This window comes from Burkholderia sp. THE68 (genome assembly GCF_009938265.1).
In the GTDB taxonomy this organism is placed as follows: Bacteria; Pseudomonadota; Gammaproteobacteria; order Burkholderiales; family Burkholderiaceae; genus Caballeronia.
This window is the reverse complement of record NZ_AP022316.1, coordinates 114287-344972: the sequence shown is the minus strand read 5'-3', so window position 1 is coordinate 344972 and position 230686 is coordinate 114287. Positions and strand designations below refer to the sequence as shown.

The following is a 230686-nucleotide window of genomic DNA, read 5'->3' as shown; positions in this document are numbered from 1 at the left end:
GTCTCGATCCGGACGCGTCCGAAGCGCGCGCCCCGTGGTCAGGCATCAAACTCGGTATGGCTTACGTGCGGCTCGACGTCCCGGCCGGATGCGCCGCCGCGATTTCCGCGTTCTACAAGGAAATGTTCAATGCGTCCGTCGAAATCCGCGAAGAACACGACGCCCGACAGGCGGTCATCGGCATCGGCAGACATCAGCAGCTCATCTATGCCGAAACGCCCTCCGCCAGCCCGGACTACGACGGGCATCACATCCAGATTTACGTCGCCGATTTTTCCGGGCCCTACGCGCGACTCGCCGCGCACGGACTGACTTATGGCGAGGAGGCTCATCAATATCGGTTCCGGCGGCTGATCGATCTTGCAGGCGATGCGCCATGCTTCGAACTGGAGCATGAGGTGCGCAGCCTGCGCCATCCGCTTTACGCGAGACCGCTGGTGAACCGGAATCCGGAGAACAGCAACCGGAACTTCAAGGCGACCGAGGAGACGCGACGCGGCGCCTTTTAGCTCGCGCACTCAAGCCAGTTTGCCGCGAACGAACTGCAGGGAGCGGCGAGCGCGCTCGTCCATCTGCTCGTCCGTCGCGCCATTCGACATATCGCGCCAGACGCCCACGGCCCGGCTCACGGAGCCGCCCTTGCGCATGAAGGGCTCCATGACGATGGTCCCGCCGTAGTCGATTTCCTTCAGCGCGCCGAAGATTTCGTCCCACGGCAGACGGCCCTCTCCAGGCGGCAGGCGGTTCGCTTCACCGAGATGGAAGTGCCCGAGCTTACCCTTGCACGCGAGGATCGCATCGCGGAAGGAACTCTCCTCGATGTTCATGTGAAACGTGTCGAGTTGCACCTTGCAAGCCGGGCTGTCCACCGCATCGGCGAACGCAAGCGCTTCCTTGGCGTCGTTGCATAGCCATTGCTCGAAGCGGTTCACCACTTCCAGCGCATAGATGATGCCGTAGCCCTCGGCCACCTTGATGACGCGGCGCACGCTGTCGATCGCGCGGTCGACATACGGACGCTTGTCCTTCATGTCGAGCGGCGGCGACTGCGGCCATGCGCAGAACGTGAGGCCGGCGAACACCGGTGCGCCGAGCATGTGGCAATCATCGAGCAGACGCTTCACGTACTCGGTGCCGGCGTCGCGCACGCTCTGTTCCGGCGACGCGAAGTCATACTCGGATTTCAGCCCGATGCAGCACATCACCGTGAGGCCCAGATCGTCGGCGACCGTTTTCAGCTCGCGCTTCTTTGCATCCGGAAGATTGTGGAACTCGCCTAGCGAGATTTCCATCATGTCGAAGCCGAGTCCCGCGATGCGCTTCGCCGTCGCCGGAAAGTCGACCATCCATTCAGTCGACCAGTAGGTGTAGAACATGCCAACTTTATTCACGGTGAAGTTCCTTTACGAGACCATCACGAAGTTAGTTCAGGAAACGAATCCAGTCGGCTTGACTTCCGGATGAGCCGGGTCGGCATGTTCGAGCGCGGCCAGCGACATGATTCGCTCCTCCGATGCTTCGTCGAAGCCAACCTCGCCGACCAGTTGCCCCGCTCGCATGACCAGAATACGGTCCGAGATGGTAAGAATCTCAGGCAGGTCGCTCGAGATGACGAGAATCGCCAGTCCGTCGTGCGCGAGTTCTCGCATCAGCGCGTAGATTTCTGCTTTCGTCGTGACGTCGACGCCTCGTGTCGGCTCATCCACGATGAGCACGCGCGGTTTCGACGCCAGCCATTTCGCCAGCACGACCTTTTGCTGATTGCCGCCGCTCAAGAGCCGCACCAACTGTTCGACTGTCGGCGTTTTGATCTTGAACCGCCCGACGTAGGTGTCGATCAGGCGTGTCTCCTGCATGGGCCGCACGACAGGTCCTTTCGACAGGCGTCCGAGTCCGAGGGCAGCGAGAGAAAGATTGCTGCCGACCGACATGCCCAAGACCAGCCCCTGGTCCTTGCGGTCTTCGGGCGCGAGCGCAATGCCGAGCCTCATCGCATCGCGCGGTCTGGCAATCTTCACGGGCTTGCCTTCGACGGAGACGGTCCCGTGCTTCGGCGGCGGAGCCCCGAAGATCCCCATCGCCACTTCCGAGCGGCCCGCTCCGATCAGACCCGCGAGCCCGACGATTTCGCCCTGGCGAAGCGAGAACGAGACGTCGCGATAGCGATGGTCATCGCCCAGGCCTTGCACCGATAGCACGACAGGCTTGCCGGCGTGCTCTGGCCGTACGCGCTTCACCTCCGCGAGATCGCGGCCAACCATGAGGCGGACCACTTCATCCGGCGACGTATCGGCAAGCCGCGCGGTTCGCACGTGCTTGCCGTCCCGCAGGACGGTTACGGCGTCACAGTTGTCGAACACCTCACGCATCCGGTGCGAGATGTACAGAATGGTCACGCCGCGGTCCCGCAACTCGTGAACCACCTTGAAGAGCGTCAGAGAGTCGGCTTCGGACAGGCTCGATGTCGGCTCGTCCAGAATGAGCAGGCGCGGCTCATGAATCAGCGCCTTGCAGATTTCGATGAGCTGTTGCTGTGCGATGGTCAAATCGCCCAGACGCGTATCGGGGTCGAGCGAGATGCCCAGCCGCTTCATGGCAGCCCGCGCCTTGTCCAGCAACGTGCCGCGGTCGACCAGCACGCGGGCCATGCGCGGCTCGGTGCCGAGGAATATGTTCTCGGCAATCGTCATGTTCGAAGCCAGCATCAGCTCCTGGAAGACGATGGAAATACCTTTCTTCGCTGCGTCGCGCGTATTGGTGAACTCGACTTCCTGTCCGTCGAAGATGAGCCGGCCCGAAGTCGGCGAATGGGCCCCGGCGATGACCTGCATCAACGTCGACTTCCCGGCTCCGTTCTCGCCCATGATGGCGTGCACGGTCCCTGCCTCGACGCTGAAGGAGACCTCTTGCAGCGCCTTGACACCCGGATAGGTCTTGGTGATCTGCTCAACGCTCAATAGAACGGTCATGGCGGCACTCTTCACAAGGAAAGCATGGGACCGGGAACATCCCGGTCCCGCACGGACGGATTACTTGCCGCCGACGAACTTGTCCACGTTGGACGAATTCACGATATCGACACCGGTATCCGTGACCGGCGGAATCTTTCCGCCCTTTGAAAGCTCATCGAGCTGTTTCACCGACTCGATGCCCATCGCCAGCGGCCGCTGGCCGATCAGCGTGGTCGCGTAACCTTCCTTGAGCAGCTTGACCTGCGATGGCAACGTGTCGAACGAGACGATCACGAACTTGCCCGCCTTGATATCGGCTGCCTTGTTCTTGACGGCGCGAATGTAGGCCTCAGGCGCGAACATCGGCCAGCCGCCTGCGAAGAAGATACCGTCGAGCTTGGGGTTCTTCGCGAGAATGTCCTGAATCAACTGCACCGCCGTGCTGGAGTCGTCGTTGCATGCGAAGGGCGAACCCGAAACCTCCTTGAAGTTGCCGTCGAGCTTGGACTTGAAGCCCTTGATGCGCTCATTCAGATTTGCGGCGGACAGGCCGCCGGTCAGGATCGCGTAAGTGCCGCCCTTCGGAAGCGCCTTCGCGAATGCTTCGCCGGCGGCCACTCCGCCCGCCTCGTTGTTCGTGCCGATGAACGCGGCCCGCTTGGACTTCGGCGCATCGGAATCGAATGTGACGATCGGGATGTTCTTCGCCACGGCCGCGCTGATGACGTTACTGATGGAGTCGGCGTTATTCGGCGCAATCGCGATACCCGCAACCTTCTTGGTAATCAGGTCTCTGACGATCCGGCCTTGCTCGGCGTCATCGAGTTGCGCGGGGCCCGTGAACAGGCACTCCGCGCCGAGTTTCGCGGCCTCCTCCTTGCAGCCTTTCTCCGCGTCGGCGTAGAAAGCGACGCCGAGCGCCTTCGGCACGACGGCGAAAACCTTCTTGTCGGCTGCGTGCGCTTGCGTGATGCCGAGCCCGAACAGGACGGCGGCGGCTACTGCACTGATCATGGTGCGTGTCATGGTCTTCTCCAAGGATTGTTATGGCTACAGCGCTCATCGACGTCGCCAGACGCCTTTTCTGAGTTGATCGATAAAGACGGCAAGCACGATGACAGAACCGACGAACACCCCTTGCCAATAAGCGTCCGTTCCCAGCAAGACGAGACCATTGCGCAGCACTTCGAGAATCACCGTGCCGACGAACACGCCGATCACGGTGCCTTCGCCGCCGGACAGGGCCGTGCCGCCGATCACCGCCGCCGCGATGACGCTCAGCTCTTTACCCAGCCCCTGATTGGAAATCGCGGACGAAAGGTAGCTCACTTCGATGATGCCCGCGACACCCGCGAGGACAGAGGACATGATGTAGACGCTCATCTTCAGCCGGTCCACGTTCAGGCCAGTGAGCATCGCGGCGCGTTCGTTACCGCCGACCGCATAGAGCTGGCGGCCGTAGACCGTTCTCTTGAGCACGATCGCCGCGATGATTGCCAGCACCACGAAGATGATGAAGGGAACCGGCAAGTCGAGGAAGTCGCCGCCGCCGAGTGCGAAGAACGCGTCACCGTCGGGGCGGAAGCCGTCGATTGCCTTGCCGCGCGTGATGATGAGCGCGAGCGCACGTGCGATGCTCATGGTGGCGAGCGTCGGAACGAACGGCAGCATGCGCAGCTTGGTCACGCAGAAGCCATTGAAGAAGCCAACGGCGGCGCAAATGAGCAGCGTGAGCGCGCACGCCGGAACCACACCCATGCCCGCTTGCATCATCGCGGCGGACGCCACCGCCGCAAGCCCCCACACGCTGCCGACCGAAAGGTCGATCCCGCCAGTAATCATTACCGCAGCCTGACCCAGCACGACGATGCCGATGAATGACAGATTGCGCGCGTCATTGAGCAGATTGCCTTTACTGGCGAAGTCCGGCGCGAAAATCGATAGCAGCACCACCATGATGACCAGCGCACCAACGATGCCGGTCTCACGCGAGTGCATGAGCTGAGTCGCGAAACCCTTGCGGGGCCTCGGCTGCTCACTTTTGTCCACGGTCACTTTGCTCATGTCGCCTCCAAGTAAGCCTCTGAGCTCGCCATGGGGAGGGCAAGCCTCTTTTACCGTGAAAAATTCTAGTGACGAGTCGAAAGCCCAACAAAGCGGGTTTTCCCTGCACAGGTATGAAGGACGCCAAAAAGTGGGATTACCATGACGCCGTTCATCGAATGCGATGCTTACGTTCTGCAGGCGGCCGCATACATGCCGATGACCTCCCGGACCTTGCTGAAGATCAGGCTCATCGGCGAACCATCGATCAATCCGCAGCGGAGTTGCCAGTACTGGTTCGGAAGATATCGACTGATGAGGTTTTCGCGTATGTCGACGCGTTCAAGATTGGACACCAGCTTTTGCGTTGCGTCCGCAACTTCCGCATCGGTCCAGTAGTAGCGAATTCGGTCGCTGTAGCTGAAAGTGCGCAAGAGCCGCTTTTCCTGTTCGCTGCCGTGATAGTACTTCTCCCAATTTCTGGGTTTCTCCTGCATCACGCGCTCGACCACTGCTCTCAGATTGGAGCGTGCATCCGCTGCGACCAGTTCGTCTTCGATGTCCGCAAGTGCGTAGAGCGCTTCTCGCAATGCGAACGTCGCGCCTGGCCCGACTTTCAGAATGGCGAAGCCGTCACGCACCAGCGCCGAAAGAGCCTCAGGCTTCTGATAGTCCGTGGAATGCGCTTCGAAGACCATGCCGGGCAAGTCATCGAGGATATGCGACAGCTCGCCGGCGGATGACGCGTCATAGTCCACCACCTTCGTGTGATCGAACTCCACACCCGGCTGGACCACGAGACCGACGACGCGCTCCCACGCCGTATCCAGGCCACGGGCCTGCCATGCCGCACGATGCACCGCGACGGTATCGAGCGCCGCGCGCGGGTTCGTCACCTCGACCGCGGCAAGCGCTTCCGATGCCCCGCCGGGCACCGGGACTTCCGTACCGACTATGTAGACCGGGCGTTCGCGCAGCCCTGCGCGTTCGGCTGCTTGCTCCGCGGCCGCGCACAATCGGGCCGCACGCCCGGCGACCACTTCGTCGGAAAGACGCGACGGGTCATCGGCGCAGCTCATGCTCGTGTCGAGGTGAATCTTTTTGAATCCTGCCGCGGCGTAGGCTTCGATCAGTGCCTCAGCGTGTTCCATCGCTTCATCGGCTGGAAGATTTCGCCAGGCGTTCGGGCCGAGATGGTCGCCGCCGAGAAGCAGGGCTTCTCGGCGGAAACCCACCCTGTTGGCGATTTCGTGAACGAACCGCACGAAGTCCGCTGGCCGCATGCCGGTGTAGCCGCCATACTGGTCCACCTGGTTCGAGGTGGATTCGAGCAGCAATGGCGTGCCGTCATCGAGCGCCTGCCTCATGCTTGCTTCGATCACCCATGGGTGTGCCGAGCAGACCGAGTAGATTCCCTTCAGTCGCGACCCAAATCGTGCGTCGCCTGTGAGCCGTGTGACGATTTCAGTCATGGCTCACCTCGGATCTCTCCTTGATGAACGCATCCAGTTCCGCGAGGGTTGCAGTTCCTTCCATCGGACCGCGATACGTGACAGCGCGCGCACCTGCAGCGCCGGCATATTCCAGCGCCCGCCCGACAGCAAGCCCTTGTGCACGACAGGCGATGTATGTGCCGCCGAAGCAGTCCCCGGCGCCCGTCGGGTCGACTTCAGTCACCGGCAAGGCTTGCACATGCCACTCGTCTTTTCCATCGTAGAAGCTGCATCCGTCTTTGCCGCGTTTCACCACGACCTCGCGCACTCCTCTGCCCAGCAATTCATCGATCGCTGCCTTTTCGGTGTTCGCGCTCGCGAGCAACATCACTTCGTGCCCGCTCGGCAGGAAAACGTCGGTGTAGTCGAGAATGAAGTCGAGCGCCTCACGCATTTCCGGAATGCGCAACATCTCCTTGCGGATGTTCGGATCGAAGCTGACCGTGCCACCGTTCGCCTTCACCGTTTCGATGACGCTCTTCATCGCCTCGATGATGCGAAACGAGAAGAGCGAGGACCCCATCACATGAAAATGCCTGCAATCCTTCAGCAAGTGTTCGCGAATCTCGCTGACAGAAAGATGTCCCGAGGCGCTGTTGGTGATGTTGTAGATGAAGTCCCTGTCGCCATCCTTGCGATACGTGACGAACGCGCTGCCGGTGGTGGCAGCCTTGATGACGGATATGCCGGAGACATCCACGCCGTCCTCGCGCAGGCGCTCGACATTGAGCGCGCCGAAGTCGTCATCGCCCACGCATCCGATGATCGCGCACGGGCTGCCGCACTTCGCGACCTGATCGATAAAAATTGCCGGTGCGCCGCTCGCGAACGGCCCAATCAGTGTCCCTGCCTGCCGAAACGACTGCCCGATTTCCGTGGCGAGAATCTCGACGAGAATCTCGCCCATCGTGAGAATGCAGCCGGGACGATGGTCCGGTTTCGCTTCGGTTTTAGCCATGGCGGTTTTCGTTAGGATTACGATACACGAAATGCAATACAGGACGTGCTTAGCGCAATCGTCCTGTCAGGAAGCGCGAAACTCCAGAATGCCTGTGTCGCGCCTTTGCAGCTGAAGGCCCTTGCGCATCACCGTCTCCATCGTGGGCGGATCGATTCCATCGTCGATGAGCAACGTGTCGATCTCTTGCGCGCTCGCGAACGCCACGCCGCTACGTTCGTCGAGTACCGGCTGAAACGCAACGACGATCGTTCGCCTCGCGGCCCGCCGCGCTGCCTGCGCCACGCGCGCCAGGGCGGAATCCGCCGTCAAAAGTTTGCCATCGCGGTCGACACCGGATGCTTGCAGCACGCACAGATCAATCGGGCGCCGGCTCACAGCGGCTTCCGCGTCAGGGCCGGTCATCACAGTCGAGCCGTGCTCCAGTTGGCCGCCGGTCAGCAACACCTCGCAGTGCAGAAACCGCTGAACCGTCTGGGCAACCGAAACGTCCTGAACCAGCAATGAAAGGTTCGCCCGGTCTGCAAGGAAGGGAATCATCTTGTGAACGATCTCTCCCGCGCCCAACATGACCGCTTCGCTATCCATCACCTGTTCGGCCGCAAAACGGGCCAGAGCCGTCTCGGAGGCCTTGCGCATGGCGGCGTCCGACGCCGGCACGAGAATGTCGTCTCCGGACTTCTGTGCGAGATAGCGGGCCTTTCCGAACGAACGCAGAAGGTAGCGCTGCTGCTCCAGATAAGTCAGGTCGCTACGGATGGTCACGCTCGAAACATCGAAAACCTGACTGAGTTCATCGACGGAAACTTCCCCGCGCTTGCGAACAAGTTCGACGATTTGAAGGCGTCGCTTCAATGAACTCTTGTTGTTCAGCATCAGGTTCGCTTCCGCGCGATCTTTCGTTACGGAAGAGTCTAGTTTCGAAACGAAAGAAGATCAAAGCGAATCTCGTCATGGTTTTCCCGTGAGAGACGGCATATCGCGGCGCGGGAGCGCCCGGAATGCAAAGCACATGAATGCCGTGCAACTGCCCCCGGCGCGCGCGGTCTGGTACGCTCCCCGGTTTCACCGGCCGTAACAAGAACTGCAAAACCCTATGGATACTCCTTTCAACGAACGCGGCGTCACGCTCTCGCGCGCCGGCCTGTCGGCATCGGGGCAGATGATTCCGCTGCGTGATCTGCGCACCGCGCGCGTCGTGATGATTCCGCGCCAGAAGCCGATGCCAGTCATCATCGCGCTGATCGGGCTCGTCGCGTTCGGCGCGGGCATTATCACCGGCTCGGGCGCGGCGCTCGTGCTCGGCGTGATGACCATCGTGGTGGGCTACCTGACCTGGATCACGCAGGACGTGATCTATCAATTGATGGTCGCGACGCCCGATGGCGAGCGCGAAGTGCTCATCACGAAAGATCAGGAATTTGCGGACAAAGTGGCCGCGCTCGTCGGCGATGCGGTCGCGAAACACGCGGCCAGCGCAGCCACCAAACCGCAGGCGTGATTTTGATACGGCGTTAATATCGTCGCGCGCGACTTTATCGCCGCCTTTAGGCGCGCGGCGCTAGAGTGAACGCGTTGCCACTTCGAGCCGCCATCGGGCGGCTGTCATCGATGTATCGCACTTCCGACCTGCCCTTTCTTCCCCAGGCATCCAACGGCGGCTCGCCGCGCCGCCGCGAAACGCGTCACTGCCTCGCCTTCGATCTGACCGTTCCCGGACTGAACTCCGCACCCGCGCGTGAATTGCTCACGCACGCTTTCGGTGCGAACGTGCGCGCGCACGTCGTCGCGACGAGCCGTCGTCACGACTGTACGACCCTCTATGTCGAAACGGACGGCGTGGACGCGAACGTGGTCATCGGCAAGATCACGCGATGGTTTCCCAACGCGACGCTAGGCCGCGTGATTCGCATCACGCGGCGCTGACGCCGAAACGCGCGCGCTTCAGGTCACCTGCAACGGCTCGACATGCCAGATGTCGCGCGCATATTCCGCGATCGTGCGATCCGACGAGAAGATGCCCATGCCCGCGACGTTCTCGATCGCGCTCTTGGTCCACGCGTCCTTGTCGCGGAACTTGAGATCGACTTCGGTCTGCGTCTTGTCGAAGCTGTCGAAGTCGGCGAGCACCATGTAGTGATCGCCCCAGTCCACCAGCGTGTGGAAGATGTCGTAGAAGCGATGCGGCTCTTCCGGCGAGAAATGCCCGAGGCGAATCTGATCGAGCGCGAGCTTCAGCTCCGGGTTCTCTTCGTAGATCTGCCGCGGCCGATACCCCGCCGCCCGCAGCGATTCGATCTCGTCGGTCGTATTGCCGAAGATGAAGATGTTCTCGCGCCCCACGGCATCGCAGATTTCGATGTTCGCGCCATCCAGCGTGCCGATGGTCAGCGCGCCGTTCAGCGCGAGCTTCATGTTGCCGGTGCCCGATGCCTCGGTGCCGGCCATCGAAATCTGTTCCGACAGGTCCGCCGCCGGAATGATGAGTTCGGCCACCGAGACGCCGTAGTTCGGAATGAAGCCGACCTTCAACCGGTCGCCGACGAGCGGGTCCGCGTTGATCCGCTTCGCGACATCGTTGATGAGCTTGATGATGTTCTTCGCCATCTTGTACGCCGATGCCGCCTTGCCCGCGAACATCACCACGCGCGGCGTCCAGTCCTGCTCCGGATTCTCGCGGATGCGGTTGTAGCGCACGATCACGTACAGGATGTTGAGCAACTGCCGCTTGTACTCGTGGATGCGCTTGACCTGCAGATCGAACAGCGCTTCCGGATTGATGATCGCATTGGCGTCGCGCTTGGCGCGCTCGACGAGCCTGAGCTTGTTGGCGAACTTCGCTTCGTGGAAAGCCTTGCAGAACTCCGGATCGTCGCGCCATTCGCGCAGGCGGCCGAGTTCGAAGAGATCGGTGCGCCAGCGCGGCCCGAGGCGCTTGTCGATCAGCGACGAAAGCGACGGACTCGCCTGCGCGAGCCAGCGGCGCGGCGTAATGCCGTTGGTCACGTTGGTGAAGCGCTCCGGATACATGCGCGCGAAATCGGAGAAGATGTTCTGCACCATCAGTTGCGAATGCAGCTTCGATACGCCATTCACCTTGTGGCTCGCGACGATCGCGAGATGCGCCATCCGCACGCGCCGCTGACCGTATTCGTCGACGAGCGAGATGCGGCGGATCAGCTCGACGTCGCGGCCGAACTTCTCGGTCACCTGCTTCAGGAATTGCGCGTTGATCTCGAAGATGATCTCGAGGTGCCGCGGCAGCAGTCGCGCGAGCATCTCGACGTCCCACGTTTCGAGTGCCTCGGGCATCAGCGTGTGGTTCGTGTACGAGAACATCTGCTGGATGAGCTTCCACGCCTTGTCCCACGGCACGCGATGCTTGTCGACCAGGAGACGCATCAGCTCCGGAATCGCGAGCACGGGGTGCGTATCGTTCAGATGCACCGCGACCTTCTCCGCGAGCCGCCCGAAATGCGTATGCGTGCGCTGATAGCGGCGGATCAGATCCTGCATCGTCGCGGAGACGAAGAAGTACTCCTGACGCAGACGCAACTCGCGGCCAGCCTGCGTCGAATCGTCGGGATAGAGCAGACGCGAGACATGTTCCGAGGTGTTCTTCGCCTCCACCGCGCGGCGATAGTCGCCCTGATTGAATGCGGAGAGATCGAACTCGTCGGTCGCGCGCGCGGACCACAGGCGCAGCGTGTTGGTCGCCGTCGTGGCGAAGCCGGGGATGACCGTGTCGTAGGCCATCGCGTTGACGTGCTCGGTGTCGATCCAGTCGGTGCGGTCCTCGTGCTGCACGGTGCGGCCGCCGAAATGCACGGTGTACACGACCTCGGGACGCGGGAACTCCCACGGATTGCCCGCGCGCAGCCAGTAATCGGGCATTTCGACCTGATTGCCGTCGACCACCGTCTGGCGGAACATGCCGTATTCGTAACGGATGCCGTAGCCGAAGCCCGGCACGCCGACGGTCGCCATCGAATCGAGGAAGCAGGCGGCAAGCCGCCCGAGGCCGCCATTGCCGAGCGCGGCGTCCGGCTCCAGTTCCTCCAGCGCCGCGAGATCGACGCCGAGGCCGGCCAGCGCGTCGCGCACCTCGTCATAGATGCCGAGCGCGAGTAGCGCGTTGCTGAAGGTTCTGCCGATGAGAAACTCCATCGACAGGTAGTAGACGCGCTTCACGTCCTGTTCGTATTGCAGCCGCGTGGTGCGCATCCAGCGTGCGACGAGGCGATCGCGCACCGCCAGTTCAGCGGCGTGCAGCCAGTCGCGCGGCTGCGCCGTGACGGCGTCCTTGCCGACGCCGTACATCAGGCGGTTCGAGATGGAGCGCCTGAGCGCATCGACGGTGCTGTTGAGCTGGTCGAATTCCAGGTCGACGGATGTCATCGGAACCTCCGGTGTTTGCAACATATGCAACGACCGCGAAAGCGCGACGGGAGTTCACTCGGACGCCCCAAAATGGCGCCCTGCCCTGATTGTTCCCGAGGGAAAATTCCTCCGGTCATGCGGGTGCGGCCGTGCCTGAAAGTGCAGGTTACGCCAGTTTTATTTTTTTTGGTATGACATGGCCAAAACGCGAACGCGGCCCGGGAATTGCTCGCGGCCGCATTCCGGGCCCAATTCCGGCCCGGAATTTTAGTTCGGATTCCCGATGTTCAGCGTGCGATTCCGCTGCGCGGAGCACGCGCGGCGATCATCAGTAGCGCGGCGAGCGAGACCGCCAGCAGGATCAGCGACAGCGCCGATGCGGGCAGATAGTAACCGCGATTGACCTGCCCCACGACGACGATCGGCACGGTCGCGAAGCCCGGCGGATAGACGGTCAGCGTCGCGCCCAGTTCGCCGAGCGACAGCGCGAAACCGAGCGCGAGACTCGCGCGGATTGCCGGCACGAGTTGCGGCAATACCACGCGCGCGAGCACCATGCGCGGCGGCGCGCCGAGACTCGCGGCGGCCTCGCGCAAGGTCATCAGTTCCGGGCGCAACGCGGCGGCCGCGCAGCGATAGCAGAACGGCAGCACGAGCGCGAGCTGCACGAGCACGACGATCGCGGCCGAGCCGGACAGATCCAGCGGACGCTTGTGATACGCGATCAGCACCGCGAGACCGAGCACCACGCTCGGCACGCCGCTGCCCATCATCGCGACGGCGTCGACGAGCGCGCCGAGGCCACGCCGGTCGCGCCCTTCCAGCGCGAGTGCGAGCCAGAGGCCCAACGCGGTGCCGAGCACCGCGACGCCCATGCCGACTTCGAGACTCGTCATGACGGCGTCGAGATCGCTCGAACCGAGGCGCGCGAACCAGCGCGTGCTGAAACCATCGGGCAGCATCGTTCCCGACCAGTGCGACGCGACGCTCGACAGCGCGACGACGATTACCGGCAGCACGAAGAGCCAGAAGCACAGCAACGCGACGAAGCCCGTGAACGCGATGCGCAGCAACGCGCCGGGCGTGAACCGCGAGGAAATTGAAAGCTGCATGTCAGCGGCCTCCCGCACGCCGGTCGACGCGCCGATACAACGCGTACAACGACAGCGACATCAGCAGCATCACGACCGAGCCGGCCGCCGCAGTGGGCAGATCCAGATCGACGGTCGCGGCGCTGTAGATGGCGATCGGCAGCGTGATCAGATGCGCGCTGCCGAGCACGAGCAGAATGCCGAACTCGTTCAGCGTCAGCAGGAAGCAAAGGATCGTTCCCGCCGCGATGCCCGGCCACGCGAGCGGCAACACGATCTTCATCGCGACCATCCAGCCATCGGCGCCGAGGCTTTTTGCCGCTTCGACCAGACGCATGTCGAGGGTCGCGTACGATGCGAGCGTCGGGCGCACGACGAACGGCGCATAGAACACCACTTCCGCGAGAATCACGCCGCCGATGCCGAAGAGAAAATCGAGCGGCGGCGCGTCGGGCGAAAAGAGCCGCTGCAAGCCGATGCTCACCGATCCTTGCGAGCCGTAAAGAAAGATCAGCGTGAACGCCACGAGGAACGACGGAAACGCAACGAACAATTCCAGAAAGCGCGTCAGCAGACGCGCGCCCGCGAACGGCCTGAAGAACAGCATCGACGCGAGCGCTACGCCCAGCAGCGACGCGATGCTCGCGCTCGCGACAAGAATGCCGAACGTCGTGCCGATCATGCCGCGCGTTTCGGGATTGCCGAAGAACGCGCTGTATGCGTGCAGCGTGAAGCCGTCGGAGCCGGTCACGCTCAGCATGATGAGCCGCGCGAGCGGATAGACGACGAGCGGCCCGAGCACGAACACGAGAATGAACAGCAGATGCCACTGGCCTTTGCGATGACGCCGCTGCGCCTGTGCGGCATGAGCGGCAAATTGCGCAGAGAGATCGGCGTCGCTGATGCGGCCTTCGTCGCGCGCGACGCTGTCAGGAACGAACAAGGACGACATCGTCAGCCTCGAAGCGAAGTGAAACGCGCGCGCCCTTCTCCGGCATGCGTGAATGGCCACGCTGCGTCGTCACGAGCACGGGCTCGCCGGGCAATGCATCGAGCGCGACGGAAATCGACAGCGCCGCGCCATACCAATCGACCGATGCGATCGTGCCATGCAATGGGCCATCGCCCAGCGGCACGATCGTGAAGCGCTCGGGACGAATGCACGCAAGACGTTCGCGCTCGTCGTGCCGCGCATCGCCGACGGGATACACCACGCGCGGCGGCAACAGATTCGCCGCACCGAGATAGCGCGCGACGAACGCATCGTTGGGTGCGTCGTACAACTCGCGCGGCGCGCCGAGCTGCGCGATGCGGCCATCGCGCATCAGAAGCGTGCGATCGGAGAGCACGAGCGCATCGTCCTGATCGTGCGTCACGCACACGATCGTCAGATTCGGCAGGCGCTCATGCAGCGCCTTCAGCTCGCTGCGAACGGAGGCGCGCAGATTGGCATCGAGCGCGGAGAGCGGTTCGTCGAGCAGCAACACATCCGGTTCGATGACGAGCGCGCGCGCCAGCGCGACGCGTTGCTGCATGCCGCCGGACAGTTGCGCGGGCATGACGTGACCGGCGTCGGAAAGCTGCACGAGCTTGAGCGCATCCGCGACGCGGCGGGTGATTTCGCCCGTACTCAGCTTGCGCGCGCGCAGTCCGAACGCGACGTTGTCGAACACCGACAGATGCGGAAAGAGCGCATAGCTCTGAAACAGCAAGCCGAGATTGCGTCGATGCGGCGGCATGTGCGTGAGATCGCGGCCCGCGATCGACAGCGTGCCGGCGAGCGCATCGGCCTGGACGAAGCCCGCGATGAAGCGCAGCAGCGTGGTCTTGCCGCAACCGCTGCGGCCGAGCACAGTGAGGAACTCGCCGCGATCGATGCGCAGCGTGAGATCGTCGAGCACGGTGCGCTGACCGAAGCGCACCGTCAGGCGATCGATGTGCACGCCCGGCGACTGCTCTGCGCCGAATGCTTCTTTGGGAACGGCGCTCACGTTACGACTTCGGCTTGGCGACTTCCGTCTGCTTGCCCGAGTTGCCGATCACTTCGGTCTTCCAGCGCTCGGTCCAGCCGGCCTTCTTCTGCATGACTTCGTTCCAGTCGACCGGAATCAGCTTCACGCCCGAGATCGCCTGTTTGACGGCTTCGCCATTCTTGCCCGCGAGCGGCACGTCGGTGCGGCCCGGAATGCCGTAGATGTCAGGCACTTTGGACTGCACATCCGACGACATCAGATAGTCGATCAGCTTCTTGCCGGCAGCCTGATTCGGTCCGCCCTTGATGAGGCCGATCGCGTACGGAAGCTGGAACGTGGTCGGCGCTTCGCCGGTCTTGTGCGAGAGGAACAGCGGCTTGATCGAGAGGCCGCCGTTCGCGGCGTCGTCGAGGTCCATTTGAAGGTCGCCGTTGGCGAAGGCGATCTCGTTGCGCGAGAGCAGCACGTCGAGGTAGCCCGTGCCTTTGGTGTGGAACTTCGCGCTTTGCTCGAGCGTCTTGAGGTAATCGAAGGCCTTGTCCTCGCCCATCAAGGCGGAGGTCAGGATGATGACGGCCATGCCGTCGCCCGCCGTCGCCGGATTCGAATACGCGATCTTGCCCGAGTAGTTCGGATGCAGCAGATCGGCGAATGTCTTCGGCGCGTTCTTCGTGACTTCGGGGTTGATCGCGAACGAGAAATAGTTGTTCACGAACGTGGCCCATGCGCCGTCCTGCGCTTTCGCGATCGCGGGCACGTTCTTGTAGTTCACGCTCTGATAGGGTTGCAGCAGGTTGCCTTGCTGCGCTTGCTGGATGAACGGCGGCAGCGTGACGAGCACGTCGGCTTTGGGCGAATCCTTTTCGATGGTCGCGCGATTGACCACTTCGCCGCTGCCCGCCGTGACGATATTGACCTTCACGCCTTCCTTCTTTTCGAAGGCGGGGAGCACGTCCTTGTAGAGGTTCTCGAGGCCGTCGGCAGTGTACAGGACCACGGCGTCGGCGGCGTGGGCGGGCATCGCGGCAAGCATCGTGAATGCGGCGGTGAACGCCGGCAGGATGTTGCGCGCGAGGCGGGAAGTGCGGGTCATTTTTGGGATGTCTCTTCGTCGGGGTGGATGGTCGGAGGCGACCTTTAGCCCTTAAGAATTGCAGAGGTCTGTGACATCGATGTGAATTGGGACTATTGTCAGCAGGCACCATCACCCCATCCGAAGCAACACATTCTTTCCGCAGCGTAGGCAATCCACGATAACCGGTCCGCTAGACTGGAGCGCTTTGCACGAGGCATGACGATGTACAAGAAAGGCGTGGTAATCGAAATCCAGTTCCCACCTGAGCGCTTGAACGACGCCGCCGGCGACCCTTACTGGATCGATCTCACGCTGGATGAAGCGAGGCGCCTGCACGCGCAACTATCGCGCCGCTTCGAGACCGACGCACGCGCCAATCAGCCACTCGACACCTTCACGATAGATTGAGTGCACGGTTAGACAAGACGAACGAGAACCATAGGCCCGATACTGCGGCATTCCGACTTGCCGCACGCCTCACATGGTTTCGATTCTCGCCGCGCCCGTATTCGTATTTCTCTGGTCGACGGGCTTCATCGTCGCGCGGGCGATCACGCCTTACGTCGACCCGAATCTGTATCTGCTCGCGCGCTTCGCCGGCACGACACTGCTGTTTCTCGCGATCGCCGCAATCACGCGCGCGCCCTGGCCGAAAGGCCGCGACATAGCCCGCCATCTGTTCGCCGGCGCGCTGCTGCAAGGCGTCTATCTCGGCGCGGGTTACTGGGCCGTCGCGCAGGGCCTCGGCGCGGGCATCATGGCGCTGCTCGGCGCGCTCCAGCCGCTTCTGACCGCCGCTGTCGCCGCGCGGCTCTTCGGCGAGCGGCTCTCGCCACGCGCGTGGGGTGGCCTCGTGCTCGGCCTCGTCGGCGTCGCGCTCGTGCTCGCGCCGAAAATCGCGGCGAGCGGCGCGCACGCCGGATCGGCATCGGCTGGACACGCGCCGCAATGGATCGTCGTGACGATCGCCGTGCTCGCGGTGTTCGCCATCACCGCGGGCACGCTGTATCAGAAGACCTCGCTCGCCCGCGCCGATATCCGCAGCGCCAGCGCGTTGCAGAACGCAGGCGCCGCGATCGTCGCACTCGTGCTCGTACTCGCGCTCGGCGAGCACCGCTTCATTGCGTCGACGACGACATGGCTCTCGCTCGCATGGGGCATCGTGATGCTCTCGGGCGTCGCGACGACGCTGCTCGTGTGGATGGTCAGGCGAGGCGACGCATCGCGCGCCACCGCCCTGCTCTTTCTCGCGCCGCCGCTCGCCGCACTCGAAAGCTATCTCGCGTTCGGCGAGACGCTCGACGCGGTGCAACTCGCGGGCTTCGGCGTGGCGCTCGCGGGCGTGCTGCTCGCGCGTTCGAAATAGCGCGTCGGCGGGCAAGGGTCAATCGACTGAATCGGCGCCGGCCGGAATATGCGCGCGCACCGCCTTGCCCGGGCCGGGCGACCACGCGGGCCGCGTTTTCCTGCCCGTATCGACGACGACGAGATAGTGCCCCGCCCACGGCGTCGTCTTGCGCGTGGCCTTCAGAATCCACATCGACTCGCCGTCGGCTGCGCGCGCCTCGTATTGCGCGTCGATGATGCCGTGGTGATCGAAGAACGCGTTGAGCGTCGACGGGATCCGTACGCAGCCCTTCGAATGCCGCATGCCGAGCAAGGGCTCCAGCTTCTCGGGATCGGTGGCGTGCATCTGGAAGCGCATCGGCGATTTGCCGCCCTTGCCCCAGCCACGCTCGCCATCGGCCCAGCCGAAATCGTAGATACGCATGTCGCGCGCGCCGTAGCCACGGATCTTGAACTCGTTCAAGGTGCCTTCCGCGCGGAAGTCCATGTTGCCGGGCACGTGCTGGAACACGCCGAGCGGCGTCACGAAGTGGTCGTAGGTGCCGGGACGGCCCGTCGATACCGGCGACGCGCCGATCATCGACCACGCATCGCCCGGCTTTGCGCGGAAGTACACGAAGATGGCCTGCGCGTTCGCATTGCGATCGACCAATACGACGAACTCATTGGCGAGATCGCCGTGACCGTCTTCATCGAGCGTCTGTTGCAGCAGACGGCCGTAGGCCTGCTGATCCGTGGCGGAAACGGCAAGCCGCCGGTCGACCTCCTGCGCGAAGGTCTGACGCATCGCATACGCGCCCGCCGGCGACATGCCGGTGCGCTGCGCGAGATTGGGCTCGGGCGGCTCCGGCGGCAAGGGCACTTCGGGCGCCTCCGTCTCCGATGCCGCGCTCGCCTCCGACGCCGCACTTGCCGCACTTGCCGCACTTGCCGCGCTCGCCGCCGATGCCGCAGAAGCCGTCGATGCTTCCGACGTCGGCTGCGCGGGCATCGGCACCGGCATCGCGGGCAACGCGCGTTCGGGCGCGACGGGCATCGCCGTCACGTGGCCCTGCGCGACAGTCGCCGCCTGCTGGGCGTACGCGGCCGCCGTGATCGAAAACAGCGCGCCCGCCGCCGCGCCCACGAGAAACCTTGCGCCAGACGGCGTCTTGTTGGTTCTGTTCTTTCCTGCCTGATGCATCGATTCGATTGATCCGCTTTTGCCTGGTGTCAGCGGACGATCCACCGGATCGCCCGGTTCGAACGGCCCGACGCGCACCTTGAATCAGGCGCGCATCGACAAAAAAGCCGGTGGCACGTGGCACCGGCTTCGCCGCTACATGACGTTCGTCAGGGGAGGATCAGCAAAGTTCGTTCCGGACGGCCGCGCAACACGGCGCGCGCACGCGGAAAACGTCAATGCAGACGGATGGACGCGTCGCCGGAAGCCGAGGCCCGGGCGCGCAAGGGTTCGTCGAGAAAGCGCTGATGGCACAGCTTCTGCGCGATCGCCTCGCCGATGTAAGGCACATCGATCGCAAGCTTCGCGGTGGCGTACGCGTCAGCGGTGCCCGCGCCGTACACCGCGATATCGCTCGCATACTGGCCTAGCTCGTGTTCCAGAAAACGCCGCACGTCGCGCGCGGCGCAGCGTTGGGGAAAGTTCCAGATGAGCAGGTTCATCGCCGTCACCTTCTTGCGCGCGCACGCACAGGCTGCGCACGCTGCTTCAGGATCAGGCGCGCCGCAACCGTGCCGACGACGAAAAGGGACACATAGGCGAACATCATGGCGGCTCCGGCTAATTTCGAGATAGCTCCATACTAATCCCGTAGACCGCGCAGGTGCTGCGACATTCCGTCTTTTTCAATAGATGTTCTAAATCGGACGGATGGGTTCAGGCAATCGTCAGAAGCCGCTGCACGACATGCTGGACAGATTCGGATACCGGTTGGACCAGTCGCCCGCCATCGCGGATTGCGCGTCCTTCAGCGTGATGTCGCCGGTGCAGACGCAGCGCTTCAGATAGACCGCGAGCCGTTCCTTGCGGCGCTGGCCCGCGCGCCCTTCCCAGCGGCGCAGATCGAGATTCGCGGGCGAGTTGGGCGAGCCGCCGAGCAACACCGGCATGCGGTGATCGAGCGCATATTCCGATGCGAACGATGCATCGATGCTGCGCTGCTTGAGCAGCCGCTCCTTCTGGCGCATCTGGATCTCGAACGACGGCAGCACGCGATCGACATAGCCCGGCACGCAGATGGTATCGACGATGGTCGTCTGCGTGACCCGCGAATCGAGCCATTCGGCGCGCTGCGCATACGGCGGCGTCCCCGGCACGAACGCGAGCGTCGCACAGCAATACGCCAGCATCGCGCGCGCGATCCGGCCGGGGCGGCCCGCGCCTGGCTTCGGTTTCTCGTCGAACCCGGTATCCCTTCGAGTCATGCCTCTGAGTGCCATCCATTGCGGCCGCGGATCGCCGCATGTTTTTGAGATGATCGGAGGTTCAATTAAAACACACGAAACGCGGGATGTACGCAAAGCCCTGCTAGCGAAGCCTGACACGCGTCATGACGACGCATCGGATGCGGGCGAAACGCACGCGAGCGGGCCGGCGAGCGCGGCATCGAGCGCTTCCGCCGCCGCGACGAATGCCGCGAACGAGGCCGTGATGCGGGCGTCGTCCTCGCCGTTGCGGTCTTCGTCGACGGCAAGCTCGCAGTCGTGCTGCAAGGTGACGCACGCGCGCATGAACGGCGTCGCGCCGATCACCGCCGCCGCGCCCTTCATGCGATGCGCGATATCGCGCAGGCGCGCGTGATCGCACGCGTCGAAGGCAGCGCGCGCGTCGGCCAGATCCTGCGTGTTGGCGGCCTTCAGCGTGTCGACGAGCGTGCCGGCCTGATCGCCGAAACCGGCCAGCAAGGCGCGGTCGAACACCGGCGCGTCCGGATCGGCTGCACGCGCGGGCGCGCGCGCAAACGCCTGCGCAGGCGCCGTCGATGCGCTCGACACGCGGCCGTCGCGCGTCGCTTCGAGCAAGGCGGCGCGCAGACCGTCCAGACCGAGCGGCTTCACGAGACACGCGTTCATGCCCGACGCGACCGCGCGCATCGCGGCGTCGGGTTGCGCGTTCGCCGTCAGGCCGACGATCGGCACGGCGCGTGGACTCGATGCGTCTTTCGCCTCGTCTTCCCGGATCGTGCGCGCCAGTTCCTCGCCGCTCATCTCGGGCATCGAGCAGTCGGTGAGAATCACGTCGAATGCGCGCGGCGCGGCGCGCCAGCGCGCAAGTGCGCTCTTGCCGTCGACGGCCATTTGCGCGCTGCCGCCGAGCAGCCTGATCTGCCCGTCGAGCACGATGCGATTGGCGGGATGATCATCGACGACGAGCACGCGCAGCCCCGCGAGCGACCCGGCGAGCGCGCCCGCCGGCGCGGACGGCGCATCGTCCGCCGACGCCAGCGCCTCCGTCTCCGGAAAATCGATGCGCACGGTAAAACGCGTGCCGCGCTCCGGCTCGCTCGACAACTCGATGGTGCCGCCCATCATCGTGGTGAGCCGCTTGCTGATGGTGAGGCCGAGCCCCGTGCCCCCGACATTGCGCGCGCGGCCATCGTGGGCCTGCACGAACGGCGTGAACAGCATCGCCTGCTTCTCGGGCGAGATGCCGATGCCCGTATCGCACACCGTGAGCGTCACCGCGCGCTTGCCGTCCTGAGGCGGCGCGACCTGGTATTCGAGTGTGACCGCGCCGACATCGGTGAATTTGATCGCGTTCGAAAGCAGATTGCCGACGATCTGGCGCAGGCGCTGGCCATCGGCGAGGAGCCAGGTCGGGCCATCGCCGAAGCGGCGCTTCACGATGAGCGCGAGTCCCTTCGCGCGCGCGGCCGGTTCGTAGATCGCCGCGACGCCCGCGACCCACGCTTCGATTTCGAGCGGCGCGGGCGCGAGCACGAGACGCTCGGCTTCGATCTTCGCGACATCCAGCAGATCGTCGATCATGCCGAGCAGATCGCGCGCGGCGCGATGCGCGATCGACAGCGCGCGCTCGGTCGCGACGCGCTCGCCCGGCGCGCGCAATTCCATTTCGAGCAGACCGAGCACGGCGTTCATCGGCGTGCGGATTTCGTGGCTCATCGTCGCGAGGAAGGTGGATTTTGCGCGGTTTGCCGTTTCCGCCTCTTCCTTCGCGGCGCGCATCGCCCTTTCGGCGGCGATCCGGCGCGTGACCTGCACGCGCATCGTCAGCGCCCAGCCCGCCAGCACGAGCACGAGCGCCGCGCCAAACAGCGCGCCGAGCGCGACTTGCGGACGATGACGTTCCCACAGCATCTCGGGATGCTCGGAGAGCTTCCAACGCGCGCGGATCGTCTCCAGCTCGGGCGGCGGAAGACTCTCGATCGCGCGATTGAGGATGCCGAGCAGCAGCGGCTCGTTCGCCGTGACGGTCAGGCCGTGCGGAACCGGTCGCGTCGAAAGCACGCCGCTCAACACGAGCGAGCCGCGATAAGCATTGCCCACCGCGTAGTTGGCGAGGGCCAGATCGGCGATGGTCGCATCGGCTTCGCCTCTTGCCACGGCCCGGAACTGACCGTCGAGCGGTCGCGTATGGACGATCCGCACACCCGACGCGCTCCGTTGCAAAAGCTTCTCCAGCAACGAAGAGGGCGGTAGCGCGACGCGCTTGCCCGCGAGCGCGTCGGCGTCGCGCAGCGGCGGCTGATTGGCCGACGTCACGATCACGAAGATGCCGTCGCCGGTCGGCGCGGAGAGCACGCCGCCGGGCAACGCAGAGGTTTCGCCCACGCCGTACGGCAGGATCGCGGAAGCGCCGCTGCGCATGTCGGCCGCGAGTTGCTCGGGCGTGTCGCGCACGCGGGCCTCGAAGCGCAGGCCGGTCACGCGCGCGACCGCATCGAGGATATCGACCGCGATGCCCGCCGGCTGGCCGCGCGAATCGCGGAAAGTCAGCGGCGCGGCTTGTGCGAGCATCGAATAATGCACCACGGGATGCGTACGTACCCACGCAAGCTCTTGCGCCGTGAGTTCGACCGGCCGTTCCAGCGTGACGGCGTTGGCGCCCGGATTCCAGCGTGCGCGCGCGACGAGAACGAAGGCCGGCGGCAGCGCCGCGAGCGCGCGGTCGACCCGCTGCCGCAGCGCATCCGCGCCGGGACGTTCCGCCGCGAAGGCGAAGCGGAAGCCGTCTTCATCGAAGGCCGCAAGGTCCGTGATGGTCAGATTCGGCAGGTAGTAATGGGTGATCGCGAAGGCGGAAGTCGTCATGTCGCCGATGAACGCGTCGGCGTCGCCGAGCGATACGGCGAGCAGCGCAGCGAGCAGGTCCGGATACACGACCGGCAGCATCGACGGATACGCCGACCGCAGGCGCGCCGGCGAAGTCTGCGCGTCGACGTACGCGAGCCGATGCGTCGATGGACGCTTCACAAGCGGCTCGATGTAGATCTGTTTGCTCGGCAGATACTGGCGGCTGTATATGAGCGCGCCGTTGCCGTCTTGCCTGTCCTCGCTGTCCGCACCGGTCGCGCCGGTCGCCATGTCGATATCGCCGCGCGCGAGCGCCGCCATCAGCGCGGCGCGGTTCGGATAGATACGCCATTGCGTGTCGAGGTCCAGCGCGCCGGCGACGGCATCCACGTAATCGACCGAGATACCGCGCGGCACGGTGTCACGCGGGTAAGCCATGTCTAGCGGCGGCGCGACGCCCGGCGTGGCGCCGACGACGATGCGCTCCTTCGCGCCAACTGCCGCCGCACACAGCGCCCAGATCAGAACGATGACGACGATGTCCATGCACGCGCGCCATTGCACGCGTGCGGCAAGCGCGCCGCCGCCACGATGTCTTGCATGATCGAACAAAGCCGCACCCCCGGAGTGAGCGGTACGACTAGTGTCTCAAGAAAGACGGGGGTGCGTACATCGCCGGTGGCGGCATGGTCGCGTGCATCGTTGCGAGGCACGAAACGCCGATTACGCGGATCAGGCCGGCACCGACTCCGCCTTGTGCGCGCGCGACCAGACGCGATGCTGGCTCATCGCCTCGATGAAGCTTTTCAGCACCGCCTTGGCGTCGCTGCCTACCGCGACGCCCTCCTCGCCGCCCGGCAGATGCGCGGCCGCGAGCACGTCCTCGCCGTCGCCGATCGCTCCGATCGCCTTCAGATGCTTGAAGGATTCGAGCACGAAGTGGCGCGCGTCGCCGGACTCGGAAAGCGCCTTCGCGCTCTCCTTGCCGCCCGCGACGATCACGCCGTCGAACATGATCGAGGGCATGGCGAGAATGGTCGCGTCGGCCTCGATGCCGGGCGCGGGCGAGCCGAGCGTCGGCGAAATGACCTTTGCGTGCGCGCCCTCGGCCTTGAGCGCGTCCTGCACGGCCTTGATGCTGGCGGCATCGGCGCCCGGTGCGGCGAGGATCGCGACCTTGCGCGTCTTGATCGAAGGCTTCGTCTTCGCGACGAGCGACAAGGCCGGCGACTCCGTCACCGACGATTTGCCGAGTTCCTCGGCGCTTGCGCTTTTCTTCGGCGCGGTCAGCCCGAGATTGGCAGCGACGCGCGCGGCGAGCGTTTCATCGATATTGGCAAGGATGCCGAGCTCTCGCTCGCGAATGTTCTTGCGCTCGACCTTGGAAAGCTCGAACGAGTACGCGCCGACGATGTGATCCTGCTCCGGCTCGGTCATGCTGTTCCAGAAGAGCGTCGCCTGCGAGTAGTGATCGGCGAAGGACGGGCTGCGCACGCGGATCTTCGCGCCGTCGACGCGCTGCGTGTAACTTTCGAAGCCGCCGCCCGCCGCAGCCGGCGCGGTTTCCTTCGGCCAGCCGCCGTCGATGGAATTTGGCTCGTAGGACGCCTGCCCTTTGTCGATCGTCTGGCGATGCATCGCGTCGCGCTGGCCGTTGTGCATCGGCGCGAGCGGACGGTTGATCGGAATCTCGTGGAAATTCGGGCCGCCGAGACGGCTGATCTGCGTATCGGTGTAGGAGAACAGACGGCCTTGCAGCAATGGATCGTTCGTGAAGTCGATGCCCGGCACGATATGTCCCGGACAGAACGCGACCTGCTCGGTTTCGGCGAAGAAGTTATCGGGATTGCGATTCAGCGTGAGCTTGCCGATCATCTTCAGCGGCACCAGTTCCTCGGGGATGATCTTGGTGGGGTCGAGCAGATCGAAGTCGAACTTGTGTTCGTCTTCTTCCTCGACAATCTGCACGCCGAGTTCCCACTCGGGATAGTCGCCGTTGTCGATCGCCTCCCACAGGTCACGTCGATGGAAATCCGCGTCCTTGCCCGCGAGCTTCTGCGCTTCGTCCCAGAGCAGGGATGCGGAGCCGATCGTCGGGCGCCAGTGGAACTTCACGAAGCGGCCTTTACCCTGCGCGTTGATGAAGCGGAAGGTATGGATGCCGAAGCCTTCCATCGTGCGCAGGCTCTTCGGGATGGCCCGGTCGGACATCGCCCATAGCACCATGTGCGCGGATTCGGGCACGAGCGAGACGAAATCCCAGAAGGTGTCGTGCGCGGAGCCGCCTTGCGGCATTTCGTTGTGCGGTTCCGGTTTGACGGCGTGGACGAAGTCGGGGAACTTGATCGCATCCTGAATGAAGAACACGGGCATGTTGTTGCCGACGAGATCGAAGTTGCCTTCATCCGTGTAGAACTTGACGGCGAAGCCGCGCACGTCGCGGACCGTATCGGCAGAGCCTCGCGAGCCTTGCACGGTCGAAAAGCGCACGTAAACAGGCGTTTCCTTCGACGGGTCCTGCAGGAACGCGGCCTTGGTCAGTTCTGCCTGCGATTCGTAGACCTGGAAGACGCCGTGGGCGGCTGAACCGCGCGCGTGGACGATGCGTTCCGGAATGCGCTCGTGGTCGAAGTGCGTGATTTTTTCACGCATGATGAAGTCTTCGAGCAGCGAGGGGCCGCGTTCGCCGGCGCGCAGGGTGTTCTGGTTATCCGCGATCTTGACGCCGTGGTTGGTCGTCAGCGCCTGGTTTGTCGAGTCGGTGCGGTAGGCTTCGAGGGCTTCGACTTTCTTGTTCGTGTTGCTCTGCGAGGGGGTGCGGGCGACGCCGCTCGGCGACGGTTGCTTCTTCGTTGGCATTGTGAGGCTCCGGGTGGGGTTGACTTTGCGGTCATTGCCGCAATCGATGTACCCGGAGGGAATTTGCTTGCGCCTGGGGTTGCCGCCGCCCAGGCACAAGCAAGATAAACCCTAAGCCCCATTCACCGGCGACAACGCCCCCAACTTGTCCGCAGTAACCTTCTGCAGCGCAATAATCCGCCCCATTGCCGCATGATTCGCCGTGGCATCGTCATACATCCTGGCAAGATCGGCCTTGAGCTGCGTCCTCGAGCCGCCGTCGAGATAAACCATATGCCCCGACGGATAAAACGTCGCCGACAGATTCTGCCGCACGGTCTTGTCGATCAGCGGCATCTGCTGCAAATCGATGATCGTCTGATAGAACGGCGTCACGAAGTCATACATCCCGTTCGCGGAAAGCACTCTCAGATCGACATTCAACGCCATCACGGCAGCAAGATCGCCCGCCGTATAAAGGATGATGTTGCCCTTCGAATCGACGCCCTTCTGCGCGCCCGTCGGGTCCGTGTGCTTGAAATCCCAGTTGAGAAACGCCTGATCGTTCAGATCGGTAAACGATGACGTCGACGTGAACTTCAACTGCTCGTTGAGATAGCTGTTCCACATCGTCGTGTAGACGCCGCTCACCGCCGTCATGGTCGGATCGTTGCCGCCCGAATTCGGATCGATCTTGCCCGCGATGCCCGTCGAAATCGCCGTGACGCGGCCGTCGTAGGAACCGAGCGATTCGCCCTTCGACTTCAGCAAGGTCGTGAGAAAGAGCGAATTGCCACGGCTGTCGTAAGCCGCGATGTCGAGGCTCCACGCGAGCAGCGTCGCGCGATCGATGCCCGTGTAGTCGGACAGCTTCTCGACAACTTCGTCGTCCGTCTGGGGAAACTTGCGCAGTGCGTTCAGATAGTCCGTGCGCGAAAATTCCGCCACTTCCTCCGCGAAGGTCAATAGATTGGTTGGCGTCGGATGCACGCCGAGCTTCTTGTGATACCACGCGTCCGCAGCCGCAGTCGGCAATGCACCGACCGGATTGCCCGCCTGCGCGTAATCGAGAATGGAGGACTGCAACGTGACGCCATTCAGATCGATGCCGTCCTCATGCAGCTTGTATGCGAGCACGCAACTGCGCGCCGTGCCGTACGATTCGCCGAACAGGAACTTCGGCGAATTCCAGCGGTTGTTCTTCGTCAGATAACGCTTGATGAACTGCGCGATCGAGCCCGCGTCCTGATCGACGCCCCAGAAATCCCGGTTCTTGTTCGGCGCGATCGCGGCGGAATAGCCCGTGCCGACCGGATTGATGAAGATCAGATCGCTGCGGTCGAGCAGGCTGTCCGGGTTGTCCTCCATCTGATACGGCGCGGGCGGCGTGAAGCTCGGCATTGCGGTCTTGATGCGGCGCGGCGCGAACGAGCCGAGCAACACGAACACCGACGACGATCCCGGCCCGCCGTTGTAGAAGAACGTGAGCGGGCGCGCTTCCTCCTTCGCGCCGTCCTTCGTGAACGCGACGTAGAACATCTTCGCGTCCGGCTTCGAACTGCTCGGATCGACCGTCACGAGATGGCCGACGGTCGCCGTATAGGCGATCTTCGCGCCGCCGATCGTCACGCTGTGATGCGTGATGGCCGCGTTCTCGTCGGCCTCGTTCGCGGCGACTGAGTCGTCGGGGCCGTTGCCGTAGGCGACCGGATCGAAGTACGGCTGATCCTTCTTCGCCGTCGTGGTCTTCTTCGGCGCTTTCTTCGCGGCGGCCGCCATCGCCGTCTCGTCCGCGTTCTCGGGTTTGCCGCTCGCTGCCAGTGGATCGGAGTTCATCGTCATCGCTCCAGAATCGTCGTCGTGGTTGTTGTTCACTGTTTTACGTCTTGCTGCATCGCTTCAACTCTTCGCGGGCTTGAGCGCGGCCGCGATCTTCGCGCCGTCCGGGCTGCCCATGCCGGTGCACGCATCCCAGCCGGCCGCCGCCGAGAAGCTGCCGTTGTTGCCCTCGGTGATGTCGCGAAACGACGCCTTCGCCGTATAAAGCTTCGGATTGACGAAGCCCGCCGGCGACGCGTTGATCGCGTTGATACGGGCGATCAGCGCGGCCCACAGCGGCGCGACCGCGCTCGTGCCGCCGACCACCGTATCCTCGCCGTCGATCAGCACTTCGTAACCGGTTTGCGGCGATGCGTCGCCCGCCACATCCGGCACGCCGCGCTTGGCGAGCGCCGCGGTCCTGCCGTTGCGCGTGACCGACAAGCCCTTCTGCCAGACCGGCAGCGCAAACGTGCCGGACACGCCGCCGCCGCCCGAGCCGCCCTGATCGCCGTCGTTCCACACGACTTCCTTCGCGATGCCCTGCGCCGATGCCGCCAGGCTCGTGCCGCCGCAGCCGAGCACATACGGACTCGACGCGGGGAAGTCGACATGGTCCGCGCCGTCGCCGACGCCATCTGACGAGCCGCTGTCGCCCGATGCGGCGCAGACCGTCACGCCGAGCGCGGCCGCGCTTTGCAGCACGTCGTTGAAAGCGCTCATCGACTGCGATGACCAGTTCGACTCGGGGCCGCCCCAGCTGATGGATATCACGGAAGGCTTATTGGTGGAATCGTGCAGCGCGCGATTGACGGCATCGACGAAACCGGCGTCGCTGTTCGGCGCGAAGTACACGGCGATGCGCGCGCCCGGCGCAATGGCGCCCGCGATCTCGATGTCGAGCGTCACCTCGCCGTCCGGCCCGTTCGGATTGCCCGTCGGCGCGTTCTTCGCGTTGTCGACGCCCACCGCCACGACTTGCGGCGCCTTCACGCCGAGCTTCGAGAAATACGCGGACAGATCACTGTCGCGATAGCCGCCGCCCAGCTCGATGATCGCGATGCATTGGCCGGCGCCGTCGCCATCGGGGAAATCGTAGAGGCGCGCGAGATCGACCGGCGTGAACGACGCGGGCGTCATGCCGCGCGCCGGCTTGAAAGGCGGACGAAAACGAAAATGCGGACGCGCCTGCGGCTTGCTGTCGAGGCCGAGCACGGCGGTGACGGCGTCGTGCATGTCGTCGGGCACGCTGACCGGCCCGGTGCGCCCACGATATTCGCCGATGTTGTGATGTTGAAAGCGCTCGAGCCTGACGTCGAAAGCTTTCTGGAATTGTTCGATGGTGCCTTTCAGCACGACACTGCGCGTCTCGGTTTCGGCGCGCACGACCGTCAGTCCGTACTGTGCGGCGAAGGCCTTGACCTTCGCGACGTCTTCGTCGGATGCGGTGTAGCGCTTGTCGAAGTCCTCGCGAGAGACGGCTTGCCCGGGCGCGTCACCCGCGTCGACGCGCGCCATCAGCTGTTTGAAGCCGGCTTCGTCCTTGCGCCGCAGCATCACGATCACTTCGATCTGTTCGGCGGGATCGCAGTCGCCGATGCATTGCGCGCCCTCGGGGTGAATCTTGTCGCTGCCGCTGACCGGTTGCTTCGTCATGGTATCGATGCTCCTCGCTGGCCGTGAAGTTCAAAGGTTCTCGATCCTGCCGCTCTCGCGCATCCGGCGCGCGCTCGTCTCGCAGTAGCGCACGCGCTTATCGTCTTATTTTCCGGGCGCGAATGCAATTGCTCGGACCGTTGACGCGAGGATGCAGTTCCGGCGAGACAAAAGCTGTCCCGGTCTTCAGGCGCTTTTCGATGGCGCGGCCTCGTGCGGGCGCTCTTCCTCGTACGACGGGCGCACGTCGTGCGGCAGCCACGGCTCACGATGTTTGACCCAGAGTTCGTAGTCCGGCTCGAAGAGACCGGTTTCGTCGAAGCCGCCGAGCGGCAGATCGACTTCATCGCGTGTCGTGAACTCCATGTACGCGACCGATCCGCACACGGGGCAGAAGTGCCGCCGCCCGTCGTCGGAGCTGCGCCAGGTCGAGAGGCTGCCGCTCATCATCACGTCGCCGCGCGCGTACATCGCATAAGCTCCAAAGGCGGAGCCATGCACTTGCCGGCATGTCATGCAATGACACATGCCGACGCGCTTCGGCTTGCCCGTCGCGCGAAAGCGGAACGCGCCGCAGGCGCATCCTCCTTCATGCACTGTCGTCGCCAGTTCATCTTTCGTTTGAACGTTCATCGATCTCTCCCGTAAATACGGCGGTTTGTTACGATAGCCCTTCACGATCGGAGATGGCACTCATGAGCACATCGAGCACGGCCGGCACCACCAGCACCACGAGTACCTTGTCCCTCCTGAAGCTGCTCCCCGGCGCCGGATCGGAGTTCGGTCCCGCCGCGTCCGACCTGCTCGCCCACGTGCTGTCGCACGATCGCTTCGATGCGGCGGCGAACGTGAGCGCGCCACGCGAAACCTTTCGCGGCGTCACCGTCGACGACGCCATGAACGACGAATACGTGTTCCCGCTCGGACGCACCGGCCAGTCGATCGTGCTGACGGGGTATCGCATCGCGGCGGGTTTCATCGCCGAGCGCGCTGCCGACGAGTGGCTCGAACTCGCGCACAAGGAACGTCTCGCAAGAGGCTTGCCCGCAGTTCCTCAGGGCAGCGAGCCGCACCTCGCCCCCGATCCCGCCGAAGCCGATCAGCTCCTCGACCGCGCCTACGAATGCGCCCAGCGCATCCTCGATCCAGCCGCGAGCGAGCCGGTGCTCTCGCTCTTCGAAACGCACTATCGCGGCGGCCGAGAATTCCTGCGTCTCACGTGGGAAGGTTTGCCAGAGGATCTCGTGCCCGAATCGCGCCGTCCGCTCGCGGCGCTCGCTGCCGCCGTGCAGAACGGCGCGCGGCGTGAGAAGCGCGATTACGATCCCTACGGCCTCGACGGCGTCGATGTGTACGACGTCGACCGGCCGCTCGCCTATCGCGAGAAGATCGGGCCGTTTCTGTTCACGATGACCTACCGCCACGAATATCCGCAGGTCGATGACGAACGTCTCGGCACCGCGTTCGCCGTGTTTCACGAGGCGGGCAGCGACATCGTCGCGGCGGCGGTGCGGCTGCAACTCGTCAAGGTCCCGCCGCTCACGAGCAGCGCCGATCTCGTCTATACGCTCGACACGTACTCGGGCGAGATGCTCTCGCTCGCGCTGGCGGCCACCGAGGCGCTCGGGCCCGAGCGGCTGTGCGAAGTCTTCAACGCGCATCGCGTGATCTATATCAGCCTGTGGGAAGTGCGCAAGCCGTGGCGCGGCGAAGGTCTGGGCGTCGCGCTGCTGCATCAGGCGCTGGAGCGTCTGCCGCTCGATGTCGATGGCCGGCCCAACGCGCTGTGCGTCGCGCCCGAGCCGTATCAGACGGACATGCGTCACTTCGAAAAACTGCCCGGCGTGCTGCGCGAGGAGCTGAAAACCCCGGCCAGGCGGCTCGGCGCGCATCTGACCAACTGGCTCGAGCGCTCGAAACTGCCGATCGCGACGCATTTCTTCGTGCCGATGGCCAAGCACGCGGGCATCGGCTCGGCAGGCGAGAACGCGCGTCTGATCGACCGGATCATGGAGAGCGAGGCTTAAGCGATGCTCGTCATCGTCGACATGCAGGCGCGGCTGCTGCCGCATCTCGACGGCGGCGAGCGCCTGGCTGCGCGCGTCGGCACGTTGCTGCGCGCGGCGAATCTGCTCGACGTGCCGGTGGTCGTCACGGAGCAGAATCCGCAAGGGCTCGGTGGGACCGTGGAGGCGTTGCTGGATGATCTTCGGTCGGCGAAGGTCATCGAGAAGCACACCTTCGATGCGACGCTCGCGCCCGCCTTCGTCGATGCACTGCCGCCCGCGCCCGCCACGCTGTGGGTGGCTGGCGCAGAAGCACATGTGTGCGTGCTGTTGACCGTGCTCGGGCTGCTGCGGCTCGGCTATCGCGTGGAGTATGTCGCGGACGCGGTCGCGTCGCGCCGCGCGGATGATCGCGCCGTCGCGCTCGAACGGGCGCAACAAGACGGCGCGCGGCTCACGACCGTGGAGACGGCGATCTTTGGCTGGCTCGGCAGTTTCAGGCATCCGCGGTTCAGGGACGTGCTCGCGCTCGTCAAATGAATGTGCGGTCGTCGCGATTAAAGACAGTTAGTTGCGGACTAAACACGACGCTTCATCCGTTTTCCATTCGAACGCGTATACGTCGATAGATGACTACGGGAGAGCGAGCATGAAAACGACAATCTGGCTGGCGGCGTGCGCGGCTTGCGTTCTGAGCGCGAACGCAGCGGCACAAATGAACGCGGGCGGCGCGCCCCAGCCGACGATGCAGCAGCCGATGCCCGCGCAAATGGCGATGACGTCGAATGCGCCGCGCACGCGCGCCGAAGTGCGCGCCGATCTCGCCCGCGCGCGCATCGACGGCACGATCCCGCGCTTCGGCAATCCCGATCCCTACGGTCCCGCAAATTCGGCGCGCAATCCACCGGCGATGTACCCGGGACGTTGAGCGTCGCGGGAATATGGCAATTTCGCCATGTTCCCTGTGACATGAAAGCGCAGGATTTACCTGTGCATGCAGCATTTACGCGCGACCGTCTCGCGCCGTTTCGGGCGAAGCACCGCAACGCCTGCCGATCGCGCGCATGGCATCGGACTTGCTGATTGCTCGCCGTCGCGGGGTCGAACGTTCGATCGGCTTGCAGATCGCCGTACGCGCGCGCCCGCGCATCCCACACACCGCACAGGACCCGAGCATCGGCGCTCGAGCACCGACGTCGCAGTCGGTCGCGAGCGGAAGCCCATGAAGATTCGAGCCAGCGCGGCGCCCTTCCGAACGAGCGAGGAGCAACCGATCGCCATGTCCCCAGCCGATACTCATCCCCACGACGCCAGCGACACGGCGCAAAAGCCGTCGCGCCGACGTTTCCTGCAATCGGCCGCAGCGGCCGCCGCCGTCAGCGCCGCGCCGCTCGCGCATGCGCAACAGCAAGCCGCGACGCCAGCAATCGCGCCGCCGCCCGCCGCCGCGCCGATGATGCCCGTAAAGCTCACCATCAACGGCCACCCGTACGAGTTGCAGGTGGAAGCGCGCACGACGCTGCTCGACGCCCTGCGCGAATACGCAAACCTCACCGGCACGAAGAAAGGCTGCGACCGCGGCCAGTGCGGCGCGTGCACGGTAATCGTGTCGGGCCGGCGCATCAACTCGTGTCTCACGCTTGCCGTGATGCACGACGGCGAAGCCGTCACGACCGTCGAAGGCCTCGCCCCCGACGGCGACACGCTCGCGCCGATCCAGCGCGCGTTCATCGAGAAGGACGCCTTTCAGTGCGGCTACTGTACGCCTGGGCAGTTGTGCTCGGCTACGGCGCTCATCGACGAATACCGCGCCGGCGATGCCAGCGCGGTCACCGCCGACGTGCGCTTTCGCCCGGCGCAACTGTCCGACGATGAAATCCGCGAGCGCATGAGCGGCAACATCTGCCGCTGCGGCGCGTATCCGAACATCGTCGCGGCGGTGAAAGCCGTCGCGTCGGGCAACGCCTGAAGGAGACGCACATGGACTCGATCTCCTATCAGCGCGCCGCCGACATCAACGCCGCGCTCGCCGCGGCGAGCCAGCCGGGCGCGATGTTCATCGGCGGCGGCACGAACCTGCTCGATCTCATGAAAGGCGGCGTGATGCGGCCGATGAAACTCGTCGACATCACGCACATCGATGCGCTCAACGGCATCACCGCCCTGCCCGACGGCGGCCTGCGCCTCGGCGCGCTCGTGCGCAACAGCGACGCGGCAAATCACGCGTGGGTGCGCGAGCGTTATCCGCTGCTGTCGCAGGCGCTGCTCGCGGGCGCATCGGCGCAATTGCGCAACATGGCGACCGTCGGCGGCAATCTGATGCAGCGCACGCGCTGCGCCTATTTCTACGATACCGGCTTTCCTCAATGCAACAAGCGCGCGCCAGGCAGCGGCTGCGCGGCGATCGACGGCCACAACCGCATGCACGCGATTCTCGGCGCGAGCCGTCAATGCATCGCGACGAATCCCTCCGACATGAGTGTCGCGCTCGCGGCGCTCGATGCCGTCGTGCGCGTGACCGGCCCGAACGGCGAACGGACGATCGCGTTCGCGGAGTTTCATCGGCTGCCGGGCGACCGGCCGGATCTCGATACGACCTTGCAGGCGGGCGAACTGATTACATCGGTCGATCTGCCGCCGCCGCTTTTCGCCGGGCATTCGAAATATCTGAAGGTGCGTGACCGGGCGAGCTATGCATTCGCGCTCGTATCGGTCGCGGCGGCCTTGCAGATGGATGGCAACACCGTTACTAACGCGCGCATCGCGCTCGGCGGCGTCGCGCACAAGCCGTGGCGCGCGAACGCGACGGAACGCGCGCTCATCGGCAAACCGCTCGACAGGCCGACGCTGCAAACCGCCGCCGCGCTCGCCGTGCAGGGCGCACAGCCGCAGCGTGACAACGCCTTCAAGGTCGCGCTCGCGCAGCGCGCCATCGTGCGGGCGGTTCAACAGGCCGGAGGTGTCGCATGACTTTCATCGGAAAACCGCTCGATCGCACCGATGGCGTGCTGAAGGTCACGGGCCAGGCGCGCTATTCGGCCGACAACACCGACGCCAAGCTTGCGCACGCGGTCATCGTGACGAGCACGGTCGCGAAAGGCCGCATCGCGTCGATCGACACGAGCCGCGCGCAGGCGCTGCCCGGCGTGCTGCTCGTGATGACGTATCAGAACGCGATGCGCCTGCCCAACAACGGCGTCCCCGATGCGCAGCCGCCCGCCGTGCGCAAGCTCACGCTTTTGCAGACCAGCGAGGTGCGCTACAGCAACGAGCCGGTCGCGGTGGTCGTTGCGGATTCGCTGGAACATGCGCAGGGCGCGGCGCGTTACGTCGACGTGCGCTACGAAGCCGCGATGCCCACCGCGGATTTCGAACGCGCGAAGGCGCAGGCCTATCAGCCGGAAAAGATGATGGGCCGCGCGATCACGACCAGGCGCGGCGATGTCGACGCCGGCTTGCGTCAGGGCCCGACGCGCCTCGACGCGGTCTACACGACGCCCTACGAGCATCACAATCCGATGGAGCCGCACGCGACGCTCGCCCGCTGGGACGGCCCCAACCTCACGCTCTACGACGCGACGCAAGGCGTGTCCGGCGCGCGCAGCGCGGTGGCGAAGTTCTTCGGCATTCCGGATGACAACGTGCGCGTGATTTGCCCGTTCGTCGGCGGCGGCTTCGGCTGCAAGGGCTCGGCGTGGTCGCACGTCGTGCTCGCGGCGATGGCGGCGAAGCAGACCGGCCGGCCCGTCAAGCTCGTGCTCGAACGCCCGCAGATGTTCGGCATGATCGGCAACCGTCCGTACACGGAGCAGCGCATCCAGGTGAGCGCGCGCGACGACGGCATCATGACCGGCATGCGTCACGACGTGATCTCGACGACCTCGACCTTCGAGGACTGGACCGAGAGTTCCGCGATCGTCACGCGCATGCTCTACGCGGTGCCGAATCAGTCGACATCGCACAAACTCGTGAAGCTCGATATCGGCACGCCGACTTTCATGCGCGCGCCCGGCGAGACGAGCGGCTCGTTCGCGCTCGAAACGGCGATGGACGAAATGGCGTATCAGTTGAAGATGGATCCGCTCGCGTTTCGCGTCCGCAATCACGCGAACATGGAGCCGCAGGAAAAGAAGCCGTGGTCGGAGAAATCGCTGCTCGAGTGTTACCAGCAGGGTGCGGAGAAATTCGGCTGGTCGCGCCGCAGCGCGGCGCCGAAGTCGATGCGCGAGGGCAACACGCTGATCGGCTGGGGCGTGGGCACGGCGACGTATCCGGCGAACCGCAGCGAGGCGTCGGCGCTCGCGCGCATCCTCCCCGACGGCACCGCGATGGTCGCCTCCGGCACGCAGGATCTCGGCACGGGCACCTACACGATCATGACGCAGATCGCCGCCGACGCGCTCGGCTTTCCGCTCGATTACGTGCGCTTCGCGCTCGGCGATTCGTCGCTGCCGAAGGCCCCGGTGTCGGGCGGCTCGCAATCGGCCGCGAGCGTGTCGCCGGCGGTGCGGGCGGCGTCGATGCAGGCGCGCGACCAGCTCATCGCGATGGCGCTCGCGGATCGCGGATCGCCCGTCACCGGTCTCGCGCGCGAGGACGTGACGGTGTCCAACGGCTGGGTCGTGAGCCTGTCGAATCCCGACAGACGCGATCCGGCCGCCGCGGTGATCGCGCGCAACGGCGGCCGCGCGATCGAAGCGGTCGCCACGACGCGTCCCGGCGACGAGAAAAAGCAGTACGCGTTCCACTCGTTCGGCGCGGTGTTCGCGGAAGTGCATGTCGATGCGGACCTCGGGATCGTTCGCGTGCCGCGCATCGTCGGGGTGTACGACGTCGGCACGCTGTTCAACGAGAAGACCGCGCACAGCCAGTTGATGGGCGGCATCGTGTGGGGCGTCGGCTCGGCGCTGTTCGAAAAGAGCGAACTCGATGTGCGCTACGGGCGCTACACCAACGCGAATCTCGCGGAGTATCACGTGCCGGTGAACGCGGATATCGGCATGCTGGATATCTCGTTCGTCGGCCGGCCCGATCCGCATATCAATCCGCACGGCGCGCGGGGAATCGGCGAGATCGGCATCACGGGCGTGGCGGGCGCGCTCGGCAACGCGGTGTATCACGCGACGGGCGTGCGCGTGCGCGACCTGCCGATCACGCTCGACAAGCTATTGCCGCCGATCGTGACGTAACGTGTCGTGAAACGACGCACGTGGCGGCCGCCGGGGCCGTCGCGTGCTTTTTTATGCTTGCGGCGCGCTTCGATGCGCCGCACAATTCCTGATTCAATCCCCAAGCGAGCAGCCGCGATGAGCTATTCGTCGAACGCGACCGGCATTCTGCTGGCGGCGGGTCTGGGCACTCGCTTCGATCCGTCCGGACGCCACAACAAGCTGCTCGCCACCCTGCCCGACGGCACGCCCGTCGTGTTTCAGTCGGCGCGCAGGCTGCTCGCGGTCGTCGCCGAAGTCGTCGCGGTCGTGCGTCCGGGCGCCGAAAAGCTCGCCGATGTGCTCAACGAAGCGGGCTGCAACGTCATCTTCAGCATCGACGCCGAGCGCGGCATGGGCGCGACGCTCGCCGCCGCCGTGCGGGCGACGTCCGAGGCCGATGGCTGGCTCGTCGCGTTGGGCGACATGCCCTGGATCGAGCCCGCGACGATCGAAGCCGTCGCGCGGCCGCTCGATCAGGGCGCCGGGCTGGTGGCGCCGTTCTATCGCGGTCAGCGTGGGCATCCGGCGGGGTTCGGCCTCGCGCATCGCGAGGCGCTTGCCGCGCTCGATGGCGATGCGGGCGCACGAGGGATCTTTTCGACGCATGCGCCGCTCGTCGTCGAAGTCGATGATGCGAACGTGTTGCGGGATGTCGATCTGCCGAGCGATCTGGCGCGGGGTTGAAGGGCGTACGCTCGCTCTCTGTGTGATTGTCTGAAAAGCGCCCTGGCCATTCGGCCGATTGATTCGGGTCATTAAGTAAATGGTAGGATCAATTCCACGCGATCGGCCCGGTCGCGCGGCGGACAAACTTTTCACGGGAGCATCACATGACATTCTGGAGCGAAATGCGGCGCGTTGCGGATGCGCTGGCGCGCACGTTTGCGATCAATCCGCCAACGGATTACCGGTCGGCTTATCCGCGCAGGTCCGCCGCCGAAATGGTGGACCGCGCGTGGGCGAGAACCATGTCGGAACTGAACGGCACGATCGAAGGGTATGGTCAGAATGAGCGACGCCGTTGAGGAGCGCACGATCCGGTACATTGCCGAACCCGTTCGAGGCGAAGTAGCAGAGCCTGCGATCGCGCCTGAAAGGGCGTCGGTCACAGTGGCGGTGCAGGCGCACTCGTTCCGCGGACCAATGCCGCCGCCCGACCATCTCGCGCAATACGACCGCATCGTGCCGGGCGCCGGGCGGCTGATCGTCGACGAGTTTCAGATGAACAGCGAGCACGCGCGGAAAATCGAAGCCCTGAGCCTGCGCGGGTCGATCCGCAAGGATATCCGCGCGCAGTTCATCGCTGGCTTTCTCGTATTGATCGGCTTCGGGCTCGTTTATGAACTCGCCGAACACGGTCACGACGGCGTCGCCATCGCGGTTGCCGTCACGCTGCTCGTCAGCGTGCTCACCGCGTTTCTGACCGGCACGGTAATGCGCGGAAAGAGCGACATCGGCATTCAAGAAGCGCTCGGCGATTGACCCGCTTCAAGCAGCAATCGCCACGTTATCGGCCGAATCGACGCCGCCGCCAATCGGCAGATAACGCCTGCTGACATCAAGCAACGTCGCACCGAATCCCTTTCTGGCCCGAAAATCCGTCCGCGCACTCGTCACCACGCGCGGCGACGCGCTCCACTCGATCCGCGCGCCGATCGCGACAAGCGCCTCGACGAGCGCCACATCCTCGCTCGACTCCAGCGGAGGAAAACCGCCCGCCTGCAAATACGCCTTCGCCGCCACGCCCAGATTCGCGCCATGAATATGCCGATGCCCGTCCGCGTCGGTATAGGTGCGTCCGAAGTGCTCCCGCACCGCGCCGATATGCGGCGACCAGTCGTGCACGCCGATCACGCCGCACACTGCGTCCGCGCAGCAGTCGAGCTGGCGCACGAGCCAGTCTTCCGCGACGGTCGTATCGGCATCGGTGAACGCGAGCCAGCGCGCGCCCAGCGCCAGCGCCCGCTGGGCGCCATGCGCCCGCGCGACGCCGACATTGCGCGCCTCGATGCACGCGACGTCCGCGCCGAGCGCCCGCGCGATGTCGCCGGTCTGGTCGGTGCAGGTGTCGGCCACGACGATCACGCGCGCCGCCTCGCCGAGCAGTTGATGATGATCCGCGGCGCGCCGCGCGGCCGCCACGCACGCGCCGATATGCGCGGCTTCGTTGTGAGCAGGAATAACGATCGCAAGCATGTCGGCTCCGGTTTCCGATGGGTCGGCCACCATCGACAAGCAATCGATAGCGGCGATGGATCGTTTTCAGCAATGGCCGTTCCCATGTTTCATCAACCGAAACGCCGCCCAAAAAGTTGCCGCAAAGCAGCGGATATCGATAGAATTACTGTATGGATATACAGTACTTTTCTGATTCCGCTCGCCGATGAAAAGCGTCACCATCGATCCATCGTTTGCAGCCTGGCGTACCGAAGCGCGCAATCTCCTGACAGAGGGCGTGCGGCCGGAGGACGTGCTGTGGCGCGAGTCGGATGCCTCGGCGACGGTGTTCGGCTGCATCGATCCGCCTGCGCCCGGTTCGGTGGACCCGAACGCGAAGAAGCCGGTCAGGGTCGCGCGCGAATTTCTCGCCATGCTGGGAACGGCGGCGTGCTATCGCGCGCCGGACCGCTGGCCGTTTCTGTACAAGGCGCTGTGGCGCTGGACGCAGGGCGACCGCGCGATCGCGTCGCCGGATGACGCGGACGGGCATCGGCTGCGCCAGATGATCGAAACGGTGGAGGCCGAGGAGCGCGAAATGCGCAAGGTGCTGCGTTTCAGGCATCGCGATTCGTCGCTCGGGCCGCCCGAGTTCATCAGCTGGTTCGAGCCGGTGCACGACCTGCTGGAGCACGCCGCGCTGCACTTCGCCACGCGCATGGGCAGCGCCACGTGGATGATCGCCACGCCGCACGGCGCCGCCTTCTGGGACGGCGCGCTGCTGCGCGTGGATCGCACGAGCGAGCCGGAGGAAAAGCCAATGGACTTCGGCGATACCGCAATGAGCGGCGAAGCGGTGAGCGGCGACGCCATCGAGGCGCTCTGGCTCGCGTATTACGAGAGCACGTTCGCGCCGGCGCAGGCGAACGCCGCCGAAATGGCGTCGCACATGCCGGTGCGCTACTGGAAAAGCCCGGAGAACGCGCGCACCGACCCTGCGCTCATTTCCCGCGCCGATCCCTATTCGCGGCGCGAGCGCCACCCGCGCAACGTGCCGCCCGAGATGGAAGTGGCCATCAACACGGATCTGGAGCCGATCAAGGGCACGCTGCTCACCGAACCGCCGTCGCTCGACGCGTGCCGGCGCTGCGCGCTCTGGCGCAACGCGACGCAGGCCGTGCCGGGCGTCGGTCCCGCCGATGCGCGCGTGATGCTCGTCGGCGAGCAGCCGGGCGATCAGGAAGACCGCGCGGGCCAGCCGTTCGTCGGCCCGGCGGGCAAGCTGCTCGACGATGCGCTCGCCGAAGCGCAGATCGCGCGCGCATCGCTGTATCTGACCAACGCGGTGAAGCACTTCAAGTGGGAAGCGCACGGCGAGGAACGCGCACATCTCGCACCCGCGCAGCGCGAGCGCGAAGCCTGCCGCTACTGGCTCGACGAAGAATTGAAACGCGTCGCGCCGAAAGTCGTCGTCGCGCTCGGAGCGACGGCGCTGAAGGCGCTCACGGGGCATCGCACGGCGCTGTCCGAGTATCTCGGCAAGACCATCGAGCACAAGGGACACATCATCGTGCCGACTTATCACCCGTCGTATCTGTTGCGTCTCGCCGACGACCACGTACGCGCGGAAGTCTTCGGAACGATCGTCGAGGCGCTGGTTTTCGCGCAGCAGATCGCGGACGGCACCGCGACCATCCGCACGCCCGTCCAGAATCGCGCGCGCTAAATGCAACAGGACGAAACGAGTCGCAACAAGACGAAAGCGCCGTCAACGTTCCTGTAAGCCGCGCGTTATACCGGTGTCGCGCCGCTTTGGCGCTCACCGAAGGTCCCGACCACACCTCCATGGCCGCTCTCCCGCTCGAAGAACTCCGCCGTCAACAATCCCTCGTTGCGCTCGTGCCGAAATCGGCGGGGCAGCTGAAGACCGAACGCGAGCGCATCGTCGCGCGTCTGCAAATCCTGCTCAACGCCACGATCGCGTTGGCGCTGGCGGGCGCGGCGGTCATCGCGTGGCTGCCGTTTTCGCCGGTGCCGCACGAATTTCGCTTCGGCTTGCAGGAAGTGCTCGCCGTTGCGGTGTTCGCGTCGTGCCTGTTCATCCTTCACGAGCGCGCCGAACTCGAACTCGGCCTCTACAATTTCGAGCCGGTCGAGCAGACGACGCAAGGCGAGCTGCGCGCGCTGCTGCATCGCGTGCCGGAAGGCATGTCCTACCAGCAGGCGCTCGCTGCCGACAGCCGCACCTTCGTGACCGGCGAAGTCGACGACATCCGCCGCCGCGCCGAAGCGTTCACGCCGAAGACGCTGCCCGCCGACGACGGCAACGGTGAAACCTGAGCGCCGCCGGCCGCGCACGAGCCGCACATCGAGCCGCCGCCTCGCCATCGCGAGGCGGCGGCTTTTTTCATCGGCGCTTCAAACCACACGGCTTGACGAGGGCCGCCGTGGCTCCTTCAATACGTGACAGATGCCGCATCGGGCGCTCAAACTGTCACGGTCCGGGATGCACTCTGTCCCTGCGGCACGCGCGCCGTCCGGCGTGACGCGCCGCAACCGTTCCGGGCATGGCGGGTGCTTGCCAAGCGCCCGAGCCTCCGCGAATGCGCGGACCATCGAAACCAGGCCACGTCACTTGCAGGAGCCAGGATGCGAGCCACTCCCCTTTCCACGTTGCGCGACGACCTCGCGACCGCGCTCGTTCCCGACGAGCCGTGCGCCCCGCCGCCATCCGCGGAAGCTGCCACGCCGTCCGATGCCGATTACACCGAACTTGCCGCATTCCACGGCATCGAGCGCGAGCGTCTGGTGCTGATTCATCCGGGCAGCCACCACGCGGCGCCCGCCTGGCCCGCCGAGCGTTACGCCGATGTCGCCGATCAGCTCGCCGCCGACGGCTGGCAGATCGCCATCGTCGGCGACGCGCCCGAACCCGAGCGCACCGCCGGCGTGCTCGGCGCGATGCAGACGGCCGCGCTCTTTCTCGCGGGCGCCGTCGCGCCGGCGATTTTGCCGCGCCTGATCGCGAACGCGCGCCTGCTCCTGTCCGACGATGCCGCCGCATCCTCGCCGGTCGCCGCGGCCCGCGCGCTCGGCACGCCGCATATCGTGCTCGCCGAGCATCCGCGCGACACCGGCAGCGACGCGATCGTCGCGCGCGCCCGCGCCGCGCTCTCGACCACCGGCGACGCGCATCCGGGCCAGCCGTTCACGCTGCACATGCCGGCGGCGCACGAATCCGCGTAGCATCGATCCACCCATCAGGGGGACACCATGAAATTCGACATGCAGACCAGTCCCGTTCCGGATCCCATCGCGGACCCGAACCGCGATCCGGAAGCCGATCCGCTCACGCCGCCTTCGCCGGGCCATCGCCCGGACGAGCCGCAGCACCCCGACGCGCCGCCCGACAAGGACCCGATCCGTCGTCTCTGAAAGCTACGGGTAATCCCCGCCCTACATTCCGCCGCAGCGCCTGCCGTAAAGCGGGCATGCGGCGGCATGCGCCGTCGCAACTGACAACGCAAAGAGGCGACGGGCGCAACATGAACAGAATGACGTTGAACAGAAAGCTCGGCTCGATGATCGCCGTGCTGTGGATCGGCTTGATCGCGATCGGGATCATCGGGGCCTGGCAAAACCGCACGTCGATGATCGACGACCGCAAGGAGCAGCTGAAGACCCTCGTCAACGAGGCGCACGCCATCACCGCGCACTACGCGGCCCTCGCGGCCAACAAGACGCTGACTGAAGAAGAAGCGAAGAAACGCGCGCTCGAAGTGGTCGGCGCGATCCGTTACGGCACGGACGGCTATCTCTCCATCAACGATTCGCATCCGACGATGGTGATGCACCCGATCAAGCCGGCCATGAACGGGAAGGATCTGTCGGCCTATACCGATCCGGCGGGCAATCGCCTGTTCGTCGATATCGTCAAGGCGGGCGATCAGCCGGGCGGCGGCTACATCAGCTATCTGTGGCCGAAGCCGGGCAGCGACAAGCCGGTTTCGAAGCTCTCCTACTCGCAGCGCTTCGGGCAGTGGGACTGGTATCTCGTCACGGGCATGTACATGGACGACGTGCAGAGCGCGTTCTACGCGAGCGCGTTGCGCTGGCTCGCGATCACGGCGCTGCTCGGCGGCATCGCGACGGCGGCGATGCTCGTCGTTCTGCGCAGCATCAGGCGCAATCTCGGCGGCGAACTGGAGCTTGCGGTCGGCGCGGCGCATCGCATCGCGCGCGGCGACCTGACGAGCGCCGTCGACGTCCATCCGAACGACACGACCAGCCTCCTGCACGCGCTCAGCGTGATGCAGCGCGGGCTCGTCGAGACCGTTTCGCGCGTGCGCAACGGCACCGAGAACATCAACGTGGGCGCGTCGGAAATCGCGGCGGGCAATACCGATCTGTCGCAGCGCACCGAGGAGCAGGCCGCCGCGCTCGTGCAGACCGCGTCGAGCATGGATCAGATGACCGCCAACGTGAAGAACAATGCCGACAGCGCCACGCAGGCCGCGCGGCTCGCCGAGCAGGCGGCGGACGTGGCGACGCGCGGAAGCGGCGTCGTCGACGACGTGATCGACACGATGACGCGCATCACCGCGAGTTCGCAGCAGATCGGCGACATCATCGGCGTGATCGACGGCATCGCGTTCCAGACCAACATCCTCGCGCTCAATGCGGCCGTCGAAGCGGCGCGCGCGGGCGAACAGGGACGCGGCTTCGCGGTCGTGGCGGCCGAAGTGCGCAGCCTCGCGCAGCGCTCGGCGACGGCGGCGAAGGAGATCAAGGCGCTCATCGAGACCTCGACGCAGACGGTGCAGCAAGGCGCGTCGCTCGTGACGAACGCGGGCTCGACCATGACCGAGATCGTGCAGTCGGTGCGCCGCGTGAACGAGATTCTCGACGAGATCAGCCACGCGTCGCGCGAGCAGAGCGCGGGCATCGAGCAGGTGAACCGCGCCGTTGTCGAGATGGATCAGGTGACGCAGCAGAACGCCGCGCTCGTCGAAGAGGCGGCCGCCGCTGCGCATTCGCTGAAGGATCAGGTGGATGTGCTGCGCGAGGCGATCGGGAGTTTCAGGCTGCCGGCGTAAGGCTTTCGATCAGGCGAGGAATCGTTCGACGAGCCTCGCCCAGTACGCCGCGCCGATCGGCAGATTTTTGTCGTTGAAATCGTAATGCGGGTTGTGGACCATGCAGCCGTCCTCGCCCGCACCGTTGCCGAGACGCAGGAACGAGCCCGGCCGCGCCTGCAGCATGAACGCGAAATCCTCGCTGCCCATCAGCAAATCCGCGTGCGCGACGACGTTCTGCTCGCCGACCAGCTCGCGCGCCACCCGAATCGCGAATTCCGTCTCCGCGTCCGAATTGACGACCACCGGATAGCCTTCCAGATACTTCACCGTCGCCGTCGCGCCGTAGCTCGCGGCCTGCGCTTCGACCAGTTCCTTGATGCGGCGCTTGAGCAGCTCGCGCACCTGCGGGTCGAACGAACGCACCGACAGTTCCAGCGTCGCGCGGTTCGGGATGACGTTATTGACCGTGCCCGCGTGCATCGAGCCGACCGTGACGACCGCCGGCTGCGCCGGATCGACATTGCGCGCGACGATCGTCTGCAGCGCCATCACGATGCTCGCCGTCACGACGACCGGATCGACCGAGAGATGCGGACGCGCCGCGTGCCCGCCGACGCCTTCGATCACGATCGACACCTGATCGCCCGCCGCCATGAACGGCCCCTTGCGGAACAGGAATGTGCCCGGCTGCGCGCCGGGATGGTTATGCACGCCGAACACGGCATCGCAATGAAAGCGTTCGAACAGGCCTTCCGCGATCATCTGCTGCGCGCCGCTCGGTACGCCGTGCTCTTCCGCCGGCTGAAAGTACAGATGCACCGTGCCGTTGAAACGCCGCGTGCGCGCGAGATGGCGCGCGGCGCCGAGCAGCATCGTCGTGTGACCGTCGTGGCCGCATGCGTGCATCTTGCCGTGCGTCTCGCTCGCGTAGGGCTTGCCGGTCTGCTCGATGATCGGCAGCGCGTCCATGTCGGCGCGCAGGCCGATGCTCTTCGCGCCATCGCCCGCTTTCAAGGTGCCGACGACGCCCGTGCCGCCGACCCCGCGCGTGACCTGCCAGCCCCACTCTTCCAGCCGCTCGGCGACGAGCGCGGCGGTGCGTGTCTCTTCGTAGGACAGTTCCGGATGACGGTGGATGTCGTGGCGGATCGCGCGCAGCGACGGGGCGTCGTCGGAGAGGTCGGCGATGACGGTGAAGTGTGCGTTGGACGGAGTCGTCATGGGGAGGCCCTTGCGGAGATGATGCGGATACGTGGAAAACGGCGCACATGATCCTCCAGATGGGCGGAGGTTTCCAGTTCTGTGTGGGATTTTTTTGGGTTCTCTGGAGAATTTCGGGGAGGACCGCTTGTGGTTAGGCCGTAGTCGGCTAGGAACGGACATTCGCACATGACCGGTTTCGGGTAGCCTTCATGTAGTGTCTGCCTGTCAGATATCGCTCATCGTCTGCATATGCAATCCGAGTATCTTGCCCGTCTTAGTAAGCCAGTCCAACAGCTCGTCCTTGAAGTGGAGGAAGGTGCGGGTGCGGAAATCAAAGTAATTCTCGACCCGACGCAGAATGACGGCGGAACTACTGGTCTGGGCAAACTCGCAGTCGTCATCAATGCCCAAAGCATTCAACTCTTTGCACCGACCAATGGATACTTTCCCGATGGGGCGGTTCGACATGAAGTGCTGCATGTGCGGCGGTTTCATGTTGACGGAGTTCCAAAGCTTGCTTTAGCCGATAGCGAAGAGTGGGACAAAGGTTTTTCGGATGCCCTGGGCGCTCTTGATAATGCCATCGAGCACGTAGTGATCGTTCCTGAGGAACTTCAATTTCATCCTGATCGCCGCAAACATTGGGAGACAGTGATGCACGATGTCTGTTTGGCGCTTCCCGATGTGCCTGAGGGCGAGCGGCGCCTCGCGGTCTGTCTTCACTGGACATTCTTGCGTCATGTCCTGCCTGACTCGCCTGCAGTTGAGATCGCAAGAAGCTTCGCGAAAAAGCATGCATTGTTAGAATTGACCGACCACTTTGCCGATCGGTTCAAAGCTGTAGCGGCCAGTAAGGAGGAACTTGTGCGTCTCCTTTTCCACACCTTCCCCGAAATCCCGAAGAACCGTGCGGCTTTGGAATATATAAACAGCACGACTGGTACTTGTCAGAAGCCAATTCCATAGATCGACACGGCAAGAGAATCGTTGCCGGAAGCTATGACCAACAACGACAAGCCGTCCCGTGAGTGGGTACGCCGCTAGCGCTCAATGAGGTCCTGTGGCCGGCCGCTATCCGACGCTAATTTTCGCTGGCTCCTGCGGCTGAAATGGGTCGATAAACGCCCTTCTCTGGAAATCCGTGGAGAACCATTTTTCTAGCTAAACCAAAGCCAATCGCGCACTTTCGACCGCTTCACCCTAAAAACCCATCAATCACCCCCGCAAGCTTCCCAAACGCCAACCCAATCTCCTCATCCGGCACACACGCATAGCCGATCAGCAAGCCCGAATCCGCATCCGGCCGATGCGCGTAATACCCCGACAGCGGCCGCACGACGATGTCCTGCGCCAGCGCAGCGGCAGCGAGCGCGCGATCGTCCACGCCCTTGGGCAACTTGAGCACAAGATGCAACCCCGCATCCCCCCCGGCGATCGCGAGCGTGTCGCCATAACGCGCCGCAATAGTCGCCAGCAACGTGTCGCGGCGCTGACCATAAAGCGCCCGCATGCGCCGGATATGCGACGTGAAATGCCCCTGCTCGATGAACTCCGCGAGCACCGCCTGCTGCAACAGTTGCCCTTCGCGATACAACTCAGCGCTCGCCGTGGCGAAACTCGCCGCGAGCGCCTCCGGCACGACGATATATCCGATGCGCAGCCCCGGAAACAGCGTCTTGCCGAAACTCCCGACGTAAATCACCTGCCCCGCCGTATCCATGCCCTGCAGCGACGCAAGCGGCCGGCTGCCATAGCGGAACTCGCTGTCGTAATCATCTTCAACGATCCAGCAGCGATGCTGACGCGCATATTCGAGCAGCATGCGGCGGCGCGCGAGACTCATCACCATGCCGAGCGGATATTGATGCGACGGCGTGACCAGCATCAGCTTCGGCGGCGATGCGAGATCGGCGGGCGTCGGCGCGATGCCTTCGGCGTCGGCAGGAATCGCCTTGAGATCGAGTCCCGACACCTGCAGCACGCTGCGCACGCCCCAGTAGCACGGGTCTTCGGTCCAGATCGTGTCGCCGGCATCCGCGAGCAGGCGCGCGGCGAGATCGATCGACTGATGGATGCCCGTCGTCACGATGATCTGTTCCGGCATGCAACGCACCGAACGCGACGTGCGCAAATAGTGCGCGAGCGCGTCGCGCAAGCCCGCGTGGCCGCCGCCGGGCGCGTAAGTGAGCAGATCGGGCAGCGGCCTGCGCCAGTATTTCGCGTGCAGGCGGTTCCACACGCGCGACGGAAAACGCGACACATCCGGCACGCCCGGCATAAACGCGCCGCCTTGGCGCTTCGAGACGCCCGCACCGGAAATCAGCCGCGCGCCGCGCACCGAAAGCGTCGATTGCGTGTCCGGTTGCGTAGCGGCAGCGAGCGGCGCGTCGTCGAACAGGATGTCGTCGGGCGTGCTGTCCGCGACGAAGGTGCCGCGCCCCGTCGCCGACGACACGTAGCCTTCGAGCGCGAGTTGCTCGTACACCTGCGTCACCGTGTTCCGCCCGACGCCGAGTTCCGCCGCCAGCAGCCGCGACGACGGCACTTTCGCGCCCGCCGCAAGCTCGCGCGTGAGGATCGCCTGCTGCAACAGCCGATGCAACTGACGGTAGATCGGCTGGCCGTTCGCGCGGTCGATGCGTTGCGCGAGCCAGTCGGAAAGCACGCTTGCGCGCGTGGTCATCGAATTGGCTCCTATAGATTTATTGAAATGGCTCTGAACCTGAGGGCCAAATCTTACTATAGTCATCTTTAAATTCAGTCGGCCGACATGGCCACCATCGACATGCGCTCTCGCGCGAAGGAGATTCCTGTGAGCATCCCCCTCAAGAACGCCGATCTGCACGCCCGCAAGAATGCCGCGACCCCGCGCGGCGTCGGCGTGATGTGCGACTTCTACGCGGCGCGCGCCGAAAACGCGGAACTGTGGGACGTCGAGGGCCGCCGCTTCATCGACTTCGCGGCGGGCATCGCGGTGTGCAACACGGGGCATCGTCATCCGAAGATCGTCGAGGCGATCCGCGCGCAACTCGACTGCTTCACGCACACCGCGTATCAGATCGTGCCGTACGAGTCGTATGTGTCGCTTGCCGAGAAGATCAGCGCCCGCGCGCCGGGCTCGCATGCGAAGAAGGCCGCGTTTTTCACGACCGGCGCGGAAGCCGTCGAGAACGCGGTGAAGATCGCGCGCGTGGCGACGGGCCGTCCGGGCGTGATCGCGTTCACGGGCGGATTCCACGGCCGCACGCTGATGGGCATGGCGCTCACCGGCAAGGTCGCGCCGTACAAGATCGGCTTCGGGCCGTTCCCGTCGGACGTCTATCACGCGCCGTTCCCGAATGCGCTGCATGGCGTGTCGGTGGACGATTCGCTGCGCGCGATCGAACATCTGTTCAAGGCGGATATCGAGGCGACGCGCGTCGCGGCGATCATCTTCGAGCCGGTTCAGGGCGAAGGCGGCTTCAATCCGGCGCCTGTCGAGTTCGTGCGCGGACTGCGCAAGATCTGCGACACGCACGGCATCCTGCTCATCGCCGATGAAGTGCAGACCGGCTTCGCGCGCACCGGCAAGCTCTTTGCCATGGAGCATTACGACGTCGTGCCCGATCTCATGACGATCGCCAAGTCGCTCGCGGGCGGCATGCCGCTGTCGGGCGTCGTCGGGCGCGCGGAGATAATGGACGCAGCCGCGCCGGGCGGTCTCGGCGGGACGTATGCGGGCAATCCGCTCGCGGTGGCGGCAGCGCATGCGGTGCTCGATATCATCGACGATGAAAAGCTCTGCGAGCGCGCGACGGTGTTCGGCGACAAGCTCAAGGCAAAGCTCGAAGCGCTCAAGGGCGAGGTGCCGCAGATCGCCGATGTGCGCGGGCCCGGCGCGATGATTGCTGTGGAGTTCTGCAAGCCCGGTTCGCATGATGCGGATGCGGCCTTCGCCAAACTCGTGCAGACGCGTGCGCTGGAGCGTGGGTTGTTGCTGCTCGTGTGCGGTGTCTATTCGAACGTCGTGCGGTTTCTGTTTCCGCTCACCATTCAGGAGCAGGTTTTCGAGGAAGCCGTCGGCATTCTGGAAGATGTGCTGACGGAAACCGTTGGGGTTGCGGTCTGATTTTTTCTTACCGACACAACCCAAAGGACACGAGCAAACATGAGCATAAAGAACCAACTGAAGGACCCGACGCTCCTGCGTCACGAAGCCTACATCGACGGTGAATGGCAACACGCCGACGACAAGGCGACCTTCCCCGTCGTGAACCCCGCAACCGGCGAAACCCTCGGCACCGTGCCGAAGATGGGCGCAACCGAAACCCGCCGCGCCATCGACGCCGCAAACGCCGCCTGGCCAGCATGGCGCAACAAGACCGCCAAAGACCGCGCGATCATCCTGCGCCGCTGGTTCGACCTGATGACGGCCAACGCCGACGATCTGGCGCTCATCCTCACGACCGAACAAGGCAAGCCGCTCGCCGAGGCAAAAGGCGAGATCGCCTACGCCGCCTCGTTCATCGAATGGTTCGCGGAAGAAGGCAAGCGCGTCGCCGGAGATACCCTCGCCTCCCCCGCCGCCGACAAGCGCATCGTCGTCACGAAGGAGCCGATCGGCGTGTGCGCCGCGATCACGCCGTGGAACTTCCCCGCCGCGATGATCACGCGCAAGGTCGGACCGGCGCTCGCCGCCGGTTGCCCGATCGTCGTGAAGCCCGCTGAAGCGACGCCGTTCTCCGCACTCGCGATGGCGGTCCTCGCCGAACGCGCTGGCGTGCCGAAAGGCGTGCTGTCGATCGTCACGGGCGATCCGAAAGCCATCGGCGCAGAGATGACGGGCAACCCGATCGTGCGCAAGCTGTCGTTCACCGGCTCGACCGCCGTGGGCCGTCTGCTGATGGCGCAGAGCGCACCGACCGTCAAGAAGGTATCGCTCGAACTCGGCGGCAACGCACCGTTCATCGTATTCGACGACGCCGATCTCGACGCGGCGGTCGAAGGCGCGATCGCATCGAAGTATCGCAACAGCGGACAAACCTGCGTCTGCACGAACCGCTTCTACGTGCACGAGCGCGTCTACGATGCGTTCGCGCAAAAGCTCGCCGCAGCGGTCGGCAAGATGAAGGTCGGACACGGCACGGAAAGCGGCGTGGCGCTCGGGCCGCTCATCAACGAAGCGGCCGTGAAGAAGGTCGAATCGCACATCGAGGATGCGCTCGCGAAAGGCGCGACGCTCGTCGCCGGCGGCAAGCGTCACGCGCTCGGTCACGGCTTCTTCGAGCCGACCGTGCTTGCCGACGTCACGCCCGCCATGAAAGTGGCGAAGGAAGAAACCTTCGGTCCGCTCGCGCCGATCTTCAAATTCTCGTCCGATGACGAAGTCGTGCGCCTCGCCAACGACACCGAGTTCGGCCTCGCCGCGTACTTCTATAGCCGCGACATCGGCCGCATCTGGCGCGTGGCCGAAGCGCTGGAGTACGGCATGGTCGGCATCAACACCGGGCTGATCTCCAACGAAGTCGCGCCGTTCGGCGGCGTGAAGCAGTCGGGCCTCGGCCGCGAAGGCTCGCACTACGGCATCGACGACTACGTCGTCATCAAGTATCTCTGCATGGCCGTCTGATCGCGCGATCAGGCATGTGAAAGTCAAAAAGCCTCGGCACGCGCGTGCCGAGGCTTTTCTTCGAGGTCTCGCCGACTCAGTTCGCAGCGCTTGCCGGGGTCACTTGCACTGCCGTCGCCGAGACGAAAACCGCGTGGATCGTGTCGCCCTTCTTCAGCTTCTCCGCTGCGATATCCGGCGTCAGATCAAACGTCTCGGTACGCCACGGGCCGCGCAACGCGATCGTGTGCTTCTTGTTGTTGACGCTCTCGACCGTCGCGATGACTTCGACCTGACGCGTCGCGTCGAAGCCCGTCGTGCCGTTCGCACCCGACGTCGGCTGATAGGTCGTCGTGTCCGTACGCGCGCGTGTGCCGTTGCTCTTCATCTTCTCTGCACTCACCAGCAACGCATTCTTGTAGAGCACGTCGACGCGATCGCCGATGTGCAGCTTGTCGAAGTTGGTGACTTCCTTATTCACGAGCACCAGCGCGTCGCCGCGCGGGCCACGCACGGTCAGCGTCCGGTTGGCGGCGTCGATGCCCACGATGGTCGCCTGGACGTGAATCGGCTCGGCCTGGCCGACGATCTCCTGAGCCGACTTCGCGAGCGGCGCGTTCTGGGCCATGGCGGAGCCCATCGACGCAACGATTGCCGATGCGCAGAGAATCGAAATCGCAGAGAGTTTCAGGTTCATTGCATCATTCCTCGAACTAAATTTGTTGTACAGATTATTTCATTCGCAAGACCTCGCGATCGTGGGCGAGGCCGGGATAGTTATACCGCGCGCCTCCCCGCGATTCCAACTCATCACACGATATGTTACGACTTGGCCTCCTGCCTGAAACGGTCGAAAGCGCGCCCGGCGTCTAACCGGTAAAATCAGCGCCATATCCGGCCCGGGCGCACACCGCTCCCTCTTCTCGCCGCTTCTTCGATCCTTCCAGGGGCGCTATGCGACGCTCGGCTTTCTTCCTCCGCTTCATCGGCATCGGCGTTCTGTTTCATCTCTATGTCGGCGTGCGGCTCATTCCGGACGCGCCGGTCGGCCTGCCGCTCAAAGTGCTGGCTGCCGTTCTGCTCGCGGCATCGGTCATCGTCATTCCGCTCGGCATGGCGGCACGCCAGATCGAACCGCAGTCGCTGGCGGACCGCCTCGCCTGGCTCGGGCTGACCGCGCTCGGGTTTTTCTCGTCGCTGCTGCTGTTGACCTTTGCGCGCGATGTGATGCTGTTCTTCGTGCATCTCGTCGACTGGCTGCGCGGCGTACCCGTAGGCTCGCCGGCGCTCGTCGCGTATAGCGCGCTCGCCGTGCCGCTCTTCGCCGTGCTGCTCTCCGCGATCGGCTTCTACAACGCGCGGCGGCGCGCGCCGGTCGTGAGCGTGGATGTGCCCATCGCCGATCTGCCGGCCGCGCTCGTCGGCTTCACGATCGTGCAGATCAGCGACATCCACGTCGGACCGACGATCAAACGCCACTATGTGGAACGCATCGTCGCGGCGGTGAACGGGCTCGAACCGGATCTGATCGCGGTGACGGGCGATGTCGTCGACGGCACCGTGCCGAATCTCGCCGACCACACGCGCCCGCTCGCGGGCCTCACCGCGCGGCATGGCGCGTTTCTCGTCACCGGCAATCACGAGTATTACTCGGGCGCGGACAAGTGGATCGCCGAATTCCGCCGTCTCGGCCTGACCGTGCTGCTCAATCAGCATGTCGTGCTGGATCACGACGGCGCGCGAGCCGTGATTGCGGGCGTCACGGATTTCAGCGCGGGCAGTTTCGATCCCGCGCATCGCAGCGATCCCGCCAAGGCGATCAGCGGCGCGCCCGACGACGCCACCGTGCGCGTGCTGCTCGCCCACCAGCCCCGCAGCGCCACGGCGGCAGCCGAGGCGGGCTTCACGTTGCAACTCTCGGGACACACGCACGGCGGCCAGTTCCTGCCGTGGAATTTCTTTGTGCGCCTGCAGCAGCCGTTCGTCGCAGGGCTGGAGAAGGTCGGCGGGCTGTGGGTCTATACGAGCCGGGGCACCGGCTACTGGGGACCGCCGAAACGGCTGGGCGCGCCGTCCGAGATCACGCGGGTTCGGCTGGTGGCTTCGACGCCGGCATGACGACGCCGTGACAGCATGGAAAAAGGGACGCGCGGCGCGGAGGCACCGCGCGTCCAGCGCTCGGGGATAAGCGCGGCGTCCGGACACGGGGATGAACGGACGCTCTCGGACTGGCAGGCGGGGTCCCGCCAGCGAGTCACTCAAAAATAGGGGATCGCCTGAGCCGGCACCACCAGATTTTTCCTAAACGATAAAACATTCGCTCGACTATCTCGGACTGCGAATCTTTCCTTACGCTTTCGCCGATACCGCCGCCGGCGTCGTCGCATAGACGCTCTTGTGCGGGGCCGTGCCTTCCCTCGGCCAGTCGGACCGCGCGTCGAAGAACCATTCCGCGCGCTCGCGCCCCTTGCGGATCAGCGCGTGGATCAGCGCCGGATTGCGATCCAGCTTAGATGCGTAATCGAGTGGCCCCGGATAATCCTTCGCATCGAGATGCATCTGCACGACGCGCACCTTGATCGGTTTGTAGCGCTTGGCGAGCGATTCGTCGGCCTTCAGCAGCTCGTTCACGCGCGTCGTGAAGTAAAGCTCCTGCCCGAGCGCAAGATTGCCGGACAGTTCGTTGCGCCGGTCGATGATCTCGTTCATCGATTCAGGCAACTCGCGTCGATATTGCGGATTGATCTGCACGACCCAGATTTCGTCGGGCCGCATGTCGATGGCGAAATCGGTGAATTCGCGCACCGGCGGATTGCTGCTGAAGAGGCCGTCCCAGCACATGCGGCCGTCGGCCGCGACCGCGCGATACAGCGGCGGCACCGCGGCCGATGCAACCAGCCGGTCCTGATCGAGCGTGTCTCCGGGGAAGATCACGCGGTCGCCGGTTTGCACGTCGGTCGCGCCGACGAGCAGCGTGGGCCGCGCGCGCCGCGCCGGCTCCGTCGGCAGCGACGCGAACGGCAGATGCTTGTCGAGCAGTTCGCGCAGGCGCTCCTCGGCGACCGGCGGATACAGATACGGGCTGATTTCGGCGTTGACAGGAAGCCGCGCGTACCACGTCCCGAGCGCATTGGCGAAGATATCCGGGCCGTCGCGCGCCTCCAGATCCTTCCAGAAACCGGCGAGGCGTCGCCGGGCGTCGGCGGGGCCGTCGAGCAGCAGGCCCGCCCACGCGAGCGCGCTGCACATCGCGCCGCCCGAGGTTCCGGACAGCGCCACGAGTTCGAAGCGGTTGAAGCACTCGTCGCTGAGCAGCCGTTCTAGCACGCCCGCGGCGAACGCCGCATGGCTGCCGCCGCCCTGGCACGCGATCGCTACTTTCGGAATTGCCGCCATCACCGCACCTCTCGCGTCCGTCGATATCGGACGTACGGTACAGGATAGGCGACGCGCGCCGCTATGCCAGCGCCGCCAGCACCTGCTCCGTCGAACGGATGCGCCCGATGCGCGGAAAGATGCTTCGGCAAGCCGATTCGTGCGTGTCGGCGTGCAGATCGCTCATCGCGTCCTCGACGAAGATTTGCTGATAACCGCGCTCGTGCGCCCCGCGCGCGGTCGAATCCACGCCGATGGCCGTCGCGATGCCGCCCAGCACGATCGTATCGATGCCGCGGCGGCGCAAGTGCGAGTCGAGGTCGGTGTTGTAGAACGCGCCCCATTGCCGCTTGGTGACGACGATATCCGACGCCTGCACGTCCAGTTCCGCGCACAGCTCACTCCAGCCCGAGGGCTCCGGCGCTTCCTGCGCCTGCCCCGCGTCGGTGATCGGGCGCAGTCCGCCGGGGCTGTTCGGGAACGCCACCTTGACGAGCACTACGGGCGCGCCGAGCGCACGGAAGCGATCGGCGAGCGCGCGCGCGTTGGCGAGCACGCTCGCGGCGTCGTGAGGTTGCACGGGCAAGGCGGCGATGCCCGCCTGCAGATCGATCAGCACGAGCGCCGTCTTCGCGCGATCGAGCTTGAGTTCGGGTGCGTTCATGAGAAAGTCGTGAGAAAAGTGGATGGATGCGCGATGTCAGGCTTCATCGTGAAGAAATTCGAGCGCCGCGCCGTTCATGCAGTAGCGCAGGCCCGTGGGCTTCGGCCCGTCGTCGAAGACATGGCCGAGATGCCCGCCGCAGCGCCGGCAATGCACCTCGTTGCGCATGTGGCCGGTCGCGTCGGCGTGCATCGCGACGGCGCCGTCGAGCGGTTTCCAGAAGCTCGGCCAGCCAGTGCCGCTGTCGAACTTCGCCGACGATGAGAATAGCGCGAGCCCGCACCCGGCGCATCCATACATGCCGTCACGGTGCTCCTTGAGCAGCGGACTCGCGAACGGCGGCTCGGTGCCGCCGCGCCTGAGCACGCGGAATTGCTCGGCGGACAGACGTCGACGCCAGTCGGCGCTGCTGTGATCGATCTCGTAGGATCTGGCGGGCGCGGAACGCGCGCCACCGCCCGCGAACGCGGCCGCCATCACACCGAGAAAACTCCGCTTCGTGCGTCTCATGATTTTCATCCGATGAACGCCCTCGTGCCGCGCCGTGCTAGGTTTTAAGCCGGTATCCCGTCTTGAAGATCCACGCGACGATCGCGATGAACACCGCAAGAAAGACCAGCGTCATGCCGAAACTCACGCCGACCTGAACATCGGCGAGTCCGTAAAAGCTCCAGCGAAAGCCGCTGATCAGATAGACGACCGGATTGAACAGCGCGACGGTCTTCCAGAACGGCGGCAGGATGTTGATCGAATAGAAGCTGCCGCCGAGAAAGGTGAGCGGCGTGACGATCAGGAGCGGAATGATCTGCAGCTTCTCGAAGCCGTCCGCCCATACGCCGATGATGAACCCGAGCAGGCTGAACGTCACCGACGTGAGCAGCAGAAACACGATCATCCAGACCGGATGGTCGATTCTGAGCGGCACGAATAATCGTGCGGTCAGAAGAATGATCAGGCCGAGGATCACGGATTTGGTCGCCGCCGCGCCCACGTAGCTCAGGACGAGCTCGAAGTACGACACCGGCGCGGACAACAGCTCGTAGATCGTCCCGGTGAACTTCGGAAAATAGATGCCGAAAGACGCGTTGGCGATGCTCTGCGTCAGCAGCGACAACATCACGAGGCCCGGCACGATGAACGCGCCATAGCTGATGCCATCGACTTCCGGAATGCGCGAGCCGATGGCCGCGCCGAAGACGACGAAGTAAAGCGAGGTGGAAATGACCGGCGACACGATGCTCTGCATCAGCGTGCGTCCGGCGCGCGCCATCTCGAAACGGTAGATCGCGCGAACGGCGTATAGATTCATTTGGTTTCCCTGACGAGGCTCACGAAAATGTCTTCGAGCGAGCTTTGCGTCGTTTGCAGATCCTTGAAACGCACGCCGGCTTCGTCGACGTGGCGCAGCAGCGCGATGATGCGGCCCGGCTCGTCATGCGCGTCATACGTGTACGTGAGCTCGGCGCCGTCCGCTGAACGCGTGAGGCCGTAGGGCTGAAGCGCGCCGGGGATTTCCGCGAGCGGATGTTCGAGTTGCAGCGTGAGCTTCTTCTGCCCGAGCTTGCGCATCAGTTCGCGCTTCTCCTCGACGAGCACGATCTCCCCGCGATTGATGACGCCGATGCGGTCCGCCATCTCCTCCGCTTCCTCGATGTAATGCGTCGTCAGGATGATGGTCACGCCGTTGCTCTGCAGCTCGCGCACGAGGCCCCACATGTCGCGGCGCAGTTCGACATCGACGCCCGCGGTAGGCTCGTCGAGAAAGAGGATTTCGGGTTCGTGCGCGAGCGCCTTCGCAATCAGGACGCGCCGCTTCATGCCGCCCGAAAGCGTCATGATCTTGTTGTCCTTCTTGCTCCAGAGCGAGAGCGACTTCAGCACCTTCTCGATATGCGCCGGATTCTTCGGCCGGCCGAACAGGCCGCGGCTGAACGACACGGTCGCCCAGACGGTTTCGAAGGCGTCGGTGGTGAGTTCTTGCGGCACGAGGCCGATCATCGCGCGCGCGGCGCGATAATCCGTGAGGATATCGTGCCCGGCGACGGTGACCTTGCCCGCGCTCGGATTCACGATGCCGCACACGGTGCTGATGAGCGTCGTCTTGCCCGCCCCGTTCGGGCCGAGCAGCGCGAAAATCTCGCCGCGCCGGATCTCCAGGTTCACGTCCTTGAGCGCGCGGAAGCCCGACCCGTAGGTCTTGGACAGATTGGATACGGTGATGATGGTTGGCATGGCGGGACGATAGCAGATACCGGACGATCCGGCTCGGACGAAGGGGTCGTCCGTTCGGCCGATGTTCGCCGGGCTCCGCACTGCCTACAATGCACTGCTGAATGCCAGGAGCCGACACCATGCTGTTCGAACAGATCCAGACCACTTGCCTCAACGACGCGGACCTGCCGTGGGTGCCGTTCACGCCGTACAGCGCGCGCGTGCTCGTCAAGTATTTCAAGCTCGACCCGATCCGCGGCGAGGTCATCGCGCTCATGAAGGCGCCTGCCAAAGGGCAGATGCCGCGGCATCGCCATACGGGAACGGTGATCGTCTATACGGTCGAGGGACGCTGGAAGTATCGCGAGCACGACTGGATCGCGGAGCCGGGAAGCGTCGTATACGAAACGGCCGGATCGAGCCACACGCCCGAAGCGCTGCCGGCGGTTTCGCGCAGCGCGGATATCGTCACGCTCAACATCATCCAGGGCGAACTGCTCTTCGTGAACGACGAAGGCCAGGTGCTCGCCGCCGAAAACTGGCGAAGCGGCTGGGACCGTTACGCTGCCTTCTGTCATGCAAACGGCATTGCGCCGCGAGATTTGACGGCTTTCGGGTAACGTCGCGGCCCGCGTCGCTGGTTAGAATCGTCCCTGGACGCGCCGTGCGCGCTTTCGACCATTTCCGTTTTGCCGGCCGCTCGCGCCGGCGCAGATCAAGGAGGAGCAGGACATGACCATTCAGACCGTCGGCATCGTCGGCGCGGGAACCATGGGCAACGGCATCGCGCAGGTCGCGGCCGTCGCGGGCTTCAAAGTGGTGCTGATCGACGTCACCGACGCCGCGCTCGCCAAGGGCGTCGCCGCGCTCACGGGCAGCCTGGAGCGGCTCGTATCGAAGGACAAGCTGGAGGCGCCGGCGCGCGATGCGGCGTTGAAGCGCATCGAGACCTCGACCGATTACGCGCGCCTTTCCGAAGCCGACATCGTGATCGAAGCCGCGACGGAGAACGTCGAGCTGAAGAATCGCATCCTGAAGCAGATCGAAGGCGCCGCGCGCGCCGATGCGATCATCGCGTCGAACACGTCGTCGATCTCGATCACCGCGCTAGCCGCGACGCTCGCCACGCCCGAGCGCTTCATCGGCATGCACTTCTTCAATCCGGTGCCGCTGCTGCAACTCGTCGAAGTGATTCGCGGCGTGCAGACGAGCGACGAAACCGCGTCCGCCGTGCGCGAACTCACCGAGAAGCTCGACAAATCGCCGATCGGCGTGCGCAACTCGCCGGGCTTCGTCGTCAACCGCATTCTCGTGCCGATGATCAACGAAGCGTTCTACGTGCTCTACGAGGGCGTCGCGAGCGCGGAGGAAATCGACGCGGGCATGAGGCTCGGCGCGAATCATCCGATCGGCCCGCTCGCGCTCGCCGACCTGATCGGCCTCGACGTGTGCCTCTCGGTGATGGACGTGTTCCTCAAGGACTTCGGCGATTCGAAATACCGCGCGTGCCCGCTGCTGCGCGAGCTCGTCTCGGCGGGACGCCTCGGCCGCAAGACGAAGCGCGGCGTGTACCGCTACGACTAAGCCGCGTCGAACCCGAGCACCGGTCCGGCGGGCACGATGCCCGTCGGATTGATCGTCCGATGGCTCTCGTAGTAATGCCGCTTGATATGCTCGAAGTTCACCGTCGCGGCGACGCCCGGCATCCGGTAGATCTCGCGCACGTACGCCGAAAGATGCGGATAATCCGCGATGCGCCGCAGGTTGCACTTGAAGTGGCCGACATACACCGCATCGAAACGCACGAGCGTCGTGAAGAGGCGGATGTCCGCTTCGGTGAAGCGCTCGCCCGTCAGATAGCGGCGCGTGCCCAGACGTTCTTCGAGGAAGTCGAGCGTCTCGAACAGCGGCATCACCGCTTCTTCGTAGGCGGCCTGCGTCGTCGCGAAGCCCGCCTTGTAGACGCCGTTGTTGACCGTGTCGTAGATGCGCGCGTTGAGCGCGTCGATCTCGCCGCGCAACTCGTGCGAATAATAATCGCCCGGTTTCGCGCCGATACCGTCGAACGCCGAATTCAGCATCCGAATGATCTCCGACGACTCGTTGTTGACGATCGTCCCGCGCGCCTTGTCCCAGAGAATCGGCACGGTCACGCGCCCGGAATAGTGCGGATCGGCGGCGGTGTAGACCTGATGCAGAAAGCGCGCAGCGTTGATCGGGTCGGGCACGACGCCCGGCGCGTGGTCGAAGGTCCAGCCGTTTTCCAGCATCAGCCAGTTTACGACCGAAACGTCGATCATCCCTTCCAGCCCCTTCAGCGCGCGCATGATGAGCGTGCGATGCGCCCACGGGCACGCGAGACTCACATAAAGGTGGTAACGCCCCGCCTCGGCCTTGAAGCCGGTATCGCCATCAGCCGTCACCCAGTTGCGGAACGCGGCGTCCTTTCGCACGAAGCGTCCGCCCGTGGACGACGTGTCGTACCACTTGTCCTGCCATCGCCCGTCGACGAGAAGGCCCATTTCGATGCTCCCTATTTGCCGTCGCACGACGCGTGCGACGGCATCGATAGATATCAGTTGGATGAAGGCGCGTCGATGAAGCGCACGAGTTGCGCCATCGTCGCATCCGGCGCTTCTTCCATCAGCCAGTGGCCCGCGCCCGGCACGACCACGCCCTGCACGTTCGTCGCGACGAGCTTCGCCTGATCGATCAGGAACGTGCCCGACGCGCGCTCGCCGGTAAGGACGAGCATCGGCATGGCGAGCGGCGTTTTCGCGAAGGCGGCGAAGTCCTCCGCGTCTTGCGGGAACGCGTGGAAGTATTCGAAGCCCGCGCGCATGCGGCCGTTGCGCGCATATTGCGCCGAATAATAACGGCGATCGGCTTCGCTCACAGAATGCGCGGGATCGGCGGCGAAGTCGTTCCAGAAATGCTCGAAGAAGGTGCGTTCGCGGCCCCGCACGAGCTTTTCCGGCGTGTCGCCGTAGAAGTTGAAGTGCCATTTGTCGCGCAGCAGCCAGACTTTCTGCCAGTCGCCAACGCCGGGCAAAAACGCGTCCATCAGCACGATGCTTTCCACTTCGTCGGGATACTGCGCCGCGTACGCATACGCGACCATCAGCCCGATGTCATGTCCGACGAGCTTCACCTTGCGAAATCCGAGCGCCTGCACCATAGCGTGGATGTCTTGCGCGAGCGTCTTCTTGTCGTAGCCGGAAGCGGGCATCGCCGAGCCGCCGGCGCCCGGCAGATCGGGCGCGATCACCACGCGCTCGCTCGCGAGACGCGTCATCAGCGGCTGCCACATGCGGCTCGTTTCCGTGTAGCCGTGCAGGAGCACGACGGGCGTCGCATCGCCCTGCCCGGCTTGCAGATAGTGCAGTTCGACGCCGTTCGCGTCGATCGTACGCGACTGGATCGCGCTCGCGGCGGCGGACGGTTGCGGCGCGCGCGGCGCGTTCCCGGCATGCGCGAGCGGTTGCAGGGCGGCGGCGGCCAGCAGCACGCCGGCGGCACGGCGCATCGTGTGAAGGAAGGCTTTCATCGTTCAGCTCCATCGAAGGTTGGTTGGTTCGATGAAGCTCATATTGGACCGCCGCGCCGGTTTTGCCGTACGATCCGGACGATGAACTCGTTCGATGGAGTCGAACATGTTGTCAGAGGACGAACTCTCGCTGCTCGACGCGATCCGCGAAACCGGCAGCCTGTCGCGCGCCGCGGCGCGGCTCGGCAGGGCGCCGTCGACGGTCTCGCATGCCGCGCGCCAGCTTGAAACGCGCTTCGACGCGTTGCTGTTCGACCGGCGCCGCTATCGTCTGCAGTTGACGCCCGCCGGTCATCTGCTCGCCGACGAAGCGTCGCGCCTGATGCTCGACGTGTCGCGGCTCGCGCAGCGCGTCAAACAGATCGCGAGCGGCTGGGAAGACCGGCTGTGGATCGTCTGCGATGAAATCCTCGAATTCGAGACACTGCTGCCGGTCGTGCAGGCCTTCGATGCGCTCGACTCCGGCGTCGCGCTGCGCATCACGCACGAAGTCCTGAGCGGCACCTGGGAAGCGTTGCGCGACGGCCGCGCCGATCTGATCGTCGGCGCGACCAACGAGCCGCCCGCGATTCCCGGCCTGCGCTGGTTCGAACTCGGCGTGATGCAGTGGGTGTTCGCGGTGTCTTCGCGGCATCCGCTCGCGCAAGTGGACGGGCCGCTCAGGCGCGAGCAGATCGCGGCGCATCGGGCGGTCGTCGTCGCGGATTCGTCGCGATCGGCGGGACGCGCGTACGGCTTGCTCGGCGGCCAGGCCGCGTTCGCCGTGCCGACGATGCGCGCGAAAATCCTCGCGCAGCGGCACGGACTGGGCACAGGCTGGGTGCCGCGGCATCGCGTGGCAACGCTGCTCGCGCGCGGCGAGCTCGTCGAAAAGGAAACCGCCGATCCGCGCGAGCCGAACGTTCTGTATGTCGCCTGGCGTGGAGATCACGAAGGCCGCGCGCTGCAATGGTGGACCGAGCAACTGCGTCAGCCGCGCCTCGCGAAACGTCTCGTCGACGGACTGGACGCGTTCGCGTAAAAACCGGTTACAAATTCGCCGCCGCAAGCGCGACGGAAATCGCCGCGCCACTGCGTTCAATGTCTCGTCGCAACCTGAAACGACGGGACACTTCATGAGAAAAACACCTTCGCCGCTGCGTGCGGCGCTTGCGGCCGCGATGCTCGCGCCGGTCATCGCGGTTTCATTCGCTGCCCTGCACAGCGAGCCCGCGCACGCGCAGGCCATCATCATCGCGCCGTCCGCGCCACCGCCGGCCCGCGTCGAAGCGCCTCCGCCGCCGCGCGCCGGTTACGCATGGGATCCGGGCCACTGGCGCTGGGCGCATGGCGGCTACGTCTGGGCGCCGGGACACTGGCGGCCGGTGCGCGCGGGTTATCGCTGGATTCCGGGACATTGGGTGCAGCACGGGCCGAACTGGCGCTGGGTCGAAGGGCACTGGGCGTGACACGATCGAATCGAGGTGGCTCATCATGCTGAAGGCATTGCTTGCGGCCGCGCTGGTCGCCGCGACGCTGACTGGCTGCGTCGTGTATCCGGCGCGGCCTGTCTACTATCGCGGGCCGGTCGTCGTTTACTGAGGATGCGGGCGAAGGCGTCGATTCGCCTCGCCCGCGAGCAGTCCGACATGCGCAACGAGACCCGACACCACATTGAACGAAGAAGAAGATCCGGATACCGCGCTCATTGCCCGCGTCGGCAATCGGGAAGCGGGAGCCGTCCGCGAGATGGTCGCGCGCAAGCTCCCGCGCATCGTCGCGCTCGCGGCGCGCATGCTCGGCGACCGTGACGAGGCCGACGACGTGGCTCAGGAAGCGTTCCTGCGCATCTGGAAGATCGCCCCGAAGTGGCGGTCCGGGTCCGCGCGCTTCGATACGTGGCTGCATCGCGTGACGCTCAATCTCTGCTATGACCGTCTGCGGCGTCATCGGGAGACGAGCGTGTCCGATGACTGGCCGGAGCAAGCCGATCTCGCGCCCTTGCCCGACGAACGTCTCGATACGGCGCACGCGAGCGCGCACATTCGACGGGCGCTCGCCACGCTGCCCGCGCGTCAGCGCGAAGCGCTCGTGCTGCAGTACTACCAGGAACTGTCGAACGCGGAAGCGGCGGCGGCGATGGGCGTGAGCGTCGAGGCGCTCGAAAGCCTGCTCGCCCGCGCGCGGCGCAACCTCAGGACCGCGCTTGCGGATCTCGCGAACACCGGCGACGACGCCCCGAAGGAACATCGATGACACCCGAACGATTCCGACAACTCACGGAGGCCTACGGCGCGTCGCCGGAACGCTGGCCTGCGGGCGAACGCGACGCGGCGCTCGCGCTCGTGCATGCGGGCGACGCGCAGACGCTCGCCGCGCTCGCCGAAGCGCACGCGCTCGACGGCATGCTCGATGCACACGCCGTCGCCGCGCCGAGCCCGGCGCTCGCGCGGCGCATCGTCGCGTCGGCGCCGGCGCAACCCGCGCGCGCCTTCTGGCGGCGTCCGCGCATCTGGTTCTCGGGCGTGGGGTTCGTCGGCGCGGGCGCGGCGGGCGTCGCGGCGGGCGCGCTGCTGGTTTCGCTGCTCGTGCCCGCACCTGCGCCGGGCGACAGCGCGCATGGCGGCTGGTTCGAGCAATCCTATTCGGGCACGGCCTTCGGCGGCGCCCCTTCCGACTGGAGCGATCAATGAGACCACGCACGCTGAAGACGCTCGCGGCGGTGTCGCTCGTGCTGAATGTGTTTCTGATCGGATCGATCGCGGGCGGCGCGTATCGATGGTTCGCGCAGCAGCGCACCGAGGCCGCGCAGCCGCGCGGCATCCGCTTCGCCGCCGCCGATCTCTCCGCCGAGCGCCAGCGCCAGTTGCGCGACGCGTTGCGCGAGACGCGCCGCGCGAGCCTGCCGCTGATCCGCGATGCGCGCGACGGGCGTATCGATCTCGCGCAAAGCCTCGCGGCGCGCGACTTCGATCGTCGTGCGCTCGACGATGCCCTCGCCCGCACGCGCCAGGCCGATGCCGCGTTGCGCGCGCGTATCGAAGGCACGGTCGCGGACTTCGCGTCGACGCTCACGCCCGACGAACGGCTGAAGCTCGTCGCGGCGATGGAACGTTACGGTCCGCTGCGCGCCCTTCCACCCGACGCGCGGCCCAAGCAATGAATCGCGCGACGGATTTTCCGCGCACCAGCGTTTAACCGGCATCGAGCACTTCGGAGCACGTCATGGCCATCGCGCCGTCACTCTCGCCTGCCGCCATCGCGGTGAACCGCTTCGGGCTCGGCGCGCGTCCGGGCGAGCCGCTGCCCGCCGATCCGCGCGGCTGGCTCATCGAACAGGCCGATCCACCCAAGAGCGCGTACCAACCGATGCCGTCCGCGCTGAGCAGCCAGCCATCGAGCGCCGCGCTCGCCGCGCGTTTCGCCGAGCGCCAGCGCGCGCTGCGCGACGCGAGCGACGCCGACAAGCCTGCCGTGCGCAAGCAGTACAGCGAACAGATTCGCGACGCCTACCGCGATGCCGTCGATGCGCGCATGACGAGCGCGCTCACGACGAACACGCCTTTCATCGAACGGCTGGTGCATTTCTGGGCGAACCATTTCGCCGTGTCGATCGAAAAGCCGCCCGTCGCGATGCTCGCCGGATCGTTCGAGAACGAAGCGATCCGCCCGCATGTGCTCGGGCGTTTCGAGGACATGCTCGTCGCGGCCGAGCGGCATCCGGCGATGCAGATCTTTCTGGATCAGGCGCGCTCGGTCGGACCCGACAGTCCCGCCGCCGCGCGCGCCGCGATGCGCAATCCCGACAACCAGCGCGGGCTCAACGAAAACCTCGCGCGCGAGATCATGGAGTTGCATACGCTCGGTGTGCGCAGCGGCTACACCCAGGCCGACGTGACCGAGTTCGCCCGCGCGCTCACCGGCTGGAGCCTCGGCGCGATGACGGCAGCCGCGAACAATCGCAACGATCCGACGCCGCCCGGACAGTTCGTGTTCCGTCCGCGTCTGCACGAGCCGGGCGTGCGTACCGTGATGAGCACGCAATACGCGCAGGTTGACGAAGCGCAGCCGCTTGCCGTGCTGCACGATCTGGCGAACGCGCGCGCGACCGCGCATCACATCGCGGAGAAGCTCGCGCGCCATTTCATCGCCGATACGCCGCCGCCCGCGCTCGTCGATCAGCTCGCGAACGTCTTCAGCGATACGGGCGGCGATCTGCCTTCGGTCTATCGCGCGCTGATCGACGCGCCGCAGGCGTGGCAGCCCGCGTCCGCCAAGTTCAAGACGCCGTGGGACTGGACCGTCTCATCGCTGCGCGGACTCGGCCGCACCGATCTGCAAGGCGTGCGCGCCGCGCCGCTGCTCACACAACTAGGCCAGCAGGTCTGGCGTCCCGGCTCGCCCGCCGGTTACGACGATATCGCCGCGAGCTGGGCCGCGCCCGATGCGCTCGTGCGCCGCGTCGAGCTTGCGCAGCGCTTCGCGGCGCGCGCGGGTGACCGGCTCGACGCCCGAACGCTCGGTCCGCAACTGCTTCCCGGTTCGCTGTCCGATGCGACCGCCAATGCCGTGTCACGCGCCGAAAGCGCGCCGACCGCGCTCGCGCTGCTGCTCGTGTCGCCAGACTTTCTGAGGAGATGAATCCATGCTGACGCGTCGCCAATTCCTCTGGTGCGCGGGCGCGAGCGCCGGCGCGATGCTCGTCGCGCCGCAGTTCGTGTTCGCTTCCGCCGACACCGAACGGCGCTTCGTGTTCGTGATCCAGCGCGGCGCGGCCGACGGGCTGAACATCGTCGTGCCTTACGGCGATCCGGCTTACGCGACGTTGCGCGGGCCGCTCGCGATCGACGCATCGGGCGCGACGAAGCTCGACGGCATGTTCGCGCTGCATCCGGCGCTTGCGCAGGTCGCGCAGATGTATCGCGACAGGCAGGCGCTGTTCGTGCACGCGGTCGCGTCGCCGTATCGCGAGCGCTCGCACTTCGACGGCCAGAACGTGCTCGAAACCGGCGGCAACGCGCCGTATCGGCTGAAGGACGGCTGGATGAACCGCCTTCTTTCGATGCTGCCCACGCCGCGCGCCGATGCCGTCGCGTTCGCGCCGACCGTGCCGCTCGCCTTGCGTGGCCGCGCGGACGTGACGTCGTACGCGCCGTCGTCGCTGCCGCAGGCGCCGGACGACCTCATCACGCGTGTTTCGCAACTCTATGCGGGCGATGCGCAGCTCCATCCGCTCTGGGATGCCGCAATGCAGGCGCGCGGCCTCGCCGCCGATGCGGGCGCGCGTCAGGACCCGGCGAGCCTCGGCAAGCTCGCGGCGGGCTTTCTGAGCAAGCCGGACGGCCCGCGCATCGCGATGATCGAAACCGGCGGCTGGGACACGCACAGCGCGCAGAACCCGCGCCTCGCCGCGCAACTGAAGGCGCTCGATACGATGCTCGCGGCTTTGCGCAATGGACTCGGCGAACATTGGGCGAACACGACGGTGGTCGTTGCGACGGAGTTCGGCCGCACTGCGGCGGCGAATGGCACGGGCGGCACGGATCACGGCACGGCGTCGGCGGCGATGATCGTCGGCGGCGCGGTGGCGGGCGGGCGCGTGATCGCGGATTGGCCGGGACTCGCGAATGCATCGCTCTATCAGGCGCGCGACCTCAAGCCGACGATCGGGCTCGATGCAGTCATCGCGAGTGCGGCGGGAGAGACCTTCGGGATCGAGCCGGAGCGCGTCGGCGCGATGCTGTTTCCCGATTCTGGCAGTCGGCGATTGGGACAACGAATTTTGATCGGCTGAGACTCGAGTTGGGGTTTTCGCCGGATCCCGTATTCGCGTCGGTTTATTGGCGTTGCCCCTGTGCGGGGCGGCAGTCACTTTCTTTGCTGCTGCAAAGAAAGTAACCAAAGAAAGCAGCCTGACACGCCCGCGGTCACACGCAATTTGGGTGTTCTTCTCGTTGTTCGTGGCCTCTGTAGCGAGTGCCCTCACAGGCCTAATCGGGCTTGGACCGCGCACGGTCTGACTAGCTAGTTGTTTAAGCGCGCTGGTTCAGCACGAAAGAGTTCCGGCACAGCGCTACGCGCTGCCGTCGGGTATGCAAGGGAAACCGACGAAAAAAAGGGAAACGCAGAAGCACACGCAGACCCGATTGACCCATCGGCCGCGAAGCAGGCTGGAGCCATTTGGTGCTGAACCAGCCACGCACGCGGCCCGATGTGGCAGACCGTGCGCGGTCCAAGCCCGGTCAGGCCTACGAGGGCACTCGCTACAGAGGCCACGGGCGAGGAGAAGAATACCCAAATTGCGTGTGACCGCGGGCGGCTCAAGCTGCTTTCTTTGGTTACTTTCTTTGCAGCAGCAAAGAAAGTGACTGCCGCCCCGCACAGGGGCAACGCCAATAAACCAACACGCTAACGGGATCCGGCGACAACAACCAAAGCTCCCCCACTCTCACCCTTTCGCCAACAACGCCGCAACATGCATCGATCCGGTCTGCTCCGCGATATCCTTCGCGGTCATCCCGCGATCATCGCGCAGATCACGTTGCGCACCACGCGCAAGCAGCATCGACGCGGTCTCTTCCTGATCATAGCCCGCCGCCCACATCAACACCGTGAGGTGATTGCGATAGGCCGCGTTCACATCGACGCCCGCATCGAGCAGGCGCTGCACGACAGCCGTATGCCCGCGCCCAGCCGCATACTCGATTGCGGTCTTGCCGACGCGATCCGTCGCGGCGGCATCGGCATGATGCGCGAGCAGCAGCGCGGCGATTTCGTCGTTGCCGGTGAAGGCCGCGGCCATCAGCGGCGTGATGCCCTGCACGTCCGCCTGACTCACCTTCGCGCCGCGCTCGATCAACATGCGCGCCATCGGCGCCAAGCCCTTCTTGCACGCGCTGATGAGCGGCGTGTCGCCGATGCGGTTGCGCGAATCGATCGCCGCGCCGTCATCGAGCAGACGCGTGACGGCCGCCTGATCACTCTCGCGCACGGCGGACAGCAGGCGTTCGTTGAGGGCGTACGCATCGGTCTGCGCGTGCGCGGTCGTCGAAAGCGCCAATGCCAGCAGCACGCAGCGGAGTCGTTTGACGCTCATTGCAGATTCGCGATGTAGTTCGCGAGATTTTCGATGTCCGCGTCGGTCAGATTCTTCGACACGCTCGTCATGTTGCCCGCGTCGTTGGTGCGCTTCCTGTCGCGGAAGTCCTGCAACTGCTTGACGATGTACGGATACTGCTGACCGGCCACGCGCGGAATTTCGTTTTGCCCCTTGAAGCCGCCGAGATGGCACATCGTGCAGAGAATCTCTTCGGACTTCTTCCTGCCCGCTTCGACTTTCACCGGATCGGCCTTGAAGTCGGTGGCGATGAGCTTCTGCGCGGCGAAGTAATCGGCGAGGTCGTGCATGTCGGCGGGCGTGAGGTTCTCGGCCATCGGCGACATGCGCGGATCGCTGCGGCGGCCCGCCTTGAAATCGCGCAATTGCAGATAGAGATAGCGCGATGTCTGTCCCGCAAGCGATGGATAATCGCCCGTCGTCGAGCTGCCGCCCAGGCCGTGGCAACTCGTGCAGATCGCCGCCTTCGCCGCAACCGCCTGCGAATCGGCGCGCGCGAAGGACGGCAGCGACAACAGCGCGCACGCGACGATCCACAGCACGTACACGAGCCAGACGCGCAGGCGTTTCGAGCGCACCGTCATCAGGGCAGCGCGAACACGAGCAGGCTGTTGCCGCGCTTGAAGTCGAGCTGCGTATTGCCGCCCGCCGCGACCGCGATGTACTGCTTGCCGTTCACCATGTACGACACCGCCGGCGCATTGACGCCCGCGCCACACTGGAACTCCCAGAGCTTGCGGCCGGTCGCGGCGTCGAAGGCGCGGAACAGCCCGTTGCCTTCGCCGTTGAACACGAGCCCGCCCGCGGTGGCGAGCACGCCGCCGATCAGCGGCTGGTCCGTCTTGAAGCCCCACGCGATCTTGCCGGTATCGACGTTGACCGCGACGAGCCTGCCCCATTGCTGCTCGGACGGAATCGTCTTGAACGCGCCGCCGAGCCACAGCTTGCCGCCGGGATACGCCGCTTCCTCGACCTGATACGTCATCGGCTGATGCAGGTTCGCGGCGTAGGCCATGCGCGTCTTCGGGCTGAAGGCCATCGGCGACCATTCGACGCCGCCGTTCGCGCCCGGCAGCATGCGCGCGCCGGTCGCTGTCGGCAGGGTCCAGACGCCTTCCTGCGGAATCATCGCGTCGGAGATGCGGATGATCTTGCCGTCACGCCGGTCATGCACATAGACGAAACCGGTCTTGCCGCCGTGGATGATGCCCGGGATCATCTGTCCGTTCTTGTCCTTCACGTCGATGAGAACCGGCGGGCTCACCGCGTCGAGATCCCACACGTCGTGCGCGATGTACTGGGAATGCCACTTGTACTTGCCGGTATCGAGCTCGATGGCGACGAGCGAATCCGTATAGAGATTGTCGCCGGGACGAATCGCGCCATAGAGGTCCGGCGACGGATTGCCGACCACGAAATACACCGTGCGCGTTTTGCGATCGACCGCGGGCGCCATCCACACGCCGCCGCCGAGCGTCTTGTTGAAGTCCGTGCCCTTGTCCGCGAGCGTCTTCTTTTCGGCGGCGATATCGCGTTTCATGTTGCGGCCGACGGCGTCGTTCTCGGCCCACACGCCTTCACTGCCCGTGTCGGGGATCGTGTAGAAGGTCCACAGCAGCTGGCCGGAATTCGCATCGAACGCCTTCACGAAGCCGCGTATGCCGTACTCGCCGCCGTTCGTGCCGATCAGCACCTTGTCGTCGACGACCACAGGCGCCATCGTCTCCGAATAGCCTTCTTCGGGATCGGCAATCTGCGTCGACCACAGCACGTTGCCGGTCTTCGCGTCTAGCGCGACGAGCTTCGCGTCGAGCGTGCCCATGAAGAGCCGGTCGCCCGAGATCGCTACGCCGCGATTGTTCGGGCCGCAGCAGAAGGTCGTGACCGGACCCATCTTGTGCTTGTAATGCCAGAACTCCTTGCCCGTCACCGCGTCGATCGCATAGACGTGGTTGTACGACGTGGTGAGAAACATCACGCCGTTCGAGACGATCGGCGCGGTTTCCATCGACTCCATCACCGCCGTCTGGAAGATGAACGCGGGCTTGAGCTTCGCCACATTCGATGTGTTGATCTGCGTCGCGGGCGCATAGCGCGTTTCGGCATACGATCCGTTCGAATGCAGCCATGACGCGCTGTCGCCCGCGGCGCCGTCGAGTTGCTGCTGCGAGATGGGTCGCAGTGAACTCGGGACCGGCGATGCTTGCGTCGTATTGGCGTTCTGGATTTCTTCGGCGGCTTCGATTCCGGGCGATGTCACGATCCCGAAAGCACCGATGGCAACAATGAGCGGGACAAGCGAAGTACGGGAAAAACCGGCCATGTCAGTCTCCCAAATCGTTCTTGTGTCGGCCTCGTGGTGCGCGGCGGAACATGCCTGCTCTCTTCTACGCCCGCAAAAAAGCATAGGCAATTTAAAAACGCATTTCCAGAAACATCGAAAGGCTGCGATGAAGGGTATGTCAGGGGCAGGCACGCGACGATTTTTAGTAGTATGGATTGGAGTGCCGTTATGATTGCGCCCGTCATGCCGGTAGCAGCTTGCCGTATCGCCGGCTTTCGCTTATCGCTTGTTCATCTTCCGTTGCGCGCCATGTCTTGACGTTTTCCTTTCGCGCCGCATCGATATTCACTTTCATCGGACGCACCATGCCAATCCCATCCAACGGGCAGCCGACACCGAATCCCCGCCAGCCGGTGGATATCGCGCGCATCCTGCTGATCATCACGATCCTGACCGCGCTCACGGTCGGCAGCCTCTACATCCTGCGCCCGTTCCTGCCGGGCCTCATCTGGGCGACGACGATCGTCGTCGCGACCTGGCCGCTGATGCGCGCGGTGCAGCGCCGCTGCGGCAACCGCCGCTGGATCGCGACGACTGTGATGCTGCTCCTGCTGCTGATCGTGATCGTGCTGCCGCTGTATCAGGCGATCTCGACGCTCGCCCTGCATGGCGGCGAGATCATGGCCGCCGTCAAGAGCCTGCCGAGCTACGCGTTGCCGCCGCCGCCGGGCTGGATACACGATATCCCGCTCGTCGGGCAGCGCATGTCGACGGAATGGCAGACGCTCTCGGATGCGGGCCCTGGCGGCATGCTCGCCAAGCTCGAACCTTACGTGACGATCGCCGCGCGCTGGATGCTCGCGCATGCCGCGGTCGTAGGCGTGTTCGTGATGCACATGGTCATCACCATCATCATCTCCGGCATTCTGTACATGAACGGCGAAGCGGCGGGACGCTTCGTCGTGCGCTTCGCGACGCGCATCGCCGCGCAGCGTGGCGCGGAAGCCGTCAAGCTCGCCGGCCTCGCAATCCGCGCGGTGGCGCTCGGGATCGTCGTGACGGCGGTGACGCAGTCGGCCTTGGGCGGCATCGGGCTCGCGCTCGCGGGCGTGCCGGCGGCGGGCATCATCACGGCCATCATGCTGATGCTGTGCCTCGCGCAGATCGGCCCGCTGCTGCCGCTGCTCGGCGGCGTCGCATGGCTGTTCTGGCACGGCGCGCATATCACCGGGTCGCTGCTGCTCGTGTGGTCGATCATGATCGCGATGCTCGACAACTTCCTGCGGCCCATTCTCATCAAACGCGGCGTGAATCTCTCGATGTTGCTGATTCTTTCCGGCGTACTCGGCGGCATGTTCGCGTTCGGAATAGTCGGATTGTTCATCGGCCCCGTGATTCTCGCGGTGACGTCGACGATTTTGAATGCCTGGATCAACGAACAGCCGCCGTTGCCGCAAGTCGAAGCGATGACCAACGACGAATCTGCGAAAGCCGCGCCCACACAGGCTCTCGCGGATGCATCGCGGCCGCGGACTTAACTGATAAATATATTCATGCTTTGTCGCATTTGATTGAAACAATCAGATTAGGCCTAAATCAAGAATTAAGACTCTTACGAAAATGAGATTTTCTCCGAGTAAATGCGGTGTTTCAAAGAAATTCGAAGGTAGCTATCCGTTACAATGCAATCCTTTGTTATTTGCCCGATTGAGGGCGTAGGGGATTGACCATGTCTCTGCGCGACGTGGGCGCCATCGATTACATCGGAGTGAACATTCTCTTCAGGCGCGTATATGTCGGGCTCTTCGACGAGCTCGACTGGCGCGATGAAAGAGAACATCAGGATTTGCTCACGAAGAAAATCGACCGCTACATCCGTTATATCCGTTCGGGTAAATTGCTCTTGAATTACCCGAAAGTCCGCGGCTATGAGATCGTGGTCGAATACGTCTCGCACCATCCCATGACGCCCTCGGCGGTCGAATTCTGGAAGTCGCGCGAGCGCCTGCTGCATGAAGCCGGCTACGCGGTGCACATTCGCGGCGTGGATGTGCGCCATGCGCTCGGCATCAGCGTCGACGAACCGGAGCACGTCAATGCCGAGCCGGTCGAGCCGCCCGCGCTCGAAGTGCTCGATCCGGACCCGCTCACGCAGCAACTGGCGGATGTCTCCGATATCTCGTACCTTCCGCCCTTGACGCCCGAGCGCCGGCCGCACGCGCTGCCCGTGCTCAGGCGTCTTGCGATGCGGCATGCGACCGGATAGCGGACGGAATCGCTTCTACAAAAAAGCGGCGAGGCTCATGTGAGCCTCGCCGCTTTTTCTTTGCGCGTCACATCACTTCACGCCGCTCAACGCCGATGTCGCGATGGACGGCACCGAGATGCCGTTGGCGTTCGCATACTGCACCGCTTGCGTGAGCGTCTGCACGAGCGACTGCAACTGTCCCGGCGCCGATTGCGCGATATAAGTCGCCGCCTGCGCCGTCGCCGGATTCGAGCCGGCCTGCAGGAGCGAGGACATGTTCATCGAATTCGCCACCGAGCCGAGATTCGATTGCAGGCCGGCGTACTGCTTCACGCCCTGGCCCAGCGACGCGAGGCCATCGCTGAAGGTCTGCTTGCTCGCGGCAGTCGGCGGCGTCGCGGAGCCGCTCGACAATGCCTGCAACAGCGATTGCGACACGCTTTGCTGCGTGCCTCCGAGTTGCGACAGCACGCTCGTGCTCGGCACGCCGCTGCCGCCCGACGCGCCCGACAACAGCCCCGCCGCCGATTGCGCCTGACTCGCGACGCCCGACATGCCCATCGCCGAAGCGAGGTTCGATTGTCCCGACAGCACCTGCTGATTCGCGCCGAGATAGCTCTGCACGAGCGAATTCATGGCCGAAGGCTGCGCCGCGCCGTTTGCGCCAGCCGCCACGTCGGACTTGCCGCTGCCGAAGCCGAATTGCTGAAGATTGATCTGTGCATACGATGCGGCCGGCGCGATCAGCGCGAATGCGATGCCGGCCGACAGAAGCGCGCGCCGTGACGTGCGGTTCGGCATGATGGGTTCCTCCTCTTGAATTGTCCGATGATCAGTGAGCCCTTTCGACCATCGGCCATTTCGACGGTTCGCCGCAGAAACATTTGCTTGCGAATTCCGTCAGGAGATTCAGGCGCCCAGCTCCGCGAGCGGATGCATTTCCCTGCGCCACGGCGACGAGAGAAAGTGCTGCACGCGCTCGGCGCGCACTTGCGAAAGCGTCGACGGCGCGAAACGCGGGCGCTCGTCCTTGTCGATGATGAGCGCGCGCACGCCTTCGACGAAATCGCCGTCGTCGATAGCGCGGTACACGATGCCCAGTTCCATGCGAAAGCAGTCCGCCAGCGTCATCTGACGGCCGCGCAGCAACGCGTGACAGGTCACTTCGAGCATCGTCGGCGAGTGGCTGGCGAGGGTGGCGAGCGTCGCGCGCGCCCACTCCGAATCGTCCGTCGCGAGCGAGGCCGCGATGCGCTCCGCGCCGCCCGTCGCGCACGCGGAGAAATGACGCCTGATCTGCGCGCGGATATCGTCGAGCGGCGCGTGGCGTTCGATATTCGCGCCCGGCACGAACACGCGCTTCAGTTGTGTCATTGCGTCTTGCGCATCATCCCAGCGCAGCGCTTCGAGACGCTCGACGAAGCCGCGCAGCCATGTCGACGGCACGCACTCGTCCGCGAGCCCGACGCGTTTCGCATCGGCGCCCGAAAGCCGCGCGCCCGTCAGTCCGACGTAAAGCGCGAGATCGCGCGGCAACACGCGCAGGAAGTGCGTCGCGCCGACGTCGGGCAACAGCCCGATGCGCGTTTCCGGCATCGCCATGCGCGTGCGCTCGGTCGCGATGCGCAGCGCCGCGCCTTGCGCGAGCCCCATGCCGCCGCCCATCACGATGCCGTCCATCAGCGCGATCACCGGCTTCGCAAAGCGATGCACGGTGTAATCGAGCCGATATTCGTCGATGAAGAATTTCAGCCACGGCGTTTCGTGATGCGGATCATTGCGCGCGGCGTGATAGAGCTTGCGCACGTCGCCGCCCGCGCAAAACGCCTTGTCGCCCGCGCCGCGCAGCACGACCGCGACGATCGAATCGTCCCCGGCACAGCGGGCGAAAATCTCCGTGAGGAGCGCGATCATGTCGTGCGACAGCGCGTTCAACGCGTGCGGACGGTCGAGCGTGACGATCGCCACCCGGTTGACGATCTCGACGCCGACTTCAGGCGCGGCTGTCGCATTGGCCGGCGTGCGGGCGAGACGAATCGCGACGGCCGCACCGTCGTGCATGACTTCGATCATCGTGGGGATTCCTGTTCAGTCGGCCTTGCCGGTCTGCCGCAGCTCCGGGAAATCCTCTTCCCAGAACTCGAACTCGCCGCGCGCGCCGTTCTGCGTGCGCGCGATTTCCTGTCGGCGCAGATCGACGCGGCGGATCTTGCCCGAAATCGTCTTCGGCAACTCCGCGAATTCGAGGCGGCGAATGCGCTTGTACGGCGCTAGCCGCTCGCGCGAGAACGCGAACACACTCTTCGCGAGTTCAGGACCGATCGAATAGCCGTGGCGCAGCGTGACGAACGCCTTCGGCACCGAAAGACGCAGCGAATCGGGGCTCGGCACCACGGCTGCTTCCGCGATCGCTTCGTGCTCGATCAGCACGCTCTCCAGCTCGAACGGGCTCAGCCGGTAATCCGACGACTTGAACACGTCGTCCGCGCGGCCGACGTAGACGAAATAGCCATCCGCGCCCCGCGCCGCCACATCCGACGTGCGATAGAAGCCGCCGCGCATCGCGTTCTCGGTGGCCTTCGGATTGTCGGCGTAACCGGTCATCAGGCCGAGCGGCGGCGGATCGAGCGCGAGCGCGATCTCGCCCTCCTCCGCCGGATTGCCGTCGGGATCGAGCAGCGCCACGCGATAACCCGGCAGCGGACGGCCCATCGAGCCGGGCACGAGCCGCTGGCCCGGCGTGTTGGCAATCTGCGCGGTGGTTTCGGTCTGGCCATAGCCATCGCGGATCGGCACGCCCCACGCGGCCTGCACGCGCTCGACGACTTCGGGATTGAGCGGCTCGCCCGCGCCGACGATCTCGCGCAGCTTCACCTTGTACGATGCGAGCGGCTCCTGCACGAGCATGCGCCACACGGTCGGCGGCGCGCAGAGCGTCGTGACGTCGTGCTTCACGAGCACATCGAGCGCGCGGGCGGCATCGAAACGGCTGAAGTTGTAGATGAACACGCATGCCTGCGCGTTCCACGGCGCGAAGAAACAGCTCCACGCGTGTTTCGCCCAGCCGGGCGAGCTGATGTTCCAGTGCACGTCGCCGGGTTGCAGGCCGATCCAGTACATCGTCGACAGATGGCCGACCGGATAGCTCTGATGCGTGTGCGCGACGAGCTTCGGCTTCGACGTCGTCCCCGACGTGAAGTAGAGCAGATACGGATCGTTCGCATTCGTTTCGGCATCCGAAACGAACTCGGGCGATGCATCGTAGGCGGCTTCATACGCGAGCCAGTCGCCTTGCGCGCCGCCCACGGCGATGCGCAATCCCGGCACGTCGATGCCATCGAACTTCCGTGTCTCCGCCGCATCGACGATCACGTGCTGCACACCGCCAAGCGCGATGCGATCGCGCAGGTCGGCGCTCGCGAGTTGCGTCGTCGCGGGCAGGACGATCGCGCCGAGCTTCATCGCGGCCAGCATCGTTTCCCATAGCTCGACGCGGTTCGGCAGCATCAGGAGGATGCGCTCGCCGCGCTTCACATTCAAACCGCGCAAATGATTCGCGACGCGCGCCGAGCGCTCGCTCATCTGCGCGAACGACAGGCGCGTCTCGCTGCCGCCTTCGTTGACGATATGCAGCGCGGGCGCATCGTTGCCGCGCGCCATCGGATCGAAATAATCGAGCGCCCAGTTGAAGCGGTCGAGCGACGGCCACTTGAACTCGCGATACGCGGTGTCGTAATCCGTGCGATGCGCAAACAGAAAGTCTCGCGCTTCGATGAAGCTGCTGGCGTCGTTCATTGCGTCTCCGTGTATTCTTTTAGCGCTGTCAAACGTTGCGTGCGATCACCATGCGCTGCACTTCGCTCGTGCCTTCATAGATCTGCGTGATGCGCGCATCGCGATAGTGACGCTCCACCGGATAATCCTGCAAGTAACCGTAGCCGCCGTGAATCTGGATCGCATCGGAACAGACGCGCTCGGCCATCTCCGACGCATACAGCTTCGCCTGCGACGCCTCCGACAAACACGCGATGCCTTCCGTACGCATGCGCGCCGCGTGATGAATCAGCAGACGCGCGGCATTGATCTGCGTCTGCATGTCGGCGAGCATGTTCGCGACCGACTGATGCTCGTGGATCGGCTTGCCGAACTGCACGCGCTCTTTCGCATACGCGCGTGCCGCATCGAAGGCCGCGCGCGCGATGCCGAGCGCCTGCGCTGCGATGCCGATGCGCCCGCCTTCCAGATTCGACAACGCGATCTTCAGACCCTCGCCGCGCTTGCCGAGCAGATTCGCGGCGGGAATCGCGCACTCGTCGAAGGTGATCGGGCAGGTATCGGAGGCGCGGATGCCGAGCTTGTGCTCCGGCGCGCCGACATTGAAGCCGGGCGTATCCGTCGGCACGATGAAGGCCGAAATGCCGCGCTTGCCGAGATCGGGATCGGTGACGGCGAACACGATCGCCACGCCCGCGCGCTTGCCGTTCGTCACGAACTGCTTGCTGCCGGAGAGAACCCACTGGCCGTTCTTTTCGACGGCGCGCACGCGCAGGTTGTTCGCCTCCGAGCCCGCCTGCGGCTCGGTCAGGCAGAACGCGCCGATGATCTCGCCGCTCGCGAGCTTCGGCAGCCATTCGGCTTTCTGCGCATCCGTGCCGTAGGCGAGAATCGGACCGCAGCCGACGGAGTTGTGCACGCTCATCAGCGTCGCGCACGAGGCGCAGCCGGCGGCGATCTCTTCCATCGCGAGCGCGTAGGCGGTGTAGTCGCTGAACGTGCCGCCGAGTTCGGCCGGCACGATCATGCCGAGCAGGCCGAGTTCGCCCAGTTGCCGCACGACGGCGTCGGGGATCGCGCCATCCTTGTCCCACTGACCGGCGTTCGGCGCGAGCACTTCGGTTGCGAACTGGCGAGCCGCGTCGCGGATCATGCGCTGCTCTTCGGTGAGGAATGCGTCGATCATGTTTCGATTTCGGTGATTGGGGCTGGGCGGCGAGCCTCGCGGCATCGATCGTGTAAACTTTCTGGCCGCCGCTCGCCCGGTCGATGAGGGGCGAAGGGGCCGGCTGAGCACGAGTCTAGGCAATCGCCGGACGTTAGCCTATGCCCAAAACGATCACGCTAACTGAGCGCTTTGGCCACCTAGTGACAACCCCAAGTCCGAAAAAGAAGATCGAGCGCGACTCGATTTCCGTCAGTCTCGTCGAAGCGGCGTTGCGTTGCGCCGAGGCGCGCGGGGTCGCGCGCGAGACCTTGCTGGCCGCGGCGGGCATCGCGCCGGCGACGCTCGATTCGCCGCGCGCGCGCGTGTCGCCCGTGCAGTACGGCAAGCTGTGGAACGCCACCGCCGATGCCCTCGACGACGAATTCTTTGGCCAGGACGCCCACCCGATGCGGCGCGGCAGCTTCGTGCTGCTGTGCCACGCGGCGCTGTCCTCGCGCGACGGCGCGCAGGCACTCGCACGCATCGCGGGCTTCATGCGGCTCGTGCTCGACGAACTGAGCTTCGAGCCCGACATCGACGAAAAGCGCGTGCGCGTCTGGCTCGACGACAAGGGCGCGGAGAAGTCCATGTTCGCCTACGCGACGGGTTTCATCCTCGTGTACGGGCTGCTGTGCTGGCTGGTCGGGCGGCGCATTCCGGTGCTCGCCGCGCATCTGCGCTGCGCCGAGCCCGCTGCCCGCGACGAATACCGGCTGATGTTCTGCGACGACCTGCGTTTCGACGCGCCCCGCTCGTTCGTCGACTTGTCGGCGGACTGCGCGGCGCTGCCGGTCGTGCAGACGCCCGCGACGCTCAAGCGCTTTCTGCGGGATGCGCCGGCAAATTTCATCGTGAAATATCGCAATCCGGACTCGCTGGCGGCGCGTATCCGGACGCGTCTGCGGCAGACCGCGCCGACCGACTGGCCCGAGGCCGAGAGCATCGCGGCGGCGCTGAACATGGCGGAAGCGACGCTGAGGCGGCGGCTGAAGCAGGAAGGGCTGACCTATCAGACGATCAAGGACGCGCTCAGACGCGATCTCGCGATCGCGCGCCTCGCCCACACACAGCAGACGATCCCGCAGATCGCCGATGCGCTCGGCTTCGCCGAACCGAGCGCGTTCCGGCGCGCGTTCCGGAAGTGGACGGGCGTGCGCCCCGCGGATTACCGCCGGGAGGGCTGACTGCGCGGGCGCATCGAGGCTGCTATATTGAATCGACCATGACTTCGCATCACGGAGCGCGCCATGACGAAAGCCAGCCGGGATGAACGTTCGAAACAGGAGCAGCCGAAACCGGACAGCGAAGAGGACTTGCTCGACGAAGCGCTGGAAGAAACCTTTCCCGCGAGCGATCCGATCGCGGTGCATCCGGAGCCGGATCTCCCGAAGGACGGCAAGAAGAAGTAGTTATTCGCCCGCCTCGGGCTCGTCCGGGCTCGACAGCAGCATCACCAGCTTCTCGACATGCTGATGTAAAAGTTTCACGTGCTTGTCGATCTGTTCGAGACGCCCGGTCAGGTCGGCCTTCGCCGCCTCGCTCATGCGATCCGAGGCGATCAGCTCGTCGACCTTCGGCTGCATCGCGTCGACCTGCAGCAGGCCGAGCTGGCGCTCCAGGCGGCGCAAATCCTGTGAAAGCAGTTCGCGATTCTTGCGAAAGAGCAGATCGCGGCGGTTGACCTCGGCCTGCTGCTGGGCAAGATCGGCGACGCGGCGCGTCGCTTCGGTCTGGGACAACAGCGGCTCCGGGCCGCGCAGCACCGAGCGCTTCGGCGCGGGATGCGCCGTGCCGCGAAACACCGCCATCGGCGTTTCTTCGTCGATGGCGCGCTGTACGTCGCGCGGAACCTCGCTCGCGGCGCGGCGTTCGTCCATCCAGTGCGGCGGCAGTCCGGTCACGAGTTCGATGCCGCGCACGAACTCCTCATTGAAATCGCGTTGGCCCGCGACGATCAGCTTCATGAACGTCGGCGAGAAATTCATCATGCGTGCGAGGCGTCCGGCGCCTCCCGGCGAACCGACCAGAACATTCAGGTTGGCTCGCCAGACAACGAACAGCGTTTCATCGAAATCTTCCATGAACAGGCTCCAGGCAGACCGGCGCGCCCGAAGGTGCGCGCCGGCGTTGCGCGCGCGAGATCCGCGCGCGTGCATATCCGGTTCCCGAATATCGCTGCGCACCTCGACCGGTGCGCCGTCCACATACCGCATAAAACACCATACTAACGTCGTCGGCAAGCCTGGCGGACAACAGCGTGTGCGCCGATGGCGCGCGCGCGACAGAACGCTTGCGTCAGCACGTTGCGCGCGCGGCCAGCCGGGTTACGGCTCGTTGCGCAGATACCCTTCCTTGCTGGGATCGAGCATCCGCCATGAAACGATGAGCGAGATCGCGCACATCGCCGTCACGTACCAGAAAAACGTCGACTCGCTGCCGAGCGACTTCAGCTTCAGCGCGACGAATTCCGCCGAGCCGCCGAATACCGCGTTGGCGACCGCATACGACAGGCCGACGCCCAGCGCGCGAACTTCCGGCGGAAACATTTCCGCCTTGATGAGACCGCTGATCGACGTATAGAAGCTCACGATCGCGAGCGCGATCACCACCAGCACGAACGCCATGACCGGGCTCGTCACGCTGGAGAGCGCGTGCAGCAGCGGCACCGTGCAGATGGTGGCGAGCGCGCCGAACCACAGCATCGAGGCACGGCGGCCGATGCGGTCCGACAGCGCGCCGAACAGCGGCTGCAGCAGCATGTAGACGAACAGCGCGGCGGTCATCACGTTGCTGGCGGTCTTCGCGTGCATGCCCGCCGTGTTGACCAGATACTTCTGCATGTAGGTCGTGAAGGTGTAGAAAATCAGCGAGCCGCCCGCCGTGAAGCCCACGACGGTCATGAACGCGCCCTTGTGCTGCATCAGGCCGGCGAGCGTGCCCGCTTCCTTGCGATCGCGCGTTGCGGCGGTCGACGTTTCCTCGAGCGAGCGTCGCAGATACAGCGAAACCAGCGCCGCGCACGCGCCGATGAAAAACGGAATGCGCCAGCCCCACGCCTTCAGCTCTTCCGTCGACAGGAACAGTTGCAGGACCACGAGCACGAGCAGCGCGGCGAGCTGGCCGCCGATCAGCGTCACGTACTGGAACGACGCGAAAAAGCCGCGCCGGCCGCGCAGCGCCACTTCACTCATGTAGGTGGCGCTGGTGCCGTACTCCCCGCCCACCGACAAGCCCTGGAACAGGCGCGCGATCAGCAGCAGGAACGGCGCCCACGCGCCGATCGTCGCGTAGGTCGGCAGGAAGGTGATGACGAGCGAGCCGCCGCACATCATCAGCACGGAGATCATCATCGCGTTGCGGCGGCCGTGCTTGTCGGCGATGCGGCCGAACAGCCAGCCGCCGATCGGGCGCATCAGGAAGCCCGCCGCGAACACGCCGGCGGTGTTCAGCAACTGAACCGTCGGGTCGCCGCCCGGGAAGAACGCCGCCGAGAAATACAGTGCGAGGAACGAGTAGATATAGAAATCGAACCACTCGACGAGATTGCCCGACGAGGCGCCGACGATCGCGAAAACGCGGCGCCGGGTGTCCTCGGGGGTATAAGCGGGAATGTCGGTCATTTTGTTTCTGAGCTCTTGGTCACTGGCTGGATGGCATGTGCCGGGGCTCGTGACCCCGGCTCGGGCGCTCTTGGCGGCGTTCGGGCGCAAGTTTATACGAGGGTTTGAGCGAAAGCGCGCGATCGTGGCGCGCGAAAGACGCACTGCTGTACTCGTGAAAAGCACCTTGGCGCGCACCCGCGCCGCCTGCGCCGATACGCACGGACGCGCGCTCAGGCTTGTCGCAAAAGCGTTCGCCGTGCTCGCGGCGGGTTGTGGACGCGCTCCGTCGATGAGTCCGTCCGCACTGCGTAAGTAATTACCCTTAATAAAGATTTTGACGACTATTTATCGATAAAGTCTCGGGATCACGATTCGTATCGACGAGGACTGCATGAATCCGCAACAATCGATCACGCTCGACGCCGGGCTAGCGTCGAAGTTCGCGCAAGTCGCGCTTGGCCACCTGACGCGCGAATATCCGAACAAGCTCGATCACGTCATGTCGGGCGAGGCCGATGTCCAAAGCCCGCGCGCGCTGCATCCGATCTTCTACGGCAGCTTCGACTGGCATTCGTGCGTGCACGGTTACTGGCTCATCGCGCGGCTCGTCGACCGCTTTCCCGATTTGCCGGAAGCGCCGCGCATTCGCGCCGTGATCGACGCGCATTTCACCGGTGCCAGCGTCGCGGCCGAAGTCGCCTACCTGCAGCGCCCCGCCGCGCGCGGCTTCGAACGCCCGTACGGCTGGGCATGGCTGCTCGCGCTCGCGGGTCAGTTGCACTCGATGCAATCCGACGACGGCGCGCGCTGGGCCCGCACGCTCCAGCCGCTCGCCGACGCGTTCGTCGCGCGCTTCGAGGAATTCCTGCCGAAATCGACCTATCCGCTGAGGGTCGGCACGCACTTCAACATGGCGTTCGCGCTGACGCTGACGACCGGCTACGCGCGCGTCGTGCGGAATGCGGCGTTCGAGCGCCTGCTGAGCGACACCGCGTTGCGCTGGTTCGAGAAGGACGAAGGCTGCCAGGCGTGGGAGCCCGCGGGCGACGAGTTCCTGTCGCCATCGCTGATGGAAGCCGTGCTGATGCGCCATGTGCTGCCGGGCGAGCGCTTCGTCGGCTGGTTCGACCGGTTTCTGCCGCGCATCGCCGCGCGCGAGCCGGCGACGCTCTTCACGCCCGCCACCGTCACTGACCGCAGCGACGGCAAGCTCGCGCACCTCGACGGCCTGAACCTGAGCCGCGCGTGGTGCCAGCGCTCGATCGCGCGGGCGCTGCCGGCGGGCGATGCGCGCATCGCCGTGCTCGAAGCCGCCGCGCACGAACATCTGGCGTCGGGCATCGCGCATGTCGCGGGCGATTACATGGGCGAGCACTGGCTCGCGACCTTCGCGTTGCTGGCGCTGGAAGCCTGACAGGTCTCACACGCGCGGCTGAAACGCGATCACGCTCATGCCGATGAGCGAGATCGCCGCGCCCGCGAGATCCCACGCCGTCGGCCTGATGCGGTCGACGGCCCATAGCCACGCGATCGCCACGCCGATATACACGCCGCCATACGCCGCATAGATACGCCCCGCTGCCGTATCGTGCAGCGTCAGCAGCCACGCGAACAGCGCGAGCGACAGCGCGCCCGGCACGACGAGCCACGGCGAGCCGCCCTCCCTGAGCCATCGATAGGGAAAATAACAGCCGGCGATCTCGGCGACAGCCGTGACGACGTAGAGCGCGAATGTTTTCATGAAGCGCATTATCGACGTTCGCCTGAAGTTGCGTGGACAATGACGCCCTTGTCACGAACCATCAGCCCGAACACTTTGCCGACGCCCCCACAAAACGACGCCACCGTGCTGCCCGTGCACTGGCACAAGCGCGTGCTGACCCTCGCCTTTCCGATTGTCCTCGCGAACCTCACGCAGCCGATTCTCGGCGCCGTCGACACGGCCGTCGCCGGGCATCTCGACGGACCGCAGTATCTCGGCGGCGTCGCGCTCGGCGGACTGGTGTTCAGCTTCGTGTTCTGGGGCTTCGGCTTCCTGCGCATGGGCACGACGGGCCTCGTCGCGCAGGCGTTCGGCGCGCATGACGACGAAGCCTTGCGCGCGAGCCTGCTGCGCGCGTTGCTGCTCGCGCTCGCGATCGGCGCGGCCGTGCTGGCGCTGCAAGTGCCGATCATCCGCTATGCGCTGCTCGCGCTGGGCGGCAGCGCCGCCGTGCAGGACACCGCGAGCGCGTACTGTCATGCGCGTATCTGGGCTGCCCCGTTCGCGCTCGGCAATTACGTCGTGCTTGGGTTTTTGCTCGGCTGCCAGCGCGTGCGGCTCGCGCTCGTCACGCAGATCGTCATCAATCTGGTGAACATTGTCGCGGTGCTGCTTTTTGTGTATCGCTTCGGCTGGGGTATCGCCGGGATTGGCGCGGCGACCGCGTTCGCGGACTTCTGCGGCTTCGTGCTCGGCCTCGCGATCCTGTGGCATCAGCGACCGCGCGGACTCGGGCCGCTCGCGCCGCGTTCGCTGCTCGATGCGCGCGCGCTCAGGCGGCTCGTCGCGATCAACCGCGACATCTTCATCCGCACGATCTGTCTGCTCGGCTCGTATGGCTGGTTCGCGCATCTCGGCGCGCGCGAGGGCGATGCGGTGCTCGCCGCGAACGCCGTGCTGCTGAACTTTCAGACCTTCATGGCGTTCGGGCTCGACGGCTTCGCGCACGCCGCCGAGGCGCTCGTGGGCGCGGCGGCCGGCGCGCGCGACCGTCACGCATTCCGTCAGGCCGTGAAGATCACGATGCTCTGGTCGGCGATCGGCGCGGCCGGCTTTTCGATCGTCTACTGGATCGGCGGCGAATGGATCATCGGCGGGCTGACGGATCAGCCCGTCGTGCACGCGACCGCGGCGCGCTATCTGCCGTGGGCCGCGATTCTGCCGCTGGCGTCCGTCGCGGGCTTTTTGCTCGATGGCGTGTTCATCGGCGCGACGCGCACGCACGAACTGATGAAAGCGATGGCCGTCTCGCTGGCGGTGTTCCTGCTTGCCGCATGGGCGCTTGCGGGATCGCTCGGCAATCACGGCTTGTGGCTAGCGTTGACCCTTTTCATGATCGCTCGCGGCATCACGCTGGCGGTGCAGGTGCCGGCGATCGAACGCGCGGCGTGCGCGTCCGACGCGCGCTGATTCACTGCGCGTTCGGTTTCAGGGCGGCGAGGCCATCGAGCAGCGCTTTGTGAAATGCCGCCGGGTCCTGCATCTGCGGCGCGTGCCCGAGTTCCGGAAACTCGACGAGCTTCGCGCCTTCGATACGCTCCTTAGCGAGTCTCGCGAGATCGGGATAGCGCCCGAGCATCGGACGAATCTCTGGCGGCGCGAAGTCCTTGCCGATCGCGGTGTTGTCCTTGTCGCCGATGAGCAGCAGCGTCGGCGTCTTCAGTTGATCGAACTCGTAGACGACCGGCTGCGTATAAATCATGTCGTACAGCAGCGCCGAGTTCCACGCGACGATGTCCTTGCCCGGCCCGCGATACATGCCCGCGAGCATCTGCACCCACGGTTCGTAGTCCGCGCGCCACTGGCCCGCGTAATACGTATTCGTTTCATAGCGGCGAATGCCGTCGGCGCTCGTTTTGAGTTCGCGTGCGTACCAGTCGTCGATCGATATCGACGGCACGCCCTTCGCCTTCCAGTCCTCCAGACCGATCGGATTGACGAGCACGAGTTGCTCCGTCTCGCGCGGGTACATCAGCGCATAGCGCACGGCGAGCATGCCGCCCGTCGAATGCGCGATGAGCGTCGCGCGCGATACGCCGAGCGCGGCGAGCAATGCATGCGTGTTGCGCGCGAGCTGCTGGAAACTGTACTGATAGCGCGCGGGCTTGGTCGACATGCAAAAGCCGATCTGATCCGGCGCGATCACGCGGTAGCCCGCATCGGTCAATGTCTCGATGGTCTGCTTCCAGGTCGCCGAACAGAAGTTCTTGCCGTGCATCAGCACCGCGGTGCGCCCGTTCGGATGCGGCGGATGCACATCCATATAAGCCATTCGCACCACCTGACGCTGCGACGTGAGCGCGAAGCGCGCGACCGGATACGGATACTCGAACCCCTGCAATTCGGGACCATAGGCGGGGCCGTCGCTGGCCAGTTGCGGGGCATCCTCGGCATGCGCGTGACAGGCGAAAAACATCGCGAACGACAACACAAGGGATCGAACGACGGACGGCTTGCTGCGCACTGAGTTCATGTGATATTTCGAGATGACGTCGGCCGACGCATTCTAGCGCGCCTGAAATTCACGCGTGTCCGCGCGCCCGCCCCGCGCGCCGCCCTCAGCGCTTATACTTTGCGCCCCGATCGTCTCGAGGACTTTCCACAGCATGTCATTTCGCATCAAGGCTTTCGCCGCCGCGCTCCTCGGTTTCGTGTGCATCAGCGCGTCCGCGAGCGACTGTCCGCAGTTCAGCCCGAACGGCCGCGCGCCCGTCGTCGTCAATTCGAAGATGCGCGCGGCGACGCAGGAAGTCTGCTACAGCGATTTCGCGCTGCTTCACTCCGGGCTCACCAAAGGGCCGCTCTGGTCGGCGGAACATCTGACGGCGCGCAGCGTCGAGGACGCGAAGGACAACACGCGCACGAATCGCTTCTTCGTCGAGAAACGTCTGCCGCCCGGCGAGAGCGCGCAGCTTTCCGATTACAAGAAGAGCGGCTATGACCGCGGCCACATGAGCCCCGCTGGCGATCGTGCGAGCAAGAAAGGCATGGCCGAATCGTTCTCGCTCGCGAACATCGTGCCGCAGGATCCGTCGAACAATCGGCGCATCTGGTCGCGTATCGAACAGTCCGTGCGCCGGCTGACGGAAGAGTCGGGCGAAGCGTATGTCGTCACCGGGCCACTCTTCTCCGGGCGGCAGTTGCAGACAATTGGCGAATCGCGCGTATTCGTGCCGACGCAGTTGTACAAGGTAGTCTATTTGCCGCAGCGTGATATCGCGTTCGCGGTGGTGGTCGAAAACACCCCGACGAACACGTACACGATGAAAACCGTGCGCGAGCTGGAAACGATGAGCGGTCTCGCGTTTCCCGGCATCCCGGACGGACTGAAGGACAAGCGACCTGGAGGATTACGAGGTGTTTAAGCCATTTGCGAACGATACTGATGTGCTGAATATCGCGGGCGACGCGATCAGCATCGAAAACGGCGTGAAGCGTCTGACGATCAGCGGCGATCTGACGATTGCCCGCGACAAGGCCGGGCTCGCGAACGCGCTTGCGCTGCACAAGGCGCTTGGCGCGATCGTCGAAGCCCTGCAGAGCGATGCGTCACTGCCCGCGAAGCTGCCCGATGAACCGAACGCACCGTCCGGCACCGCCGACAACCCGTTCATCTGAAGCGGCGGTCGTAACAGAGCCGCGCGGAGAAGCGAAGTGATCGAATGCCATGTGGGACCGAGTCCGCTCGGACACATTCTGTATCGCGCCGAGAATGACTGTCTGACGGGGCTCTTCTTCGTCGGACAGAAGCATTTTCCTGTCGGCCTGCCGGAACCGATGCTGTCCGACACGTCGCCCCGCGCGCGTGTGATCGCGCAGGCGCAAGAGCAGATCGGCGAATACTTCGCCGGCGCGCGCCAGGAATTTTCGATCGCGCTGCAGCTCGGCGGCACGACGTTTCAGCGCCAGGTCTGGGATGCGCTGCGGCGGATCCCTTTCGGCGACGCATGGACCTACGGCGATCTCGCGCGTCGGCTGGGTTTGCCCGCGGGCGCGTCGCGTGCGGTCGGCGGCGCGAACGGGCGCAATCCCGTCGCGATCATCGTGCCGTGTCATCGCGTGATCGGCGTCGATGGAGAACTGACCGGTTACGCGGGCGGCGTCGAGCGCAAGCGCCATTTGCTCACGCTGGAAGGCGGACCGGGGCGCGAGCAGCTCGCGCTCTTCTGACAGGCCTCGCGTTCAACGCGCATCCGACGTTTGAACCTTACTGATATTGAAAGCCGGTCCCGTGGTGACGCGTTCTCCCGGCGTATTTGTCCGCCCTATTTCTTCGGCGCGGGGAGATCGCCGTCAGACTGTTTTTGCAGCGCCTGCACGCGGATTTGCAACGCGCGAAGTCGTACCTGTGCTGCGGCCTGTTCCGTGCGCAATTCGCGAATCGTGTTCTGCTGCTCCAGTTGATAGGTCGTCACCTGGCTTTGCTGCGCGCGAGCAATCTCAAGGTCCGCTTGCAGCCGGTTGGCGCGTTCCTGTTGACCGGCAATTTGCCTGTCGGCATATGCCTTTCCGCTTCCAGCTTGATGCGACTAATTTCCGCATCGGCGAGGGTCATCGACTTCTTTGCGAAATCGGCATAGGCCGCTTCAGCGCGTACGTCATTACGTGTGTTGAATACGCGCCGAATATTGCGTTGCTGAAACCGCGCGACGTAATAAGTCATATGCTCGGTGTCCTACGAAAGACTCGCACCGTAACTGCCATTGGACGTCGTGCGCAATTCGGTGATTTCCCCCGCGGCAACCAGCGTTTCGAATTCCGCGACATCGCTATTCTTCGCGGCTGCCGTGTCCGGCATACTCGGCGACGAATCCACGCCCGTGGCGCAGGCCCGTATGAACGGAGCGAGTGCGTTCGCTGCAATCAGCACGATTTCCGCAATTGCCCAGACGCTTCATTACGATTCTTCCGTGACGGCGCAGCACGTCGCTCGGAAAAGATTATGGCGCTATAAAGTCGCCGGTTTCAGATGATCGAAACCGCTTATTCACGCGCAATAAAGCGCGTGGATTCAAATCATGGGCTTGCGCTTCGAACGGTCTTGCAACGGCAATTCACTCGCGCTGCGCATCGGGTCGATCGGCTTGAGGATGCGCGAGTCGCCGTGCTCGGCGGGCATGCGCGAGAAAATGTCGCGGTCGGCGCGGAATTCGAATGGAGCGGCCGACAGAATGCGCGCGTCGGGCAAACGCTCGAGCGCATGAACCGGCGCGGCAGCCGTGGCAAAAAAGACGTAAAAGCTGGCGGCGAGCGCGAGAGCGCCCGGCATCGAGTGCGAACGTTGCATGACTAGGAGAAGGCAAAGAGGGCGCGCGAGCGCCGGGATGGAACGGCCGGAAGAACACACGGCATCCGTGTACAGCATGAATCGTTATTTCAACAGCACTCGCGCCGCTTGCCCATGAGAGTGTTCTCAAAGATTTCCTGTTTGCGAGCAGCCACTCTCATTCGGCACGACGACCGGGCGTGAAAAATGCGTCGACCATACGTTCGCTAACGTGCGACGAGGGTCGCCATTCTCATGCAAGGACGCGCGCGAAGGCTCTGCGGCGGAGCCGACTGGCACGGCGGGCCGCCACAGCTTGCCAAGAGTCAGCCATAATGCGCGTTCGCAAAAATGCCCGAACGCACAAGTAAAAACGAAAATGCCATGAATCAAGACGATAACCACTCGACCGGTCAACCCAGGCAGCCCGCGGCCAACGACGGCAACGTCACGACCGGCGTCACGGGCCTGGACGAGATTCTGGGCGGCGGCCTGGTCGAAGGCGGCCTGTATCTGATCGAAGGGATGGCGGGCGCGGGCAAGACGATTCTCTCGTCGCAGATCGGCTTTCACCGCGTGGCGCAGGGCGACATGGTGCTGTACATCACGCTGATCGCCGAATCGCACACCAAGCTGCTTTCCCATCTGCGAGGACTTTCGTTCTACAACGCCGATGCCATTTCCGACCGGATGCTCTTCGTCTCCGGCTATCACGAATTGATGCGCGACGGCTTGTCCGGCTTTCTTGCGCTGATCGCGTCGACCATCAAGTCGAGCCGGCCGCGCTTCATGGTCATCGACGGCTTTCGCAGCGCGCGCGAATTCAGCTCGACGGAACTCGAACTCTCGCAGTTCATCCACGAGCTTTCGGCCTTCGTGAGCGCGGCGCGCTGCACGACGCTGATCCTCGCGCCGCTGTCCGGCAACGAACCGCATCCGGAACACACGCTCGTCGACGGGCTCATCGAACTGAACCGCTACAACACGGGCATGCGGCGCGCCCGCGAGATCGAAGTCCACAAGCTGCGCGCCCGCGATCATCTGCTCGGCAAGCACTTCTTCAAGATCACGGAAGCCGGCCTCGTGACGTTTCCGCGCATCGAGGCATCGCCTGCCAACGATCAGAGCCCGCCGCCCGATTTCAAGAGCAAGCTCGCCTTCGCGTTCCCCGATTTCGACCAGATGCTCGGCGGCGGTGTCGTGCGCGGCTCGACGACCACGCTCGTCGGGCCATCGGGGATCGGCAAAACGCTGCTGTCGCTCAAGTTTCTGCAGGCGGGCGCGGATCGCGGCGAGCGCTGCGTCTATTTCGGCCTCTATGAATCGCCCGAGCGGCTGCTCGCGAAGGCGCAGTCGGTCGGCATCGATCTCACGCCGGCCGTGCAGGACGGAAGGCTCACGATCCACTGGCATCCGGCCGTCGAACTGGCGATCGACGAACTCGCCGTCGAACTGGTGAACGCGGTCAAAAGTGCGCAGGCGTCGCGGCTCGTGGTCGACGGCATCGACGGACTGCTTCAGTCCGCGAACCGCACCGAGCGCGTCGGGCTCTTTCTCAACGCGCTCACGCACCGGCTGCGCGACGCGGGCGTGACCACGCTCCTGACCGAGGAACTGCCGCTCTGCGGCGATTCGACGTTGCCCGCGACGCTGCGCGCGTCCGCGATGACGGAGAACATCGTGCTGATGCGCTATGTGGAGGCGAACTCCGCGCTGTATCGCATGGTGTCGGTGGTCAAGCAGCGCGAAGGTCCGCACGATTCGGCCATCCGCCGCCTCACGATCGATTCGCGCGGCCTGCATCTCAGTGAAGGTTTCATCGGCCCGACGGGATTGTTGTCCGGACACCCGTCGCCGGCGCCCGCGCTCTCTGTGTCGGATCCCGGCGCGCGCGCATGAAAAAAATCCTCGTCGTCGACGATGAATTCGACATTCTGACCACCTGGCGGCTCGTGCTCGAAATGGAGGGCTACGAGGTTTCGACCGCGTCCAACGGACGCAGCGCGCTCGACTTCGTGCGCGCGAACCCGCCCGCGCTCGTCATCACCGACTGGATGATGCCGCACATGGACGGCGTCGAGCTGATCCGCAATCTGGCCGCCAGCGATGGGCTCGCGAACGTGCCCGTGATCCTCATGAGCGCTGCCGCCAATGCACCCGCGCTCGAGCATCCGCACGCGCAGTTTCGCCGCAAGCCGCTGTCGATCGACGATCTGATCGAGACGGTCAAAGGCCTGATCGGACCGGCGTAGCACGCGCTGGGCACGCGACGTGCTGTACTGGTGCGTTCCGGCGAAACCGGACTTACGAGAAACCGCTCAACCGAAAGGGAGGCACCATGGTGCAGGATCAAGTGGAAGGCGCGGCGCAAAAGGTCGTCGGCAAGGTGCAGGATGCGGTCGGCGCACTGACGGGCGATGAAGCCACGCAAGCCGAAGGCAAGGTACGGCAGGCGTATGGCACCTTTCAGCAGAGCTACGGGCAGACTGTCGACAACGTGCGCCTGGCGGTCGCGAGCCAGCCTATTCAGGGCGTGCTGATCGCGGCGGCGGTCGGGTTCGTGCTCGGCGCGTTGTGGAATCGCGATCGTTGAGGTCGATGCGCGGCTCGCCGCACGTATGACGAATCGACGCAAGGCCGGCCCGGGAAACCGCGCCGGCCTTGTCGTTTTCATGGCGTCTCGCGCGCGACGCCCAAAACAGCCGCGGTCCGCGCGCAGCCGATGGCGAGCGCGACGGCCGCCACCGCAAGCGCCCCATGCGTGCAATTGAACGCCGCCGTGGCCGCGAGGCCGCATGACGCCAGGCCGCTCAGCAGACTCGCGACGGGCACGCCGGCGCGGCCGCTCATTGCGAGCGACAAGTGCGCGCCGATGAGCGCGACCATCGCGATGACCGACACCACGGACAGCGCCCCCGACTGCGCGCCGAGCACATAGGCGAGCGCCGCGCACGCGCCGGCGCACACGAGATGCAGTGGCTGAAGGTTGACGCTTTCGCGACGACGCGCCCACGCACCAGCGAGATGGACCAGCGCGCCAACGGCGCCGCCCGCGAGCACCGCGTACGCGCTATTCGCGCTCGGCAACACCCACGCGGCGAACGCGATCGTTGCGAACAGCGCCTGCGTCGACGTGTTCGCCGCGCCCCGGCCGAAGCGAAAGCCGACGCATCCCGCGACGACTGCAAGCGACAAAGCCATCGCACCCGACGCGCCGCCCGCGCCGCACGCCACGATAAGCACCGCGCCGGCGGCCCACAACCCGCGCGAACGCGCCGCGTCCGCGCGCATCGAAGCGCCCGCCGACAGCGCCGCGAGCACGCAGAGCGCGCCGGCCAGAGCATCGGACATGTGTCGCTCCTTCAGGCGGCCAGGACGTTCGACAGCGTGCCGATGCCCGCGATCGACACATCCACGCGCGCGCCGTCCTTGATCGAGCCGACGCCGATCGAGGTGCCGCACGCGATCACGTCGCCGGGCACGAGCGTCATGTCCTGTGACAGCATGCTCACCTGTTCGGCGGGCGAGAAGATCATGTCGTCGAGTGGATAGTTCTGACGCTCGACGCCTTCGAGCGTCGTCACGACGTTCGATGTGCGCCAGTCGAACGCGGTCGCGATGGAAGGCCCGAGGCAGGTGAAGGTATCGAAGCCCTTCGAGCGGCACCATTGCGCGAAGTTGGGATCTTCCTGCAGCAGTTCGATCGCGGTGACGTCGTTCACGCAGGTATAGCCGAAGATCGCCGCTTCGGCCTCTTCCACCGACGCCCCGCTCACCGTCTTGCCGATCACGATGCCCAACTCGCCCTCATACGCGATCTTGCCTTGATAGCTCTTCGGCCGGCGGATCGACTCGTGCGGGCCGATCACCGACATCGGCGGCTTGATCAGGAAAAGCGGATGCTGCGGCGGCGCCTTGTCGAGCTTCTGCGACAGCGCGTAGTAGTTGTTCCATAGCGCGATGACCTTGCTCGGCTGGCACGGCGCGAGCAAGGTGAGATCGTCGGCGGCGTAGGAGATGTCGGTCGGACGCGGGTTGTCGAACATCGCGCCGTCGTGCTGCACGACGCGGCCCGAGTGTTGATCGAGCGTGCCGAAGCCGATGCTGCCGGCGCCATTGCGAAAGCGAATCCAGTGTGTCAAGTGTTGCTCCCTGTTTAAAGGAGCGCGGGCGTACATGGCCCGCGCTCTCGTCCCCTCCTCCTGAAACTCAGATCAGGCCCGCACCGCGCGCCCGCTTGTACTACGTTCCTGGGCAACCGTGCTGTTCATGCTGGCGTGTCTCCATTTAGGGCGCGTCCGCTTTTGGACGTGATGGTCCACGCCGCCCCCTTTCGAGGCGGCGGACGTGTGCGCGTTTCGGACAGCTTTCAGATAGCGCCGAGGCTTCTCAGCGTGGCGACCTGTTCGGGCGTGTAGCCAAGTTCGGCCATGACTTCGTCGGTATGCTCGCCGAGCAGCGGCGAGCGCTCGACTTCGGTCGGGCTGTCGGACAGCTTGATCGGGTTGCCGACCGTGAGGTATTTGCCGCGCACCGGATGATCCACTTCGACCACGGTGCCGGTCTTGCGCAGCGACGGCTCCTCGGCGATTTCCTTCATCGAGAGAATCGGGCCGCACGGAATGTCGTGCTTGTTGAGAATTTCCATTGCCTGGAACTTGGTCTTCGACATCGTCCAGCGCTCGATCTCGGCGAAGATGTCCTTCAGATGCGGCAGACGCGCATTCGGCGTCTTGTAGTCCGGATGATCGATCCATTCCTCCTTGCCGATCACTTTGCAGATTTCGCCCCACACCGGCGCCTGCGTGATGAAGTAGATGTACGCGTTCGGATCGGTTTCCCAGCCTTTGCACTTGAGAATCCAGCCCGGCTGACCGCCGCCCGATGCGTTGCCCGCGCGCGGCACCGCTTCGCTGAACGAGCCGTTCGGGTATTGCGGGTATTCCTTCATCACGCCGGTGCGTTCGAGCCGCTGCTGGTCGCGCAGCTTCACGCGGCAGAGGTTGAGCACGCCGTCCTGCATCGCGGCGAGCACTTTCTGGCCGCGCCCGCTCGTGTTGCGCTGATAGAGCGCCGTGACGATGCCGAGCGCCAGATGCAGGCCCGTGCCCGAATCGCCGATCTGCGCGCCGGAGACGACCGGCGGGCCGTCGTCGAAACCGGTCGTGGAGGCTGCGCCGCCCGCACATTGCGCGACGTTTTCGTAGACCTTGCAATCCTCGTACGGCCCCGGCCCGAAGCCCTTCACGGATGCGACGATCATGCGCGGATTCAACTCCTGGATGCGCTCCCACGTGAAGCCCATGCGATCGAGCGCACCCGGCGCAAAGTTCTCGACGAGCACGTCGCACTTCTTCACGAGCGTCTCGAGCACCTTCTTGCCCTCGGGATTCTTCGTGTCGATGGTGATGGAGCGCTTGTTGTGGTTCAGCATCGTGAAGTAGAGGCTGTCGGCGTCGGGAATGTCACGCAGCTGTTCGCGCGTGATGTCGCCCGAGCCCGCGCGCTCCACCTTGATGACGTCCGCGCCGAACCATGCGAGCAGTTGCGTGCAGGTCGGGCCGGACTGAACGTGCGTGAAATCCAGGATACGCACGCCGTCCAGCGCCTTGCCAGAAGTCTTCAGCGTCATGGTTTTGTCTCCCAAGTCTTACATTCAACGTTTATAGGTTCACATTTATTTGTACATCGTATGCGCGATCGCGCCAGGCGATCGTGTCGCTTCACGTGATATACAATATTCCAGACACAAAATTAGTCAACAGTGTCCCGCTCGTCGAAAACCCTGTGACGCACCGCACGATCGCCTGAAACGCCCGCTGCTAAACGATTTCAGCCTCTGTTACGCTGCGTCGCGTCAAATCCTGGCCCCTTCCGTCTCTAATTAAGTGCCCACCTAACGATCGCACGCGCGTGCATCGAAGTTTTTTGCACGCCGTGAAATGTGATATACAGTATTTCAGCGCGCCATCTACGCGTTTTTTTGTGTCGCGCGCATTCCCATCAGAGGACATAGGAGACGCAATGAACATCCACGAATATCAGGCGAAGGCGCTGCTGCGAAAGTACGGCGTCGCGGTACCAGAGGGCCGCGTCGCCTTTTCCGCGCAGGAAGCCGCCGATGCGGCGCGCGCGATCGGCGGTCCGGTCTGGGTCGTGAAATCGCAGATTCACGCGGGCGGCCGCGGCGCCGGCCGCTTCGCCAACGATCCGGACGGCAAGGGCGGCGTGCGGGTCGTGAAATCGGTGGACGACGTGCGCGAGAACGCGCAGAAAATGCTCTCGTCGGTGCTCGTGACCAAGCAGACCGGCGCGTCGGGCAAGGAAGTGAAGCGGCTCTATATCGAGGAAGGCTGCGACATCGCGCGCGAGCTTTATCTCGGCATGCTCGTTGATCGCGCCACGTCGCGCATCACGATCATGGCGTCGACCGAAGGCGGCATGGAAATCGAGGAAGTCGCGCATCGCACGCCGGAAAAGATTCTCAAGGTCGCGATCGATCCCGCCACCGGGCTACAGCCCTTTCACACGCGACAGATCGCGTTCGGGCTCGGCCTCGTTGGCAAGCAAGTCAGCGCCGCGTCGAAATTCATCAGCGCGCTGTATCAGGCCTTCGTCGATCTGGATGCGTCCATCGTCGAAGTGAATCCGCTCGTCGTGACCGGCTCCGGCGACGTCATGGCGCTCGACGCCAAGCTCAATTTCGACGACAACGCGCTCTATCGCCATCCGGATATCGAAAAGCTGCGCGACGAGGACGAGGAAGATCCCGCCGAAATTGAAGCGGCGAAGCACGGACTCAACTACGTGAAGCTCGACGGCAACATCGGCTGCATGGTGAACGGCGCCGGTCTCGCGATGGCCACGATGGACATCATCAAGCTCTACGGCGGCGAGCCCGCGAACTTTCTCGACGTCGGCGGCGGGGCGACGCAGGAGCGCGTCGCGACCGCTTTCAAGCTGATCCTGCGCGATCCGAAGGTGCAAGGGATTCTCGTCAATATCTTCGGCGGCATCATGCGTTGCGATGTGATCGCGCAAGGTGTGGTCGCGGCCGCGCGCGAAATCGATCTGAGCGTGCCGCTCGTCGTGCGCCTCGCCGGAACGAACGTCGATGCGGGCCGCGAGATTCTGCGCACCTCCGGCCTCACCATCATTGCCGCCGAAAATCTCGCCGACGCCGCCGACAAGATCGTCAGCGCCGTCCATCATTGAGAGGAAGCCCGACATGAGCGTCTTGATCAACAAGGATACGAAAGTGATTTGCCAGGGCTTCACTGGCGCGCAGGGCACGTTTCATTCGGAACAGGCAATCGCGTACGGCACGCGCATGGTCGGCGGCGTGACGCCCGGCAAGGGCGGCACGACGCATCTGGATCTGCCCGTGTTCGACACCGTCGCCGATGCGGTCGACAGAACCGGCGCCGATGCGTCCGTGATCTACGTGCCGCCGCCCTTCGCCGCCGACGCGATTCTCGAAGCCATCGATGCGCAAGTGCCGTTCATCGTCTGCATCACGGAAGGCATTCCGGTGCTCGACATGCTGCGCGTGAAGCGCGCCCTGAGCGGCTCGAACAGCCGGCTCGTCGGGCCGAACTGTCCAGGCGTCATCACGCCGGGACAATGCAAGATCGGCATCATGCCGGGGCATATCCATCAGCCGGGGAAGATCGGCGTGGTGTCGCGCTCGGGCACGCTCACCTATGAAGCCGTCGCGCAGACGACCGCGGCCGGACTCGGCCAGACGACGTGCATCGGCATTGGCGGCGATCCGGTGAACGGGACGAACTTCATCGACTGTCTCTCGCTCTTTCTGGAAGACGACGCGACCGAAGGCATCATCATGATCGGCGAGATCGGCGGTTCGGCGGAGGAAGAGGCCGCGCAGTTCCTGAAGGAGGCAAAGACGAAGAAGCCGGTCGTGGGTTTCATCGCCGGGACCACCGCGCCGCCGGGACGCCGCATGGGTCACGCGGGCGCGATCATCTCGGGCGGCTCGGGCACGGCAAGCGCGAAGATCGACGCGATGAAGTCCGCGGGCATTCACGTCGCGGATTCGCCCGCCACGCTCGGCGAAACGATGCTGCACGCAATACGGTAATCGTCACAAATGCGGCACGATTCAACGTGCCGCATCATTCTTTACATTTTCATTACGCGACTGAAGTAGAATCGCAGGTTGATCTCAACCTCGTTCGACGGAGTCGCCGTGATTCGTCTCTTCTACACTTCAGTCGCCGCGCTGTTGCTTGCCATGACGATCGAGCAAGCGTTGGCAATCCCGGTTCTGTAACTCAGAACGCAAAAAAGGCCGCCCGGCAAATGCCACGCGGCCTTTTTCAATGCTGGCGCTTCAATCCGGCATCAATCCAGAAAGTCGCAATTCGCCTCGACGAACGCCGCCAGATCGAGCGAGTGCTGCTTCACGAGCCGCTCGACCAGCTCCGTGTCACGCTTCTCCAGCGCCTCGATGATACGCATGTGATCGACGATCGAGCGCGATGCCCGGTCGCTCTGCGAGATCGTCATCTTACGGATCGCGCGCACGTGCACGAAGATGTTCTTGATCGTGTCGAAGATGATTTCCGACTTCGCCAGCCGCACGATCGCGGAATGGAACGAGATGTTCGCTTCCGAATACTCGTCGATATGCTCGGCCGGGGTCGAGTCGCGGAAGTTGTCGAACATGTGCCGCAACTGCGCGATTTCCGCGTCTGTCGCGCGCTGCGTCGCGAGGCGCGCCGCCATGCTCTCCAGCGCCGCCCACATATGAATCATCTCGACGATCTCGCGCTTGGTCTTGCGCAGGATATAGACGCCGCGCCGTGGCACCGTGCGCAGAAAGCCTTCCTGCTCGAGCAGCGTCATGGCCTCGCGGATAGGCGTGCGCGAGACGCCGAGCGCTTCGGTCAGCTCTTTTTCGTCGAGACGGATTTCTTCGCGCGAACGGTAGATGTCCGCGTCTGCGATCGCCTGCCGCAGTTTCGCGTACGCCTGGTCGCGCAGCGAAACCGTGGCATTGATCGGTTCCAGCGAAAGGGTGAGTCCCGTGGACCGAACGTCCGGCCTGTCTACCGATTGAGTATCAGATGGCATTGATGGCTTGATTTCCCAAGTGCGGACGGCGAGCGTCGACACGCTTGCCCGAACCGCCGTTCTGATCTTCCGCCGCGAGTCCGGCGAAGCGACCGTGATTCTGTGCGCGCTGCAGCATGCTCTGCGGCACCGACGACGCAATCATAAACGTAACACCCGCACCAACGGCAACCAGCGCGAATCCGACAACCACCAACAGGGCGATGCTCATTTCAGGCTCCAGTCAAATCACTCAAGAGCCCTCAGTATATGCTGCGTCGCAGCAGAACGCAACGTATTTTGCATCTTGTATATCAGAAACAACGCTGGCGCCTTCGTCTGCAGTTTAGGCGGCTTTTTGGGATTGCGGGAGCGGCAATGCCTTCGCCGTGCCCTGATTCACTCCCTCGCGCAGCTTGATCAATGCAAGAACCGCATCGAGCATCGGCGTCTCGACGTGCACCAGGCGGCCGATTTCCTGCACGACGGTCATCAAAGGATCGATTTCCATCGGCCGGCCGGCTTCGCAGTCCATCAGCATCGACGTCTTGTGTGCGCCGACCGCGCCCGCGCCGTTGATGCGCCGCTCCACGTCGACACGGAAGTTCACGCCGATCCTGTCGCCGACGGCCTTCGCCTCCAGCATCATCGCCTTCGAGAGCGCGCGCGTGCCGGGATCGCTCGTCAGAACGTCGAGCGTCGCGCCGGTCAGCGCGCTGATCGGGTTGAAGCACAGGTTGCCCCAGAGCTTCAGCCAGATCTCGTCGCGGATGTTGTCGCGCATCGGCGCTTCCATGTCCGCCTTGGCCATCATGTCGTGCAGCGCCTGCAACCGCGGCGTGATCTCCCCGCTCGGTTCGCCGATCGGAAACTTCTTGCCGTAGTGATGCTCGATGACGCCCGGCTCCGCGATCTCCGCCGCCGGCAGCAGCACGCAACCGATGGCCCGCTGCGGTCCGAACACGTCCCATTGCCGGCCGCCCGGATCGACGCTCTGCAGTTTCGTGCCTTCCAGCTCGCCGCCGTGCTTGTAGAAATACCAGTAAGGCAGTCCATTGACGGCCGTGACGATCGCCGTTTCCGGGCCGAGCAGCGGCGGAATCAGGTCGACGACCGCCGGTATCGAATGCGCCTTCAACGCGATGATCACGAAATCCTGCGGGCCCAGTTCGGCGGGGTTGTTCGTGCAGCGCACCTTGACGACGTGCTCTTCACCGTCGATCCGGAGCTTGACGCCGTTCGCCTGCATGGCCGCCAGATGCGGTCCGCGCGCGACGAAACTGACGTCCGCACCCGCGCGCGCCAGTTGCGCACCCATATAGCCGCCGATCGCGCCGGCGCCGTACACGCAGATTTTCATGGTTCGTCTCCTGAGGGTTTGTAGCTTTTTAGCCTTCTGATATACAAGATACTACATTCCGTATCGAGCGACGACAAGGCGAATCGTACATATGCGGACGAGCGAAAACCCGCATGCGCCAAGCGTGCCGCGGGTGTGCGATGTGGGAAGAAAACGCGTCGGTCAGGCCTCGACGGCCTGGCCCGTGATGAGAGTATGCGACGAGGATGCGATGAAGTGTGACCAGACATTCGCGGCGCTGGCCCGCAATGCGCGGTTCTTCCGCCGCACGAGCATGATGGTGCGCGAGGCGTCCGGAACGAGCGGGATGAAGCGCGACTGCACGCTGTCGCATGCGGCGCGCGCGTGCATCGGCAGAACGCCGATGCCCAGACCGGCTTCGGCCATGCGCGCAACCGCCGTCGCCTGCGTGAGTTTCTGACGCACCGCGCCGGTCACCCCGTGCAGCGCGAGCGCCGCTTCGATGGCGGCGAGGCTGCCGGTGTCGTCATCAAGAAGGAGAATCGGCGTTCCGCGCAGTTGCTGCCAGTCGATGCGCCCGGCCACGCTCAGCCGGTGCGACGCGCCGACGACGGCGGCAAAGCCATCGGCGAAAAGCGGCTCGGCGGCGAGTTCGTCGAGACTGTCCGGCGCGATGACCACGCCCATTTCCGCCTCGCCCGAGCGCACGAGCTGCAAGACCGCGTTCTGCGGACGATCCATCACGACGACCGTAATGTCCGGCAGGCGCTCGCGACATGAACCGAGCAGCGCGGGCAAGACGCTCGCCGTCAGACCGCAACTGCTCGCGAGATTCACCACGCCCGGCTCACCGCCTTCCTGCGGGCGCGGTCTGAGCGTCGCTTCCAGTTCCTCGACGAGCGGCGCGATGCGCGCGAGCAGGCGGCGGCCGGTATCCGTGAGCGCGACCTGCCGCGTGGTGCGATCGAAAAGCCGCAGCGCGATTTCGTCTTCGAGTTCGCGGATGCTGCGGCTGACCGCCGATTGCGTGATGCCGAATTCGTCGCCCGCGCGCGTGAAGCTGCGATGCCGCGCGAGCGTGACGAACAGCCTCAGTTGATGCAGCGAGACGCTGAGTGACGGAAGCTGTTCGCGCGCCATGCCCCGGGCGCCTTACTGAACCGTCTTCGATGCGTCCCAGCCCGTCTGGAACGACGCATTGACCGGCGATTCCGACGACGTCTCGGTGACCGTGTTCTCGATCCAGCGGCGGCGCATCGGCGCGAGCACGAACTTGGCGCACAGGCCCGCCGCGATCGACGTGATCGCGGTAGCGATGAACACCGCGTTCCACGAGCCGATCGACGCGAGCACCGAGGCGAGCGGCACCAGCATCGACGCCGTGCCTTTCGCCGTGTACAGCGTGCCCGCGTTGGCGGCGGCGTATTTGCTGCCGAAGGTATCGGCGCAGGTCGCGGGGAAGATCGAGAAGATTTCGCCCCAGCACAGGAACGTCATCGCCGCGAACAGCATGAACAGATACGGGTTGTGCCCGAACTCCATCAACCCGAGCAGCGCGACGCCTTCGCCAAGGAAAATGAAGAACATCGTGTTCTCGCGGCCGATCTTGTCGGAGATGAAGCCGCACAGCGGACGCGTGAAGCCGTTGCAGAGGTTATCGATGGAAAGCGTCATCGCGAGCAGCGGCAGCGTGACGCCGAGCAGGTTCACCGGCATCTTCGCGAAGCCGTATTCCTTCGCGATCGGCCCGAACTGCGCCGTGGCGATCACGCCGCCCGCCGCGACGAACACGAACATCAGATACAGCACCCAGAAGAGCGGCGTACGCACCATCTGTCCGGTCGTGTAGTCGATTTTCGTCGACACGACGCGTTTCGCCGGCACGATGCCCTTGGGCGGATTCGGACGCACCAGCATCAGCGCGAGCAGGAAGATGCACACGCCCTGAAAGATGCCGAAGAACATGAAGGCCTGCTCGTAGCCCGAGCTCTGGATCATGTTGGAGATCGGAATCACCGTGACGGCCGCGCCCGCGCCGAAGCCCGCCGCGGTCAGACCCGCCGCGAGACCGCGCTTGTCCGGGAACCACTTGAGCGCCGTGCCGACGCAGGTGCCGTACACGCATCCCGCGCCGATGCCCGCGACCACCGCGCCGATATACAGATGGATGAGACTGGTCGCGTTCGCGTCGATGATCCAGCCGAGCGCCGCGCAGATCGATCCGCCGATGACGACGGGTCGCGGCCCGAATTTATCGACGAGCCAGCCTTCGACTGGCACGAGCCAGGTTTCAGTGACGATGAAGATGGTGAAGGCGGTTTGAATCGCCGCTTGCCCCCAGTGATGCTTCGCATCCATGGGTACGACGAAGAGTGTCCACGCGTACTGAAGATTGGCGACCAGCCCCATGCATATGATGCCGATCGTTAGTTGAAACCATCTGTTGTGATGACGCCCGTGCGATTGCCCGGACACAATCGTGTCTGCGCTTGCCATGTCTGTCTCCGTTATCTGTCTCAGCGCTCGTGTGGCGCTTGATGTGCTGCGAGAAGCCGGCGCATTGCGTCGGCGGCGAGCGGTCGGTCAGGGGAAATGCTCGGTCCAGGCGGCGTGGGCGTGAGGCCGTCTGTCCCGTATGCTGCGCGTCGTGCGCTTGGTGAATTGGGCGATCGATTCGCACATCTGGCAGGCATCCGCGTCAGGCGATCGACAAATCATTTCAAGCGATTCCCAATAAAGTTCGGATAATTGATGTGGCCCTTTTCGGGCTTCGTGTGTTGCGGAGTGATGCTTTTTGACGCTGTGCAGCATGAAGGCCAACGCTCGGGGTTCAGCATGGCCGTTCGTGCTAACCACGACTGTCCGCCTTACAACGATCCAAGGCGTGAAAGCATCGTGGAGGAGAAAAACGATTAAGGAAAGTAAGAAAAAATTATTGTATAAATTAGGTATCGTTAATGGATGAAGGATTGCCGTGCTGCGCAACGCCACCCTGCGTCAATTGAAGATCTTCGAAACCGTCGCCCGACGACTCAGTTTTTCCCGTGCGGCTGAGGAGCTGTACCTCACGCAGCCCGCAGTATCGACGCAGGTCAAGCAGCTGGAGGAGCATGCCGGGTTGCCGCTGTTTGAGCAATTAGGGAAAAAAATCTACCTGACGCCAGCCGGGAATGAAATGCTTCATTACAGCCGGTCGATTCTGGAGCAGTTCCGCGAGGCCGACGACGCGATGGCGCGGCTCAAGGGAATTTCGGGCGGCACGCTCAACGTCGCGGTGATCAGCGCGGGCGACTATTTTTTCCCCCGATTACTGGCGGCTTTCACTCGCCGCAATACCGATGTCAGGCTCAATCTCGCAGTGCACAACCGCGAAGAATTGCTGCATCAGCTTTCCGATAACCTGACCGATCTCGCCGTGATGGTGCGCCCGCCGCGCGACATGGATACGGTCAACGTGTCGTTCGCGCCGCATCCGTATGTGATCGTCGCGCCGCCGGATCATCCGCTGGTCGGCCGCAGGAACGTCCCGCTCGAAGCGCTCGCCGATGAACCGTTCATCGTCCGGGAGCGCGGTTCGGATACCTGGAATTCGATGGAAGAAGGCTTTGCCGGCCGGCTTTCGAACCTGAATGTCGCGATGGAGATCACCAGCACCGAAACGATCAAGCAGGCCGTGATCGCGGGCATGGGCGTGAGTTTTCTGTCCGCGCACACGATCAGCATGGAATTGCAGGTCGGGAAGCTGGCGGTGCTCGATATCGAGGGTTTTCCCGTGATGCTCAACTGGTTCGTCGTGCATCGGAACAACAAGCGTCTGCCGCCGGTGGCGCTCGCCTTCAAGCAATTTTTGATCGAAGAAGGCGCTGCGCAGATCGAAGCGATTACGCAGATCGTCGCGAAGACGGGTAAACCCAACACATAACGCTTACTGAATATATAAACAAAAAAGGTTTAACTATCGTATATGGATCGTGTTCCCTATTCTCCATTCATGCCCCACGGCCATACAGGAGACGATCATGATCCACTCAACGCACCACGATGACCGCGAAGTCCAGGCGCAAGTCTGCGCGTTCAACACCGCTTTCGAAGAACTCGACCTGATGTTCCGTTGGGATGCACATACGTATCGCTCGCTCGCGTCGGCGGACAGCGATTACGGCAAGATCGCGCAGTTCGTCGAATCGCACTGTCCGCATCTGCTGAAGGCGTACAGCGCGGAGTTTCTCTGCCAGGCAATTGTCGAGCGCAAGAATTCGACTATCGAAGCGTGCCGGCAGAACACCGTGCAATATGAAGACAGCACGCAAAGGGCGCGGCTTTGGCGAGCACGCAACCAGGAAACGGCGCGCGTCTGACAGTTCACTGATATCGATGCGGGCGGTCCGGATTTTTCGGACCGCCGTTTTGCGTTCGGTCGCCGAAGGTGATGCGCCGCGGATGCCCGCGGCGGCTGCATAACCTGCGGCATCAGGGCGTCAGCGCGATCCAGACGGCTTTCGGCTCGGTGAAGTTTTCGATGGCGACATCGCCATGTTCGCGGCCGAAGCCCGAATCGCCGCCGCCGCCCCAGGGCAGGCGCACATCCGTGAAGCCGTATGTATTGACCCAGACCGTGCCTGCCTTCAGTTCGGCGGCCATCCGATGCACGCGGCCGATATCCGCGCTCCACACGCCTGCAGCGAGACTATAGGCGGTGCCGTTGGCGATGCGCAGCGCGTCGGCTTCGTCATCGAAGGGAATGACGCTCGCGACCGGCCCGAAGATCTCTTCCTGCGAAATTCGCATCTCGTGCTCGACGTTGGCGAACACGGTAGGCTCGACGAAATAGCCGCGCTCGCCCACGCGCTTGCCGCCCGCGACGAGCGATGCGCCCTCTTCCTTGCCGATATCCACATAGTCCAGCACGCTCTTCATCTGCTTGGCCGAAATGAGCGGGCCCATATTGGTTTCGCGTTTGGACGGATCGCCGAGCTTGATCGTCTGCGCGCGCTGGGCGAGGCGCTCGACGACTTCGTCGTAGACAGCGCGTTGGGCAAGAATGCGCGAGCCCGCCGAGCAGACTTGTCCGGCGTTGAAGAAGATGCCCGACGCGGCGGCGCGCACGGCGCTATCGATATTCCCGTCCGCGAAAATCACGTTGGCGGACTTGCCGCCGAGTTCCAGCGTGACGCGCTTGAAATTGCCCGCCGCGCCTTGCAGGATGCCACGCCCGACGGACGGCGAACCGGTGAACGTCACCTTGTCGACACCCGGATGCGCGACGAGCGAATCCCCGACGACCGAGCCCTTGCCCGTCACGATGTTGAGCACGCCAGGCGGCACGCCCGCTTCCAGCGCGAGCCGTCCGACCATCAGTGCGGAGAGCGGTGTGATTTCTGCCGGCTTCACGATCAACGTGCAGCCGCATGCGAGCGCGGGCGCGATTTTCCACATGCCGATCATCAGCGGAAAATTCCACGGGACGATCGCCGCGACCACCCCGACGGGCTCGCGCACGGTGTAGGTGAGCGCATCGGGGCGCGCGGGCACGACCTGTCCGTTGATCTTGTCGCACCAGCCGGCGTAGTAGGCGAGCGTATCGATGGCGGCGGGCACGTCCTGGCGCTGCACGCCGGCGATCGGCTTGCCTGCGTCGAGACTTTCGAGTGCCGCCAGTTCTTCCTGATTTTCGCGAAGCAGGTCAGCGAGCTTCATCAGGATGCGGCCGCGCTCGGCGGCGCGGATCGCGTTCCAGGGCTTGAGCGCGGCGCGCGCCGCCTGCACAGCGCGATCGACATCGGCCGATGTGCCTTGCGCCACGCGCGCGATGGGGTTTTCGGTCGCCGGGTCCAGGTTGGTCGAGTACTCGCCGCCACTCGGCGGGACGAATTCGCCGTTGATCAGCAATTCGTAGCGCTTCAAGTCCGCTGTGCTTTCCATGTCTCACTCCATGTGCTTTTAAGAACTAGTTTATGTTGGAGCAGAAATTCCATTCATGAAAGCAAAACATTTTTATCATTTGCATAGGGCGGGATGTATGGGGGAATATAGCGATGGGTCGGACCGTCTGTCGCGTCGTTTCGGCGTCGGGTGGCGCTATACTTCCCGCCTTCCATATCGCCGCGAGGCATCAAGCAATACGTATGAACGCACTACCTCCCTGTCCGCAATGCCACTCGGAATTCACATATGAAGACGCTGGCATGTACATCTGCCCCGAATGCGCGCACGAATGGTCCACGCAGATAAGCGCTGCGTCGGAGCCCACCGCAAAGGTTTATCGCGATTCCGCCGGGAACGTTCTTCATGATGGCGACACTGTGACTGTCATAAAGGATCTCAAACTCAAGGGCGGTGGTGGAGTGGTCAAGATGGGCACCAAAGTCAAGAACATTCGCCTCGTCGATGCCGATCATGACATCGACTGCAAGATCGAAGGGTTTGGTGCTATGAGTCTTAAGACGGAGTTTGTTAGAAAGGTTTGAGGTTTTTCGCGACGTGGCGCGCTTCGGCCAATGTGCGCGAGCGATCTCCGACTTTCCTGGTCCTATTTGACGCACGATTTTTGACAAAGTGCGGGGCGCCCTTGCATCAAGCTTGCGGGCGCGCTCGGCGCGACATGAATCAAAATCAATAGTCAAAGGAAAACCTTGAAAGCTTTATCTGCACTCCGAATCAGTATTTGGTCGATACTTTTAGCTTACCTTGCTCCTTGTGGCGGCGCAGGAAATGACGGAAGCTTGACCGCAGAAAAATCAGAAAGCGAATCGGCCCAGAACGGCTGTCTCCGCGGCAGCAAATCAAAGCTACCTGGCAACTGTGACATAACGCTCTCAACAAGCGCCGTCGACATAGCCAGGGATGACTGAATTTCTAACCGGAAAATACTGATCCATGCTCAAGCCCGTTCCTGTCTTGATCTCGTGTCTTTCTTTGTTGGCGGCATGCGCGCAACCGCATCCGCCGAGCGCAAATGCATCCGCGAATCAACCTGCTTCGCAGGCCGACGCGCGGATCGGCCTTGCAAATCCGGCATCCGTGAATTGCGCTCGCCAAGGTGGAACGCTGCAAATCGTCGATACCAGCAACGGCCAGCTCGGCATGTGCCGCTTTCCCGATGGCCAGTCATGCGAGGAATGGGCGCTACTTCGCGGCGAATGCTCAGTTGGTCCAAAGTAGTGGGTCTCTAACCAGGTCGCGGGACCGATATTTTTGAGACACGTCCGATGGAGACGCAACCCGGTTCATCTCAAAATTAATCCTGTCCGAAACGCAACCGAGGTGAAACAGTCATGAGCCCCTTCTTTCTGATCGATGTCGCAGCGCTGTCCCGCCAGGCTGCTCTGCCGCGCAATCCCCTGCAAGAAGCCGTTCCGACGACGATGATCGAAACGCTGGTCCGTCTGCTCACTTCACTGTTTCACTAATCGATGTGTGCGTAGGCGGTCGACTGGACGCAGGTCGTGCCGCTACGCGATCAGCCCGTTCTCGCGTATCGGCGCAGTACACGTTGACCATGCCGATATGCGTCTTCACTCGATTGCGGCTGTTCACTGACCATCCGCTGGCAGTCGGCGGCGAGCGCCTCTTGTCGGTGCCCGAAGCGGGACTATGACATGACAACAGGCAGATGCACCTGCGGATAAACGGGAGCACTGCGATACAAAGTGGCAGACGTTTAAGACTTGTCTGATGGGACCTCGATGCCATGTTGCTCAGAATTTTCAGCTCGATCGCGACTCGCGTACCGCGATGGCGTTGGCGCTGATCGTTTCGTAAAAATTCTCTGAGCCCATGTCCCGAACAACGGGAAGGAAGTATCGTGTTTCTGACACCCGCTCAACGCAAGTCCCTGATGGAATCAACCGTGCCGCATAAGGGCGCCGGCGGCCGAATTGCCGCCATCGATGCCGTCGTCGCACGGCTGCGTCACGAAAATCCCAACGCGTTTCATTCCACACAATCGCTCGAACAGCGGGTGTTCTTTCACGCGCCAGACAGCGACATTCCGCATCTCGCTGCCATCAAGCCCCAGTCTCACAGTTCACAGCATGAAGGCCGCTCCGCCGACTAAACCGCAGCCAGCGTCGCGTCCGGCATCAGCTTGAAACGCCGTGCGATCGCGTCTGGACTGTCGACCGCTGTGCAGTTGCGGCCCGGCCTTACGCCCTTATCCCAAATTTCTCTGATTCGTCCGATATGCGGAGATCTGACGCGCTCCTACCATCTCACAATTGGCAATTAGTTACAGGGGAGTAAGGGTGGCGACAGTCGTCTCGCGCTCGAAGAGCGATCTGTATATCGTGATGCGGCGCGGCGCGCTGCGTGCCATCGTTGGCACCGCCTGCGCGGCGGTCGCGCTCTCGTTGGCTGCCGGCCTTGCGCTGGGGCACTACAGCGCCGCGCCGCTGCGCGTCCGCCACGAGCCTGCGAGGTCTTCCTTCGCCCCGTCGTCCGTCGCATCTCCCTCCCCTTACGCGGCAGCCGAGTTCGCGCGCCTGCAGGCCGCGAATGCCTCGCTGGATGCGCGCGCCGAGCAGCTCGCCGCGCAACTGGACGCCCTCAGCGCGTTTGACCAGCGCCTGCGCGCGCGATCGTCGCTCGCGACCGCCACGAAGGCAGTCGCAGGGACGTCAGCGCGCGGGGCTTATAGCGATGCCGAGGGCGGCCCGGAACTGCCGCCGCGACCTTGCCAAGCGGCCGGCGCGCATCCAGATCCGCAAGTCGCCCGCGGCGAACTCGACTGCCTCGCGGCGACGCTCGCCACGCTCGAACAGGGCGTAGCCGAGCACGAGGCGGCACTGCGGGCGTTCCCGGGGCGCCGTCCGCTCATGCTCGGACGCACCGGTTCCCCGTTTGGAAACCGCCTCGACCCGTTCACGCACCATCCGAGTTTCCATCCGGGCGTGGATCTGGTCGCCCCGACGGGCACGCCGATCCTCGCGGCCGCCGGTGGCCGCGTGATCCACGCTGGGCCGATGCCCGGCTATGGCAATACGGTCGAGATCGATCACGGTAATGGCTTTATAACGCGCTACGCCCATGCCTCCAAGATCGAGGTTCGCGTCGGACAGCGTGTACAGCCGCGCGAAGCGATCGCCGAGGTTGGCTCGACCGGGCGCTCGACCGGTCCGCACCTGCACTTCGAAGTGCGCGTGGGCGGCCAACCGGTCAACCCGGCCGACTATCTCGCGCTTTTTGCGAACGATTCCGATGCGTGAAATTCGCCCGATGTTCGGGATGGAAGTAAGAAGGAATACAGAGTAACGTGGCGATAACACAGGCTTCGGACGCCCGAGGCGGTGTCATGACCCACTGACATCCTTGAACGGTCCCTGATGGTCTTATCAAGGACAGAAACCGCGCTTCTGCTGATCGTTTGATTCAACGAAGAAAGAATGGTGGGCCGGGTGGGGCTCGAACCCACTATCGGTCGATTATGAGTCGACAGCTTATACCAGTTAAGCTTCCGGCCCTTTTGCACGCAAAGGGCAAAAAGAAAGCGCCATTATCGGCGCTTTCTGTTACTTCCGAACATTGCGCAGCGCGGCTTTCGGAGGGTAGCGAGTTTGCCTCACAACGCCTCTCAAAACAAGTCCCTGTCAGTTCCCTTCCAGGAATGACTTCAACTTGTCCGACCGACTCGGATGCCGCAGCTTGCGCAGCGCCTTCGCTTCGATCTGGCGAATCCGCTCACGCGTGACATCGAACTGCTTGCCGACTTCCTCGAGCGTGTGATCCGTGCTCATCTCGATCCCGAAGCGCATGCGCAGCACCTTCGCTTCGCGCGGCGTCAGCGAGTCGAGCACATCCTTCACGACATCGCGCATCGACGCGTGCAGCGCCGCATCGGACGGAGCGACGGTATTCGTGTCCTCGATGAAATCGCCGAGGTGCGAATCGTCGTCGTCGCCGATCGGCGTTTCCATGGAGATCGGCTCCTTCGCGATCTTCATGATCTTGCGAATCTTGTCTTCCGGCATTTCCATCTTCTCGGCCAGCGTCGCCGGGTCCGGCTCGAGACCGGTCTCCTGCAGAATCTGACGCGAGATGCGGTTCATCTTGTTGATCGTCTCGATCATGTGAACCGGAATGCGGATCGTGCGCGCCTGGTCCGCAATCGAACGCGTGATGGCCTGACGGATCCACCACGTCGCGTAAGTCGAGAACTTGTAACCGCGCCGATATTCGAACTTGTCCACCGCCTTCATCAGGCCGATATTGCCTTCCTGGATCAGATCGAGGAACTGCAGCCCACGGTTCGTGTACTTCTTCGCGATCGAAATCACGAGACGCAGGTTCGCCTCCGTCATTTCGCGCTTCGCCTGACGCGCCTTCAGTTCGCCCGCGGCCATCTGACGGTTGGTTTCCTTCAGGTCCTTCAACGGCAGCACGACGCGCGCCTGCAGATCGAGCAGACGCTGCTGCTGTTCGCGGATCGCCGGAATATTGCGCTCCAGCACCGCGCTGTACTCGTGCCCTTCCGCCACGACCTTGTCGGACCATTCGAGATCGGTCTCGTTGCCGGGGAAGCGCGTGATGAACTCCGCGCGCGGCATGCCGCACTTGTCGACCACGGTATGCAGAATCTGCCGCTCGACCTGCCGCACCTCGTCCACTTGCGCACGCAACGTGTCGCACAGACGCTCGACGGTGCGCGCCGTGAAGCGGATGTTCATCAGCTCGGTCTGGATGGCTTCCTGCGCCTTCAGATACGCCTTCGACTTGTAGCCTTCCTTCTCGTAGGCGCGGCGCATCTTGTCGAACCATTCGCTGATCAGCGCGAACTTCTCGAGCGACTGGGCTTTCAGAGCTTCCAGCTGCGCGGCGTTGGCGCTGGCCTGCGCGCTGCCGTCGTCCTCTTCTTCCTCTTCCTCGTCGCTCTCTTCCTCGGTTTCCTCCTCCTCGGATTCGATCGCCTCCGCTTCCTGCTCGGAGAAACCGTCCGTGTCCTGCGCATTCGGATCGAGCAGGCCATCGACGAGTTCATCGACGCGCACTTCCTCGTTCTGGACGCGCTCGGCCATCGCCAGGATGTCCGCGATGGTGGTCGGGCAAGCGGAGATCGCCATGACCATGTGCTTGAGGCCGTCTTCGATCCGCTTGGCGATCTCGATTTCGCCTTCGCGCGTCAGCAGTTCGACCGTGCCCATCTCGCGCATGTACATACGCACCGGGTCGGTCGTGCGGCCGAATTCGGAATCGACCGTGGAGAGCGCGACTTCGGCTTCTTCCTCGACTTCGTCGTCGGAGGAGGCATTCGGCGCGTTGTCGTTCAGCAGCAGCGTTTCGGCGTCGGGCGCTTGCTCATACACCGCCACGCCCATGTCATTGAACGTGCTGATGATGCCTTCGATCGCCTCGGTTTCCGTGAAGTTGTCGGGCAGATGATCGTTGATCTCGCCGTACGTGAGGAAGCCGCGCTCCTTGCCGAGCTTGATGAGCGCGCGCAGCTTGCCGCGCCGCTCCTCGAGTTCCTCGACGGTGCCGGGCGCGCTCGACGAGAACGCGTCCTTCAGCAGTGCCTTTTCCTTCGCGCGGCGATCGCGAGCCCTGGCCTTCTCGACCTTCGCCGCGGGAGCGGCGCCAGACTCTGCGTTTTGCATTGCGTCGTCTTCGACGGATACATCGTTCAGCTTTTTCGTCATGGAGTTCGCCATACCGGCTTTAGTCTCGACTCGCGGCTGCTGGACAACAGCCGATGGAACCGTGAATACCCAATCTGCGCACGCTGCTTCGTCCTGCGTGCCCTGCCCGGGGCGCCATCGCGGATCGAACGAGTGTGAATCGTCTTCTCGCCCTACCCTCAATAGCAGCCGCTTCCCTTATGCCCGTCTGTTCGTCGGCGTGCTTACCGGCCCGTTTCGTGTGATTTATGCGGCGCGCACCACGTATGAGCACACCGCACCGCATCTCGAAACGCCGACTCAGCCCGCGCCTTCCTGCTTCTATCCCGCCCCTCTTCCTCTACCCGAAAACGCCTCAACAGTTGACAAAAAGCAATCCTTTTTGAACTTTCGATTATAGCATTCTCATTTTCCGGCATCCCGGCTCGCGCCCCGTCCAGCCTTGATCTGAGCGACTTTCGTCGACAGATCCGAGAACTCCGCGACCTCTTCCGCCGAGAGACTCGACTGCCGCGCCAGTTGATCCAGCCGCGCGCGATAGCTGTCGTGCCGTAGCTTCACCACCGTCGCCTGCAACTCCTCGGCGAGCAGGCGCTTCTGTTCCTCGACGCGCTGCGCCGCGTCCTCGTCCGACGGATCGCGCATCAGTAAATCGCGAACGTTTTCATCATAGGCGAGAATTTCCTGGAAGATATCTTCGTACGTGGGCGCATTTGCTGCATTTCTCAAGACGTCCGAGAGCATCTGGAATTCCGCCTCGCCGCCGAGTTCGCGCGCGTGACCGATCACCTCGCTGAAAATTTCGCCGTGCTCGGTCATGGTGACGAGGGTGCGCTCGCTGTCCTGATCGAGCGCCACCGCGATGCCCGGATACATCACCAGGTTGCGCAAGGCGCGTTGCTCCTGACCCGTCACGCGACGGCGTTCGCTCTTCGGCACGTTCGCGCGGGCGACCGCCGCGGCGCGCGAATCGATGTCGCACAGCGCGGCGATCTCCGTGAACGGCGTGTCGAGCCGGTCCGCGAGCATATGCAGGATCTGCACCCGCAGCGCGTTCGCGGGCAGTGCCTGCAGCAGCGGCTTCGCGTCGAAAAGTGCTTTCGCGCGGCCTTCGGGCTGCTCCAGTTCCTTGTCGTTCAGTACCTCATTCAGCAGGAATTGCGACATCGGCATCGCGCGATCGATCTGCTCGCCGAATCCGTCGGTGCCGAACTCGCGGACGTAGCTGTCCGGATCGTGCTCTTTCGGCAGGAACAGAAACTTGATCGTCCGATTGTCCGCCGCGTGCGGCAGCGCCGCCTCCAGCGCGCGGCGCGCAGCGCGCCGGCCGGCCGAATCACCGTCGAAACTGAACACCACGGTATCCGTCTGACGAAACAGCTTTTGCACGTGAATCGGCGTGCAGGCCGTGCCGAGCGTCGCCACGGCGTTCGCAAACCCGAGCTGCGCGAGCGCGACGACATCCATATAGCCTTCGACGACCAGCACGTAGCCCAGTTCGCGAATCGCCAGACGCGCCTCGAACAGCCCGTACAGCTCGCTGCCCTTGCTGAACAGCGGCGTCTCCGGCGAGTTCAGATATTTGGGCTCGCCGCCGTCGAGCACGCGCCCGCCGAAGCCGATCACGTTGCCTTTCACGTTGCGGATGGGAAACATCACGCGCTCGCGAAAGCGGTCGTAGCGCCGTGCCTGTCCTTGCGAATCGGTCTTCTCGCTGACGATCACGAGCCCCGATTCCACCAGGTTATCATTCCGATAATCGGGAAACGCGGTTTCGAGGTTCTGCCAGCCGTCCGGCGCATAGCCGAGGCCGAAACGCGCCGCGACCTCGCCCGTCAGACCGCGCTTCTTCAAATAAGCGATGGCGTTCGGCGCGCCGCGCAGTTGCTTGCGATAGAAATCGCAGGCGGTCTGCATGACTTCGGTCAACGCGACGCTGACCGCCTTGCTCGGCGCGCTTTCGCCGCCGCCGCTGCCGCCACGGAAGCCATTCGATGGCTCCTGCGGCACCGTCAGCCCCGCGCCTTGCGCGAGGTCCTTCACGGCCTCGGGGAAGGTCAGACCCGTGTGCTCCATCAGGAAGCCGATCGCGGTGCCGTGCGCGCCGCAGCCGAAGCAGTGATAGAACTGTTTGGTCGGGCTGACGGTGAACGACGGGCTCTTCTCGTTGTGGAACGGGCAGAGCCCCATGAAGTTCGCGCCGCCCTTCTTCAACTGGACGTAGCGGCCCACCACGTCGACGATGTCGACGCGGTTGAGCAAATCCTGCAGGAATGCGTGCGGAATCACCGATCGAATAAGCCGCGGCGGTTACTTGGCGAGTGCGGCCTTCACCTGCGCCGAAACCGCGGTCATGTCGGCCTTGCCGGCAAGTTTCGGCTTGAGCACGCCCATCACCTTGCCCATGTCCTGCGGACCGGCGGCGCCTGTCGCGGCGACGGCGGCCTGGACCTCGGCGGCGATCGCTTCGGCGGAGAGCTGTTCGGGCATGTACGCCGCGAGCACCACCAGTTCCGCTTTTTCCTTGTCGGCGAGATCGGTGCGGCCCGCGGCTTCGAACTGGCTGATCGAATCCTTGCGCTGCTTGATCATCTTGTCGATGACGGCGGTGATGCCCGCGTCGTCGAGCGTGACGCGATCGTCGACTTCGCGCTGCTTGATTCCCGCGAGCAGCAGGCGAATCGTGCCGAGGCGCTCGGTTTCCTTCGCGCGCATGGCCGTCTTCATGTCGTCGTTGATCTGGTCTTTGAGGCTCATCTTTCACCCGTTGCAATTGCGAAAATATGGATTCCGACCGGCGCCTGGGCTATCCCGCGAAAGCAAAAACCCGCTTGGGAACGCTTCCTCAAGCGGGACTTTTCGCGGGTCGTTCCAGCGCCTGCCAGAGCGGAGAGGACCCTCCTCCGATGACCGTCTGAGTATAGCAAACGGGTTCGCGTTTCGAGACTCGCCAAAACCCCCGGCCAGGCGCGCTCAGGCGGCGCTCGCCGCGTCTCGCGCGAGCTCGGCGGCGGCCTTTCCAGCCGCCACGCCCGACGCCCACGCCCACTGGAAGTTGTAGCCGCCGAGCCAGCCGGTGACATCCACCGCCTCGCCGATGAAATAGAGCCCGGGCATGCGTTCGCTCATCATCGTCGCCGACGAAAGCTCGCGCGTGTCGACGCCGCCGCGCGTGACTTCGGCCTTGCGATAGCCTTCGGTGCCGCTCGGCGTGAGCGTCCAGTCCGACAGCGACGCGCCGAGCGCCTTCAGGGTGCGGTCGGGCAGATCGGCGAGCCGCGCATCGACGGACACGCGCTGCGCCTCGAGCCACACATGCGCGAGACGCGCCGGCACATGCTCGCCCAGAAAATTGCCGATGTGCTTTTTCGAGCCCGCTTTCGCCTCGATCAGCATCTGGGTGGCGTCGACATCGGGAAGCAGATCGACGTGAATCGGCTCCGACGTATTCCAGTAGCTCGAAATCTGCAGCACGCCGGGCCCCGACACGCCGCGATGCGTGAGCAGCAAGTCCTCGTCGAACTCGCCGCGTGTCTTGCCCTTTCCCGCGCTGATGCGAACCGGCAACGAGAGTCCCGAGAGCGCGGCGAACGGCGCCCAGTCAGCCGACGTGAACGTGAGCGGCACGAGCGCCGGACGCGTCTCGACGAGCGTGTGGCCGAACTGCTTGGCGACGCGATAGCCGAAATCCGTCGCGCCGATTTTCGGAATCGACAGGCCGCCGGTCGCGATCACGAGCGCCGCCGCGCCGATCGCGCCCGCGGTCGTATCGAGCGCGAAACGCGCGCCGTCGTGCCGGATCTCGTGCACGGCGACCGGACGCCGCCACGCGACGCCGCCTGCATCGCACTCGCTTTTCAGCACATCGATGATGGTGTCGCTGGAGTCGTCGCAAAAGAGCTGGCCCTTATGCTTCTCGTGCCATTTGACGCGGTACTGCTTGAGCAGCGCGAGAAAATCGCGCGGCGTGTAGCGCGCGAGCGCGGAGCGGCAAAAATGCGGATTCGCCGACAGAAAATTGGCCGGCTGTGCATTGACGTTGGTGAAGTTGCAGCGTCCGCCGCCGGAGATGCGGATTTTCTCGGCGAGACGTTCGGCGTGGTCGATGAGCACGACGCGGCGCCCGGATTGAGCGGCCACGGCCGCGCACATCATGCCGGCCGCGCCCGCGCCGATGACGGCGATATCGAAGGATTCCATGGCGCGCATTTTACCTTCGGCACGCGCGTTGACGCCCGCTGCTATACTTTTCTGTTCCTCCAAGGCATTGAATCCATGCTCGTTCTCGGCATCGAAAGCTCCTGCGACGAAACCGGCCTCGCCCTCTACGACACCGGGCGCGGCCTGCTTTCGCACGCCCTTCACTCGCAGATCGCGATGCATCGCGATTACGGCGGCGTCGTGCCGGAACTGGCTTCGCGCGATCACATCCGGCGCGCGCTGCCGCTGCTGGAGGAAGTGCTCGAGCAATCGGGCGCGCAGCGTGGCGACATCGACGCCATCGCGTTCACGCAGGGACCGGGACTCGCGGGCGCGCTGCTGGTCGGCGCGAGCATCGCCAATGCGCTCGCGATGGCATGGGATAAACCGACCGTCGGCATCCATCATCTGGAAGGGCATCTGCTGTCGCCGCTGCTCGTCGATGCGCCGCCGCCGTTTCCGTTCGTCGCGCTGCTCGTGTCGGGCGGCCACACGCAACTGATGCGCGTAACCGACATCGGCGTGTACGAGACGCTCGGCGAAACCCTCGACGACGCCGCCGGCGAAGCCTTCGACAAAACCGCGAAGCTGCTCGGCCTCGGCTATCCGGGCGGGCCGGAAGTTTCGCGGCTCGCGGAGTTCGGCACGCCCGGCGCGGTGACGCTGCCCCGTCCGATGCTTCATTCCGGCGATCTCGATTTCAGTTTCAGCGGCCTGAAAACCGCCGTGCTCACGCAGAGCCGCAAGCTCGGCAACAACGTATGCGAGCAGGCGAAGGCCGATCTCGCGCGCGGTTTCGTCGATGCCGCCGTGGATGTGCTCGTGGCCAAGTCGCTCGCCGCGCTGAAGAAGACGGGATTGAAGCGGCTGGTCGTGGCGGGCGGCGTCGGCGCGAACCGGCAGTTGCGCGAAGCGCTGTCGGCGGCGGCGAAGAAGCGCCGCTTCGACGTGCATTACCCCGATCTCTCGCTGTGCACCGACAACGGCGCGATGATCGCGCTCGCCGGTGCGCTGAGGCTTTCGCGCTGGCCGGAGCAGGCCGTGCGCGACTACGCGTTCACCGTGAAGCCGCGCTGGGATCTCACCTCGCTCGCGCGCGCCTGAAGCTGTCTACTTCGGCGGATTGAACGGCTGCACGATCGCCCGGAACACGGGCAGCGTCTCGCATCGGTCGCTATGGCCGATGAGCGTCGGCCAGCGCGTCGAACTGAAGAGCTCCGGATGCGCCTCGCGCGCGAAGCGCAGCGCGCAGGCCACGGTGATGTCGGCATGCCCGATCGCATCGCCGAACCAGTAAGGCGTCGCACGCGCGGCGCGGTCCGCTTCCAGCGCGTTCAACACGCGCTCGACCTGCCCCGTGCAGCGATCGAGCCACTTCTGCGATCTTTCCTTGTGCAGCACCCGTTCATAGACGAGCGCGACGGCCTTGTCGGCGAGACCCGTCGCGAGCGCGCAGACCTTCAGTGCTTCACGCCGCTGCGGGCCGTCCGGCGCGATCATCGCGCGCGCGTCGCCGGCCTGTTCATCGAGGTAATCGAGGATCATCGTGCTCTCGATGAGCACGTCGCCGGAATCGAGCACAAGCGTCGGCACGCGGATCAGCGGATTGAAGGGCGCGATCTTGTCGGCATCGCCGAACACCGACCACGGGCGATGCTCATACGCGATGTCGTACAGCTTCAGCGCGATGGCGACGCGCCGCACGAACGGGGAATCGTATTGGCCGATCAGGATCAAGGTGCGCTCCGCAGGGTCGATTTCTCGGACGCACAGTTTAAGGTCGCGCGGGCTTCGGAAACAACAGCCACGCCAACGACGCGCACACGCCCGCCGCCAGCCATACGACAGGCCATGAACTGATCGCGAGCACCTGCGGAATGACGAGCGGCGTCACGAAAAACCCCGCGTACACCGCCGTGTTCGCCATGCCGAGCGCGGTGCCGGCGCGTGCGGTGCCGGCCAGCGTCGCCAGTTCCGTGTACGCGACGCCGTGCCACGCGGACACGCAGATGCCGGCGAACACGAGCATCGTCGAGAGCAGCAAGGGCGCACGCGCCGCGCCGCTCGCGATCGCCGCGGCCAGCACGACGAACGACATCGACGCCACGACTACCGACCCGCGCAAGTACGCGCGCCGATTGCCGCGCCGGTCCGTGTGACGGCCGCTCCACACGCGCATGGCCATCGCGCCGAGCTGGACCGCGCCCATCGTCGCGCTGATCGCCGTCACGCCGAAATGGCCGGCATCGTGCAGGAACACGGTCGCGAAGGTCAGCACCGCGAACTGCGGCACGCACAGGATGCCGATGCCAAGCACCACGCGCCAGACGAGCGCGTTCTTCAACGGCGCAGCGCCTTTGCTCGGCGCCGCGCGATGGACCGCGTCCGGCGGCTCATGCAGCCAGCGCCAGGCGAACGCGCCGGACACCGCGCACATCGCCGCCAGCGCGCCGTAGACCGCCGCGAAGCCATGCGACGAAGCCAGCCACGGCAGCAATGCCGCGCCGATCCCGCCACCGAGCGGCACCGCCGTCTGCCGGATGCTCATCGCGAGGCCGCGCTCGCCCTCGGCAAACCACGCCATCACCGCGCGCCCGCTCGATCCGTTGACGCTGCCGCCGAGGAGCCCCAGCGCGCACATCGCGAAGACGAGCCAGCCGAGCGTCGCCGATGACGGCACCGCGTACAGGCTCATCGCGACGAGCACCGCGGCCGTCGACAGCAAACCGGTCAGCAGCACGGGAAGATCGCCCCAGCGATCCGTCAGCACGCCCCACGGCAACTCGGAAAGCGCGACGCCCAGACCGAGCGCGCCGAGCGCGAGGCCCAGTTCGCCATTGCTCAGGTGATAGCCGCTGCGCATCCACACGGCGGTGGTCGGAATGCCGGCCGCCGCTGCCGAAAAGCTCGCGTTGGCCGCCACACCGACGCCGAGCACCTTCCAGCGATGCCCGCCGCCGAGCACGGGCGCATTTTTCGATTTCAGTACGAGAGGAGTGGCCATCACGCGGTCCATATCGGATTTGACTGCGACCAGTGTGCAGGCTTAGCATCGTCCTGAAAATCGCAAAGTTTTCAATCGATCATTCAGAAAATCAGGACGATAGTAAATGAGCCAGACGACCTTCGATCTCGCGGTGCTGCGCAGCTTCGTCGCCGGAATGGACTTGGGCAGCTTCGCGAAGGCAGCAGACCGCGTCGGACGTTCCACATCGGCAGTGAGCGCGCAGCTACGCAAGCTGGAGGAGCAGGCGGGCGCGCCGCTGTTTCGCAAGGCCGGACGCGGGCTGGCGCTCACCGACGCCGGCGAGGTGATGCTCGGTTACGCGCGGCGCCTGGTCGAACTGAACGACGAAGCCGCCGTGGCGATTCGCGGCGTCGATCTGGAAGGATGGATCCGGCTCGGCTTGCAGGAAGATTTCGGCGAAGTGGTATTGCCGGATGTGCTCGGCCGGTTTGCGCGGGCGCATCCGAAAGTGCGGATCGAAGCGCGGGTCGCGCGCAATACCGAATTGCTGGAGCGCATCGATTCCGGGCAACTCGATCTCGCGCTCGTGTGGGGCGCGAACGGCGTCACCGACGACAGCAACGCCGCGATGATCGCGGAACCGATCGCCGCGCCGCCGATGCGCTGGATCGCGTCATCGACGGTTCCGTGGCACTTCGACGCCGACGAACCCCTGCCGCTCATCGCGTTCGACCGGCCTTGCCTCTTTCACAGCGCTGCGGCGGCCGCGCTGGATCGCGCGGGCATCAAGTGGCGGGTCGCATTCACGAGCCCGAGCTTGTCAGGGCTGTGGGCAGCAGCAGCAGCGGGCTTGGGCGTCACCGTGCGTACGAGCTACGGATTGCCGTCGACGGTTCGCGCGCTCGACGCCGGCGAAGGCGGATTGCCCGCTCTGCCATCGATTCCGCTGGCGCTGCATCGCGCATCGGCAAGCGCGTCGCCGCCGGTCGAGCGGCTGGCTTCGCTCGTGATGGCATCGGTGCGGCAAGCGCACGTTCCATCGGAAACGGCGCTCGCCTGAGGCGAGCTCAGGCGTCGCGGCGCTTGTCCCGCTCGATCACCGCGTAGGCGCTGTGATTGTGGATCGACTCGAAGTTCTCCGCTTCGAGCACATACGCGACGATGCGCGCATCCGCGTTCAGGCGCGTCGCGATATCGCGCACGAGGTCTTCGACGAACTTGGGATTCTCATACGCGCGCTCGGTCACGAACTTCTCGTCCGGGCGCTTGAGCAAGCCCCACAGTTCGCACGACGCCTCTTCCTCCGCGATTCGAATCAGATCCTCGATCGCGATATCCTCGCTCAGCTCCGCCGTGATGGTGACGTGCGAGCGCTGGTTGTGCGCGCCATACTGCGAAATCTGCTTCGAACACGGGCACAGACTCGTCACGGGCACGAGCACCTTGATCGACATGCGCGTGTCGCCGTCGCGCCGCTCCGCGATGAACGTCACTTCGTAGTCCAGCAGGCTCTTCACGCCCGAGACCGGCGCGGTCTTCATCACGAAGTACGGCAACGTCACTTCGATACGGCCGGAATGCGCTTCGAGCTTCGCCAGCATCAGCGCGAGCAATCCGCGCAGCGCGTGCTGATCGAGCGGCAGGCGGTTTTCTTCCAGCAAAGCGACGAAACGCGACATATGCGTGCCCTTTTGCTCGGCAGGCAGATGAACGTCGAGATTCCATACGCCGACGGTCGGTTTAAGCCCGTCTTCCGTCAATACCGTCAGCGGGTAGCGCACGCCCTTTACGCCGACGCGCTGAATCGCGATCTGACGTGTGTCGGGGGTGCTCTGGACGTCGGGCATCACGAAGGCGGGATTCATCTGATTCATTTTGTTTTGTCCTTATGCGCCGCGCGTCGCGCAAGACGCGAGCGGTTCGAAACGTTCAAGCGCACACGGCGCGGGACGATGCCCGCGCCGTGTGCCAAAGCGTTGATACGCGGCGCGCCCCGAGCGCGCCGTCTTCAGCGACGCGTCAGGCGACGCGCTTGGTCAGCTTGCCTGCGTTGGCGCTTTCGATTGCATCGAGAAAGCGTTCGCGAATCGAGCGCGCGATGCCGGCCGCGTCTAGTCCGACGCTCGACAGCAGCTTGGCCGGATCGCCGTGGTCGATGAAAACGTCCGGCAGGCCGAGTTGCAGCACGGGTTTGATGATCGAGCTGGCGAGCAGCGCTTCGACGCACGCGGAACCCGCGCCGCCCATGATCGCGCCTTCCTCGATTGTCACGATGGCGTCGTGCGTCGCGGCGAGTTCGCGCAGCAGGTCGGCGTCGACCGGCTTCACGAAGCGCATGTTGGCGACGGTCAGATCGAGTTCTTCCGCCGCTGCGAGCGACGGCGCGACCATCGTGCCGAACGCGCAGATCGCGATGCGCTTGCCCGAGCCGAGCTTCTGCGACGACTCGCGGCGAATCTCGCCCCGGCCGAGGGGAATCGCGGTCATCTGCTTGACCGTCGCGACGCCGGTGCCCGCGCCGCGCGGATAGCGCACTGCCGTCGGGTTCGGCTGCTGCAAGGCCGTGTAGAGCATCTGGCGGCACTCGTTCTCATCCGATGCGGCCATCACGGTCATGTTCGGAATGCAGCGCAGGAAGGCGAGATCGTAGTTGCCAGCGTGCGTCGCGCCATCCGCGCCGACGAGACCCGCGCGATCGATCGCGAACACGACCGGCAGATTCTGCAGCGCGACGTCGTGGATCAGCTGGTCGTAGCCGCGTTGCAGGAAGGTCGAATAGATCGCGACGACGGGCTTCATGCCGTCCGCCGCGAGACCGCCCGCGAACGTGACCGCATGCTGCTCGGCGATGCCGACATCGAAATAACGATCCGGGAAGCGCTTCTCGAACTCGACCATGCCGGAGCCTTCGCGCATCGCCGGCGTGATGCCGACCACGCGCGAATCCTGCGCTGCGGCGTCGCACAGCCACTCGCCGAACACTTGCGTATAGGTCTTCTTCGAAGGCGCCGTCGACGGCTTGATGCCTTCAGCCGGATTGAATTTGCCCGGACCGTGATAAAGCACCGGATCGGCTTCGGCGAGCTTGTAGCCCTGGCCTTTCTTCGTGACGACGTGCAGGAATTGCGGGCCGCGCAGTTCCTTGATGTTTTGCAGCGTCGGGATCAGCGAATCGAGATCGTGACCGTCGATCGGCCCGATGTAGTTGAAGCCGAATTCCTCGAACAGCGTGGCCGGCACGATCATGCCCTTCGCGTGCTCTTCGAGCTTGCGGGCGAGGTCGAGCACCGGCGGCGCGTGACGCAGCACGCGTTCCACGCCCGCGCGCGCGGCGGCGTAGAAGCGGCCCGACATCAGGCGCGCGAGATGGCGATTCAACGCGCCGACCGGCGGCGAGATCGACATGTCGTTGTCGTTGAGGATGACGAGCAGCGGGACGTCGTCGGCGACGCCTGCGTTGTTCATCGCCTCGAAAGCCATGCCGGCGGTCATCGCGCCGTCGCCGATCACGGCGATCGAGAAGCGGTTGTCGCCCTGCAGCTTGTTGGCGATCGCCATGCCGAGCGCCGCCGAAATCGACGTGCTGGAGTGCGCGGTGCCGAAGGTGTCGAATTCGGACTCGGAGCGTCGCGGGAAGCCGGAAATGCCGCCCAGTTGACGCAGGCCCGGCATCTGATCGCGACGGCCCGTCAGGATCTTGTGCGGATACGTCTGATGGCCGACATCCCATACGATGCGGTCATTAGGCGTATCGAACACATAGTGCAACGCGATCGTCAGCTCGACCGTGCCCAGATTGGACGACAGATGGCCGCCCGTCTGGGACACGCTGTCGAGCACGTAGGCCCGCAGCTCGTCGGCCAGCGGTTGCAGTTGGCGGCGATCGAGGGCCCGCAAATCGGCCGGATCGTCGATGGTTTTCAGCAAGTCGTACATCGTCGTCCCATTTTAGGAAAACTGGCGTGATTCGTTCGGCGCGATTATGTCTCTTCTCGCCGTGGGGTTCGTCACGCGTTCAACAATCAATTCACCCGGTTCACGACCAGATCGGCGAGTTCGGCCAGACGCTGGCCGCGTGCGCCGAACGGCTGGACCGCGGCATGCGCGTCGCGACCGAGTTGCGCGGCGAGTTCGCGCGATGCATCGAGCCCGATGATCGACACGTAAGTGGGTTTGTCGTGCTGCGCGTCCTTGCCGGCGGTCTTGCCGAGCGTGGCGGAGTCGGCGGTGACGTCCAGGATATCGTCGACGACCTGGAAAGCGAGGCCGACGGCGGCGGCGTAATCGTCCAGCGACGCGAGCGCTTCCGCGTCCGGAAGCGCGCCCGCGAGCGCGCCCATACGCACCGACGCGCGCAACAGCGCACCCGTTTTCTTGCGATGCATCGTCTCGAGCTCGGGGCGCGTCAGCTTGCGCCCGACGCTTTCGAGGTCGATCGCCTGACCGCCCGCCATGCCGAGCGAGCCGCTCGCGAGCGCCAGTTCGCGCACGAGCGCGGCTTGCTGAGCATCGTTCAGACCATTGCCCGCGGCCGTCAATGCGACGAACGCCTGCGATTGCAGCGCGTCGCCGACCAGCAGTGCCGTCGCTTCGTCATATTGGATGTGTACCGTGGGCTTACCCCGGCGCAGTGCGTCGTCGTCCATGGCGGGCATGTCATCATGCACCAGCGAATAGACGTGAATCATCTCGAGCGCGGCGCTCGCCGCTTCCACCGCGTGCGTGCTCGCGCCGGTCAGCTCGCCCGCCGCGTGGACCAGGAGCGGCCGCACGCGCTTGCCGCCGCCCAGCACGGCATAGCGCATCGCTTCGTGCAGGCGCGCGGGCGCGACGTCCGTGCCCGGAAGATAGTGTTCGAGTGCCGTCTCGACGCGATCGAGCGTCGCGCGCATCCATTGTTCGAAGGTCATAGGTCGTCGTCCCCGTTGTCGTTTGTCGCTCCGGCACCCTGGGTGGCGCGCTGTACCTCGGCGGGCAGCGGCTTGAGCGTCTCGCCGTCGAGCACGCGTACCTGCTGCTCGACTTTCTCGAGCTGCTGTTGGCAAAAGCCCACAAGCGCCGCGCCGCGGCGATACGCCGCGAGCGATTCCTCGAGACTCAGCGCGCCCTCTTCCATGCGCGCGACGAGCGATTCGAGTTCTGCCAGCGCTGCCTCGTAGTTTTCCGGAAGCTGCGCGGCGTCCGCGCTCTGTGCGTCGGCGCCGGTTTTGTCGCCTGTTTCCTGGACAGCGGTCTTCGCCATGAATCGTGGATGTGCAATTGAATTTTTGGAACCAAGTCGCACATTCTACGGCAAAAGCCAAATTTTCGACCCGCATCCCGTCCGCATCGAACGCTGGCGTTCGGATTGCGGCATTTTCTCCCGATCCTTGCACGATGCGCCACAGGCACGCGCTCTTGCTGCGATTGCGAGGAACTCTCGCGACAATTTATACCCAAATCAAGACCTTAAGCACCCCAAGGAGGGGGATTTCGGTATAATCGCGGGCTCCCTAAATCGAATCTTCGATGGTTGGGTTGTTCACTGCTTTCACGTTTTCATCGGGAGTGGGAATGTCCAATCTGAGCAATGCATTGCAGCTGAACGCCATTCACAGTCAGCTGCCAGTCACGGCTTACTTTGACGAAGCGCTTCTTGCGCGCGAACTCGACACACTTTTCAAGCAGGGTCCTCGCTACATCGGGCACGAACTCATGGTGCCCGAAGCGGGAAACTATTTCGCGCTTCCGGGCGAGGGCGAAGGGCGTGTGCTCGTTCGTAATCAGCAGAACAATATCGAACTGCTGTCGAACGTGTGCCGCCATCGCCAGGCGATCATGCTCAATGGCCGCGGCAGCGCGGACAACATCGTCTGCCCGCTGCACCGCTGGACCTACAATCTCGACGGTCAACTGCTCGGCGCGCCGCATTTCGCGGACAAGCCCTGCCTGAACCTCGGCAAGACGCCGCTGCAGAACTGGCAAGGCCTGCTCTTCGAGTCGGAGGGCCGCAACGTCGCGGCCGATCTCGCGAAGCTGGGTACCGCGAAACATTTCGACTTTTCGGGCTTCATGTTCGATCACGTCGAGGTTCACGAGTGCAACTACAACTGGAAGACCTTCATCGAGGTCTATCTGGAGGACTATCACGTCGCGCCGTTCCATCCGGGCCTCGGCAGCTTCGTGTCGTGCGACAACCTCGAGTGGGAATTCGGCGACTGGTACAGCGTGCAGACCGTCGGCGTCCACAAGAATCTGGAGAAACCGGGCAGCCCGACGTACCGCAAGTGGCACGACGAAGTCCTGCGTTTCCGCAACGGCACGCCGCCCGAATTCGGCGCGATCTGGATGGTGTATTACCCCGGTCTGATGATCGAGTGGTATCCGCACGTGCTGGTCGTGTCGTGGCTCATTCCGCAGGGCACGCAGAAAACAACGAACATCGTCGAGTTCTATTACCCCGAGGAAATCGCGCTCTTCGAGCGTGAGTTCATCGAGGCGGAGCGCGCCGCGTACATGGAAACCGCGCGCGAGGACGACGAAATCGCAGAGCGCATGGACGCCGGCCGGCGCGCGCTGATGGCGCGCGGCGAGAATCAGGTCGGGCCGTACCAGAGCCCGATGGAATCCGGCATGCAGCATTTCCACGAGTTCCTGCGGCATCGACTCGGGTCTATCTGACGGCAGTCGAGTGATCGGGAAAAGACGGGCTTTCGAGCCCGTTTTTTCTTTTAGACTATTGGCTCATCCCCGCATCACACGCGCCGATTCAGGAGCCGTCATGCCGCACACTCACTACACCACGCTCATCTCGGCGACCAATCTCGCCGAACGGCTCGCCGCCGCGCCCGGCAGCGTGCTCGTCTTCGATTGCCGCTTCGATCTCGCCGCGCCCGAATCGGGCGAAGCCGCTTACGCGCAAGGGCACATTCCCGGCGCGCACTATCTCCATCTGGATCGCGATCTGTCCGGCGTCAAGACCGGCACGAACGGGCGTCATCCGTTGCCCGAGCGCGCCGCGCTCGTCGCGAAGCTGGCGAGCTTCGGCCTGAAGGAAGGCCAGCAAGTGGCCGCCTACGACGCCCACGGCGGCATGTACGCGGCGCGCGTCTGGTGGCTGCTGCGCTGGCTCGGGCACGATTCCGTCGCGCTGCTCGACGGCGGCCTGCAGGCATGGGAAGCCGCGGGCAAGCCGCTCGACACGGCCGTGCCGCCGAAGACGCAAGGCACGTTCAAGGCCGGCGCGCCGCTTCAGGTGACGATCGACGCCCAGGCGATCGAGCGCAGCATCGGCACGCGCGATCATCTGCTGATCGATGCCCGCGCCGCCGACCGCTATCGCGGCGAGAACGAGACGATCGATCCCGTCGGCGGGCATATTCCCGGCGCGCTCAATCACTTCTTCAAGAACAACCTGACGCCCGAAGGCCGCTTCAAGACCGCTCACGAGTTGCGCGAGGCGTTCGGCTCGCTGGTCGGCACGGTGCCGGCGGACCGCATCGTCCTGCAATGCGGCTCGGGCGTGACGGCCTGCCATAACGCGCTCGCGATGGAAATCGCCGGCCTGCACGGCGCGGCGCTTTATCCGGGCTCGTGGAGCGAATGGAGCGCCGATCCGGGACGGCCCGTCGCGACCGGCCCGACGCCCTGAAGCGCGTTATTTGACGCCGTGCTCGCGGAACCACGCGAGCGCGCGCTTCCAGCCGTCCTCGGCGTCGGCCTTGCGATAACTCGGACGATAATCCGCGAAGAACGCGTGCGGCGCGTCGTCGTAGACGACGAACTGCGAGTTCTTCGCGGGCGGCGGGTCGTTCGCGAGCGCCTGCTTCATCTGCTCGATGCTGTCCTGCGGAATGCTCTGATCCTGCCGACCATACAGCCCGAGCACCGGCACTTTGAGCTGGCTCGCGAGGTCGATGGGATTGCTCGGCGTGTTCTCGGTCTTGTTGCCGACGAGCCGCCCGTACCACGCCACCGCCGCCTTCAGATTGGGATTGTGCTCGGCGTAGAGCCACGCGATGCGCCCGCCCCAGCAGAACCCCGTAATGCCGACGCGCTTCGGATCGCCGCCGTGCTCGCCCGCCCATTTGACGGTCTGATCGATGTCGGAGATCACCTGCGCATCGGGCACTTTCGACACGAGCTGCTCGTTGAGCTGCTGCATCGACTTGTACGCCGTGGCATCGCCCTGACGCGTATAGAGATCCGGCGCAATCGCCAGATAGCCCTGCTTCGCGAAGCGCCGGCACACATCGGCGATATGCTCGTGCACGCCGAAAATCTCGTGAATCACGATGACTACCGGCAGATGCGTCTTGCCCTTCGGCTGCGCGCGATAAGCCGGCACGAGCGTACCGTCCGCGCCGCGAATGCCGATGGCGCCGGCCTCCAGCCCATCGGTATCGGTATGAATGGTCTGCGCGGACACCGGCAGCACCGCAGCCGCAAAACCGGTGCCGAAGGTTGCCTTGATGAAGGTGCGCCGATTGAACGGCACGTGCGGAATGAGGCTGTCGACTTCAGGGTCTAGCATGGAGAAACTCCCGCGGCAGGGCCGTCGCGGCGCGTGCTCGATCGCGCGACGGCGTGAATCGTTGAAATCCGCACGACATGGACAAGGCATCATGACGCACGGTGCTGCACGACGATGAAGGCGCGTTATGCATTAAGCGCGCCGCCCATTCTAAACAGCATTCAACGAATCGCGCAGGCGTTCTATTCCGCGTCAGTGCAACTTCACGCGCGGCGCGGTGGAGCGGCGCAGCCAGTGCGCGACGGTATCGAGCACCATGCGCGCATAGCCGTGCAGCGCGGCGATGTGCAGCCGGTAGAGCGACATGTACATGAAGCGCGCGAAGAGCCCCTCGATCAGCATGTTGCCGCCGATCAGCCCGCCCATCAGACTGCCGACCGCGCTGTAATGCCCGAGCGACACCAGCGAGCCGAAGTCGCGATAGGTGTATTCGGGAAGCGGTTTGCCCTGCAACATCCGCTCGAACGACTTGAACAGAAAGCTGGCTTGCTGATGCGCGGCCTGCGCGCGCGGCGGCACATTGCGCTCATTGCCGGGCCACGGACACGCCGCGCAATCGCCGAGCGCGAAGACGTTGTCGTCAGTTTCGGTTTGCAGCGTGCGGCGCACGACGAGCTGGCCGAGGCGGTTGGTCGGCAAGCCTTCGAGATTGGTGAGGATCGCGGGGGCCTTGATGCCCGCCGCCCAGACCGTGAGATCCGCGCGTATCGCCTTGCCGCTCGCCGTGTGGATGGTATCGCGCGAGACCTGCGCGACCGTCTCGCCCGTCATCAGCTTCACGCCGAGCTTGGTGAGCAGCTCCGCCGTCGCGCTCGACACGCGCTCCTGTAGCGCGGGCAAAATGCGCGGCCCCGCCTCGATCAGCACGATGCCGATATCGTGTTTCGGATCGAGCTTGTGCAAGCCGTACGCGGACAGCACTTGCGCCGTGTTGCGCAGTTCGGCCGACAATTCGACGCCCGTGGCGCCCGCGCCGACGATCGCCACCTGGATACGCGGCAGCGGATCCACACCCGGTTCGTCCTCGCCCTCCTCGACGCCCGCCGCGACAGGCTCCGGCGCGAAATGCTCCGCGCGCATGCACGCCGCGATCAGGCGCTTGCGAAAGAGCTCGGCCTGACCGACTGTATCGAGCGCGATCGAGTTCTGCTGCGCGCCTTCGACGCCGAAGAAATGCGTCGTACTGCCGATGGCGATGACGAGCGTGTCGTACTCCAGTTCGCGCTCGGGCAGGAGTTCACCCGCTTCTTCATCGCGCAACGCGCCGATCGTAATGCGCTTCGTCGCGCGATTCAGCCCGACGAGTTCGCCCTGCTGAAATTCGAAGCCGTGCCACAGCGCCTGCGCCGCGTATTCGAGTTCCTGCGTGAACGGGTCCATGCTGCCCGCCGCGACTTCATGCAGAAGCGGCTTCCAGATATGGGTCGGATTGCGGTCGACGAGCGTGACTTGCGCTTTTGGCGGAGTCTTGCCGTCCGTCGAGCCGAAACGGTCGCCGAGACGCGTCGCGAGTTCGAGGCCGCCGGCCCCTCCGCCGACGATGATGAAGCGATGCATGGCACTCTCCCTGTCCTTTTATATTCGACCGACTATCGTTGTTGCTTTCCTCTATTGACTTATTGTGCGTGAGCTTCGATGACAGTCACAAGCGTGTCACCGAGATGTCGGGCATACGCGACATCCGCCGCGCATGCCTTGCGCAAAGTATTTCAGTGCGCTTCTTCCCAATTGTTGCCGACACCCACTTCCGCGACGAGCGGCACCTTCAGCTTCGCGACGCTGCACATCAATTCAGGTAAGCGCTTCCTGACATCGGGCAGCGCTTCCTCCGGCACTTCGAGCACGAGTTCATCGTGAACCTGCATGATCATCTTCGCGCCGATGCCCGAGCTTTCGAGCCAGTCCTGCACGGCGATCATCGACAGCTTGATGAGGTCCGCCGCGGTGCCCTGCATCGGCGCATTGATCGCGGCGCGCTCGGCCGCCTGACGACGCGGCCCGCTGCCGCCGTTGATCTCGGGCAGCCACAGGCGACGGCCGAATACGGTTTCGACGAAGCCGTTGGCCTTCGCGCTCATGCGCGTGTTCTCCATATACGCCGCAACGCCCGGATAACGCGCGAAATAGCGGTCGATATACAGCTTCGCGGCATCGCGCGTGATGCCGAGATTCGATGCGAGCCCGAACGAACTCATGCCGTAGATCAAACCGAAGTTGATGACCTTCGCGATGCGCCGCTGATCGTTGTCGACTTCGAGCGGCGTGACGCTGAACACTTCCGATGCCGTCGCGCGATGCACGTCCTCGCCTTCCTTGAACGCACGCATCAGCGATGCGTCGCCAGAGATATGCGCCATGATGCGCAACTCGATCTGCGAGTAATCGGCCGATACGATCTTGCTGCCCGGCGGCGCGATGAACGCCTCGCGAATGCGCCGCCCTTCGCCCGTACGCACCGGAATGTTCTGCAGGTTCGGTTCGTTCGACGACAGGCGTCCCGTCACCGCGACGGCCTGCGCATAGTTCGTATGCACACGCCCCGTCGAGGCATTCACCATGCGCGGCAGCTTGTCCGTATAGGTGGATTTGAGCTTCGACAGGCCGCGATGCTCGAGCAGCACCTTCGGCAGCGGATAGTCGTCGGCGAGCTTTTGCAGCACTTCTTCATCGGTGGAAGGCGCGCCGCTCGGCGTCTTCTTCACGACCGGCAATTGCAGCTTCTCGAAGAAGATCTGGCCGATCTGTTTCGGCGAGCCGAGATTGAATTCGCCGCCCGCGAGTTCATACGCCTGCGCCTGCAGTTCGATGAGACGCTTCGCGATCTCGTTGCTTTGCGTATCGAGTCTCTGGCGATCGATCAGTACTCCGTTACGCTCCATCTTGCGCAGCACGCGCGAGGTCGGCAACTCGATGTCGCGATAGACGCGCAGCAAGCCTTCCTCTTGCGCCACTTGCGGATACAGCGCGTGATGCAGACGCAGCGTGATATCGGCATCTTCCGCTGCGTAGGCCGATGCCTTGTCGAGCGGCACTTCATCGAAGCCGATCTGCGACGCGCCCTTGCCCGCGACGTCTTCGTACTTGATCGTCTTCACGCCGAGATGGCGCAACGCGAGGTTGTCCATGTCGTGCGGGCGATGCGATTCGAGCACATACGACTGCAACAGCGTGTCGTGCTCGACGCCGCGCAATTCGATGCCGTAATTGGCAAGCACATGCTCGTCGTACTTCAGATGCTGACCGACCTTTTTCTTCGAGGCATCTTCGAGCCACGGCTTGAGCTTCGCGAGCACATCATCGCGCGGCAATTGCTCGGGCGCGTCCGGCCCGCGATGCGCGACCGGAATGTAGGCCGCGTGTCCCGGCTCGGTCGAAATCGACACGCCGACGATCTGCGCGGTCATCGGGTCGAGCGAGGTCGTCTCGCTGTCGAACGACGTGATCTCCGCCTCATTGATGCGCGCGAGCCACGCGTCGAACTGCTCCCACGTCTGCACCGTCTCGTAGTGATGCACAATCTCGGTCACTTCGGCGGGCGGCGTGTCCGTCGGGCCTTCCACGGCGTCGGCGATTTCGACTTCGCGCAGCCAGGTCTTGAAGCCATGACGCATGAACACATCGCGCAACTCGTCGCGCGACTCGGGACGCGTCGCGAGCGTGCCGTCGATCGACTCGATCTGCGAAGCGAGGTCGCATTCCGTGTGCACGGTGACGAGCTTTCTGGCCATCGGCAGGAAGCCGAGAGCCTTGCGCAGATTGTCTCCTACCGCACCTTTGATCTCGTTCGCATGTTCTACGATGCCATCAAGGGTGTCGTATTGCGTGAGCCACTTGAGCGCCGTTTTGGGACCGCATTTCTCGACGCCCGGCACGTTGTCGACGGTATCGCCGATGAGCGACAGATAGTCGACGATACGCTCCGGCGGCACGCCGAACTTGGCGAGCACGCCTGCGCGATCGAGCGTTTCGTTGGTCATCGTATTGATGAGGGTGACATGATCCGTCACGAGCTGAGCCAGATCCTTGTCGCCCGTCGACACGATCACCTTCATGCCGCGCTTCTCGGCCTCCACGGCGAGCGTGCCGATGACGTCGTCGGCCTCGACGCCCTCGATCATCACGAGGGGCCAGCCGAGCGCGCGCACGGCGACGTGAATGGGTTCGATCTGTCTGGAGAGGTCTTCTGGCATCGAAGGACGGTTGGCCTTGTAGTCGGCGTACCAGTCGTCGCGGAAAGTCTTGCCTTTGGCATCAAATACGCACGCGCTATACTCTGCATTGATTTCGCGCCGCAAGCGCCGCAGCATGTTGATCATTCCGTACAGAGCGCCGGTGGGGCCGCCGTCGGGGCCACGCAGGTCCGGCATCGCATGGTAGGCCCGGTACAAGTAACTAGAACCGTCGACCAATAGCAGGGTCTTACCTTCAAGACTTAGTTCTTCAGGCATTATGAACAAGAGAAAAGTGATTCCGAGTCTGCGATCGCTCGCAGATCAAGAGCGCGCGACGGCCAAGAAGGCTCGCGCATCGTGGCAGATGTTCACGATTATGGCAGAGTTTATCGAGGCGACCGAGTACCTCTCGGAGATCCGCCCTGCCATCAGCATCTATGGTTCGGCGCGGCTGAAACCCGAGTCGCCGTACTATCAGCGCACGATCGAAATCGCGCAGAAATTCTCCGACGCGGGCTTCGCCGTCATTTCGGGCGGCGGGCCGGGCATCATGGAAGCCGCGAACAAGGGTGCGCACGCGGGCAAGTCGCCTTCGGTTGGCCTCAACATCGAACTGCCGCACGAGCAGTCGGGCAACCAGTGGCAGGACATCTCGCTGCGCTTCCGTCACTTCTTCACGCGCAAGGTCACCTTCGTAAAGAACTCGGACGCGGTCGTGGTGATGCCGGGCGGCTTCGGCACGCTGGATGAACTCGCCGAAGTATTGACGCTCATTCAGACCAAGAAGTCGCGTCACGTGCCGATCGTGCTGGTCGGCTCGGAGTTCTGGGCTGGCTTGCTCGACTGGTTCAAGACCACGCTCCTGACCAATGGCGTGATCAGCCCGAAGGATCTGGATCTGATGCAGGTGATCGACGATCCCGATCAGGTGCTCGATGCCGTGCTGCGCTTCTATGAAGACCGCGAGGATTCGGTCGAGCAGCCGGCGGAAGGCAAGTCGGATGAGGATCGGATGTTCTATCTGTGACGCTGTGGAAGCGAGCGGATCTCGAACCCGCTCGCTTCGCTTCAGGATCTGCTGATCACTGAAACGCCACCTCCGCGAAGCTTCGCAACTTCCGCGAATGCAGCTTCGACAAACCATTCATCCTCAGCAACTCCATCGCCTTCACGCCGATCTGCAAGTGCTGATCCACCTGCGCGCGATAGAACTGATCCGCCATGCCGGGCAGCTTGAGTTCGCCATGGAGCGGCTTGTCCGACACGCATAGCAGCGTCCCGTACGGCACGCGAAAGCGGAACCCATTGGCCGCGATCGTCGCGCTTTCCATATCCAGCGCCACCGCGCGGCTCTGCGACAGCCGGCGCACCGGCTCGCGATGATCCCTTAATTCCCAGTTGCGGTTATCGACGCTCGCGACCGTGCCCGTACGCATCACGCGCTTCAGTTCCACGCCTTCCAGTTGCGTCACCTGCGCAACCGCGCGCTCGAGCGCGACCTGCACTTCCGCGAGCGCGGGGACGGGCACCCACAGCGGCAGATCGTCATCGAGAACGTGATCTTCACGCACATAACCGTGAGCGAGCACGTAGTCGCCCAGACGCTGCGTATTGCGCAGACCCGCGCAGTGCCCGAGCATGATCCACGCATGCGGCCGCAGCACCGCGATGTGATCCGTGATCGTCTTCGCGTTCGACGGCCCCACGCCGATGTTCACCATCGTGATGCCGCTGCCGTCCGCGCGCTTCAGGTGATATGCGGGCATCTGCGGCAGGCGCGCGATCGGCGCGCCTTCCTCCGGCTGCTCGCCGAGGTTCGCGTTGTACGTGACGACATCGCCCGGTTCGACGAACGACGAATACTCGCTGCGATACGCGCGCGTTTCCTCGTCGTCGGCGCGCGACATCATCGTGCGGCCGAGCTTCACGAATTCATCGATATAGAACTGGTAGTTCGTGTACAGGACGTAGTTCTGAAAATGCGTCGGCGACGTGGCCGTGTAGTGCCTCAGCCGATGCAGCGAGAAATCGACGCGCGCCGCCGTGAACAGCGCGAGCGGATGCGGCTCGCCCGGACCCGGCTCGTACGTGCCGTTGACGATGCGGTCGTCGAGCAGCGCGAGGTCCGGCGTATCGAAGATGTTGCGCATCGCGAGCAGGCGGTCGCGATCGAGATCGCCTTCGAGATGGATGCCCTCGGCAAACGCAAAGTGAATCGGAATGGGCTGCGCGGACACGCCTACTTCGAGACCCACGTGATGGTTCTTCGTAAGCAGTCGCAATTGCTCGCGATAATAATCGCCGAAGAGATCGGGACGCGTGAGCGTCGTTTCATAGATGCCCGGGCCCGCCACGAAGCCATACGAACGCCGCGAGTCGATCTGCGTGTTGAGCTCCGAGCGCACGCGCACGAACGGATAACACGCGCGCACGCGGTGCGTGAACTGCTCGTTGCGGCGATAACGCGCGAAGGCATCGCGCAGAAATGCGGTATTCGCTTCATAGATCGCCGAAAGACGCGTGACGGCGGCAGCCGGGTCCTCGAAGGATTCGGTCGGGAAGTCGTTGGCGGGTGTGCCCTGTGTGCTTTGAGTCCGGTCGTTTGTCATGATCTTGTGTCTTTCTTCAATGCCCTCGTGGTGAATCGACATTAACACGGAAGAATGCGCGAACCATGAAGTCCCTCTTCGTGTGAGTGCGTGCGATCACACCGTGCAACACCTTTTTGGCGCGCCCGGTCAAATTTCGCGAAAGCAGCGCAAAATAAGGCGTTCGACCCGAGTGAGCCACTGCGTCAGCAACCGTTTTGTTAGAATCCGGCCATCGCCTGGAGAACCATCATGAAGCCGCACCTTTGCGCCGCCGCCGCGGCAGTCCTCGCCGCAGCAAGCCTCGGCGCATTTGCGCAACCGGCGCAGCCAGCCGCCAACGCAGCACCGCAACCCGCGGCGCAGAAAATGTCGCCGGAAGAAGCCGCGGGCCTTCCGGACCTGAAAGCCATCAACCGTCCGCCCGCCAATGTCAGCTCGAAAGTCGAGATTTCGCCACCGCGCGTGCCGAGCTATCACGAACTGAGCACCAATGGCACCGAAATCACCGAATTCCGCGACAAAGGCAAGCCCGTCGAAATCGACGTGCGTTCGAATCTCGGCACGCGCTACCAGATGAGTTCGCCCGCCGATACATCGCCGCAAGTGCGCGACAACGGCAAGGCAAGCACGCGCCTGCCCTCGGTCAACCTGCGTTACTGATCGCCGATCCCGTAAGATTGCTTCGGACCCGCTCCTTCCGAGCGGGTCGCGGCACTGTGGCTTCCTGCCCGGCGCCATCGTTCACAGGCCCGCTCCTGGCCGTCCAACCTGACCGACGTTTTCCTGCATGGCTGTCTTCACTCCCGTCACCAACGCCGAACTCGGCGACTGGCTGCAAGACTACGATCTCGGCGATGTCGTCGAATTTCGTGGCATCCAGTCGGGCATCGAGAACAGCAACTTCTTTCTCACGACGACGCACGGCGAGTTCGTCCTGACGATCTTCGAGAATCTCACGGCGACGCAACTGCCGTTCTATCTCGATCTGATGCGTCATCTGGCGTCGCATCGCGTGCCGGTGCCCGATCCGATGCCGCGCCGCGACGGCTCGCTGTTCGGCCTGCTGCACGGCAAGCCCGCGAGCATCGTGACGAAGCTCGAAGGCGCGCCCGAGCTTGCGCCCACGCCCGCGCACTGCATCGAAGTCGGGCAGATGCTCGCGCGCATGCATCTCGCAGGTCGCGACTTCCCGCAGCATCAGCCGAATCTGCGCAGCCTTTCGTGGTGGCAGGAGAAGGCGCCGTCGATCGTCGGATTTCTGAGCCCGGAGCAACGCGCGTTGTTCGAGAACGAACTCGCGCATCAGACGGCGTTCTTCGGCTCGGCGGACTACGCGTCGCTGCCGGACGGCCCGTGCCACTGCGATCTGTTTCGCGATAACGTGCTGTTCGCGCCCGGCCGCGAGCACGCGCGTCTGGGTGGCTTCTTCGATTTCTACTTCGCGGGCGTCGACACATGGCTCTTCGACGTCGCCGTGACCGTGAACGACTGGTGCATCGATCTCGCGACGGGCGCGCTCGATCCGGCGCGCGTCGATGCGATGCTGCGCGCCTATCAGACGGTGCGTCCGTTCACGCCCGCCGAGGAGCGTCACTGGAACGACATGCTGCGCGCCGGCGCGATGCGTTTCTGGGTCTCGCGCCTGTTCGACTTTTACCGCCCGCGCGAAGCACAGATGCTGAAGGCGCACGATCCCGGCCATTTCGAACGCATTCTGCGCGAACGCGTCAAAGCCGCTTCCCCCCTCAACCGATAACCCTGCGACATGCGACTGATCGAAGTTCCCGCCAAGACCGGCTACGTGTGGTTCCGTCAGGGCATCTGGCTGTTCCGCCGCAACCCGTTTGCGTTTCTCACGGTGTTCTTCGCCTATCTGTTCGTGATGACGCTGATCTCGCGCGTGCCGCTCGTCGGCCCGATTCTGCCGCTCCTGTTCATCCCGGGCGTCGCGGTCGGCTTCATGGCGGCGTGCCGCAACACGATCGCGGGCAAGCCGGTCTGGCCGACGGTTCTCGTCGACGGCTTCCGCTCGTACGGAGGCATCGTCGCGCGCCGGCTGCTCGCGCTGGGCGCGCTGTATATCGTTGCGATGGCCGCGATTTTCGCGGCATCCGCGCTCGTCGACGGCGGCACGCTGCTCAGCCTCATGATGGGCGACGCCCCGACCGGGGATCCGGAAACGGTCGCCGCGAGCTTCAGTCCGCTCGCGGTGCTCGTCGCGATGGCGTGCTATCTCCCTGTCGCGATGCTGTTCTGGTTCGCGCCGATCCTCGTCGCGTGGCATGACGTGCCGCCCGCGAAGGCGCTGTTCTTCAGCCTCGTTTCTTGCTGGCGCAACCGTGGTGCGTTCGTTTACTACGGCGTGCTGTGGATCGTCATCGCGCTCGCGGTGTCGTTCGGCCTTACCGCGCTGATGCAGGCGCTCGGCGCGGGTCAGGAAATGGCGCTCGCGGTGCTGATGCCAGCATCGATCATCGTGACGACCGCGCTGTATTGCTCGTTCTACGCGACCTATCGCGGCTGCTTCGGCGTGCAATCGCCCGATTCGCCGGACATTCCCGACGCGCCCGGCACACCGAACGCCTGACCGAAACGCCGCGCGCGGCGAACGCGCGCGGCGATCCTTCGTGCGCGAAGCATTGCACGTACACTAGCGCCATCGGCCGCCCCGGCCTTTCTGCCGCGCCCCTCCATGACTTCGCCCGACGCCTCGCCCGACTTCCCGCTCGAACTCGATCAGCAGTTGTGCTTCGCGCTCTACTCGACATCGCTCGCGATGACGAAGGCGTACAAGCCGCTTCTGGAGAAGCTCGAGCTGACGTATCCGCAATATCTGACGATGCTCGTGCTCTGGGAAGCCGACGATCTGACCGTGAAGGACATCGCCGCGCGCCTTGCGCTGGATTCCGCGACGATGACGCCGCTGCTCAAGCGCCTCGAAGCGCAGGGATATGTCGAGCGCGTGCGTGGAGTCGAGGACGAGCGGCAGGTTCATGTCCGGCTGACTGACGTCGGTCGCGATCTCAAACGCGCCGCCCGGGCGATTCCACCGGAAATCTACTGCGCATCGGGTTCCGATGCGGACGCCATGCTTCGCTTGCGCGACGACCTCGTACGCTTGCGCGCTTCGCTCAACGAATACCTCGACGCGTGACCGCAGCCCGATAGCGAATCCCCAACGAATCGATTGGTAATTTTTAATTTGCACGCTAATTATTATCGCGATATATTTCGTCCGTGGTTCACGCAGTACCCAACCGACAACCGAAACCGACGGAGAGAAACGATGAGCATTCTGTACAAGGCAACCGCGACGAGCACGGGCGGACGTGATGGCCGCGCAGTGTCTTCGGACGAGCAACTGAACGTGAAATTGAGCGCGCCGAAGGAACTCGGCGGATCGGGCGCGCCGGGCACGAACCCTGAGCAGCTTTTCGCGGCGGGCTATTCGGCCTGCTTCCTGTCGGCGATGAAGTTCGTCGGCGGCCAGCAAAAGCGCGCGGTGCCGGCCGATACGACGGTCACGGCAGACGTGGGCGTCGGCCCGAACGATGCGGGCGGTTTCAAGCTCGACATCGAATTGCGCGTTTCGTTGCCGGGCCTCGATGCCGCCGAAGCGCAGGCATTGGTGGATGCCGCGCACAAGGTCTGTCCTTACTCGAACGCCACGCGCAACAACGTCGACGTGCGCGTGAAGGTCATCTGAGATAGCGGGAACGAAAAAAGCCGACCCACTGGGCCGGCTTTTTCGAGCTGCTGAAGCAGAAACTTAGTTCGACATCCACGACGGATGACGCGCCGTCACGCGCTGGTCCAGCTTCTTCATACGATATTCGAGATCGTAAATATCCGTCGCTTCAGCGAGATACGCGTCGTCGCGCTCGCGATCGCGTTGGTCGGCGGATTTGGTCAGGAACAGGAAAATACGGCTGAGCAGGAACATGGTGGGCCTCGCTTGAATACTGGGGTAACTACCTATGAAACCGATTATAGGGTAATCCCTGATCCAACGCCAGCCCTGTTTGCTAGAACGCTGATACTAAAGACTAAATTGCAACACTCGAAACGCTGTCTGCCCGCCCTCAGGCGACGTACACATCGCGCGCAGCCACGCTGGGCCGCCGCTGGTGCTTGAAAAACTCCCACATCAGCGCCGACGAGTCCGGACCCTTGGACGAGTGGAATGCCACGGTATCGTCGCCGCCGGCCCATGAGTGGCCGAGGCCGCGCACGATCGCTGTCTTCACCACACGCCTGCCGTTCTTGACGTAATCCGTCACGACGCCGTCCGACTGCGTTTCCTCGCGCGACTCGCCCGCGCGGCGATTGCCCGCCGCATCGACGAAGCCGTTCAGCCGAAGAAACTGTTTCGCCAGTTGTCCGGCGTTCGCGGACGTGACGACCGAGTCCAGTTCGCCATGCACGATGATCGCCGGCATGCCCGGATACTCGCGAACATCGACAGCCGCGTCGATCAGCGTGACGGGATCGGTGCGGCTGCCGCGGCGCATCACGTCCATCGCGCCGATGGCCGAGCGCGCCTCGCCGAAGACCACGCCCGAATGCAGGCCGACCGCCGCAAACAGATACGGATAACGCACGGCCAGAAGCGCCGCAAGCCCCGCACCCGCCGACATGCCGGCGACATATACGCGCTCCGGATCCAGATTGTGCTGCTCGACCATCGCGCCCACGAGGGACACGACCGAAGCCGCCTCGCCACCGCCGCCCGCGCCCGAATCGTCGTACCAGCGCCAACAGCGATGCGCGTGATCATGCTTCGACTGCTCCGGATAGAGCACCGCGAAGCCGTACCGGTCCGCGAGCAGGTTGATGCGCGTACCTTGCGCGAACTCGTCGGCGTTCTGCTTGCAGCCGTGCAGCATCACGACGAGCGGCATCGGCTCCAGACTGTCTTTCGGCGGAAGGTAAAGCGCGTACGACATGTGATTCACGAAACGGCCGGCCGTGGGCGGCGCTGAATGATACGAGCGCGCCCATTTCCCGCGCGCCCACGCCGATGCGCGGGGCCGCACGCGTGACTCGCGCATGGCCGGGCGCGCACCGGCGCGAGGCGCGCCAGTCGCCTTGGCGGTTGCGGTCGCTTTAGTGGCCGCGCCCGACTTCAGCTTTGACTTGACGGTCTTCGCGCGCGCGGGCTTGGCCGCCGGGCGGGGCTTCGGTGCGCGAAACGATTCCACTTGGCCGGCGACCAGGCGTCTCAAGCCGCGCAACCAGAGCTTGGTAAGGCTTTTCGACATTCGGCTGGGTCCTCCACAAACATGCAAGTCGACCGGCGCGACGAAAGATCGCCCCGGATTGTGCATTGCACAATAACACCAAACACGGGGAAATGTCGCGCGCCCGCTACTCACATATCGAGATGAAATAACGGAAATTCAACACCAAAGGCAAAATTAAACGAAAGTTACGCGATGTAACGGTCAGCTTGGTTTAAGCAATGTCGCATAATTCAGCATCTTCCCAAGCGTTATACTTGTGTTCTTCTGCGGCGGCGCACACTAACCGCCCAGCAGGAGCATCATTCGTTCCCAAGCATCCAAGAATACTAATGACCGTAGATTTGCCCACTTCCATCTGGATCTCCATCACCGCGCTCGGCAGCGTCGGCGTCATGGGTCCTGCGGCGCTCATCGTCGCCGCATGGCTCGCACTCGGCTATCGCTGGAAATATGCGCTTGCATGGCTCGCATTGCTCGGCGCGGCGAGCGGCCTGGTCGCGTTGAGCAAGATCGCGTTCATCGGCTGGGGCATCGGCGTGCGTCATCTCGATTTCACCGGCATCAGCGGACACGCGCTTATGTCGACGGCGGTTATGCCCGTCGCGATTTTCGTCGCGCTGTTGCCCGCGCGCAGCGCAATGCGCGCGGCCGGCGCCGCGATCGGCCTGCTGCTGGGCGTGTGGGTCGGGGTATCGCGCGTCGTGCTCGACGCGCATTCGGTGTCGGAAGTGGTGGCGGGCTGCGCGCTCGGCGCGGTGGTCGCGCTGGCGTTCGTGTGGATCGCGTGGCGAGCCGAGTCCGGCAAGCTTGCGCCGACGCCCGTCGCCGCGAGTCTCGCGGCAGTCGTCGTGGCCCTGCATGGCGTGCCGGTGCCGACTCAGCACTGGATCACCGAAATCGCGCTCGGGCTGTCGGGCCACGAGCGCCCTTACGTGCGGGCGAGCTGGAAAGCGAAAACCTATCGCGCCCCTGAGCGCCGCACCGAAGTTCCATCCAAGGAACGCGCGGCCGCCTGACGCGGTCCGCGCCTACGCGGCGTGACGCTCAGTCGTTCACGCCGATGATCACGCTCGATGCCTTGATCACCGCCACAGCCTTCTGACCTTGCGCGAGGCCGAGCGAGTCGGCGCTCTGATTCGTGATGATCGCGGTGACGGTGGTGCCGCCGTCGAGCGAAAGCGTCACTTCGGCGTTCACCGCGCCCTTCGTCACGCTGGCAACCGTGCCGCGCAACTGATTGCGCGCCGAAAGTTTCGCGTTCGTGTCTTCCATCAGCATGACCCACGACGCCTTGATGAGCGCAAACGCGTCGCTGCCTTCCTTCAGCCCCAGCGACTGAGTGCTTTCATGCGTGACGACCGCGACGATCGTCTGGCCGCCTGGCAAACCGAGTTCGATTTCATCGTTCACCGCACCGCGCGTGACCTTCGTCACCTTGCCGGCCAGTTGATTGCGTGCGCTTGTTTTCATTCCTAGTCTCCCGATCAGTTGCCAGTCATGGGCGAAGCCTTCGATGGCCGCGCCCGCTCTTTCCAGAAATCTTCGATGCTCGCGTTCGACCGCGCGGTACGTGTCGATGAGGCGCAGCGCCGCCGGCGTCAGCGTCGTTCCGCCGCCGCCCCGGCCGCCCGCCGCGGTCGTCACGAGCGGTTCGCCGGCCAGGTTGTTCATGGTATCGACTGCATCCCACGCGGCCTTGTAGCTCATGCCGACGGCCTTCGCTGCGCCCGTGATCGATCCCGCATCGCGAATCGCGGCCAGAAGGCCGATGCGCGCGGCGCCGCCGAGCGTCTCCGTGCCGCTGCTCAGCCACACGGCGCCACCGAGTTTCAGCGAGTCGCGCACCTTTGGCAGTGCTGTTTTGGTCATCTGTTGCCTCTGCGGACGTGCCGAAACGATGGAACGCGAACCGCATTATATCGACGGCCTCACACGCGGACGATGCATCGAGCGAAGCAGCCGCTCGCCTTCCTGCGCGTCCTTTCTCGCCGACGCCGCGCCCCACGCCCGCGCGAAACCGCGCTGGTAGTCGCTGGCCTCGGGAATGGCCGCGAGCCGGTCGGCGGCGACGGCCGCATCGTTTGCTTCGCCGAGCACTGTCTGCAATTCGCCGAGCCGCTGCGCCGTTTGCTTGCGCGTGCGCCGCGACGTGACCGAGCGGAAGAATTCGAGCGCATAGCGCAGCCGCTTCGCGTGAATACGCACGCGATGCCGCTCGCGCGCTTCCAGCGATGCGAGATCGCGCGCGCGCGCGATGCGCCGGTAGTCCTTGCGAATGCGCTCCGCGGCATAGCTGACCAGCCGTACCGGCTCTGCCTCTTCCTGCGACGCGAAGCGCGCAAGCCATTCGACGAACGCGAGCGTCAGACGCGCGTAACGCTTCGACGCGAGCGCGTCGCGCACCGCGTCCCGCGCGACGCGCCGCTTGATGTCGGCGGCGGCTATGAGCGTCTGCCAGCGTTCGGCGCTGTCGTCTGCTTCGGCGTAGGCGGGCAGCGTTTGATCGGTAAAGACGTCCCAGTCGCGCGCATTGGCGAGCAGCTCGCCGAACCACTCGAGATCGGGCGCGATGCGCGTATTCCAGGCGTCGTCGACATAACTTTTGAAGAGTTTCAACAGCGTCTTCAGGCGCCGCTGCGCGACGCGCAACTGATGCACATGCTCATCGCCGAGACTTGCATGCGATGCAGCCGCGTTGCCGAACCAGTGTTGCGCCACCGACGCCGCGATCGCGACGAACGCCTCGTGGCGCGTCGCGGTGCGCGGCAGATCGAGCCGTGCCGCATGCACGGGCGCCGTCTCCGATTCCTGCGCTTCATCCGGCGCGACGAAAAACGACGCTGCGTCGATGACCTCGCCCGCGAGTCGGAACACCGCATCGAACGCGCCGACCACCGACGCCGCCGCGAGCCGCAAAATCGGCGGCCCGTTGCTGGAGGCTTCGAGCGTGGCGAGGACATCCGCGCCGCCCGCGTCGATACGCCATTCGATGCGCTCGATCTCACGCTCCAGATCGGTATCCGGCAGCGGCACGTCGAGCGGTTCGCGCAACGCATCGTCGGCCTGGGCGAATTCCGTAAGCGATGCCGCCAGATCGTCGCTCGCAGGCCGCGCGAAGGTCCGATAACGCGTGAAGCCGGAAATCGGCGTGCCTTCCTCCTGCACGGCGCACAGCGTGCGCGCGCCGTCCAGCGTGTCGATCGACAGCCGCCAACCCGGCGCCTTCAGCGGAATCTCCCGTGTCGTGAAGCGCGCACGCACGGGCGTCACGTCCGCGAAGGCGGCAATGCGCTGCAACGCGTCGGCAAGCGCGCCGACGGAACCTGCGCTGGAACGATGCGATTGCAGCGCAACTTCGACCCACACCGTCATGAAGCCTCCCGAAGCGGTCTCGCGCCGCTATCAAGTCATACGAAAAGCCAGTTTTTCCGAAGTCATGAAATCGACACACGGCACGGGAAACATGGCCATTTGTGCTTCTGAACGCTGCTCGTCTGCCTTTCAACTCCTCACACGACCTCGCGCAAGGCCGGCCCCAAGGACGCGACATGAACCAGATTGCCTTCCCTTCCCAGAACGGCCGCACGCCCGGACAGCGAATCGCGCTGCTGGTGTTCCTGCTCGCGATCTTCGCGGGCGCCGTGTACTGCATCATGCATCTGCTCGACGATCTCGCGCCGGTGCGCGAATCGTCGGCGTTTCCGTACATCATGCTTGCCATCGCGCTGCTGATCGCGCTTGGCTTCGAGTTCGTCAACGGCTTTCATGACACGGCCAATGCCGTCGCAACCGTAATTTACACGCACTCGCTGACGCCGAACCTGGCTGTCGTCTGGTCGGGCGCATGGAATTTCATCGGCGTGCTGGTGTCGAGCGGCGCGGTGGCGTTCGGCATCCTGCAACTGCTGCCGGTCGAGCTGATCATCGGCGTGGGCAGCTCGCAAGGCTTCGCGATGGTGTTCGCACTGCTGATCGCGGCGATCATCTGGAATCTCGGCACCTGGGCGCTCGGTCTTCCTTCTTCGAGTTCGCATACGCTGATCGGTTCGGTGATCGGCGTCGGCCTGATGAACCAGATGCTGCACGGGACCAACGGCACGTCGGGCGTCGACTGGAGCCAGGCGGCGTCGGTGGGCAAATCGCTGCTGTTCTCGCCGATCGTCGGCTTCGTCGCCGCCGGTTTCCTGCTGTATGTGCTGAAGCTCGTCGTGCGCGTGCCGGCGCTCTACAAGGAGCCGAAGAAAAACACGCCGCCGCCGTTCTGGATTCGCTGCCTGCTGATTCTCACCTGCACGGGCGTGTCGTTCGCGCACGGCTCCAACGATGGCCAGAAAGGCATGGGCCTCATCATGCTGATCCTGATCGGCACGGTGCCGACCGCCTACGCGCTGAACAAGGCCGTGACGGCGAGCGAGACGCAGAACTTCGTCGCGGTGAGCCACAGCGCATCGGAAGTGCTGCAGCGCTACGTCAACGGCGCGGCGCCCGCCGCCGATGCGCGCGGCCAGGTCGAGAAGTTCGTGCAGACGAAGACGCTCGCGCCGGACACGGTCGCGTCGCTGAAGAGCGTGGTCGATTCGATCGAAACGCAGGTCCGCCCGAGCCAGACGATCGCCGCCGTGCCGCAAGACAACGTCCGCAACGTGCGCAACCAGATGTACATCGCGTCCGAAGCGCTGCGCATCATGGAAAAGCAGAAAACGCCCGCGTTCTCCGCCGATGACACCGCCGTACTCGACAACTACAAGAAGCAGCTCGACCACGCGACCAAGTTCATCCCGACGTGGGTGAAAGTCGCCGTCGCGGTGGCGCTCGGCCTCGGCACGATGGTCGGCTGGAAGCGCATCGTCGTGACGGTCGGCGAGCGCATCGGCAAGTCGCATCTGACGTATGGACAAGGCGCGTCGGCGGAACTCGTCGCGATGCTGACCATCGGCGCCGCCGATGTCTACGGCCTGCCGGTCAGCACGACACATGTGTTGTCATCGGGCGTCGCGGGCACGATGGCCGCGAACGGCTCGGGCCTGCAATGGCGCACCGTGCGCAGCCTCGCGCTCGCGTGGATCCTCACGCTGCCGGTATCGATCGCGCTCGCGGGTTTGCTGTTCTGGGCCTTCCGCGGCTTGTTCTGACCGCACTTCGGCGTTTCAGGAACGGCGCGAAGAATCCCGTCGACGGGCTCTTCACGCCGTGCAACTTTTGCCCGCCCCACCGCATTTCCCCTCTCCTTTTCGACAATCGTATGCTCACGCGCGCGCTCACCAGAACTGCGAGCGCCTTGTTCCACGGGCTTTCACGCGCGCTGGCATGACCGTTGCTCTATTGCTCTCGTCGATCGCACAACGGATCTGCCGGCGGCATGAGCCGCCGATCCCCTGGCGTATGACTGTCGATGACAGTTGGGAGGCCGCGCCGGGCGCCGATTCGCCCACGCGGTCTATTTGAACAAGGAGAAGTCGAATGACGATCGGAACCATACTGCTGATCATCCTGATCCTGATTCTGATCGGCGCCATACCTTCGTGGCCGCACAGCCGCAGTTGGGGCTACGGACCGAGCGGGATCGTCGGCGTCGTGCTGATCGTGGTGATCGTCCTGCTGCTGATGGGTCGCCTATGACGCATTGCGGCTGCCAGCCGGGTCGGGCCGCAAAGAAAAAGGGGCGCTCCGTCGGGGCGCCCCTTTTGTCGTCTACGCTTTGTGAGGTCTTTCTAGACCCGCATCACCTGGCCGTTCGGCTCGATCTTGCGCGGGATGACCGGTTCGGTCTGTTTCGGCGATGATGCCTTCGGCCGCGGCGTCACCGGCGGCTGTTCGATGGCGGTCTTGTCGGCGACCTGCTTCACCGTGGTTGCGCTCTTGCGCTTCTTTTTGGCCGAGGCCTGCGCGGTCGCGTGCGCTTTGCTCTTGCCCTTGACGCTCTGTGCTTCGGGAGGATTCCAGACTTCCGTGTAGCGCTCGGCCGCAAAAAGCGTCGACGAGCCGATCAGAAGAACGACGATCAGGAATACGCGCTTCAAGTGATTCGCTCCAACGATTAGTGACCCGCTCTGCGCGAGAGGATGGCGTCGAGCGACTGCTCGGATGTTTGCAGCTCGCGCAACGCGGCGTCGAGACGCGCAAGCGCACGTGCGACGAAGCGCCCGTCCTGACCGGAATCGGGCTCGCCTCGCGTGGCGTCGAACGCTGCGTGGACCGCGCGCGTCGCGCGCATGAACCGTTCGAGCGCGGCGGCTTCGAGCGGATCGTTGCGTGGATTCATCGGCAACCTCCCTGTCGCGGACAACCTGTACGAATATACAGTAAGCGGTCACCGCGGCAAACAGGCGGCGCGCGCCGTGGTGAAAATGCCGAAGCGCCTCTTGACCGGCCCGCCAGCCCGACGTCCGTGGCGTGCGGCGGCATTTCGCCGCGCCTCCCGGCCGCGCCCTCGCGCATTAAGTCCCCCTTAATTCTCTGCCGACACACTCGACTCACGATCCGGCTCCATCGCCCCCGTCCGCATCGGACGGCCGAGCCACTACCGTGAGGAATGTTGCCATGCCCGCCAATACCGCCGCGCGCCGACGCCCCGCCAACCTCGCACCGACGTTGCGCAAGCAGTATGCGCTCACCCTGCGCGAATGCCGTCTGTCCCTGCCCGTCGAACCGCCCTGGGGCCCGGCTTATCGCATGGTCGAGTGGGCGCTGAAGAACGATCCGCGCGTCCAGCGCCGTGTGGTTCCCGCCGATTGCACGCCTTCCCAGATCGCCGATGCGCTCAAGTCCCATGTACCCGGCCGCCGCTACGGCCCATCCGACGACGAGGACTGATCCGGCGCTGCAAGCAGAAACACTCATGGCATGCTTGTATTAATCCAAATATGGACTAATATTCGTTGAAAGTTCCTTTGGAGACTCAACGACATGCCCAACGCCGCACACGCCGCCGCGTCGGCCGGCCATCCGGTGCCGCGTCCGGCGCTTGATTCAAGCGATCTTTCCGCCGCCGGGCTGCGCGCGTTCTTCAATATTGCGCGCGACTGGGCGCTTTCCGCCGAAGAGCAGATCACGCTGCTCGGCTCGCCCGGGCGCTCCACGTACTTCAAATGGAAGCATGACCCCGAGTCCGCGCGGCTCGCGCGCGATACGCTGGAGCGCCTGTCGCTGATTCTCGGCATCTACAAGGCGCTGCAAATCCTTCTGCCCGACCCGAAAGCCGCCGATACCTGGATCCGTCGTCCCAACGCCGCGCCGCCCTTCGGCGGTCATCCGGCGCTCGATCGTCTGCTGGCGGGCAACATCAGCGATCTCGTCGCCGTGCGCCAGTATCTCGACGCAATGCGAGGCGGCTGGGCGTGATGGGGATCGCATTCAGCAAGGACACATCGAACTGGCGCGAACGATGGCCGCACGGTCTGCTCGACTGGACGCCCGCGTACCGCGTGATTCCGACGCGTTTTCCGGCCGTGAATCTGTTCGACCGGGTCGCCTCGCCGCAGGATTTCGAGGCGCTCTACGCGCTCGAAGCGATGACCAACGACCGCCTGCGCACGGAAGTCGGCGAACTGGATCTCGTGCCGCCCGAGGAACGCTGCTTCGGGCCGGGATGCGGGCCGATCATGGCGACGTTCACGCATCTGAACCCGAACGGCAGCCGCTTTTCCGACGGCAGCTACGGCGTGTTCTACTGCGGCCGCGAGCGGCAGACGGCGATCGCGGAGACGCGCTATCACTCGGGTCTCTTTCTCGCAGCCACAAACGAAGCGCCGCTGCGTCAGCAGATGCGTCTCTACACGGTGCGGGCGCACGGCGAAGTCGTCGATCTGCGCGGCGATGCGATCGCTGAGGCGGGACTGGATCCGAGCATTCTCGCGCCGGATGATTACGGCCCGGGCAAGGCGCTCGGCCGCGCGGTGCGTGCGGCGGGCGCGCGGGGAATCGCGTATCCGTCGGTGCGCGATCCGGAAGGCGAATGCCTCGCCGCCCTGCGCACGACGATGCTGCGCGACTGCCGTCACGCGGCCTATCTCGAATACAACTGGAACGGCGAGACGGTCGACTATGTGTTCGAACTAAACCAGATCGGCTGACCGGGCAAACGTTTCACGCGCCTGAACCGATCGCCACCGCGGTTTCCGTGCGCGTGCGCGCGAGTTTCTTCGACGCCGGCCGCGCGGCCTTTTTCGCCGGCTTCCGGACGACCTGCTCCAGTGCCTGGCTCGCCGCATTCTTGCCGCTCGCCTTCAGCGCACCGGCGCGCGCCTTGCGGCTCGATTCGGTGAGCAGCTTCGTGATGCGCGTGTCGCTCGGCGCGGCGCCCTTGCGGTTCTTGCGCGCCGCCTCGCGCGTGCGGCGCTTCGCTTCCTTTTCGAGGAAGATCGCGAGCGCGGCTTCATCGGTCTTCAATCCGTGGCGGCGCGACGCGGGCAGCGTTTCCGCCAGTTCGCCCGCCTCGAATGCGTCGATGACTGCAGGATGCACGTAGCACTTGCGGCACACGGCAGGCGTGTTGCGCAGCAATTGCGCAACTTCCTTAATCGTGCCGACGACATGCTTGCGCGCCTCCGTCACCGTCTCCCATTTGAGCCTTCTGAGCGCCGCGAGCGCGAACACACTGCCGGCCCACGTCCGATAGTCCTTCGCGGTGAAATCCGCGCCGGTGATCTCGTGCAGATACTCGTTGATGTCCGATGAACTGACCGAATGACGCGTGCCGTCCGCATCGAGATACTGGAAAAGATCCTGACCCGGCAGATCCATGCAGCGTTTGACGATGCGCGCGACCCGTGTATCGCTCACCGCGACATCGTGCTCGATGCCGCTCTTGCCGCGAAACCTGAACCTCAGCATCCCCGCCGATACTTTCAGATGACGCTTTCGCAACGTCGTCAGCCCATACGAGCGATTTTCGCGCGCGTACTCCTCGCTGCCGACGCGGATCAGCGTCGTGTCGAGCAGGCGCACGACGGTCGCGAGCACCTTGTTGCGCGGCATGCCGTCGAGCGTCAGATCGCGCGCGACGCGTGAGCGCAGCTTCGGCAGCACACCGGAGAACGCGAGCATGCGCTCGTACTTGGTGGCGTCGCGGGTTTCGCGCCATTGCGGGTGATAGCGATATTGCTTGCGCCCGCGCGCATCGCGCCCGGTCGCCTGGAGATGGCCGCGCGCGTCGGGGCAGATCCAGACATCGGTGTAAGCGGGCGGAATGGCGAGCGCATTGATGCGGCGAATCTCCGCTTCATCGTCGATACGCCTGCTCTGCGTGTTGAAGTACGCGAATGCGCCGTCGGTCCATTCGCGCGTATAGCCGCGCCGCGAATCGTCCATGTAGCGCAAGCCCGGCGGCAGATCCTCGGGGCAGCCCTGCACGCCTCCCGTCTCGATGTCGTTTCCGATTCGTGCCACCTTGCGCCTCGCCACTATGCGTTCGATTGATGGCGAAACATCGAGCAACGCGCGTGCCGGACTACCTGGGTTCAGGGCAGTGCGAGCGCGCCAGCGCCTTCCGCCGTGGCCCAGCGCTCCTTGACGGACCAGCGCTCGTCGGTGCCGGGCTGAACGATCGTGAGCCGCCCTTCCGACGCGAACGCGCCGGTATCGATGAAGATCTGCGCGCCTATCTGCTTCACCGTGCGCGTCGGCGTGTGGCCGCAGTACGTGGGCGAAAGCCCATATTGCTGACCCGGGTCCGCGTGACCGAGCGCGAGGCCGCGGCCCCACAAAATCTGGTTGCGCACGTCGTCAGGAAATTCGGCGACGTCGAGTTCGGCGTCGCAGCCGAAAAACTCCGCGTGCAGCACATTGAAACGCTGCGCGCCCTCGCCGACGATACGCACCAGTGGCAGCTTCGCGAGCCGCGCCGCGAGCACGGCAAGCTGCTCGTCGCTGACCGATTCCGCCCAGTCGCCGCCGATCGCATACCACGACTGGCGCCGCATCGTGCCGGTCGCGACGGAGATCAGCGAATCCTCGTGATTGCCGCGCACCGCGTAAAACCACGGCTTGTCGATGAGATCGATCGCCGCGAGCGAATCCGCGCCGCGATCGACGAGGTCACCGACGGAGAACAGCCGGTCCCGCGCACCATCGAAGCCGATTTCGTGCAGCAGATAGCGCAGCGCATCGACGCAGCCATGCAGATCGCCGACCACGAAATCGCGGCCGCTCTCGTTGGCGGAATGCCTGCAGACGATAGGATAGGTAGGACCATTCATGCGTCGATGATAGCGCTGCTCAATGACACCGTGTGAGGGTTGGATCGCTTTTGCAAGCAATCTGGAAGCTGGCTCGACAACCGTTACATCGCCGTTACGTGCGCGCTCATCATCGACGTAAAAGCTGCCGCCCAGATTATCCGAATCCGCATTTATTGCGCCCGCTTGCGAGCGCTCACCTTGCTGAAAGGCAGACGGGCAATAATCGCAGCCATCGAGCGAAGCCTGGCTCCCATGCGGATCGACACGCGATGAAGCAGATTCTCCCGTCTGTACTGCGCAACCGGCCGCGCGCCCTGATCGGCCTGCTGATCGGTGGCGTCGTGGCCGCCCTCATTCCGGCGCACGTGCGTCCGACTGCGCGCGCACTGCTCGGCTGGGACACGGCGGTGTGGCTCTATCTCGTGCTGATCTGGCTGAAGATGGCGACCGCGCGCCAGAGCGACCTGCAGGAACTCGCCGAGCGCGAGGACGAGAACGCCGCGACTGTGCTGATGATCGTGAGCGTCGCGGCGATTGCAAGCATCGTCGCGATCGTCGTGGAGTTGTCGACCGCAAAAAACATGGGCGCCGGCGCGGTGCTGCATTACCTGCTGACCGGCGCGACGATGCTCGGCGCCTGGTTCCTGATCCCGACGATGTTCACGCTGCACTACGCGCGGCACTACTATCAGTCGCCGGACAACGACCCCGCGCTCAAGTTTCCCGACCAGCATCTGAAGCCCGACTACTGGGACTTCCTCTACTTCTCCTTCACCATCGCCGTGGCCTCGCAGACCGCCGATGTCGCGCTCGCCTCGACCTCCGCGCGCCGCACGGCGCTCGGGCAAGCGGTGCTGTCGTTCTTCTTCAATCTCGCGGTGCTCGGGCTCTCCATCAACATCGCCGCGAGCATGGTCGGCGGCTGAAACGACGTTGTCACGCGCGCGCCATAAGCTCATCTCATCCGCCGTGTAAAAACGCGGCGCGCGCCGCTGTCAGTTTTACACGCGGCACGTTCGTGCCGTTTCGCGCATGGCCGGAGCGCACGTCGCCATCGTTTCGGCGCCGACGCGAACGTGCTGCACTGCACACATATCGGCGCGTGGCACACCGATTGCTGCAATGCGCCAGCCATTCCGAATCCCATCCCGATCAGCACTTGCATGCGCGGCCGTTCATCCGCGCGTTCCGCTTGCACAGGAGCCCACTTTGCCCTTGAACGTTCTGCTGGTCGCCTCCGAAGCCGTCCCGCTCGCCAAGACCGGCGGACTCGGCGATATGGTCAGCGCCTACGCCGCCGCACTGCGCGAAGCCGGCGTCGACGCCACCATCCTGCTTCCCGCTTACCCGAATGCGATCGCCCAGGCGCAAGGCCTGAGCAAGGTCGGTACGCTCAGAGGCCTGCCCGGCGGCGATGCGACGCTGTTGCGCGCGCGCATGCCCGACACCGGCGTGCCCGTGCTGCTGCTGCGCTGCGACGCGCTCTACGCGCGCACCGGCCTGTATCAGGACGCGCAGGGCCGCGATTACCCGGACAATGCAATCCGCTTCGCGATGCTCTCGGCCGCGGCGGTCAGGATCGCGGAGGGCGTGCGCGGCGTGAAGAAACCCGACATCGTGCACGCGCACGACTGGCATACCGGCCTCACGCCGCTCCTGATGAAGCATGCGGGCGTGCACGCAAAGAGCGTATTCACGATCCACAATCTCGCATTCCAGGGCAACTACGCGCGCTCGCTTGGTGCGTCGCTCGGCGTGCCCGAGAAATGGCTCGTGCATGCGCTCAGCGATCCGAAGAGCATCGAGTTCTACGGCGCGCTGAGTCTGATGAAAGCGGGCATCGTGCATGCCGATCGCGTCACGACCGTCTCCGAAACCTACGCGCGCGAAATTCTCACGCCGCGTTTCGGGCACCTGATGGAAGGCGTGCTGCAAAGCTGCGCCGACAAGTTGTGCGGCGTCGTCAACGGCATCGACGAACAGGCGTGGAATCCCGCTACCGATGCGCTCATCGAACGCAACTATTCGTTCGACGATATGCGCGGCAAGCACGCCTGCAAGCGCGCGCTGCAACGCAAGTTCGGCTTGCCCGTCGATCCGTTCGCGCCGCTGATGGCGATCGGCAGCCGCATGACCGGTCAGAAACTGGCCGATGTCGTGCTCGAAGCGCTGCCGCGTCTGCTGGAGAAGCATCCGCGTCTGCAACTGGCGGTGATCGGCAAGGGCGAAGCGTATATCGAAGCGGGCTTCCGAAAGCTCGCGCAGGAATGGCCGGACCGGGTCGGCGTGTATATCGGATATGACGAGCGGCGCGCGCATGCATTGCACGCGGGCGCGGACATCCTGCTGCATGGCAGCCGTTTCGAGCCCTGCGGCCTCACGCAGATGTACGCGATGCGCTATGGCACGCTGCCGGTCGCATCGCGCGTGGGCGGCCTCGCCGACACGATCGTCGATGCGGCGCAAAACGCGGATCACGCGGCCTACTCCGCGCTGCGTCCGTCGATCGTGCTGCGCGACGGCACGCACGACATGCCGATCGCGGCGATGTCCGCGCCGCGCGCCTCGCACGCGCCCACCGGCTTTCTCTTCGATGGCGGACGCGCGGGCGATGTCATCGACGCCGCGAGCCGCGCGCTCGATGCCTACATGCGCCCGCAAGTGTGGCGCGCGCTGCAGCGCAACGCGATGTCCCGCGATTTCGGATGGAACGAAGCCGTCACGAAGATGGTCGCACTGTACGTCGGCGTGAGCGACGCGCGCCCGAGCCGCACGGCACTGCGCCCGCGCCGCGATGCCGACATCATGCAGGCGCCCGCGCACATGCCCGCGCAGGCGCACGACGCGCATTCGCTTGCGCGCACTGCCTGAGCATGTCCGCTGCAGTTGTTCCATAGTAGTGCCCTGAAGTTGCACTGAGCCGGACACGCCGGGCGCGGCACGCTACGTGCTGCCTCGCCGTGCGTTGACGATCACTTGGGGACCGTGGCGCCCACCGTGCGCGCGAAGAGCGCTCGATACACGGTGCATCGCGGAGCGCGGCCAGGCAGGCGTCGATTCGAACGGCGCCAGGGTGTAATCTGAGTTCCGCCTGAGAGCCCGCGCGATCCGCGACACCGGGACGGCTCTTCAGCCAGTTTGGCCCGTGAGCGTGATCGCGATCGATGCCCGCATCCCCGCCACCGCAGGACGACTCTGGAAAAGACTAACGATGGAAAACCATCAAGCTCATCATGCGTACGCGCCGCGTATCTACTTCATCGATCCCCTGCTCGTCGGCCCGCTCGCGAACTGGCCCGCCCAGTTCGAGCACGCGGCCGGGCTCGGCTTCGACCATGTCCTGATCGGCTCGCCGTTCGTGCCCGGCAGCAACGGGCATCGCGAAGCGGTGGCGGATCATCATCGGCTGCACCCCGTCTTCGAATCCGATGCGAGCGCAGCCGAGGTTCTGCGCCAGCTTGCCGACGCCGCGAAGAAGCACGATCTCACCCTGCTCGTCGATATCGTGATCGATCGCGTGAGCGCCGAGGGCGGCCTCTATCAGGAGAACAAACACTGGTTCCAGCCGTTCGAAAGCGCGGACGCGCGGCTCGATCCGCGCAAGCCGCCGCGTCAGCGCGATGTCGCCTGGGCGAACTTCGCCGACGGCGAGTCCGCGCATCATCTGACCGAATGGTGGGCGCGGGAGCTGAACGTGCTGGCCGCGGCGGGCGTCGGCGGCTTTCGCTTCGATTCGCCTTACGCGGTGCCCGCGCACGTTTGGCGCAGGCTCGGCGCGGCCGTGCGCGAAAAGCATCCGGACACGCGCTGGCTCGCGTGGACCGTCGGCGCGACGCGTCATGATCTGCATGGTCTCGTCGATGCCGCATTCGACGCCGTGTTCGCCTCCACGCGCTGGTGGGACTTCAAAAGCGCATGGCTCTTCGACGAGCACGCCGCGCTCACGCGCATCGCCTCGCCTATAACGTTCCCCGAAGATCCGTTCGGCGCGCGTCTCATCAGCGATCTCTCCGATACGAGCGACACCGCGATCGTCGAACGCGCCTACACGCGCGTGCTCGACACCGCCGCCGCGCTCGGCACCGGCATCATGGTGCCGATGGGCTTCGAATACGGCGTCGGCCTGCCGATGTCGCCGCAATACGGCGTCGCCGCGGAATACCAGCGCGCGAAGAGCGAGAAGCGCATCGATCTCACGGCGCGCGTGCGGCGCGCGAACGAACTGCAGCGCAATGTCGGCACGCTGTCGAGCGTCGGCGAACTGCGCTCGCTGACGGGCTCGGGCACGCCGTACGCCGCGCTGATTCGCGCCGATGGCGGCGATCTGCGTCACAGCGAAGGCGCCGTGCTCGCGATCATCAATCCCGATCTCGTCGCGCCCGTGCATGTCGATACGCTGCATCTGCTCGAATCGGTGCCGGGCAACTACACGCGCTTCGCGCTCATCGACGATGCCATGGAGAAGGCCGAACGCCTCGCGCCGTTCACGCTGAAGGCGGGCGAAGTGCGCCTGTTCCGCGCGGAAGCCGAGCCGTTCATCCTGCTTGCGCAACCGCAGGTGAAGCGCGGCGCGAAAACCGCCGACAAGAAATCCGTGACCGAGGCGATCGCCGCGCCACGCGTGTCGATCGAAAGCGTCACGCCGTCCATCGATCACGGGCGCTTTCCGGCGAAGCGCATCGTCGGCGAGGCGCTGGAGATTCAGGCCGCGATCTTCGCGGAAGGTCACGACAAGATCGCCGCCTCCGTGCAATGGCGCGCCGCCGACGAGACCGACTGGCACGAAGCGCCGATGACCGCCGTGCAGCCCGCCGGCCTCGATCTGTGGTCGACTCGCATTCCGCTCGAACGCGTGGGCCGTCATGAATTCGTCGTGATGGCATGGCGCGACGATTACGCGTCGCTCGTCGATCACATGCAGAAGAAGCTGAAGGCCGGACAGACCGTCGAACTCGAAGTCGAGGAAGCGAAGCATCTGTTCGCGCTGATTCTCGCGGAAGTCAAGACCGCCGACGATGCCGACAGCGACAGCGCCCCGCTCGACGCGATCGTCAAGGAGTTCACCAAAGCCCATGACGCGCGCAAGCTCGAACTCGTGCTCGCGCCCGCGACCGCGAAGGCGGTTGCGGCGGCAAGGCATCGGCCGTTCCTGTCGCGCGATCCGGTGGTCTATCGCGTCGACGCCGAACGCGCCGCCGCGCGCTTCGCGAGCTGGTACGAGATCTTCCCGCGCTCGATGAGCGACGACGTGAATCGTCACGGCACTTTCATCGACGTGATCGGCAAGATGCCGCGCATCCGCGAAATGGGCTTCGACGTGCTCTATTTCCCGCCGATCCATCCGATCGGCATTGCCAACCGCAAGGGCAAGAACAACACGCTCACGGCCGAGCCGGGCGATGTCGGCAGCCCGTATGCGATCGGCGGCAAGGAAGGCGGCCACACGGCCGTGCATCCCGAACTCGGCAATCTCGACGACTTCAAGCGCATGCTCGAAGCCGCGCATGAACATGGTCTCGAGATCGCGCTCGACTTCGCGGTGCAGTGCTCGCCGGATCATCCGTGGCTGAAGGAACATCCGACATGGTTCGCGTGGCGTCCCGACGGCACGCTGCGCTATGCAGAGAATCCGCCGAAGAAGTATCAGGACATCGTGAATCCGGACTTCTATGCGCAGGACGCGAAGCCCGAACTATGGATCGCCCTGCGCGATGTCTTCCTGCACTGGGTCGCGGCGGGCGTTCGCATCTTTCGCGTCGACAACCCGCATACGAAGCCGTTTCCGTTCTGGGAATGGGTCATCGGCGACGTGCGCGCGCGTCATCCCGACGTGATCTTCCTCGCCGAAGCCTTCACGCGGCCGCGCGTGATGAATCGCCTCGCCAAACTCGGCTTCTCGCAGTCGTACACGTACTTCACGTGGCGCGAAAGCAAGCGCGATTTCATCGAGTACATGCACGATCTCACGCAGACCGACGCGAAGGATTACTTCCGCCCGAACTTCTTCGTCAACACGCCGGACATCAATCCGCGCTTCCTGCAAAGCTCGGGGCGGCCGGGCTTCGTGATCCGAGCGGCGCTGGCGGCGACCCTGTCGGGCCTGTGGGGCGTCTATAGCGGCTTCGAGTTGTGCGAGTCCGCGGCGCTGCCCAACAGCGAGGAATATCTGCACTCCGAGAAGTACGAGCTGAAGGCGTGGGACTGGAACCGGCCCGGCAACATCGTGACCGAGATCACCGCGCTCAACCGCATCCGCCGTGCGAATCCCGCGTTGCAGACGCATCTCGGCGTGAACTTCCTGCCCGCGCATAACGATCACATCCTGTTCTTCGAGAAGGCGAACGCATCGCGCGATAACGTCGTGCTGGTCGCGATCAATCTCGATCCGTTCAACGAGCAGGGCGCAGATATCGACCTGCCGTGGCAGACGCTCGAACGCTGGGGCGTGCACGACTGGGACGCCGTCGCGGTCGAAGATCAGGTGACGGGCGAACAATTCGAATGGCGTGGACGGCGTCAGCACGTGCGGCTCAATCCGCATTCGCTGCCGTTCGCGATATGGCGCATTTCGCCGACCTGGGGCTTGCCGAAGCCTCAACCGAACGAGGAAGGATGAATCACCGGCGGCGAACGAGAGCACACCAATAACAAGGGCGGCAGCTAGCCCGCACGAAACATTGGAGCGAAACGTGGATACAAGGGTGAAGCGCAACAAGAAGGCGTCGAGTCTCAGCGATGATCCGCTCTGGTACAAGGACGCGATCATCTATCAGGTTCACATCAAGTCTTTCTTCGATGCGAACAACGACGGCATCGGCGATTTCCCCGGCCTGCTCGCGAAACTCGACTACATCGCGGAGCTGGGCGTCGATGCGATCTGGCTGCTGCCGTTCTATCCGTCGCCGCGCCGCGACGACGGCTACGACATCGCCGACTACCGCAACGTGCATCCGGACTACGGCACCATCGCGGACGTCAAGCGCTTCATTCAGGAAGCGCACGCGCGCGGCATACGCGTGATCACCGAGCTCGTCATCAATCACACGTCGGATCAGCATCCGTGGTTTCAGCGCGCGCGGCATGCGAAGCCGGGCTCGAATCATCGCAACTATTACGTGTGGTCCGATACGGACAAGAAGTATGAGGAGACGCGCATCATCTTCATCGACACGGAGCCGTCCAACTGGACCCACGATCCGGTCGCGGGCCAGTATTACTGGCATCGCTTCTACGCGCACCAGCCGGATCTGAACTTCGACAACCCCGCGGTCCTCAAGGAAGTGCTTTCGGTGATGCGCTTCTGGCTCGACATGGGCATCGACGGGCTGCGGCTGGATGCGGTGCCTTACCTCGTCGAGCGCGAAGGCACCAACAACGAGAATCTGCCGGAAACGCACGACATTTTGAAGAAGATTCGCGCGACCATCGACGCGGAGTATCCGAACCGCATGCTGCTCGCGGAAGCGAATCAGTGGCCGGAAGACGTGAAGGAATACTTCGGCGACGAAGACGAATGCCACATGGCGTTCCATTTTCCGCTGATGCCGCGCATCTACATGTCGATCGCGAGCGAGGACCGCTTTCCGATCACCGACATCATGCGGCAGACGCCCGATCTCGGCACGACCAATCAATGGGCGATCTTCCTGCGCAACCACGACGAGCTCACGCTCGAAATGGTCACGGACTCCGAGCGCGACTATCTGTGGAACACGTATGCGAGCGATCGCCGCGCGCGTCTGAACCTCGGCATCCGGCGGCGTCTCGCGCCGCTCATGGAGCGCGACAGAAGACGCATCGAACTGATCAATTCGCTGCTGCTGTCGATGCCGGGCACGCCTGTCATCTATTACGGCGATGAACTCGGCATGGGCGACAACATCCACCTCGGCGATCGCGACGGCGTACGCACGCCGATGCAGTGGTCGTCCGACCGCAACGGCGGCTTCTCGCGCGCCGATCCGGAACAGCTCGTGTTGCCGCCCGTGATGGGCTCGCTCTACGGCTATGACGCGGTGAATGTCGAATCGCAGAGCCGCGATCCGCATTCGCTGCTGAACTGGACGCGCAAAATGCTGGCGGTGCGCCGCTCGAAGCATGCGTTCGGACGCGGCACGATCCGCTTCCTGCGGCCCGCGAACCGCAAGATCCTCGCATATCTGCGCGAGCTCGAAGGCGAACCGCCGATTCTGTGCGTCGCGAATCTTTCGCGCGCGCCGCAGGCGGTGGAACTCGACCTGTCGGAGTTCGATGGATCGGTGCCGCTGGAAATGACCGCCGATTCGCCGTTTCCGGCGATCGGCAAGCTCACGTATCTGCTGACCTTTCCGCCTTACGGTTTCCTGTGGTTCCAGCTGTGCCCCGGGAACATGCGGCCAGCGTGGGCGCAGGCGCCCTCGGAGCAATTGCCCGAATTCGTGACGATGGTGATACGCGCGGGACAGACCGGCCCGACGCCGGAGAACGTGCGCCTGCTCGAATCGGAAGTGCTCCCGAATTACCTGAGCAAGCGCCGCTGGTTCGCGTCGAAGGATCAGAAGCTGCATGGCGTGCGTCTCGCCGCGCTGACGACGATCGAAGGCGCCGGCTTCGCGTTCACCGAAATCGAAGCCGATGTCGGCGATCATTGCGAGCGCTATGTGCTGCCGCTGTCGATCGCGTGGGGCACGGAAACCACCTCGCCGCTCTATATGCAGCTCGCGCTGGCGCGCGTGCGGCGCAACCGCAATATCGGGCATCTCACCGATGCGTTCTCGGTGCCGCAGTTCACCTACGGCGTCATGCGCAAGCTGAAGGAACGCGCGGTCGTGCCGACGGTGCAAAAGAGCGAGATCCGCTTCATTCCGACCGAGCGGCTCAACGAACTCAACTACTATCCCGCCGATCTGCCGGAGATTCGCTGGCTCGCGGCCGAACAGAGCAACAGCTCGCTCGTGATCGGCGACAAGGTCGTGTTGAAGCTGGTGCGGCGCATCGTCGGCGGCATTCATCCCGAAGCGGAGATGAGCCGCTATCTGACGAAGCTCGGCTATGCGAACACCGGCCCGCTCTACGGCGAAGTCGTGCGTGTCGATCCGCAGGGCGTGCCGCATACGCTCATCATCCTGCAGGGCTATATCGACAATCAGGGCGATGCGTGGAACTACGCGCTCGACTATCTGCGCCGCACGGTCGATGAACTCGCCGTCGCGGTGGAAGCGGAGGAGCATACGCAGGAACGCGATGCGCAGCTCGAAGGTTTCGCGGGCTACGGCACGATCGCGGGCGTGATCGGCAAGCGGCTGGGCGAGTTGCATGTCGCGCTCGCCACGCCCACCGACGATGAAGCCTTCGCGCCACAGCGCGCGAGCGCCGAAGACGCGCAAGGATGGATCGACGGCACGCTGAAGCTGCTCGATTCGGCGCTCGATATCCTCGCGCAGAAGATCGGCGAGTTCAACGAGCAAGACCGTTTCCTCGCGCAGAGCCTGCTCGATCGACGCGACCTTCTGGTCGATGCAGTGAAGAAACTCATCGTGCCCGGCGCCGATGCGCTGTGCATCCGCATCCACGGCGATTTCCATCTGGGCCAGGTGCTGATGGCCCAGGGCGATGCCTATCTGATCGATTTCGAGGGCGAGCCCGCGCGTGCGCTCGAAGAGCGCCGCAGAAAGACGAGCCCGCTGCGCGACGTCGCGGGCCTGATGCGATCGCTGTCGTATGCGAGCGCCGCGGCGCAATCGACGACGGAAAACGCGCCCGCGCAGACGGCGGATCGCAAGCGCGCGCTGTTCGAGCGGATGCGCGCGTTCGCCGAGGAGAGCTTCTTGCGTGAGTACATGGCGGCGATTGCATCGTCGCCTGAAACGATCGCGGCCGAAGACGTGTTTCAACCGTTGCTCGATCTCTTCCTGATCGAGAAGGCCGCTTACGAAATCCGCTACGAAGCAGCGAACCGGCCGACCTGGATCGGCCTTCCGTTGCGGGGTCTCGCGTCTCTCGCCAGCCGTTTGCTGGGAGATACGGGCGAGCCGCCCGCTCCGGGCACGCGACCCGTGTTCGGAGCAACCAAGGACAATCCGGATGGAACCCACCATGAACACTCGTAGCGATCCGGCGGATACCAGGAATCCGGCGCACGGCCTCAATCCGCTCGACATCGACGCACTCGTCGAGGCCCGGCATCCCGATCCGTTCTCGATGCTCGGCCTGCATCAAACCGATCTGGGGCATGTCGTGCGCGTGTTCCTGCCGGGCGCATCGTCCGTGGGCGTGACGGATGCGGGCAACGGCGAGCACATCGGCTCGCTCGCGCGCATTCACGATGCGGGGCTCTATGCGGGCTTCGTCGAGCGGCCAACGGCGTATCGTCTGCAGATCGACTGGCACGGCACGCCGCAGGAAACGCACGATACTTATTCCTTCGGCCCCGCTTTGCCCGATGAATGGCTGACGCGTCTATCGCAAGCGGACCCGTATGCAGTGCTCGAATGTCTCGGCTCGCGCCCGGTCACGCATGGCAATGTCGCGGGCGTGCGTTTCGCGGTGTGGGCGCCGAATGCGCGCCGCGTGTCGGTGGTCGGCGACTTCAACACGTGGGATGGCCGGCGCCACCCGATGCGTCTGCGCCACGATGCGGGCGTCTGGGAGCTGTTCATTCCGGGCATCGGCGCGGGCACGCGCTACAAGTACGAGATCGTCGCACGCGACGGCCACGCGCTGCCGCTGAAGGCCGATCCTTGCGCGATGCAGAGCGAGAAGCCGCCTTCGACGGCATCGGTGGTCGCGGATGCGGACGCCATCGATCACTACGCATGGACCGATGCCGAATGGATGGCCACGCGCGGCGGCAAGCAGACGGCGCAATCGCCGATCACGATTTACGAGGCGCATGCCGAATCGTGGCTGCGCGTGCCGGAGGAAGCCAATCGCGGCATGAACTGGCACGAGCTTGCCGAACGTCTGATTCCGTATGCGAAGGGCATGGGCTTCACGCATCTGGAGTTCATGCCGATCGCCGAGCATCCGTTCGGCGGTTCGTGGGGTTATCAGCCGCTCGGGCAGTTCGCGCCGTCCGCGCGCTTCGGCACGCCGGAGCAGTTCGCGGAGTTCGTGAACCGCGCGCACGAGGCGGGGCTGGGCGTGATCATCGACTGGGTGCCGGCGCACTTCCCGAACGACGCGCATGGTCTCGTGCAATTCGACGGCACGCCGCTGTACGAACACGCGGACCCGCGCGAGGGCTATCACCAGGACTGGAACACGATGATCTACAACCTCGGGCGCAACGAGGTGAGCGCGTTCCTGATCGCATCGGGGCTGGCGTGGCTGAAGCGCTATCACGTCGATGGCTTGCGTGTCGATGCGGTCGCGTCGATGTTGTATCGCGACTATTCGCGCAAGGCGGGCGAGTGGGTGCCGAACATCTATGGCGGTCGCGAGAATCTCGAATCGATTGCGTTTCTCAAGCGGTTGAATCACGAAGTGCGGCAGATTCCGGGCGCGATCACCGTGGCCGAGGAATCGACGGCGTGGCCGGGCGTGACGGCGGATGTCGAGAGCGGCGGGCTTGGTTTCGACTTCAAGTGGAACATGGGCTGGATGCACGACACGCTGCATTACATGGAGGAGGATCCGGTTTATCGGCAGTACCACCATCATCTCTATACGTTCGGGATGGTGTATGCGTATTCCGAGCGCTTCGTTCTGCCCTTGTCGCACGACGAAGTGGTGCATGGCAAGGGATCGCTCATCAACAAGATGCCGGGGGACCGGTGGCAGAAGTTCGCCAACCTGCGCGCCTATTACGGTTTCATGTGGACGCATCCGGGCAAGAAGCTCCTGTTCATGGGCGGGGAATTCGGGCAGTTCGCGGAGTTCAATCACGATGAATCGCCGCACTGGCATCTGCTCGATGATTCACTGCACGGCGGGTTGCAGAGGCTCGTGCGCGATCTGAATCTGCTTTATACGAGCGAGCCTGCGTTGCATAAGCTCGATAGCGATTCGCGCGGGTTCGAGTGGATCGTCGGCGATGACAATGCGAATAGCGTGTATGCGTATCGGCGTACGGATGCCGAAGGGCGGGATCTCGTTGTGGTGTGCAATATGACGCCGGTGCCTCGGCTGGCTTATCGGATCGGGCTGCCACGGCGTGGGCGTTGGAGTGAGGTTTTTAACTCCGATGCTTCGATTTATGGTGGCTCCAATACCGGGAATGGCGGGGTTATTCACACGGATGACTATCCGGGTCATGGGAGGGATCAGTCGGCGGCGTTGACGTTGCCGCCGTTGGCGACCATTGTGTTGAGGGCGGATTGAGGTTCGGTTTTGCTTTTCGCCGGATCCCGATTTCGTGTCGGTGTATTAGCGTTGCCCCTGTGCGGGGCGGCACCTACTTTCTTTGCTGCTGCAAAGAAAGTAGGCAAAGAAAGCAGCTCGAGACGCCCGCGGTCACACGCAATTTGGGTGTTCTTCTCGTTGTTCGTGGCCTCTGTAGCGAGTGCCCTCGTAGGCCTAACCGGGCGTGGACCGCGCACGGTCTGACTAGCTAGTTGTTTAAGCGCGCTGGTTCAGCACGAAATAGCTTCGGCACAGCGCTACGCGCTGCCGTGGGGTATGCAAGGGAAACCAACGAGAAAAGAGAAACGCAGAAGCACACGCAGACCCGAGGTACCCATCGGCCGCGAAGCGGGCCGGAGCCATTTTGTGCTGAACCAGTTTGCGTTGTGGTGCGAAGCGGCAGACCGTGCGCGGTCCACGCCCGATGTGGCCTTTGAGGGCACTCGCTACTGAGTGCCACGAGCGAGGAGAAGAATACCCAAATTGCGTGTGACCGCGGGCGTGTCGAGCTGCTTTCTTTGGTTACTTTCTTTGCAGCAGCAAAGAAAGTGACTGCCGCCCCGCACAGGGGCAGTGCTAATAGACCAACACGACAACGGGATCCGGCAACAAAAAGACCTAACCTAAAGGAAAGCCCAAATGGCAAATGCACTCCCCGAACGGTTACTCCCGGGCGCCTCGTACCCGCTCGGAGCCAACTGGGACGGTCTGGGCGTCAACTTCGCGGTGTTCTCATCGAATGCTCACCGCATCGAGGTATGTCTCTTCGACAGCACCGGCCGCAAGGAACTGATGCGCTTCGACCTGCCCGAGTGCACCGATGAAATCTGGCACGGCTATCTCCCCGGCGCGCATCCGGGAACGGTCTACGGTTTCCGCGCCCACGGCCCGTACCAGCCACAGCAAGGTCACCGCTTCAACCCGCACAAACTGCTGCTCGACCCCTACGCGAAAAAGCTCGTCGGCCCCTGGCGCTGGTCCGATGCGCTCTTCGGTTATCGCGTGCATTCGAACCGGCTCGACATGTCGATGGACCGTCGCGACTCCGCACCCGCGATGCCCAAATGCATCGTCACCGACGACGCCTTCGACTGGTCCCGCGACGTGCGCCCCGACACGCCCTGGGGCGAAACCATCATCTACGAGACGCACGTGCGCGGCACATCGATGATGCGCCACGACATCCGCCAGCACGAACGCGGCACCTTCGCGGCGCTCTCGTCGCCGTGGTTCATCGAGCACTTGCAGAAACTCGGCATCACCGCCGTCGAGTTCCTGCCGGTCCACGCATTCCTGAACGACCGCTTTCTCGTCGAGCGCAGCCTCAGAAACTACTGGGGCTACAACACGGCGGCGTTCTTCGCGCCCGAACCGTCGTATCTGTCGACACATCGGCTCAACGAAATGCGTATCGCCGTGCGCCAGTTGCACGCGGCGGGCATCGAAGTGTTTCTCGATGTCGTCTACAACCACACCTGCGAAGGCAACGAACTCGGACCGACGGTCTCATGGCGCGGCCTCGACAACGCCAGCTATTACCGCCTGATTCCCGGCGACGAGCGCCATTACATCAACGAGACCGGCTGCGGCAATACCGTGAACCTGTCGCATCCGCGCGTGCTGCAGATGGTGATGGATTCGCTGCGCTACTGGAGCACCGCGTTCAATATCGACGGCTTTCGTTTCGATCTCGGCGTCACGCTCGGGCGCGAAGGCCACGGCTTCGATCCAGGTTCGGGCTTCTTCGATGCCGTTCGCCAGGATCCGATCCTCTCCACGCGCAAGCTCATCTCGGAGCCGTGGGACATCGGGCCGGACGGCTATCAGGTGGGCAATCATCCGCCGGGCTTCGCCGAATGGAACGACAAGTATCGCGACGGCGTGCGTCGCTTCTGGCGCGGCGATGCGGGCATGCGCCCCGATCTCGCCGCGCGCCTCACCGGCTCCGCGGAACTGTTCAACCGCCGCTTCAGGAAACCGTGGGCTTCGGTGAATTTCGTCGCGTCGCATGATGGCTTCACGCTCGCCGATGTCACCGCGTATTCGCACAAGCATAACGAGGCGAATCAGGAAGGCAACAACGACGGCCACAACGAAAATTGCAGCACGAACTGGGGCGTGGAAGGCCCGACCGACGACCCCGCGATTCTCGCCATCCGCGCGCGTCTCGCCCGCTCGATGATCGCGACGACGCTGCTCTCGCTCGGCACACCGATGCTGCTCGCCGGCGACGAATTCGGCCGCACGCAACAGGGCAATAACAACGCCTACTGCCAGGACAACGAGATATCGTGGCTCGACTGGGACGCGGCGGCGAGTGCGCAGGGTGTCGAGATGACCGAGTTCGTCGCGCGCGTCATCGCACTGCGCAAAAGTTACCCCGTGCTGCGCGAAACGCGGTTTCTCTACGGCGACCGCGAAGTGCTGCCGGGACTCTACGATGTGAGCTGGTTCGATGAACGCGGCGACGCGCTCGAGATCGAAGCATGGCAGGACGCCGAGCGGCGCGCGCTCACGCTGCGGCGCGCAGGCCCCGGCATCGACGGCGAAATCGATGTGCTGCTGATCATGTTCAACGGATCGTCACAAACGCTGGTATTCACGCCGCCCGCGCCGCACTTGGAATGGAACGTGCTCATCGATAGCGCGGAGCCCGACTCCGTGACGCGGCCGCTCGTCGGCAGCGATCTGGAGGTGGCCGCGCACAGCATCACGGTGCTGCTGGCCGAGCCGACCGGCGAGGCCGACTGGCAGGCGGTGTGGATGGCGGGCGCGCATCAGGGGCCTCGACTTTTGACGGCTTTGCCGCCCGATCCGGGTACGATGCCTTCGCCGCGTGCGCCCGACATCGATTCGCCGTATTGAAGCGCCAGCAAAAGACTTGACACGCCCGCGAGAAATTCGCCGAACAGCAGCACTACAGGCAGGAAATCATGTCCGAACGTCCGATCGATCCGCACAAGCATCATCATGCGTATTGCCTTCCTTTCGGCGCTCATCTGACGGGCGCCGTGCGTGAAAATCCGCGTACGCGCTTTCGGTTCTGGGCGCCTTCGCGCGATGCCGTGCAAGTGGAAATTCAGCGCGCGGGCGGCGCGCCCGAACTGGTCGACATGCAGGCAACCGGCGACGGCTGGTTCGAAGCCGAAGCCGATGGCGGCGCGGGCACGCTCTACCGCTATCGGCTAGACCAGGACCTCGCCGTGCCCGATCCCGCTTCGCGCTTTCAGCCGCAGGACGTGCACGGCCCGAGCGAAGTCGTCGATCCGCGCGCGTATCGCTGGACCCACACCAACTGGCACGGCAGGCCGTGGGAAGAAACCGTGCTCTACGAACTGCACGTCGGCGCGATGGGCGGATATGCCGGCGTCACCGCGCGTCTGCCGGAACTCGCGCAACTCGGCGTGACGGCCATCGAACTGATGCCGCTCAACGATTTCTCCGGCACGCGCAACTGGGGCTACGACGGCGTGCTGCCTTACGCGCCCGACTCGTCCTACGGCCGCCCCGATGACCTGAAGAAGCTCGTCGACACCGCGCATGGTCTCGGCCTGATGGTGTTTCTCGATGTCGTTTATAACCACTTCGGCCCGGACGGCAACTATCTGCACGCGTACGCGAAGACCTTCTTCCGCGAAGGCGTGCACACGCCGTGGGGTCCGGCGATCGACTTCGAGCGTCCGCAAGTGCGTGACCTCTTCTTCGACAATGCCCTGTATTGGCTCAACGAATATCGTTTCGATGGCCTGCGCCTCGATGCGGTGCACGCCATCGACGACGACGAATGGCTGCGCGAGTTCGCGCACCGCGTGCGCAGTTCCGTCGAAGCGGGCCGTCACGTGCATCTGGTGCTGGAGAACGAGCACAACACGGCGAATCTGCTCGAAGCGCATTTCGACGCCCAATGGAACGACGACGCGCACAACACGCTGCACGTCCTTCTGACAGGCGAAAGCGAGAGCTACTACGGCGCGTATTGCGACAGGCCCATCGAGAAGCTCGCGCGCATCCTGAGCGAAGGCTTCGCGTATCAGGGCGATCCATCGCCGATCCACGATGGCAAGCCGCGTGGCGAAACGAGCGCACATCTGCCGCCCACGCGTTTCGTGATGTTCCTGCAGAACCACGATCAGATCGGCAATCGGGCGATGGGCGACCGTCTGCGCTCACTGACCGACGATGAATCGCTCTACGCCGCGACGGGTCTTCTGTTGCTGTCGCCGCAGGTTCCGCTGCTGTTCATGGAAGAGCAATACGGGTCGAAGCAGCCTTTCCTGTTCTTCACCGACTATCACGATCAGCTCGCCGATGCCGTGCGCGAAGGCCGTCGCAAGGAGTTCGCAAAGTTCTCCGCGTTCAGCGACGAAAAACGCCGCGCGCAGATTCCCGATCCGAACGATAAACAGACCTTCGCGATGTCCTCGCCGACGCTGTCCGACAAACAGGACGAAGAAGACCGGCTCGCATGGCTGCACTTCTATCGCTCGGCGCTTACGGTGCGCGCGAAGCTCGTCACGCCGCGTCTGAAGGGCGCGAAATCGCTTGGCGCGGAGGTACTCGGCGACAAGGCGCTCGTCGCGCGCTGGAAGCTCGGCGATGGCGAGACGCTGACCATCGCGCTCAATCTCGGCGATGAGGGCATCGCGCTGAAGGAGAATCCCGCCGGCAAGATCATCTTCGAGACGCCGGCGCGCGCGCAGGATCGCGCGCGTGACGGGGAACTCAGCGGACGCACGTTCCTCGCCTGGCTCACCGGCGACGTGAACGAGTACGCGATCGCGCACGACGCGCGCCGCTTCGAACCGGCATCGGCCGAAGGGAAAGTCTCGTGAGCGCCGCCACCAGTAAAACGCACGACACGCGGCCCGTGAGCAGCATCGAAGCGCTCGCGGAACGCGCCGGCTTCGAGATCGAATGGCTGAACGCGCACAAGACCATGCAGCGCGTGCCGGAAACGACGCTGCGCATCCTGCTCGAAAAGCTCGGCCTGCCGTGCGGCAACGCCACGCAGATCCGGCAGAGTATGGCCGCCATCGATGCCGAGATCAGCGGACGCAAGCTGCCGCCGCTCATCACCGCCGAAGTGGATCGCGGCATCGCGCTGCCGGTGTCGGCGGCGAAGTCGGGCGCGCGCTATCGCATCGAACTGGAAAGCGGCGAGGTCATCGACGGACGCTTCACGTCGCCCAAGGGCGAGACCGCGCTGCTCTCACCGATCGCCGAGCCGGGTTATCACACGCTCGTCATCAACGACCATCGCACGACGCTCGCGGTCGCGCCCGCGCGCTGCTATACGATCGACGATGCATGGCGCACCGTGGACGAAGACGCCGAACACGTGCCGCCGCTCTGGGGCGTCGCGGCGCAGGTGTATGGACTGCGGCGCAACGGCGATGGCGGCATCGGCGATTTCACCGCGCTGGCGTCGCTCGCGACGCAGATGGCGAGGCGCGGCGGACACGCCGTCGCCATCAGCCCGATGCACGCGATGTTCAGCGCCGAGCCGAACAAGTTCAGCCCGTATTCGCCGTCGTCGCGGCTCTTTCTCAACATCGCGCATATCGATCCGGCCGCCGTGCTCGGCGCGCCCGCGGCTCGCGCGGCGATCGAAAAAGCGGGCGTGGCCCAAGAGCTCGACGAACTCGAAGGTCTCGCGCTGATCGACTGGCCGCGTGCATCGAAAGCGCGTCTTGCGATTCTGCGCGCCCTCTTCGACACCTTTTCGCAAGACCGCGATTCGCCCTTCGCGAAGGACTTCGCCGCGTTCGTCGCGGAAGGCGGCCGGCCGCTCGAAGATCATGCGCGCTTCGAGGCGCTGCAGGCCGCGCAGATCGGGGAGAATGGCGAAGGCCACTGGCGCAACTGGCCCGAGGCGTTGCGCGATCCGCGCAGCGACGCGGTGACGGAATTCGCCAGCGCGCATCGCCGCGAAGTAGACTTTTATCTCTTCACGCAATGGCTCGCGGCCAAGGGCCTCATGCATGCGCAGTACGCCGCGCGCGATGCGGGCATGGCCGTGGGTCTCGTCGCGGACCTCGCGGTCGGTTGCGACAGCGCGGGCAGTCACGCATGGTCTTATCGCGAGGAAATGCTCACGGGCGTGTCGGTCGGTGCGCCGCCCGATCTCTTCAATCAGGCCGGGCAATCGTGGGGCCTCACGACCTTCTCGCCGCGCGCGATGCGCACGCAGGGCTTTGCGGCGTTCATCGACATGCTGCGCTGCGCGTTCGCGCGCGCGGGCGGCATCCGCATCGATCATATTCTCGGCCTGCGCCGGCTCTGGCTCGTGCCCGAAGGCGAAAGCGCGAAAGACGGCGCGTATCTGCGCTATCCGCTCGATGACATGCTGCGGCTCATCGCGCTCGAATCGTGGCGGCATCGCGCGATCGTGGTCGGCGAGGACCTCGGCACCGTGCCGCCGGGCTTTACGGAGCGCTTGCAGGAGCACGGCTTGCTGGGCATACGCGTGCTGTGGTTCGAGCGCGAAGTGGATGGCCCGGGCTTCAAGCCGGCGCGCGAATGGGACAGCGGCGTCACCGCGACGACGACGACGCACGACCTGCCGACCGTCACCGGATGGTGGCGCGGCGAGGACATCGTATGGCGCTCGAAGATCGGTCAGACGAACGCGCGCGCCGATGGCCGCGACGCCGTCGAAGCAGCGCTCGAGGAGCGCGGCGCGGATCGCGCGTATCTGTGGCGCGCGTTTCAGGATGCCGGCATCGCACCTGACGACGTGGACGCGCCCGGCATCGACAACGCGCCCGTCGATGAAGCGCTCGCCTTCGTCGCCGCGACGCCCGCGCCGCTCGTCACGTATCCGCTCGAGGACCTGCTGGCGCTCGCGGAGCAGCCGAACCTGCCCGGCTCGATCGACGAGCATCCGAACTGGCGAAGGCGCATGACCAGCGCCGTCGACGAGCTGTTTCTCGACGATGCCTTCTCCGACCGCCTGCTCGCCGTCGATGCCGCGCGCAAGCGCTCCGTGCAGCCGAACGAAACCACATCGAAACCCGAATCACCATGACCGTACCGCGTTCCACGCTCAGGCTTCAGCTTCATAAAGACTTCACGTTCGACGACGCCGCCGCGCTCGTGGACTACTTCGCGCAACTCGGCGTGAGTCACGCCTATGTGTCGCCGATCACGACCGCGACCGCCGGCTCAACGCACGGCTACGACGTAGTCGACTACACGACGGTCAATCCCGAGCTGGGCGGCGAGGATGGGCTGCGGCGCTTTGTCGAGAAGCTGCGCGCGCACGAGATGGGACTCATCGTTGATATCGTGCCGAATCATATGGGCGTGGGCGGATCGCAGAACGCGTGGTGGCAGGACATTCTCGAATGGGGCCGCCATGCCGCGCACGCGCGCTTCTTCGACGTCGACTGGCATTCGCCCGATCCCGCGTTGCGCGGCAAGGTGCTCGCGCCGTTTCTCGGCGCGTCCTATGGCGACGAATTGCAGGCCGGCAAAATCAGGCTCGCGTACCGCGCGGACGAAGGGCGCTTCGTCATCGAGTATTACTCGAATGCGTTTCCGGTGTGCCCGGTCGACTACCCTGCCGTGTTTCAGGAAGCGCCCGAGCTTGCGCAACGCTTCGTCGGTTTGACGACGCAGCCTGTCGATCAGCCGCGCGCCGCCGACGCACGCACCGCGCTCGTCACCATCGCGCAGACCGAGGGCGGCCAGGCCGCGATCGAGGCGATCCTCGCCGCGCACGCGCCGGATACGCCCGCAGGCCGCGACCGGTTGCATCGTCTGCTGGAGCGCCAGCATTTCCGCCTTGCATGGTGGCGCACCGCCGCCGACGAAGTGAACTGGCGGCGCTTCTTCGACGTGAGCACGCTCGGCGGCGTGCGCGTCGAGCGGCCCGAGGTGTTCGAGGCATCGCATGCGCTCGTCTTCAGACTCTTTACGGAAGGGCTGATCGATGGGGTGCGCGTCGATCACGTCGATGGTCTGGCCGAACCGCGCGAGTATTGCCAGCGCTTGCGCGCCCGGCTCGAAGAGCTGGCGATCGAACGTCCTGAGGCGTTGCGGCACGGCAATGGCCGCACGTATTTCGTCGTCGAGAAGATTCTTGCGCGCGGCGAGCCGTTGCGGCGCGACTGGCAGGTCGACGGCACGACCGGCTACGACTTCATGAACGATGTCGGCGCGCTGCTGCATGATCCGGCGGGCGCGCAACCGCTTGCCGCGTTGTGGGCCGAGATCACGGGCAAGAGCGCGTGCTTCGCCGATGAGGCGCTCGCCGCGCGCCGCAAGATACTCGCGGAGAATCTGTCGGCGGAACTGGATCGCGTCACGCGCGCGCTGCATCGTATCGCGCGCGATGCGCAGACGACGCGCGATCTCACGTTCACGTCGATCAGGCGGGTGGTCGCGGAACTCGTCGTGCAGTTTCCGGTGTATCGCATCTATCCGATCGGCAGCGTGCGCAGCCCCGAGGACGAGCGCTTCTTCACGCAAGCGCTCGACGCCGCGCGCGCGGTGCTCGCGCGGGCGGATCATGTCGTGCTCGACCAGGTCGCGCAATGGCTCGGCGGCAAGCTGCCCGACGATGTGCCGCAGCCCGAGCGTGGCGAGCGTCCGGAACGCGGCCGTGATCGCGCCGCGGAGCGCACGCGCGAGCGTGATCGCAGTCAGGCGCAGGCGGGGCCGAACCCGCCATCGTCGAGCGGCTCGCAGCGTCGTGCGGCGCAGACGCTGTTTTCGCAGTTGACATCGCCGGTGGCGGCGAAGGCGGTCGAAGATACGGCGTGCTATCGCTACGGGCGGCTCATTTCGCGCAATGAAGTCGGCGCGGACCCGGGTGAATTTTCGCTGTCCGTCGACGCGTTCCACGCAGGCAATCAGGAGCGCTTCGCCGCGTTTCCGCATGCCATGCTCTGCACTGCGACGCACGATCACAAGCGCGGAGAAGACGTGCGCGCGCGCATCGCGGCGTTGAGCGAGATTCCCGACGAGTGGGCCACGACGCTGCGGCAATGGTCCACCTTGAACACGCCTCTGAGACGCGGCGATCAGCACGACTGGGCGCCGGGGCCGGCGGCGGAGGCGATGCTTTATCAGACGCTCGTCGGATGCTGGCCGACGACGCTCGCCCCCGATGACGAAGCGGGCGTTCACGCGCTTGCGGAACGTGTGGCGCAATGGCAGTTGAAGGCGCTGCGTGAGGCGAAGTCGCGTACGAGTTGGTTCGCGCCTGACGAAGCGTACGAGAACGCGTGCAAGGACTTTCTATTCGATATCGTCGCGCCGCAGCGGCGCAATGGCTTTTTGCAGGAGTTGTCGGCGTTCGTCGCGCGCATCGCGCCGCTCGGCGCGATCAACAGTTTCCAGCAGACGCTGTTGCGGCTTACGTCGCCGGGTGTGCCGGATCTTTATCAGGGCACCGAGTTGTGGGACTTCAGTCTCGTCGATCCTGACAATCGCAGGCCTGTCGATTATGCGTTGCGTCGGCAGTGGCTCGCCGAGGTGGAAGAGAAGGGACCGCCCTCCGAGCAGTTGGCGAACTGGCGCGATGGACGTGTGAAGCTGGCGCTCGTGAGGCGCGCTCTGGCTTTGCGCAAGCATTGCGAGTCGTTGTTCGCTCAAGGAGAGTATGTGCCGCTCGAGGTTCAGGGTGAGCAGGCTGGAAATGTGATCGCTTATGCGCGGCATGCGGGGAGTGCGTTTGCGATCGTGATCGCGACGCGGCTTGCGGCATCGTTGCTGGATCCTGAGCGGGATGTGCCGCTTGTCGAGCCTGAACGTTGGGGCGACACGGCGATCGCGTTGCCCGAGGCGCTGCATTCGCGGGCGTTGTTCGATTGGTTGGGGCCCAATGCGCCCAAGGCCGAAGGGGAGAGGCTGTTTTTGCGCGATGCGTTGGCGGTGATGCCGGTGGCTTTGCTGGTGGAGGAAGGCGTGCCGAAGCCTTAGGGTTTTGGTTTTTCGCCGGATCCCGTGTTCGCGTCGGTCTATTGGTGTTGCCCCTGTGCGGGGCGGCAGTCACTTTCTTTGCTGCTGCAAAGAAAGTAACCAAAGAAAGCAGCTCGAAACGCCCGCGGTCACACGCAATTTGGGTGTTCTTCTCGTCGCTCGTGGCCTCTGTAGCGAGTGCCCTCGTAGGCCTAACCCGGCTTGGACCGCGCACGGTCTGACAAGCTAGTCGTTTGAGCGCGCTGGTTCAGCACGAAACTGTTCCGGCTCAGCGCTGCGCGCTGCCGTTGGGTATGCAAGGGAAACAGACGAGAAAAAGGATACGCAGAAGCACACGCAGTCCCGATTGACCCGTCGGCCGCGAAGCGGGCCGGAGCTATTTCGTGCTGAACCAGTCGCGCGTGTGGCGCGATGTGGCAGACCGTGCGCGGTCCAAGCCCGGTCTGGCCTACGAGGGCACTCGCTACTGCTGTGCCAAGACTGATCGCCTGTGCCGCGGCCGACATGAAGTACTTTGGATGGGGATAGCTGCTTTCTTTGGTTACTTTCTTTGCAGCAGCAAAGAAAGTGACTGCCGCCCCGCACAGGGGCAACGCCAATAAACCGACACGAAAACGGGATCCGGCGACAAACCAAAACCCAAAACCCAAACCCCAAACCCCAAAAGGTCACTCCGCTTCCTCAAGCGCCTCTTCCCTTGGATAAACCCGCACCAGTACGATGCGCGGCCCGTTCATCTTCTTGACCACGATATCGAACCGATCGAACTCCACCCGTTGCCCTTCGGTGGGCAGATCGCCGAGCGCATTGATCACGAGTCCGCCCACCGATTCCGCCCGCCCTTCATCGATATCGATCCCCAGCGCGCGCTCGAGCGAAACAACCGGCAAGCTCCCCTTGCCCATCAGCGTGCCATCGTCCATGCGTGACCAATCGGCATCACCCTGACGAAACTCGTCGTGAATCTGCCCGACGAGCGCGCCAAGCAGGTTATCGAGTGTGATGAAGCCGATCGGCTTCGCCCCCTTGCGACCAACGATGGCCAGATGCGGCGCGCCTTTGCGAAAACGCCGAAACAACTCCAGCGCCGACAGATTCGGCGCGACATATTGCACGGGCCGCACATGCCGAGAAAGCTTGTCGATCTTCTCGGCTGCATCCTTCGACAAGCTGAAGTTGAAGCCGCGCCCGCTGCCATCGCCCGCCAGCAGCAGGTCCTTCAGATGGATCATGCCGATCACGCGCTCGCCCGATGCATCGGCGAACAGCGGATAGCGCGAAAAACGATGCCGCGAAATCACAGCGAGGTTGTCACGCATCGGCAAATCGTTACGCAGCCCGACGAGCTCATGCGCCGGACGCATCAGGTCCGACACCGTCATGCGGCTGAAATCGAGCGAATGCGCGATGGTGTTCCACTCGTCCTCGTTATACGAAGACGCGCCGCCATGACGACGCCCGCGCAGGATCAGCTTGAGCTCGTCGGTGGAGTAATGCGCGTCATGGCCGTGCTCGGCCGAGATGCCGAAAAGCCGCAGCACGAAGTTCGCGCTCGAGTTCAGCACCCAGATGAACGGATACATCACCCAGTAGAAGCCATAGAGCGGCGTGGCGAGCCACAGACCCACCTGCTCCGCGCGACGAATGGCCCACGACTTGGGCGCCAGCTCGCCGACGACGATATGCAGAAACGAAATGACCGTGAACGCGAAGAACAGCGAGATCGAATCGATCAGCTTCTCCGATTCGACACCGATCAGCGCGAACAACGGATGCAGGAGCGTGGCGAACGCCGGCTCGCCGATCCAGCCGAGCCCGAGGGACGCCAGCGTGATGCCAAGCTGGCATGCGGACAGATAGGCGTCGAGCTGCCCGTGCACCTTGGCGAGCAGGCGGCCAGGAAGGCCGTTGGTGCGCGCCAGCGCCTTGACGCGCGTGGGCCGCAGTTTGACGAGCCCGAACTCCGCCGCGACGAAGAAGCCATTCAACGCGACGAGCAACAATGCGCCGATCAGCGCGACAACCTGAGCCAAAGCAACTCTCTTCGAAAATGGAAAGCGTCAGTATATGGCCGACAGGAAATCGAAAGTCAATTTACATCCCTGCGACCGGCAGGCGCACCGACAACGTCACCTCCGCGCCGTCCGCGATATCGCTGTGCTCGAACGCGCCGCCATGCGCTTCGGACACGCGCTTGCACAGCGCGAGCCCCCACGCGATGCGCCCGCCTTCGCGCGGTTCCAGCGCCTGCCGGCGCGCGAAGGCTTCGAGCACGTGTGGCGACGCCGCGTCGCTGAGCGCCTCGGCCGATACCGTAAAACGCACGTCGGTGCGCCACATGCTGCCTTCGACATTGCTCGACGCGCGCACGGTCGCGCCCGCCGCGCTCGCCTCGGCGGCGAACGCGAGCATCAGCCAGAGCGCCTGCAACAGACGCTCCGCATCGCCTTCGAGCTGTTCTTCCGCGAGCGGCGAGTCGATCTCGATCGTCACGCCGCGCGCCCGCGCGACGCCTGCGCGCGCCAGCGCCGCGCTCTTTTCCAGCAGCGGACGCACCGCGACCGGTGCGAGCGCGACGGACAGCGCCTTGGTCTCGGCGCGCGTCGTATCGACAGATTGCTCGATCAGCTTCACCTGTTGTTCGACACCCGAGCGGATGCCCGCGAGCGCGCGCTGCGCGGCTGGATCGTTGGCGTCGACCTTGCGTTCGAGCACGTAGCCCCAGCTATGGATCGCGTTCAACGGACCGCGCAGATCGTGCGACACCACCGACAGCACATGATCGCGCATGAAGAGCGCAGCCTCCGCACGCAGATGCGCGATGCGATCGGCGGTGCCGTCCTCCTTGTCCGATACCCCCGCCAACGGCGACACGATCAGCGTCACGCAATCCGCACCCGGCAGCGCGATGATCGAAAAGGCGCGCGTGGTATCACCCTCGTCGATCGACACGTGCGCGCGGCGCGTGCCGTTGCACGCGAGCGCGGCATCGGCCGCCGACGCGAACGCCGCGGTGAGCGGCCGGGGTAACGGGGTATCGGCGAGCGCGCGGCCGACGAGCGCGGCGGGATCGAGATCGAAGAGATGCGCCAGGACGGCGTCGGCGGAAAGGCAGCGCTGGGCGGCGTCGAGCACCAGCACGCCGTCGTTTCCTGCGACGGACGCGCCGAAGGAGTTGTCGCCTTCCGGCTCGACCGTACTGGAAAAAGACGTTGTCACGGTTATGGATCCTTGCGTGTAACGGTGTTGCGGTGAAGTCGCGAAGCCGGTTGCATTTACCCGAAGAATGGGCAGCTCGAATGAATCCCTGCGGATCATTATATGTGAGCGCCTACGACGCATGCGGCAGCGGTGCATTCCGTGCGCCGCCGCGCCTGTCTAGCAATCCGCGTGCACGATCGTGCTCAAGCAGCCCGATTCGAAAATATCGGAATGCTATTAATTCGCTTTTTGATAGCCGCATATTCAAGGCATAAACTCTCGTTACGTTTTTTACATGTCGAGTTTCAAAGCGGGATTGGCGGCTGCAAACAAGCTCAAGTTGGCAAAATGCAATACCTTCAGCAATGAAAATTCCCTACGCAAAGCCGCGCATCGATTTTATTTTTCTCTTGACCGCGACTTGAGGCGCTCAATCTGGAGAATACGCATTCGATTCCGCATTCAGGCGTAGCAGAACTTTCCCCGCTCACGCCTGTCCATAGCATTCTCTCCGGCGTTCAGCGCTTGAAGCGCTTGAACCAGCCGGCACGCATGACCGCCTCGGCCACGGTGGCTTTCGAATCAACTCTAACCGGTGACACGAGCACAATGACACGCGTCCACAATGGCAACCCTGAAACCTTGCTCTCGGTGATCATCCCCGCGTACAACGTGGAGCATTTCATCGCCGCGTCTCTCGAATCAGCGCTCTCGCAACCGCGTTCCGATGAAATCGAACTGATCATCATCGACGATGGCTCGACGGATCGCACGCTCGAATGCATCCTCGACGTGCAGCGCAGCGCACGCGGCCGCAATATCCGCGTCATTCATCAGGAAAACCGTGGCGTTTCCGCCGCACGCAATCGCGCGATCGCGGAAGCGACGTCGCCATACATAGGCTTTCTCGATTCCGACGACGTCTGGGCAGCGGACTTCACCGCGAAGATCATGCCGCTGCTCGACTCGAACACTGCGGACATCATTGAATTCAATGTCGGCATCATCGATTCGGGCGGCAAAGTCATCGACAAGGTCACGCTGATCGATGCGGGCACGGAAGGTCATCGCGCATGCGATCTCGACGCGCTGCTGGACTTCGCGCGCGTGTATCAGGTGTTTCCGGTCGCGCGCGTGTACAAGCGCGAACTGTGGGACGGCATCGAGTTTCCGGCCGGACGCGTCTACGAAGATGCCGCCGCGATCCCGCTCGTCTATGCGCGCGCGCAGTCGCTCTTTCGTCTCACCGATGATCTCTACTTCTATCGCCGCCGCGCAGGCAGCATCACGACCCGCGCGACGCCGTACACGGTGCAGTCGCTAGCAACCTGCGCGGAAGAGACCATGCGACGCTGCCACGGCGGCCCGCTCGATCCCTTCTGGCTCGCGATGTTCCACAAGGTCTTCGCGTATGCGTGCTTTCAGGCCGCGCGCGTCGATGGCCACGCGTTCGCCGAATCGATGCGAATCATCGAAGCCACGGCGGCACGCTATCGCGACTTCGCCGCGCATCGCACGGATACCCAGAAGGAACTGCGCTTTCACGGGAAGATCGCTGTCGATCGCCGCGTGTTCCTCGCCAAGCGCCTAGTCAAGCGCGCGCTCGGCCTCGAGTTGCGTCCGCCTGCGGCGGCATCGCGTGCACATCGCGTTCCCCGACAGGCGTCAGCGGTGAATGAATGAGGCCTGCGAAGCCGGTACGCCATACCAGCACTTCAAGTAGTTTGCAATCGAACGATCCCGTGTCAGACGCACATTTGCGTGGGCAAACCCACTGATGAATATGCTTTTATTTTGTTAAATAAGGTTTGCAATACACTGATGCTTTCCGGCTTTGAATCGATGGTCCGGAGGCGGTGTATTCCGTTCAACTTCCGCGCACCCGACGCCGGTCCAAAGGCGCAGACGTGCACATCTCCTGGCCGCGTGCCGCATTGACGGCAGAGCGCGCAAGCGAAACTATTCGCCTGAGAAGCTGTCACGCAAGAGCCCCTCGCGTCGGGCGAACCGGCACGGTTCGCAACCTTGCGGCATAGTCATCAAGATCACCACGCTTCGCACAAGCCGGGAAAAAACCGTTCAATGGCATCTTTTCGAAAGAACTTCACGATTCTGATGACGTTGCAGGTATCCACATACCTCGCACCGCTGCTGACGCTGCCGTGGCTCGCGCGCGTCCTCGGTCCGGGCGAATATGGACGCCTTTCATTTGGCCTGGCCTTTACTGCCTACTTCATCTCGCTCACCAACTACAGCTTCTCGCTGACGGCCACGCCGAAGGTCTCGATCAATCGCGACAATCGCGAACTGCGCTCGCGCGTGTTCTGGGAAACCATCCTCACGCAAGCCTCGCTCGCATGCGCCGGATTCGTCGTGATGGTCATACTGACGTCGGCCATCCCCTTTCTCCAAGAGAATCGCGAGCTGCTTCTCATCGGCTATGGTCAGGCGGTCGGCGCGATGCTGATACCCACGTGGTACTTCCAGGGCATCGAAGATCTCGGCATGCTGAGCCTCTTCGTATTCATCGGACGCGCGCTCAGCATTCCTGCGATGTATCTCTTCGTGCGCGAACATGACGATGTGTACATTGCGATGGCCGTGAATGCGCTGGTGCCGTTGCTGGCGGGCATCGCGATCTGCACATACCTGTACTCCCGGCGCGAGCTCGACTTCGTGCGCGTATCGTTCAAGACCATCGTCACTCGTCTGAAGGACGGCTGGAGCGTGTTCATCGCCACGGCGATCGTGGACATCTACGCATCGAGCAACATCGTGATACTCACGTTCATCGCGGGCAATGTCGCGGCGGGCTACTTCGCCGCGGCCGACAAGCTCATCCGCGCGGCACTGAATATGCTGACACCGCTCAAGACCGCAGCGTATCCGCGCGTGAGTTTTCTCATGCATCACGCAAGAGAAGATGCCTTCGCGTTCCTGCGCAAGATGTTCGTGGTGCAAGCGGTGATCGTGTCACTGATCTCGGTGTGCATCTTCTTCGGTGCGCCGCTTGCAGTAAAACTCTTGTACGGACCGAAGTTCTTGCCTACCGTAGAGGTGTTGCGATGGATGGCGTTCGTGCCGTTGATGGCCGGCCTCTCCGATCTCTTCGGTGTTCAGACGATGCTTCCGCTCGGCATGAAGGCACAATTCAGTCGTGTGCTGATGGCGTCCGCGGTGGTGAACTTCGGCTTGCTCGCCGTGCTCGCAACGCTGTTCGGCGAACAGGGCGCGGGGGCTACGGTGCTGATCACCGAAACGCTGGTTGCTGCCGCGATGGCATTCACGCTGCATCTGCAAGGCGTGCCGTTACTGAAGCGTCGTCCAATCGCCGAAGGCGCGAGCTCGGGAACGACGTGATGCATGATTTTGATGTGGCAACATTCGACACACGCCCTACTCCAAAGTTGCATGCATGTATGTGAGTCAGCGAACCGACCGATGCATTTCGAGCCGGTATCGTATTGGTATGACCAGTGTTTAATTAAGAGAGCCTGTGGAATGGAATCAGAGGAAATGTCGATCGAACACGTCCAGAAGCTGGTGCAGCAGGCCCAAAGCCTGCGCATGCAATCGGTCGCGGTTCCGCTCAAAGACCTGCAGATAATTCTGGAGATTTGCGAAGCGGCGATTGCTCAGCAGAATGCCTCAGTAACGAAATGACCTCAAACAATCCGTGTCCTGAGCACTTCAATGAGGAAGGTGCCCACGCCGGATGCCGCAGTCCCTACGCCGGGACGCCAAAAAATCTGAACGATTAGTCGGCTTCGCGCACCATTGCAGGGCAGCCGTTTTTACCGGGCTTCACTGCATTTTCAACCGCGCGACGCAGAATAATCCTCAAAAAGACCGATCTAGCGGGAGCCATACGGCCAAATTGACCTGGTCAGAGGCTTCCAGCAGGTAATTCCGGGGAAGTTTTCGAGCATGATGAGGTTCCTCGCGTCCGTGCGCGGGAACGACTCATGCTATGTCGCATCGCGTGCGAATTTTTCGATTGCGCAATTCAATGCTCGATCAGTACTCCTCGTGAACGACCGTGCACCTCTTTCATGCATCGGTCATTTCTCGAAAGTGTCACGTCGATCACCGATAACGATTAGGCCATTAACTTCTTATTGCGTATTGCCGCGGGTGCTCGGCAGGACGCCAACGAAGAGTCCAAGATGAAAGAGATCGTCCATATCACCGAAGCTTTCGGTGGCGGTGTGCTATCCATGCTGACCCAGCTTTCGAACCGCGCGGCAGCCGCGGGCGTCGGAGTCACGATCCTTCATTCGATCCGGCAGGAAACGCCCAACAATTTTTCCAGGCTTTTTCATCCGGCGGTCAAGCTGACCTATGTGAACATGGTTCGCGAAGTGAGCATGAAGAGCGACCTCACCGGACTGTGGAATCTGGTTCGCAAGCTCAGGGAGTGCGATCCGTCGGTGATCCATCTGCACTCCTCGAAGGCCGGCGTGCTGGGGCGCGCCGCCGCGCGCATCGCCGCGCCGCGTGCCCGCGTCTTCTATTCGCCGCATGGCCTCGCGTTTCTGCGCCGCGACGTGTCGGCCGCGAAGCAGTTCGCCTATCTGAGCTTCGAGCGCATCGCGGCGCGTCTGGGCGGCACCATCGTCGCGTGCTCGAAGAGCGAGCTCTCCGAGATCGAGACGAGAATGCACGCGCGACAGGCCCGCATGATCGAGAACGGCGTGAACGTGCCGGAGATTCCGCCGCGCATCGAGAAAGACGCGCAGGACGTGCTCATCGGCATGAGCGGGCGTGCCACGTTTCAAAAGAATCATGAAGCGTTCGTGGACCTCGCCACCGCGTTGCACGGCGACTCGACGCAGTTCCTGTGGATCGGCGGTCATGCCGAAGAGTTGCCCGCCGGGACGCCCAACGACGTCGTGTCGTGCAGTGGGTGGGTCACGCGCGACCGTGCGCTTGAACTTACCGCCAGTCTCGACATCTATGTGCAGACGTCCCGTTGGGAAGGCATGCCTATCGCGCTGATCGAAGCGCAGGTCGCGGGCATTCCCGCCGTGGTCACGGACGTGGTTGGCAATCGCGATGTCGTTCAGCATGGCGTCACGGGCTTCGTCGCATCGAGTGTCGAAGAAATGACGCAGTACACGGCGATGTTGCGCGACGACCCCGTCCTGCGCGCGCGCATGGGAACAGCGGCGAGAACGTCGGCGAGCAAGCGCTTTTCGATGGACGCGATCTTCCGTCAATGGCTCTCCATATACGAACTCGACTCCTCCACGCACGCGCCCGCGCCGCTCGACAAGGACGAGATCGCCTATGAAACCAGCTCCGATTCACAGTTCTGACGCCTAGACCATGGATACTTCCTTCGCCACCAGCAAGCTCGTCTACAACGGCCGTTTCACGAGCCAGAAGACCACCGGCGTGCAGCGTGTCGCGCGCGAACTCGTCGCCGCACTCGGGCAGTTGCCGCAAGGCTCGCATGTGAGGCTCGCGGTTCCGCCGCAAAGCGGCCTCGATCCCGTGCAGGGCGTCGACACCGTCAAGCTCGGCTTCGGCAAGGGCGTCTTCTGGGAGCAGATCGTGCTGCCGCTCTTCGCCGGCCGCTCGCGTATCGTGAATCTGTCCAACTCGGGTTCCATCTTTCGCACGAACCAGATCATCTACATGCACGATGCCGCGGTGTTCGATACGCCCGCGCACTTCTCGTGGAAGTTCCGCACCTGGTATCACGTGATGTTCTGGATTCTCGCGCGCACGTCGAGCTGCGTGCTGACCAACTCGACCTTCTCGCGCGACCGGCTCGCGCATCATGTCGGCGTGCCTGCGGAGCGCATCGGCGTGGTGCCGCTCGCCGCGGACCATCTCGATCACATCACGCCGGATGCTTCCGTGATCGATGAACTGAAGCTCACGAATAATCGCTACGTGCTCGCCGTGAGCAGCATGAATCCGACCAAGAACTTCAAACGTCTCGTCGAAGCATTCATGAAGCTGAACGATCCGTCGATCGATCTGGTGATCGTCGGTATGAAGAATGCGTCGATTTTTGGCAAGGCGCATGATCTGTCGAGCGCGCCGAACATCAAGCAGGCGGGCTACGTCAGCGACGAAAAGCTGAGAGCGCTCTACCAACATGCGGCATGCTTCCTCTATCCTTCCATTTACGAAGGGTTCGGCATTCCGCCGCTGGAGGCGATGCGCAACGGCTGCCCGACGCTCGTGGGCCGCGCGGCTGCGTTGCCGGAAACGTGCGGCGATGCATCGATCTATTGCGACCCCTACTCGGTCGACGATATTTCGAGCAAACTGCGCGAGCTGCTCGATTCGCCGGAACTGAGCGCGGACCTGAAGCGGCGGGGCCTCGCGCATGCCGAGCGCTTCCGATGGACGGAAAGCGCACGCCTGCTGATGCAGTTCATCGACAAGCCATGACGGCGCGTGCCAGCAGCAATGCCGACGCGCGCAGCGAGGGAGGAAGCCGGTGAGGTTGGGAATCTACTGCGACTCGGGTATAAACGGCGGTCACGAAGAGATGCTCAAGCGCTTCATGCTTGCGCTCGTGCCGAGCACGCAGGTCGAAACCTTGCATATCCTCGTGCCGACCAGGAACGAGCCGCTGTATCGCTACGTGCGCGATCTGGCGAGCGCGCATCCGAAAGTGAAAGCGATCGGTCTTTCGTACACGGCCGAATCGATACGCGGGAATGCGCTCGCGCTGTGGCGCACGATGCGCGCGACCGCCGCGACCTTGCGAGCATTGCGACTCGACAAGGTGCTGGTCGCGCAGGGCACGATCGCGTCCGGCATCGCGGGGCTGTTCGCGGCGCGCCGGGCACGCATCGAGACGGTCAGCTATCTGCCGCTCGTCGACGAAGCGCCCGCGAACGCAAGCCGCTCCGGCAAGCTCAAGTGGCTCGTCAAGCGCCGGTTGTATCGCATGCCGAACGCGTACGTCACGTTGAACGATCATCTGTGCGGCAAGCTGAAGACGCTCGCGCCGAACGCGCGCGCGATGGTGCTCGAGAATTATGTCGACGATCGCTTCAGCCGTTCGACACTCACGAAAGAGGCCGCGCGCGCGTCGCTCGGCCTGCCCGACGACGGCACCACGATCATCGCGCATGTCGGCCGGCTGAACTTTCAGCAGAAGCGTCAGGACTTCCTGATGCAGGCCATCGAGCGACATGCCGATGCATTCGCACGTACGCTCGTGCTGATCGTCGGCGAAGGGCCGGACGCAGCGCGTCTGCAAGAGACGATCGACGCGAGCCCCGTACTGTCCGCTTGCGTGCGAATGGTCGGGCCGCAGAAAGACGTGCTGCCGTATATCGTCGCCAGCGATGCGCTCGTGCTGCCCTCCGCGTACGAGGGCGTGCCGCTCGTGATGATCGAATCCGTGCTCGCGGAACGGCCGATCGTCGTCGCGCGCGTATCGGGACTCGATTCGTATTTGCCCGATGCATTGCTCTTTCCCGCGCACGACCACGATGCCTTCGTCGAACGCATCTTCGCCGCGCGCGATTTTCCGCTTGCCGCGTTGTCGGCCGCATTCCGGCGACGCTTCTCGCGCGAAGTATTCGATGCGCAGGCGCTGAACGTCGTGCTGCAAGCGGGCGATGCGCGCAACGCGGGCGTCGAGGCGACGGCACGACACTCCGACGCGCTGGTCAAATAACCGCGCGCACTATCACGAGGCCGAACGTCGATGCGAATTCTGGTGGCTGCGGTATTGGTGTTTGGCGCGTTGCTGTGCGCTTCGGTGCTGATCTTCGCGCGCAGCGGCACGTCCGACGCCTACCACAGCAGTCGCTCGGCCGTCCCCAAGGCGGATGCCGCGGGCCACGCGACGCCGAAGATTTCCTGCGGCAAGGGATCGACCGGCGTGTTCTATGGCATCGCGGGACATCTGGAACATCGTGGCGCGTATCGCATGAGCGACTATGGTCTGCAGATTTCACAACTGCGTGATCTTGGTGTCACGATGTACGCGCAAGATGTGTCGAACGAGGAAAGCGCGCACATGGTCGCGGATTTCGCGCGCGCGGCGGCGAAGCAATGCATCGGCGTGCTCGCGCTCGTGACGCCCTTCGAGCAGGAGAAGCGCGCGAACGAGCAGGAAACGTTCGAGCGCGGCTATGCGCTCGGCAAGATCGCGGGACGCATGCTGAAGGGGCTCGTCACGTACTATCAGGTGGGCAACGAGTACGACAACTGGACGATCCTCGGCTCGGACCGCAGCGGCGAACATCCGTCGGATTACGACAACGCGAGGTTCATGAAGGCGCGCGGATCGATCCTCGGCTTGATCAAGGGCATACGCGAGACGAACCCGGACGCGAAGATCCTGCTGACATCGTTCAGCTGGCTTCACTACGGCTTCACGGACATGCTCTATGCGGGTACGCAGCCCGACGGCAGCAAGGGCCATCCGATTCCGCAATGGGACATCACTGCGTGGCACTGGTACTCGAACATGGGATCGATCACGGCGGCGGGACAGAACAAGGTCAACGTGCTGGAGCGGTTGCGCGACAGTTACGGCAAGCCCATCTGGATCACGGAATATGGCGTGCGGCCGACTCATGAGGACCCGGCGGGCTATCTCGTCGGCAAGGATGCGTTGAAGGGATTCGTGTCGCTTGCAAAAACTTACAACATTCAGAATGTGACGTTGTACGAGCTATACGATGATCAACGCTACGGCGGCGATGGCAACTACGGCGTGATTCACGATGACGGTAAAACGCGCAAATCGCGCTTCGATACGGTGCGCGACTTCATCAAGGCGAACCCGATGCCGTGAAGATGGGCTCAACTTGTATGACGAAAACAACGCGCGTCGAACCGATGATTATCGCGCGAAAACACGGGGGCGCAAGTGGCGTGCCCGACATTGGAAGGCATTTAACGTTCGCTACTTAACAGACGCGAGCAACTCACGCCCGGAAGATAGTTTTGAACGCTATTTTTTCCGGGCGTATCGTATCGTTGATGGCAAGCGATTCGAGACGGATTCGCGAGTTTCATCCGCTGAATCCAGGACGCGGCTCCGAGGCACGGTGTGTGCTTCAGGCATATATCGCACTCCGATGAGCCGGCATGCTTCGTCATGCGAACGCGAGGCATCGAGCGCTTTGCCCGCTTTTCAAGAGCCTCTCGCGTCTTAAAGTCTGGAAGTTCCAACGGCTCTCTCGCCGGACCACTGACACGTAACGTACCGCGGCATGCCGCGCGGGCTCTCTGCTTTTTCCGCAGCCCGGAAACAACGCTCAATTTATCGACTGAGGACTGCGCCTTTGAACACCCCCTATGTCAACGCCTTACCTTCGCGCCCGGGCAAGGATGACGGTGAATTCACCGCGAGCGACATGCTCAGGCTACTGCGCGACCACCTTGGCATCCTCTTCCTGTTCATCGGAATCGCCGCCGCGCTCGCGAGCGCGTATGCGTTTCTTGCCAAGCCCATTTATTCGTCGGACGTGGTCGTGCGCGTGGATCCACCCGATCCGAACGCACTCGGCATCGCGCCGCAAAGCCAGCAGCAGATGCCGCAGGCGGTGCAGACAGTGAATCAGCTCGCGCCCGCCGAGATCTCCATGATGCAGAGCCGCTCGGTGCTGGAGCCTGTCGTCAAGCAGTTTCACTTCGACGTGAAGGTCAAGCCCAACACGCTCCCCGTGCTCGGCTCGATCGCGGAACTGTTCGCGAAGAAGGGACATCTCGCGCCTGCATGGTTCGGTCTCGATTCGTACGCGTGGGGCGGCGAGTCGCTGCAGATCGGCCGGCTCGACGTGCCGCCCGCGCTCGAAGACCAGAAGCTCGATCTGGTCGTGCTCGAAAACAACCAGTACGAGTTGCGCGACCCGGACGGCGAGACGCTCCTGCGCGGCACGGTCGGCCGTCCGGCATCGGCGAACGGCGTGTCGATACTCGTCGACAGCGTGATCGGTCGCCCCGGCGTGCATTTCGACGTGACGCGCCTCAATACGCTCGACGCGATCGCGCTCATGAAGAAGACGATGAAGGTGGCCGAGTCCGCGAAGGACACGGGCGTCGTGCAGATCACCTTCAATGCAGACGATCCCGCGCTCACCGCCGATGTCGCCAACGCGCTCGGCCAGGCGTATCTGGCGGCCGCCGTGCAGGCGCGTCAGGCAAACGACACGAAGACGCTCGAATTCATCCGCGGAGAACTGCCGCGCCTCGAACGCGATCTGCGTCAGGCCGAAGGCAATTTGAGCGCGTTCCGTTCGAAGTCGCAGTCGGTGCAGCCGATCAACGAAGCGCAGGCGTATCTGCAAGGCAGCATCGTGTCAATGCAGCAACTCGCGACCTTGAAGCTGCAACGCACGCAAGCCTTGCAGCGCTTCCAGCCGAGCAGTCCGCAGGTGGTCAATCTCGATCAGCAGATCGCCGAGCTCGAAGCATCGAACAAGCAGATTCAGCAGCGCTTCGACAGCATGCCCGCGTCCGAGCGCCAGAACGCGACGCTCACGCGTGACGCGCGCGTGGCCGAGACCATCTACATGGGCATGGTCAACAAGGCGCAGGAGCTGTCGGTGCGCCGTGCAAGCACGAGCGGCGGCGCGCATATCGTCGATAACGCGTTGCGCCCGTATCGTCCGGTGAAGCCGAACAAGCCGCTCGTCATCTTGGCGGGCACGGGTCTGGGCTTTTTCATCGGCACCTTCTTCATCTTCCTGCGCCGCCACGCGATGATCGGCGTGACCGATCCGATGTTCGTCGAGCGCCGTCTCTCGGTGCCGGTGCTGGGCGAAGTGCTGTACAGCCGGCAGCAGGCGATGCTCGATCACGAGATCGCCGTGTCGCCCGCGGAGCATGCGCCGCTCACCTATTCCGGCGCCGAGCAGGGCGGACCACCCAAGGCGCTGCCGTACGTTCATCTGCCGGAGCATGATGCGTTCGCGATGCCGCACGTCGCCGACACCGATCGCGACGCCCGCGTGCTCGCCACGCGCTATCCGCACGATCCGGCCGTCGAGGCGCTGCGCGCGGTACGCACGGAGCTGTATCGCGACCTCGCCAACGCGCCGAACAACATCGTGATGCTGACGGGCCCGATTCCGTCGGCTGGCAAGAGCTTCGTCGCGGCGAATCTGTCGGTGCTGCTCGCCGAAATCGGTCTGCGCGTGCTGCTGATCGACGGCGACATGCGGCGCGGCCATATCGCTTCGTTCTTCAAGCAGTCGAATCCGGGCGGTCTCTCGGAAGTGCTGAAGGGCGAGATGGCGCTCAGCGATGCGATCCGTTATGTCGGCGTGCCGGGCCTGTCGTTCATGTCGTGCGGCGGCTATCCGGAGAATCCGTCCGAGCTGCTGATGATGCCGGGCTTTCGCAATATGCTCGCTCGCATGAGCGATCAGTTCGATCTGGTGATCGTCGATACGCCGCCGTTCCTCGTCGTGACCGATGCGGCGATTGTCGCAAGCGATGCGGGCTCGACGGTGCTCGTGCTGCGCTCGGGCATCCAGAGCGAGGAAGAGATCGAAGAGACCGTGAAGAAGGTGCAACGCGCGGGCGGCAGACTGGTCGGTTCGGTCTTCAACGCGATTCCGCGACGCCCGAGCAATCGCCGCAGTTACGGTTATGCAGCGGCTTATACGAGCACGTTCAAGTCGGTGAACTGATGTTGCGCGCGCGATGACGCGCGTATCGTACCGATGCTTCACGCCGCGTGCCCGTCACGCGGCGCTTTACGTTCCATCCGTTGCGGGAAACGCTCGCGCGATCGGGATGTCAAACGATTTGCGGCATGACGAGCTATCTTCCGGAATGTGATCGTCGCGCGCTGGGCGCTTGCGATCAGAGCGTTGTTTCACGGGGCTTCGGCGCGCTTCGCGTCGCCAACCGGATCGAGGAAAGGGACGCATATGAGCGGACGTTTTTCCTTCAGGCATCGGCTCGTGCAATGCCCGCGCTGTCGCAGACAGGTGGCCGCGGCTTCGTCCGTGTGTCCGCATTGCGATTTTCATCGCAAGCCGAAAGCAGCGCGCAGGCGCGCGCCCTTGCGCATGGCGCTGGTCGTCGCGCTGGCGCTGCTCGCGATCGGCGGCTGCCTCTATCTGGGCGAGTCAGGACTCGATACACACCTGTTCCTGTCGCGTTGAACCGGCGGTTTCATCCGATGGTTCGCCACAGTGCCCGCTCCATCCAACATAACCTTCGACGATGAAAGAAAAAGCGGCGCTGACCGACCTTTACTACCGAATCTGGGCCTTCGCGATGCCGGTGACGTCGTTCCTCGTCATGCCATCGATTCAAGGCACGACGATCGGCTATCTGATGTGCTTCCTCTCCGTGCCGCTCGTGCTGCTGTTCGGCGGCCGCGCACGCAAGCACTGGCTGCACTTCGTGGGCGCGGCGCTGCTCGTCTGGCTGATCATGTTCTTCACGTCGCAGTTCGCGGACGTGATGGCGCCTTTCGATCCCGACTTCAGCAAGGTCGTGCTCGTCGACGACACCGATCCCTTCACCTTCGTCATGCGCAAGAGCCTGTTTACGCAGTCCGCCTACGTGGCGGCCGTCGTGCTCTACGCGGCCTACGTGTACCACTACTACAAGCCGACCTGGGACCAATGGCTGCTCGCGGCCATTACGCTGTTCGCGCTCTACGGCATGTTCGAAGTGGCTTACTACATCGCGACGGGGCAACCGGGCGACTTCATCTCGAACCGCGCTTTCGGCGATCAGTTCGGCAAGGGCATCGTGCGCTCGGACGGCACGGTGAACGGCAGCTCGTTCCAGCAGATCGACGTCAAGGGCTTTCCGATCCAGCGTCTCAAGGCGCTCACCGGCGAGCCGTCGATGTACGCGATGTCCATCTTCCCCTTCTGGGTCTACTTCAACGCGACTTCGCGGGTGCGCTGGCCGGTCTGGATCATCGGGCTGTCGCTTTTGATGACCACGTCGTCGACGGTACTCATCGGCTATGCGGTGTACTCGCTCATCCGCGTGCGCAAGCTCGGCATCAATCCGGTCAAGGCGCTGATCGGCCTGTTCGTGCTGTGCATCATCGCTTATGTGCTGCAGGACTACATCGCTGACCTGTTCAAGCAGATGGTCACGGACAAGCTCGAGGCGAAAACCGAGTCGGGCTCGGATCGCTCGCTGCTGTTCCTCGAATCGATGCGTCTGTGGTTTCATGCCGCGCCGCTCAACCAGCTCTTCGGCGTCGGCTTCGGCTATATCCGCTCGACCGATCTCTTTTCGACGCTGCTGGTGAACATCGGCGTCGTCGGCACGGTCTTCATCAGCGCGATGATGCTCTACCCCGCGTTCAAGCTCGACTGGGATCCGCGCGGCATGGCGCTGCGCCAGTGCTGCGCCGCGACCTGGACGATGATGATGGTCTCGGTGCCCGAGTTCGCCTATCTCGCGCCGTGGACGCTGGTCGCGATGGCGTATGTGCGCGTGCGTGCGCTCAAGCTCGCGCGGCAGCACGTCGACGACAGGGCCGCCGCCAGCGCGATGCGCGATGCGCAGGACGGCGCGTCGATCGGCACGGCGATCGGCAGGCATGTGCGGCCGGAAATCGGCGCGCGCATCGGCTCGCGCTTCGGTCCGCGCGGACGTCATCTCTGAGGCCCGCGCATCGGCTTGCTTCCCTCCGACGTTCTACAATGTCGGTTTCGACCACCGGCTGATCCATCGTTCGGGATCGCCGGGCAACCAGGGAGCAACCATGTCGACAGTCACGACCGATTCCGGTCTCAAATACGAAGATGTCACCGTTGGCGAAGGTGCCGAAGCCGTCGCGGGCAAGACGGTCAGCGTGCACTACACGGGCTGGCTCACGGATGGCCAGAAATTCGATTCGAGCAAGGACCGCAACGACCCGTTCGCATTCGTGCTGGGCGGCGGCATGGTCATCAAGGGCTGGGACGAAGGCGTGCAGGGCATGAAGGTGGGCGGCGTGCGCCGTCTCACGATTCCGCCGCAACTCGGTTACGGCGCGCGCGGCGCGGGCGGCGTGATTCCGCCGAACGCCACGCTCGTGTTCGAAGTGGAACTGCTGGACGTCTGAGCGTCGACGGCATGAGCGCGCCGCTGCATCGCCCGGCCGTGTCGCTGCGCCGTTATGAAGCGGCGCCGGCGTCGGACGTGCACGACTTTCATCAGATCGTGCTCGGTCTCGACGGGTCGATGGAAATGGCCGTCGATGGCAACGGCGCGCGTATCGACTGCGGCGGCGCGTGGATCATTCCGGCGGGCGCGCGCCACGATTACTGGGCCGACGGCGACAACCGCCAGCTCGTGCTCGATCTGCCCGCCACCTCCGTCGCGGTGCCCGAGCGCTACTTCGCGCGGGCGCGCGCCATCGCGATCGATCCGCGCGTCACGCAGGCCGTCGCGGACGTCGCCCATCATGCCCGTATCGGCGATGCATCTCTGTCGGACCGCGTCGCATGGCAGGCGGCCGCGCATCTGTGCGGCGCGCTGATGCACGACACGGACGACTCCATCGACATGATGCGTGGCCTCGACTTCGCGCGCATCGACCGGTGGTTGCGTCTGCATCTGTCGGAGCCGCTGCGTATCGCCGATCTCGCCGCGCATTGCGGCTGCGGCATGCGGCGCTTTCATCAGTTATTCAACGAAGCGTTCGGCGAGACGCCGCATCGCTATCTGCATCGTCTGCGGCTCGATACGGCGCTGACGCTGCTGGCCGATCCGCGCACATCGCTGACCGATATCGCGCTCGATGTCGGCTTCGCGGATCAGAGCGCGTTCACTCACGCGTTTTCGAAACGCTTCGGGATCTCGCCGGGGCAGTGGCGCAGTGGCGGCTTCAGGTCGCCGCGCGGCGCCTAGCCCAGACCGCACGCCAGATCGGCGCGTATGTCTGCCGGATCTTCGAGACCCACCGCAAGACGAATCAGCCCTTCGCGTATGCCCGCCGCTTCGCGCACTTCGGCGGCGAGGCGTCCATGCGTCGTCGTCGAGGGATGCGTGATCGTCGTGCGCGTATCGCCGAGATTGCCGGTGATCGAACAAAGCTTCGTACCGTCGATCACGCGCCACGCGTTCTCGCGCTGCTGCTCCTGCGTCTCACCCTTCAGTTCGAACGATACGATCGCGCCGCCCGCCTTCTGCTGCTTCATCGCGATGGCATGTTGCGGATGCGATTCGAGCCCCGGATAGAACACGCGATTCACAGCTGGATGCGCTTCGAGCCAGCGCGCGATTTCCAATGCATTCGCCGACTGCTTCTCGACGCGCAGCGCGAGCGTCTCCATGCCCTTCAGGAGCACCCATGCGTTGAAGGCGGACATCGTCGGACCGGCGCTGCGCACGAACGGAAACACCGTCTCCATGATGAAGCGTTTCGAGCCGACGAGCGCACCGCCGAGCACGCGGCCCTGACCGTCGAGAAACTTCGTGGCCGAATGCATCACGACGTCCGCGCCGAGCTTCAGCGGCTGCTGCAAGGCCGGACTGCAGAAGCAGTTGTCGACGACGCAGAGCGCGCCGTTTTGCTTCGCGATCTTCGCGATTGCCGCGATATCCGCAATTTCGGTCAGCGGATTGGACGGCGTCTCCAGAAAGAACATCTTCGTCGCAGGCGTCACGGCAGCTTGCCATTCGTCGGGCTGCGTCGGATCGACGAACGTCGTCGTGATGCCGAACTTCGGGAAGATCTGCGTGAACATGCCAATAGTCGAGCCGAACAGGCTCTTCGAACTGACGATGTGATCGCCCTGCTGCATCGACGCCATCACGACCGACAATATCGCCGACATGCCCGATGCCGTCGCCATGCACGCTTCGCCGCCTTCGAGCGCGGCGAGGCGGTTCTGGAACATCGTCACGGTCGGATTGGTGAAGCGCGAGTATGTGTAGGCTTCTTCGGCGTTCCTGAAGCGCTCGGCCGCTTCCGCCGCGCTCGAAAAACAGAAGCTCGATGTGAGAAAGAGCGCCTCGCTATGCTCGTTGTATTCGCTGCGCAAGGTCCCGGCGCGCACGGCGAGCGTGTCGAAGTTCAGGTGGTCGTCCATGTTTTTCTCCCTTGTTTTCAGGCTCGCGACGTAAAAAAACCCGCTTGGTCCTTGCAGACGAAGCGGGCTCGCATGAAGCGCCGGAAGCTTACTCGACCGATAGTTGCAGATGCAACTGCGAGCGCGTCATACCGCCGTCCTGCGCGTCGCTCGCCGCGTCGCGATCCGACTGCGATTGCGGTGCGAGACGCGCGGTTTCGATGCGATCGAGATAATCGGTCGTCACGTCGCCGGTGATGTAGTTGCCGTCGAAGCACGAGGCTTCGAATTCCTTCAGCGCCGGGTTGATGTCGCGGATCGCGTTCTTCAGGTCTTCCACGTCCTGATAGACGAGATAATCCGCGCCGATCATGCGCGCGACTTCGTCATCGCTGCGGCCATGCGCGACGAGTTCGCCGCGCGTCGGCATGTCGATGCCGTACACATTCGGGAACTTCACCGGCGGCGCGGCGGACGCGAAGATCACCTTGCTCGCGCCGGCGTCGCGCGCCATCTGCACGATTTCATGCGAGGTCGTGCCGCGCACGATCGAATCGTCGACGATCAGCACGTTCTTGCCCTTGAACTCGATGCCCATCGCGTTCAGCTTCTGGCGCACCGATTTCTTGCGCACCGCCTGACCCGGCATGATGAAGGTGCGGCCCACGTAGCGGTTCTTGAAGAAGCCCTCGCGATACTCGACGCCGAGCTTCGCGGCCACCTGCATCGCGGCGGGGCGCGACGAATCGGGAATCGGCATCACGACGTCGATCGGCACATCGGGCAGCACGCGCTTGATCTTCTCGGCGAGGTAATCGCCCATGCGCAGACGCGCGTTATAGACCGGCACGCCGTCGAGGCAGGAGTCCGGACGCGCGAGATACACGAGCTCGAAGATGCAGGGGTTGAGCTCGGGCTTCTCGGCGCATTGATGGCTGTGCAGGTTGCCTTCCGCGTCGATGAAGATGGCTTCGCCCGGCTCGACATCGCGCACGAACTCGAAGCCGATGCCCTCGATCGCCACCGATTCCGACGCGACCATCCACTCGACGCCCGTCGTCGTTTCCAGCTTGCCGAGCACGAGCGGACGGATGCCGAACGGATCGCGGAACGCCACGAGGCCGTAGCCCGCGATCAGCGAGACGATCGCATACGAACCCTTCACGCGGCGATGCACGCCCGCGACCGCCTTGAACAGCGCGGTGGCGTCGAGTTGCAGGCCCGAGCTTGCGAGCTGCAGTTCGTGCGCGAACACGTTGAGGAGCACTTCGGTATCGGATGCGGTGTTGATGTGCCGGCGGTCGATGCGGAACATCTCGTCCTTCAGCTGCATCCAGTTCGTGAGATTGCCGTTGTGCGCGAGGATGATGCCGAACGGCGCATTCACGTAGAACGGCTGGGCTTCTTCCTCGCTCGACGCGGAACCGGCGGTCGGATAACGCACCTGGCCGATGCCCACGTTGCCCGGCAGGCTGCGCATGTTGCGCGTGCGGAACACGTCGCGCACCATGCCGTTGGCCTTGTGCATGTGGAAGTTGTTGCCGTTCGCCGTGGCGATGCCCGCCGCATCCTGTCCGCGATGCTGGAGCAGGAGCAGGCTGTCATAGATCAGCTGATTGACGGGACTTTGGGAAACTACACCTACGATGCCGCACATGGCATGGTCCTTCAAAGAGTCGAAACGGGTAGACAAGGCGTGGCCCGGATCTCATCGACGCTTCTCTCGAAATCTGGCCGTAACGTGGCCGGGTCGAAGCGTCTTCGAGCCGTCTCGCGTTCCTCGTGTAGCCGGCCGTTCGTCTATTGTGCGGCGTCTGGCGCCAGTCCGCTCGGTTGAGGAGCGACATGCACATACGCGGCGAGCGTATCGGGGAGCAGCGGTTTCAATTCGCGCACGCCTTGCTCGGCCATCGGCCTCAGCAGCGCATTGCGCCAAAAATCCTTTTGCGGCAGTTCGGTCAAGCCAGCCAGGGCGACCAGTATCACTACCAATATAGCGCCTCTCACGAGGCCGAACAGCAAGCCCAACGAGCGATCCACGCCGCGCAGGCCGGTCACTTCGGTGATGCGCGTCAACAGCGCCGACAGCACGCTCGACACGAGCAGCACCGCCGCGACCACCAGCAGGAACGCCACGAGCCACTGCGTGAGCGCGCCGCCCGGCCATGTCGCCGGAATATAGGGCACGACGAACCCGACGAAGCGCCCTGCGATCAGAATGGCTGCGATCCAGCCGACCAGTCCGAACGCCTCGGCCAGCAGGCCACGCCACATGCCGCGCAGCGCGGACAGGCCGATCACGGCCATCACGGCGTAGTCGAAAGCGGTGAACATCGAGCCTGCTTAATTCGATGTCGACCGGGTGCCGCCGCCCAGGCCGGCCTGGCGCACCTTCACGAGCGCCGCCTGCGCCGCCGCGCGATCCGGGAACGGACCCGCGCGCAGCAGCGACTTGGTCGCGCCGTCCGACTGCTTGCGATGTTCGAGATATGCGGGCACGCCCGCGGACTTCAACTTGTTGACCCAGTTCTGCGCGGCGGTTTCGTCGTCGAACTGGCCGATTTGCAGCACGAAACGGCTGCCGGCCGGCGACGACGGCGTGTTCGCGGCGCCCGCAGCCGCGTTGGCGGCGGAGTTCGCGGTGGCGTCGTCGGAGGGTTCTGCGGCTTGCTGTTTCGCGTTCTGGCTCGCGACCGCGGCGGGCTTCGACGGCTTCGTCTCGGCCTTCGCTTCCGGCTTCGGCTGTTCCTTCGCTTCGGGCTTGGCCTGCGCCGTCGCGGCCGGTGCTGCGGCCTGCGGTTGCGTCACGCCGGCCGCGACACCACCTGAAACGCCCGCCGGCGCTTCGTGCGCGACGCCAGCCTGCGTGTCCGCGTCATTCGCGTCGCGCGACTGCTTCGCGGCAGGCGCCGGGCGATTGGGAATATCGATGGAAATATCGTCGGTGACGGGCTTCGGGCGCGAATCCAGCACCATCGGCAAAACGATGACCGCAGCCAGCACCAGCGCGACCGCGCCGATGAGTCTGCGGCGCGCACGCTGTTTCTCGGGGAGGGTGGGATCGAGCATCATCGCGTCGGTGTCGGTGCGCTCGCTACGGTCGGATCTGCGCGTGCGGCGTTCCGTGCGGACGGTGTGACGCGAGCCGCGTGAGGAATCGGAGGATGCGTCGCGACCGGAGTCGTCTTTCTTGCCGAACGAGAAGAGTCCCATGTATCGCTTGGTGCTGACGGCCGACCGTCTGGGTGATGCTGCTCAGTGATGCTGCGACTTACGGTAGGCCATGACGCCTGCTACCGTGTAGAAACTGCCGAAGACCAAGATTCTATCATTTTCGGAGGCACGGCCTAAAGCATCTTGAAAAGCTGCGGCCGGCGTTTCAAACCGGAAAACGCTGCTGTCGGGGCCATCGTTGACACCGGCCTCGCGCAATGCGTGCTCCAGTTGCTCCGCCGAGGCAGCGCGCGGCGTCGGCAGTGCGGTGACGTTCCAGTGATCGATCTCGCCCTTCAACTGATTCACGACGCCTTCAATGTCCTTGTCGCGCATTGCGCCAAACACTGCGTACGTGTACGGAAAATAGCCCATGTTGCCGAGATTTTGCGACAAAACGGCGGCAGCGTGCGGATTGTGCGCTACATCGAGAATGATCTGCGGCTTGCCCGGCAGCACCTGAAACCGGCCCGGCAACTCGACATTGGCGAGGCCTAGACGAATGTCCTGCGCCGATACAGGCAGGCGCGCGCGCAGCGCTTCAAGCGCCGCCAGCGCCGCCGAGGTATTGATCAGTTGATTCGCGCCGCGCAGCGCCGGATAGGCCAGGGCCGAGCGCCGCTGCTCACGCCCGATATAGCTCCATTGCTGGCGCTCGTTGCCCGGCTGCGCTTCGTAACGGAAATCGCGTCCGACGAGCCACAGGTCCGCGCCGACCGCCTCGGCGTGGTCGATGAGACTCTGCGGCGGCGAAGGATCGCCGCACACGGCGGGCGTGTTCGACCGGAAAATCCCCGCTTTCTCGAAACCGATTTTCTCGCGCGTATCGCCGAGATAGTCCGTATGGTCGATATCGATGCTCGTGATCACCGCGCAGTCCGTATCGACGATATTCACCGCGTCCAGACGCCCGCCCAGCCCCACTTCGAGAACCACCGCGTCGAGCCCGCGCGAGGCGAACAGATGCAGGATCGCAAGCGTCGTGAATTCGAAGTAGGTCAGAGAGACCGGCTCGGCGAGGCTCGCGCGCGCCTTTTCCACCGCCTCGAAATGCTCGAGCAGCTCGGCGTCGCTGGCTTCGGCGCCATCGATACGCGCACGCTCATTGAACGACAGCAGATGCGGCGACGTATGGCAGCCGACGCGATATCCCGCACGCAGCAGAATCGTTTCGATGATCGCGCACGTCGAGCCCTTGCCATTCGTGCCGCCGACGGTAATGACCGGACAATCGAAATGCAGGCCGAGCGCGTCCTTTACCTTGCCGATGCGCGCGAGGCCCATGTCGATGCCGACCGGATGCGCCGCTTCCAGATGGGCGAGCCAGGCGTCGAGAGTGGGGAAAGTGTTCATTTTCGAGATCGGAGAAAAGCAAAACGCCGCGCGAAAACCGTAGGGCTCTCGCGCGGCGCAGCGCTGCAAAATCAGCAACTCAAGCGACGGAATCGGCGGGTTGCCGCGTCATGAGCGCCATCAACTGGGCCAGTTCTTCGCGCATCTTGCGGCGATCCACGATCATGTCGATCGCGCCCTTCGTCATCAGGAATTCGGCGCGCTGGAAGCCTTCCGGCAGCTTTTCACGCACGGTCTGCTCGATCACGCGCGGGCCGGCGAAGCCGATCAGCGCTTTCGGCTCGGCGATCACGACGTCGCCGAGGAACGCAAAGCTGGCGGACACGCCGCCCATCGTCGGGTCGGTCAGCACGGAGATGAACGGCAGCTTGGCGTCCGAGAGTCTCGTCAGCAGCGCGGTGGTTTTCGCCATCTGCATCAGCGAAAGCAGGCTTTCCTGCATGCGCGCGCCGCCGGAAGCCGTGAAGCAGATGAACGGCACGTTCTGCTCCAGCGCGTTGCGCGCGCCGCGCACGAAGCGCTCGCCGACCACCGAGCCCATCGAGCCGCCCATGAACGAGAATTCGAAACACGCGACGACGCACGGAATCGTGTGGATCGCGCCGCCCATGACGACCATCGCATCGGTTTCGTCGGTATCCTCCATCGCTTCCTTGATGCGGTCCGGATACTTGCGGCTGTCCTTGAACTTGAGCGCGTCGACCGGCACGACTTCCTGGCCGATTTCATAGCGGCCTTCCGGATCGAGCAGACGGTCGAGCCGCTCGCGCGCGCCGATACGCATGTGATGGCTGCACTTCGGGCACACGTGCAGGTTCGCCTCGACGTCGTTGCGATACAGCACGGCCTCGCACGACGGGCACTTCACCCACAGGCCCTCGGGAATGCCCTTGCGGCTTTTGGGATCGGTTTGCTTGATCTTCGGCGGCAGCAGTTTGTCGAGCCAGCTCATCGTTTTTCCTTGACTGATCGGTCGCCGCGCGGCGCACGTCCGAATCGGACGGCCCGCGGCGGCGCGTATTTTACTGTGCGGCGTCGAGCGCCTGACGAATTTCGGCGATGAAGCTCGTCAGCGACGCAGCTGCGGCGTCCGGTTTCGCCTCTTCGAGCAGTTGCACGAGGCGGCTGCCGATGACGACGGCGTCCGCGACATCGGCGACGGCGCGCGCGGTCTGGGCATCGCGAATGCCGAAACCGACGCCAACCGGCAGGGGCACATGCGACTTGATGGCCGGGATTTTACTCGCGATGCTGGAAACGTCCAGATTTGCCGCGCCGGTCACGCCCTTCAGCGATACGTAGTAGACATAGCCGCTCGCGATCTTGCCGACCGCCGCGATGCGATCGTCCGTCGATGTGGGAGCGAGCAGGAAGATCGGATCGATGCTGGCGGCGCGCATCTTCTCGCCGAATTCGATCGCTTCCTCGGGCGGGTAATCGACCACCAGCACGCCGTCGACACCCGCTTCCTGCGCGGCTTTCGCGAACGCATCGGCGCCCATGCGCTCGATCGGATTCGCATAGCCCATCAGCACGACGGGTGTTTTGTCATCGGTTTCGCGAAAGCGCGCGACATCCGCGAGCACGCTCTTCAGCGTCACGCCGCGCGCGAGCGCGCGCTCGGACGAGCGCTGGATGACGGGGCCATCGGCCATCGGATCGGAAAACGGCACGCCGAGCTCGATAACATCCGCGCCGCCCTTCGCCAGCGCGTGCATGAACTCGACCGTCTGCTCCGGATTCGGGTCGCCCGCCGTGATGAACGGGATCAGACCTTTCTTTCCCTGCGCGGCCAGGGCCGCAAAAGTTTGCTTGATTCGGGACATGAGAATTCTCGTGAACGTTCGTTAGCGCCGATGCTTCTGTCAGCATCTGACGCGATCAGCGACGAAAAAGGCGCTATTCGGCAGCTTGAGCGGTGTCGGTGACAAGAAGCGTCTTGCGGCGCGCGCGAACCGGTTCATCCGGACTGAGTCGCGCGGCACGTGCTTGCGCGACGCGGCTTTCCGCGATCGCGCAGTAGTCCGCGTTGATCTCATAACCGATGAACTGCCGGCCGTGACGCGCGCACGCGACGCCGGTCGTGCCGCTGCCCATGAACGGATCGAGCACGCGGCCACCCGGCGGACAACTCGCGAGCACCATGCGCTCGACGATTTCCAGCGGCTTTTGCGTGGGATGATCCACGCGCTCCGCGTGTTGCCTGTGCAGGCGGGACACCGACCAGACGTCCTTCGGGTTGTAACCGAGTTCCAGCCACTTGCTGCCTTCGAAAATCTTGCGCGAACGCGCCTTTTTCGTCTCTGCGTCGTAGGGGATGCGGACCGGATCGAGATCGAAGTAATAATCCTTCGATACCGCGAAATAGCCGATGTTATCGTGCACTGACGTAAATTTACGCGTCGTTCCGCCCATGCTCGGCACGCGCCGGTCCCAGACGATCTCATTGATCATCATGAGACGACGCTTCAGGAACACGAACAGTTCGGGCGAGTATTGCCAGGTGCAGAAGATGTACAGCGAGCCGCTCGGCTTGAGTTTCGGGATCGCCAGATCCAGCCAGCGATACGTCCACTCAAGAAAAGCGTCGCCGGACAGCATGTCCGAGTCGTTCCCGTAATCCTTGCCCAGACCATAGGGCGGATCCGCGACGATCAGATCGATCGACGCGTCGGGAATGTTCGCGGCATCGGCCAGGAAATCGCGGTTGCGGATGTCGCTGCCGGCGCCCTGAAGCGCGCCTGCGGACAACGGCTCGTCGATGACGGTACGCATCTATCAGGCGCTCAGAACTGGATGCCCGATCGCTCCGCGACCGTGTGCATATCCTTGTCGCCCCGGCCCGACAGATTGACGAGCAGCACCTTGTCGCGCGGCAGCGTTTTCGCGAGCTTCGCGCCGTAGGCGAGCGCGTGGCTCGATTCCAGCGCCGGAATGATGCCCTCGATGCGGCAGCAGTCATGGAACGCCTTGAGCGCTTCTTCGTCGGTGATGCCGACGTATTCCGCGCGCCCCGCGTCCTTCAGCCACGCGTGCTCCGGACCGACGCCCGGATAGTCGAGACCCGCCGAGACCGAATGCGTCTCGATGATCTGCCCGTTCTCGTCCTGCAGCAGATACGTGCGGTTGCCGTGCAGCACGCCGGGGCTGCCGCCCATCAGCGACGCCGCATGACGCCCGGTATCGATGCCGTCGCCCGCCGCCTCGACGCCGATCAACTTGACGTCTTTATCGTCGATATACGGATAAAAGATGCCCATCGCGTTCGATCCTCCGCCCACGCAGGCGATCACCGCATCCGGCTGGCGACCGGTCATTTCCGGCATCTGCACGCGGCATTCGTCGCCGATCACGCGCTGGAAGTCGCGCACCATCATCGGATAGGGATGCGGACCTGCCACCGTGCCGATGATGTAGAACGTGTTCTCGACGTTCGTCACCCAGTCGCGCATGGCTTCGTTGAGCGCATCCTTGAGCGTCTTCGAACCGGATTCGACCGGCACGACTGTCGCGCCGAGCAGCTTCATCCGATAGACATTCGCGGCCTGACGACGCACGTCTTCCGCGCCCATGTAGACCACGCATTCCATGCCGAAGCGCGCGGCGATCGTCGCCGTCGCCACGCCGTGCTGACCCGCGCCCGTTTCGGCGATCACGCGCGGCTTGCCCATCTTGCGGGCGAGCAGCGCCTGACCGATCACGTTGTTCACCTTGTGCGCGCCGGTGTGATTCAGGTCTTCGCGCTTCAGGTAAAGCTGCGCGCCGCCGAGCATTTCGCTCCAGCGCTTCGCGTGATAGATCGGCGACGGACGGCCCACGTAGTGCTTGAGCTCGTACTCGTACTCGGCGAGAAATTCGGGATCTTTTTGTGCCGCCTCATACGCGACGCGCAGTTCGTCGAGCGCGTGGATGAGCGTTTCGGAGACGAACACGCCTCCATATTGGCCGAAATGGCCTCTTTCGTCTGGCAAGTTGTACATTGCGTCACTCTCTCGGTTACGCGGACCGGCAGCGCGGCCCGCGTTCGAATCACCCGGCATCCGCCGCGCGCACCGCGCGCACGAATGCCGCCATTCGGGCGGGATCTTTCACGCCCTTGGCGCCCGGCACTTCGATGCCGCTCGAGACATCGACCGCGTACGGGCGCACACGCCGAATGGCGTCACTGACGTTTTGCGCGTTCAACCCACCACTCAAAACGGCCCGATGCCCGAGATCTGTTGGGATAAGTGACCAATCGAATACCTTTCCACCGCCGCCGAAGCCCTCGACGAGAGCGTCGAGCAGAAGACCGCCTGCGGCTTTGAACTTGAGAGACGATTCTATCAAATGGCTTGTAGACGCATCAGCCCCAATTCGCACTGCGCGCCAATAGGATAAACCCGCAACTGCCGCGAGTTCCTCGCATTGCTCCGGAGTTTCGTCGCCGTGAAACTGCAGCAGGGAAAGCGGCACGTTCGACGTGACTTCGCGAATCCACTCGGGCGTCGCATTCACGAAAAGCCCGACCGCCGATACCAGTGGCGGCACCTGCCGCGCCAGCTCGACTGCCTGCGCGACGCTCACCGAGCGCGGGCTCGGCGGATAGAACACGAAGCCCACGGCATCCGCGCCGAGCGCGACGGCGTGCTGCACGTCCTCGACGCGCGACAATCCGCACAACTTGATGCGGGTGCGATGCAAATCTCGTTCTGTCATTTCGGCTCGGCCCAGATGGCGCTCCAGGGCATGCTGGCGATGTGCGGCGGCGGCACCGCGAAGCGTTCAGGATAGCCGACCTCAGCCAGATACAGCCCATCGGGCATGAAGGTCGGCGCGGCGGCGCGGCGGTCGCGTGCGGCGAGGACATCGGCCATCCAGGAAGCCGGGTGACGGCCTCGCCCGATCGCGACGAAACATCCCATCAGGTTGCGCACCATGTGATGCAGGAACGCGTTGGCGCGAAAACGGAAGTGGATGAAATCGCCCTGCTCGCGCACGTCGATCTGATAAAGATGCTTCACCGGCGTTTTCGACTGGCAATCGGCCGCGCGGAACGACGAAAAATCGTGCTCGCCGATCAGACACGCAACCGCATCGCGCATCGCGCCTGCATCGAGTGGCGTATGCACCCAGCCCGCGCGTTTCGACAGCATCGGCGAACGCACCGGATTGACGTATAGAACGTAGAAATAGGTCCGTTCGAAGGCGGCGAAGCGCGCGTGAAAATCGTCGGGCATCGGCTTCGCCCATTGCACGGCGACCGTGTCCGGCAGAAACGCGTTCGTGCCGCGCACCCACGAGAACGCCGTGCGATCGAGATCGGTATCGAAATGGACGACCTGACCGAGCCCATGCACGCCCGTGTCCGTGCGCCCGGCGACGACCGTCTGCAGCGGCGTCTGCGCGAACTCGGCGAGCGCGCGCTCCAGTTCGTTCTGGACCGTCTTGCCGTGCGGCTGCGACTGCCAGCCGCAAAACGCCGAACCGTCGTACTGAACGCCCAGTGCAATACGCATCAGGAATGCGGCGCGAGCGTCGACAGGAGCGTGGCGGCCTGCTGACGCGTCGCCGGATCGTTCGACTCGATCACTTCCTGCAGCAAGGTGCGCGCGCCCGAAAGATCGCCCAACTCGATGTACTCAGCGGCCAATTCGAGCTTGTTGCGCGCGATGGTCGCGAGTTGCGCCGGCGTGAGGGCGGGAATCGGCTCGGTGGTGCTCGACGCCGCGCCGAGATCGAAATCGAGGCTCAGCGGCCCGAATCTCGTCGCGCCCAAGCCTGCCACCGACGCCGCACCGGCCGTGCCGGCTTCGATCTGCGAAGCGACGGACTGCGCCTGCGATTGCGGCGGCTGCGCCGGATCGGGCCGCGCCACCGGTTGCGGGACGAACGGCGCCTGTTCGATCGGTTGCGTCAAGGACGGCACCTGTTGCAGCGCCTGCGGATGCGCCTCCTGCGGCGGCGCAAGCTCAGCCGGCGGCGAGGCCAGCGTGGCCGGCTCCGTGATCGCGGGCGGCTTGATCGTCAGCTCCATGCGCGGCGGCAGTTCCATTTCGAGCGAACCCAGCGCCTGAATCGCGTCCTGCGGGAACTTCGGCATCGGAAAGCGATGCGCGAGCACCGGCTCCTCGTCCGGCGCGATACCCGATTTTTCCGCTTCGCGCGCGGCCAGTTCCTCGATGTCGCGCTGCTCGGCGGCACGCTGCTCGGCAGCCTGCTCTTCCGCAGCGCGCGCCTGCAATTCCCGCAACTCGGCTTCGCGCGCGATGATCTCGCGTGCGGCGGCGTCGCGCGACTGCTCCTCGCGCTCGGTCACCTGACGCAATTCGGCCTCGCGCTGCTCGGCTTCGCGGGTAGCCATTTGATGGGCGAGCGCTTCTCGCGCGGCGGCTTCGCGCGCACGAATCTCGCGCTCCTCGGCCTCCTGCGCGGCTGCCTGACGTGCCGCGGCCTCGCGTTCCTCGCTTTCCCATTTCTCGGCCTCGAGGCGGGCCGCCTCGCGCGCCTCGATTTCGCGAAGGTGTGGCTCGTGCGCGCCGGCGTCGGCTGCGGGGGCTTCGGGCAAGGGCGGAACGAAGTCGGCGTGTCGAGCCGCGGGCGCGACGGGCGCGAAGGGCTCGTCGCGAGCCGGTTGCTCTGCGGGCTTCGATTCGGTCGTCGGCGGCAATTCGCTCTCGACGCTCGCTGCCGTCGCGGCTGCAGCGCCGACGCCCGCACTCACCGCCGCAGCTTCACGCTCCTTGCGAAGCGCTTCATTGCGCGCGGCCGCATCGGCTTGCGCTTCTTCGAGGCTGGAGAAGGTTCGCGGAGCGCGATCGAGGTCGCCGCTCGCTGCCGCGCGCCGCTTGCGACGGCGCATCCTGAGCAGCAGCGCACCGATCACCACCAGCACGATCGCGACGATGAACGGCGTCAGGCCGATCGTCGCGGCGGTCGCGCCTTGATGACCCGCGGATGCGGGCGCCGCGCTGGCTGGCGCACTCGCTGGAGCCGGCGTCGCAGACGCGGCCTCGGGCTGTGGCTCCGGCGCGGAGGCGACCTCCGCAGGCGCGCTCGCCTGCGGCTCGATGGCCGATGCGGGCGCCGCTGGCGCTGCGCTCTCCGATACCGGCGCCGCGGCTTCCGGAGCGGGCGCAGGAGCCGGAGCGGGCGTCTCGGCGGGCGCGGAAGGGGAAGCCGCAGCCGTCGCCCCACCCAGATCGGCCGGCACGTTCAGCACGGCGCCGAGTTTCAGCTTGTTGATATCGTGATTTCCGAACGCGCTCGGATTGGCGTCGAACAGCGCACGCGCAGCACGCGCGCGTACGTCGCGGTCCTTCGATCCGGTGAGCTCGCCAGCGATATCGCTCAACGACTGCCCCGGCTTGACCGCGTACGTCTGCCCCGTCGCGCCCGGCGCCGCCGCACTGCTCGCCTGGGCGAGCGCATCGCCGGGATTCGCCCAGAACATCGCGCATACGGCGAAACTTGTCGCGGCGAGCGCCGCACGCGATGACGAAAGGAGAGACCGGCGAGGTCGTTGGATCATTGAGGCTCCGGGTCCGGCAAAAAATTGAAACGTACGGCGAGAACGGCTCGGCCGACACAGCTTTGCAACAAAACGACGCGCAAACAAAAAAGCGCCGCGAGAAACGCGACGCTTTTCATGCTGGCACGCGCTTCCAGGCGCGTAGTTTACTTTACTTGTCGAGCAGAATGCGCAGCATGCGGCGCAGCGGTTCGGCCGCGCCCCACAACAGTTGATCGCCAACAGTAAATGCGGACAGATATTCGCCGCCCATCGCCAGCTTGCGCAGACGGCCGACCGGCACCGTCAGCGTGCCCGTGACGACTGCCGGCGAGAGATCGCGAATCGACGCGTCGCGCTCGTTCGGCACGACCTTTACCCAGTCGTTCGCCGATGCGAGGATGCCGTGCACTTCGTCCAGCGGCACGTCCTTCGTGAGCTTGATGGTGAGCGCCTGCGAGTGGCAGCGCATCGCGCCGATACGCACGCAGAGGCCATCGACGGGAATCGAGCCCGGCGCGCCCATGGCCGGCTTGCCGAGAATCTTGTTGGTTTCCGCGCCGCCCTTCCACTCTTCCTTCGACATGCCGTTGCCGAGATCCTTGTCGATCCACGGAATCAGCGAGCCGGCGAGCGGCACGCCGAAGTTGTCGACGGGCATGCGCTCGCCGTTCATCGCGGCGAGCACGCGGCGATCGATGTCGAGAATCGCCGACGACGGGTCCGCCAGATCTTCCTTCGCCGCACCGTAGAGCACGCCCATCTGCTGGAGCAGTTCGCGCATGTTCTGCGCGCCCGCGCCCGAGGCGGCCTGATAGGTCATCGCGGTCGTCCATTCGACGAGGTTCTCGCGGAACAGGCCGCCGAGCGCCATCAGCATCAGGCTGACCGTGCAGTTGCCGCCGATGAAGTCACGACCGCCCTTCACGAGCGAATCCTTGATGACGTCCAGATTCACCGGATCGAGGATGATGACCGCGTCGTCCTTCATGCGCAGCGCCGAGGCCGCGTCGATCCAGTAGCCCTTCCAGCCCGCCGCGCGCAGCTTCGGATACACCTCGTTGGTGTAGTCGCCGCCCTGGCACGTGATGATGGCGTCGCACTTTTTCAGGTCGTCGATGCTCGTCGCGTCTTTGAGCTTTGTCTCGTTCTTGGCGAACGACGGCGCGTTGCCGCCCGCATTGCTGGTGCTGAAGAACACCGGTTCGATCAAGTCGAAATCGCCTTCCTGCTGCATGCGTTGCATCAGGACGCTGCCGACCATGCCGCGCCAACCAACGAGACCTACGTTCATGACTAACCTTTCCTAGTGGACGCTTCCCCGCATCTTTACCCGGCGTGGCCGCGCGGGGAAGACGCTCGGACACGAGGGACGATCAGCGAATCGTGATCGCTTTGATGGAGATTTTCGTAATGCGCGTTTTCAGGACGCGTTTGACCGCGTCGATGCGCGTGCTGATGGCGAGTTCCGTCGCGACGACGTTTGAGCCGCGTCCGATGGAATCCAGAGAGAATTGAGAGTTCTTCGCCATGACCAAAGAATATACACGATAACCCGATGTTTTCGTCACGCGCTTGCGGCACGCGTGTGAAAATCGTGCGGATCGTGCGCGAACATCGGTAAAAAGAGACGATCGGCCGCGCTTTAGCTTGCAACCGCCGATCGTCTTTTCGGCGCTTACAGCGCCTTCAGCACCGCATCGCCCATTTCCTTCGTGCCGACGACCTTGCCGTCCGCCGTGGCGATATCGCCGGTGCGATAGCCCTGCTCCAGCACCTTCTTGACCGCGCTTTCGATGCGATCGGCCTGCTCGGTCTTGCCGAGCGAATAGCGCAGCATCATCGCGGCGGAAAGGATGGTCGCGAGCGGATTGGCGACGCCCTTGCCCGCGATGTCCGGCGCGGACCCGTGCGACGGCTCGTACAAGCCCTTGTTGTTCTTGTCGAGCGACGCCGACGGCAACATGCCGATGGAACCGGTGAGCATGGCGGCCTCGTCAGACAGGATGTCGCCGAACATGTTGCCGGTCACGACGACGTCGAACGCCTTGGGCGCTTTCACCAGTTGCATCGCGGCGTTGTCGACGTACATGTGCGACAGCTCGACGTCCTGATATTCCTTTGCGACGTCGATCATCGTGTCGCGCCACAGTTGCGACGTTTCGAGCACGTTGGCCTTGTCGACGCTCGTCAGCTTCTTTTGACGCTTCTGCGCCGCCTGAAACGCGACGTGCGCGATGCGGCGCACTTCGGGCTCGGAATAGCGCATCGTGTCGAAGCCTTCCTTCGCGCCTTCGAACGGGCCGTCCGGCGCTTCACGCAGGCCGCGCGGCGCGCCGAAGTAGATGTCGCCGTTCAGTTCGCGGACGATGAGAATATCGAGACCCGACACGATCTCCGGCTTCAGCGACGACGCGCCCGTCAGTTGCGGATAGCAGATCGCCGGACGGAAGTTCGCGAAAAGCTGCAGATGCTTGCGCAGGCCGAGAATCGCCTGCTCCGGACGCAGCGCGCGTTCGAGCTTGTCGTACTTCCAATCGCCGACCGCGCCGAACAGGATCGCATCGGCTTCCTTCGCGAGCGCCAGCGTCGAATCGGGCAGCGGATGGCCCTTCGCCTCGTAGCCCGCGCCGCCGACGGGCGCTTCTTCCAGCTCGAACTTCTCGCCGAGCGCGTTCAGGACCTTGACCGCTTCGGCGGTGATTTCCGGACCGATCCCGTCGCCGGGCAGAACTGCAATCTTCATCGTCTCTTCCTTCTGTGCGTGTATCGATTTATCCGACGAGCCGGTGATTCAGCCACGGCTGCTTCGCGAGCCGCTCGGCTTCGTATTGCCTGATCTTGTCCGCGTGACGCAGCGTGAGGCCGATGTCGTCGAAGCCGTTCAGCAGACAGTACTTGCGAAAGCCCGGCACTTCGAACGCGTACTCGGTGCCGTCGCCTGTACGCACGACTTGCGCTTCGAGATCGATCGTCAGCTGGAAGCCGACGAACGCATAGGTCTCGTTGAACAGCTTGTCGACTTGCTGCTCCGTCAGCACGACCGGCAGCAGGCCGTTCTTGAAGCAGTTGTTGTAGAAGATGTCCGCGAAACTCGGCGCGATGATCGCGCGAAAGCCGTACTGATCCAGCGCCCACGGCGCGTGCTCACGCGAGCTGCCGCAACCGAAGTTCTTGCGCGTGAGCAGAACGGACGCGCCCTGATAGCGCGGCTGATTCAGCACGAAGTCCGGATTGAGCGGACGCTTGCTGTTGTCCTGACCGGGCTGGCCGACATCGAGATAACGCCATTCGTCGAACGCATTCGGACCGAAGCCGGTGCGCTTGATCGACTTCAGGAACTGCTTCGGGATGATCGCGTCCGTGTCGACGTTCTCGCGATCCAGCGGCGCGACGAGGCCGCTATGCACAATGAATTTTTCCATGATCTTTTCTCTGTATCCCGGTTGATCACGCAAGCTTGCGCACGTCGACGAAGTGGCCTTCGATCGCGGCGGCGGCGGCCATCGCGGGGCTCACGAGGTGCGTGCGCCCGCCCGCGCCCTGACGGCCTTCGAAGTTGCGGTTCGACGTCGAGGCGCAGCGCTCGCCCGGATCGAGCCGGTCCGCGTTCATCGCGAGGCACATCGAGCAGCCCGGCTCGCGCCATTCGAAACCGGCGTTCGTGAAGATCTTGTCGAGGCCTTCGTGCTCGGCTTGCGCCTTCACGAGACCCGAACCCGGCACGACCATCGCGAGACGGATGTTCGACGCGACGCGCTTGCCCAGCGACTTCACGACATACGCGGCCGCGCGCAAGTCTTCGATACGCGCATTGGTGCACGAGCCGATGAAAATCTTGTCCGGCTTGATGGATTCGATCGGCGTATTCGGTTGCAGCGCCATGTAGGTCAGTGCGCGCTCCATCGCATCGCGCTTGACCGGGTCCTTTTCCTTCTCGGGATCGGGCACGCGGCCATCGATCGAGGTCACCATTTCCGGCGATGTGCCCCACGTCACCTGCGGCACGATCTCGGCGGCGTTCAGTTCGACGACGCGATCGAACTGGGCATCTGGGTCCGATTTGAACTGGCGCCAGTATTCGACCGCCTGATTCCACTCGACGCCATGCGGCGAGTACGGACGGTCCTTGAGGTAATTGATGGTGGTGTCGTCGACGGCGACCATGCCCGCGCGCGCGCCTGCTTCGATCGCCATGTTGCAGACGGTCATGCGGCCTTCCATCGACAGGGCGCGGATGGTCGAGCCGCCGAATTCGATGGCGTAACCCGTGCCGCCCGCCGTGCCGATCTTGCCGATGATCGCAAGCACGATGTCCTTCGCGGTGCAGCCGCGCGGCAACGGGCCTTCGACCTTCACGAGCATGTTCTTGCTCTTCTTCTGCAGGAGCGTCTGCGTGGCGAGCACGTGCTCCACTTCCGACGTGCCGATGCCATGCGCGAGCGCGCCGAATGCGCCGTGCGTGGACGTGTGCGAGTCGCCGCAGACGATGGTCATGCCCGGCAGCGTCGCGCCCTGCTCCGGCCCGATGATGTGCACGATGCCCTGGCGCAGATCGTTCATCTTGAACTGCGTGATGCCGAAGGCGTCGCAATTTTGATCGAGCGTATCGACCTGGAGCTTGGAGACGGGATCGGCGATGCCGTGCGAGCGGTCGGTGGTCGGCACGTTGTGGTCCGACACCGCCAGATTCGCGCTGATGCGCCACACCGGGCGCTCGGCCAGCTTCAGGCCCTCGAACGCCTGCGGGCTCGTCACTTCATGCAGCAGGTGACGATCGATGTAGAGGATCGAGGTGCCGTCCTCTTCCGTGTGGATCACGTGCGTGTTCCACAGTTTGTCGTAGAGAGTCTGTGCCATGGTGAGCGCTTTCGTATGTGACTGCGGGGGATGGGTTGACCACTTGTGAGTCGATTATGCCACCGTCAAGGGGCGCCCGGGTAGTACTAGGCTACGAAAAAAGCTAATAAAAACAGTGGTTTGCGTAGTGGCGACAGTACCCGGATAAAGACTACCCGGATGGGGGCGGTGGTCGAAAGGGCATCTCTTCGCACGACTCGCTCAGCCCATCCGGCTGACTGGTCTGCGCTGGAGCGGCCTCGTATGGTTGATTGACCGCCCGATGCTCGCGAGTCAGAACGGCTATTGACGCCATTTCCCTTCTGGTAATAACATTGTAATTACACGAACAACCATGATCGATCTCATGAAAACCACCATCCGGAAGATGGGCAACTCGCAAGGGGTGCTCATACCCAAGCCGTTTCTGGCGCAACTGGGTCTGGAGAACGAAGTAGAGATGAACGTCGAAGACGATGCTATCGTGCTGCGTCGACCCCGTAGCAGAGTCCGCGAAGGCTGGGCTGAGGCAAGCAAGTCGATTGCCGCGAGCGGGGATGACAAGCTGGTGATGGGTGAGTTCGCCAACGACGATGATTCGGAGCTCGAATGGTAGCGCGCGGCGACATCTGGCTTGTGGCGCTCGACCCGACCTTGGGCAGCGAGATTCAGAAAACTCGGCCCTGCGTGATTGTTTCTCCGCCGGAAATGCACGACCACTTGCGCACTGTCATCGTCGCGCCGATGACTTCGAAAGGCGCCTCGGCACCCTACCGTATTCCCGTTTCGTTCAAGCGAAAGGAAGGACTCGTCCTTCTGGATCAGATGCGCAGCGTGGACAGGATGCGGCTCGTGAGGAAAGAAGGCACCCTGGCCGGCAAGACGCTGTCAGACGCGCTGCGCACGCTACAAGAAGTGTTTGCCGTCTAGATTGGCCCACAAAAACAAAAAGCCCCGGCAGTCACCCGCCGGGGCCTTCACACCTACCTGAAGCCGTGAATCAGCTTACCGCTTCGCCAGCGGCTTCGCTTCACGCGCCGTCTGACCGATGAACAACTGACGCGGGCGGCCAATCTTCTGCTCCGGATCCGCAATCATTTCGTTCCACTGCGCGATCCAGCCGACCGTACGCGCCATCGCGAAGATACACGTGAACATCGACGTCGGGATGCCCAGCGCGCGCTGCACGATGCCCGAGTAGAAGTCGACATTCGGATACAGCTTGCGCGACACAAAGTATTCGTCTTCCAGCGCGATCTTTTCGAGTTCCATCGCGAGCTTGAAGAGCGGGTCGTCGTGCAGGCCGAGTTCTTCGAGCACTTCGTGGCACGTCTCGCGCATCAGCTTCGCGCGCGGGTCGTAGTTCTTGTACACGCGGTGACCGAAGCCCATCAGCTTCACGCCCGAATTCTTGTCCTTCACCTGCTTGATGAACTCGGGAATGTTGTCAACCGAGCCGATCTCTTCCAGCATGTTCAGCGCGGCTTCGTTTGCGCCGCCGTGCGCCGGGCCCCACAGACACGCGATACCTGCCGCGATACACGCGAACGGGTTCGCGCCCGACGAACCGGCGAGACGCACGGTCGAGGTCGACGCATTCTGCTCGTGGTCCGCGTGCAGAATCAGGATACGGTCGAGCGCGCGCACGAGCACGTCGTTGACCTTGTACTCTTCGCACGGGTTGGCGAACATCATGTGCATGAAGTTCGCGCTGTACGACAGTTCGTTCTTCGGATACACGAACGGCTGGCCGATGCTGAACTTGTACGCCATCGCAACCAGCGTCGGCAGCTTCGCGATCATGCGAATGGCCGACACTTCACGGTGACGCGGATCGTTGATGTTCAGCGAGTCGTGATAGAACGCCGACAGCGCGCCCACCGCAGCCGTCAGCACGGCCATCGGATGCGCGTCGCGACGGAAGCCGCGGAAGAAGAAGTGCATCTGTTCGTGCACCATCGTGTGACGCGTGACCGTGTCCACGAATTCCTTGTTCTGCGCTTCGTTCGGCAGTTCGCCCTTCAGGAGCAGATAGCAGGTCTCGAGGAAGTCGGCGTTCACGGCCAACTGCTCGATCGGGTAGCCGCGATACAGCAGCTCGCCCTTGTCGCCGTCGATGTACGTGATCGCGGAGTTGCACGCCGCCGTCGACATGAAGCCCGGGTCATACGTGAACTTGCCGGTCTGACCGTACAACTTGCGGATGTCGATCACGTCCGGGCCCAACGTGCCCTTGTAGATCGGCATTTCGACGCTCGGCGAGTTGTCGCTGAACGATAGCGTGGCTTTAACATCTGACGGGGTCATAGCACATCCTCAATCGAAGTATGGATACAGGTTTTCGATAATTTGCACGACGGAAGCTGCGCGGCAAAACTGTTCGATCGGCCTGTGTGCATTGCAACAGGCGTATTTTGCAAAAATCCGCGAATTCCTGCTGGAATCACACGGTGCGCAGCGTTTCCAGCAAGCGGATCACGTCCGGCGTCGCCAGGTCGCCCTCAGGCTCCGTGCGCGCCAGCAGCAAGTCCATCAGTTCGTTGTCGCTCAGTTCCAGCAGACGGGTCAACGCGGCCACGTCGGCGTCACTGAGGTCATGCTCATATCGGCTGAAGAAACGCTCGAAGATCAGATCGTTTTCCAGCAGGCCGCGCCGCGCGCGCCAACGAAGGCGCGCCCGGCGAAGGGGATCGGACTGATGCGAGTTGTCTTGATTGTCGACCATCACATTGCCCACTCAGACAGCCCGCCGCACCATCAATTCCTTGATCTTGCCGATCGCCTTGGTCGGATTGAGCCCCTTGGGGCACACGTCGACGCAATTCATGATCGTATGGCAACGGAACAGACGATACGGATCTTCCAGGTTGTCGAGCCGTTCGCCCGTCGCCTGATCGCGGCTGTCCGCAATGAAGCGATAGGCTTGCAGCAGGCCCGCCGGTCCCACGAACTTGTCCGGGTTCCACCAGAAGCTCGGGCACGACGTCGAGCAGCTCGCGCACAGGATGCACTCGTAGAGACCATCGAGTTCATCGCGCTCCACCGGCGACTGCAGGCGTTCTTTCTCGGGCGGCGGCGTATCGTTGATCAGGTACGGCTTGATCGAATGATACTGGTTGAAGAACTGCGTGAAATCGCAGATCAGATCGCGCACCACCGGCAGACCCGGCAGCGGACGCAGCACGATTCGCTGCGGCAGTTCATTCAGGTTCGTCAGGCACGCGAGGCCGTTCTTGCCGTTGATGTTCATCGCGTCCGAACCGCACACGCCCTCGCGGCACGAACGACGGAACGACAGCGTCTCATCCACCGACTTCAGCTTCACCAGCGCGTCCAGCAACATGCGCTCGTGCTCGAGTTCGAGCTCATAGGTCTGCATGCGCGGCGCCGCGTCCTTGTCCGGATCGTAGCGATAGACTTCAAAAATTCTCTTTGCCATTTCTCTATCCTCGTGCGCTTAGAAGGTACGCGCCTTCGGCGGCACCGATTCGACCGTCAGCGGCTTCATCTGCACCGGCTTGTAATCCAGCCGATCGCCCTCGCTGAACCACAGCGTGTGACGCATCCAGTTCTCGTCGTCGCGATGTTCGTAGTCGCTGTGCGCGTGCGCGCCGCGGCTTTCCTTGCGCGCTTCGGCCGACACCATCGTCGCGCGCGCCACTTCGATCAGGTTCGCCAGCTCCAGCGCCTCGACCTTGGCCGTGTTGAACACCTTCGACTTGTCCTTCAGATGCACGTGCTTCACGCGCTCGGCCAGCTCCGCGATCTTGCCCACGCCCTCTTCCAGCAGCTTCGAGGTGCGGAACACGCCCGCGTGCGCCTGCATCGACGCGCGGATGTCGCCCGCGATGTCCTGCGTGTATTCGCCCGAGGTGGACTTCTCCAGCACCGCGAGACGTTCCATCGCGAAGTCGGCGGCATCGGCCGGCAGCGGCTTGTGCTCCTTCAGTTCTTTCGCGTGCTTGATGATGTGATTGCCCGCGGCGCGCCCGAACACCACCAGATCGAGCAGCGAGTTCGTGCCCAGACGGTTCGCGCCGTGCACCGAAACGCACGAGCATTCGCCCACTGCGTAGAAACCGTTGACCGGATCGTCGTAGCCCTTCGCGGTGCCCACGACCTGACCGTGCATGTTCGTCGGAATACCGCCCATCTGATAGTGGATGGTCGGCACCACCGGAATCGGCTCCTTGATGCAGTCGACGTTGGCGAACTTCAGCGCGATCTCGCGAATCGACGGCAGACGCTTCATGATCGTCTCCGCGCCGATGTGCGACAGGTCCAGCAGCACGTGATCCTTGTTCGGACCCACGCCGCGGCCTTCCTTGATCTCCTGGTCCATCGAGCGCGAAACGAAGTCGCGCGGCGCGAGGTCCTTCAGCGTCGGCGCATAGCGTTCCATGAAACGATCGCCGTTGGAGTTGCGCAGAATGCCGCCTTCGCCGCGCACGCCTTCGGTGATCAGCACGCCCGCGCCCGCCACGCCCGTCGGGTGGAACTGCCAGAACTCCATGTCCTGCAGCGCGATGCCGGAACGTGCGGCCATGCCGAGGCCATCGCCCGTATTGATGAACGCATTCGTCGATGCCGCGAAGATGCGGCCCGCGCCGCCCGTGGCGAACAGCGTGGTCTTGCCTTCGAGGATATACACCTCGCCCGTTTCCATTTCGAGCGCGGTGACGCCGAGCACGTCGCCATCGGCGTCGCGGATCAGATCCAGCGCCATCCATTCGACGAAGAAGTGCGTTTTAGCCGCGACGTTCTGCTGATACAGCGTGTGCAGCAAGGCGTGGCCGGTACGGTCGGCGGCAGCACAGGCGCGCTGCACCGGCTTCTCGCCGTAGTTCGCGGTGTGACCGCCGAACGGGCGCTGATAGATCGTGCCATCGGCGTTGCGATCGAACGGCATGCCCATGTGTTCGAGTTCATAAACCGCATTGGGCGCTTCACGGCACATGAACTCGATCGCATCCTGGTCGCCGAGCCAGTCGGAGCCCTTGATGGTGTCGTAGAAGTGATAGTGCCAGTTGTCTTCGCTCATATTGCCAAGCGAAGCGCCGATGCCGCCTTGCGCGGCCACCGTATGCGAGCGCGTCGGAAACACCTTCGAGAGCACCGCGACGGAAAGCCCCGCGCGCGCGAGCTGCAGCGATGCGCGCATGCCCGATCCGCCCGCACCGACGATGACCACGTCAAAGCGACGACGCGGCAGGGAAGTCTTGATTGCAGCCATGTTCTTTAAACTCTCCAGAGAATCTGTGCGGCGTAGCCGGCGCATCCGATCAGCCACAGGATGGTCAGCACCTGCAGCAGCAGGCGCACGCCCATGGGCTTCACGTAGTCCATCCAGATGTCACGAATGCCGACCCACGCGTGATAGAAGAGGCAAAGCAAGGCCACGAAAGTCGCAAGCTTCATCCACTGGGTCGCGAAAATGCCGGCCCAGCCTTCATAGGAGAAGTTATGCGCGCCGAAGAACCAGAACAGCAGAATGACGGTATAGATGGCCATCACGACCGCGGTGACGCGTTGCGCGAGCCAGTCGCGCAGACCGTAGTGAGCGCCGACGACCAGGCGCTTCGGACCAACTCGATTTTGCGTTGCCATGTTTAGAACACTCCGAAGATCTTGAGAGCCATCGCGAGCGTGAGCAACAGCGAAACGATCAGCACGATGAGCGCGGTCTGCCTGCCGCCTTCCTTGTTCACCGCGACGTGGGTGTCGAGCAGCAAAAAGCGAATGCCCGCGCAGAAGTGATGCAGATACGCCCACGACAGCACGAGCGTGATGATCTTGACGATGGGGTTGGCGAGAAAGCCCTTGAACGCGTCGAAGGAGATTTCCGACGTGAGGCTCTGATCGAGCAGATACAGGATAAACGGCAGACACACGAAGAGCAGCAAGCCGCTCACGCGATGCAGGATGGATACTTTCCCTGCCAGCGGCAAGCGATACTTCGCGAGTTGGCCGATTCCGATGTTCCGGTACTCGGGCCTTGGTTTTTTTACGGCTTCAGCCATGTTAGACCCCAACTTGTTAATACACTAATCCGCGATTTTAGCGCCTTTTTATTTCGCGCTGCAGCGAAAAGCCGTCGAAGAGACTCTTGCTCAGTACGCGAAAATGGCCATCCTGACGTGCGCATTCCGCGCGAACTCAGCCAGTGCGCGCGACCCCGTCTTCATTCGTTCAACTCAAGTCGTTCTGATAGAAATAACCGGTCGTGACATACCAGCCGCGCCGAACTTCGACCGGGCGATCGCCATACGTATAGGACACGCGCTCCACCGATAAAAGCGGGAAGCCCTGCGCGACATCGAGGAACTGCGCGACGGTCTCGTCGGCGGCGACGGCGCGAATCTTTTCCGTCGCGCGAATCATGCGCGTGCCGAACTCGGTCTCGAACATCGCGTAGAGCGGGCCTTTGTATTCCGCGAGACGCTCGGCCGTGAGGCCGCGAAAAACCGCGCCGGGCAGCCAGATTTCGTCGAATACGGTCGTTACGCCATCAAACTGCAACAAGCGCTTGATAAGAACGACAGGATCGGCGGGCTTAAGATCCAGTTGGCGCGCGATCTCGGCGGGCGCGCGCAGCCGCCTGCATTCGAGCAGACGGCTCACATGAGGATGAACGTCGCCATCGTCGGGCAAGAGGCGCAGGAAGCGGAACTGCACGCGGTCTTCGTTGTGCGTTGCAACGAACGTGCCCTTGCCCTGGCGGCGAACAAGAAGATTGTCGGCGGCGAGCTCGTCGATCGCCTTGCGAACGGTGCCCTGACTCACCTTGTAACGCGCGGCCAGCTCGACCTCGCTCGGGATGATCTCGCCGGGCTTCCACTCGCCGGACTCGAGTCCCTGCGTGATGAGCGCCTTGATCTGCTGATACAGTGGGCTGAACGTCGGCGACGGCGTGCTCGCGGCCTCAGCCGCCGGTGCAGTGCCGTTGGGGGTCGTCGTGCTCGCCGGGTTGGAATTCATGCCGCGCATTTCAACACAAGGGCCGCCACGCGTCCAGAGTTTTCCCGTAGATTCCTATGTCTTATATAAGACATAAGATAGTGTTGACTTTACCCTCCGGCAATCCTACACTCCTTGGCGAGCAAGGGTTTGCGGGTCGTTGCGAGAGCGCAGGAACCGCCGGTCAGCGTGTTTTCGGCCTCGGGAACATCTCGGGTCGCGGCAGCCACGCATCGCGCACCATACCGCCAGGCACGCCCTTTCGCTTTCGCCTCACGCCGATCGGCCATTCGATTCGCGCCCCGCTGCCTGCCCCATGCCTCGCAACGTCAAGCGCCGTCCCGAATGGGCGCGTTGCCGTCAGACTCGAGCGAAATCCCCGCGTCCTTCCTGAACAACTCCGCACGCCTCGCGCTCGAAGAAGGATTCATGACATGGCAGTCACGCCCGCTCATTCATTTACGCGGCGCGAATCCACGAACGAACGCGCGCAACGCCAGGTGGCGCCCGCTTTCGCTGATTCGCGCACGGCATGGCCGGCATGTCTTCATCAACGCTTTGCGTAACGCGCATAAAATGGCGTTTTCCCTAGCGTTCCACGCATCGTCCAGGAGAGTTCTCAATGGCTAAGTCCGCAAAGCGCGTTGCCGTCACCGGCGCCGCAGGTCAAATCGGCTACTCGCTGCTGTTCCGCATCGCCAACGGCGATCTGCTCGGCAAAGACCAGCCCGTGATTCTTCAGTTGCTCGATCTGCCGCAAGCGCAAGGCGCCGTGAAGGGCGTCGTGATGGAACTGGAAGACTGCGCATTCCCGCTGCTCGCCGGCGTGGTCGTCACGGACGATCCCAAGGTCGCGTTCAAGGATGCCGACGTCGCGCTGCTCGTCGGTGCGCGTCCGCGTTCGAAGGGCATGGAGCGCAAGGACCTGCTGTCGGCGAACGCCGAGATCTTCACGGTCCAGGGCAAGGCGCTGAACGATGTCGCGAGCCGCGACGTCAAGGTGCTGGTCGTCGGCAACCCGGCGAACACGAACGCGTACATCGCGATGAAGTCGGCGCCGGATCTGCCGAAGAAGAACTTCACCGCCATGCTGCGTCTGGACCACAACCGCGCGCTGTCGCAACTGGCTGCCAAGTCGGGCAAGCCGGTCGCGTCGATCGAAAAGCTCGCCGTGTGGGGCAACCACTCGCCGACGATGTACCCGGACTTCCGCTTCGCGACCGCCGAAGGCCAGGACCTCACGAAGCTCATCAGCGACGACGAATGGAACCGCAACACGTTCATCCCGACCGTCGGCAAGCGCGGCGCAGCGATCATCGAAGCGCGCGGCCTGTCGTCGGCGGCATCGGCGGCCAACGCGGCCATCGATCACGTGCGTGACTGGGTGCTCGGCACGAACGGCAAGTGGGTCACGATGGGCATTCCCTCGGACGGCACGTACGGCATTCCGGAAGACATCATCTACGGCGTGCCCGTCACGTGCGAAAACGGCGAGTACAAGCGCGTCGAAGGCCTGGAAATCGACGCGTTCTCGCGCGAGAAGATGGACGGCACGCTCAACGAGCTGCTCGAAGAGCGTGACGGCGTCGCGCATCTGCTCGGCAAGTAAGCACGTCGTTTGAAAGGGAAGCGCGAGCGGCGCTTCCCGTCAGCGCGAACGCCCGAGCGTGTTCGCGCCTGATCCGATCGCGCTTGAAGATCCGCCTGAGGATCTTTCGAGCGCGGCCGAATCAGAAGCATGAGCCAAGTTCGAATTCACTTCCCCAACTCGGACCCGACGCCGACAATGCGCGCTCTCACTCCCGCCGAAGTGCTGTTTGACGGCGAACCGCAACCCGCCGTGCTCCCGCCCTGCGATCACTACGCCGGCAGCGAGAAGCTGATGAAGAAATCGCTGGCGTTGCAGGCGCAACTCGGCCCGGTATTCGACATCACGCTCGATTGCGAAGACGGTGCGCAGGTCGGTCATGAGGTCGAGCACGCGGAGCTGGTCGCATCGTTCGTGGGTGGCGACGAAGACCGCTTCGGGCGCGTCGGCGTGCGTATCCACGACTTTCATCATCGCGCGTGGCGCGACGACGTGCGCATCATCCTGCGCCACGCGAAGCAGGCGCCCGCCTTCATCATGCTGCCGAAGATCCGCAGCGTCTTCGATGCCGCCGAGATGGTGGCTTTCATCGAAGCCTCGCGCTGTGAGTTCGGCATTCAGAAGCCCGTTCCCTGTCATCTGCTGATCGAGACGCACGGCGCGCTCGCGGAAGCGTTCGAACTCGCCGCGCTGCCCGGTGTCGAATCGCTGAGTTTCGGCCTGATGGATTTCGTCTCGGCGCACAACGGCGCGATTCCCGATACCGCGATGCGCTCACCCGGCCAGTTCGAGCACCCGCTCGTGCGGCGCGCGAAGCTCGAGATCGCGGCTGCGTGTCACGCGCACGGCAAGGTGCCGTCGCACAATGTGTCGACGGAAGTGCGCGACATGAGCATCGTCGCGAACGATGCCGCGCGTGCCCGCAACGAATTCGGCTACACGCGCATGTGGAGCATCCATCCGGACCAGATCAGGCCGATCGTCGAGGCCTTCTCGCCGCGCGCGGAGGAAATCGCGCTCGCCGCCGCGATCCTGCTCGAAGCGCAACGCGCGCAGTGGGGCCCGACGCGTCACGGCGACACGCTGCACGACCGCGCGAGTTATCGCTATTACTGGTCGGTGCTGCGCCGCGCGCACGCAACCGGCCAGACGATGCCCGACGATTGCGCGCCGCTCTTCGCCGCGCCGGCTTCAGAGGCATGAGCACGAGCGAGTTCTTCAAGCACAACAAGTAACGCCGCATTGCGCGCGTACGTAAGGAGACTGGAGAGCATGACCGATACCGCATCGACCGACGCACCCGCAACCGGCGCATTCAAGCCGAAGAAATCCGTCGCGCTGTCCGGCGTGACCGCGGGCAATACCGCGCTGTGCACGGTCGGCAAGACCGGCAATGACCTGCACTATCGCGGCTATGACATTCTCGATGTCGCGACCACTTCCGAATTCGAAGAGATCGCGCATCTTCTCGTGCACGGCAAGCTGCCCAACGCTGCCGAACTGAAAGCGTACAAGACGAAGCTGAAGGCGTTGCGCGGCCTGCCCGCGAACCTCAAGGCCGCGTTGGAATGGATTCCCGCGTCCGCGCATCCGATGGACGTGATGCGTACCGGCGTGTCCGTGCTCGGCACGCTGCTGCCCGAGAAGGACGATCACAACGTGCCGGGCGCGAAGGACATCGCCGATCGCCTGATGGCCTCGCTCGGTTCGATGCTGCTCTACTGGTATCACTATTCGCACAACGGCAAACGCATCGAAGTCGAAACCGATGACGATTCCATCGGGGGACACTTCCTGCATCTGCTGCATGGCGTGGCGCCCTCGAAGTCGTGGGTCGATGCGATGCATGTGTCGCTCAACCTGTATGCCGAGCACGAATTCAATGCATCGACGTTCACGGCGCGCGTGATCGCGGGCACGGGTTCGGACATGTATTCGGCAATCACCGGCGCGATCGGCGCGCTGCGCGGTCCGAAGCATGGCGGCGCGAACGAAGTCGCGTTCGAAATCCAGTCGCGCTATCAGACGCCCGACGAAGCGGAAAGCGACATCAAGCGGCGCGTCGAAAACAAGGAAGTGGTGATCGGCTTCGGCCACCCGGTGTACACGATCTCCGATCCGCGCAACAAGGTCATCAAGGAAATCGCGAAGAAGCTGTCGAAGGAAGCCAGCGACACGAAGCTCTTCGACATCGCCGAGCGGCTCGAATCGGTGATGTGGGACGCGAAGAAAATGTTCCCGAACCTCGACTGGTTCAGCGCGGTCTCGTATCACATGATGGGCGTGCCGACGGCCATGTTCACGCCGCTGTTCGTGATCTCGCGCACCTCGGGATGGAGCGCGCACATCATCGAGCAACGCATCGACAACAAGATCATTCGGCCCAGTGCGAATTACACCGGACCGGAGAATTTGAAGTTCCTCCCGATAAATAAGCGAAAATAGAGGGCTGCGCGATCGGATTCGATATAAACGACAATCCACGCCGCGCTGCAATCTGTTTTCAACCCCAATGTTTTTGAAAGGTTTTTCGATGAATAAACTTCTGATCGCTGCAATCGCCGGCACGCTGGCAACGACGAGCGTCTTCGTCAGCGTCGACGCCTTCGCTGCGACGACGACCGACGCGAGCAAGGCCAAGGCCACGTCCACGGCCAAGCGTCCCGCACCGGCTCGCCGCCTGATCAAGCGCAGCCCCAAGGCCGAAGCGGCCGCGGCGGCCAAGGTCGATCCGATCCCCGAAGGTGCAGTGAAGTGGTCGTGCAAGGACGGCAATACTTTCTATCTGAAAGGCGACATGAAGCGTGACACCATCGTCACGGTGAACTGGGCCAAGAAGGACTACAAGCTGCCGCGTCAGGACACGACGACCGGCGCCGACCGTTTCCACGATTCGGCGACGGGCATGGATCTCGTCGTGATCCCGTCGAAAGCGATGTTGTTCTCGGACAAAGACTCGTCGCGCCTGGCCGACGAGTGCGTGACGCCGGAAATGGCTGCGGGCGGTGCCGCCCCCACGCAGTCTGAAGCGCTGATCAAGAACGTGAACTAACTCAGGCAGCATTTACATCAGGAATCCCTCGATGTCCGCACCGACCTCCAACATCCGGCCTGATCCGGACAAGGTACTCGTCGAGATAGTCGACTACGTGCTGACCTGGCGTGTCGACAGTGCGCTTGCGCTCGAAACGGCGCGCAACTGCCTGATCGACACGCTCGGTTGCGGACTCGAAGCCCTCTCCTACCCCGCCTGCACCAAGCTGATGGGACCGATCGTGCCCGGCACGATCGTCCCCAACGGCGCGAAAGTGCCCGGCACGCAATTCCAGGTCGACCCGGTTCAGGCCGCGTTCAACATCGGCGCGATGATCCGCTGGCTCGACTTCAACGACACCTGGCTCGCCGCCGAATGGGGCCATCCGTCGGATAACCTCGGCGGCATTCTGGCTACCGCCGACTGGCTTTCGCGTAACGCGATCGCCTCGGGCAAGCAGCCGCTCGACATGAAAGACGTCCTGATCGCGATGATCAAGGCGCACGAAATTCAAGGCTGCATCGCGCTCGAAAACTCGTTCAACAAGGTCGGTCTCGATCATGTGCTGCTCGTGAAACTGGCTTCCACGGCGGTCGTCGGGCAGATGATCGGCCTCACGCGCGACGAGCTCATCAACGCTGTTTCCCTGGCCTTCGTCGATGGCCATTCGCTGCGCACGTATCGTCATGCGCCGAATACGGGCTCGCGCAAGTCGTGGGCCGCGGGCGACGCCACCTCGCGCGCGGTGCGTCTCGCGCTGATCGCGAAGACCGGCGAGATGGGCTATCCGTCCGTTCTGACCGCTAAAACGTGGGGCTTTTACGATGTGCTCTTCAAGGGCAACGCCTTCACGTTCGAGCGTCCGTACGGCTCGTACGTGATGGAGAACGTGCTGTTCAAGATCGCGTTCCCTGCCGAATTCCACGCGCAGACCGCGGTCGAAGCCGCGATGACTTTGCACGGCAAGCTCAAGGAAGCCGGCAAGTCCGTCGATGACATCAGGCGTATCACGATCCGCACGCACGAAGCGGCGATTCGCATCATCGACAAGAAGGGGCCGCTCAACAACCCGGCGGACCGCGATCACTGCATTCAGTACATGATCGCCGTGCCGCTGATTCACGGCCGCCTCACCGCTCCCGATTACGAAGACGCCATCGCGCAGGACCCGCGCATCGACACGCTGCGCGCGAAGATGGAATGCGTGGAAGACCCGCAATACACGAAGGATTATCACGACCCGGAGAAGCGCTCGATCGCGAACGCGTTGACCGTCGAATTCAGCGACGGCACGAAACTCGATGAAATCGCGGTCGAGTATCCGATCGGTCACAAGCGCCGCCGCGCGGACGGCATACCGCTGCTCGTCGAGAAGTTCAGGACGAACCTCGCGCGCCGTTTTCCGCAGAAGCAACAGCAAGCGATCCTCGCGGCATCGCTCGATCAGGCAACGCTCGAAGCGATGCCGGTCAATGAATACGTCGATCTGTATGTGATTTAGCCTGACAGCAACCAGAGCAATTTCCTCGTCTTAGTCCAAGGAAAATAACCATGGCCCACAATCTCCACAATACGCTCACGGAATTCGACAGCGGTTCCGGCAAAGGCAAGCTCTATTCGCTGCCCCAGCTCGGCGACGCGCTGAAGGTCAAGATCGAGCGCCTGCCTGTTTCGATCCGTCTGGTGCTCGAATCGGTGCTGCGCAATTACGACGGCAAGAAAATCTCCGAGGAGCACATCGAGCAACTCGTGAACTGGAAGCCGAACGCAGCGCGTGTCGATGAAATTCCGTTCGTGGTCGCGCGCGTCGTGCTGCAGGACTTCACCGGCGTGCCGCTGCTCGCCGACATCGCAGCAATGCGCGGCGTCGCCAAGCGCGCCGGCAAGGACCCGAAGGCGATCGAGCCGCTCGTGCCGGTCGACCTCGTCGTCGATCACTCGGTGCAGATCGACCACTTCCGCGAGCCGAACGCGCTCGACCTGAACATGAAACTGGAATTCCAGCGCAACAACGAGCGCTACCAGTTCATGAAGTGGGGCATGCAGGCATTCGACACGTTCAAGGTCGTGCCGCCGGGCATCGGCATCGTGCACCAGGTGAATCTCGAATACCTCGCGCGCGGCGTGCACAAGAAGGACGGCGTCTATTATCCCGACACGCTCGTCGGCACCGACAGCCACACGACGATGATCAACGGCATCGGCGTGGTGGGCTGGGGCGTGGGCGGCATCGAAGCGGAAGCGGGCATGCTCGGTCAGCCGGTGTATTTCCTGACGCCGGACGTGGTCGGCGTCGAGCTGAAGGGCAAGCTGCGCGAAGGCTGCACGGCGACCGACCTCGTGCTGACCATCACCGAAATGCTGCGCAAGGAAAAGGTCGTCGGCAAGTTCGTCGAGTTCTTCGGCGAAGGCACGGCCTCGATCGGCGTGCCGGATCGCGCGACCATCGGCAATATGGCGCCCGAGTACGGCGCGACGATGGGCTTCTTCCCCGTCGACGAAAAGACCATCGACTACTTCAAGGGCACGGGCCGCACCGACGCCGAAATCGCCGCGTTCGAGCAGTATTTCAAGGCGCAGAAGCTGTGGGGCGTGCCGAAGGCCGGCGACATCGACTACACCAAGACGCTCACGCTGGATCTGAGCACGGTCGCACCGTCGCTCGCGGGTCCGAAGCGCCCGCAGGATCGCATCGAAATCGGCAACGTGAAGAGCACGTTCGTCGACCTGTTCTCGAAGCCGGTCGGCGAAAACGGCTTCAACAAGAAGGCCGCGGAACTCGAAACCCAGTACACGACGACCGATGGCGTCGACGTGAAGAACGGCGACGTGCTGATCGCCGCGATCACCTCGTGCACGAACACGTCGAACCCGAGCGTGCTGCTCGCCGCGGGCTTGCTGGCGAAGAAGGCCGTCGAAGCGGGCCTGACGGTCGCGCCGCACATCAAGACGTCGCTCGCGCCGGGATCGCGCATCGTCACCGAATATCTGACGAAGACGGGCCTCTTGCCTTATCTCGACCAGCTCGGCTTCACGCTCGCCGCTTACGGCTGCACGACGTGCATCGGCAACGCGGGCGACCTGACGCCGGAACTGAACGACGCGATCACGAAGAACGACATCGTCGCGGCAGCCGTGCTGTCGGGCAACCGTAACTTCGAAGCACGCATTCACCCGAACATCCGCGCGAACTTCCTGGCCTCGCCGCCGCTGGTCGTCGCGTACGCGATCGCGGGCAACATCACGCGCGACCTGATGACCGAGCCGGTCGGCAAGGGCACGGGCGGCCGCGACATCTATCTCGGCGACATCTGGCCGACGAGCGATGAAGTCCACGCGCTGCTCAAGTACGCGCTGGATGCGAAGGCGTTCCGCGAGAACTACTCGCAGCTCACGAAGGACGGCGACCTGTGGAGCAAGATCGCGGGCGAAAGCGGTCAGGTTTATGACTGGCCGAAGTCGACGTACATCGCCGAGCCGCCGTTCTTCGGCAGCGACTTCTCGATGTCCCCGGCCGATTCGATTCCGGCGGTGAAGGGCGCGCGCGCGCTCGGCATCTTCGGCGATTCCGTGACGACCGATCACATCAGCCCGGCGGGTTCGATCAAGGAAACGTCGCCGGCGGGCGTGTGGCTGAAGGCGAACGGCGTGCAGAAGGCCGACTTCAACAGCTACGGCTCGCGCCGCGGCAACCACGACGTGATGATGCGCGGCACGTTTGCCAATGTGCGCATCAGGAACCTGATGATCCCGGCGAAAGCGGACGGTACGCGCATCGAAGGCGGCCTGACGATCCACCAGCCGAGCGGCGAACAACTGTCGATCTACGACGCGGCGATGAAGTACATCGACGCCGACACGCAGACCGTCATCTTCGCGGGCGAGGAGTACGGCACGGGTTCGTCGCGCGACTGGGCCGCGAAGGGCACGCAACTGCTCGGCGTGAAGGCCGTGGTGGCGCGCAGCTTCGAGCGTATTCATCGCTCGAACCTGGTCGGCATGGGCGTGTTGCCGCTGCAATTCAAGGGCACGGACAGCGTTCAGACGCTGGGCATCACGGGCGAAGAGACCTACGACGTCGAAGGTCTCGGCGACGACTTCAAGCCGCAGCAGGAAGTCACGCTCGTGATCCATCGCAAGGACGGCAAGGAAGATCGCGTGCAGGTGCTGCTGCGTATCGATACGCCGATCGAAGTCGACTACTACAAGCACGGCGGGATTCTGCCGTTCGTGCTGCGCTCGCTGCTCGCGGCGTAAGCAAGCTTGTTTTGCAGGTGACCGCGCTCGAAAGAGCGCGGGAACATTGGACCCGGCTACGGCCGGGTTTTTTTTGTCCTACGCCTTGAAGGTCGCGAGCTTCACGGACATCGGACGGCGCCCAAGCCACACGCGGACGATTTCGGCCAAGCGCCGCGCGCCGCCCCGCGTCGAGTCGGATGCCAGCGAGAACCAGCTCGCGTCCTCCGTTCCGCTGACCCAGATCGTCGTGTAAGGCTTCAGCTCGACGGATGCGCCCGCGTTCAGCCAGTAATCATCGGCTGCGCCTTCGATGGTCACCCAGATTTGCCCGCGCGTTACGCGCAGGATCTGAGGCCGGTCGATTACCCAGCGCGTCGGCGCGTCGCGCCGATCGAGTTCAAATGTGCGGATTTCACGCATGATGCTGCTCCTTCGGATCGTCTGACTGGAAGGCCGCATTCGCATTCAATAGCAGCCGTTGATCCTATTATTCGACTGATTTCGAACAGTTTGAATGAACACTTATGAACAGTTAGAGCAGAACTGTTAAGCTAAATTGGGTGAACAGTTTATATCGATCTGACACTTTAAAAACACTTCGCTTAGCCGTTCGGCCAGTCTTGACGGGGCTTTTCGGATGGGTTCGAATGACGCCACGACACTGGCGAACAGGAAAATCGAACTGTTCACCGCGATTCACTGAACAGTTTCCGACATCATGAACGCACTTCCGCTTCACATCGACGGCGGCACCGGCGTGCCGCTGACCGAGCAGATCGTCAACCAGATCGAGGCGATGATCCGCTCGCGCCGCGTGCTCGCGGGCGCGAAGCTGCCGTCGATCCGTCAGCTGGCCGCCGAGCAGCGCATCAGCCGTTTCCCGGTGATCGAGGCGTATGACCGTCTCGCGTCGCGCGGACTGATTCAGCCGAAGCACGGTTCCGGCTTCTACGTGGCCAATCACGTCGAGGAACGCGAGAGTAACGCCGGCAATTGCAATCCGCGCCTCGCCGAAGAAGAATCGAACCAGATCCTCCAGCAGTTCAACTATCCCGGCGAGTCGCTCAAGTTGTCGAGCGGCTTCATTCCCGAAGCGTGGCGCGACGTGGACGGTCTCACGCAGGCGATCCGCCAGTCCTCGCGCGTCGACGTGCCGAGCGTGATCGACTACGCAATTCCTCACGGCGACACCACGCTGCGCCAGCAGGTCGTGATGCGTATCAACGCGCTCGGCATCAACGCCGATCTGCCGAACGTGATGATCACGAACGGCGCGAGTCAGGCGCTCGATCTGATCGTGCGCTACATGTTGAAGCCGGGCGATACGGTGTTCGTCGAAGACCCCGGCTACTACAACCTGTTCGGGCTGCTCAAGCTGCAGGGCGTACGGCTCGTGGGCGTGCCGCGGCTCGCGAACGGACCCGATATCGACGTCGCCGAGGCGCTGTTGAAGCAGCATCAGCCGAAGCTCTTCTTCATCAATACCGTGTTCCAGAATCCGACCGCGACGAACATCGCGCCGCAGGTCGCGTTCAGGCTGCTGCAACTCGCGACGCAGCACGGCTTCACGATCGTCGAGGATGATATCTACGCCGACTTCCAGGCCGTGCCGACCCAAAGGCTCGCATCGCTCGATCAGTTCGATCGCGTGATCTATGTCGGCGGGTTGTCGAAGACCTTGTCGTCGTCGCTGCGGATCGGCTATCTCGCGGCGAATCGCGAACTCGTGAAGAATCTCGTCGACGTGAAGGTGCTGACGAGCCTCGGCGGCACGCGTTTCGCGGAAAGCGTCGCGGCAAGCCTGCTGGAGCGCGGCACCTATCGCAAGTATCTGGAGCGGCTGCGCAAGCGCGTGCGCGATTCGCTATCGAGCGCGGTGCAAACGCTCGAAGGCTATGGCTGGGACGTGTTCGATGAGCCGGGCGGCGGCAACTTCGTGTGGGCGAAAGTGCCGGGCATCGACGATTCGGCCGTGCTCGTCGACGAAGCCGTGAAGTTCGGCGTGACGCTCGCGCCGGGCAGCTATTACCGCCCGAACGGCGAAGCATGTCCGTGGGTGCGTATCAATTCGGCGTATGCGGGCGACCGGCGCGCGACGCGCTTCTTCGAAGCGATGACGGAAACCGCAGCCGCGCGCGCTTGACGTGCTTAACGTGCTGCGTTGAAGAAGCGTTCGAGCGCGCCGGTCGCGTCCTTGTCTTCTGCAAGCCGCGCGTACAGCCCGGCCGCGCCTTCGTAGATGCGATGCTCTGCGAACTCCTCGCCGATGAACTGCGCGATCTCCTCCATCTCCGCGACCCAGCGATACGCCTTCGGCGGCATGCGCGGCACGTTGACCGCGAGCCACGCGGCCAGCGCGGGCTGACTCTGCGCGAGTTCGGCGAACAATGCGTCGCCCGCGCCGTTGCGCAGCGCGGCGAGCGACATCGCCGAGCCGAGCGCCGTCAGCCCCTTCGTGATGCCCGCATACGACATCTTGAGCGCGGACGCCGCGCCGACCGGTCCATCGAGCACGCGCACGTCGAGGCCTGCATCGGCGAGCGGTTGCGCGTGCCGTGCGTGCGGGCCGGACACGTAGAACTTCGGCGAGGAAGGCTGGCCGATGATCGCGCCATCGACGAATGGCGTGCCGGTCGGCTCCAGCGTGCGCGCGATCTTCCTGACGGTATCGGGATTGATCGCGTTGCAGTCGATATAAAGCGGCCGTACGCTCGCGCGTTCGAGCACGGGCACCATGCGCTGCGCGGTTTCGATCGCGACCGCGGGCGGCACGATCGACAAAATGAACTCGCACGCCGCGAGGCTTTCGAGACTCGCGTCCTCCATGCCGGCCTCGCGTGCGCGCGATGCGCTTGCGGCGCTCCGGCCTTCGAGCGATGTCAGCACGCGCGCGCCCGCTTGCGTCAATGCGCGGCCCACGGCCGATCCCATGCTGCCCGCGCCGAGCAATGCGATGGCCGGTTGTTTCGATTGAGTCACGTGCGGGCTCCGTGTCTAAGAGAACGTGACACAGAATACCCTTGCGAGCGCAAGCATGCTCGACCTACTCGCTCACGTCGGTATCGCGCGAACGAAGTTTCCAGAGCGCATCGAGTCGCTCCAGCATGTCCTGTCCTTTGGGGGTGAGCAGAGGCATCGGGTCGCCGGTCGGCAGACGCCGGATTTCGACGAGCGCTTCCTGTCGAAGACGCGCGGTGCTCTGTCCGAACAACTCGACCTGATGGGGAGCGCGCTGGATCAGCATGAGCGTCGATATTTCGTGAGGGCTTAGCATTCGAGTCTCCAGGCATCGTCGAACCTATGCTAGAGAACGAAGCTGGCGATTCGGCTACACGGTTTTTTCGGCGTGTTACATGGTTACACTCTTGAAACTGGCACTTATTGCGCCACGCTTTCGCCCGTCTTTCATTGCCATTCTTTGCTTCGAAATGCTTACTATATTCATGGAAAAAGCGGCCCTGTGCAGGGCCGCTTGATAAACATCAGCGCCGGCTAGCCGATCAACGATGCTCCGTCACGAACTTCGTGACGAGATACGCTTCCATCGCTTCGCTGCCGCCTTCCGAGCCGTAGCCCGAATCCTTCACGCCGCCGAACGGCGTCTCCGGCAAGGCAAGACCATGATGATTGATCGACAGCATGCCGCTTTCGATATCATCCGACACCGCCGCCGATGTCGCCGCCGAACGCGTGTACGCATACGCCGCGAGCCCGTAAGGCAGGCGATTGGCCTCGGCGATCACTTCGTCATAGGACTTGAACGATGCGATCGGCGCGATCGGGCCGAACGGCTCTTCGGTCATGATGCGTGCGCTCATCGGCACATCGGTGAGCACGGTCGGTGCGAAGAAATAACCTTCGCGTCCGATACGCTCGCCGCCCGTCAGCACTTTCGCGCCATGCTCGCGCGCATCGGCGACGAGGCGTTCCATCGCTTCGAGGCGGCGGCCGTTCGCGAGCGGCCCCATCTGCACGCCGTCGTCGAGGCCATTGCCGACCTTCACCGCGCTCGCCGTGGCGACGAAGTGCTCCACGAACTCGTCATAGGCCCCTTCTTCGACGAGAAAGCGTGTCGGCGAGATGCAGACCTGGCCGGCGTTGCGAAACTTCGCCGATGCAAGCATCTTCGCGGCGCGCGGCACGTCGGCGTCCTTGAACACGATGGCGGGCGCGTGGCCGCCCAGTTCCATCGTCACGCGCTTCATGTGCTCGCCCGCGAGCGACGCGAGCAGCTTGCCGACCGGCGTCGAACCGGTGAACGAAATCTTGCGGATGGCGGGATGGGCGATCAGATACCTGGAGACATCGGCGGGCACGCCGAACACCAGGTTCAGCACGCCGGCGGGCAGACCGGCGTCGGCATAAGCCTGCACCAGCGCCGCGCAGCTCGCGGGCGTTTCCTCGGGCCCTTTCAGCACGACCGAGCAGCCCGCCGCGAGCGCCGCCGACACCTTGCGCACCGCCTGATTGATCGGGAAATTCCACGGCGTGAACGCGGCGACCGGGCCGACCGGCTCGCGCGTGACGATCTGGCGGACCGCATCCGTGCGCGACGGAATCACGCGGCCATACGTGCGGCGTCCTTCTTCCGCGAACCATTCGATGATGTCGGCTGCCGACAGCGTCTCGATGCGCGCCTCGCCGAACGGCTTGCCCTGCTCCATCGTCATGATGGCGGCGATCTGCTCCGCGCGCTCGCGGATATTCTGTGCCGCGCGCCGCATGAGCTTGCTGCGCTCGTAGGGCGAAACCTTGCGCCATTCCTTGAAGCCGCGCGCGGCGGCATCGGCTGCGAGCGATAGTTCCGCTTCTCCCGCGAGCGCCAGGCGGCCGATCTCGGCTTCGCTCGCCGGGTTGATGACGGCCGTGTCGCGCGAGCCATCGCGCCACGCGCCGTCGATATAAAGCCGGGTGTTCGGATAGGCGGGAAGGTCGGAACGCGTGTTGCTCATGCATGTCTCCTTACGAGTGACGTGGCCTGATGTTACGTTGCGCAAGATCGACTGGCGCAAACGGGCATGTTATCCCGAACGCTCGATATCCGCTGATACGAAAAGCGCCCGCCGTCATGAAACCGGCGGGCGCGCATGGTGCGGAGCGGGCGTGGCGCTTACATCGGCGGCACGACGCCATCCTTCTCGACGACGATTCGTTGCGCCGTGAAGTCCGAACCCGACGGGCTCGCCACCACGAACACCTTCTTGCCGGGCTTCAGGTCGTCGTGCGTCGCGGGCGCGAAGGTCACGACCGGCACGTTCTCCGGCACCGTCACCGAATTCGCGCCGCCCTTGTACGAAAGCTTGAGATCGCGGCCGCTCGTGCCCTGCACGACCTGATCCACGTTCGCGTTGGTCATCGAGCTTTGCGGGCCGAGGTCCCATGCATAGTGCCCCTCACCCGTACCGCGCGCGGCTTCCGGGAAGACCAGCACCTCCGTCGCGGTGAGCTTGCCGTCCGTGCCGGTGGTTGCCGCCGTGCCGACGAACGAGCCCGGCTTGATGTCCTGCAGCTTGATGTTCTTGAGCGCGGTGACGGGCGTATCGGACTTGACGGCGATCTTCACCGTGTCGCCGCTGCGCCGATGTACCGTGAGCGTATCGCCCGACAGCGACACGATATCGCCGCGAATGCGCGCGGGTTTCGCAGCGGGCGTCTGAGCAAGCGCCGCGGATGCGAGTGCGAGCGTCACGATGCTGACGCCGAGTTTGATTCGAATCGACATGTAATCTCCTTCGTTGAATGAAAGGCTTCAGGACCCGCCGAACCAGTTGTAGCCCTGGTTCTCCCAATAGCCACCGGGATAATCGTTCGTCACGGTGATCGCGACGATGTGTTTCGGGTTCTTGTAGCCGAGCTTGGTCGGCATGCGCAGCTTCATCGGGAAGCCGTATTTCGGCGGCAGGATCTGGCCGTCGTAAGTGAGCGTGAGCAGCGTCTGCGCGTGCAGCGCGGTCGGCATGTCGATGCTCGTCGAGTAGTTGTCGGCGCAATGGAAGGCGACGTATTTCGCGCTCGTATCGGCGCCCGCGCGCGCGAGGAAATGCGCGAAGCGCACGCCGCCCCATTTGCCGATCGCGCTCCAGCCTTCGATGCAGATATGCCGCGTCACCTGGCTTTCCTGCGGCATCGCATGCAGTTCGTCGAGCGTCCACACGCGCTTGCCCTTCGCGAGCCCGCCCACGCTCAGCTTGTACGTCGACGGATCGACCTCGGGCACTTCGTCGATGTCATAGAACGCGTTGAAAGGGAACGGCCGCGTGATCATCGATTCGGGATAGGTCGGCGCGAGCTGGTTCGGATCGAACAGCAGTGCCTGCATGTCGTCGTTGAACGACGATATGCGGCGCAGCATCGCGTTGACGGATTTGTCGTCGGTGATATTGCAGCCGGACAGCATCGCGAGGCCTCCGAGCGACAGAATGCGCTTGCCGAATAAACGGCGCGCCGGCGCCTTTAATTCCTTCGCGGCATCCTTGATGATGAGTTCGGCATCCGGCCTCGATTTGAATAGCTTGAGCGACATGGCTTAACGACCTCGAATCATCAGCACGAGCGAGCGCGGCACGAGCGCGACCATCACGACGTGCACCACGAAAAACACAACGAGAAAACTCATGCCGAAGAAGTGCACGACGCGGGCATTATCGTAGCCGCCCATCAGTGTGCGAAGCAGGGGAAACTGCACGGATTTCCAGACGGCGAGTCCCGAGAGAATCACGATCACGATGTCCACGATCACCGCGAGATACGCGAACTTTTGTACGGCGTTGTAGTGCGTGAGATCGTCGTGGCCGAGCTTGCCGCGCAATGCGGCCAGCGCGTCGACGAAAATAGCTTTGATCGATAGCGGAAACATGCGGCGCCGCAAACGCCCCGTGACGAGATTCATCACGACATAGACGATGAAGTTCGCGACCAGCAGCCACATTGCCGCGAAATGCCATTGCAGCGCGCCGCCGAGCCAGCCGCCGAGCGTGATCGCGGGTGAGAACGTCAAGGACTTGAAGATCGGCGAGGCGTTATAGATCTGCCAGCCGCTCGTCACCATGATCAGCACGGCAAACGCGTTGAGCCAGTGCGTAATGCGCAGCCATAGCGGTTGTACTTGCACATCGAGCCTCGTATTTCGAGTTGTTCGCAGCGCATGGTAGCGACGCCGCGCTGATCGATCGATGACCTCTCGATGACTTTTTTGTCATCTTTGGCGAGCCGTGCATGCGCTCTGGCTAGAATGACGGCAATCCATCGAACGCAGCGCCAGCATGACCATCCTCGTTATCGAAGACGACCGCAAGACCGGCGACTACCTGAAGAAAGGGCTCATCGAGTCCGGCTATCAGGTCGAACTCGTGCGCAACGGCACGGACGGATTGCATCAGGCGCTCGCGAATCCGTACGAGCTGATCGTGCTCGACGTGATGCTGCCCGGCATCGACGGCTGGCAGATCATGTCCGCCCTGCGCGCGAAACGTGACCTGCCTGTCATTTTTCTCACCGCGCGCGATCACGTGACGGACCGCATCCACGGACTCGAACTCGGCGCGGACGATTATCTAGTGAAGCCGTTCTCTTTCACGGAACTCGTACTGCGAATCCGCACCTTGCTCAGACGCGGCGTGATGCGCGAATCGGATACCTTTCAGATCGCGGACCTGCATGTCGATGTCCTGCGCCGCAAGGTGACGCGCAAGGGCGTGGACATCGCGCTCACAAACAAGGAATTCGCATTGCTGCATCTGTTCTGCAAGCATCAGGGCGAGGCGCTGTCGCGCACGCTAATCGCATCGGAAGTGTGGGACATGAACTTCGACAGCGATACCAATGTGGTCGATGTCGCGGTGAAGCGTCTGCGCGCGAAGATCGATAACCCGTTCGAGCCGAAGCTGATTCATACGGTGCGCAGCATCGGCTATTCGTTCGGGGAGAATCCTTGAACCGCCCTTCGCGCTCGCTCGCGGTACGTATTGCGCTTTCGTTCGCGGTGATCGTGTGCGTCGTGGTCGGCATGGTGGGCGCGTCGCTCTATCACGCGACCAATCGCGCGCTGTCCACGCGTGCGGATTATCAGCTGATCGCGCGCGTGGAGCATTTTCGCTCGCTGCTGCACGATCTCTACACGATCAAGGAAATCGAGGCGCGGCCGAAGCTATTCGAAACGATGCTCGGCGACCGGCAGGACGTCATCCTGTTTCGACGCGCGGGCGCGACGCCTTTCATCGACGTGAATCCGGAGCGTATGCCGCTGCCGCCGCTCGATGTCGTGCCGGTGACGCGGCCCATCGGACTCGACGATCTGTACGAAGGCTCGCGCGCGGACGGCGTGCGTATGCGCTGGGTCGGCGCGCAGGCGCGCATCGGTGACAGCGGCGAAGTCGTCGAAATCATCGCGGCGCACGTGATGACGCAGGAAGCGCGCGTGTTGTCGGCGTATCTGGAGCGCGTGTGGCTCACGGTGATCGGCGCGGTGCTGGTCACGTTGCTGCTCGCGTACTGGGTCACGAGCCGCGGACTCATGCCGCTCAGACTGATGGCCGACAAGGCCGCGGAAATCACGCCGGATCGATTGTCGGCGCGGCTCGATGTCGCGCATGCGCCCGCCGAATTGCAGAGCCTCGCGGCGTCGTTCAATGCGATGCTGGATCGTCTGGAGCACGGCTATGAACGCCTGCTGCAGTTCTCGGCGGATCTCGCGCATGAGGTTCGCACGCCGATCGGCGTGTTGATCGGCGAGACGCAGGTCACGCTGGCGCACGAGCGCAGCGTCGCGGAGTATCGCGGCGTGCTCGAATCGAATCTGGAAGAACTGGAGCGGCTCGCGCGCATCGCGCAGAACATTCTCTTTCTCGCGCAGGCGGATCACGGGCCGCAGCGTATCGAGCGCGAACGGCTCGACATTCGCGAGGAACTGGAGACCATCGGCGCTTACTTCGAAGGGATCGCGGATGAACGCCGCATCACGTTCGATATCGACGCCGAAGGGGAAATAGTCGCGAATGCAATCATGTGCCGAAGAGCGATCGGCAATGTGGTCGTGAATGCCGTGCGCTATGCGACGGCGGGGACCGTGGTGCGGCTGCGCGGACACGCGGATGAACGAGGTGCCTGTATCGTTGTGGGTAATCGTGGCGCTCGTATCGAGCAGGATGAGCTGGCCAGGCTGTTCGATCGCTTCTATCGCGGTGATGCTGCGCGTAGCGAGTTTACGGAATCGAGCGGACTCGGACTTTCGATCGTGAACGCGATCATGCGTTTGCATGGTGGTACTGCGTCTGCCCAATGCACTTCGGATGGGTGGATTGAGTTCAGCTTGCTGTTTCCTCGCGATTCTGGATGAGTTTTTTTGGGTGGTGAGACTGCGTTTATGTGGAATCCTGAATTCGCGTCGGTCTATTGGTGTTGCCCCTGTGCGGGGCGGCAGTCACTTTCTTTGCTGCTGCAAAGAAAGTAACCAAAGAAAGCAGCCTGACACGCCCGCGGTCATACGCAATTTGGGTGTTCCTCTCGTTGTTCGTGGCGTCAGTAGCGAGTG

Annotated in this window: 207 protein-coding genes, 1 tRNA gene and 2 pseudogenes (1 of these 210 only partly in view); 101 read left to right on the top strand and 109 right to left on the bottom strand. The window is 63.9% G+C overall.

The window, feature by feature from the left end:
- Window positions 1–509, top strand: the 3' portion of a protein-coding gene (locus BTHE68_RS15075; protein ID WP_162067148.1) for a VOC family protein. The gene continues 367 nt to the left of window position 1, outside the view; 509 of the gene's 876 nt are visible here — the last part of the coding sequence; its start codon lies off the left edge, out of view; it ends in the stop codon at window positions 507–509.
- Window positions 510–518: 9 nt separating this feature from the next.
- Here the strand turns inward: BTHE68_RS15075 and BTHE68_RS15070 are convergent, their stop codons facing one another.
- The 7 genes from BTHE68_RS15070 to BTHE68_RS15040 form a co-directional block, all read right to left on the bottom strand.
- Window positions 519–1391, bottom strand: a complete 873-nt coding sequence (locus BTHE68_RS15070; protein ID WP_162067147.1) for a D-psicose 3-epimerase — start codon at window positions 1389–1391, stop codon at window positions 519–521.
- 36 nt (window positions 1392–1427) lie between these two features.
- Complete coding sequence (locus BTHE68_RS15065) at window positions 1428–2969, bottom strand: sugar ABC transporter ATP-binding protein (protein ID WP_162067146.1); 1542 nt, start codon at window positions 2967–2969, stop codon at window positions 1428–1430.
- Window positions 2970–3029: 60 nt separating this feature from the next.
- The gene (locus BTHE68_RS15060) at window positions 3030–3977 is read right to left on the bottom strand and encodes a sugar-binding protein (RefSeq protein ID WP_162067145.1); all 948 of its coding nucleotides are present in this window, start codon (window positions 3975–3977) and stop codon (window positions 3030–3032) included.
- A gap of 33 nt (window positions 3978–4010) precedes the next feature.
- On the bottom strand, window positions 4011–5015 hold the full coding sequence (locus tag BTHE68_RS15055) for an ABC transporter permease (RefSeq protein WP_162067144.1): 1005 nt from the start codon (window positions 5013–5015) through the stop codon (window positions 4011–4013).
- A 167-nt stretch (window positions 5016–5182) separates the two neighbouring features.
- Window positions 5183–6466: a D-tagatose-bisphosphate aldolase, class II, non-catalytic subunit gene (locus BTHE68_RS15050; protein ID WP_162067143.1), complete on the bottom strand. Its 1284-nt coding sequence runs from the start codon at window positions 6464–6466 to the stop codon at window positions 5183–5185.
- Window positions 6459–7445 carry a tagatose kinase gene (locus tag BTHE68_RS15045; RefSeq protein ID WP_162067142.1) on the bottom strand — a complete coding sequence of 329 codons (987 nt, stop codon included), beginning with the start codon at window positions 7443–7445 and terminating at the stop codon, window positions 6459–6461. The genes BTHE68_RS15050 and BTHE68_RS15045 overlap by 8 nt, the downstream gene beginning before the upstream one ends.
- 66 nt (window positions 7446–7511) lie before the next feature.
- Window positions 7512–8321: a DeoR/GlpR family DNA-binding transcription regulator gene (locus tag BTHE68_RS15040; RefSeq protein ID WP_162067141.1), complete on the bottom strand. Its 810-nt coding sequence runs from the start codon at window positions 8319–8321 to the stop codon at window positions 7512–7514.
- 220 nt (window positions 8322–8541) lie between these two features.
- Here BTHE68_RS15040 and BTHE68_RS15035 point away from each other — a divergent pair, with 220 nt between their 5' ends.
- Together BTHE68_RS15035 and BTHE68_RS15030 are read left to right on the top strand one after the other, a co-directional pair.
- Complete coding sequence (locus tag BTHE68_RS15035) at window positions 8542–8946, top strand: DUF6232 family protein (RefSeq protein ID WP_162067140.1); 405 nt, start codon at window positions 8542–8544, stop codon at window positions 8944–8946.
- Between the two features lie 110 nt (window positions 8947–9056).
- Complete coding sequence (locus BTHE68_RS15030) at window positions 9057–9371, top strand: hypothetical protein (protein WP_174258045.1); 315 nt, start codon at window positions 9057–9059, stop codon at window positions 9369–9371.
- An 18-nt stretch (window positions 9372–9389) separates the two neighbouring features.
- Here BTHE68_RS15030 and BTHE68_RS15025 read toward each other — a convergent pair whose 3' ends face one another.
- The 5 genes from BTHE68_RS15025 to phnS form a co-directional block, all read right to left on the bottom strand.
- Window positions 9390–11843: a glycogen/starch/alpha-glucan phosphorylase gene (locus BTHE68_RS15025; protein ID WP_162067139.1), complete on the bottom strand. Its 2454-nt coding sequence runs from the start codon at window positions 11841–11843 to the stop codon at window positions 9390–9392.
- A gap of 269 nt (window positions 11844–12112) precedes the next feature.
- On the bottom strand, window positions 12113–12937 hold the full coding sequence (gene phnV / locus BTHE68_RS15020; protein ID WP_162067138.1) for a 2-aminoethylphosphonate ABC transport system, membrane component PhnV: 825 nt from the start codon (window positions 12935–12937) through the stop codon (window positions 12113–12115).
- Between the two features lies 1 nt (window position 12938).
- A complete protein-coding gene (locus BTHE68_RS15015; RefSeq protein ID WP_162067137.1) occupies window positions 12939–13868 on the bottom strand; it encodes a 2-aminoethylphosphonate ABC transporter permease subunit in 930 nt (309 codons plus the stop codon).
- Window positions 13846–14907 carry a 2-aminoethylphosphonate ABC transport system ATP-binding subunit PhnT gene (gene phnT, locus BTHE68_RS15010; protein WP_162067136.1) on the bottom strand — a complete coding sequence of 354 codons (1062 nt, stop codon included), beginning with the start codon at window positions 14905–14907 and terminating at the stop codon, window positions 13846–13848. Before phnT ends, BTHE68_RS15015 begins: the two co-directional genes overlap by 23 nt.
- 1 nt (window position 14908) lies before the next feature.
- Window positions 14909–15982, bottom strand: a complete 1074-nt coding sequence (phnS, locus tag BTHE68_RS15005) for a 2-aminoethylphosphonate ABC transporter substrate-binding protein (RefSeq protein WP_162067135.1) — start codon at window positions 15980–15982, stop codon at window positions 14909–14911.
- 204 nt (window positions 15983–16186) lie between these two features.
- Here phnS and BTHE68_RS15000 point away from each other — a divergent pair, with 204 nt between their 5' ends.
- Window positions 16187–16372: a hypothetical protein gene (locus tag BTHE68_RS15000; RefSeq protein ID WP_162067134.1), complete on the top strand. Its 186-nt coding sequence runs from the start codon at window positions 16187–16189 to the stop codon at window positions 16370–16372.
- Between the two features lie 73 nt (window positions 16373–16445).
- Complete coding sequence (locus BTHE68_RS14995) at window positions 16446–17330, top strand: DMT family transporter (protein WP_162067133.1); 885 nt, start codon at window positions 16446–16448, stop codon at window positions 17328–17330.
- 18 nt (window positions 17331–17348) lie between these two features.
- Here the strand turns inward: BTHE68_RS14995 and BTHE68_RS14990 are convergent, their stop codons facing one another.
- The 8 genes from BTHE68_RS14990 to BTHE68_RS14955 form a co-directional block, all read right to left on the bottom strand.
- Window positions 17349–18494, bottom strand: a complete 1146-nt coding sequence (locus BTHE68_RS14990; protein ID WP_162067132.1) for a L,D-transpeptidase — start codon at window positions 18492–18494, stop codon at window positions 17349–17351.
- Window positions 18495–18709: 215 nt separating this feature from the next.
- Window positions 18710–18976 carry an RNA-binding protein gene (locus BTHE68_RS14985; RefSeq protein ID WP_162067131.1) on the bottom strand — a complete coding sequence of 89 codons (267 nt, stop codon included), beginning with the start codon at window positions 18974–18976 and terminating at the stop codon, window positions 18710–18712.
- A gap of 225 nt (window positions 18977–19201) precedes the next feature.
- A complete protein-coding gene (locus BTHE68_RS14980) occupies window positions 19202–19738 on the bottom strand; it encodes a hypothetical protein (RefSeq protein WP_174258044.1) in 537 nt (178 codons plus the stop codon).
- A gap of 123 nt (window positions 19739–19861) precedes the next feature.
- The gene (locus tag BTHE68_RS14975; protein ID WP_162067130.1) at window positions 19862–23113 is read right to left on the bottom strand and encodes an ATP-binding protein; all 3252 of its coding nucleotides are present in this window, start codon (window positions 23111–23113) and stop codon (window positions 19862–19864) included.
- Between the two features lie 186 nt (window positions 23114–23299).
- Window positions 23300–25426 (bottom strand): catalase HPII, encoded by a 2127-nt coding sequence (gene katE / locus BTHE68_RS14970; RefSeq protein WP_162067129.1) that lies wholly within the window; start codon window positions 25424–25426, stop codon window positions 23300–23302.
- Window positions 25427–25537: 111 nt separating this feature from the next.
- Complete coding sequence (locus BTHE68_RS14965) at window positions 25538–27247, bottom strand: S10 family serine carboxypeptidase-like protein (protein ID WP_162067128.1); 1710 nt, start codon at window positions 27245–27247, stop codon at window positions 25538–25540.
- Window positions 27248–27304: 57 nt separating this feature from the next.
- Window positions 27305–28879, bottom strand: coding sequence for a S53 family peptidase (locus tag BTHE68_RS14960; protein ID WP_162067127.1), 1575 nt, complete (start codon window positions 28877–28879; stop codon window positions 27305–27307).
- Between the two features lie 186 nt (window positions 28880–29065).
- A complete protein-coding gene (locus tag BTHE68_RS14955) occupies window positions 29066–29512 on the bottom strand; it encodes a GFA family protein (protein ID WP_162067126.1) in 447 nt (148 codons plus the stop codon).
- Between the two features lie 62 nt (window positions 29513–29574).
- On the opposite strand from BTHE68_RS14955, the gene BTHE68_RS14950 reads away from it, so the two are divergent.
- The 9 genes from BTHE68_RS14950 to BTHE68_RS14910 all read left to right on the top strand — a co-directional run bounded on the left by BTHE68_RS14950 (window position 29575) and on the right by BTHE68_RS14910 (window position 37577).
- Entirely contained in the window at window positions 29575–30906 is a 1332-nt protein-coding gene (locus tag BTHE68_RS14950) for an inositol monophosphatase (protein ID WP_162067125.1), read from the top strand.
- A 3-nt stretch (window positions 30907–30909) separates the two neighbouring features.
- Window positions 30910–31425, top strand: coding sequence for an isochorismatase family protein (locus BTHE68_RS14945; RefSeq protein WP_162067124.1), 516 nt, complete (start codon window positions 30910–30912; stop codon window positions 31423–31425).
- A gap of 109 nt (window positions 31426–31534) precedes the next feature.
- Window positions 31535–31813 (top strand): DUF4148 domain-containing protein, encoded by a 279-nt coding sequence (locus BTHE68_RS14940; RefSeq protein WP_162067123.1) that lies wholly within the window; start codon window positions 31535–31537, stop codon window positions 31811–31813.
- A gap of 351 nt (window positions 31814–32164) precedes the next feature.
- On the top strand, window positions 32165–32854 hold the full coding sequence (locus BTHE68_RS14935) for a 2Fe-2S iron-sulfur cluster-binding protein (RefSeq protein ID WP_162067122.1): 690 nt from the start codon (window positions 32165–32167) through the stop codon (window positions 32852–32854).
- A gap of 11 nt (window positions 32855–32865) precedes the next feature.
- Window positions 32866–33855, top strand: a complete 990-nt coding sequence (locus BTHE68_RS14930; protein WP_162067121.1) for an FAD binding domain-containing protein — start codon at window positions 32866–32868, stop codon at window positions 33853–33855.
- Window positions 33852–36074: a xanthine dehydrogenase family protein molybdopterin-binding subunit gene (locus tag BTHE68_RS14925; RefSeq protein ID WP_162067120.1), complete on the top strand. Its 2223-nt coding sequence runs from the start codon at window positions 33852–33854 to the stop codon at window positions 36072–36074. The genes BTHE68_RS14930 and BTHE68_RS14925 overlap by 4 nt, the downstream gene beginning before the upstream one ends.
- A 117-nt stretch (window positions 36075–36191) precedes the next feature.
- On the top strand, window positions 36192–36779 hold the full coding sequence (locus BTHE68_RS14920; RefSeq protein ID WP_162067119.1) for a nucleotidyltransferase family protein: 588 nt from the start codon (window positions 36192–36194) through the stop codon (window positions 36777–36779).
- A 146-nt stretch (window positions 36780–36925) separates the two neighbouring features.
- On the top strand, window positions 36926–37120 hold the full coding sequence (locus tag BTHE68_RS14915) for a hypothetical protein (RefSeq protein ID WP_162067118.1): 195 nt from the start codon (window positions 36926–36928) through the stop codon (window positions 37118–37120).
- Window positions 37121–37238: 118 nt separating this feature from the next.
- Window positions 37239–37577 (top strand): DUF2335 domain-containing protein, encoded by a 339-nt coding sequence (locus tag BTHE68_RS14910; protein ID WP_232077998.1) that lies wholly within the window; start codon window positions 37239–37241, stop codon window positions 37575–37577.
- Between the two features lie 6 nt (window positions 37578–37583).
- Here BTHE68_RS14910 and BTHE68_RS14905 read toward each other — a convergent pair whose 3' ends face one another.
- Window positions 37584–38291, bottom strand: a complete 708-nt coding sequence (locus BTHE68_RS14905) for a glycosyltransferase family 2 protein (protein WP_162067116.1) — start codon at window positions 38289–38291, stop codon at window positions 37584–37586.
- Between the two features lie 187 nt (window positions 38292–38478).
- Here BTHE68_RS14905 and BTHE68_RS14900 point away from each other — a divergent pair, with 187 nt between their 5' ends.
- The 5 genes from BTHE68_RS14900 (at window position 38479) to BTHE68_RS14885 (ending at window position 43348) form a co-directional block, all read left to right on the top strand.
- Window positions 38479–39978: a UdgX family uracil-DNA binding protein gene (locus BTHE68_RS14900; protein WP_162067115.1), complete on the top strand. Its 1500-nt coding sequence runs from the start codon at window positions 38479–38481 to the stop codon at window positions 39976–39978.
- Between the two features lie 119 nt (window positions 39979–40097).
- Window positions 40098–40592 (top strand): hypothetical protein, encoded by a 495-nt coding sequence (locus BTHE68_RS14895; protein ID WP_061174591.1) that lies wholly within the window; start codon window positions 40098–40100, stop codon window positions 40590–40592.
- A gap of 309 nt (window positions 40593–40901) precedes the next feature.
- Window positions 40902–41498, top strand: coding sequence for a glycosyltransferase family 9 protein (locus BTHE68_RS14890; RefSeq protein WP_162067114.1), 597 nt, complete (start codon window positions 40902–40904; stop codon window positions 41496–41498).
- Between the two features lie 27 nt (window positions 41499–41525).
- Window positions 41526–41687 (top strand): hypothetical protein, encoded by a 162-nt coding sequence (locus tag BTHE68_RS36615; RefSeq protein WP_174258043.1) that lies wholly within the window; start codon window positions 41526–41528, stop codon window positions 41685–41687.
- Between the two features lie 119 nt (window positions 41688–41806).
- Window positions 41807–43348, top strand: a complete 1542-nt coding sequence (locus BTHE68_RS14885; protein WP_162068206.1) for a methyl-accepting chemotaxis protein — start codon at window positions 41807–41809, stop codon at window positions 43346–43348.
- A 9-nt stretch (window positions 43349–43357) separates the two neighbouring features.
- Here the strand turns inward: BTHE68_RS14885 and BTHE68_RS14880 are convergent, their stop codons facing one another.
- Entirely contained in the window at window positions 43358–44551 is a 1194-nt protein-coding gene (locus BTHE68_RS14880) for a M20 aminoacylase family protein (RefSeq protein WP_162067113.1), read from the bottom strand.
- Between the two features lie 231 nt (window positions 44552–44782).
- On the opposite strand from BTHE68_RS14880, the gene BTHE68_RS14875 reads away from it, so the two are divergent.
- Window positions 44783–45499 (top strand): hypothetical protein, encoded by a 717-nt coding sequence (locus tag BTHE68_RS14875; RefSeq protein ID WP_162067112.1) that lies wholly within the window; start codon window positions 44783–44785, stop codon window positions 45497–45499.
- A 229-nt stretch (window positions 45500–45728) separates the two neighbouring features.
- Here the strand turns inward: BTHE68_RS14875 and pdxR are convergent, their stop codons facing one another.
- The gene (pdxR, locus tag BTHE68_RS14870; protein WP_162067111.1) at window positions 45729–47216 is read right to left on the bottom strand and encodes a MocR-like pyridoxine biosynthesis transcription factor PdxR; all 1488 of its coding nucleotides are present in this window, start codon (window positions 47214–47216) and stop codon (window positions 45729–45731) included.
- 135 nt (window positions 47217–47351) lie between these two features.
- Here pdxR and gabT point away from each other — a divergent pair, with 135 nt between their 5' ends.
- Both gabT and BTHE68_RS14860 read left to right on the top strand, forming a co-directional pair.
- A complete protein-coding gene (gene gabT / locus BTHE68_RS14865; protein WP_232078032.1) occupies window positions 47352–48641 on the top strand; it encodes a 4-aminobutyrate--2-oxoglutarate transaminase in 1290 nt (429 codons plus the stop codon).
- Window positions 48642–48680: 39 nt separating this feature from the next.
- Window positions 48681–50141, top strand: coding sequence for an NAD-dependent succinate-semialdehyde dehydrogenase (locus tag BTHE68_RS14860; protein WP_162067110.1), 1461 nt, complete (start codon window positions 48681–48683; stop codon window positions 50139–50141).
- Window positions 50142–50217: 76 nt separating this feature from the next.
- Here the strand turns inward: BTHE68_RS14860 and BTHE68_RS14855 are convergent, their stop codons facing one another.
- Window positions 50218–50817 carry a hypothetical protein gene (locus BTHE68_RS14855; RefSeq protein ID WP_162067109.1) on the bottom strand — a complete coding sequence of 200 codons (600 nt, stop codon included), beginning with the start codon at window positions 50815–50817 and terminating at the stop codon, window positions 50218–50220.
- A gap of 257 nt (window positions 50818–51074) precedes the next feature.
- Between BTHE68_RS14855 and BTHE68_RS14850 the strand changes: the two genes are divergently transcribed.
- Window positions 51075–52238 (top strand): metallophosphoesterase, encoded by a 1164-nt coding sequence (locus BTHE68_RS14850; protein WP_162067108.1) that lies wholly within the window; start codon window positions 51075–51077, stop codon window positions 52236–52238.
- 231 nt (window positions 52239–52469) lie between these two features.
- Here BTHE68_RS14850 and BTHE68_RS14845 read toward each other — a convergent pair whose 3' ends face one another.
- The 5 genes from BTHE68_RS14845 to BTHE68_RS14825 all read right to left on the bottom strand — a co-directional run bounded on the left by BTHE68_RS14845 (window position 52470) and on the right by BTHE68_RS14825 (window position 56391).
- Window positions 52470–53516 (bottom strand): patatin-like phospholipase family protein, encoded by a 1047-nt coding sequence (locus tag BTHE68_RS14845; RefSeq protein WP_162067107.1) that lies wholly within the window; start codon window positions 53514–53516, stop codon window positions 52470–52472.
- A gap of 61 nt (window positions 53517–53577) precedes the next feature.
- On the bottom strand, window positions 53578–54159 hold the full coding sequence (locus tag BTHE68_RS14840) for a hydrolase (RefSeq protein ID WP_162067106.1): 582 nt from the start codon (window positions 54157–54159) through the stop codon (window positions 53578–53580).
- A 36-nt stretch (window positions 54160–54195) separates the two neighbouring features.
- Window positions 54196–54678: a peptide-methionine (R)-S-oxide reductase MsrB gene (msrB, locus tag BTHE68_RS14835; protein WP_162067105.1), complete on the bottom strand. Its 483-nt coding sequence runs from the start codon at window positions 54676–54678 to the stop codon at window positions 54196–54198.
- Between the two features lie 28 nt (window positions 54679–54706).
- Complete coding sequence (locus BTHE68_RS14830; RefSeq protein ID WP_061174602.1) at window positions 54707–55468, bottom strand: ABC transporter permease; 762 nt, start codon at window positions 55466–55468, stop codon at window positions 54707–54709.
- Window positions 55465–56391 (bottom strand): ABC transporter ATP-binding protein, encoded by a 927-nt coding sequence (locus BTHE68_RS14825; protein WP_162067104.1) that lies wholly within the window; start codon window positions 56389–56391, stop codon window positions 55465–55467. Before BTHE68_RS14825 ends, BTHE68_RS14830 begins: the two co-directional genes overlap by 4 nt.
- A 119-nt stretch (window positions 56392–56510) precedes the next feature.
- On the opposite strand from BTHE68_RS14825, the gene BTHE68_RS14820 reads away from it, so the two are divergent.
- Together BTHE68_RS14820 and BTHE68_RS14815 are read left to right on the top strand one after the other, a co-directional pair.
- On the top strand, window positions 56511–56990 hold the full coding sequence (locus BTHE68_RS14820) for a 2,4'-dihydroxyacetophenone dioxygenase family protein (protein ID WP_162067103.1): 480 nt from the start codon (window positions 56511–56513) through the stop codon (window positions 56988–56990).
- A gap of 112 nt (window positions 56991–57102) precedes the next feature.
- The gene (locus BTHE68_RS14815; protein WP_162067102.1) at window positions 57103–57954 is read left to right on the top strand and encodes a 3-hydroxybutyryl-CoA dehydrogenase; all 852 of its coding nucleotides are present in this window, start codon (window positions 57103–57105) and stop codon (window positions 57952–57954) included.
- On the opposite strand, the gene BTHE68_RS14810 is transcribed toward BTHE68_RS14815, so the two are convergent.
- Complete coding sequence (locus tag BTHE68_RS14810; RefSeq protein ID WP_162067101.1) at window positions 57951–58892, bottom strand: glutathione S-transferase family protein; 942 nt, start codon at window positions 58890–58892, stop codon at window positions 57951–57953. The two genes, BTHE68_RS14815 and BTHE68_RS14810, sit on opposite strands and share 4 nt — an antisense overlap.
- A gap of 53 nt (window positions 58893–58945) precedes the next feature.
- Window positions 58946–59917: an alpha/beta fold hydrolase gene (locus tag BTHE68_RS14805; RefSeq protein WP_162067100.1), complete on the bottom strand. Its 972-nt coding sequence runs from the start codon at window positions 59915–59917 to the stop codon at window positions 58946–58948.
- A 106-nt stretch (window positions 59918–60023) separates the two neighbouring features.
- Here BTHE68_RS14805 and BTHE68_RS14800 point away from each other — a divergent pair, with 106 nt between their 5' ends.
- The 7 genes from BTHE68_RS14800 (at window position 60024) to BTHE68_RS14770 (ending at window position 65690) form a co-directional block, all read left to right on the top strand.
- Window positions 60024–60938, top strand: coding sequence for a LysR family transcriptional regulator (locus BTHE68_RS14800; protein ID WP_162067099.1), 915 nt, complete (start codon window positions 60024–60026; stop codon window positions 60936–60938).
- Between the two features lie 139 nt (window positions 60939–61077).
- Window positions 61078–61365, top strand: a complete 288-nt coding sequence (locus BTHE68_RS14795; RefSeq protein ID WP_232078031.1) for a YXWGXW repeat-containing protein — start codon at window positions 61078–61080, stop codon at window positions 61363–61365.
- Window positions 61366–61570: 205 nt separating this feature from the next.
- Window positions 61571–62152: an RNA polymerase sigma factor gene (locus tag BTHE68_RS14790; RefSeq protein ID WP_162067097.1), complete on the top strand. Its 582-nt coding sequence runs from the start codon at window positions 61571–61573 to the stop codon at window positions 62150–62152.
- On the top strand, window positions 62149–62589 hold the full coding sequence (locus tag BTHE68_RS14785) for a hypothetical protein (protein WP_162067096.1): 441 nt from the start codon (window positions 62149–62151) through the stop codon (window positions 62587–62589). The genes BTHE68_RS14790 and BTHE68_RS14785 overlap by 4 nt, the downstream gene beginning before the upstream one ends.
- Window positions 62586–63059, top strand: a complete 474-nt coding sequence (locus BTHE68_RS14780; RefSeq protein WP_162067095.1) for a periplasmic heavy metal sensor — start codon at window positions 62586–62588, stop codon at window positions 63057–63059. Before BTHE68_RS14785 ends, BTHE68_RS14780 begins: the two co-directional genes overlap by 4 nt.
- Before the next feature lie 62 nt (window positions 63060–63121).
- On the top strand, window positions 63122–64537 hold the full coding sequence (locus BTHE68_RS14775) for a DUF1800 domain-containing protein (RefSeq protein WP_162067094.1): 1416 nt from the start codon (window positions 63122–63124) through the stop codon (window positions 64535–64537).
- A gap of 4 nt (window positions 64538–64541) precedes the next feature.
- A complete protein-coding gene (locus tag BTHE68_RS14770; RefSeq protein WP_162067093.1) occupies window positions 64542–65690 on the top strand; it encodes a DUF1501 domain-containing protein in 1149 nt (382 codons plus the stop codon).
- 654 nt (window positions 65691–66344) lie between these two features.
- Here the strand turns inward: BTHE68_RS14770 and BTHE68_RS14765 are convergent.
- From BTHE68_RS14765 to BTHE68_RS14755, 3 genes are read right to left on the bottom strand one after another with little or no spacing between them, the layout of a single operon-like run.
- Window positions 66345–66992 (bottom strand): ankyrin repeat domain-containing protein, encoded by a 648-nt coding sequence (locus BTHE68_RS14765; RefSeq protein ID WP_162067092.1) that lies wholly within the window; start codon window positions 66990–66992, stop codon window positions 66345–66347.
- Window positions 66989–67597, bottom strand: coding sequence for a c-type cytochrome (locus BTHE68_RS14760; protein WP_502710589.1), 609 nt, complete (start codon window positions 67595–67597; stop codon window positions 66989–66991). Before BTHE68_RS14760 ends, BTHE68_RS14765 begins: the two co-directional genes overlap by 4 nt.
- Window positions 67597–69336 carry a pyrroloquinoline quinone-dependent dehydrogenase gene (locus BTHE68_RS14755; RefSeq protein WP_162067091.1) on the bottom strand — a complete coding sequence of 580 codons (1740 nt, stop codon included), beginning with the start codon at window positions 69334–69336 and terminating at the stop codon, window positions 67597–67599. The genes BTHE68_RS14760 and BTHE68_RS14755 overlap by 1 nt, the downstream gene beginning before the upstream one ends.
- Before the next feature lie 326 nt (window positions 69337–69662).
- Here BTHE68_RS14755 and ydiK point away from each other — a divergent pair, with 326 nt between their 5' ends.
- Both ydiK and BTHE68_RS14745 read left to right on the top strand, forming a co-directional pair.
- Window positions 69663–70835: an AI-2E family transporter YdiK gene (gene ydiK / locus BTHE68_RS14750; protein ID WP_162067090.1), complete on the top strand. Its 1173-nt coding sequence runs from the start codon at window positions 69663–69665 to the stop codon at window positions 70833–70835.
- 191 nt (window positions 70836–71026) lie between these two features.
- Window positions 71027–71563 carry a DUF6572 domain-containing protein gene (locus BTHE68_RS14745; protein ID WP_162067089.1) on the top strand — a complete coding sequence of 179 codons (537 nt, stop codon included), beginning with the start codon at window positions 71027–71029 and terminating at the stop codon, window positions 71561–71563.
- A 72-nt stretch (window positions 71564–71635) separates the two neighbouring features.
- Here BTHE68_RS14745 and BTHE68_RS14740 read toward each other — a convergent pair whose 3' ends face one another.
- The 4 genes from BTHE68_RS14740 to BTHE68_RS14725 form a co-directional block, all read right to left on the bottom strand.
- A complete protein-coding gene (locus tag BTHE68_RS14740) occupies window positions 71636–72346 on the bottom strand; it encodes a hypothetical protein (protein WP_162067088.1) in 711 nt (236 codons plus the stop codon).
- A gap of 108 nt (window positions 72347–72454) precedes the next feature.
- Window positions 72455–73606: an enoyl-CoA hydratase/isomerase family protein gene (locus tag BTHE68_RS14735; RefSeq protein WP_162068203.1), complete on the bottom strand. Its 1152-nt coding sequence runs from the start codon at window positions 73604–73606 to the stop codon at window positions 72455–72457.
- 27 nt (window positions 73607–73633) lie between these two features.
- Window positions 73634–75340 carry an AMP-binding protein gene (locus BTHE68_RS14730; protein ID WP_162067087.1) on the bottom strand — a complete coding sequence of 569 codons (1707 nt, stop codon included), beginning with the start codon at window positions 75338–75340 and terminating at the stop codon, window positions 73634–73636.
- Between the two features lie 28 nt (window positions 75341–75368).
- Complete coding sequence (locus BTHE68_RS14725) at window positions 75369–76502, bottom strand: acyl-CoA dehydrogenase family protein (RefSeq protein WP_162068202.1); 1134 nt, start codon at window positions 76500–76502, stop codon at window positions 75369–75371.
- Between the two features lie 185 nt (window positions 76503–76687).
- Here BTHE68_RS14725 and BTHE68_RS14720 point away from each other — a divergent pair, with 185 nt between their 5' ends.
- Together BTHE68_RS14720 and BTHE68_RS36610 are read left to right on the top strand one after the other, a co-directional pair.
- Window positions 76688–77710 carry an AraC family transcriptional regulator gene (locus tag BTHE68_RS14720; protein WP_162067086.1) on the top strand — a complete coding sequence of 341 codons (1023 nt, stop codon included), beginning with the start codon at window positions 76688–76690 and terminating at the stop codon, window positions 77708–77710.
- A 63-nt stretch (window positions 77711–77773) separates the two neighbouring features.
- Window positions 77774–77935, top strand: coding sequence for a hypothetical protein (locus BTHE68_RS36610; RefSeq protein WP_174258042.1), 162 nt, complete (start codon window positions 77774–77776; stop codon window positions 77933–77935).
- On the opposite strand, the gene BTHE68_RS14715 is transcribed toward BTHE68_RS36610, so the two are convergent.
- Both BTHE68_RS14715 and BTHE68_RS14710 read right to left on the bottom strand, forming a co-directional pair.
- Window positions 77936–78607 (bottom strand): hypothetical protein, encoded by a 672-nt coding sequence (locus BTHE68_RS14715; protein ID WP_225936308.1) that lies wholly within the window; start codon window positions 78605–78607, stop codon window positions 77936–77938. It lies immediately after the preceding gene.
- 243 nt (window positions 78608–78850) lie between these two features.
- Window positions 78851–80146, bottom strand: coding sequence for an MFS family transporter (locus tag BTHE68_RS14710; RefSeq protein WP_162067084.1), 1296 nt, complete (start codon window positions 80144–80146; stop codon window positions 78851–78853).
- 373 nt (window positions 80147–80519) lie between these two features.
- On the opposite strand from BTHE68_RS14710, the gene BTHE68_RS14705 reads away from it, so the two are divergent.
- Window positions 80520–81542, top strand: a complete 1023-nt coding sequence (locus BTHE68_RS14705; RefSeq protein WP_162067083.1) for a DUF2891 domain-containing protein — start codon at window positions 80520–80522, stop codon at window positions 81540–81542.
- Between the two features lie 6 nt (window positions 81543–81548).
- On the opposite strand, the gene BTHE68_RS14700 is transcribed toward BTHE68_RS14705, so the two are convergent.
- A complete protein-coding gene (locus BTHE68_RS14700) occupies window positions 81549–81869 on the bottom strand; it encodes a YnfA family protein (protein ID WP_162067082.1) in 321 nt (106 codons plus the stop codon).
- 39 nt (window positions 81870–81908) lie between these two features.
- Between BTHE68_RS14700 and BTHE68_RS14695 the strand changes: the two genes are divergently transcribed.
- Window positions 81909–83300, top strand: coding sequence for an MATE family efflux transporter (locus tag BTHE68_RS14695; protein WP_162067081.1), 1392 nt, complete (start codon window positions 81909–81911; stop codon window positions 83298–83300).
- A gap of 1 nt (window position 83301) precedes the next feature.
- Here BTHE68_RS14695 and BTHE68_RS14690 read toward each other — a convergent pair whose 3' ends face one another.
- The gene (locus BTHE68_RS14690; protein ID WP_162067080.1) at window positions 83302–84363 is read right to left on the bottom strand and encodes an alpha/beta fold hydrolase; all 1062 of its coding nucleotides are present in this window, start codon (window positions 84361–84363) and stop codon (window positions 83302–83304) included.
- 133 nt (window positions 84364–84496) lie between these two features.
- On the opposite strand from BTHE68_RS14690, the gene BTHE68_RS14685 reads away from it, so the two are divergent.
- From BTHE68_RS14685 to BTHE68_RS14675, 3 genes are read left to right on the top strand one after another with little or no spacing between them, the layout of a single operon-like run.
- Entirely contained in the window at window positions 84497–85255 is a 759-nt protein-coding gene (locus BTHE68_RS14685) for a DNA/RNA non-specific endonuclease (protein ID WP_162067079.1), read from the top strand.
- Window positions 85248–85508, top strand: a complete 261-nt coding sequence (locus BTHE68_RS14680; protein WP_162067078.1) for a hypothetical protein — start codon at window positions 85248–85250, stop codon at window positions 85506–85508. Before BTHE68_RS14685 ends, BTHE68_RS14680 begins: the two co-directional genes overlap by 8 nt.
- A gap of 36 nt (window positions 85509–85544) precedes the next feature.
- Window positions 85545–86060, top strand: a complete 516-nt coding sequence (locus BTHE68_RS14675; RefSeq protein WP_162067077.1) for a methylated-DNA--[protein]-cysteine S-methyltransferase — start codon at window positions 85545–85547, stop codon at window positions 86058–86060.
- 95 nt (window positions 86061–86155) lie between these two features.
- On the opposite strand, the pseudogene BTHE68_RS14670 reads toward BTHE68_RS14675, so the two are convergent.
- Both BTHE68_RS14670 and BTHE68_RS14665 read right to left on the bottom strand, forming a co-directional pair.
- Window positions 86156–86688: pseudogene (locus BTHE68_RS14670) on the bottom strand (DUF2968 domain-containing protein).
- Window positions 86689–86901: 213 nt separating this feature from the next.
- Complete coding sequence (locus BTHE68_RS14665) at window positions 86902–87177, bottom strand: hypothetical protein (protein ID WP_162067076.1); 276 nt, start codon at window positions 87175–87177, stop codon at window positions 86902–86904.
- Window positions 87178–87540: 363 nt separating this feature from the next.
- On the opposite strand from BTHE68_RS14665, the gene BTHE68_RS14660 reads away from it, so the two are divergent.
- From BTHE68_RS14660 to BTHE68_RS14650, 3 genes are all read left to right on the top strand, one after another.
- Window positions 87541–89055, top strand: a complete 1515-nt coding sequence (locus BTHE68_RS14660) for an ATPase domain-containing protein (RefSeq protein WP_162067075.1) — start codon at window positions 87541–87543, stop codon at window positions 89053–89055.
- A complete protein-coding gene (locus BTHE68_RS14655) occupies window positions 89052–89408 on the top strand; it encodes a response regulator (RefSeq protein ID WP_162067074.1) in 357 nt (118 codons plus the stop codon). The genes BTHE68_RS14660 and BTHE68_RS14655 overlap by 4 nt, the downstream gene beginning before the upstream one ends.
- 86 nt (window positions 89409–89494) lie before the next feature.
- Window positions 89495–89749 carry a CsbD family protein gene (locus BTHE68_RS14650; RefSeq protein WP_061174628.1) on the top strand — a complete coding sequence of 85 codons (255 nt, stop codon included), beginning with the start codon at window positions 89495–89497 and terminating at the stop codon, window positions 89747–89749.
- A gap of 77 nt (window positions 89750–89826) precedes the next feature.
- On the opposite strand, the gene BTHE68_RS14645 is transcribed toward BTHE68_RS14650, so the two are convergent.
- From BTHE68_RS14645 to frc, 3 genes are all read right to left on the bottom strand, one after another.
- A complete protein-coding gene (locus BTHE68_RS14645; RefSeq protein WP_162067073.1) occupies window positions 89827–90507 on the bottom strand; it encodes a hypothetical protein in 681 nt (226 codons plus the stop codon).
- 11 nt (window positions 90508–90518) lie between these two features.
- Window positions 90519–91298, bottom strand: a complete 780-nt coding sequence (locus BTHE68_RS14640; RefSeq protein WP_162067072.1) for a fumarylacetoacetate hydrolase family protein — start codon at window positions 91296–91298, stop codon at window positions 90519–90521.
- Window positions 91299–91525: 227 nt separating this feature from the next.
- Window positions 91526–92788 (bottom strand): formyl-CoA transferase, encoded by a 1263-nt coding sequence (gene frc, locus BTHE68_RS14635; RefSeq protein ID WP_162067071.1) that lies wholly within the window; start codon window positions 92786–92788, stop codon window positions 91526–91528.
- A 392-nt stretch (window positions 92789–93180) separates the two neighbouring features.
- Here frc and sucC point away from each other — a divergent pair, with 392 nt between their 5' ends.
- Both sucC and sucD read left to right on the top strand, forming a co-directional pair.
- Window positions 93181–94371 (top strand): ADP-forming succinate--CoA ligase subunit beta, encoded by a 1191-nt coding sequence (gene sucC / locus BTHE68_RS14630; RefSeq protein WP_162067070.1) that lies wholly within the window; start codon window positions 93181–93183, stop codon window positions 94369–94371.
- A gap of 13 nt (window positions 94372–94384) precedes the next feature.
- A complete protein-coding gene (sucD, locus tag BTHE68_RS14625; RefSeq protein WP_162067069.1) occupies window positions 94385–95257 on the top strand; it encodes a succinate--CoA ligase subunit alpha in 873 nt (290 codons plus the stop codon).
- Window positions 95258–95520: 263 nt separating this feature from the next.
- Here the strand turns inward: sucD and BTHE68_RS14620 are convergent, their stop codons facing one another.
- The 5 genes from BTHE68_RS14620 to oxlT all read right to left on the bottom strand — a co-directional run bounded on the left by BTHE68_RS14620 (window position 95521) and on the right by oxlT (window position 100048).
- Window positions 95521–96252, bottom strand: a complete 732-nt coding sequence (locus tag BTHE68_RS14620; protein ID WP_162067068.1) for a GntR family transcriptional regulator — start codon at window positions 96250–96252, stop codon at window positions 95521–95523.
- On the bottom strand, window positions 96242–96463 hold the full coding sequence (locus BTHE68_RS14615; protein ID WP_162067067.1) for a hypothetical protein: 222 nt from the start codon (window positions 96461–96463) through the stop codon (window positions 96242–96244). Before BTHE68_RS14615 ends, BTHE68_RS14620 begins: the two co-directional genes overlap by 11 nt.
- A 114-nt stretch (window positions 96464–96577) precedes the next feature.
- Entirely contained in the window at window positions 96578–97591 is a 1014-nt protein-coding gene (locus BTHE68_RS14610) for a 2-dehydropantoate 2-reductase (RefSeq protein WP_162067066.1), read from the bottom strand.
- A 162-nt stretch (window positions 97592–97753) separates the two neighbouring features.
- Window positions 97754–98692 carry a LysR family transcriptional regulator gene (locus tag BTHE68_RS14605; RefSeq protein ID WP_162067065.1) on the bottom strand — a complete coding sequence of 313 codons (939 nt, stop codon included), beginning with the start codon at window positions 98690–98692 and terminating at the stop codon, window positions 97754–97756.
- Between the two features lie 12 nt (window positions 98693–98704).
- Window positions 98705–100048, bottom strand: a complete 1344-nt coding sequence (gene oxlT, locus BTHE68_RS14600) for an oxalate/formate MFS antiporter (RefSeq protein ID WP_162067064.1) — start codon at window positions 100046–100048, stop codon at window positions 98705–98707.
- A 481-nt stretch (window positions 100049–100529) separates the two neighbouring features.
- Between oxlT and BTHE68_RS14595 the strand changes: the two genes are divergently transcribed.
- Together BTHE68_RS14595 and BTHE68_RS14590 are read left to right on the top strand one after the other, a co-directional pair.
- A complete protein-coding gene (locus BTHE68_RS14595; RefSeq protein WP_162068201.1) occupies window positions 100530–101474 on the top strand; it encodes a LysR family transcriptional regulator in 945 nt (314 codons plus the stop codon).
- Between the two features lie 97 nt (window positions 101475–101571).
- Entirely contained in the window at window positions 101572–101910 is a 339-nt protein-coding gene (locus BTHE68_RS14590) for a hypothetical protein (protein ID WP_162067063.1), read from the top strand.
- Between the two features lie 112 nt (window positions 101911–102022).
- Here BTHE68_RS14590 and BTHE68_RS14585 read toward each other — a convergent pair whose 3' ends face one another.
- Window positions 102023–103474 carry an aldehyde dehydrogenase family protein gene (locus BTHE68_RS14585; RefSeq protein WP_162067062.1) on the bottom strand — a complete coding sequence of 484 codons (1452 nt, stop codon included), beginning with the start codon at window positions 103472–103474 and terminating at the stop codon, window positions 102023–102025.
- A gap of 203 nt (window positions 103475–103677) precedes the next feature.
- Between BTHE68_RS14585 and BTHE68_RS14580 the strand changes: the two genes are divergently transcribed.
- From BTHE68_RS14580 to BTHE68_RS14565, 5 genes are all read left to right on the top strand, one after another.
- Window positions 103678–104019: a zinc ribbon domain-containing protein YjdM gene (locus tag BTHE68_RS14580; protein ID WP_162067061.1), complete on the top strand. Its 342-nt coding sequence runs from the start codon at window positions 103678–103680 to the stop codon at window positions 104017–104019.
- 409 nt (window positions 104020–104428) lie between these two features.
- Window positions 104429–104713 carry a putative hemolysin gene (locus BTHE68_RS14575; RefSeq protein WP_162067060.1) on the top strand — a complete coding sequence of 95 codons (285 nt, stop codon included), beginning with the start codon at window positions 104429–104431 and terminating at the stop codon, window positions 104711–104713.
- Window positions 104714–104826: 113 nt separating this feature from the next.
- Window positions 104827–104961 (top strand): hypothetical protein, encoded by a 135-nt coding sequence (locus BTHE68_RS37165; RefSeq protein ID WP_286202791.1) that lies wholly within the window; start codon window positions 104827–104829, stop codon window positions 104959–104961.
- 395 nt (window positions 104962–105356) lie between these two features.
- Window positions 105357–105608: a hypothetical protein gene (locus BTHE68_RS14570; RefSeq protein ID WP_232077997.1), complete on the top strand. Its 252-nt coding sequence runs from the start codon at window positions 105357–105359 to the stop codon at window positions 105606–105608.
- 187 nt (window positions 105609–105795) lie between these two features.
- The gene (locus BTHE68_RS14565; protein WP_162067059.1) at window positions 105796–106755 is read left to right on the top strand and encodes a M23 family metallopeptidase; all 960 of its coding nucleotides are present in this window, start codon (window positions 105796–105798) and stop codon (window positions 106753–106755) included.
- Between the two features lie 178 nt (window positions 106756–106933).
- On the opposite strand, the gene BTHE68_RS14560 is transcribed toward BTHE68_RS14565, so the two are convergent.
- The 5 genes from BTHE68_RS14560 to BTHE68_RS14540 all read right to left on the bottom strand — a co-directional run bounded on the left by BTHE68_RS14560 (window position 106934) and on the right by BTHE68_RS14540 (window position 113361).
- Window positions 106934–107010: transfer RNA gene (locus BTHE68_RS14560), tRNA-Ile, on the bottom strand.
- A gap of 126 nt (window positions 107011–107136) precedes the next feature.
- The gene (gene rpoD / locus BTHE68_RS14555) at window positions 107137–109194 is read right to left on the bottom strand and encodes an RNA polymerase sigma factor RpoD (RefSeq protein WP_162067058.1); all 2058 of its coding nucleotides are present in this window, start codon (window positions 109192–109194) and stop codon (window positions 107137–107139) included.
- A 372-nt stretch (window positions 109195–109566) separates the two neighbouring features.
- Window positions 109567–111450, bottom strand: coding sequence for a DNA primase (gene dnaG / locus BTHE68_RS14550; protein WP_162067057.1), 1884 nt, complete (start codon window positions 111448–111450; stop codon window positions 109567–109569).
- Window positions 111451–111471: 21 nt separating this feature from the next.
- Entirely contained in the window at window positions 111472–111918 is a 447-nt protein-coding gene (locus BTHE68_RS14545) for a GatB/YqeY domain-containing protein (protein WP_162067056.1), read from the bottom strand.
- Between the two features lie 216 nt (window positions 111919–112134).
- Window positions 112135–113361 (bottom strand): BaiN/RdsA family NAD(P)/FAD-dependent oxidoreductase, encoded by a 1227-nt coding sequence (locus BTHE68_RS14540; RefSeq protein ID WP_162067055.1) that lies wholly within the window; start codon window positions 113359–113361, stop codon window positions 112135–112137.
- A gap of 75 nt (window positions 113362–113436) precedes the next feature.
- On the opposite strand from BTHE68_RS14540, the gene tsaD reads away from it, so the two are divergent.
- Entirely contained in the window at window positions 113437–114465 is a 1029-nt protein-coding gene (gene tsaD / locus BTHE68_RS14535; RefSeq protein WP_162067054.1) for a tRNA (adenosine(37)-N6)-threonylcarbamoyltransferase complex transferase subunit TsaD, read from the top strand.
- 6 nt (window positions 114466–114471) lie between these two features.
- Here tsaD and BTHE68_RS14530 read toward each other — a convergent pair whose 3' ends face one another.
- Both BTHE68_RS14530 and BTHE68_RS14525 read right to left on the bottom strand, forming a co-directional pair.
- On the bottom strand, window positions 114472–115098 hold the full coding sequence (locus BTHE68_RS14530; protein WP_162067053.1) for a glutathione S-transferase family protein: 627 nt from the start codon (window positions 115096–115098) through the stop codon (window positions 114472–114474).
- Between the two features lie 37 nt (window positions 115099–115135).
- A complete protein-coding gene (locus BTHE68_RS14525; protein ID WP_162067052.1) occupies window positions 115136–116365 on the bottom strand; it encodes an MFS transporter in 1230 nt (409 codons plus the stop codon).
- A gap of 106 nt (window positions 116366–116471) precedes the next feature.
- Between BTHE68_RS14525 and BTHE68_RS14520 the strand changes: the two genes are divergently transcribed.
- Entirely contained in the window at window positions 116472–117389 is a 918-nt protein-coding gene (locus BTHE68_RS14520; RefSeq protein ID WP_162067051.1) for a LysR substrate-binding domain-containing protein, read from the top strand.
- A gap of 7 nt (window positions 117390–117396) precedes the next feature.
- Here the strand turns inward: BTHE68_RS14520 and folE2 are convergent, their stop codons facing one another.
- The 4 genes from folE2 to BTHE68_RS14500 form a co-directional block, all read right to left on the bottom strand.
- Window positions 117397–118203: a GTP cyclohydrolase FolE2 gene (gene folE2, locus BTHE68_RS14515; RefSeq protein WP_162067050.1), complete on the bottom strand. Its 807-nt coding sequence runs from the start codon at window positions 118201–118203 to the stop codon at window positions 117397–117399.
- 145 nt (window positions 118204–118348) lie between these two features.
- Window positions 118349–120265: a 1-deoxy-D-xylulose-5-phosphate synthase gene (gene dxs / locus BTHE68_RS14510; RefSeq protein ID WP_162067049.1), complete on the bottom strand. Its 1917-nt coding sequence runs from the start codon at window positions 120263–120265 to the stop codon at window positions 118349–118351.
- Between the two features lie 86 nt (window positions 120266–120351).
- The gene (locus tag BTHE68_RS14505; RefSeq protein WP_162067048.1) at window positions 120352–121239 is read right to left on the bottom strand and encodes a polyprenyl synthetase family protein; all 888 of its coding nucleotides are present in this window, start codon (window positions 121237–121239) and stop codon (window positions 120352–120354) included.
- Window positions 121236–121571, bottom strand: a complete 336-nt coding sequence (locus BTHE68_RS14500; protein WP_162067047.1) for an exodeoxyribonuclease VII small subunit — start codon at window positions 121569–121571, stop codon at window positions 121236–121238. The genes BTHE68_RS14505 and BTHE68_RS14500 overlap by 4 nt, the downstream gene beginning before the upstream one ends.
- Before the next feature lie 311 nt (window positions 121572–121882).
- Here BTHE68_RS14500 and BTHE68_RS14495 point away from each other — a divergent pair, with 311 nt between their 5' ends.
- The gene (locus tag BTHE68_RS14495; protein ID WP_162067046.1) at window positions 121883–122989 is read left to right on the top strand and encodes an aromatic ring-hydroxylating oxygenase subunit alpha; all 1107 of its coding nucleotides are present in this window, start codon (window positions 121883–121885) and stop codon (window positions 122987–122989) included.
- 100 nt (window positions 122990–123089) lie between these two features.
- The gene (locus BTHE68_RS14490; protein ID WP_162067045.1) at window positions 123090–123959 is read left to right on the top strand and encodes a sulfurtransferase; all 870 of its coding nucleotides are present in this window, start codon (window positions 123090–123092) and stop codon (window positions 123957–123959) included.
- A 6-nt stretch (window positions 123960–123965) separates the two neighbouring features.
- Here BTHE68_RS14490 and BTHE68_RS14485 read toward each other — a convergent pair whose 3' ends face one another.
- From BTHE68_RS14485 to polA, 3 genes are all read right to left on the bottom strand, one after another.
- Window positions 123966–124841: a dienelactone hydrolase family protein gene (locus tag BTHE68_RS14485; protein WP_162067044.1), complete on the bottom strand. Its 876-nt coding sequence runs from the start codon at window positions 124839–124841 to the stop codon at window positions 123966–123968.
- A 192-nt stretch (window positions 124842–125033) separates the two neighbouring features.
- The gene (locus BTHE68_RS14480) at window positions 125034–126398 is read right to left on the bottom strand and encodes an NAD(P)/FAD-dependent oxidoreductase (protein ID WP_162067043.1); all 1365 of its coding nucleotides are present in this window, start codon (window positions 126396–126398) and stop codon (window positions 125034–125036) included.
- Window positions 126399–126550: 152 nt separating this feature from the next.
- Entirely contained in the window at window positions 126551–129289 is a 2739-nt protein-coding gene (polA, locus tag BTHE68_RS14475) for a DNA polymerase I (protein WP_162068199.1), read from the bottom strand.
- Between the two features lies 1 nt (window position 129290).
- On the opposite strand from polA, the gene BTHE68_RS14470 reads away from it, so the two are divergent.
- A complete protein-coding gene (locus BTHE68_RS14470; RefSeq protein ID WP_061176836.1) occupies window positions 129291–130040 on the top strand; it encodes an LOG family protein in 750 nt (249 codons plus the stop codon).
- 55 nt (window positions 130041–130095) lie between these two features.
- Here BTHE68_RS14470 and BTHE68_RS14465 read toward each other — a convergent pair whose 3' ends face one another.
- Window positions 130096–131622, bottom strand: a complete 1527-nt coding sequence (locus BTHE68_RS14465) for an AMP nucleosidase (protein WP_061176898.1) — start codon at window positions 131620–131622, stop codon at window positions 130096–130098.
- Between the two features lie 231 nt (window positions 131623–131853).
- On the opposite strand from BTHE68_RS14465, the gene BTHE68_RS14460 reads away from it, so the two are divergent.
- From BTHE68_RS14460 to BTHE68_RS14440, 5 genes are all read left to right on the top strand, one after another.
- On the top strand, window positions 131854–132264 hold the full coding sequence (locus BTHE68_RS14460; protein WP_061176837.1) for a hypothetical protein: 411 nt from the start codon (window positions 131854–131856) through the stop codon (window positions 132262–132264).
- Between the two features lie 127 nt (window positions 132265–132391).
- Window positions 132392–133360 (top strand): homoserine kinase, encoded by a 969-nt coding sequence (locus BTHE68_RS14455; RefSeq protein ID WP_162067042.1) that lies wholly within the window; start codon window positions 132392–132394, stop codon window positions 133358–133360.
- Between the two features lie 9 nt (window positions 133361–133369).
- A complete protein-coding gene (locus BTHE68_RS14450; protein WP_162067041.1) occupies window positions 133370–134191 on the top strand; it encodes a BPSS1780 family membrane protein in 822 nt (273 codons plus the stop codon).
- A gap of 105 nt (window positions 134192–134296) precedes the next feature.
- The gene (locus BTHE68_RS14445; RefSeq protein WP_162067040.1) at window positions 134297–134758 is read left to right on the top strand and encodes a MarR family winged helix-turn-helix transcriptional regulator; all 462 of its coding nucleotides are present in this window, start codon (window positions 134297–134299) and stop codon (window positions 134756–134758) included.
- A gap of 132 nt (window positions 134759–134890) precedes the next feature.
- On the top strand, window positions 134891–135310 hold the full coding sequence (locus BTHE68_RS14440) for an organic hydroperoxide resistance protein (protein WP_162067039.1): 420 nt from the start codon (window positions 134891–134893) through the stop codon (window positions 135308–135310).
- A 63-nt stretch (window positions 135311–135373) separates the two neighbouring features.
- Here BTHE68_RS14440 and BTHE68_RS14435 read toward each other — a convergent pair whose 3' ends face one another.
- Window positions 135374–135547, bottom strand: a complete 174-nt coding sequence (locus tag BTHE68_RS14435) for a DUF3563 family protein (RefSeq protein ID WP_087131518.1) — start codon at window positions 135545–135547, stop codon at window positions 135374–135376.
- Window positions 135548–135686: 139 nt separating this feature from the next.
- Window positions 135687–136865, bottom strand: a complete 1179-nt coding sequence (locus tag BTHE68_RS14430; RefSeq protein ID WP_162067038.1) for an extracellular catalytic domain type 1 short-chain-length polyhydroxyalkanoate depolymerase — start codon at window positions 136863–136865, stop codon at window positions 135687–135689.
- A 311-nt stretch (window positions 136866–137176) separates the two neighbouring features.
- Between BTHE68_RS14430 and BTHE68_RS14425 the strand changes: the two genes are divergently transcribed.
- Window positions 137177–137863 (top strand): phosphatase PAP2 family protein, encoded by a 687-nt coding sequence (locus BTHE68_RS14425; protein ID WP_162067037.1) that lies wholly within the window; start codon window positions 137177–137179, stop codon window positions 137861–137863.
- 28 nt (window positions 137864–137891) lie between these two features.
- Here the strand turns inward: BTHE68_RS14425 and BTHE68_RS14420 are convergent, their stop codons facing one another.
- Window positions 137892–138716: a TOBE domain-containing protein gene (locus BTHE68_RS14420; protein WP_162067036.1), complete on the bottom strand. Its 825-nt coding sequence runs from the start codon at window positions 138714–138716 to the stop codon at window positions 137892–137894.
- Window positions 138717–138761: 45 nt separating this feature from the next.
- Complete coding sequence (locus tag BTHE68_RS14415; RefSeq protein WP_162067035.1) at window positions 138762–140219, bottom strand: CHAD domain-containing protein; 1458 nt, start codon at window positions 140217–140219, stop codon at window positions 138762–138764.
- 176 nt (window positions 140220–140395) lie between these two features.
- On the opposite strand from BTHE68_RS14415, the gene BTHE68_RS14410 reads away from it, so the two are divergent.
- On the top strand, window positions 140396–141979 hold the full coding sequence (locus BTHE68_RS14410; RefSeq protein WP_162067034.1) for an inorganic phosphate transporter: 1584 nt from the start codon (window positions 140396–140398) through the stop codon (window positions 141977–141979).
- Window positions 141980–142307: 328 nt separating this feature from the next.
- The gene (locus tag BTHE68_RS14405) at window positions 142308–142466 is read left to right on the top strand and encodes a DUF3309 family protein (RefSeq protein WP_086971801.1); all 159 of its coding nucleotides are present in this window, start codon (window positions 142308–142310) and stop codon (window positions 142464–142466) included.
- A gap of 92 nt (window positions 142467–142558) precedes the next feature.
- On the opposite strand, the gene BTHE68_RS14400 is transcribed toward BTHE68_RS14405, so the two are convergent.
- Complete coding sequence (locus BTHE68_RS14400) at window positions 142559–142867, bottom strand: hypothetical protein (RefSeq protein ID WP_162067033.1); 309 nt, start codon at window positions 142865–142867, stop codon at window positions 142559–142561.
- 17 nt (window positions 142868–142884) lie between these two features.
- On the bottom strand, window positions 142885–143109 hold the full coding sequence (locus tag BTHE68_RS14395; RefSeq protein ID WP_061176847.1) for a hypothetical protein: 225 nt from the start codon (window positions 143107–143109) through the stop codon (window positions 142885–142887).
- Between the two features lie 278 nt (window positions 143110–143387).
- Here BTHE68_RS14395 and BTHE68_RS14390 point away from each other — a divergent pair, with 278 nt between their 5' ends.
- The 3 genes from BTHE68_RS14390 to BTHE68_RS14380 all read left to right on the top strand — a co-directional run bounded on the left by BTHE68_RS14390 (window position 143388) and on the right by BTHE68_RS14380 (window position 144919).
- Window positions 143388–143660, top strand: a complete 273-nt coding sequence (locus BTHE68_RS14390; RefSeq protein WP_162067032.1) for a DUF2866 domain-containing protein — start codon at window positions 143388–143390, stop codon at window positions 143658–143660.
- A gap of 93 nt (window positions 143661–143753) precedes the next feature.
- Window positions 143754–144188 carry an MbcA/ParS/Xre antitoxin family protein gene (locus BTHE68_RS14385; protein WP_162067031.1) on the top strand — a complete coding sequence of 145 codons (435 nt, stop codon included), beginning with the start codon at window positions 143754–143756 and terminating at the stop codon, window positions 144186–144188.
- The gene (locus BTHE68_RS14380) at window positions 144188–144919 is read left to right on the top strand and encodes an RES family NAD+ phosphorylase (RefSeq protein WP_174258087.1); all 732 of its coding nucleotides are present in this window, start codon (window positions 144188–144190) and stop codon (window positions 144917–144919) included. Before BTHE68_RS14385 ends, BTHE68_RS14380 begins: the two co-directional genes overlap by 1 nt.
- A 13-nt stretch (window positions 144920–144932) precedes the next feature.
- Here the strand turns inward: BTHE68_RS14380 and BTHE68_RS14375 are convergent, their stop codons facing one another.
- On the bottom strand, window positions 144933–146234 hold the full coding sequence (locus BTHE68_RS14375) for a DNA topoisomerase IB (RefSeq protein WP_232077996.1): 1302 nt from the start codon (window positions 146232–146234) through the stop codon (window positions 144933–144935).
- A 71-nt stretch (window positions 146235–146305) separates the two neighbouring features.
- The gene (locus BTHE68_RS14370) at window positions 146306–147043 is read right to left on the bottom strand and encodes a metallophosphoesterase (protein WP_162067030.1); all 738 of its coding nucleotides are present in this window, start codon (window positions 147041–147043) and stop codon (window positions 146306–146308) included.
- 251 nt (window positions 147044–147294) lie between these two features.
- Between BTHE68_RS14370 and BTHE68_RS14365 the strand changes: the two genes are divergently transcribed.
- The 9 genes from BTHE68_RS14365 to treY all read left to right on the top strand — a co-directional run bounded on the left by BTHE68_RS14365 (window position 147295) and on the right by treY (window position 169273).
- Entirely contained in the window at window positions 147295–147951 is a 657-nt protein-coding gene (locus tag BTHE68_RS14365; protein WP_162067029.1) for a DUF1345 domain-containing protein, read from the top strand.
- Between the two features lie 283 nt (window positions 147952–148234).
- Complete coding sequence (glgA, locus tag BTHE68_RS14360) at window positions 148235–149896, top strand: glycogen synthase GlgA (RefSeq protein WP_162067028.1); 1662 nt, start codon at window positions 148235–148237, stop codon at window positions 149894–149896.
- Between the two features lie 340 nt (window positions 149897–150236).
- A complete protein-coding gene (locus BTHE68_RS14355; RefSeq protein WP_162067027.1) occupies window positions 150237–153641 on the top strand; it encodes a maltotransferase domain-containing protein in 3405 nt (1134 codons plus the stop codon).
- Between the two features lie 73 nt (window positions 153642–153714).
- A complete protein-coding gene (gene treS / locus BTHE68_RS14350) occupies window positions 153715–157113 on the top strand; it encodes a maltose alpha-D-glucosyltransferase (protein WP_502710588.1) in 3399 nt (1132 codons plus the stop codon).
- Window positions 157100–159325: a 1,4-alpha-glucan branching protein GlgB gene (gene glgB / locus BTHE68_RS14345; RefSeq protein WP_162067026.1), complete on the top strand. Its 2226-nt coding sequence runs from the start codon at window positions 157100–157102 to the stop codon at window positions 159323–159325. Before treS ends, glgB begins: the two co-directional genes overlap by 14 nt.
- Before the next feature lie 660 nt (window positions 159326–159985).
- Window positions 159986–162211, top strand: coding sequence for a glycogen debranching protein GlgX (gene glgX / locus BTHE68_RS14340; protein WP_162067025.1), 2226 nt, complete (start codon window positions 159986–159988; stop codon window positions 162209–162211).
- A gap of 68 nt (window positions 162212–162279) precedes the next feature.
- A complete protein-coding gene (treZ, locus tag BTHE68_RS14335; RefSeq protein WP_162067024.1) occupies window positions 162280–164178 on the top strand; it encodes a malto-oligosyltrehalose trehalohydrolase in 1899 nt (632 codons plus the stop codon).
- Entirely contained in the window at window positions 164175–166373 is a 2199-nt protein-coding gene (gene malQ, locus BTHE68_RS14330) for a 4-alpha-glucanotransferase (RefSeq protein ID WP_174258041.1), read from the top strand. The genes treZ and malQ overlap by 4 nt, the downstream gene beginning before the upstream one ends.
- The gene (treY, locus tag BTHE68_RS14325) at window positions 166370–169273 is read left to right on the top strand and encodes a malto-oligosyltrehalose synthase (RefSeq protein ID WP_162067023.1); all 2904 of its coding nucleotides are present in this window, start codon (window positions 166370–166372) and stop codon (window positions 169271–169273) included. The genes malQ and treY overlap by 4 nt, the downstream gene beginning before the upstream one ends.
- Window positions 169274–169941: 668 nt before the next feature.
- Here treY and BTHE68_RS14320 read toward each other — a convergent pair.
- A complete protein-coding gene (locus BTHE68_RS14320) occupies window positions 169942–171306 on the bottom strand; it encodes a hemolysin family protein (RefSeq protein ID WP_162067022.1) in 1365 nt (454 codons plus the stop codon).
- Between the two features lie 61 nt (window positions 171307–171367).
- On the bottom strand, window positions 171368–172492 hold the full coding sequence (locus BTHE68_RS14315; RefSeq protein ID WP_353622653.1) for a sensor histidine kinase: 1125 nt from the start codon (window positions 172490–172492) through the stop codon (window positions 171368–171370).
- Between the two features lie 507 nt (window positions 172493–172999).
- Between BTHE68_RS14315 and BTHE68_RS14310 the strand changes: the two genes are divergently transcribed.
- The 12 genes and pseudogenes from BTHE68_RS14310 to BTHE68_RS14255 form a co-directional block, all read left to right on the top strand.
- A complete protein-coding gene (locus BTHE68_RS14310; protein ID WP_232077995.1) occupies window positions 173000–174157 on the top strand; it encodes a glycosyltransferase family 2 protein in 1158 nt (385 codons plus the stop codon).
- Window positions 174158–174556: 399 nt separating this feature from the next.
- A complete protein-coding gene (locus BTHE68_RS14305; RefSeq protein WP_162067021.1) occupies window positions 174557–175834 on the top strand; it encodes a flippase in 1278 nt (425 codons plus the stop codon).
- Window positions 175835–175975: 141 nt separating this feature from the next.
- Entirely contained in the window at window positions 175976–176137 is a 162-nt protein-coding gene (locus BTHE68_RS14300) for a hypothetical protein (RefSeq protein ID WP_162067020.1), read from the top strand.
- 503 nt (window positions 176138–176640) lie between these two features.
- The gene (locus BTHE68_RS14295) at window positions 176641–177792 is read left to right on the top strand and encodes a glycosyltransferase (protein ID WP_162067019.1); all 1152 of its coding nucleotides are present in this window, start codon (window positions 176641–176643) and stop codon (window positions 177790–177792) included.
- 10 nt (window positions 177793–177802) lie between these two features.
- Window positions 177803–178882 (top strand): glycosyltransferase family 4 protein, encoded by a 1080-nt coding sequence (locus BTHE68_RS14290; RefSeq protein ID WP_162067018.1) that lies wholly within the window; start codon window positions 177803–177805, stop codon window positions 178880–178882.
- A gap of 49 nt (window positions 178883–178931) precedes the next feature.
- Window positions 178932–180125, top strand: a complete 1194-nt coding sequence (locus BTHE68_RS14285) for a glycosyltransferase (RefSeq protein WP_174258040.1) — start codon at window positions 178932–178934, stop codon at window positions 180123–180125.
- 30 nt (window positions 180126–180155) lie between these two features.
- A complete protein-coding gene (locus BTHE68_RS14280) occupies window positions 180156–181253 on the top strand; it encodes a glycosyl hydrolase (RefSeq protein ID WP_162067017.1) in 1098 nt (365 codons plus the stop codon).
- A gap of 493 nt (window positions 181254–181746) precedes the next feature.
- Window positions 181747–184098 (top strand): polysaccharide biosynthesis tyrosine autokinase, encoded by a 2352-nt coding sequence (locus BTHE68_RS14275; protein WP_162067016.1) that lies wholly within the window; start codon window positions 181747–181749, stop codon window positions 184096–184098.
- Window positions 184099–184341: 243 nt separating this feature from the next.
- Window positions 184342–184578, top strand: coding sequence for a hypothetical protein (locus BTHE68_RS14270; RefSeq protein ID WP_162067015.1), 237 nt, complete (start codon window positions 184342–184344; stop codon window positions 184576–184578).
- 61 nt (window positions 184579–184639) lie between these two features.
- Window positions 184640–186052: a hypothetical protein gene (locus tag BTHE68_RS14265; RefSeq protein ID WP_162067014.1), complete on the top strand. Its 1413-nt coding sequence runs from the start codon at window positions 184640–184642 to the stop codon at window positions 186050–186052.
- A gap of 100 nt (window positions 186053–186152) precedes the next feature.
- Window positions 186153–186494, top strand: coding sequence for an FKBP-type peptidyl-prolyl cis-trans isomerase (locus tag BTHE68_RS14260; RefSeq protein WP_040049973.1), 342 nt, complete (start codon window positions 186153–186155; stop codon window positions 186492–186494).
- A pseudogene (locus tag BTHE68_RS14255) lies at window positions 186464–187282 on the top strand (helix-turn-helix transcriptional regulator); the annotation flags it as partial. The gene BTHE68_RS14260 and the pseudogene BTHE68_RS14255, both read left to right, overlap by 31 nt.
- On the opposite strand, the gene BTHE68_RS14250 reads toward BTHE68_RS14255, so the two are convergent.
- The 17 genes from BTHE68_RS14250 to leuC form a co-directional block, all read right to left on the bottom strand.
- Complete coding sequence (locus tag BTHE68_RS14250) at window positions 187279–188466, bottom strand: O-succinylhomoserine sulfhydrylase (RefSeq protein WP_162067012.1); 1188 nt, start codon at window positions 188464–188466, stop codon at window positions 187279–187281. The pseudogene BTHE68_RS14255 and the gene BTHE68_RS14250 sit on opposite strands and share 4 nt — an antisense overlap.
- An 88-nt stretch (window positions 188467–188554) precedes the next feature.
- Complete coding sequence (gene purF, locus BTHE68_RS14245; RefSeq protein ID WP_162067011.1) at window positions 188555–190102, bottom strand: amidophosphoribosyltransferase; 1548 nt, start codon at window positions 190100–190102, stop codon at window positions 188555–188557.
- Between the two features lie 143 nt (window positions 190103–190245).
- Complete coding sequence (locus BTHE68_RS14240; protein WP_162067010.1) at window positions 190246–190779, bottom strand: CvpA family protein; 534 nt, start codon at window positions 190777–190779, stop codon at window positions 190246–190248.
- Between the two features lie 9 nt (window positions 190780–190788).
- Window positions 190789–191658 (bottom strand): SPOR domain-containing protein, encoded by an 870-nt coding sequence (locus BTHE68_RS14235; RefSeq protein WP_162067009.1) that lies wholly within the window; start codon window positions 191656–191658, stop codon window positions 190789–190791.
- 42 nt (window positions 191659–191700) lie between these two features.
- A complete protein-coding gene (gene folC, locus BTHE68_RS14230; protein ID WP_162067008.1) occupies window positions 191701–193011 on the bottom strand; it encodes a bifunctional tetrahydrofolate synthase/dihydrofolate synthase in 1311 nt (436 codons plus the stop codon).
- A 79-nt stretch (window positions 193012–193090) separates the two neighbouring features.
- On the bottom strand, window positions 193091–193963 hold the full coding sequence (gene accD / locus BTHE68_RS14225) for an acetyl-CoA carboxylase, carboxyltransferase subunit beta (RefSeq protein ID WP_162067007.1): 873 nt from the start codon (window positions 193961–193963) through the stop codon (window positions 193091–193093).
- 70 nt (window positions 193964–194033) lie between these two features.
- The gene (gene trpA / locus BTHE68_RS14220) at window positions 194034–194837 is read right to left on the bottom strand and encodes a tryptophan synthase subunit alpha (protein ID WP_162067006.1); all 804 of its coding nucleotides are present in this window, start codon (window positions 194835–194837) and stop codon (window positions 194034–194036) included.
- Window positions 194838–194910: 73 nt separating this feature from the next.
- A complete protein-coding gene (locus tag BTHE68_RS14215) occupies window positions 194911–195786 on the bottom strand; it encodes a DNA-methyltransferase (protein ID WP_162067005.1) in 876 nt (291 codons plus the stop codon).
- A gap of 11 nt (window positions 195787–195797) precedes the next feature.
- Window positions 195798–196991 (bottom strand): tryptophan synthase subunit beta, encoded by a 1194-nt coding sequence (trpB, locus tag BTHE68_RS14210; protein ID WP_162067004.1) that lies wholly within the window; start codon window positions 196989–196991, stop codon window positions 195798–195800.
- 49 nt (window positions 196992–197040) lie between these two features.
- Entirely contained in the window at window positions 197041–197709 is a 669-nt protein-coding gene (locus tag BTHE68_RS14205) for a phosphoribosylanthranilate isomerase (protein ID WP_162067003.1), read from the bottom strand.
- Window positions 197706–198509 (bottom strand): tRNA pseudouridine(38-40) synthase TruA, encoded by an 804-nt coding sequence (truA, locus tag BTHE68_RS14200; protein WP_162067002.1) that lies wholly within the window; start codon window positions 198507–198509, stop codon window positions 197706–197708. The genes BTHE68_RS14205 and truA overlap by 4 nt, the downstream gene beginning before the upstream one ends.
- Window positions 198509–200521, bottom strand: a complete 2013-nt coding sequence (locus BTHE68_RS14195; RefSeq protein ID WP_162067001.1) for a FimV/HubP family polar landmark protein — start codon at window positions 200519–200521, stop codon at window positions 198509–198511. Before BTHE68_RS14195 ends, truA begins: the two co-directional genes overlap by 1 nt.
- Before the next feature lie 151 nt (window positions 200522–200672).
- On the bottom strand, window positions 200673–201794 hold the full coding sequence (gene asd, locus BTHE68_RS14190) for an aspartate-semialdehyde dehydrogenase (protein ID WP_162067000.1): 1122 nt from the start codon (window positions 201792–201794) through the stop codon (window positions 200673–200675).
- An 82-nt stretch (window positions 201795–201876) separates the two neighbouring features.
- Window positions 201877–202071: a hypothetical protein gene (locus BTHE68_RS14185; protein WP_162066999.1), complete on the bottom strand. Its 195-nt coding sequence runs from the start codon at window positions 202069–202071 to the stop codon at window positions 201877–201879.
- A 107-nt stretch (window positions 202072–202178) separates the two neighbouring features.
- Complete coding sequence (leuB, locus tag BTHE68_RS14180) at window positions 202179–203246, bottom strand: 3-isopropylmalate dehydrogenase (RefSeq protein ID WP_162066998.1); 1068 nt, start codon at window positions 203244–203246, stop codon at window positions 202179–202181.
- 28 nt (window positions 203247–203274) lie between these two features.
- Window positions 203275–203925 (bottom strand): 3-isopropylmalate dehydratase small subunit, encoded by a 651-nt coding sequence (leuD, locus tag BTHE68_RS14175; protein WP_062255134.1) that lies wholly within the window; start codon window positions 203923–203925, stop codon window positions 203275–203277.
- Window positions 203926–203950: 25 nt separating this feature from the next.
- Window positions 203951–205360 carry a 3-isopropylmalate dehydratase large subunit gene (leuC, locus tag BTHE68_RS14170; RefSeq protein WP_162066997.1) on the bottom strand — a complete coding sequence of 470 codons (1410 nt, stop codon included), beginning with the start codon at window positions 205358–205360 and terminating at the stop codon, window positions 203951–203953.
- A gap of 346 nt (window positions 205361–205706) precedes the next feature.
- Here leuC and BTHE68_RS14165 point away from each other — a divergent pair, with 346 nt between their 5' ends.
- Together BTHE68_RS14165 and BTHE68_RS14160 are read left to right on the top strand one after the other, a co-directional pair.
- Window positions 205707–205955: an AbrB/MazE/SpoVT family DNA-binding domain-containing protein gene (locus BTHE68_RS14165; RefSeq protein WP_061176904.1), complete on the top strand. Its 249-nt coding sequence runs from the start codon at window positions 205707–205709 to the stop codon at window positions 205953–205955.
- A complete protein-coding gene (locus tag BTHE68_RS14160) occupies window positions 205949–206269 on the top strand; it encodes a type II toxin-antitoxin system PemK/MazF family toxin (protein WP_162066996.1) in 321 nt (106 codons plus the stop codon). The genes BTHE68_RS14165 and BTHE68_RS14160 overlap by 7 nt, the downstream gene beginning before the upstream one ends.
- Before the next feature lie 75 nt (window positions 206270–206344).
- Here the strand turns inward: BTHE68_RS14160 and gltA are convergent, their stop codons facing one another.
- From gltA to BTHE68_RS14125, 7 genes are all read right to left on the bottom strand, one after another.
- Window positions 206345–207646 (bottom strand): citrate synthase, encoded by a 1302-nt coding sequence (gltA, locus tag BTHE68_RS14155; protein ID WP_162066995.1) that lies wholly within the window; start codon window positions 207644–207646, stop codon window positions 206345–206347.
- 136 nt (window positions 207647–207782) lie between these two features.
- Window positions 207783–208064, bottom strand: coding sequence for an FAD assembly factor SdhE (locus tag BTHE68_RS14150; protein ID WP_162066994.1), 282 nt, complete (start codon window positions 208062–208064; stop codon window positions 207783–207785).
- Between the two features lie 12 nt (window positions 208065–208076).
- Window positions 208077–208778 carry a succinate dehydrogenase iron-sulfur subunit gene (locus BTHE68_RS14145; protein ID WP_162066993.1) on the bottom strand — a complete coding sequence of 234 codons (702 nt, stop codon included), beginning with the start codon at window positions 208776–208778 and terminating at the stop codon, window positions 208077–208079.
- Between the two features lie 18 nt (window positions 208779–208796).
- Window positions 208797–210572, bottom strand: coding sequence for a succinate dehydrogenase flavoprotein subunit (gene sdhA / locus BTHE68_RS14140; protein ID WP_162066992.1), 1776 nt, complete (start codon window positions 210570–210572; stop codon window positions 208797–208799).
- A gap of 5 nt (window positions 210573–210577) precedes the next feature.
- Window positions 210578–210946, bottom strand: a complete 369-nt coding sequence (sdhD, locus tag BTHE68_RS14135) for a succinate dehydrogenase, hydrophobic membrane anchor protein (RefSeq protein WP_061180612.1) — start codon at window positions 210944–210946, stop codon at window positions 210578–210580.
- A 2-nt stretch (window positions 210947–210948) separates the two neighbouring features.
- Window positions 210949–211359, bottom strand: coding sequence for a succinate dehydrogenase, cytochrome b556 subunit (gene sdhC, locus BTHE68_RS14130; RefSeq protein ID WP_062256792.1), 411 nt, complete (start codon window positions 211357–211359; stop codon window positions 210949–210951).
- A 169-nt stretch (window positions 211360–211528) separates the two neighbouring features.
- Entirely contained in the window at window positions 211529–212326 is a 798-nt protein-coding gene (locus BTHE68_RS14125; RefSeq protein ID WP_033536962.1) for a GntR family transcriptional regulator, read from the bottom strand.
- Between the two features lie 592 nt (window positions 212327–212918).
- Here BTHE68_RS14125 and BTHE68_RS14120 point away from each other — a divergent pair.
- The 6 genes from BTHE68_RS14120 to acnA all read left to right on the top strand — a co-directional run bounded on the left by BTHE68_RS14120 (window position 212919) and on the right by acnA (window position 221175).
- Window positions 212919–213905, top strand: a complete 987-nt coding sequence (locus BTHE68_RS14120) for a malate dehydrogenase (protein WP_162066991.1) — start codon at window positions 212919–212921, stop codon at window positions 213903–213905.
- A 177-nt stretch (window positions 213906–214082) separates the two neighbouring features.
- Window positions 214083–215087 (top strand): HpcH/HpaI aldolase/citrate lyase family protein, encoded by a 1005-nt coding sequence (locus BTHE68_RS14115; protein ID WP_162068192.1) that lies wholly within the window; start codon window positions 214083–214085, stop codon window positions 215085–215087.
- A gap of 69 nt (window positions 215088–215156) precedes the next feature.
- Complete coding sequence (gene prpC, locus BTHE68_RS14110) at window positions 215157–216329, top strand: bifunctional 2-methylcitrate synthase/citrate synthase (RefSeq protein ID WP_162066990.1); 1173 nt, start codon at window positions 215157–215159, stop codon at window positions 216327–216329.
- Window positions 216330–216417: 88 nt separating this feature from the next.
- A complete protein-coding gene (locus tag BTHE68_RS14105; RefSeq protein ID WP_162068191.1) occupies window positions 216418–216936 on the top strand; it encodes a hypothetical protein in 519 nt (172 codons plus the stop codon).
- 31 nt (window positions 216937–216967) lie between these two features.
- On the top strand, window positions 216968–218419 hold the full coding sequence (locus BTHE68_RS14100; protein ID WP_162066989.1) for a bifunctional 2-methylcitrate dehydratase/aconitate hydratase: 1452 nt from the start codon (window positions 216968–216970) through the stop codon (window positions 218417–218419).
- A gap of 50 nt (window positions 218420–218469) precedes the next feature.
- Window positions 218470–221175, top strand: a complete 2706-nt coding sequence (gene acnA, locus BTHE68_RS14095; RefSeq protein WP_162066988.1) for an aconitate hydratase AcnA — start codon at window positions 218470–218472, stop codon at window positions 221173–221175.
- 78 nt (window positions 221176–221253) lie between these two features.
- Here the strand turns inward: acnA and BTHE68_RS14090 are convergent, their stop codons facing one another.
- Window positions 221254–221577, bottom strand: a complete 324-nt coding sequence (locus tag BTHE68_RS14090) for a DUF2917 domain-containing protein (RefSeq protein WP_162066987.1) — start codon at window positions 221575–221577, stop codon at window positions 221254–221256.
- A 298-nt stretch (window positions 221578–221875) separates the two neighbouring features.
- Between BTHE68_RS14090 and BTHE68_RS14085 the strand changes: the two genes are divergently transcribed.
- Window positions 221876–223300, top strand: a complete 1425-nt coding sequence (locus BTHE68_RS14085; RefSeq protein WP_162066986.1) for an aminotransferase-like domain-containing protein — start codon at window positions 221876–221878, stop codon at window positions 223298–223300.
- Window positions 223301–223305: 5 nt separating this feature from the next.
- On the opposite strand, the gene BTHE68_RS14080 is transcribed toward BTHE68_RS14085, so the two are convergent.
- The 6 genes from BTHE68_RS14080 to BTHE68_RS14055 all read right to left on the bottom strand — a co-directional run bounded on the left by BTHE68_RS14080 (window position 223306) and on the right by BTHE68_RS14055 (window position 228268).
- A complete protein-coding gene (locus BTHE68_RS14080) occupies window positions 223306–224136 on the bottom strand; it encodes an NAD(P)-dependent oxidoreductase (protein WP_162066985.1) in 831 nt (276 codons plus the stop codon).
- A gap of 64 nt (window positions 224137–224200) precedes the next feature.
- Window positions 224201–224431, bottom strand: coding sequence for a hypothetical protein (locus tag BTHE68_RS14075; RefSeq protein ID WP_162066984.1), 231 nt, complete (start codon window positions 224429–224431; stop codon window positions 224201–224203).
- A gap of 226 nt (window positions 224432–224657) precedes the next feature.
- Window positions 224658–226109 carry an NAD-dependent succinate-semialdehyde dehydrogenase gene (locus BTHE68_RS14070; RefSeq protein WP_162066983.1) on the bottom strand — a complete coding sequence of 484 codons (1452 nt, stop codon included), beginning with the start codon at window positions 226107–226109 and terminating at the stop codon, window positions 224658–224660.
- Between the two features lie 158 nt (window positions 226110–226267).
- Window positions 226268–226879, bottom strand: a complete 612-nt coding sequence (locus BTHE68_RS14065; RefSeq protein WP_162066982.1) for a hypothetical protein — start codon at window positions 226877–226879, stop codon at window positions 226268–226270.
- Between the two features lie 27 nt (window positions 226880–226906).
- Window positions 226907–227680, bottom strand: a complete 774-nt coding sequence (locus BTHE68_RS14060) for a molybdopterin-dependent oxidoreductase (protein ID WP_162066981.1) — start codon at window positions 227678–227680, stop codon at window positions 226907–226909.
- Window positions 227681–227683: 3 nt separating this feature from the next.
- Complete coding sequence (locus BTHE68_RS14055; protein WP_162066980.1) at window positions 227684–228268, bottom strand: cytochrome b/b6 domain-containing protein; 585 nt, start codon at window positions 228266–228268, stop codon at window positions 227684–227686.
- Between the two features lie 151 nt (window positions 228269–228419).
- Between BTHE68_RS14055 and BTHE68_RS14050 the strand changes: the two genes are divergently transcribed.
- Window positions 228420–229091, top strand: a complete 672-nt coding sequence (locus BTHE68_RS14050; protein WP_162066979.1) for a heavy metal response regulator transcription factor — start codon at window positions 228420–228422, stop codon at window positions 229089–229091.
- A complete protein-coding gene (locus BTHE68_RS14045) occupies window positions 229088–230491 on the top strand; it encodes a heavy metal sensor histidine kinase (RefSeq protein ID WP_162066978.1) in 1404 nt (467 codons plus the stop codon). Before BTHE68_RS14050 ends, BTHE68_RS14045 begins: the two co-directional genes overlap by 4 nt.
- Window positions 230492–230686 lie beyond the last annotated feature (195 nt).

Excerpts from the sequence above, each read along its gene's own strand:
- BTHE68_RS15065 (WP_162067146.1), bottom strand. The coding sequence starts at position 2,969 with ATGACCGTTCTATTGAGCGTTGAGCAGATCACCAAGACCTATCCGGGT.
- BTHE68_RS15060 (WP_162067145.1), bottom strand. The coding sequence starts at position 3,977 with ATGACACGCACCATGATCAGTGCAGTAGCCGCCGCCGTCCTGTTCGGG.
- BTHE68_RS15055 (WP_162067144.1), bottom strand. The coding sequence starts at position 5,015 with ATGAGCAAAGTGACCGTGGACAAAAGTGAGCAGCCGAGGCCCCGCAAG.
- BTHE68_RS15050 (WP_162067143.1), bottom strand. The coding sequence starts at position 6,466 with ATGACTGAAATCGTCACACGGCTCACAGGCGACGCACGATTTGGGTCG.
- BTHE68_RS15045 (WP_162067142.1), bottom strand. The coding sequence starts at position 7,445 with ATGGCTAAAACCGAAGCGAAACCGGACCATCGTCCCGGCTGCATTCTC.
- BTHE68_RS15040 (WP_162067141.1), bottom strand. The coding sequence starts at position 8,321 with ATGCTGAACAACAAGAGTTCATTGAAGCGACGCCTTCAAATCGTCGAA.
- BTHE68_RS15035 (WP_162067140.1), top strand. The coding sequence starts at position 8,542 with ATGGATACTCCTTTCAACGAACGCGGCGTCACGCTCTCGCGCGCCGGC.
- BTHE68_RS15030 (WP_174258045.1), top strand. The coding sequence starts at position 9,057 with ATGTATCGCACTTCCGACCTGCCCTTTCTTCCCCAGGCATCCAACGGC.
- BTHE68_RS15025 (WP_162067139.1), bottom strand. The coding sequence starts at position 11,843 with ATGACATCCGTCGACCTGGAATTCGACCAGCTCAACAGCACCGTCGAT.
- phnV (WP_162067138.1), bottom strand. The coding sequence starts at position 12,937 with ATGCAGCTTTCAATTTCCTCGCGGTTCACGCCCGGCGCGTTGCTGCGC.
- BTHE68_RS15015 (WP_162067137.1), bottom strand. The coding sequence starts at position 13,868 with ATGTCGTCCTTGTTCGTTCCTGACAGCGTCGCGCGCGACGAAGGCCGC.
- phnS (WP_162067135.1), bottom strand. The coding sequence starts at position 15,982 with ATGACCCGCACTTCCCGCCTCGCGCGCAACATCCTGCCGGCGTTCACC.
- BTHE68_RS15000 (WP_162067134.1), top strand. The coding sequence starts at position 16,187 with ATGTACAAGAAAGGCGTGGTAATCGAAATCCAGTTCCCACCTGAGCGC.
- BTHE68_RS14995 (WP_162067133.1), top strand. The coding sequence starts at position 16,446 with ATGGTTTCGATTCTCGCCGCGCCCGTATTCGTATTTCTCTGGTCGACG.
- BTHE68_RS14990 (WP_162067132.1), bottom strand. The coding sequence starts at position 18,494 with ATGCATCAGGCAGGAAAGAACAGAACCAACAAGACGCCGTCTGGCGCA.
- BTHE68_RS14985 (WP_162067131.1), bottom strand. The coding sequence starts at position 18,976 with ATGAACCTGCTCATCTGGAACTTTCCCCAACGCTGCGCCGCGCGCGAC.
- BTHE68_RS14980 (WP_174258044.1), bottom strand. The coding sequence starts at position 19,738 with ATGACTCGAAGGGATACCGGGTTCGACGAGAAACCGAAGCCAGGCGCG.
- BTHE68_RS14975 (WP_162067130.1), bottom strand. The coding sequence starts at position 23,113 with ATGGACATCGTCGTCATCGTTCTGATCTGGGCGCTGTGTGCGGCGGCA.
- katE (WP_162067129.1), bottom strand. The coding sequence starts at position 25,426 with ATGCCAACGAAGAAGCAACCGTCGCCGAGCGGCGTCGCCCGCACCCCC.
- BTHE68_RS14965 (WP_162067128.1), bottom strand. The coding sequence starts at position 27,247 with ATGACGATGAACTCCGATCCACTGGCAGCGAGCGGCAAACCCGAGAAC.
- BTHE68_RS14960 (WP_162067127.1), bottom strand. The coding sequence starts at position 28,879 with ATGACGAAGCAACCGGTCAGCGGCAGCGACAAGATTCACCCCGAGGGC.
- BTHE68_RS14955 (WP_162067126.1), bottom strand. The coding sequence starts at position 29,512 with ATGAACGTTCAAACGAAAGATGAACTGGCGACGACAGTGCATGAAGGA.
- BTHE68_RS14950 (WP_162067125.1), top strand. The coding sequence starts at position 29,575 with ATGAGCACATCGAGCACGGCCGGCACCACCAGCACCACGAGTACCTTG.
- BTHE68_RS14945 (WP_162067124.1), top strand. The coding sequence starts at position 30,910 with ATGCTCGTCATCGTCGACATGCAGGCGCGGCTGCTGCCGCATCTCGAC.
- BTHE68_RS14940 (WP_162067123.1), top strand. The coding sequence starts at position 31,535 with ATGAAAACGACAATCTGGCTGGCGGCGTGCGCGGCTTGCGTTCTGAGC.
- BTHE68_RS14935 (WP_162067122.1), top strand. The coding sequence starts at position 32,165 with ATGTCCCCAGCCGATACTCATCCCCACGACGCCAGCGACACGGCGCAA.
- BTHE68_RS14930 (WP_162067121.1), top strand. The coding sequence starts at position 32,866 with ATGGACTCGATCTCCTATCAGCGCGCCGCCGACATCAACGCCGCGCTC.
- BTHE68_RS14925 (WP_162067120.1), top strand. The coding sequence starts at position 33,852 with ATGACTTTCATCGGAAAACCGCTCGATCGCACCGATGGCGTGCTGAAG.
- BTHE68_RS14920 (WP_162067119.1), top strand. The coding sequence starts at position 36,192 with ATGAGCTATTCGTCGAACGCGACCGGCATTCTGCTGGCGGCGGGTCTG.
- BTHE68_RS14915 (WP_162067118.1), top strand. The coding sequence starts at position 36,926 with ATGACATTCTGGAGCGAAATGCGGCGCGTTGCGGATGCGCTGGCGCGC.
- BTHE68_RS14910 (WP_232077998.1), top strand. The coding sequence starts at position 37,239 with ATGCCGCCGCCCGACCATCTCGCGCAATACGACCGCATCGTGCCGGGC.
- BTHE68_RS14905 (WP_162067116.1), bottom strand. The coding sequence starts at position 38,291 with ATGCTTGCGATCGTTATTCCTGCTCACAACGAAGCCGCGCATATCGGC.
- BTHE68_RS14900 (WP_162067115.1), top strand. The coding sequence starts at position 38,479 with ATGAAAAGCGTCACCATCGATCCATCGTTTGCAGCCTGGCGTACCGAA.
- BTHE68_RS14895 (WP_061174591.1), top strand. The coding sequence starts at position 40,098 with ATGGCCGCTCTCCCGCTCGAAGAACTCCGCCGTCAACAATCCCTCGTT.
- BTHE68_RS14890 (WP_162067114.1), top strand. The coding sequence starts at position 40,902 with ATGCGAGCCACTCCCCTTTCCACGTTGCGCGACGACCTCGCGACCGCG.
- BTHE68_RS36615 (WP_174258043.1), top strand. The coding sequence starts at position 41,526 with ATGAAATTCGACATGCAGACCAGTCCCGTTCCGGATCCCATCGCGGAC.
- BTHE68_RS14885 (WP_162068206.1), top strand. The coding sequence starts at position 41,807 with ATGACGTTGAACAGAAAGCTCGGCTCGATGATCGCCGTGCTGTGGATC.
- BTHE68_RS14880 (WP_162067113.1), bottom strand. The coding sequence starts at position 44,551 with ATGACGACTCCGTCCAACGCACACTTCACCGTCATCGCCGACCTCTCC.
- BTHE68_RS14875 (WP_162067112.1), top strand. The coding sequence starts at position 44,783 with ATGCAATCCGAGTATCTTGCCCGTCTTAGTAAGCCAGTCCAACAGCTC.
- pdxR (WP_162067111.1), bottom strand. The coding sequence starts at position 47,216 with ATGACCACGCGCGCAAGCGTGCTTTCCGACTGGCTCGCGCAACGCATC.
- BTHE68_RS14860 (WP_162067110.1), top strand. The coding sequence starts at position 48,681 with ATGAGCATAAAGAACCAACTGAAGGACCCGACGCTCCTGCGTCACGAA.
- BTHE68_RS14855 (WP_162067109.1), bottom strand. The coding sequence starts at position 50,817 with ATGAACCTGAAACTCTCTGCGATTTCGATTCTCTGCGCATCGGCAATC.
- BTHE68_RS14850 (WP_162067108.1), top strand. The coding sequence starts at position 51,075 with ATGCGACGCTCGGCTTTCTTCCTCCGCTTCATCGGCATCGGCGTTCTG.
- BTHE68_RS14845 (WP_162067107.1), bottom strand. The coding sequence starts at position 53,516 with ATGGCGGCAATTCCGAAAGTAGCGATCGCGTGCCAGGGCGGCGGCAGC.
- BTHE68_RS14840 (WP_162067106.1), bottom strand. The coding sequence starts at position 54,159 with ATGAACGCACCCGAACTCAAGCTCGATCGCGCGAAGACGGCGCTCGTG.
- msrB (WP_162067105.1), bottom strand. The coding sequence starts at position 54,678 with ATGAAAATCATGAGACGCACGAAGCGGAGTTTTCTCGGTGTGATGGCG.
- BTHE68_RS14830 (WP_061174602.1), bottom strand. The coding sequence starts at position 55,468 with ATGAATCTATACGCCGTTCGCGCGATCTACCGTTTCGAGATGGCGCGC.
- BTHE68_RS14825 (WP_162067104.1), bottom strand. The coding sequence starts at position 56,391 with ATGCCAACCATCATCACCGTATCCAATCTGTCCAAGACCTACGGGTCG.
- BTHE68_RS14820 (WP_162067103.1), top strand. The coding sequence starts at position 56,511 with ATGCTGTTCGAACAGATCCAGACCACTTGCCTCAACGACGCGGACCTG.
- BTHE68_RS14815 (WP_162067102.1), top strand. The coding sequence starts at position 57,103 with ATGACCATTCAGACCGTCGGCATCGTCGGCGCGGGAACCATGGGCAAC.
- BTHE68_RS14810 (WP_162067101.1), bottom strand. The coding sequence starts at position 58,892 with ATGGGCCTTCTCGTCGACGGGCGATGGCAGGACAAGTGGTACGACACG.
- BTHE68_RS14805 (WP_162067100.1), bottom strand. The coding sequence starts at position 59,917 with ATGAAAGCCTTCCTTCACACGATGCGCCGTGCCGCCGGCGTGCTGCTG.
- BTHE68_RS14800 (WP_162067099.1), top strand. The coding sequence starts at position 60,024 with ATGTTGTCAGAGGACGAACTCTCGCTGCTCGACGCGATCCGCGAAACC.
- BTHE68_RS14795 (WP_232078031.1), top strand. The coding sequence starts at position 61,078 with ATGCTCGCGCCGGTCATCGCGGTTTCATTCGCTGCCCTGCACAGCGAG.
- BTHE68_RS14785 (WP_162067096.1), top strand. The coding sequence starts at position 62,149 with ATGACACCCGAACGATTCCGACAACTCACGGAGGCCTACGGCGCGTCG.
- BTHE68_RS14780 (WP_162067095.1), top strand. The coding sequence starts at position 62,586 with ATGAGACCACGCACGCTGAAGACGCTCGCGGCGGTGTCGCTCGTGCTG.
- BTHE68_RS14775 (WP_162067094.1), top strand. The coding sequence starts at position 63,122 with ATGGCCATCGCGCCGTCACTCTCGCCTGCCGCCATCGCGGTGAACCGC.
- BTHE68_RS14770 (WP_162067093.1), top strand. The coding sequence starts at position 64,542 with ATGCTGACGCGTCGCCAATTCCTCTGGTGCGCGGGCGCGAGCGCCGGC.
- BTHE68_RS14765 (WP_162067092.1), bottom strand. The coding sequence starts at position 66,992 with ATGAGCGTCAAACGACTCCGCTGCGTGCTGCTGGCATTGGCGCTTTCG.
- BTHE68_RS14760 (WP_502710589.1), bottom strand. The coding sequence starts at position 67,597 with ATGACGGTGCGCTCGAAACGCCTGCGCGTCTGGCTCGTGTACGTGCTG.
- BTHE68_RS14755 (WP_162067091.1), bottom strand. The coding sequence starts at position 69,336 with ATGGCCGGTTTTTCCCGTACTTCGCTTGTCCCGCTCATTGTTGCCATC.
- ydiK (WP_162067090.1), top strand. The coding sequence starts at position 69,663 with ATGCCAATCCCATCCAACGGGCAGCCGACACCGAATCCCCGCCAGCCG.
- BTHE68_RS14745 (WP_162067089.1), top strand. The coding sequence starts at position 71,027 with ATGTCTCTGCGCGACGTGGGCGCCATCGATTACATCGGAGTGAACATT.
- BTHE68_RS14740 (WP_162067088.1), bottom strand. The coding sequence starts at position 72,346 with ATGCCGAACCGCACGTCACGGCGCGCGCTTCTGTCGGCCGGCATCGCA.
- BTHE68_RS14735 (WP_162068203.1), bottom strand. The coding sequence starts at position 73,606 with ATGCACGACGGTGCGGCCGTCGCGATTCGTCTCGCCCGCACGCCGGCC.
- BTHE68_RS14730 (WP_162067087.1), bottom strand. The coding sequence starts at position 75,340 with ATGAACGACGCCAGCAGCTTCATCGAAGCGCGAGACTTTCTGTTTGCG.
- BTHE68_RS36610 (WP_174258042.1), top strand. The coding sequence starts at position 77,774 with ATGACGAAAGCCAGCCGGGATGAACGTTCGAAACAGGAGCAGCCGAAA.
- BTHE68_RS14715 (WP_225936308.1), bottom strand. The coding sequence starts at position 78,607 with ATGGAAGATTTCGATGAAACGCTGTTCGTTGTCTGGCGAGCCAACCTG.
- BTHE68_RS14710 (WP_162067084.1), bottom strand. The coding sequence starts at position 80,146 with ATGACCGACATTCCCGCTTATACCCCCGAGGACACCCGGCGCCGCGTT.
- BTHE68_RS14705 (WP_162067083.1), top strand. The coding sequence starts at position 80,520 with ATGAATCCGCAACAATCGATCACGCTCGACGCCGGGCTAGCGTCGAAG.
- BTHE68_RS14700 (WP_162067082.1), bottom strand. The coding sequence starts at position 81,869 with ATGAAAACATTCGCGCTCTACGTCGTCACGGCTGTCGCCGAGATCGCC.
- BTHE68_RS14695 (WP_162067081.1), top strand. The coding sequence starts at position 81,909 with ATGACGCCCTTGTCACGAACCATCAGCCCGAACACTTTGCCGACGCCC.
- BTHE68_RS14690 (WP_162067080.1), bottom strand. The coding sequence starts at position 84,363 with ATGAACTCAGTGCGCAGCAAGCCGTCCGTCGTTCGATCCCTTGTGTTG.
- BTHE68_RS14685 (WP_162067079.1), top strand. The coding sequence starts at position 84,497 with ATGTCATTTCGCATCAAGGCTTTCGCCGCCGCGCTCCTCGGTTTCGTG.
- BTHE68_RS14665 (WP_162067076.1), bottom strand. The coding sequence starts at position 87,177 with ATGCAACGTTCGCACTCGATGCCGGGCGCTCTCGCGCTCGCCGCCAGC.
- BTHE68_RS14660 (WP_162067075.1), top strand. The coding sequence starts at position 87,541 with ATGAATCAAGACGATAACCACTCGACCGGTCAACCCAGGCAGCCCGCG.
- BTHE68_RS14655 (WP_162067074.1), top strand. The coding sequence starts at position 89,052 with ATGAAAAAAATCCTCGTCGTCGACGATGAATTCGACATTCTGACCACC.
- BTHE68_RS14650 (WP_061174628.1), top strand. The coding sequence starts at position 89,495 with ATGGTGCAGGATCAAGTGGAAGGCGCGGCGCAAAAGGTCGTCGGCAAG.
- BTHE68_RS14645 (WP_162067073.1), bottom strand. The coding sequence starts at position 90,507 with ATGTCCGATGCTCTGGCCGGCGCGCTCTGCGTGCTCGCGGCGCTGTCG.
- frc (WP_162067071.1), bottom strand. The coding sequence starts at position 92,788 with ATGACGCTGAAGACTTCTGGCAAGGCGCTGGACGGCGTGCGTATCCTG.
- sucC (WP_162067070.1), top strand. The coding sequence starts at position 93,181 with ATGAACATCCACGAATATCAGGCGAAGGCGCTGCTGCGAAAGTACGGC.
- sucD (WP_162067069.1), top strand. The coding sequence starts at position 94,385 with ATGAGCGTCTTGATCAACAAGGATACGAAAGTGATTTGCCAGGGCTTC.
- BTHE68_RS14620 (WP_162067068.1), bottom strand. The coding sequence starts at position 96,252 with ATGCCATCTGATACTCAATCGGTAGACAGGCCGGACGTTCGGTCCACG.
- BTHE68_RS14615 (WP_162067067.1), bottom strand. The coding sequence starts at position 96,463 with ATGAGCATCGCCCTGTTGGTGGTTGTCGGATTCGCGCTGGTTGCCGTT.
- BTHE68_RS14610 (WP_162067066.1), bottom strand. The coding sequence starts at position 97,591 with ATGAAAATCTGCGTGTACGGCGCCGGCGCGATCGGCGGCTATATGGGT.
- BTHE68_RS14605 (WP_162067065.1), bottom strand. The coding sequence starts at position 98,692 with ATGGCGCGCGAACAGCTTCCGTCACTCAGCGTCTCGCTGCATCAACTG.
- oxlT (WP_162067064.1), bottom strand. The coding sequence starts at position 100,048 with ATGGCAAGCGCAGACACGATTGTGTCCGGGCAATCGCACGGGCGTCAT.
- BTHE68_RS14590 (WP_162067063.1), top strand. The coding sequence starts at position 101,572 with ATGATCCACTCAACGCACCACGATGACCGCGAAGTCCAGGCGCAAGTC.
- BTHE68_RS14585 (WP_162067062.1), bottom strand. The coding sequence starts at position 103,474 with ATGGAAAGCACAGCGGACTTGAAGCGCTACGAATTGCTGATCAACGGC.
- BTHE68_RS14580 (WP_162067061.1), top strand. The coding sequence starts at position 103,678 with ATGAACGCACTACCTCCCTGTCCGCAATGCCACTCGGAATTCACATAT.
- BTHE68_RS14575 (WP_162067060.1), top strand. The coding sequence starts at position 104,429 with ATGCTCAAGCCCGTTCCTGTCTTGATCTCGTGTCTTTCTTTGTTGGCG.
- BTHE68_RS37165 (WP_286202791.1), top strand. The coding sequence starts at position 104,827 with ATGAGCCCCTTCTTTCTGATCGATGTCGCAGCGCTGTCCCGCCAGGCT.
- rpoD (WP_162067058.1), bottom strand. The coding sequence starts at position 109,194 with ATGGCGAACTCCATGACGAAAAAGCTGAACGATGTATCCGTCGAAGAC.
- BTHE68_RS14545 (WP_162067056.1), bottom strand. The coding sequence starts at position 111,918 with ATGAGCCTCAAAGACCAGATCAACGACGACATGAAGACGGCCATGCGC.
- BTHE68_RS14540 (WP_162067055.1), bottom strand. The coding sequence starts at position 113,361 with ATGGAATCCTTCGATATCGCCGTCATCGGCGCGGGCGCGGCCGGCATG.
- tsaD (WP_162067054.1), top strand. The coding sequence starts at position 113,437 with ATGCTCGTTCTCGGCATCGAAAGCTCCTGCGACGAAACCGGCCTCGCC.
- BTHE68_RS14525 (WP_162067052.1), bottom strand. The coding sequence starts at position 116,365 with ATGGCCACTCCTCTCGTACTGAAATCGAAAAATGCGCCCGTGCTCGGC.
- BTHE68_RS14520 (WP_162067051.1), top strand. The coding sequence starts at position 116,472 with ATGAGCCAGACGACCTTCGATCTCGCGGTGCTGCGCAGCTTCGTCGCC.
- folE2 (WP_162067050.1), bottom strand. The coding sequence starts at position 118,203 with ATGAATCAGATGAATCCCGCCTTCGTGATGCCCGACGTCCAGAGCACC.
- dxs (WP_162067049.1), bottom strand. The coding sequence starts at position 120,265 with ATGTACGACTTGCTGAAAACCATCGACGATCCGGCCGATTTGCGGGCC.
- BTHE68_RS14505 (WP_162067048.1), bottom strand. The coding sequence starts at position 121,239 with ATGACCTTCGAACAATGGATGCGCGCGACGCTCGATCGCGTCGAGACG.
- BTHE68_RS14500 (WP_162067047.1), bottom strand. The coding sequence starts at position 121,571 with ATGGCGAAGACCGCTGTCCAGGAAACAGGCGACAAAACCGGCGCCGAC.
- BTHE68_RS14495 (WP_162067046.1), top strand. The coding sequence starts at position 121,883 with ATGTCCAATCTGAGCAATGCATTGCAGCTGAACGCCATTCACAGTCAG.
- BTHE68_RS14490 (WP_162067045.1), top strand. The coding sequence starts at position 123,090 with ATGCCGCACACTCACTACACCACGCTCATCTCGGCGACCAATCTCGCC.
- BTHE68_RS14485 (WP_162067044.1), bottom strand. The coding sequence starts at position 124,841 with ATGCTAGACCCTGAAGTCGACAGCCTCATTCCGCACGTGCCGTTCAAT.
- BTHE68_RS14480 (WP_162067043.1), bottom strand. The coding sequence starts at position 126,398 with ATGCATCGCTTCATCATCGTCGGCGGAGGGGCCGGCGGCCTCGAACTC.
- polA (WP_162068199.1), bottom strand. The coding sequence starts at position 129,289 with ATGCCTGAAGAACTAAGTCTTGAAGGTAAGACCCTGCTATTGGTCGAC.
- BTHE68_RS14470 (WP_061176836.1), top strand. The coding sequence starts at position 129,291 with ATGAACAAGAGAAAAGTGATTCCGAGTCTGCGATCGCTCGCAGATCAA.
- BTHE68_RS14465 (WP_061176898.1), bottom strand. The coding sequence starts at position 131,622 with ATGACAAACGACCGGACTCAAAGCACACAGGGCACACCCGCCAACGAC.
- BTHE68_RS14460 (WP_061176837.1), top strand. The coding sequence starts at position 131,854 with ATGAAGCCGCACCTTTGCGCCGCCGCCGCGGCAGTCCTCGCCGCAGCA.
- BTHE68_RS14455 (WP_162067042.1), top strand. The coding sequence starts at position 132,392 with ATGGCTGTCTTCACTCCCGTCACCAACGCCGAACTCGGCGACTGGCTG.
- BTHE68_RS14450 (WP_162067041.1), top strand. The coding sequence starts at position 133,370 with ATGCGACTGATCGAAGTTCCCGCCAAGACCGGCTACGTGTGGTTCCGT.
- BTHE68_RS14445 (WP_162067040.1), top strand. The coding sequence starts at position 134,297 with ATGACTTCGCCCGACGCCTCGCCCGACTTCCCGCTCGAACTCGATCAG.
- BTHE68_RS14440 (WP_162067039.1), top strand. The coding sequence starts at position 134,891 with ATGAGCATTCTGTACAAGGCAACCGCGACGAGCACGGGCGGACGTGAT.
- BTHE68_RS14435 (WP_087131518.1), bottom strand. The coding sequence starts at position 135,547 with ATGTTCCTGCTCAGCCGTATTTTCCTGTTCCTGACCAAATCCGCCGAC.
- BTHE68_RS14430 (WP_162067038.1), bottom strand. The coding sequence starts at position 136,865 with ATGTCGAAAAGCCTTACCAAGCTCTGGTTGCGCGGCTTGAGACGCCTG.
- BTHE68_RS14425 (WP_162067037.1), top strand. The coding sequence starts at position 137,177 with ATGACCGTAGATTTGCCCACTTCCATCTGGATCTCCATCACCGCGCTC.
- BTHE68_RS14420 (WP_162067036.1), bottom strand. The coding sequence starts at position 138,716 with ATGACCAAAACAGCACTGCCAAAGGTGCGCGACTCGCTGAAACTCGGT.
- BTHE68_RS14415 (WP_162067035.1), bottom strand. The coding sequence starts at position 140,219 with ATGACGGTGTGGGTCGAAGTTGCGCTGCAATCGCATCGTTCCAGCGCA.
- BTHE68_RS14410 (WP_162067034.1), top strand. The coding sequence starts at position 140,396 with ATGAACCAGATTGCCTTCCCTTCCCAGAACGGCCGCACGCCCGGACAG.
- BTHE68_RS14405 (WP_086971801.1), top strand. The coding sequence starts at position 142,308 with ATGACGATCGGAACCATACTGCTGATCATCCTGATCCTGATTCTGATC.
- BTHE68_RS14395 (WP_061176847.1), bottom strand. The coding sequence starts at position 143,109 with ATGAATCCACGCAACGATCCGCTCGAAGCCGCCGCGCTCGAACGGTTC.
- BTHE68_RS14390 (WP_162067032.1), top strand. The coding sequence starts at position 143,388 with ATGCCCGCCAATACCGCCGCGCGCCGACGCCCCGCCAACCTCGCACCG.
- BTHE68_RS14385 (WP_162067031.1), top strand. The coding sequence starts at position 143,754 with ATGCCCAACGCCGCACACGCCGCCGCGTCGGCCGGCCATCCGGTGCCG.
- BTHE68_RS14380 (WP_174258087.1), top strand. The coding sequence starts at position 144,188 with ATGGGGATCGCATTCAGCAAGGACACATCGAACTGGCGCGAACGATGG.
- BTHE68_RS14370 (WP_162067030.1), bottom strand. The coding sequence starts at position 147,043 with ATGAATGGTCCTACCTATCCTATCGTCTGCAGGCATTCCGCCAACGAG.
- BTHE68_RS14365 (WP_162067029.1), top strand. The coding sequence starts at position 147,295 with ATGAAGCAGATTCTCCCGTCTGTACTGCGCAACCGGCCGCGCGCCCTG.
- BTHE68_RS14355 (WP_162067027.1), top strand. The coding sequence starts at position 150,237 with ATGGAAAACCATCAAGCTCATCATGCGTACGCGCCGCGTATCTACTTC.
- glgB (WP_162067026.1), top strand. The coding sequence starts at position 157,100 with ATGAACACTCGTAGCGATCCGGCGGATACCAGGAATCCGGCGCACGGC.
- glgX (WP_162067025.1), top strand. The coding sequence starts at position 159,986 with ATGGCAAATGCACTCCCCGAACGGTTACTCCCGGGCGCCTCGTACCCG.
- treZ (WP_162067024.1), top strand. The coding sequence starts at position 162,280 with ATGTCCGAACGTCCGATCGATCCGCACAAGCATCATCATGCGTATTGC.
- treY (WP_162067023.1), top strand. The coding sequence starts at position 166,370 with ATGACCGTACCGCGTTCCACGCTCAGGCTTCAGCTTCATAAAGACTTC.
- BTHE68_RS14305 (WP_162067021.1), top strand. The coding sequence starts at position 174,557 with ATGGCATCTTTTCGAAAGAACTTCACGATTCTGATGACGTTGCAGGTA.
- BTHE68_RS14300 (WP_162067020.1), top strand. The coding sequence starts at position 175,976 with ATGGAATCAGAGGAAATGTCGATCGAACACGTCCAGAAGCTGGTGCAG.
- BTHE68_RS14295 (WP_162067019.1), top strand. The coding sequence starts at position 176,641 with ATGAAAGAGATCGTCCATATCACCGAAGCTTTCGGTGGCGGTGTGCTA.
- BTHE68_RS14290 (WP_162067018.1), top strand. The coding sequence starts at position 177,803 with ATGGATACTTCCTTCGCCACCAGCAAGCTCGTCTACAACGGCCGTTTC.
- BTHE68_RS14280 (WP_162067017.1), top strand. The coding sequence starts at position 180,156 with ATGCGAATTCTGGTGGCTGCGGTATTGGTGTTTGGCGCGTTGCTGTGC.
- BTHE68_RS14270 (WP_162067015.1), top strand. The coding sequence starts at position 184,342 with ATGAGCGGACGTTTTTCCTTCAGGCATCGGCTCGTGCAATGCCCGCGC.
- BTHE68_RS14265 (WP_162067014.1), top strand. The coding sequence starts at position 184,640 with ATGAAAGAAAAAGCGGCGCTGACCGACCTTTACTACCGAATCTGGGCC.
- BTHE68_RS14260 (WP_040049973.1), top strand. The coding sequence starts at position 186,153 with ATGTCGACAGTCACGACCGATTCCGGTCTCAAATACGAAGATGTCACC.
- BTHE68_RS14250 (WP_162067012.1), bottom strand. The coding sequence starts at position 188,466 with ATGGACGACCACCTGAACTTCGACACGCTCGCCGTGCGCGCCGGGACC.
- purF (WP_162067011.1), bottom strand. The coding sequence starts at position 190,102 with ATGTGCGGCATCGTAGGTGTAGTTTCCCAAAGTCCCGTCAATCAGCTG.
- BTHE68_RS14240 (WP_162067010.1), bottom strand. The coding sequence starts at position 190,779 with ATGTTCACCGCTTTCGACTACGCCGTGATGGCCGTGATCGGCCTGTCC.
- BTHE68_RS14235 (WP_162067009.1), bottom strand. The coding sequence starts at position 191,658 with ATGGGACTCTTCTCGTTCGGCAAGAAAGACGACTCCGGTCGCGACGCA.
- folC (WP_162067008.1), bottom strand. The coding sequence starts at position 193,011 with ATGAACACTTTCCCCACTCTCGACGCCTGGCTCGCCCATCTGGAAGCG.
- accD (WP_162067007.1), bottom strand. The coding sequence starts at position 193,963 with ATGAGCTGGCTCGACAAACTGCTGCCGCCGAAGATCAAGCAAACCGAT.
- trpA (WP_162067006.1), bottom strand. The coding sequence starts at position 194,837 with ATGTCCCGAATCAAGCAAACTTTTGCGGCCCTGGCCGCGCAGGGAAAG.
- BTHE68_RS14215 (WP_162067005.1), bottom strand. The coding sequence starts at position 195,786 with ATGCGTACCGTCATCGACGAGCCGTTGTCCGCAGGCGCGCTTCAGGGC.
- trpB (WP_162067004.1), bottom strand. The coding sequence starts at position 196,991 with ATGTACAACTTGCCAGACGAAAGAGGCCATTTCGGCCAATATGGAGGC.
- BTHE68_RS14205 (WP_162067003.1), bottom strand. The coding sequence starts at position 197,709 with ATGACAGAACGAGATTTGCATCGCACCCGCATCAAGTTGTGCGGATTG.
- truA (WP_162067002.1), bottom strand. The coding sequence starts at position 198,509 with ATGCGTATTGCACTGGGCGTTCAGTACGACGGTTCGGCGTTTTGCGGC.
- BTHE68_RS14195 (WP_162067001.1), bottom strand. The coding sequence starts at position 200,521 with ATGATCCAACGACCTCGCCGGTCTCTCCTTTCGTCATCGCGTGCGGCG.
- asd (WP_162067000.1), bottom strand. The coding sequence starts at position 201,794 with ATGAACGTAGGTCTCGTTGGTTGGCGCGGCATGGTCGGCAGCGTCCTG.
- leuB (WP_162066998.1), bottom strand. The coding sequence starts at position 203,246 with ATGAAGATTGCAGTTCTGCCCGGCGACGGGATCGGTCCGGAAATCACC.
- leuD (WP_062255134.1), bottom strand. The coding sequence starts at position 203,925 with ATGGAAAAATTCATTGTGCATAGCGGCCTCGTCGCGCCGCTGGATCGC.
- leuC (WP_162066997.1), bottom strand. The coding sequence starts at position 205,360 with ATGGCACAGACTCTCTACGACAAACTGTGGAACACGCACGTGATCCAC.
- BTHE68_RS14165 (WP_061176904.1), top strand. The coding sequence starts at position 205,707 with ATGAAAACCACCATCCGGAAGATGGGCAACTCGCAAGGGGTGCTCATA.
- BTHE68_RS14160 (WP_162066996.1), top strand. The coding sequence starts at position 205,949 with ATGGTAGCGCGCGGCGACATCTGGCTTGTGGCGCTCGACCCGACCTTG.
- gltA (WP_162066995.1), bottom strand. The coding sequence starts at position 207,646 with ATGACCCCGTCAGATGTTAAAGCCACGCTATCGTTCAGCGACAACTCG.
- BTHE68_RS14150 (WP_162066994.1), bottom strand. The coding sequence starts at position 208,064 with ATGGTCGACAATCAAGACAACTCGCATCAGTCCGATCCCCTTCGCCGG.
- BTHE68_RS14145 (WP_162066993.1), bottom strand. The coding sequence starts at position 208,778 with ATGGCAAAGAGAATTTTTGAAGTCTATCGCTACGATCCGGACAAGGAC.
- sdhA (WP_162066992.1), bottom strand. The coding sequence starts at position 210,572 with ATGGCTGCAATCAAGACTTCCCTGCCGCGTCGTCGCTTTGACGTGGTC.
- sdhD (WP_061180612.1), bottom strand. The coding sequence starts at position 210,946 with ATGGCAACGCAAAATCGAGTTGGTCCGAAGCGCCTGGTCGTCGGCGCT.
- sdhC (WP_062256792.1), bottom strand. The coding sequence starts at position 211,359 with ATGGCTGAAGCCGTAAAAAAACCAAGGCCCGAGTACCGGAACATCGGA.
- BTHE68_RS14125 (WP_033536962.1), bottom strand. The coding sequence starts at position 212,326 with ATGCGCGGCATGAATTCCAACCCGGCGAGCACGACGACCCCCAACGGC.
- BTHE68_RS14120 (WP_162066991.1), top strand. The coding sequence starts at position 212,919 with ATGGCTAAGTCCGCAAAGCGCGTTGCCGTCACCGGCGCCGCAGGTCAA.
- BTHE68_RS14115 (WP_162068192.1), top strand. The coding sequence starts at position 214,083 with ATGCGCGCTCTCACTCCCGCCGAAGTGCTGTTTGACGGCGAACCGCAA.
- prpC (WP_162066990.1), top strand. The coding sequence starts at position 215,157 with ATGACCGATACCGCATCGACCGACGCACCCGCAACCGGCGCATTCAAG.
- BTHE68_RS14105 (WP_162068191.1), top strand. The coding sequence starts at position 216,418 with ATGAATAAACTTCTGATCGCTGCAATCGCCGGCACGCTGGCAACGACG.
- BTHE68_RS14100 (WP_162066989.1), top strand. The coding sequence starts at position 216,968 with ATGTCCGCACCGACCTCCAACATCCGGCCTGATCCGGACAAGGTACTC.
- acnA (WP_162066988.1), top strand. The coding sequence starts at position 218,470 with ATGGCCCACAATCTCCACAATACGCTCACGGAATTCGACAGCGGTTCC.
- BTHE68_RS14090 (WP_162066987.1), bottom strand. The coding sequence starts at position 221,577 with ATGCGTGAAATCCGCACATTTGAACTCGATCGGCGCGACGCGCCGACG.
- BTHE68_RS14085 (WP_162066986.1), top strand. The coding sequence starts at position 221,876 with ATGAACGCACTTCCGCTTCACATCGACGGCGGCACCGGCGTGCCGCTG.
- BTHE68_RS14075 (WP_162066984.1), bottom strand. The coding sequence starts at position 224,431 with ATGCTAAGCCCTCACGAAATATCGACGCTCATGCTGATCCAGCGCGCT.
- BTHE68_RS14070 (WP_162066983.1), bottom strand. The coding sequence starts at position 226,109 with ATGAGCAACACGCGTTCCGACCTTCCCGCCTATCCGAACACCCGGCTT.
- BTHE68_RS14065 (WP_162066982.1), bottom strand. The coding sequence starts at position 226,879 with ATGTCGATTCGAATCAAACTCGGCGTCAGCATCGTGACGCTCGCACTC.
- BTHE68_RS14060 (WP_162066981.1), bottom strand. The coding sequence starts at position 227,680 with ATGTCGCTCAAGCTATTCAAATCGAGGCCGGATGCCGAACTCATCATC.
- BTHE68_RS14050 (WP_162066979.1), top strand. The coding sequence starts at position 228,420 with ATGACCATCCTCGTTATCGAAGACGACCGCAAGACCGGCGACTACCTG.